Here is a 230,686-nt window from a genome sequence, read left to right as displayed (position 1 = left end):
ACTTTCCGGAGTAGCCGATCGTTCCGCTGTCTTTTCCTCCGTGTCCGGGATCAACGACGATCGTTTTGTTTTTAAGTGAGCCGCTGCCGCCTGACGTGTTGGGAGAAGGTGCTTCACCTGTTTCCTCACCGCTTTTTGACGTTTGTACGACCCAGTTTGCCACATATGCGGTTTGTCCGTTCTCAAGCCGGACTTCATACCATTTGCCGCTTGAGCCGACAATCGGGTAGGCTGCGCCTTTATCTGCTCTTTTTACGATAGAAGCGGAAGTCGAGGCCGAGCTCCTTAAGTTGGTGCCGCCGTAAACAATATACGCTTTTTTCGAGGGGCCTGAGCCCGCAGAACCGTCTCCCGAGCCGGATGCGCTGCCCGATGAGTCAGAATCCTTTATGATGTAGTGGCTTGCTGCCCAGCCTTTTTGCCCGTTTGCTTCAATTTTCAGCCAGCCGTGGTCTTCACTTAAGATGGAAACCTTTGTTCCGCGTGATAATTTAGTCATAATCGCTGAATCATGTGACGCTGCACTTCTGACATTCAATGAAGAAACGCCGACAGTCCCGCTTTTTGACCCGCTTCGGGCCGAAGTTGCTTTCGTATCCGATCCGCCGCTGTCCGCGGTGACGTATTCGGAAGAAACCCACCCGGTTGTGCCTTGATAAGAAATGTTCACCCATCCGCTGTTCTTGTCCAGCACGGATGCATGCGCGCCTAGCGGAAGTTTGCCGATGACTTCATACGATGTCCCCGGGCCTTTTCTGATGCGGAGGTCAGGATCGGTGGAAGTGACCGTTCCTCTTGTTGCGGATGAATTGTCTGCTCCCCCGGCTGTTTTTGATATCAGCCAGGAAACGACCCATCCGGTTTTACCGGGGCTCAGCTGAAGCTGTACCCAGTCTCCCTCTTCTTTAGTGATCGGGTATCTTTCCCCTTTTTTCACTTCAGCCTTAATTCCGTAGCTCAGGCCGGGACCGCCTCTGACATTGATCTTGTCTGTCGCGATGACCGCTTCTCCCTCTGCGGCGATTGCGGTGTGAAATGACGGAAGAAGCGCTGTGATGATGACGCCGCATAAAATAAGAGCAAGAGTTCTCTTCTTCATGGCTGTCCTCCTTTCTGAACTAACTAAAATACATTCTTGTATAATATCGTATTTTCCTTGCTGAATGTTAAATAAAAATAAAATGGTTTGTTTATACTAGTCATAAATACAGCGAAAAGGTGTGCAAATCATGAAATATCAACCAAAAATGGGACGCGCGCTGCACGATGCGGAAGGAAATCTGCACTTCAGTGATCAGAGCGATAGAGAAAAGGCGGGTTTTCTAGAAGAGACGTCGACGGAGTTCGGTCTCTTATCGAAAGAAGCGGTCGCAAGGAAAAACAGACGGAATAAAACTTGACAGGGGAGTGCAATCCCATTATTATAATAGAAATTGATGTACATAAGTCATGATAACGATTTTGAACCGATAATGGAGAAGAGTAGGTCAGAATGCATGGAGAAGAGAGGAACCGTCCCGGGCTGAAAGCGGATCCGCACTGCATCTTTCTCGAAACAACACTCCGGAGGTTCCCTGCTGAACGCTTTTGCAAGTCATTAGGCAGCGGACGTGAACCTGCGTTAAAGGTCAGAGCGGGGATGCTTCGGCATTCCAACTAGGGTGGCACCACGGGTATAACTCTCGTCCCTACTATACATGTATAGTAGGAGCGGGAGTTTTTTTATTTGAAGAAAGACATTAAGGAGGCCTGTAACATGGCATATCACATTCCAAGAGGCACACAGGACATACTGCCGGGTGAATCAGACAGATGGCAGTTCGTCGAACAAATTATGAGGGAGACGTGCCGCACTTATCAATATAAAGAAATCCGCACGCCGATCTTCGAGCATACGGAATTATTCGCAAGAGGCGTCGGTGAGTCTACAGATATCGTGCAGAAAGAAATGTACACGTTTGAAGACCGTAAAGGGAGAAGCCTGACGCTTCGGCCGGAAGGAACAGCCGCCGCAGTCCGCGCGTTCAATGAAAATAAATTATTTGCGAACCCGGTGCAGCCGACGAAGCTTTATTATGTCGGACCGATGTTCCGTTACGAACGTCCGCAGACAGGGCGTTTCCGCCAATTTTATCAATTCGGAATTGAAGCGATCGGCTCCAAAGATCCGGCCGTGGATGCAGAAGTCATTGCGCTTGCGATGAGTATTTACCGTAAAGCCGGTTTGAAACATGTCAAGCTTGTGCTGAACAGCCTTGGTGACCAGGAGAGCCGCAAATCCTACCGGGAAGCGCTCGTCAAACATTTTGAACCGCGCATCGGAGAGTTTTGCTCAGACTGCCAGTCGCGTCTGCACACAAACCCGCTCAGAATTCTTGACTGCAAGAAAGACAGAGAGCATGAACTGATGAAAACGGCTCCGTCCATTCTTGATTACTTAAATGAAGAATCAGCCGCTTATTTTGAGAAGGTAAAACAATACTTAAACGATCTCGGCATCCCGTTCGAAATAGATCCGAACCTTGTCAGAGGGCTTGATTATTATAACCATACCGCTTTTGAAATTATGAGCAATGCCGAAGGATTCGGAGCGATTACAACCCTTGCCGGCGGGGGCCGCTATGACGGGCTTGTTGAACAGATCGGCGGTCCTGAAGCGCCGGGTATCGGATTTGCGATGAGCATCGAACGTCTGCTGGCAGCCATTGACGCTGAGAAAACAGACCTTCCCGTCAATCAGGGGATTGACTGCTACGTCGTGACGCTCGGAGAAAAAGCGAAGGATTATTCCGTTTCCCTCGTGTACAAACTGAGAGAAGCGGGCATCTCAAGTGAAATCGATTATGAAAATAAAAAGATGAAGGGCCAATTCAAAACGGCTGACCGTCTCGGCGCACGTTTTATTGCGATTTTAGGGGAAGATGAGCTTGCCCAAAATAAAATCAATGTAAAAGATGCGGAAACAGGAGAGCAGCGTGAAGTGGTGTTAGACGAGCTGATACAAGTGTTAAAGGCAGATCAAAAGCAGTGAAGGAGAGGAACGCTATGTTTGGAAGAACATATTATTGTGGCGAGATAACTGAAAAAGCGATTGGCGAAACCGTCAAACTGAAAGGGTGGGTGCAGAAGCGGCGCGATCTCGGCGGCTTGATTTTCATTGATTTGCGTGACCGCTCGGGTATTGTGCAAGTCGTGTTCAACCCTGACGTATCGAAGGAAGCCCTTGCCGCAGCGGAAGCAATCAGAAACGAATATGTGCTTGATATCGAAGGCACGGTTTCTGCCCGTGAAGAAGGCACGGTGAATCCCAACCTGAAAACCGGTAAAATTGAAATCAAAGCTGAAGCGGTGACGGTGCTCAGTACGGCGAAAACGCCTCCGTTTCCGATCAGTGACCAGGCGGCTGAGGTTTCTGAAGACGTCCGGTTAAAACACCGCTATTTGGATTTGCGCCGCCCGGCGATGTTTCAAACATTGCAAATGCGGCATCAAGTCACAAAATCCATCCGCCATTTCTTAGATGAAAACGGATTTCTTGATATTGAAACACCGATTTTAACAAAAAGTTCTCCCGAAGGCGCCCGTGATTACTTAGTGCCGAGCCGGGTGCATGAAGGGGAATTTTACGCCCTTCCGCAATCGCCGCAGATTTTTAAACAGCTTCTGATGGTGTCGGGCTTTGAACGGTATTATCAAGTGGCCCGCTGCTTCCGCGATGAAGACTTGCGTGCCGACCGCCAGCCGGAATTTACGCAGATTGATATCGAAATGTCCTTTATGAGTCAAGAGGACATCATGGCTCTGGCGGAAGAGATGATGGCGAAAGTCATGCTTGAAACAAAAGGTGTTGAAGTATCGCTTCCGCTTCCGCGAATGACATATGAAGAAGCGATGAACAGCTACGGTTCCGACAAACCCGATACCCGCTTCGGCATGCTGCTGACGGACGTGTCAGACATAGTGAGAGATACTGAATTTAAGGTGTTCTCATCAGCCGTGGCAAACGGCGGCGTTGTAAAAGCGATCAATGTCAAAGGCGCTGCCGGCGACTATTCCAGAAAAGATATCGATGCGCTCGGCGTTTTTGCCGGAAATTACGGCGCGAAAGGTCTCGCTTGGGTGAAAGTTGAAGCTGACGGCGTAAAAGGCCCGATTGCGAAATTCTTTGATGAAGAGAAGCAGGCAAAACTGGCTGAAGCGCTTAATGCTTCTGAAGGCGATCTGCTCCTGTTCGGCGCTGATAAGTTTGAGGTTGTGGCTCAATCCCTCGGCGCGCTTCGCTTAAAACTCGGCAAAGAACGCGGTCTGATTGACGAAAGCCTCTTCAACTTCCTGTGGGTTGTGGACTGGCCGTTACTGGAGCATGACGAGGAAGAAGGCCGTTTCTATGCGGCTCACCACCCGTTTACAATGCCTGTCCGTGAAGATCTTGACCTGATTGAAACGGCGCCTGAAGATATGAAAGCGCAGGCTTACGACCTTGTCCTAAACGGCTATGAACTCGGCGGAGGCTCAATCCGTATTTTTGAAAAAGACGTTCAGGAAAAAATGTTCGGGCTTCTCGGCTTTACAAAAGAAGAAGCGGAGGAGGAGTTCGGATACCTTCTTGAAGCCTTTGAATACGGCGCCCCTCCGCACGGCGGAATCGCGCTCGGCTTAGACCGGTTGGTTATGCTTCTTGCAGGCCGCACAAACTTAAGAGATACGATCGCTTTCCCGAAAACGGCAAGCGCAAGCTGCCTTCTTACGGAAGCGCCCGGCGAAGTGAGCGACGCCCAGCTTGAAGAACTTCACCTTTCTGTCAAAAGAAAAGTGAAACAGTAAAGATCAGCAGTTTGTTTCTTGAAAATCAAAATCTGCTGTGATATGATTTTGACAAGTTAAATAAAGTCCTGATGTGTTAGTTGTACACCTAGTTTTGACCGAACATTTTTTTGATTTGGGAGCCCGCATTTTTAAATGGCGTACATGCCTCTTTTCATTCGCTAAAGAGGACTTACAAGATTTAAAAAAGGGCACCCACCTGCTGAGAGCGGGTTCAAAACGAAGGAAAGCTGCAACGGCACAATTGGGACTTTATTTTTTGTGCGCTAAAACCAGCGGCTTTCTGACAAGCCGAGTTTATAAAACCAGAATGTGGAGTGAGTCTCTTGTTACATCAGTTTTCCAGAAATGAGCTAGCGATTGGAAAAGAAGGGCTGGACACGTTAAAAAACAGCACGGTGGCCGTTCTCGGCGTCGGCGGAGTCGGTTCATTCGCAGCCGAAGCATTGGCGAGGTCCGGAGTGGGGCGGATCGTGCTTGTCGATAAAGATGATGTTGACATTACAAACGTAAACCGCCAGCTGCATGCGCTCTTGTCGACGGTGGGACAGCCGAAAACAGAATTGATGAAAGAGCGGATCGCTGATATTAATCCGGATTGTGACGTCGTCGCCTTAAAAATGTTTTATACAGAAGAGACGTATGAGCAGTTCTTTGAGTATCCGCTTGATTACGTCATTGACGCGTCGGATACGATTCATTATAAAATTCATCTGATGAAAGAATGTCTGAAACGGAATGTTCCGCTGATTTCAAGCATGGGAGCGGCGAATAAAACAGACCCGACACGCTTTCAGATTGCTGATATTTCAAAAACCCATACTGATCCGATTGCCAAAGTCGTCCGCACAAGACTTCGTAAAGAGGGCATTAAAAAAGGCGTACAGGTCATTTTTTCTGATGAAAGCCCGATCGTCATCCGTGAAGACGTCAGAAAAGAAGTCGGGAATGATGAAGCGAAAATCCGCAAAGCGCAAATGCCGCCGTCTTCCAACGCCTGGGTTCCGTCAGTGGCCGGTCTGATTATGGGCGGACATGTTGTCATGGAGCTCTTAAAGGACATCGACATTAAACGGGTTAAAGATAAGTAAAAAGAAAAACAGCCTTCTTCAGGAAAGGCTGTTTTTTATTTGAATCCGCCGTTTACACGAAAGATCTTGTCCGGTTATTTTTTCTGCTTCATCAGTTTTTCATACACTTGCTTTATGGCGGCTTCAAATTTCCCCGTTTGTTTCGGTTTATAGTATTGCTTGTTTTTTAACGGATCGGGCAAATATTGCTGTTCGACCCATCCATTCTCGAAATCGTGAGGATATTGATAGCCGATCCCGCGTCCGAGCTCTTGGGCCCCTTTATAGTGGGCGTCTTTTAAATGTTTCGGCACATCGCCGATTTTACCAGTCCTGATGTCTTTGAGCGCCTCATCAACGGCTGAGATGGCGGAGTTTGATTTTGGCGAGAGGCATAATTCGATTACCGCATTGGCCAGCGGAATTCTCGCTTCCGGAAAGCCGATCCGTTCTGCGGTCTGAATCGCGCTCAGCACCCGGGGGCCTGCCTGCGGGCTTGCGAGGCCGATATCTTCATAGGCGATCACGAGAAGTCTTCTTGATATGCTTTCAAGGTCTCCGGCTTCGATCAGACGGGCCAGATAATGAAGGGCGGCGTTTGCATCCGAGCCCCGGATCGATTTTTGGAACGCGGATAAGACGTCATAATGCGCATCGCCGTTTTTATCATGGGTATAGCTTTTTTTCTGCAGACATTCTTCCGCCGTTTCCCGTGTAATCCGGATCGTGCCGTCGCTTGATTCCTTTGTGGAGAGCACGGCAAGCTCCAGTGCGTTCAAAGCGGAGCGGACGTCTCCTCCGCATCCTTGTGCGAAATGATCCATCGCGTCGTCGTCCACCGAAACGCTGTAGGAACCGAGTCCCCGGTGTTCATCTGTGAGCGCTCTTTTCAATGCCTGCTTGATCAGATCGGGTGTTAACGGTTCAAGCTCAAATATCTGGGTTCGGCTTCTGATGGCCGGGTTAATGGCATGATAAGGGTTGGCGGTCGTCGCGCCGATTAAAATAATCATGCCGTTTTCTAAATAGGGCAGCAGAAAATCCTGCTTTCCCTTATCAAGTCTGTGCACTTCATCAAGGATTAAAATGACCTGACCTGACATTTTCGCTTCCTGTACGACAATCTCCATGTCTTTTTTATTATGAATGACGGCATTCAATTTCCTGAATGCGATGCTTGCCGATCCTGCGATCGCTGTGGCGATGGACGTTTTTCCGATGCCCGGCGGTCCGTACAGGATCATGGATGATAAGTGCTTCGCACGCACCATTCTGCCGATGATTTTATCTTCTTTGACCAAATGTTCCTGGCCGATAATGTCTTCGATATTGGCAGGCCGCATCCGATACGCCAATGGTTTCATGAACATCTCTCCTTACATATACAGGGTAACGGAAAACGGCCGATTAGAAAAGCGAATTGCGGCGGGCCCCGTGTTTCAATGAAAATTAGGATAAGTTATGTTATAATAACAGTTGGTCTATAAGATACTAAACAGATTATTCATATCCATTTACTTGTATAAATTAACAATTAGAATTGACTGGGGTGTTCATATTGAAAATATCGACAAAGGGAAGATACGGGCTCACCATTATGATTGAATTGGCGAAAAAGCATGGAGACGGTCCGACGTCGCTCAAAAGCATCGCCCAAACAAACAGCCTTTCTGAGCATTACTTGGAACAGCTTGTATCACCGCTCAGAAACGCCGGACTCGTAAAAAGCATCAGAGGCGCTTACGGGGGTTACGTGCTCGGGGGGCCAGCCTGAAGAGATAACGGCCGGAGATATTATCAGAGTGCTGGAAGGGCCGATCAGCCCGGTAGAAGTGCTTGAGGATGAAGAGCCTGCCAAGCGGGAGTTATGGATCCGCATCCGCGACGCTGTAAAAGACGTGCTGGACAGCACGACGTTAGAAGACCTTGCGAGCTACACGGACGGCGAGCAGGAAGCTTATATGTTCTATATTTAAACCAGAGGTGTAAAGACAATGGAACGGATTTATTTAGATCATGCCGCGACTTCCCCGATGGATGAACGTGTGCTCGAAGAAATGAAGCCCCATTTCTTCGGCAGTTTCGGCAACCCGTCAAGCATTCATTCATTCGGGAGAGAATCCCGGAAATGGGTCGATGAAGCGAGAGCGGACATCGCGCGCCAAATCAGTGCGAAAGAACAGGAAATTATTTTCACAAGCGGCGGCACGGAGGCTGATAATTTAGCGATTTTCGGAACGGCTGCCGCCCGGAAGAATGAAGGAAAGCATATCATTACGACCGCTGTTGAGCATCATGCTGTATTGCACGCCTGCGAAAAGCTGGAAGAAGACGGCTTTGAGGTGACATACCTCATCCCCGGCCCTTCAGGACGGATCAGTGCAAATCAGGTGAAAGAAGCGCTCCGTGATGATACAATCCTTGTTACCGTCATGTATGGCAATAACGAAGTCGGAACCATTCAGCCGATTGACGAAATCGGAGAGCTGTTAAGCGGGCATCAGGCCTATTTTCACACAGATGCCGTCCAGACATTCGGTTATATGCCGATTGATGTGAAAAAAAGCAGAATTGACATGCTGTCTGTTTCCGGTCACAAGCTTAACGGGCCTAAAGGGACAGGCTTTTTATATGTAAATCAAGAGGTGAAGCTGTCACCGATTCTTCTTGGGGGAGAGCAGGAACGAAAGCGCCGCGCGGGGACGGAAAATGTACCGGGCATCGCCGGCTTAAAAGAAGCGGTCGTCCTTTCAAACCGTGAGAGGGAAGAGAAAACAGCGAAGTATAAGGAGTTTAAGAACATCATCATGAGCACGCTGGAAGAAGCCGGCGTCACAGCGGAGGTGAACGGAGATGCCGAGAAGTGCCTGCCTCATATTTTAAACCTTTACTTTCCCGGTGTGCCGGTGGAAGCGCTGCTGGTCAATCTTGACATGGAAGGCATTGCCGTCTCCAGCGGATCTGCTTGTACGGCAGGATCCGTTCTTCCGTCCCATGTGCTTACGGCCATGTTCGGAAGTGAGAGCGGCAGGCTGACTTCGTCAATCCGCCTCAGCTTCGGCCTCGGCAATACGGCGGAACAAATCGAAACAGCCGCCGAAAAGCTTGCCGCCGTCGTTAAACGGCTTGCTTAAAACGGCGGACTTACGTTTTTAATGGAGTGAATGCAAATGGAAAAACGGCCGGAGGATACAAGAGTCGTAGTCGGCATGTCCGGCGGCGTGGACTCTTCCGTGGCGGCCCTTCTGCTGAAGGAGCAGGGCTACGATGTAATCGGAATCTTTATGAAAAACTGGGATGATACGGACGAAAACGGTTTTTGCACGGCAACGGAAGATTATGAAGACGTCATCCGGGTCTGCAACCAGATCGGAATTCCGTATTATGCCGTCAATTTTGAGAAGCAATATTGGGAAAAGGTATTTCAATATTTCCTTGATGAATATAAAGCCGGAAGAACCCCCAATCCGGATGTCATGTGCAATAAAGAAATTAAGTTTAAGGCTTTCTTGGATCATGCTCTGTCACTCGGCGCGGATTATCTTGCGACGGGCCATTACGCCCGCGTGGACAGAAGCGCAGGTACAGTGCGCATGCTCCGCGGTCTGGATGAAAACAAGGACCAGACTTATTTTCTGAATCAGCTCAATCAGGAACAGCTCAGCAAAGTCATGTTCCCGATCGGTGATCTGCAAAAAAGCCGCGTGCGGGAAATCGCCAAAGAAGCGGAACTTGCGACAGCTGCGAAAAAAGACAGCACGGGAATCTGCTTTATCGGCGAACGCAACTTCAAAACGTTTCTCAGCCAATATCTCCCCGCTCAGCCGGGCGATATGATGACAATGGACGGAGAAATAAAAGGGCGTCATGACGGTCTGATGTATTATACAATCGGACAGCGCCACGGTCTTGGAATCGGCGGAAGCGGCGAGCCGTGGTTCGCCGTCGGTAAAGATCTTGAAAAAACATTCTGTATGTTGATCAAGGATTCCATAATCCGCTTCTGTATTCCGATAAGATCACGGCGACAAATGTCAGCTGGACGCGTCCCGGTCTGATGGACAGCGGCGAAATGACATGCACGGCGAAATTCCGCTACCGTCAGGAAGATCACAAAGTAACGGTGAAAATGACGGGTGATGATGAAGCGGAAATCATTTTTGACGGGCAGGTACGCGCCGTTACGCCGGGACAAGCCGTCGTTTTTTATGACGGAGAAGAGTGCCTCGGCGGCGGAACGATAGATGACGTTTATAAAGACGGAACAAAACTGTGGTACGTATAACACATGTAAAAAACCTCAACTCGCATGTTGGGGTTTTTTAGCGAAAGGAAGTTAAAAATGGATTATAATAAAATCGGGATTGACGCCATGCAGGAGGGCGATTTTGAAAAAGCGGCAGAGGCTTTTACGAAAGCGATTGAGGAAAACGGCCAAGATCCGGTGCCGTACATCAACTTCGCAAATCTGCTTTCTACTGTGAACGAACTCGAGCGGGCGCTTGCATTCTATAACAGAGCGCTTGAATTGGACAATTCGGCGGCAGCCGCTTATTACGGTGCGGGTAACGTATATGTGATGAAAGAATCGTTTTCCGAAGCGAAGGATATGTTTGAAAAAGCGCTTCGCTCCGGAATGGAAAACGGAGATTTGTTTTATATGCTGGGGACCGTTCTCGTTAAATTAGAGCGGCCGAAGCTTGCGCTGCCGTATTTGCAGCGTGCCGTTGAATTAAACGAAAATGACACGGAAGCGCGCTTCCAGTTCGGAATGTGTCTCGCAAATGAAGAAATGCTGGATGAGGCTCTTGCGCAGTTTGAGACGGTGATCGAGCAGGATCCGGGCCACGCGGACGCATTTTATAATGCCGGGGTCGCTTACGCGTACAAAGAAAATCGTGAAAAGGCGCTTGAGATGCTGGAAGGCGCAATCGGCATACAGCCTGATCATATGCTTGCGCTTCATGCGAAACAGCTTATCACCCAGTCATAACAAAAGGAGGGAAGGCTCGTGGATCAGCTGAACATCGAAGAACAGCCGTATGTAAAAGGCGTCATTCATACGGTCATTTATCATAATGACACCAACCTGTATACAGTGCTGAAAGTCAAGGTTGCAGAAACGTCTGAGGCGATCGAAGACAAGGTCGTATCCGTAACGGGCTACTTCCCTCTGCTGCAAGAAGATGAGACCTACACATTTTACGGAAAAACCGCCACGCATCCTAAGTTCGGCCTGCAATTTCAGGCTGAACACTTTAAAAAGAAATTCCGACCACAAAAGAAGGGATCATTCACTATTTATCAAGTGATCTGTTTGAAGGAATCGGAAAAAAAACGGCGGAAGAAATCGTCAAAAAGCTTGGAGACGGCGCGCTCAATAAAATTCTGACGGATGCGTCGGTGCTTTACGATGTGCCGAAAATGTCGAAAAAGAAAGCGGATAAGCTTGCCGGAGAGCTGCAGCGGCATCAGGGTCTTGAGCAGATTATGATCTCTCTGAACCAATACGGTTTCGGGCCCCAGCTATCCATGAAAATATATCAGGCCTACGAAACGGAAACCTTGGAGAAAATTCAGGAAAATCCTTATCAGCTTGTAAAAGATGTGGAAGGCATCGGCTTTGTGAAAGCCGACGAGCTGGGCGGAAAAATGGGTCTGTCAGGAAACCACCCGGAGCGGATCAAAGCGGCAATCTTATATACGATTGAATCGACCTGTCTTTCAGAGGGCCATACGTACATAGAGACAAAGCAGCTGATTATCAATACGCAAACGCTCCTGAATCAGTCAGCTGAAGGCGGCCGCGTCACGGAGATGGATGCGGCTGACGGCATCATCGCCCTCGGGGAGAGTAAGGATATCGTCATCGAAGGAGAGCGCTGCTATTTTCCGTCATTGTTTTACGCCGAACAAAACGTCGCAAAACGCGTGCTCGACATTGCGGCCCAGACGGAGTATGCCGATCAATTTCCTGAATCGGAATTTCTGCTTGCACTCGGTGAACTGGAAGAACGGATGAACGTTCAATACGCACCAAGCCAAAAGGATGCCATTCAAAAAGCGCTGTCCTCGCCGATGCTTTTACTGACCGGGGGACCTGGAACGGGGAAAACGACCGTTATTAAAGGAATCGTGGAATTATACAGTGAACTGCACGGCGTATCGCTTGACCCCGGTGATTATAAAAAGACGAGGCGTTTCCGGTGCTGCTTGCCGCGCCGACCGGAAGAGCCGCAAAACGGATGAGCGAATCTACGGGTCTGCCGGCTGTTACGATTCACAGGCTGCTTGGCTGGAATGGCGCTGAAGGCTTTACCTATAATGAAGATCAGCCGATTGAAGGAAAACTGATCATTATAGACGAAGCGAGTATGCTCGATATTTGGCTCGCCAGCCATTTGTTTAAGGCGCTCCCTAAGCACATTCAGCTCATTATAGTCGGTGATGAAGATCAGCTTCCTTCAGTAGGACCGGGACAGGTGCTCAGAGACCTTTTGGCTTCTGAGGTGCTGCCGACCGTACGCCTGACAGATATTTACCGTCAGGCTGAAGGATCATCCATTGTGGAACTTGCCCATGATATGAAAAAAGGACTGCTTCCAAAGGGGCTGACCGCGCCGACAAAGGACCGCTCATTTATCCGCTGTAATTCTTCACAGATTAAAGAAGTCGTGGACCAGGTCGTCTCGAACGCGTTAAAAAAGGGGTATACCTCCAGAGATATTCAAGTGCTTGCCCCGATGTACAGGGGAAAAGCGGGAATTAACGAGCTGAACATGCTTCTTCAGGACATCATGAATCCGCCTAAAGAAAAAAGGCGGGAGCTGAAATTCGGAGATGTCGTCTACAGGACGGGCGATAAAATATTGCAGCTTGTCAACCAGCCGGAAAACAATGTGTTTAACGGCGATATCGGCGAAATCGTGTCCATTTTTTATGCCAAAGAAAATACGGAAAAAGAAGACATGGTCGTCGTCTCGTTTGACGGCAACGAAATCACCTTTACGAAAAAAGATTTCAGCCAGTTTACCCACGCTTACTGCTGTTCCATCCATAAGTCGCAGGGAAGCGAATTCCCGATTGTCGTCCTGCCTGTCGTCAAAGGCTACTATCGAATGCTCAGGAGAAATCTGCTTTATACCGCCATTACAAGAGCGAAAAAATTCCTGATTCTTTGCGGAGAAGAAGAAGCGCTTGAATGGGGCGTCAAAAACAATGATGCCACCGTCAGACAGACGTCGCTTAAAAACAGGCTCACAGAGCAGACTGAAGAGATGGATGCAGAACTGGCCGCCCTGCAAAAAGAGCTGCCGTTCAGTGTATACGATGCGAACATCGGAATGGAAGGCATCACGCCTTTTGACTTTATGGAAGAAAAAGCGTAAATAAAACCCGGCACATGTTTATGCGCCGGTTTTTCGCCTGTGGAAGTCATTTCAAAGTATGCTGCCCGGCTTCTTGGCAAAACCTATACGTGTTCAACAAAAGGTGGTTGATCACACTTTGAGAACATGCCATGCAGCTGAAGGACGAACAGTATATGACGAAAACACCGGGCGAAGTCTCGGAATGATATCGGATGTATGTTTCTCTCTGGACGGCCGGTTTCTCGGTTTCGTGCTGGAGCAGAAACGCTTGTTTCACAACCGCCATCTTTTTTTAGGGGCAAGTGATATAAAAGAGATGGATCAAGAAGCCGTAGCTGCCGGTCATGCTCATTTGCAGCCTTTGCCGAAGAGCTGTTTCACCTTTGAACAGATTAAAATGCAGCCGGTGAAATCGCCTGATGGTGAAATGTTCGGTTTGCTGGAAGATGTATACTTTTGTTTGGACAGGGGCATAATCGTAGCATATGAACTCTCGGACGGCTTCTTTTCAGATCTGGCTGGCAGACGCCAAGTGCGCCGCGCCGCCGATACGCTTATTGAAGCGGGGAAAGAAGGCATCGTCCTGAACGGATAAGAGGTGTAGTCTGTGCTTGTATGTCCGAACTGCAAAAGTAAAGATATCGGCAAAATCGGCGTAAACCAATACTATTGCTGGGGCTGCTTCATTGAGCTGACGGTGGCCAAAGGCAAAATTGCGACACATCAAGTAGAGGAAGACGGCACGTTAAGCAGTCTTGATGATTTGTTTTCTGAAGACGAACGCAGTATCAATTTTTAAAGTTGAAAGGAGATACGCGCGATGGGCAGAACAATGACCTCTCTGTTGGCTTTAGGAGCTGGAGCCGTTATGTATCGTATGGCTTCTCAGTCCGATATGCTGAATAAAAAAGGGATGAAACGGATGAGAAGACGAGTCATGAAAATGTTTTAAGCAGAAAAAAGGATACTTCTCCGGAAGTATCCTTTTTACGTTTGTCTCGCTTCCAGCCGTCTGGCTGCGAGAGACAGGCTGTAATTAACCGCGAAATACATCAGGGCCGCCAGCAGAAAGATCGGGAAAAAATACCCCCCGTCAGCGCTTTGTCCGTTTAAAATCTGCGCGTTATGAATCAGTTCGGGCAGAGCGATGACGACCGCAAGTGACGTATCCTTTAATAAGGAGATAAACTGGCTCACAATCGGAGGAACCATACGCCTGAGCGCCTGCGGCATGACGACGAGAAAAAGAGTCTGCGTGTACGTCAGTCCTGAAGAACGCGCCGCTTCAATCTGTCCTTTGTCAACGGATTGCAAACCGCTTCTGATGATTTCTGACAGCATGGCCGATTCAAAAATCGTCAGCGCCGTGATGGCGGCCGCGGTAATTTCCAGTTTGATCCCGATTTCCGGAAGGGCAAAAAACGTAAAGAAAATGATTAATAACAGCGGCAGGTTGCGGATGGTTTCCACAATGGCCCCTATAATGCCCGAGACGATAGGAATTTTCGCATAGCGCAAAGTGCCGGCGGCAAGCCCGAACATAAAACTCAGGACAATGGAGATCAGCGCAACATAAAGTGTGACCAAAAAAGCCGTCCCATAAAAACAGCAGATGGTCAGGTGTATAGGCGCCGCTAAAATCCATGTTTTTCACTCTCCTTCTCTAATAACTCTTTCCGAGACGTCTTTCCAAATAGTGAACCCCGATGCTGAGCGGGATCGTTAATATCAAATAAAAAAGCGCGACGAAAATATAGACATCAAACACGACAAGAGTGCTCGAGGACACGAGATCCGCCTGATACATCAAATCGAGTCCCGCCACCACTCCGAGTATTGATGAGTTTTTGACAAGGTTGAGAAATTGGTTTCCGAGCGGGGGAATGACGATTTTTACGGCCTGAGGAAGAATGATATATCTCATCGCCTGACTGTAGGTGAAGCCTGACGATCTGGCCGCTTCCATCTGCCCTTTGGGGACAGTCTGAATTCCGGCTCTGATGGCTTCTGCGATAAAGGCGGACGTGTAAATCGTAAGCGCAATCGTTCCCGCCTGAAAGCCGTCCAGTCTCAGCCCGGCGTTCGGAAGTCCGAAATAAAAAACGAATGTGATGAGGAGAAGCGGGATGTTCCGGATAAATTCCACATACGCAGTGCCGATCCATTGAAGGGGTTTGAAAGCCGTGATTCTCATGACTGCGATCAGAACGCCCACCGCAAAGCTGCCTGCCAGCGCGATGAAGCTCGCAAGCAATGTGTGCAGGAAACCGTCCATATACATATCGAAGTTTTCCGTTAAAATTGAAAAGTTCATCTATGTCACTCCTTATAAAACGGGGATGAGCATGCCTGCTCATCCCGCGGTCCGTCCTATTTTGCCGGTTCTTCTTTTATCCATTTTTTATAGATTTTTTCGTACCTGCCGTCGGCTTTCATTTTTTTCAAAGAGGCGTTGATTTCTTTGACAAGGCCGGATTGGCCTTTTTTGACGGCGATTCCGTAAGGTTCATCGGTGAAGGTTTCGCCCGTCAGCTGATATTGTTTATTTTCATCCGCCATGCCGTATAAAATCGCATTATCGGTTGTGAGCGCATCTCCCTGTCCCGCTTTAAGCGCAGTGAACGCTTCGGCGTAATTTTCAAATTCCAGCACTGAGGCGTCAGGCGCTTTTTCTCTGATGTTCTGTGAGGAAGTGGAACCTTTTACCGCCAATACTTTTGAGCCTTTTCCCAGGTCTTCGGTGCTTTTGATGCTGCTTCCTTTTTTGACGAGCAGGGATTGCCCGGCTTCAAAATAAACATCTGAGAAATCAACTTCTTTTTTCCGCTCATCCGTTATCGTCATCGTGGCGGTGATGGCGTCGATATCTCCGTTTTGCAGCATCGGAATTCTCGTTTTTGACGTCACTTCTTTAAATTCCGCTTTCTTCTCATCCCCCAGAATATCTTTTGCGAGCTGTTTTGAGATATCAATATCGAAGCCTTCAATATCACCGGAGCTTGGGTTTTTCAGCCCGAATAACCTCGTATCGGTTTTGACGCCGAAGATGATTTTGTCTCTGTCTTTAATAGAGGCTAACGTGTCTTTTCCCGTTCCTTTTGAATCCCCGGACGTTTCTTTCCCTCCGCAGGCTGCCAGCATAAAGACGGCCAGCAGTGATATCAATCCGAATGACAACCATTTTGTTACGCGTGACATAAGCGCTCCTCCGTTTCTTTTCAGTGATTTAAAATACGGCTTAAGAATAAACGCGCCCTCTCTTCACGGGGGCTTTCGTAAAATTCAGCCGGTGCAGCTTCTTCTAAGATGGATCCGCCGTCGATAAACACGATGCGGTCCGCCACTTCTTTTGCGAATCCCATTTCATGTGTGACGACTGCCATGGTCATGCCTTCCTTTGCGAGTGTTTTCATGACATCCAGCACTTCTCCGATCATTTCCGGATCAAGCGCGGATGTGGGTTCATCAAACAGCATAATTTCGGGCTTCATCGCAAGCCCCCTGGCGATGGCAACACGCTGCTGCTGGCCGCCGGAAAGCTGTGAAGGATAAGCGTCCGCTTTGTCCGGTATACCGACTTTTTTCAAATAGTATAAGGCCGTTTCCTTTGCTTCTTCTTTTGATTGCTTGAGCACTTTGATCGGTGCGAGCATGATGTTTTGCAGAACGGTTTTGTGCGGGTACAGATGAAAATGCTGAAACACCATTCCGATATTCCGGCGGACCTGATTGATATCCGTTTTCTTGTCATGGATGGAGACGCCGTTTACCGTTAAGGCGCCTCCATCAACTGTTTCCAGCTGATTAATGCAGCGGAGAAGCGTGCTTTTTCCCGATCCTGAAGGTCCGATGATAACGACGACTTCCCCTTTTTAATGTGCAGATTAATGTTTTTCAGCACGTGGAAATGTCCGTAGTGCTTATTTACATCCTGAAATGAAATCATGGCCATCCTCCTTAAAAAAACATGAGTCATATTGACTGGACAGTTTTGAAATCCTTTAACACATTACGATGGTTATACAGACTTTTATGAATATTAGTTAGACTATTTCGTAATTTCTGATAATTATTTCCGTCAAGAGGTCTGCGTCATAAGGCGGAGTTTATGAATCGGGAATAATTCCGGCTTTCTGTCAAAAGATAAAGGAAGAGGTGAAACGTCATGCTTCAAAAACCGCTGCAGCTCTTAATGTGGACGGCTGTATGTCTGCTCGTTTTGTTAACAGTGTATGTCTTTTGCATGCTCGATATGTTATGGTCTCCCATTTGGCTTGTTATAAAATCTCTCTTTATTCCTATATTCATCGCAGTATTTATTGCTTATCTTTTACTTCCGATTACTGAATGGCTTCATAGAAAAGGGATGCCTAGAACTTTAAGCCTGCTTCTGATTTATTGCCTGTTTTTCGGCGGAATCGGCTGGGGGGTTTATAAAGGGGTTCCTGTTTTAATTGAACAGCTGCAGGATCTGTCTGAGAGCATTCCCGGTCTTGCCGAAAACTACAACAGCATGCTGAGGCATCTGCATAATCACACGGATCATTGGCCTGACGGCATGCACCATCGGATGGACAAAATGATTCAGCAGACAGAAACGTTTCTCGCCGGCACGATTGAAAGCACGATCAGAAGCATCCGTTTCGTGCTTGATTATATCCTGATCGCGGCGACGATTCCTTTTCTCGTGTTCTATATGGTGAAGGATATAGACGTTATGAAAAAGACGGTCTGGTATTTGACGCCGAAATCCTGGAGAAAAAGGGGGAGTGAATTTCTGCGGGATGTGGACGACTCTCTCGGTGATTACATCCGCGGTCAGCTTCTCGTTTGTTTTTTGCTCGGGTTCATAGCCGGCGTTTCATTTTGGCTGTTCGGGCTTCCTTACCCGCTGATTTTGGGCCTTGCCATCGGGATTACGAATGTCATCCCGTATTTCGGTCCGTTTATCGGCGCTGTGCCGGCGCTGCTCCTTTCGCTGGCGATTTCCTCCAAGGCTGTGATCATCGTAATCGTCACGATTTTTATTCTTCAATTTATAGAAGGAAACATTTTGAGCCCGCTCATTGTCGGGCGAAGTCTCAGGATGCACCCCGTCGTGATCATGCTTGCGCTTCTTGCCGGAGGGGAGCTCGCGGGCATTCCCGGCATGATTCTCGCTGTTCCGGCGGCAGCCGTTTTAAAAGTGACGGCCATTCACTTTTTGCGGATCAGGACGGAACATTGACATTCGGGTTCTGCTTGTCTATAATTTCGAGTAGAATACATACGAATCTCGAGTGACGGATATGAGTACGCCGAAGCCCTGTTTAAGAGAGAAGCTCCGATACGCTGAAAGGAGCTTCAGCAGAAGATCGGCCGAAGCTAATCCTGAGTGCAGTTAAAGGCTGCCGCAATCCTGCGTTACGGGATGAAAGGTGACAGGCCTTTTTCGGCCTGTAATCAGGGTGGTACCGCGAGACAGCTCTCGTCCCTGTGTGAACGCATGGTTTGCATAGGGAGAGAGCTTTTTTGCTGTCGCAAAAGAGAATTTCGGGTAGTGATAAGGAGGAATATAGATGAAACACTTAACTTCTGCTGAAGTGCGTCAAATGTTTTTAGATTTCTTTAAAGAAAAAGGCCATGCCGTTGAACCGAGCGCCTCATTGGTTCCGCATGAAGATCCGTCTTTATTATGGATCAACAGCGGCGTTGCGACGCTGAAAAAATACTTTGACGGCCGCGTTGTGCCGGAGAATCCGAGAATTGTAAACGCGCAAAAATCAATCCGCACAAATGATATTGAAAATGTGGGGAAAACGGCGCGCCATCACACGTTCTTTGAGATGCTCGGAAATTTTTCCATCGGTGATTATTTTAAAGAAGAAGCCATCACGTGGGCTTGGGAGTTTTTAACGAGCGAAAAGTGGATCGGCTTTGATCCGGAGCTGCTGTCTGTAACGGTTCACCCTGAGGATGAAGAAGCTTATACGCTATGGGCGGAAAAAATCGGCGTTCCGGAAGAAAGAATCATCCGTCTGGAAGGGAACTTCTGGGATATCGGCGAAGGCCCGAGCGGACCGAATACGGAAATTTTCTATGACCGCGGCGAGAAATACGGCAATGATCCGTCAGATTCTGAATTGTATCCGGGCGGCGAAAATGACCGCTATCTTGAAGTGTGGAACCTGGTATTCTCAGAGTTCAACCACAACCCGGACGGCACGTACACACCGCTTCCGAAGAAAAACATTGATACGGGCATGGGGCTTGAACGGATGGTCTCCGTGATTCAGGACGTCCCGACAAACTTTGACACTGATTTGTTTATGCCGATTATTGAAGCAACAGAGCGTATTTCCGGAGATACTTACGGAAAGGATGCAGTGAAGGATACGGCCTTTAAAGTGATCGCCGATCATATCAGAACGGTCGCATTTGCGGTAAGCGACGGAGCTCTGCCGTCAAATGAAGGGCGCGGGTATGTACTGAGACGCCTCTTGCGCCGGGCGGTGCGATACGCGAAAACCATCGGTATCAGCCGTCCGTTTATGTACGAGCTGGTTCCGACTGTTGCAGGAATTATGGACGCTTTCTATCCGGAGGTGAAAGAAAAGCAAGAGTTTATCGCCAAAGTCATCAAAACGGAGGAAGAGCGCTTCCATGAAACATTAAACGAAGGTCTGGCCATTTTATCCGACGTGATAAAGAAAGAGAAGGAAAAAGGCAGCGGCATCATCTCCGGAAAAGACGTATTCAAACTGTACGATACGTACGGATTCCCGGTTGAATTGACGGAGGAATACGCGGAAGATGAGCAAATGAAGGTTGACCATAAAGGCTTTGAAGCCGAAATGGAAAAACAGCGTGAACGGGCGAGAAATGCGCGCCAAGATGTAGGAAGCATGCAGGTGCAGGGCGGCGCATTGCGCGACATTACCGCAGAAAGCACATTTGTCGGCTACAGTTCCGTAAAAGCTGAAGCGAAGGTAATCGAGCTTCTTCATGACGGTCAATTAATCAGCGAGGCGCAGGAAGGGGATACCGTCCAAATCCTTCTCGACAAAACGCCTTTCTATGCTGAAAGCGGCGGACAGATCGGTGACAGAGGAGTGCTGAGAAGCGAGCAGGCTGTCGTAACCATTAAGGACGTGAAAAAGCTCCAAACGGTCAGCATGTACACGAAGGCACGGTGGATAGCGGCACGATTCAAAAAGGCGCAAGCGTGACGGCTGAAGTTGAAGATCAAATGAGAAGCGGCGTGGTGAAAAACCATACAGCAACCCACCTTCTGCACCAGGCGCTGAAAGACGTTCTCGGCACACATGTCAACCAAGCGGGTTCACTCGTTACCGAAAATCGTCTGCGTTTTGACTTCTCTCATTTCGGTCAAGTGACAAAAGAAGAACTTGAACGCATTGAAGGAATCGTCAACGAAAAAATCTGGGAGAGCATTCCGGTAGCGATTGATTTGAAACCGATCAATGAAGCGAAAGAAATGGGCGCGATGGCCCTGTTCGGCGAGAAATACGGCGATATCGTCCGCGTCGTACAAGTCGGAGATTACAGCCTTGAGCTTTGCGGCGGATGCCATGTCACGAATACGGCTGAAATCGGTCTGTTTAAAATCGTATCCGAATCAGGGATCGGCGCAGGTACGCGAAGAATCGAAGCCGTAACAGGAAAAGGCGCTTATCAGGAAATGAACAGCCAGCTCAGCCTTCTGCAGCACGCTGCGGACGAGCTGAAATCAAACGTAAAAGACGTACCGAAGCGAATTCAGTCTCTTCAAGCAGAGCTGAAGGAAGCGCAAAGAGAAAATGAATCATTGCTCAGCAAACTTGGCAATGTGGAAGCCGGAGCCATTCTGTCTAAAGTAAAAGACATCGGCGGCGTAAAAGTGCTGGCTGAAAAAGTAAATGCGAAAGACATGAACCACCTTCGCACTATGGTGGATGATCTGAAAGCGAAGCTCGGTTCTGCGGTCATCATTCTCGGCGCCGTGCAAAATGAGAAAGTCAACCTTTCAGCAGGCGTGACAAAAGACCTGATCGAAAAAGGCCTTCACGCCGGCAAAATGGTCAAACAAGCGGCTGAAGTCTGCGGAGGCGGAGGCGGAGGCCGTCCGGACATGGCGCAGGCCGGCGGAAAGCAGCCTGAAAAATTGGAAGAGGCGCTCGCATCTGCGGAAGATTGGATAAAATCCGTTTTATAATCCTTTCAACTAGTGTAGAATGATGATAAGATGAGGACCTCAGGCTGAACTTTGCCTGCGAATTTGGGAAAGAGGTGCAAAACGGTGAGCTCGTTTGATAAAACGATGAAATTTAATTTCTCCGATGATTCTGCTGAAACAAACGTCGAAGAAGTGCTGAATACGGTATATGATGCGCTTCAGGAAAAGGGGTACAATCCTATCAACCAGATTGTCGGATACTTGCTGTCTGGAGATCCTGCATACATTCCTAGGCATCGCGACGCCCGGAACTTAATTCGCAAACTGGAACGTGACGAATTAATCGAGGAATTGGTAAAATCCTATCTAGAACAGCATAAAGAGGCGTAAATACATTCATGAGAATATTGGGACTTGATCTTGGTACGAAAACACTCGGCGTAGCTTTAAGCGATGAAATGGGCTGGACCGCTCAGGGCATTGAGACGATAAAAATAAACGAGGCTGAAGGAGATTACGGTCTGGACCGTTTATCCGAGCTGATGAAAGACTATAATGTAGAGAAGATCGTGCTCGGTTTTCCGAAAAACATGAACGGGACGATCGGTCCGAGAGGCGAAGCCAGCCAAACATTTGCGAAACTGCTTGAAACAGCGTACAATGTCCCTGTTGTGCTGTGGGACGAGCGTCTGACGACGATGGCGGCTGAAAAAATGCTGATCGCGGCTGACGTCAGCAGGCAAAAACGAAAAAAGTCATTGATAAAATGGCGGCTGTCATGATCCTTCAAGGATATCTGGACAGTTTAAACTAAGAGGTGAAAGAAATGGAACACGGCGAAAAACACATTACAATTGTCGATGATCAAGGCAACGAACAGCTTTGCGAAGTGCTGTTCACATTTGAAAACGACACATTCAACAAATCTTACGTACTTTATTATCCGATTGATGCTCAAGACGATGATGAAATCGAAATTCACGCTTCAAGCTTCGAACCGAACGAAAACGGTGAAGACGGCGAACTGATGCCGATTGAAACTGATGAAGAGTGGGAAATGATCGAAGAAACGCTGAACACGTTTTTAGCGGAAGAAGACGAAGAATAAAATGAACAGAAAAAGCCGGAGCGCATATGTGCTTCGGCTTTTTTGTAATAAATTGCCGAATGCACATGAATCATGTAGTATAAGAGCTGTTGGGAGGAAAATACTTGTATGAATATCAATCAGACTAAAAATTCATTTCCGCGTAAAAACAAAAAACAACGATAATACTGTCCTCCGTGATTGCTCTGCTTATCATCATTTGCGGTGCTTTTTTCTATGGAAAATCTCTGCTGTCTCCGGTTGACAAAGACAGCAAAACGGCAGTCAATATTAATATTCCTAGCGGTTCTTCCGTTTCGGCAATCGCTGAAATTCTTGAGGATCAGCATGTCATCAAAAGCAAAAAAGCATTTCAGCTGTATGTGAAGTATAAAGGCGCTTCCGGGTTTCAGGCGGGATTTTACCACCTGAATAAAGGAATGGATGCGGATGCGATTATCAAAAAACTGACCGCGGGATCAACGGGATATGCCTTTCAGATCTCCGTTCCTGAAGGAAAACAGCTTACACAGATTGCGGATGCGATCGCAAAAGAAACATCATATTCAAAAGAAGAGATTATGGCGAAACTGGATGACAAAACATTCATCGGCAAACTGAAAAAACAGTTTCCTGATACAATAACGGACGCACTTTCAAACAAGAAGCTCAAGCATCCGCTCGAAGGCTATCTGTATCCGGCCACATATCCGTTTAATGATCCGGATGCATCGCTTGACACGATTTTGACGGCAATGGTTCAGGAAACAAACACCCGTATCGAAACGTATAAATCTGAACTGGAAAAAAAGAAACTTTCCGTCCATAACGCGCTGACGATGGCATCGCTTATTGAAGAAGAAGCCACCGCCAAAGCCGACCGTCACAAAATCGCCAGCGTTTTTTACAACAGGCTTGCAGAAAAAATGCCGCTGCAGACTGATCCGACGGTATTATATGCGGCCGGCAGGCATAAAAGCCGGGTCTACTACAAAGACCTGAAAATTGATTCTCCGTTTAATACGTATAAACATAAAGGGCTGCCGCCGGGACCGATTGCAAATGCCGGCGATTCATCATGGGAAGCGGCTCTCCGCCCTGACAAAACGGATTATCTCTATTTCCTTGCAAAATCAAACGGCGAGGTCGTTTTCACCAAAACATTAAAAGACCATAATAAAGCGAAGGAAAAGTATATTTCCAAAAAAGACAGCGAATAAAAGGAGGGCAAAAGCTCTCCTTTTATTCCATTCTGAAAGGTTTTATGATAAAATATATCGGGTTGTTTACTTATGGATAAAGAAGTGTCTTAAGAGAGTGTCCCCGCGGATTCGTCAGGGGCACTCCTTTTTAGAACGGAGGCTGTTTGCCGTGAATGATCGGTATGAACAAATAAACGAGTATATAAACGCGATGCTGAAGCCTCGGCCTGATAAAGTGAAAAAGCTTGAAGCCTATGCAAAAGAGCACCATGTTCCGATTATGGAAGAAGCGGGCATTGAAGTGCTGCTTCAAATGCTGTCGATTCAACAGGCGAAAAACATTTTGGAAATCGGCGCGGCAATCGGATATTCCGCCATACGGATGGCGCTTGAGCTTCCGGATGCGAATATTTACACGATTGAACGGGACGGCAAACGCTATGAAGAAGCTGTGAACAATATAAAAGACTTTGAAATGGAAAAACGGATTCACGTAATGCACGGGGATGCGCTGGAACTTTCTGAGTCTGTCCGTGTCACGGCTCCTTATGATGCCATTTTTATCGACGCGGCCAAAGGCCAGTACACGAACTTTTTTGAGCTCTATGAACCGATGCTTGCGCCGGATGGAGTCATTTTTACGGACAATGTTCTGTTTAAAGGACTGGTGGCACAAAATCACTCGGACATTGAGCCGAAAAGAAGACGGAAGCTTGTTGAAAAAATTGATCAATATAACCAATGGCTGATGAACCGGCCTGACTATCAAACGGTCATACTGCCGGTCGGAGACGGCATCGCCATCAGTAAAAAGAAGAGGTGAATGATCATGAAAAAACCTGAACTTTTGGTGACTCCGACTTCTGTACAGGATATTCTTCCGCTCATTCAAGCGGGCGCAACGGCCCTGTTAGTCGGAGAACAGAGATACGGCCTGAGACTGGCCGGTGAATTTTCAAGAGAAGATATAAAAGAAGCCGTAAAGACAGCTCATCAGGAAGGCGCGAAAGTGTATGCCGCCGTCAATGCTATTTTTCACAACGAAAAAGTGGACGAGCTGAACGGCTATCTTGCCTTTTTGCAGGAGGCCGGCGTTGATGCGGCTGTTTTCGGTGATCCGGCCGTTTTAATGGCGGCGCGTGAAGCGGCTCCCGATCTCAAACTGCACTGGAGCACGGAAACAACGGGTACCAACTACTATTCCTGCAATTACTGGGGACGCAAAGGCGCACGGCGGGCAGTGCTGGCTAAAGAATTAAATATGGACAGCATCATTGACATAAAAGAAAACGCCGAAGTGGAAATTGAAATTCAAATCCACGGCATGACGTGCATGTTCCAATCGAAGCGTTCTTTAGTGGGCCATTACTTCGAATACCAGGGAAAAGTCATGGACATCGAACAGAAGAAAAAAGAAGCGGGAATGTTTCTGCATGACAAGGAACGGGGCAATAAATACCCGATTTTTGAAGATGAAAACGGCACGCACATCATGAGCCCGAACGATGTGTGCATGATTGATGAATTAGAGGACCTGATGGACGCCGGCATCGATTCTTTCAAAATTGACGGAGTTTTGAAGTCTCCTGAATACTTAACTGAAGTGACCCGCATGTACAGAGAAGCAATCGATCTGTGCTTTGAAAGCCGAGAGACATACGAAGAGAAAAAAGAGAGCTGGATAGAGCGGATTGAAAGCATTCAGCCTGTGAACAGAAGCATCGACACAGGATTCTTCTTTAAAGAAACGGTCTATTAAAAAGGAGGGTGCAACGGATGACAGCCGTAAATCAAACCATTTCCAAAGTCGTAAACGGAAAACGCGTCATTACGAAAAACCTGAACTCCTTGCTCCGGCAGGAAACCTTGAAAAATTAAAAATTGCCGTTCATTACGGAGCGGACGCGGTTTTTATCGGAGGACAGGAATACGGACTCCGCTCAAATGCGGATAACTTCTCAATAGAAGAAATCGCAGAGGGCGTAGAATTTGCCAAAAAATACGGGGCAAAAATATATGTGACAACAAACATTTTCGCCCATAATGAAAATATGGACGGTCTGGAAGAATACTTAAAAGCGTTGGGAGACGCAAAAGTTGCCGGAATTATCGTCGCTGATCCGCTGATTATTGAAACATGCCGGAGAGTGGCCCCGGACGTAGAAATTCACCTCAGTACACAGCAGTCCCTTTCAAACTGGAAAGCGGTGCAGTTCTGGAAAGAAGAAGGGCTTGACCGCGTGGTGCTTGCCCGTGAAACGAGCGGACTGGAAATTAAAGAAATGAAGGAAAAGGTGGATATTGAAATCGAAACCTTTATCCACGGCGCTATGTGTATCGCTTATTCAGGACGATGCGTGCTGAGCAATCACATGACAGCCCGGGATTCCAACCGCGGCGGCTGCTGTCAGTCCTGCCGCTGGGATTATGACCTGTATCAGACAGACGGTGCAAACGCGGTCGCGCTCTATGACGAAGAAGACGCTCCGTTTGCGATGAGCCCGAAAGATTTAAAATTGATTGAATCCATTCCGCAAATGATCGAGATGGGTATCGACAGTCTGAAAATTGAAGGCCGGATGAAATCGATTCATTACGTTGCGACGGTTGTCAGCGTGTATCGCAAAGTCATCGACGCATACTGCGCTGATCCTGAAAACTTTGTCATTCAAAAAGAATGGCTGGATGAGCTGGACAAATGTGCAAACCGGGATACCGCGCCTGCTTTCTTTGAAGGCACGCCCGGGTATGAAGAGCAGATGTTCGGCGAACACGGAAAGAAAACAACATTTGATTTTGCCGGTCTCGTGCTCGCGTATAACGAGGAAACTCAAATGGTGACGCTCCAGCAGCGCAATTTCTTTAAACAAGGTGACGAAGTGGAATTTTTCGGTCCTGAAATCGACAATTTCACATTCACAATCGGCACTATTTGGGACGAAGACGGAAACGAGCTTGATGCTGCCCGCCATCCCCTGCAAATCGTTACATTTAAAGTAGACAAAAAGATTTATCCGAGCAACATGATGAGAAAGGGGAAGTAATCACCAATGGGTAAGAGTCCTGTAGTTATAGGCATCGCAGGAGGGTCCGGATCAGGAAAAACAAGCGTCACCCGTTCCATCTATGAACAGTTTAAAGGACACTCGATTTTAATGATCCAGCAAGACCTTTATTATAAAGACCAAAGCCATCTTCCGTTTGAAGAAAGGCTGAACACAAACTATGATCACCCGCTCGCATTTGATAATGACTATTTAATCGAGCATATTCAAGAGCTTTTGAATTACCGGCCGATAGAAAAGCCGATTTATGATTATAAACTGCATACGCGTTCTGAGGAAACCATTCCGGTTGAGCCGAAGGATGTCATTATTCTTGAAGGCATTCTCGTTCTCGAAGATAAAAGACTTCGCGACCTCATGGATATGAAACTTTATGTCGACACGGACGCGGATCTCCGTATCATCAGACGGATTATGAGAGATATTAACGAAAGAGGCCGTTCAATCGATTCTGTCATTGAGCAGTATGTGTCCGTCGTCAGACCGATGCACAATCAGTTTGTTGAACCGACGAAACGCTACGCGGACATCATTATTCCGGAAGGCGGACAAAACCACGTCGCAATTGATCTGATGGTCACGAAGATTCAAACGATCCTTGAACAAAATGCAATTTTGTAATACCATAGCATAGACATAAATAACTCAGACCATATTATGTATAGGCTGGAAGGGAATGAGACAGTTCCCTTCTTTCCCTGTTTATAAACCGAAACATTTGCAGAAAACACACATTCAGTTTAAGATAAACAGTACCTATATGGGAGAGAAGAACGAGGACTGCCCTGTGTTCTCATTCTTGATTTTTTCGTTTATGCTCTCATACATAATCACACGTTATTGTTGAGGGACAACCACCAAGGAGTGAAGGAACATGGCACAAGAAAAAGTTTTTCCGATGACTCACGAAGGAAAACAAAAACTTGAACAAGAATTAGAGCAATTGAAAACGGTTAAACGTAAAGAAGTAGTAGAACGCATTAAAATCGCAAGAAGCTTCGGAGATCTGTCAGAGAACTCTGAGTATGATTCCGCAAAAGAAGAACAGGCATTTGTGGAAGGGCGCATCACGACGCTTGAAAACATGATCCGCAATGCGAAAATCATCGAGGATGACGGCGGTTCAAATGTAGTCGGTTTGGGAAAAACCGTATCATTCATCGAATTGCCGGACGGTGAAGAAGAATCTTACACGATTGTCGGAAGCGCTGAAGCTGATCCGTTTGAAGGAAAAATCTCAAACGACTCGCCAATCGCAAAAAGCCTGCTCGGCAGAAAAGTGGACGAAGAAGTGACAGTTCAGACGCCGGGCGGAGAAATGCTCGTGAAAATTGTGAAAATTTCATAAGATCCGTTTAACAATGAAACACCTCGTCCAAAATGTGGATGAGGTGTTTTTTATGATCGTATCAAAAAGGCTGAAAACGGCCGTGATTTGTTTTCTGCTCGTGTTTTTCTTTCTGCTTGCTAGGCTGGCTGAAATTCAGCTGTTTTTTACAGAATCTTTTTCAAAATCCAATATTAATCTGATTCAGGAAAGCGTCAAGCAGCGGACGGAAGAAGTCCTTATTTCAGACGGTCGCGGCTCTTTTCTTGATCGGAACGGCAAAGAGCTGACCGGAAAAAAGCAGCCTGCCGTCATACTGTTTCCCTTTCTCATGACGCAGGATTGGCCGGTTGAACGGGTATCAGACATTCTCGGAATGAAACAGGGGGAGCTCAGGCAGCTGCTCACGGAAGCAAAAAAACCGGTGATCCTGAACAGCAGAAAAATAAAACATTTGACGAAACAATCCGTGGCAAATATCAATTCTTTGAAATATCCCGGCATTTACGGCGTATATATGAAAGACAGCAAAGAAACAAACATAGCCGCTCATCTGTTGGGCGCGACAAACCAGGACCCTGAGCTTTTGAAAAAGAAATACCCCGGGAGGAAGGAACTGCCGATCACGGCAAAAATCGGGACAAGCGGGATGGAGCGGACGTTTGATGAGTTTTTACTGGCGGATCAGGACACAAAACTTTTGTATCATGTCGACGGAAGGGGAAACCCTTTATTCGGAATGGACGTCAAATATACGGCTGAAGCAAACGCGTTTTATCCGCTGCAAGTCAAAACCTCCATCGACCGCAATATTCAAAAAGCAATGGAAGATGTATTGAAAGACCGCGGGTTAAAAAAGGGGGAGCCGTCCTTTTAGACATTGAAAAAAGCAGTGTGCTCGGAATGGTATCAAAGCCTGACGCTGACATGTCAAAGCAGCAGACACTGCAAAATTACATGCTGACGCCGATTTATCCGGGATCAGTGTTTAAAACGGTGATCGCCGCAGCCGCAATAGAACAAAACGAAGTGAAGCCGGGCACATCCTTTAACTGCAATCTCAACCTGTACGGAGAGCCGGGGGATGACAAAGGCACGCTCAGTTTTGGAGAAAGCTTTGCCCAAAGCTGCAATTATACGTTTACAAGTCTTGCGGAAAAATTGATCAAAAAAGATGATTCCGTTATTGAAAACATGGCGGAAAAACTAGGTCTCACACAGCGGGCGGGCTGGGAAGGCAAGCTGTACCGGGAAGACGGATTCAGGCAGCTGTATAATGAAAAAAGCGGGGTCATTTGGGGAGATGACAAAGACAAAACCGTAAAAAAAGCCGTCGCACAGACGGCGATCGGGCAAAAAAACGTGAAAGTCACGCCTCTTGAAGTCGCCAATATGATGGCGGCGATCGCGCGCGGCGGTGAAAAAAACAAGTCAAAATCGCGGACAAAATTGAATACAAAAACAAAACGACGATGGCGTCATTCAAAGATCAGCCGTTAAAAGGGGAAAACATCGACAAATATACGGCGCAGCAGCTTCAAAAAATTCTCAGAGAAGTCGTCACCTCACCGAAAGGAACCGGCCGAAGGTTTCAGGATCTGCCGTATGAGATAGCAGGCAAATCGGGAACGGCCCAGACGGGAATGTTCACAAAAGAAAAACAGACGCTTTACCACAAATGGTTTGCGGGATACTTTCCCGCGGACAAGCCGAAATACGCTCTCGTGGTGCTGCACATGGACACGCCGGGGGATAAGGCTCTGACAAATACAGTGTTTTATGATATTGTTAAAAAGGTACATGAAAATGAAACAAATCAGACATAGAACAACCGCTCAGCCCATGTTAAAATATATGCTGAGCAAGAGGGATAAAGGAGTGCAGAATGATTGAGCAATAAACAATCTCGTTTTGAAAACCGTGATAAGCGCAGAAAAGCAAATATGGTGCTTAACATTTTAATTGCTATCGTATCTATTCTTATTGTCGTCGTTGCAGTCAGCCTCTTCATCAACAGTCCGTCGAGCGACGTGAGCGAAAAAGCGGACACGAGCCAGAAGCAGGAAACACCTGCATCAGGCAAGACGAAGCAGACATCCGATGAAGACATAAAAGACAGCAAAAAAGATAAGGCATCAGACGATGACAAAAAAGATAAACAGGATAAGGACACATCTGATTCATCTTCAGACTCTGACAGCAAAAAAGACGATGATTCATCGAAAAGTGATGACAGCAGCAAAAAAGACTCTGATTCAAGCGATCCTTTTAAAGGCGCAAAAATAACAGAGGGCGGCTCATCAAGCGAAGTCGAGAAAACAATTGTTAACCCAAAATGGAAAGCGGTCGGCACAAAGCAGACGGGAGAACATGCGGCGACGTATGACTCAAGCTCTGAAGACTGGTCCGAAATGCTTGACGCCATCTCTTACGCAACAGGCGTGTCAAAAGATCACATGACAGTGCTGTGGCTCGGAAACAATGGAAGCCCGCAAGATGCGAAGGGTAAAGTTTTAGACAAAACGAACGGCAAAAAGTATCAGGTCACCATCACTTGGAAAGACAAAAAAGGCTGGAAGCCGACAAAAGTAGAAACGTTAAAATAACCGCAAAAAAGCAGCTGATTATTCAGCTGCTTTTTTCTGTCATACGTCAGCTGAAAAATGCACCGACGCGCTGTAAAGGATTCTGCCGTCAACGGCCGTCACTTGATGGGATACAGAACGGACGCGAAGCATAATCGCCTGGTTGTTTTCAATCTGAACGTTTATTTTCTTTTCAAGCTCCTGCAAAGATGCCGCTTCGAAAAATTCTACTTTATCTTTGATTAAATCCAATTGAAAATTCATCAGTACAGATCCTCCTGATTTTTCTTCTGAGTCAATGAAAGTATAAGCCTTTCTGCCGTAATTGCGCAATAATCCCAAAGTATTTTAGTACCCTTCCATTCTTTTTGTGATAGGATAGGAACTGTTCCACGATTAATCCATACTATACTCATAGGAATTATAAATTATGGAGAGTGAAAAATATGGGCCGTGAATTTATTCCATTATTTGAAGATTGGGCAGCGACTTATGATGCCACAGTGCATGGGGCAGACAAACAATATGCTGATGTTTTTAAAGGGTATGACAATATTCTTGACAGCATCGTCGCACTTTCAGGTTTAAACGTTTTAGAGTTCGGACCGGGCACAGGGAATTTAACGGCGAAATTAGCCGCCGCGAACAAAAAGGTGTTTGGTGTAGAACCATCTCCGTCAATGAGAAAACTGGCGGCTGACAAGCTTTCTGACAAAGCCGTGTTCAGTGACGGAGATTTTCTGGAGTTTCCCGCTCCGCCTTTTCAAATAGATACCATCGTCAGCTCGTACGCCTTTCATCATTTAACAGATGAAGAAAAGCAAGCGGCTGTAAAGCAATATGGCACAATCCTTCAGAAGCATGATAAAATAGTGTTTGCCGATACCGTCTTTAAAGATCATGAAGCTTATGATGAAACAATTAAAAAAGCAATCCGAAACGGCTATCATCAATTAGCGGACGATTTAAAGACGGAACATTATCCGACACTCGGGACAATGAAAAACATCTTTTCAGAAGAGGGATTTGCCGCGCGGTTTACGCAGCAAAATGACTTTGTCTGGATAATGGAGGCGATTAAACGGTAAATCGAAGGGATTGTGTATAAATGAAACTGGCAGTCATCGGAGCAATGGAAGAGGAAGTTACGATTTTAAGAAGCAAACTGAAAGACGCAAAACAAGAGATGATCGCTCACTGTGAGTTTACGACGGGCAGCTATGAAGGCGTCGAAGTTATTTTGCTGAAATCGGGGATCGGAAAAGTCAACGCCGCGATCAGCACGACGCTTCTGCTTGACCGTTTCAAACCTGATTATGTGATTAACACAGGCTCAGCGGGCGGTTTTCATCATACATTGAATGTAGGCGACGTCGTCATCTCAACAGATGTCCGCCATCATGACGTGGATGTGACGGCGTTTGACTATGAATACGGACAGGTGCCGGGTCTTCCGGCAGCATACAAAGCTGATGAAAAGCTGATCAGTATTACTGAGGAAGCGGTTTCTGAACTGAACGGCATTCAAGTCGCCAAAGGCACGATCGCTACGGGAGATTCTTTTATGAATGATCCGAAGCGGGTTGAAGACGTACGCGCCAAATTTGCGGATTTGTACGCGGTTGAAATGGAAGCTGCGGCTGTCGCACAGGTGTGCCACCAGTTCAAAACGCCTTTTGTTGTCATCAGAGCTTTATCTGATATTGCCGGAAAAGAATCTGACGTTTCATTTGATAAATTTTTAGAACAGGCTGCCGTTCATTCAACTGAGCTTGTCCTGAATGTCATCAAACGAATTCACTAAGCGGGGGATTCTCGTTCTCCTCCGCTTTTCCAGGAGGAGGACACATATTGAACGTGATAACAGATATTACAGAACTGATCGGAAATACACCGCTGCTCCGTCTCAAGCATTTTGATATACCGGAGGGAACAGCGGTTTATGCTAAACTTGAGATGATGAATCCGGGCGGAAGCATTAAAGACAGGCTGGGCGGAATGCTCATTGAAGATGCGCTTCGCACGGGAAAGGTGAAACCGGGCGGCGTTATCATCGAAGCGACTGCCGGAAACACCGGGATCGGACTCGCTCTGTGCGCAAGAAAGCATCAGCTTCGCGCCGTTTTTTGCGTCCCGGAGCATTTCAGCAGAGAAAAGCAGCAAATTATGAAAGCTCTCGGAGCGGACATCGTCCATACGCCGAGAGAAGAAGGTATGCAGGGAGCCATTCGAAAAGCGCTTGAACTGGAGAGGGAGATTAATAATTCTTATGCCGTTCTGCAATTTAAAAACCGAGTAAATCCATTGACTTACTATAAAACGATTGGACCCGAAATATGGAACGCGCTCGGCGGGGATATCCACACCTTTGTCGCAGGAGCGGGTTCCGGCGGCACCTTTGCCGGTACGGCAGCTTATTTAAAAGAGAAAAATCCTGCCGTCAAAACGGTGATCGTTGAACCGGAAGGCTCGATCCTGAACGGAGGAGAGCCGCATGCCCATAAAACGGAAGGCATCGGCATGGAGTTTATCCCGGATTATATGGACGAGAACCATTTTGACGCCATTTACACAGTGGAAGACGATACGGCGTTTTCGCTTGTCAGAGAAGCGGCCGAGAAAGAAGGCCTCTTAATCGGCAGCTCTTCAGGGGCGGCTCTTTATGCAGCACTTGAAGAAGCGAAAAAAGCGCCCGCCGGATCAAATATCGTCACTATTTTCCCTGACGGCAGCGATCGATATATAAGCAAAAACATTTTTCAAGGAGGTCAGTAAGATGAAGAAAAAAACGCTGATGGTGCACGGAGGAATTACGGGAGATGAAAAAACAGGAGCGGTTTCCGTACCGATTTATCAAGTAAGCACGTACCGGCAGCCGAAAGCGGGCGAGCACACGGGTTATGAATATTCAAGAACGGCCAATCCGACGCGGACGGCGCTTGAAAGCTTAATTGCGGAGCTTGAAGGCGGCGCGGCGGGATATGCGTTCGGCTCAGGCATGGCTGCGATTACTGCCGTCATGATGCTGTTTGACAGCGGCGATCATGTTATTTTGACGGATGATGTATACGGCGGCACTTACCGGGTGATGACAGGTGTGCTGAACCGCTTCGGTATTGAAGCGGACTTTGTTGATACGAGCAGTGAAGAAAAAGTCAAAAAGGCCATTCGCCCGAATACGAAAGCCATTTATATCGAAACACCGACAAACCCGCTATTGAAAGTGACTGACCTCAAACTGATGTCTGACATCGCAAAAGAAGCGGGCGTATTGCTTATCGTCGATAATACGTTTTACACGCCGTATTTCCAGCAGCCGCTCAGCTTCGGCGCGGACATCGTGCTTCACAGCGCAACAAAATATCTCGGCGGCCACAGCGATGTCGTCGGCGGCTTAGTTGTGACGGCTGATAAAGAGCTCGGTGAAAAGCTTCATTACGTGCAAAACTCAACGGGCGGCGTTTTAGGACCGCAGGATTCATGGCTTTTAATGAGAGGCATTAAAACACTGGGACTCAGAATGGATGCCATCAATCACAGCGCCGGGAAAATCGCCGAGCTGCTTGAAGCGCATGATGCCGTTCAGACGCTCTACTATCCGGGATCAGCGAAACATCCGGGCCATGAGCTGACAAAAGCGCAAAGCTCCGGTTTCGGCGGAATGATTTCCTTTGATATCGGCAGCAGTGAACGCGTCGACGCGTTTTTAGAAAAATTGAACCTGTTTACAATCGCTGAAAGCTTAGGAGCGGTTGAAAGCTTAATCTCCGTGCCGTCCAGAATGACGCACGCTTCGATCCCGCGCGACCGCCGGCTTGCGCTTGGCATTACCGACGGGCTCGTACGGATCTCAGTCGGTATTGAGGATACTGAGGATTTAACGGCGGATGTGAAACAGGCGCTTGATTCCCTTTTATAAAGAATGGATAGATTTACATTCTCTGTCGGCTGTCAGCTTGTATTATAATGTTGGTAGACTATAAAACTGGCAGGTGACCTTATATGGAGAAGAAAAGACTGAAATCATTAATAGAAGATTTTAAGCATTACGCATTTATTCTGCTTGCAGTCAGCACCTTCATTTATATCGGCGCGGTTCTTCCCGGACAAGGGCTGACTGCGGGCCAGAAAATGCTGATGTTTGTAACGGATTGTGCATTTTTAGCGGGCGCTTATTTCTGCGTTGACCGTTCACTTATTTATAAAAAGAGGCTGGAAGAGGCCGATGAATAAAAAAAGCCATTGTCTTTTGACAATGGCTTTTTCATTTCTTATTCAGACGGGGTTTCGCGTAATTCTTTTCCCATTCCTTTTAAAAACTGCAGCCCGAAGCCGAGCGCGCGGTTAATATCAGGATCACCGACGGCTTTCATCAGTTCAAACATACTGACTTTCCTGTCCTCTTTTAAAAATCTTTGCGCCTGATCCGTCCCGGCCATGGCGCTTTCTAAAAGTCTGCCCATAAATTCGGGATCAGCTTTTGACAGCGCGCCTCCCGCGGCCATCATCGTATTCAGAAGATTGGTGACAGGTTCCCGGGAAATCTGTCCGAGTGCGATTTTGGCAATCTCCTCTTTTGCCTGGAGCATATAGCCGGCGGCATCAAAAACGCCCAAGCCATTCAGCTCTGCCATAATAGACATCGTTTTCGCGACGGCTTCTTCATTTTCTGCGAGAAGCGTCTTCAGTTCTTCCAGTTTTTCAGCTTTCAGCTGTTCCTCTGTTTTCGTTTCTTTTTGAATTTCAGTAATTGGGCTTGCCATAATTATAATGTTTCCTCCTTTCCTTAATCAGTTAAGTGCACATAGCCCGGACGGTTCCATTTTCGCTGAGCTTCCACACCGTTTTGCGGATGACGTTTTTTGTTCCGCGGATTCGTTTTCGGAAGCGGCGGTGTATCACAGGAACCGAGCACTTCCATGCGGACTTTTGTCTGTTTATAGGCAGGTGTATGTGTCCGTGAATCATACGCAGGCCCGGTCAGGAAATTAATCGCAGAATCTTTATCTGTAGAGTTCATCGGCAGATAAAGCTCATTTGCGCGGACACGGTCTGTCACAAGCGCATTCAATTTAACCGCCCCAAAAGGAGAGACGAGCCGGATCATTGTTCCATCGCAAATTCCGCGTTCAGCCGCGAGCTCCGGCGATACTTCAACAAATACATCCGGCACTTTAGACTGAATGCCCTTCGATTTGTTTGTCATGTTTCCTTCGTGGAAATGTTCAAGCATCCGTCCGTTGTTAATATGCAGGTCATATTCTTCAGGGAATACGGCAGGCTCCACCCAATCGCTCAGCGCAAAACGGGCTTTTTTGTCCGGGAAGTTAAAGCCGTCTTCATAAAGAAGCTGAGTGCTTTCTCCCGTAAAGCTTCCCCACAGGAAGCTGTTCCAGCCGCTAAGAACGTCGTAGCTTGCTTTTCCGAACAGCGGAGAAAGGCTTGCCATTTCTGAGAAAATGTCGCTTGGATGCGTGTAATTCCAATCAGCGCCTAAACGATTGGCGACTTCCTGAATAATCCACCAGTCGGGTTTGGCATCGCCGAGTGTCGGAAGCGCCTGATACAATCTTTGCACACGACGCTCTGTGTTTGTAAATGTTCCGTCTTTTTCAAGAGATGGAACCGCAGGCAGGATGACATCCGCGTATTGCGCCGTTCTTGAAAGGAAAATATCCTGCACAACAAAGAAATCAAGGCTGGATAAAATGTCATGAACATGGTTGGCGTTTGAATCGACGAGCGCCATATCTTCACCGACAAGATACATGGCTTTCATGTTTCCTTCTTCAATCGCATGGAGCATTTCGATATTATCAAGACCCGGCTTGCCGTCAATTTCAACACCGTAAGCTTTTTCGAATTTAGCGCGTGCCGCATCATCGGTAATATGCTGATACCCCGGAAGCCAGCCTGGAAGAGTTCCCATATCGCAAGCGCCTTGAACGTTGTTATGTCCCCGCAGCGGATAGGCTCCGGCGCCCGGGCGGCGGTAGTTTCCTGTGGCAAGCAGCAGATTGGAAATCGCCGCTGATGTATCAGAGCCGCCTGTATTCTGGGTAACGCCCATGCCCCAAAGAACACAAGTGCCGTCTGCATCACGAATCATTTCGGCAATGCGGATGATCGTATCCTGAGAAAGTCCGGTGATGCGCTCCGCATATTCTAATGTATACTTTTTCAGTGTTTCTTTATAATCTTCAAAGTAGTTGACATTCTCATCAATAAACGCTTGATCGTGCCAGCCTTGGTCAATCATATATTTTGTCACTGCCATGAGCCAGACTTGGTCAGTCCCTTGTTTCGGGCTGATAAAGAGGTCGGACCGTTCAGCCATTTCATTTCTGCGCAGATCGGCAACAATTAATTTTTGTCCGTGCAGCTTATGGGCGCGTTTCACGCGTGTAGCCAGAACCGGATGTCCTTCCGCCGGATTGGCGCCGACGATGAGCACGAGGCCCGCTTTTGCGATATCTTTAATTGTGCCGGCGTCACCGCCCATACCGACTGTGCGGAATAAGCCGTCCGTTGCCGGTGACTGGCAGTAGCGTGAACAGTTATCCACGTTGTTGGTTTCAAATACTTGACGCGCTAATTTTTGAATAACGTAGTTGTCTTCATTCGTAATTTTAGAAGAAGAAATAAAACCGACAGAACCATTTCCGTGTTCGGCCTTGATCGAACCGAGTCTTGAAGCGACAAGATCAAGAGCTTCTTCCCATGACGATTCAACAAATGCGCCGTTTTTCCGGATAAGCGGTTTTGTAATTCGTTCTTCCGAATTCACGAAGTCCCAGCCGAACTTCCCTTTCACACAAGTGGAAATCGCGTTAACCGGAGCATCGGAAACAGGCTGAATTTTAAGGATGTCACGGCCTTTTGTCCATACTTCAAAAGAGCATCCGACGCCGCAGAACGTGCAGACTGTTTTTGTTTTTTCGTCCGTTTATCGCGCATAGCCGCTTCCACTTCTGACACGGCGAAGATGCTTGTATAGTCGGGTTCAACATTTTTCACTAAATCAATCATCGGTTCCATGACATCTTCTTTTATTCCTGTCATAAATCCGGCTTGGCCGAGCATTGATTTTTCCATCAGTGCGTTACAAGGGCAGACAGTGACACATTGGCCGCAGCTGACGCAGGATGATTCATTAATGGCGACGCCTTCATCCCAAATGACCCGCGGGCGGTCGCGCTCCCAATCAATTGAAAGGGTCTCATTCACCTGAAGGTTTTGACACACTTCCACACATTGGCCGCAGGCGATGCATTGGTTCGGATCATAGCGGTAAAACGGGTGAGACATATCAACCGCGGACTTTGAATCATCTTTCGGCGTATACGGATATTTCTGATGCTCAATTCCCATCATTTCCGCTGTATTATGCAGTGTGCAGTTGCCGTTGTTGTTATCGCATACCGTACAGTAAAGCAGGTGATTCTCGAGCAGGCGGTCCATGGCCTCTGTCTGAGCCTCTTTTACCCTTCCCGACGTAAGCGAGATGGACATCCCGTTTTCTGCAGCCGTGGAACAAGAGCGCTGCAATTTCCCGTTTACTTCAACAATACAGGTGTCACATGTTTGAATCGGATCTACTTCCGGTACATGGCATATTTGCGGAATCTCAATGCCGTTTTGGTTTAAAATATCTAAAATCTTAGACCCCTCTGGTGCTTCATACTCCGTGCCGTCAATTTTGACACGGATAGACTGAACGTCTGTCACTTCCAATTCCCCTCCATCTTTTAAACTCGAAAAAAGCCATGCACATAGATACCGGCCTCCTGTCCGGAGAACGGTATAAATACGCATGGCGGAATAGTTCACTAGCAAGTCTTACTAACAGACCAATCCTATTTGTATAAAACGATAGACTCGTAACACGTTTCCTATTACAAATCCATCTTCACTGCTTTTATTATAAGGTGATATTTATTATAATACAATACGAAAGGAAAACTTTAACCAGGTGAAATGTCAAAAAGGGGAACCGGGAATGTCTTTCATAGGCTGAAATCGGAGGGGACAATATGTCTAAAAAAATTCATGAATTTAACGATATTATCCGGAAATTGCGCAAAGAATTATTTGGAAAGGGGCCGGAACGAATTCATACCGTTTTTGTGGATAACATGGCGGTATCAACGCTTTACGGCAATCTAAGCGCAAGTGAGCAGTTTATCGCACGCACGCCTGAAGGAAGAGAAATGGTTCATGCAGCGCGGACCAGCTTAATTCAGGAACTGTATTCAAAACAAACGCCTGACGGAATGGAAGAGCTCATCGGAGCAAAGCTCGTGCATCTGTTTTCAGACATCAAGATCGAAGAGAATATTGCGGTGTCTGTATTTGTCTTTGACCGAACCATTGAAGAGCGCCGTGAAGAAATCAAAAGCTGAAAAAAATTCAATTGACACGAAATTGTCACATTTGATATGATATGAACTGCCAGCAGTGGCTTAAGGACGATTTTTTTATGGAATGTGTGCATGATCTGTACATTTTCTATAGCTAATATTTTCATTCTGCTTGATATTGTTGTATGGGTATGCATACAAGTTAGGCAGCATTCAAACCCGTTTTAGACGGGCTGTTTGAATGCTGCCTTTTTTGTTAGGCGTCTTTGGAAACTGCGGGCTGAAATGATAAATGGAGGGGTTATTATGGCTTTTCGTAAACCGGACGAAATAGCGGAGCTTGCGGTCGAATCAGGGGTAAAAAAGGTGCATTCACCGCTTTCAGCACTGATTGTATTAGGATTTTTGGGAGGAGCGTTTATCGCACTCGGTTATTTGCTTGATATCCGTGTCATCGGCGACCTTCCGAAAGAATGGGGAAGCCTGTCGAGTTTAATCGGGGCGTCCGTGTTTCCCATCGGATTGGTGCTCGTCGTTCTTGCCGGCGCGGAGCTGATTACGGGAAATATGATGTCGGTATCTATGGCGCTGTTTTCCAGAAGAATATCCGCCGGTGCATTAGTGAAAAATTGGGTGATCGTGACGTTGATGAATCTTGTCGGCGCACTGTTTGTCGCGTACTTTTTCGGACATGTTGTCGGATTAACCGAAACAGGACCTTACTTGGAAAAAACGATTGCGGTCGCACAAGGCAAATTGGATATGCCGTTTGGAAAAGTCATTGTTTCGGCGATCGGCTGTAACTGGCTTGTCTGTTTGGCCGTCTGGCTTTCTTTCGGCGCAGAAGACGGAGCCGGAAAAATCGCGGGTATATGGTTTCCGATTATGGCGTTTGTCGCAATTGGTTTTCAGCACGTTGTAGCCAATATGTTTATCATCCCGGCTGCGATATTTGCAGGCTCTTTTTCGTGGGGTGATCTGATTGGCAATCTCATTCCGGCCTTTATCGGGAATGTAATCGGCGGGGCAGTGTTTGTCGGCCTTATTTATTTTATTGCATATTCAAAAAAAGATCAGAAAAAGCAAGGGATGAAAAGAGTTTCCTGAGGTAAGAAAGATGCCGGAAAACACGGACAATTGAAGCGGAATGCCAGCACATTTTCCGTCCAAATCTTGAAAAAAATGTTTACAAAATGGAATCTGATGGATATACTTACAAAGTAAGAAAAAGCAAAGGGAGGTTGAATCACATGACGACGTTAAACGGCAATCAAAATTTACAATTGAACCGATTCAGCCTGTGGAAGAGTTCGTGTCCTTCCTTAACCTCTGCCCGTCAAGCACGTTAATTTCGGAGTATCAGGACATTCGCAGCTCCCCGCAGGGAAAGAAGCACGTCTTCTTTTGTCTGCGGATTTAGTCTGCCCGCAGCGCATATGAAGTTTGCTGCGGGTTATTTTCGCTTGTGCGGATATTGAAAGGGGGTGAGCGATAATGACCATTAATCTTTTCTTTTTAACACTGACCATTTCAAAGCGTTTTAAAAGTGCGGAAGAGTATGAACGAGAACAGCAGGTCGAAGAGTTTTATAATGAAGCGAAAGAACGCCAGCTGAAACACTTTTATATGAACTGAACGGACACGAAGGGCCAAAACGGAGGAGAAGGAGGAGATCATCATGTTCAGAATTGAACTGCTGAATCATTACACAATGGAGAAGGACCAGGTTTAGCGAGGATGTTGCTGTCACGTCGCAGACGGCCTGCATACCATGGTAAAGAAAGAAAAATTGGTAAGCGGGTGATAGCATGCAAGGCGGTCAGAACAGAATTCCATCCATCGGGCACGGGTATGCGTCAATGCCCCATTCATTTAAACACGGCTACGGCAACCCGTATCGCCGGCAGAGAATGGCGGCGCTTTCCCGGCAGACAAGATATACAGCACCGTATTATTGGTACTAGAGCAGGCGGAAAACCTACGTTTTCCGTCTTTTTTTATGAAAACAAATATAAATTTCAAATAAATCGAAACGTTCATGAAGAGAAGTGCGTCTAGTTAGTACCTCATACTAATACGAGGTAATATTATTTCTGAATAATAAATCACAGGAATGGAAAAGCGGGTGTTATACAATGTTGCAACATACATCTTCAGCATTAAAACGAATGCGCGCGAAATACTTTGCTGCATCAGAACCGGCAGAGTCAGTCATTCAGCAAATCTTGATGGACATACAGGAATACGACCGCATTTTGGAAATCGGGACCGGAAACGGCTCAATGTTTAAACAAATCATCGGACAGCTTGAAAAGGGCAGTCTTAAAAGCATAGAAACATCGAAACGTAAAATACGGAAAACACAGCGCGCAAACCGTTCGGTTATAAAAGCCGGGCTCGGAAACATTCAGCAGGGGAGGCCTGAAAACTTACCGTTCCGCGATCGCAGCTTTCATAAAGTTTTCTCATTACATACTGCTGAAACAGTCAGCGATTACCGGACAGCATGTAAAGAAGTGTACCGCGTTCTTCAAATTGACGGATGTTTCTATATGGTTTTGAAACCTTCGCGGATGAGTGAGAAGGATGTGATTCAGGTGCTCTATGATCAGCATTTCAGAGACATTTCAGTTGTCAGCAGAGATTCATTCCATTTTATTACTGCCATTAAATAGAATATTTCTTGGGAAATAAAAAGAGCTGCTTAAGTCACTGCAGCTCTTTTTGTGAAATTGGGCATATTTCCTTATTTTTGGTTATTTCACATCTATTTTATATTAAAAAAAGTTTTTTCTTATACAATGGTAATCAGATGACCGTACATTTTAAATATTTTGAACAAACGGAATGAATATTCATTCCGCGTTTAGAAAGGGGGATGAAATGACAGCTTCAAACAAGGTTGAACTCATTATGAAAGCGTCGCTTACTTTGTTTACAGATAGAGGATTTGACGCCACGACGATTCCGATGATTGCCGCTCAGGCCGATGTCGGAACCGGCACAATCTACCGTTACTTTGACAGCAAAGAGACACTTGTGAACGTACTGTATCAGGAAAGTGCGCAGCGTTTTATGAAAAAAGTCAAAACGGACTTTCAGGGTATCTCTGTAAGAGAAGGGTTTCATCACCTGTTTTATTGTCTGATTGATTTTACGAAGGAAAGTGAGTATGCATTGTTTTTTCTTGAAACGAATAAGGACGCCTACTTTCTGAATGAAACGAGCCGTAAGCTTCTTGATGAAATAACACAGATGCTTGACGTCTTTTTTCAGCGCGGCAAGTCTGAAGGTGTGCTCCGCAATCTGCCGTCCAATGTGCTGATGGCGCTGCTGCTCGGGGCATATCTCAAACTCTATCAGCTTATCCGGACGGGAAGCGTCGAAATAACAAAACCGTTTCTGAAAGAATTGGAACAATGTTCTTGGGATGCCATCAGAACTCATTAATTATTCGCCGAAGGAAGGAAGATCGATATGAAACAGCTAAGCGCTATACCGCAGCCGAAAACATACGGACCTCTGAAAAATCTCCCTCACTTGGAAAAAGAAAAACTGTCACAATCGCTCTGGAAAATTGCCGAAGAATACGGCCCGATCTTTCGTTTTGAATTTCCGAGCTCTGTCGGGGTCTTCGTCTCAGGCCGCGAGCTCGCGGCAGAAGTGTGCGATGAAAAGCGATTTGATAAAAACCTCAGCAAAGCCTTGCTGAAAGTCCGGGAGTTTGGCGGTGACGGACTATTTACGAGCTGGACTCACGAAAAGAATTGGCAGAAAGCGCATCGGATTTTATTGCCGAGCTTCAGCCAGAAGGCGATGAAAGGCTATCATTCAATGATGCTTGATATTGCCATGCAGCTCGTGCAGAAGTGGAGCAGATTAAATCCGAATGAAGAAATTGACGTTGCCGAAGATATGACGCGTCTGACGCTGGATACAATCGGCCTGTGCGGATTTCATTACCGCTTTAACAGCTTTTACCGCGACACACAGCATCCTTTTATCACAAGTATGCTTCGTGCGCTGCAGGAGGCAATGCGCCAATCGCAGAGACACAGCCTGCAGGACAAGCTGATGATCAAAACGAGACATCAGTTCCAGCAGGATATTGAAGAGATGAATTCGCTTGTAGACCGGATCATCGCTGAGCGGAGGGAAAATCCGGATGAGAATCTGTCTGATCTTTTAGCATTGATGCTTGAAGCGAAAGATCCTGTAACAGGGGAAAGGCTGGATGATGAGAATATCCGTTATCAAATCATTACCTTTTTGATCGCGGGGCATGAAACCACAAGCGGGCTGCTTTCTTTTGCGATATACTGCCTGCTGAAAAATAAAGATAAATTGAAAAAAGCCGTTCAGGAAGCCGAGCGGGTGCTGACGGGAGAGACACCTGAATATAAGCAGATTCAGCAGCTGACATATATCCGCATGGTGTTGAACGAGACTTTGCGGCTGTATCCGACTGCCCCGGCATTTTCCCTGTACGCGAAAGAAGATACGGTTCTCGGCGGGAAATATCCGATTGCGAAGGGACAGCCGGTGACGATTCTGACTCCGCAGCTGCACCGGGATAAAAGCGCGTGGGGAGAAGATGCCGAGTTATTCCGTCCGGAAAGGTTCAGCGATCCCGCGGCAATTCCGGCTGATGCGTATAAGCCGTTCGGAAACGGACAGCGCGCATGCATCGGGATGCAGTTTGCCCTGCAGGAAGCGACAATGGTGCTCGGCCTTGTCCTTAAACACTTTGAACTGATTGATCATACTGATTATGAGCTTACGATTAAAGAAGCTTTAACCATTAAGCCCGGTGATTTTAAAATCCGTGTGAAAAACAAGGATGTGTCCAATCAGCAGTCCGCACAAAACCATAAAGCTGAAGGCAGCGGTCACAAAGAAGAAACGACAGAAATACCGTCCCACGGAACGCCGCTTCTCATTCTTTACGGTTCAAATTTAGGAACTGCGGAAGGAATCGCGGAAGAGCTGGCTGACATCGGCAGAAGCAAAGGATTTTCAACTGAAACCGGCCCGCTCGATGATTATGCAGGGAAACTGCCTGTAAAAGGCGCAGTCGTTATTGTGACGGCTTCTTATAACGGGGCGCCGCCTGATAATGCGGCGGGCTTTGTGAAATGGATGGAAACCCTTGAAGATCAGGAATTAAAGGGTGTTTCTTACGCTGTCTTCGGCTGCGGAGACCGCAACTGGGCCGCCACTTACCAGAGGATCCCCCGCCTGATAGACAAAGTGCTTGAAGAAAAAGGGGCAAAACGGCTGACTTCTATCGGGGAGGGCGACAATGCCGATGATTTTGAGTACAGTCAGGAAGCCTGGGAAGACTCATTCTGGAAGGACATCATGAAGGCTTTTCATATAGAGGCCGCTCCAAAACAGGCAAACAAATCACAGTTATCAATCGAATACGTAAGTGAAGCAGCCGAGACGCCGATTGCCAAAACGTACAAAGCATTTGAGGCGGAAGTCATCACAAACAAAGAGCTTCATACCGAAAGCAGCAAGCGTTCAGTCCGGCATATTGAGCTGCGTCTCCCGAAAACCGAAACGTATCGGGAAGGAGACCATCTCGGGGTGCTTCCGCAAAACAGCGGGGAACTGATCAGCCGTGTCATTCGCCGATTCGGTCTTGATCCGAACCAGCACTTTAAGATCAAGGGCCGGCAGCTGCCTCATCTGCCGATGGACCGGCCGGTTAATGCGCCGGAGCTTTTGGCGTCATATGTAGAGCTGCAGGAACCGGCAACGAGAGCCCAGCTTCGCGAACTTGCCGCCTATACCGTGTGCCCGCCGCACCAAAAAGAATTGGAGCATCTTTATTCTGACGATGCGGCATATAAAGAAAACGTGCTGAAAAAACGAATGACCATGCTGGACCTGCTGGAAGATTATCCGGCTTGTGAACTGCCGTTTGAGCGCTTTTTAGAACTTCTGCCGTCCTTAAAGGCGCGCTATTATTCAATCTCAAGCTCACCGAAGGCAAACAAAAGGGAGCTCAGTATCACGGTCGGCGTTGTGACGGCTCCGGCGTGGAGCGGCCGGGGAGAATACAGGGGCGTGGCTTCGAACTATTTAGCCGGATTACAAAATGGCGATTCTGCCGTCTGTTTCATCCGCTCGCCGCAGTCGGGTTTCGCATTGCCTGAAAATACGAAAACGCCTCTCATTATGATCGGAGCAGGCACCGGAATTGCACCGTTCAGGGGATTTATCCAGGCGCGGGCAGCAGAAAAAATGTCCGGTAACAGCCTGGGCGAAGCTCATTTATACTTCGGCTGCAGACATCCTGAAGAAGACGATCTGTACAAAGATGAATTCGACCATGCGGAGAAAAACGGCCTTGTCACCGTGCATCGGGCGTATTCCAGATTAGATCAGGACTGTAAAGTTTACGTACAGGATGTCCTGCTTCGCGAGGCTGCACAGATTATTGCGCTTCTTGACCAAGGCGGCCATCTCTATATATGCGGAGACGGAAGCAAAATGGCTCCGGCTGTCGAAAATGTACTGCTTCAGGCGTATGAAAAGGTGCATAACACTGATTCAAAAGTTTCCTCGAATTGGCTTGAACAGCTGCAGGCGGAAGGAAGATATGCGAAAGATGTTTGGGCAGGTGTGTAACAGAAGCGTAAGGCAATTGAAGATTGTGTTTTAATTGAAGAAAGCCGGCACGATATTTGAAATCTACTGAATCAAAAGGAATAGTTATAGGGAGTATCGTGCCGGCCTTATCTTTAGTATCGGACAAAAGACACAAATCTTTAATGTTTTTATTGATTTACATGCAGGCGGCTATGTCCCTTTTTTCTGAATTCCGCCAGAAATAAAACCGGATAAGACAGCAATAGCAAAACCGAAATAAATGAAATGATACCGATCCAATGAAAATGCGTCCAAAAGAAACCGCCGCAAGACCCGGCCACGCTTGACCCGATATAGTATGCAAGCAGATATAATGAAGAGGCTTGCGCGCGCTGATCACCGGCTGCGCGGCCGACCCAGGCGCTTGCGATCGAATGTGCGCCGAAAAAGCCGAAGGTAAAGACGGCAATCCCCGCGATTTTAAGGGCAAGCTGGGGCAAAAGTGTCACCGCTGCACCGGCCAGCATAACAAAAATCGCAATCTTAATCATTTTTGCACTTCCGAAAAGGTCCGCTTTTTTCCCCATATAGACAGAGCTGAACGTTCCCGCGAGATAGACAATAAAAATAAAACCGATCACAGTCTGTGACAAATGATAAGGGGCCGCCATTAAATGAAAGCCGATATAATTATATAATGTCACAAAACTCCCCATTAATATAAATCCCAGAGATATTAACAAAAGCAGCCGTTTGCGGTGTAGAACCGCTCCGTATTCCTTACATGCCGCTTTTACGCCCGCATGCCGCTGAGATGAATGGCGCGGAGCCGGAAGAAAACGCCAAAACAAATAGCTTAATACAATAGAAAGAATGCCGATAATGGCAAGCGCCGGCCGCCAGCCGAATACATCAGTCAGAAGCCCCGTTAACAGCCTGCCGCTCATTCCCCCGATGCTTGTGCCGCTGATATATAAGCCCATCATTTTCCCGAGGCCCTTCGGATCAAACTCCTCGCCTACATATGTCATAGCGACAGCAGGAACGCCTGCCAGAAAAATACCGAGCAGCCCCCTCATCGCCAAAAGCGCCGGAAAAGCCGGACTGAACGCTGTTAATAGACCTAAAACAGAAGTAGCTGTTAACGACAGCACCATTAATTTTTTTCTGCCGAATCCGTCAGACAACGAAGCAGCGGCCAATAATGAAAATGCCAAAACGGCTGTTGAGATGGATAAAGTTAAGCTGGCAGCCGCAGCGGAAATATGAAACTCTTCCGAAAACAAAGGCATAAGCGGCTGTGTCGTGTAAAGCGTGGCAAATGTCACAAAGCCGCTGATAAACAGAGCCAAGCTGGCCTTCCTGTAAGCCTTTGTATGAGGCTGAATAAACGTCATGAATGTCCCTCTTTTCTCACTGTTGGTTATATATGTATCGTACGCTTTTCATTTCAATGTGTCTAATTTATAATAACTATAGAATTAATGCGTGTAAGTTATGAAGAAAGGGGAGAAGGAGAAAATGGAGCTTCATCAAATTGACAACTTCATTGCGGCGGCAACTCATCAGCATTTCACAAACGCGGCAAAAGAAAGGATGATTTCTCAGCCGGCATTAAGCCGATCGATTATCAGGCTCGAAGAAGAATTAGGCGCGCCGTTATTTTACAGAGAGACAAAAGCCGTCCGGCTGACAAGGCACGGAGAGCAGTTCTTAATAAAAGCAAAACAAGCGAGACGAGCTTTAAATGAAGGCGTTGAACAAGTGAAAAAAAATATGAGCCTGGAACACGGCGAAATATCTGTATCTTTTCTTCATACGCTCGGGCTGCGCTTGATGCCTCAGCTGATTGCCGAATTTAAAAAGCTATACCCAAACGTGACCTTCCGGCTTTATCAAGGCGCAAATGAAACGCTTCGCAAAATGGTGGAAACGGGAGATGCGGATATCTGTCTCAGCTCTCCGCCGCTTCCAAGCGAGCTTTTACAATGGACGGTGCTGGAGAAAGAGCCTCTTTATGCGGTGCTTCCTGAGAACCACCCGCTTGCAGGAAATAAAAGCATTCAAATGAAAGAGATGCAGGACGAGGATTTTGTCGGATTTAAACCGGGATACGGGCTGAGGTATATGTTTGATCTGATGTGCCAGGATTTGAATATACACCCGCATCTCGCATTTGAAGGAGAGGAAGTGTCAACCATATTAGGGCTGACCGCCGCGGGTCTTGGGGCTGCAGTGCTGCCGAAAACCGCGGAGCATTCATACTTTCCGGTCGTTTTTCTCCCGGTTGCAGATTACCAATGCGAACGCACCATAGCGTTAGCCCAGTTAAAAAACCATGCTCTCTCTCCCGCTGCTGAGCGTTTTAAACAGTTTGCACTTGATTATTACAAAGGACGCAACTGAGCGGTCATTTTATTAAAATCGAAGTTGAAAATAAAGCAGAAAGAAATACAGAAAACGGAGGATAACCATGGCGAAAAAAACAGTGAAAACAAATGCTGTCCGTATCATTGAGCAGCAAAACATTCCCTATGAGCTATTAGGTTACAAAACAGAAGGGGGACAGCCCGCAGACGGTCTTTCCGTTTCACAAAAAATCGGATACTCTGCCGAATATGTTTATAAAACCTTAGTGGCATCTGCAGGAACTGATCGTTATTACGTCTTTGTCGTTCCCGTTGCAAAAGAACTGAATCTGAAAAAGGCTGCGAAGGCGGCAGGTGAGAAGAAAATAGAAATGATTGCCATGAAGGACCTTTTGGGAGTGACCGGCTATATACGCGGCGGCTGCTCTCCGATCGGAATGAAAAAAAGGTTTCCGACTTTTATTGATAGATCCGCTGAAACACTGGAGTTTATGATTGTCAGTGCGGGGAAAATCGGAATGCAGCTGAAAGTAGCGCCTCAAGATTTAGCCGAAGCAAGCGGAGCGGTATTTACAGACATTGTATAAATGTCCGATGAATCTAATGGAATACACGTTTCAAGGGAGAATGATAATGAAAAAAAGATATGAAAACTTGAATGGCGTGAAGAATGAACATGGATTCAGAGATATGTGGAAATGGATGAAAGAACGAAGAGAAAAAAGTAAAGATTTAAGCGAGAATATTCCGAAAGCGGTCACAAGGGATGTCCGTGATGTTGCCGTCAATCGGACGGAAACCGCCATAACATGGATCGGCCATTCTTCATTCCTGATCCAAATACAGGGGCTTAACATAATGGCCGACCCTGTATGGGCGCGGAGGATGGGTTTTCAAAAACGGCTGACAGAGCCGGGATATGAATTGAGCGAACTGCCTGACATTGATGCCGTGCTCATCTCACATGGGCATTATGACCATCTTGATTTTCCGAGTATAAAAAACTGAGAGGAAACCCGGATTTTTACGTGCCTGCGGGACTAAAAAAGCTGTTCATCAAAAAAGGCCGCAAAAAGGTTCATGAAATGAATTGGTGGGATCGTTTTGAGATGCGGGGGGTGAATATATCATTTGTTCCGGCCCAGCACTGGACACGGAGAACGCTTTGGGATACCGATACCTCTCATTGGGGGGGCTGGGTCATAGAAAGCGAAAACGGCGAGTCCATCTATTTTGCAGGAGATACAGGCTATTTTGAAGGCTTTAAAGAAATCGGAGAGAGGTTTCGTATTAAGGCGGCTCTGATGCCGATCGGAGCATACGAACCCGAATGGTTTATGAAAGTGTCACATATCAATCCGGAAGACGCCGTGAAAGCGTTTTCGGAGCTGAAGGCTGACAGCTTCATTCCCATGCATTACGGGGCATTCCGGCTTGCTGATGATACAGGCCCGGAAGCATTAAGCAGACTGCACGGCGAGTGGGACCGGCGTGCGTTACCTCCTGAAAACCTGAAAGCATTAGCGCTTGGCGAAACATTTTGGCTGTAACAGCAGGTTTTCGCTGCCGACACCAATCGTTTAAAAACGGTTGGTGTTTTGTTGTCAACCAAAGGTGAACAGCCTCAGTATAAAACATGATTTTTCCGGAATCTGCGGTAAAAAACAAAACTTTTTACTCTTTTGTTTCACTATACAATGAAAACGGTTTCGTATGCGCAGTATATGTAACCTATCATAATTGCTCCAGCAGAAACGGACAGGAAGGATAGAAAAACAGATGAAATACATGAATTCAAGACAGAAAAAGATTTTGTATCTGTTGTTATCTGAACCTGATGACTACTTAGTTGTGCAAGATTTCGCAGACAGGGTCCGCTGTTCTGAAAAAACGATCAGGAATGATTTGAAAACGATTGAAGATTTCCTGAATGAACATGCTCAAGCTCAGCTGATCCGCAAACCGGGATTAGGCGTCTATTTACATATATCTGAACAGGAAAGGTCACGGTTAAGCCGGCACATTTATAATGAGCACTTTACATGCAGGCACAAGACCGATGAAGAAAGAATACTTCACATCGCTTATGATTTATTAATGAATTCAAAGCCCGTTTCCGCAAAAGAAATTGCCGCACAGCATTTTGTAAACAGAGCTTCCATTAAAAAGGATATTAGTGCGGTTGAAGAGTGGCTGAAGCGATTTGACCTCATACTGGTTTCTAAACAGCGGCTCGGCTTAAAGATTGAAGGGGACGAAAAAACAAAAGAAAAGCATTGGCGCGAATTTCAGATTTGATTGATAATGCGGAGTTTACAAGCCAATTTATAAAAAGTAAGTTTTTAAGTCATGAAGCGGACTTTGTGAGAAAAGAAATCAAGTTATTACAAAAAAACCATTCTATCTATTTTACGGATGAAACATTTGAAAATTTGCTGCTGCATACATTGCTGACCATCCGCCGTATCAAAATGAAACAGCCGGTCGCCATCTCTGCAAGACAGCTGGAGGCGGTAAAAAAGAAGAAAGAATATGAATGGACACTGGCTTGTTTAAAACGGCTTGAGCCGGTATTTGCCATCCGGTTTCCCGAGGAAGAAGCCGTCTATTTAACTTTACATATAATAGGCGGGAAAGTCCGCTATCCATTGCAGCAAGAAAAGAAGCTTGATCTTGAAGATTCTGAGCTTTCCAAAGTCGTCAGGCATTTGATCAATCGTGTTTCAGAACTGAAAATGCTGGATTTTCACAAAGACCAGGAACTGATCAACGGATTGAACATTCATCTCGATCCGGTGTTGAAGCGGCTGAGCTATGATCTCTCTGTTTCAAACCCCATGCTTCACGACATCAAAAAAATGTACCCTTATTTGTTTCATCTTATCATTGACGTTTTAGAAGACATCAATCAAACATTTGATCTATATATTCCTGAAGAAGAGGCGGCCTATTTGACGCTGCATTTTCAGGCAGCGATCGAACGGCTGCGCCGAAGCAGTCATAACCCTAAAAGGACGATCATCGTCTGCCATATGGGCATTGGCATGTCGCAATTGCTGCGGACTAAAATTGAACGCAAATTTCATCACATTACGATAAAAGACTGTATCGCAAAATCGGAGCTGACAGAGTATATCAAAAAGCATAAAGATATAGATTTCGTCATTTCTACGATAGAGCTTGGAAATGTAACGATCCCTCATATCGTCGTATCACCGCTTTTGGAGCCTGCTGATGAAAAGAAGCTCAGCGCATTTATGCAACAGCTTGATACATCATACCGCCGGGAGCAAAAAACGTTTAAAATGCTGAATGATACGACTCCGTTTCTCGTTTTTTTACAGCAAGAGACAGCGCACCGTTATCAGGTCATTGAACAGCTGGCGCAGGCTTTGTATGAAAAAGGCTATGTAGAAAAAGAGTATGGCATTCATGCAGTAATGAGAGAAAAAATGTCGGCGACAAATATCGGGGCGGGTATTGCCATCCCTCACGCGAACTCTAAATATATCAAACAATCAGCCATTGCAATCGCCACCTTAAAAGAGCCCATTGAGTGGGGGACGGAAAAGGTGTCGCTTGTATTTATGCTTGCCGTCAAACACGAAGATCAAAACAAGGTAAAGCAATTATTCAGTGAGCTTTCCTATCTTAGCGAGCAGCCGGCATTTATTCAAAAACTGACGGAAGAAAAAAATGTGATGACGTTTTTATCGTATTTAAACTATTAAAAGCAGGGAATGGCTCCCTGCTTTTTTTCTGTTTATAGGGAAAAATGCCGTTATTTCCGGAACTTATGGTAAAAAAACGCGCTTATCACAGGCTGATTTCAGTATAAAGTTGAGACAAGATCTTGAAATTCAGACTGCAAAGGAGGATTTATATGAAACTGTTAGCGATTACATCATGTCCGAACGGCATTGCCCATACGTATATGGCTGCTGAAAATTTACAAAAAGCAGCCGGCAGATTAGGCGTTGAGATCAAAGTGGAAACCCAGGGCGGAATCGGGGTGGAAAATAGGCTGACCGAAGAGGAAATCCGGGAAGCAGACGCAATCATTATCGCGGCGGACCGTTCGGTGAACAAAGACCGATTCGCGGGAAAAAAGCTGCTGGCCGTCGGGGTTCAGGAAGGCATCCGCAAACCGGAAGAATTAATTCAAAAAGCGCTTAGCGGTGAAGTGCCGGTCTATCAATCTGCTTCAAAAGCTCAAACCGCAAGTCAGCAGGGCAAAAAACAAAACCCGATTTACCGTCATTTAATGAACGGCGTTTCTTTTATGGTTCCTTTCATTGTCGTCGGCGGATTATTGATAGCGGTTGCATTGACGCTTGGAGGAGAAAAAACACCAAAGGGATTAGTCATTCCGGATGCGTCTTTTTGGAAAACGATTGAACAGATCGGCAGCGCTTCTTTTTCATTCATGATCCCGATTTTAGCCGGGTACATCGCGTTCAGCATCGCCGATAAGCCGGGTCTTGTCCCCGGAATGATCGGCGGATATATTGCGGCATCCGGCAGCTTTTACGACAGTGCAAGCGGCGCAGGATTTCTTGGAGGAATCATTGCGGGATTTTTGGCGGGATATGCGGCGCTTGGAATCAAAAAATGTAAAGTTCCTAAAGCAATACAGCCGATTATGCCGATCATTATTATTCCGGTGTTTGCCTCGCTGATCGTCGGTTTGGCGTTTGTATTTCTGATCGGCGCCCCCGTCGCTCATATTTTCGCATCATTAACGGTTTGGCTTGCGGGAATGAAAGGCTCGAGCTCAATTCTCCTGGCATTGATTTTAGGAGCGATGATCTCCTTTGATATGGGAGGACCCGTAAACAAGGTGGCCTTTCTATTCGGATCGGCAATGATCGGAGAAGGAAATTATGAAATTATGGGCCCGATTGCCGTTTCCATTTGTATACCGCCGATAGGGCTTGGGATTGCGACGTTTTTAGGAAAAAGAAAATTCGCCGCCGCAGAAAAAGAAATGGGAAAAGCGTCATTTACGATGGGCCTTTTCGGTATCACGGAAGGAGCCATTCCATTTGCGGCCCAAGACCCCCTTCGTGTGATCCCGAGTATTATGGCGGGTTCTATGACCGGCTCGGTGATAGCGATGATCGGCCATGTGGGGGACAGAGTGGCACACGGCGGCCCCATCGTTGCTGTACTTGGAGCAGTAGATCATGTATTGATGTTTTTTATCGCTGTAACAGCAGGCTCTCTTGTCACCGCTCTGTTGGTTAATGTACTGAAGAAAGATATGGCGAAATCCCCCGCGCCCGGTGAGATGCTGCCGTCTGCCGCACCAAATGAAGCTGCAGCGGCAAAAGAAACAAAGGAACCATCTCAGGCTGACAGCCGAAAAGCCGGGATGACCGAAATCAAAAAACTGACTGACATTATCAGCACGGACTTGATTGAACCGCATTTATCCGGCGAAACGAGGGATGACATTATCGATGAAATGATCGAGAAATTGTCCCGTAAAGGTATGCTGCTGTCTGACAGCGGATTTAAGCAGGCCATTTTGAGCCGTGAACAGCAGGGAACCACGGCGATAGGTATGAATATCGCCATTCCGCACGGAAAGTCTGAAGCCGTCAGAACGCCGGGTGTTGCATTCGGAATAAGACGTTCGGGTGTTGACTGGAACAGCCTTGATGGTTCTGATGCAAAACTGATTTTTATGATTGCCGTACCGAAGGAAAGCGGCGGAAATCAGCATCTGAAAATATTGCAGATGTTATCCCGAAAACTGATGGATGACAGCTATCGGGAAAGGCTGCTCTCCGTTCAGACAAAAGAAGAGGCGTATGGGCTTCTGGAAGAAATCGAATAAAGCGGGGGATGATCATGTCTACTGAACCGATATTTTTCAATCCGGTTTTCAAAGAAAGAATTTGGGGAGGCGCCGCCCTGCGTGATTTTCACTATAATATTCCGTCCGAGCGGACAGGGGAGTGCTGGGCCTTCGCCGCTCATCAAAATGGACAGAGCACAGTTCGAAACGGCATGTATAAAGGATGTACGCTCGGTGAATTGTGGGAGCATCACAGAGATTTATTCGGAAACCTTGAAGGAGACCGTTTTCCTCTTCTTACAAAAATTTTGGATGCGGACCAAGACCTGTCCGTTCAGGTGCATCCGAATGATGACTTTGCCAAAATGCATGAAAACGGGGAACTTGGAAAAACCGAATGCTGGTATATCATTGATTGTGAAAAAGATGCGGAGATCATTTTCGGCCACAGCGCAACAACAAAAGAAGAACTGATATCCATGATTGAGCGCGGAGAATGGGACGGGCTCCTGAACAGAGTTAAGGTAAAGCCGGGAGATTTCTTTTTTGTCCCAAGCGGCACCGTTCACGCGATTGGAAAGGGCACACTTATTTTAGAGACGCAGCAAAATTCAGATACGACTTACAGATTGTATGATTACGGAAGAAAAGATGCGGACGGCAGGCTGCGCGAGCTCCATTTGGAAAAAAGTATAGAAGTGACAGACGTTCCATCTGTCCGTGAACGGCCGACCGTTCAATATAAACAAACAGATGATCTGCTGGCAGCTGTTTTAATAGAATGTCCTTATTTTTCAGTCGAAAAGTGGAATGTAAAAGGTGAAGCAAATTTATTCCAGAATCATCCCTTCCTTCTTGTCAGCGTGATCGAAGGAGATGGAATAATAATTGCAGGCGGGCATGAACATCCCTTTAGAAAAGGAGATCACATTCTCCTGCCTTCCGGTTTGGGAGAATATAAACTGGCGGGCCATGCAAAGTGTATTGTGTCTCATCTGTGATCTTCAAAACCCTTCTCTGGCAGCAGAGAAGGGTTTCTCGTTACTTTTACAAAAAGGCCGAAATTTCCGTGGTTCGTTCCTGAATTTATTCTCTCAATTTGTATATCTCCCGAGCCATCGATTCAAGTATGTACATAGCGGGGATTTGGGTGGTGATATTCGCATTTTCAAACCATTCTTCCGTCACGTAATATGAAATATTCACATCGGACATTTTTGCAATGGTTGAATGTTTATGATTTGTAATACTGATGACCCGGCTTCCTTCTTGTTTCAGCTGATTCAGATGAGTCACCGTAGAATCTCCTTCACCTGAAACCGATAATGCGATCGTGATGCTGTTATGGCGGAAATGGGAATGGGCCGGAAAGTAAGGATCTTTAATATACATTGAAAGTTTCCCTAAGCACGAAAAATATCTGGCTCCGTATTCGGCGAGAATTCCTGAACTTCCCACTCCGATAAAAATGACGCTTTCTGCATCGGCCGCAAGGGCAGCTGCTTCCTTCAGCTTTTCTTCCATGCCTCCGCTTACTGTTCTTTCAAAAAACTCGGCAACGGAATGATGGGGACTCTTTAAAATCGTTTTTTATTTGCCTCCGCATACATTTTCAGCTTCACCTTAAACTCTGAAAACCCTTCACAGTTTATTTTTTTGCAGAAACGTAAAATAGAAGCCGTAGATACATGGGTTTCATTTGCCAATTCACGGATGCGCATATAGACGACTTTCTCGCTGTTTTGGGAGATGTAGTTGTATAAAGAAGTTTCAAGCTCATTAAATGAAGCAATCATTTCGTGTGTGAACATGCAGGGGGATTCTCCTTTTTATGAGAATGGTGAATGTACATCTCATCGTAACATATCATTTTTAAAAGAAACATAGTGTTATTTTCATGTGACAAATCACTTTTTGTGTCATTCAAAACAAGACGTCAGCCAATGATTTACGGTCAAAACAACTGCGGATATAATTCGTTCATACGCTTTATGCATGATCTCTTCAAGGGGCGCTGACAAAAGCGGCCGAAAAAGGAGGACAATATGAGTATCAAACTGATAGCGGTTGATATGGACGGAACGTTTTTGAATGATGAAATGGCATATAACGAAGAGCGTTTTATGAATCAGTATCGTGAATTAAATGCGCGGGGAATTAAATTTGCCGTAGCAAGCGGAAACCAATATGCGCAGCTTACATCCTTCTTTCCGGAAATCAAAAGTGAAATCGCTTTCGTTGCCGAGAATGGCGCTTTCGTCGTGAATGCCGGAGAAGAAGTATTCGCGGGTAACATGTCTGAAGACACTATAATAGCAGTAATCCGTGCTTTAGAGCAGTATGAGGTGAAAAACGTCATTGTCTGCGGAAAAAAGCGCGTATATTCATGAAAATGCCAGTGAAGATGAATATCTGCATGCCAGTAAGTATTATTATGTGTTAAAAAGGGTGCCGCATTTTGAAAACATCGATGATGACATTTTTAAATTTTCCATCAGCTTTCCCGCCGAACATTGTTCCGCACTTCTGAGCCATTTAAAAAACGCAATCGGGTCTTTCGTCACGCCTGTATCAAGCGGGCACGGTGACATAGATCTGATCATACCGGGGCTTCATAAAGCAAGCGGGATTAAGCTTCTCCAGAAACAATGGGGGATAAATGATGAAGAATGCGCGGCCTTCGGAGACAGCGGCAATGATTTGGAGATGGTGTCGGCCGTGAAATACGGAGTCGCCATGGATAATGCGCAGGAAAGCATTAAACAGGCCGCGGCGCATATCACGCAATCAAACAATGAGGAAGGGGTCTTAAATGCGATTGATTCAATCCTCAAATGTGAAAAACCCTTTGTCTGAAAAAAGACATTTTAACTGCGGAGGTGCTGAACGATGATTAAATTAGTGATTACGGATTTAGACGGCACATTTTTAAATAATCAAGGCGATTTTGACAGAACGTTATTTGAAAAGACAAAAAGAGTAATGGAGGAACAGCATGTCGCTTTCGCCATCTGCACCGGGAAGCAGTGTGAAAGGGTGGAAGCCTTATTCGGAGAAGACGCGAAAGATTTTTGGATTTTAGGAGACAGTGCCGCACGTATAAAAAAGAACGGCAAGTTCGTATATGAATCTTTGATCAGCAATAAAGCCGGACTGTCAATTATAGGCGCTTTAGAAAAAATCAGCTGCGGGCACACCATTATCGCGTGCACAAAAAAAGGCGCGATCGTAAAAGAAAATCTGTCTGAAAGTGAAATGAAATATGTAAATGCCTCTTATGCACATGTAACGAAAATAACTGATTTTACTGAGATAAAAGACGATTTTATCAAGATTACGGTTCATGACCCCGACGCCAACTGTCCGGAAACGAGAGAAAAGCTGCATGAATTTTTTCACCAATTATATATCGTAGCATCAGAAGATACCTGGATGGATATATCAAATATCGGAATACATAAAGGATCAACAGTACAAGAACTGCAGCGATTATTAGGGGTTTCGGCTGATGAAACAATGGCATTCGGAGACGGCCGCAATGACAAAGAATTGATGGAAGCGGCATCCTACAGCTTTGCGGTTAAGAACGCTGTTGACGAAATAAAAGATGCGGCGCACTTTGTCATCAAATCAAATGAGGAAAGCACCGTCATGCACACGATTATGAGAATATTAGCGCTGCAAAAACAATGAGAAAGCAGATGGGCTAAAGCCAATGAGGCAGGACTTACTAGGAAAAGAAAAAGCGGGCTATTCTCAGACTTTAATTCACTCCTGATTTTCCTAAAATATGTTAAAAATGAATAAATATCTATATTTGACTCGATGGTATTGGTATAATATGTATAAAATGAATGGAACGGCATAATATCAAGATGAAAAAAATTACTTCATATCAGACAAAAAGTAGGAACTTCCTCGTTTTTAAATAAATTGGGAGGTGTTTGTATTAGCCCGCTGTTGAGTCCCGCGTATATCATTCTTATTTTTCTTCCGGCAGCTTCTTTTCTGTTAGGGATATTAGGGTATTTCATCTTTAAAAAAGTATGGATGATGGTTGTTATTGTCTTCATTTTGTCCTTGATATTCATGTTTATTGTAATAGGTGCCGAGCCGACATTTTTCATTTGGGTGGCTATGATGACGGGGAGCTGTTTTATCTCCGGTTCAATCACTAAGACGATATGGACTTTTGCAAAGCGAAAATATTAGACTGAAGAATCCTGTTTGTCGATTGAAGAAAAAGAAGTATAGAGTGATCTGTTATGTTCTTATATTTTGTCTGTTATTGTCATGTCTGTCTATCGTTTTGTTCTTTTTTAACTAAACGGAGTACTGTAATTGAACTGCAGATACATAGAAAAACAAAAAAGGATAAGGAGGATTTTTATGTTTCAAACCTTAGACCATTTTTTGAAATCTTGGGAATTCGAAGCCGATGCGACACAAAAACTGCTGAATCATCTGACTGATGAATCACTTAAACAAGAAATCACTTCACAACGTTGGACTTTAGGCCGTATTGCATGGCATACTGTCGCAGCCATTCACATCATTACCTCAAACACAGATTTAACGTTTCACGCTCCGGCTGAAGATTATCCTGTTCCTGCATCGGCGCGGTATATTGCTGAGAGTTATCATCAAGCCAGTAATGCATTTGTGCAGGCGTTAAAAACGCAATGGACTGACGATACACTTCAAGAATGTGTCAACTTTATTGGTCAGCAATTGCCAAATGGTTCACTTTTGATGTTTTTAATTCAACATCAAAACCATCATCGAGGACAAATGACTGTCCTTATGAGACAAGCGGGTTTACCTGTTCCGGGTATTTATGGTCCGGCAAAAGAGGAATGGACAACATTTGGTTTGGAAGCTCCGAAATAGGATGTTGTTGCAGGGCTCGAATGAATAGATGATACCAATCGATGTTGGTATCTTTTTTGTTTTAGTCTTCGTGACATGCAGACCAATCAACAGTTCGAAAGGTGTAAAGTGAGTTCAATAAATGCAGAAAGGTGATTATGATGATAACTAAAATGACTCGTTTCAATATGAAAGACTTCAATAAACCAAACGAACCTTTCGTTGTTTCAGGGAGAATCATCCCTTCATTTGAAAACAATGTTTGGACATATACAGAGGAGAAATTTGTTGAACCTTATGTCAAAAAATATGACGATGATGACATTGATGTCAGTTATATTGAAGAAGAGGATAAAGTTGTCTTTTTTTATTACGCAGAGAACGACTGTGTCGGCCGGAGTAAGCTTCGTTCTAATTGGAATGGATACGCACTGATTGAAGACATTGCTGTTGCAAAAGATTATAGAAAAAATGGTGTCGGGACGGCTTTATTACATAAAGCGATTGAGTGGGCAAAGGAGAATCATTTATGCGGTCTTATGCTTGAAACACAAGATATTAATGTTTCAGCTTGTCATTTTTATGCCAAAAATAACTTTGTCATAGGAGCGGTCGATACAATGCTTTATTCCAATCTTTCAACAGCAAATGAAATTGCGGTTTTTTGGTACTGTAAATTTTAAATATAACAGTATTTGATGTTTCGTCATTTGCGGGTGTGTGCCGCAAAGTATTCAAAACATCGGCTTGAGGATTTATAATAAGGTATATCAATCAATGCAGGGGGAGTTATGTATGAAGTGCAAAAAAATGAACAGGGTACAATTAAAAGAGGGAAGCGTATCAATGGCCCTATAAACTGCGTCTGCCCTCATTAATGGAGGGGAATTTGTGAATACGCCTTATTCACAGTCAGCTTTACGGCACAACCAAGTGTTCATTTGGCTTTGTGTTCTGTCATTTTTCAGCGTATTAAATGAAATGGTTTTGAACGTCTCGTTACCTGATATCGCTAACGATTTCCATAAACTGCCATCGAGTGCAAACTGGGTGAACACGGCTTTTATGTTAACCTTTTCCATCGGAACTGCTCTGTATGGGAAGTTATCAGATCAGCTGGGCATCAAAAAACTGCTACTATTTGGAATTATGGTAAATGGCTTCGGATCGATCATTGGATTTGTCGGACACTCTTTCTTTCCTGTACTCATTCTGGCCCGATTTATTCAAGGGGCTGGTGCAGCCGCATTCCCGGCTCTTGTGATGGTTGCAGTAGTACGCTATATTCCGAAAGAAAACAGGGGTAAAGCATTTGGTCTGATCGGGTCGCTGGTGGCAATGGGGGAAGGTGTCGGACCAGCTATTGGCGGAATGATTGCTCATTATATTCACTGGTCATATTTGCTGCTTATTCCGACAGCAACAGTTATCACCGTTCCATTCCTGATGAAACTGCTGGAAAAGGAAGAAAGAGTCAGCGGGCGCTTTGATATGACGGGGATTATATTAATGTCTGCAGGCATCGTATTTTTTCTGCTGTTTACAACGTCATATAGACTATCTTTTCTGATCATCAGTATTCTAGCTTTCCTGATATTTGTGAGACATATTAGGAAAACTCAAGATCCCTTTGTTGACCCTGCACTGGGGAAAAATGTTTTGTTTATGATGGGCGTCCTTTGCGGAGGCCTGATATTCGGCACTGCTGCAGGATTTGTGTCTATGGTTCCTTATATGATGAAAGATGTTCACCATTTAAGTACTGCGGCAATTGGAAGCGGGATTATGTTCCCCGGGACAATGAGCGTCATCATCTTCGGTTACATTGGAGGATTGCTTGTTGATCGGAAAGGTTCTTTGTATGTGCTGACCATTGGGATTGTATTGATGTCTTCCAGCTTTTTAATCGCTGCCTTTTTCATAGATGCGGCACCTTGGCTCATGACCGTTATCATCGTTTTTGTTTTTGGGGGGCTCTCCTTCACAAAAACGGTTATATCTACAATTGTGTCTGGCAGTTTGAAACAAAAGGAAGCCGGCGCCGGAATGAGTCTGCTTAATTTTACGAGCTTTTTATCAGAGGGAACGGGTATTTCGATTGCAGGCGGTTTATTATCGATCCGCTTGCTGAATCAAAGGCTGCTGCCTGTTAACGATGATCATTCCGCTTATTTGTACAGTAATATGCTCATTCTTTTTGCAGGAATCGTTGTTATGAGCTGGCTGGTAACCGTGAATGTCTATAAACGTTCGCAAAGAAATGACTAAAAAGGGAAAAGGATCAAACTTGATAAAAGTTTTGATCCTTTTTTTGAGGAGCTTCCTTATTCCGAAACCTTTTGCCGATCAATGAAAGGGGCGTTAAAGTGAATTACATTTATAAGAAAAAGGAAAAGAAAAATGGAAATTGTATCATTTCAATCAGAGATAAATGGGAGAACGCACTTATTGAGTTTGAACAAAAAATAATCAAATTGAGATCGTGATCAATCACCGTAACGAGAAAACAACCAAGTTTTCACTGCCAATCGAGACTTTTGAAAAAGTGTATGAGGATATTAAAATAGGCCGGAGAGAAAGTTAATCATTCTGTTTGAAAATGACCATGAAGTTCGTAAGCGGTATGGTTTTAACCGCATCTGGATTCCCCTGGCAAAGTAAAGGTTTTTGGGGATTTATGTCAAAATAATAGTAAGTACCTTATGCAACAGGGAGTTTGGTTGCTTCATAAGGAGGGGGAAGTATGAAAAATAAGATTCACATATTGGGAGCCTCTGGTGTCGGAACGTCAACATTGGGTGTTGCATTATCAAAGCATTTGCCGCATACGCATCTTGATACTGATGATTACTATTGGACAGATAAATTCACTAAAAAAAGAGAAATCGCTGAAAGAAGAAAGTTACTTAAAAAAGACTTGACAATAAATGAGAAATGGATTCTTTCTGGCGCAGTGTGCCGCTGGGGCGATGATCTAAAAAGTTATTTTGACCTTGTCATCTTCTTATGGATTCCGCAGGATATACGGCTTGAGAGATTAAGGCATAGGGAATTTCAGCGTTATGGAAACGAAGTGTTAGCCGGCGGCAGTAAATATGAACAATCAAAAACATTTTTAGAGTGGGCTTCTTTATATGATCATGCCGGAATGGAAGTTAGAAGCAAAGCTTTACACGAACATTGGATGGCAGATTTATCTTGTCCATTGTTAAAAATTGAAGGAGATTACTCAGTCAATGAAAGAGTTGATCGTGTCTTGGATTATCTGAATTCTAATTAAACTGACGGATGGAGATAACTGCAAAATCCAAAAGTCAAAGACAGTTCCGGCCATTTTAACGGAGCTGTTTTTTTATACCGCTTTCAGTTTGTCTGTTGTGAAGTGATTTATTTTCGGCAGCATCCCACAAAAGAGAAGTGATTTGTTATTCGTTAAGTTCTCCGTTGGAGTATTTCTCTAAAATTCGTATAAATCGTTCATCACCTAATTAATTATTTCTTTGTTTATATTTATTATCCATTTCATTTTCACACCGAATTAAAGCCCTCTCATAACGAGAAGGGCTTTCCGCCTTTTAATACTTTCTCCTCAAAAAGAAGGGGAAGGCTTTATTCGTTTATCCCTCGTATAGTTTATTAATCAACTCTGTAAACATGGGGAATTATTGGTTAACTTAGAATTTTTTCGATCCAAACAAATATCTTTAAAAAAAGTTACCGGCAATTCACTGCGGCATATCGCAGTGTTCAATTGTTTAGTCCTTTTTTTTCATAACCTTTACAAATCTGAAAAAGTCATCATCATCCGGCAGGGACTTGTCATCTTCGCGTCCATTGCGATGCATATGCGGATCAGAGTGATGTTCATTGTAGAACTCTACGATATGGAATCCGCACTTATTCACATAGAAGTTGATATTTCGCTTTTCAAAATAAGGTGTCACGGTTTCCCAAAGCACAGTATCCGGATACTGTGCTTCTATGGCTTTCCAAGCAGAAAGACCAATCCCCTGGCTGTGATGTTCTGGAGATACATAGAATAAATCAAGCGAATTATGATGTGTTTCGCTGTTGATACGTACTACTGCACCACCTACCTTCTTACCATCCCGAAGAATATGATAAACGACTGCTCCGGGAGCGTCGAAAGACTCCTGAACATCATTGTCCGATGGAATCGGTCCATCTTCGCAATCACCGAACATTTCAATCACGGCGATCGCAAAGGCTTCTTGTAATTTTTTTGGAATTCTGGCAGATCAGATTCCTTTGCTGGTTCCAGAATAACTTTTGGTTCCTTTTTGTTTTCATGATTGTCACTCCTTCAGTTGCTGAAATAACGAGTTCAGTCGTTCAGTAAAACATTCCAGCTGCTCTGCCGCTTTTTCTTCCGCGGTAATTTTGGCGTTAAAATACTTGCTGCAAGGGTTTAGTCATTATTCTCAAATTTTTCCTATAGCAAATCGCATAAAATAGTCGAATGTGTTGCCCTTGGCTATAGGCATGCGCAAAAGATTCATTTTAGATTCGATCACGAGCTATGCACATTGAGTAAACTCTGGTGAATTTTCTGTCGGAGTTAGCCCAAAGAAGCACTAAATAATATAAAAGTTTAATACCCACTTCAGTCAACAACTAATTTGAAGTTATGCAATCTGTGCAAAGGGGTTATTTCTGAATTGATTTTTTAGAATGCAGCGGAGTTGCTTTGGGACTCCCGTTTACTTTGCCGTACGTCAGCTTGCGCCATATCAATTCCATCGGACCGTACTTAAACCGTTTCAACCACAATGTACTAAAGCTCATAAGCACGAAGTACACGGCCAGACTGAACATGAACGTGCCGGCGGATTGAATATGATCGGCAAGCCCGAATCCGTACTTGAGGAACAGAACTGTTCCAATGATAGAGTGAAGCAGATAACAGGTCAATGACATCCGTCCGACTTTGGTGAATATCATCATAGGGCCTCGCAGCTGAGGAACGTACAGAAACAGCATTGCAAAAGTGCTCATATAAAACATACTTCCGGTTAAGCCGCCATTTTGACCCAAGACAGAGGAAATGTCCTTCCACAGCATATTCTCAGAAAGATTAAACATGTCTAGTAATATACTGCTTTGTGTTATTAGAAAAGCGATTGTGCTAATGATCCAGATACGCTTCCATATGAACTTTTTCGCTTCCATGTCTTTGAAAAATTCCATCTTAACAAAGTACACGCCCAGCAGAAACATGAGAAACATGGAATAGATCATAGAGAAAGAGCCAGCAGCCATCGTGACCATATCTGTCCACCGAGTGCTGATGGATTCCATGTAGGTAAGGCTTGTGTGGCTAAACAAAGTAAACTCTGAAAAATTCGGGTTTTTTGACCCTGCAGTATTGATGACATTGTACAACATTGTGAAAACAGGGGTCAGGAATTGAAACACGATAAGTGCGATAATCCATCTAAGCACCGTTTTGGCCGTGCGTTTATAGAAGGCGAGTAACAGGAAGCCGCTTACGGCGTAAAAGGTCAATATGTCACCGACCCAAACAAATGTGATGTGCAAAATGCCAAATCCCAACAGGATAGATAACCTACGGGCAAACAGCTTGTTGGGACTATCTACCTTCTGCGCGGCTCGATCCATAAAGATCATAAACCCAACTCCGAACAAGAAGGAGAATAATGTAACGAATTTCCCTTCGGCAAACCAGGAAACCAGATTGTGCAGTACGTCATCGGAGGCCATTTCGAATCCCTTTACTGAATCTACGATCAGAAAATAGTTGACAATAATAATGCCAAGCAAGGCAAATCCACGTACGATGTCCAGAAAATGAACCCGTTCCCGCAGACTTATCGGTTGCCCGCGTCCTTCGTTTTGTACAATCATATCAATACTCCTTTTCCATTTATCATTGCAATGTGCAGTGCGGATCTGAAAAACTTGAGCCTTACAATGGATAAATATAAAGACAGAATCTTAACAATTTATGAAGGTTCATCATTTTTTTAAAATGTGACAAAATTGTGGCGGACATCAGCTTTCATAAACTGTTAAGATTTACGTAGTATCTTATAACATACGTGTTACTTATGAATGATATATAGTAAGGTCACACGAGAATAACATCAAGAATCATGAGGTGAAAGAGGCATGACCCATCGAATATTAGTCGTAGAGGATGATCATGATATTGGTGATCTTTTGGAGGAATCCCTTACGCGTGCAGGATACGAGGTGCTAAGAGCCAAGGATGGGCAGCGAGCATTGCAACTTGTGAATGATTCGCTCGATTTGGTTATTTTGGATATTATGATGCCAGGCATTTCGGGAATCGAAACCTGTCAGCACATTAGGAAAACCTCTAACGTTCCAATTCTGTTTCTGACGGCCAGATCGAGTACACTCGATAAAACTGAGGGATTACTCGCCGGCGGCGATGATTATATGACTAAACCCTTCTCGGAAGAGGAACTTCACGCTAGAGTGATTGCTCAATTACGCAGATATACAATCTATCAGGAAAAGAAGGAACAGGAAGAAACATTTCTTATCGGGGGCAAACTGAGAGTGAGCGAAGAATTTAATGAGGTCTGGAAAGAGGAGCAGCAAATCAAGCTGTCAGATCTGGAATATCGTATCCTGAAACTGCTGATGAGCAAACGCAACAAAATATTTTCTGCTCAAAATATATATGAGAGTGTGTGGGGACAGCCTTACTTTTACTGTTCCAACAATACGGTGATGGTGCATATTCGGAAGCTGCGCTCCAAAATTGAGGATGATCCGGCACGTCCGGTTTATATAAAAACTGAATGGGGAAGAGGATATCGATTTGGCGCATCGTAAATTTACGCTAACCAAAAAACTGGCTTTGCTGATCATGGTTGCTGCGATTGTGAGCGGTGTGATCTTTCTGACGTTGCAAAAGATCACAGATGATCTGATCGAGGGATACCTGAGTTCGGATGAGTATTATCACAAGGAGTCAGCGAGATACATTCAAAAATTCAGTCAGTACGTTTCAGAAAATGAGTTGTCTACATCGGATAGAAAAGCGTTTGGCGAGTGGGTCAAAAAAGAAAATTATATTAACCTCACCATATTCAAGGATCAGGAGCTGCAATATGATTCCGTTTATTCTGAATCGGATTATGGAAAGGAAAAGCTGACTCAGTATGCTCAAAATCATTCACATCCGGTCAAGTTCAGCGATGGTGAAGGACGAGTCATTATCGACGGTTTCTACTCTTCCCGATATTATGATCTGGCCTTTACATTGGAATTGCTCGGTGCAACCCTCATCTTTTTAATCATTGTTCTCTTGGGCATTCGCCAAAGTCTTCGCTACCTTAAAACGCTTCACCAAGAGATTCATATTCTTGAAGGGGGCCAGCTGGACTACGAGATGACGATAAAAGGGCATGATGAATTAGCGATGATTGCAAAGAGCATTGAGGATCTGCGGAAAGCTTTCTTGGACAAACTTAAAGCGATCGAGGAATTGCAAGCAGAGAGCCACAGCCTGGTTACCGAAATGTCGCACGATATGCGCACACCGCTGACGTCGCTGATCATGAATCTGGAGTTTGCCAAAAAAGAAGGAGGCGAAGCGGGTACCAGCAAAGATCGTTATGTAGCCAATGCTTATGGTAAAGCACTGCAATTAAAAAACTTATCTGACAATCTGTTTGCGTATTTCCTGCTGAACAAGGAACATGGGGCCGACCTGGAGACCGTTGCAGTGAAAGAAGTGATCTACGATCTAATATCAGATCAGATTGCTATCCTTCATCAGGAGCATTTCCGGGTCCATATTTCAGGCGAGCTGCCGGAAACCTATATTAACGTGAATTTGGAGGAGCTTGGTCGTGTATTTGATAATGTGATGTCAAACTTATTTAAATACGCAGATCCGGAAGAAGAAATCAGCATCACGTTTGTATCGGATCAAGAAATATTTGAGATTCATGTTAGCAATACGATTAAACTTGCGGATGTAACACCGGAAAGCAACGGACTCGGTGAAAGAAGCATTGCGCGAATGATGTCCCGCATGCAGGGGCAGTTTCACAGTATACAAAAGAATTCCAAGTACTGCATCGTGCTGCGATTTTGGAACAGAAAATTGTAGGCTGCGAATCAAAACGACGAAAATATTGTAATAGGAGACAACAAGATGAGATTTTCCAACAATTTTAAAAAGGCGCCTTACCTGTTACAAGCGCTTCTCAATGTCTGTCTGTTCTTCCTGGCGATAGCCTTAAGCGGACTTCTGATCAGCGAGACATGGTACATTGTGCTATTCGTATATAAGTCACTGTTCAACAAAGTGGACAGCTATTATGAGATGCTTGGGGAACTGCTTATATTCTTCATGTACTTTGAGTTCATTGCTTTGATTATCAAATACTTCAAATCAGACTTTCATTTCCCGCTTCGCTACTTTATTTATATTGGCATCACGGCTGTCATTCGTTTGATTATCATCGATCATGATCAGGCGATCTCAACGTTCTGGTGGGCGATGGCCATTCTTGCAATGATTTGTGCATTCTTTATTGTCAATAGACGAAATTCTGTTGTTGAACATTAATAAATTAGTTCACTTTATACCGATACGCCACTGAAATGTCCTAATTGCGAATGAGATTGCTTCTTTATTTTACAAGGAAGAGATTAAAATTTTAATAAATAAGATGAAAAAGTTAGGACGGACGTTTATTGTTTTTTCCTCAACATTTTTTAACTATAATTGATAAATAGAAATGATGGCAAATGAATAAAAGGAGTGTAATGAAAATAACTTTATCAGGACAAACGGCTGTTACATAGCATTACCCAAGGGGTGATGCTGCTTGAACATCAGACTTTGAACCTTAATGATGGATGAAAACTCAAGTTATCTGCAATGACTGAACTTATCATTAGTGATGATTAGTCGAATTTCATTGACAGACAGTATGAATCAAGTAGCATCTAACCTTTTACTCACTTTGTTGATGCAGACAGTGCTTCAAATGTTGGTTTCAAAATGGCAGGAGATCAAGTTAGGACTAAAGGAAGGGAAAACCCCTTCCTTTTTACTTGGACAGACTGAAAACAGTGCCCTTTTTCTGGCCGAAATGAATATAAAATGATGTAAATGAGCGGAAGGTGTCTGTAAGTAATCATTGTAAAAGAAATAACTATGTCCTATACGAACTGTAAAATCTCCCGTTTTTGTTTATACACTCCAAGCTTGGGTGAGAAATTCTTAAAATCGTAATTTGTCTTGAGAATTAGTAGCGGATTTCTTTAATTGACGCATCCAAATAAAATGTCGGATCAAATAAAAAGCAGTTATAAGGGCAATCATTAATAAAATCCATATTGATGAGAAAGAAAGGATAATCAAAAAGCTGATAATAAGCATTAATGATAAACTCTTTGAGAACTTACCAGGTAGCAGTTTATATGCAGACAAAATACCGCAAATCGCATTACTAATAAAGAAAGCATTTGCTATGCCGACAATTTGTTCAACATTAATGAAGTTTATAAATAAAAGAATAAAAACGATAGCATGAATTAATGTTAATAAGCCTAGGGCTCCAATTGGTATGTTTGTTTTGGAGCGGAAAGAAATCAAGGTTATTTTTTATTCTCTGAGGCTATTAGACGTGATACTCCGCCAGTAACCAATAAATATGTGCTCATACATAATATTGTTGTGATGAAAGCCATTGTTGGTGAAGCAAACGTTCCAAGCAATGGAATTAAAATAATCGTTAATGTGTGTGCCTGATGTAAATTAATCCATTGATAAGAAGCAGCTACAACGATACAAACCGTTGTGATGACCACTGAGCTTATTACTATTGCTTGGGGAATCGTTCTTTTTCTATTTTTGACATCCAAACTATAATTCCCTATAATTTCCTAACCTACTAGAGCCCAAAAAAGTAATAGAATACTATAACCAAAATCATCAAGATGAAATGGTGTTTTAATAAAAGCTTTATCCCTCATAAAGGGGATTGAACTAATTCCTCCACTTAACAATACTACTGTGGCAATTGTGGAGAACATAAATGACACTTTTCCTATAGAAGAGATATTCAATAATAGAACGAATAAACAAATCATCATCAGAATGATTCCATATGTCTCTAGTGGCCAACCATTACTTTTGAACAAAGCCTTTAGATATTGACTGGCTGTCATGAGAACGGCAACTGGCCCCACACTGCCCGCAATAATAAAAAATACAGAAGTTAATTGTTTTATATGTTGTCCAAATGCAAGTTCGACTGTATGCGCAACACCAGATTCATTCGGAAATAAAACACTCAATTTTCCAAACAATGAAGCAAATAGAAAACTAATGATCATCATCATAAACCATGCTAATATGGCATAATCTCCAGTCTTACCATAAATGATTGGTGGAAGCAATATAATTCCCGATCCTAAGATAGGACCAACAATTAATCCGCTTAAAAGTACGGGGCCGAGTTTTCTTTCTCTCACTTTACATTCCATCCTTTCCTAAACGTGTTTTACGATCATATTCCAATTGTAAGTTGTTTCCTTTCATCGGTAAAATAGATATATATGAACTTTTCCATCGGAATTAGTGATGTTCAAAGGGGGAGACATGATGGAAATACGGCACTTAAAAACATTTATAACAATTGTGGAAAAGGGAGGATTTACAAAGGCAGCTGAATATTTGGGTTATGCCCAATCGACCATAACTTCACATATTAAAGATATTGAGCAAGAAATAGGAAAACCGTTATTTAATCGTTTTGGGAAGAAAATGCTGTTAACTGAAGCGGGGGAACTTTTGTTTCCTTATGCAAACGAAATGATCAGGATTTCCGAAAAAGTAAAACAAATACAATCAAACGATGAACCGATCGGTACTCTCGTTATTGGTGCTCCGGAATCTTTAACGGTTTACCGTTTACCTCCAATTATTCACGAATTCAAAAAGCTCTTTCCTAAAGTGAAAATAACATTAAAATCATCGACATGCTGGGAATTAAAAAATGATCTCCGAAATGGGAAGGTGGATTTAGCGTTTCTTTTGGGGTACGAACAAGAGGAAGCTGATTTATATATAGAAAAACTGATAACTGAGCCAATGATATTGATATTCCCTGAACATCATCAGTTAAAAAATATTCCATTTGATGATTTTTATCTTTCATCTGATGAAGTGATTTTATATACAGAACATGGGTGCAGCTACCGTACTTACTTTGAAGAGTATATGAAACACCAAGGACTGGTTTCGGAGAATACCTTTGAATTCTGGAGTGTTGAGGCAATTAAGCAGTGTGTGATGTGCGGATTAGGAATTTCGTTATTACCGTTGATCACTGTACAAAAAGAGTTGAAAGAAAACAAATTAAGTGGATTGATTTTGGATGAAACACGTATTTTAACGCAGGTGGCTTATCATAAAAAAAGATGGCATTCCTTAGCGATGGCTGAATTTATAAATATCGTAAAAAAATATGCGGACTTATGGGAAAGAACTCAGACTTTATAGTCGGTGCAAAAAGAGGAAGGGATGAGACCCCTTCCTTAAAACCTTTAATTCCTCTAATTTCATTGTAAGATATATTCCTTTTTTGAAATGGGTATCCAAATTTCACTTTTAAAAGATGGCGATGTTACATCCTTATGCTCGTTCCACAGGGTTTCTGGGCCTTCAATTTGTTCATAATGTGACGATGGAAACCATTCGGAATAAATCCGCCCCCATACTTCCTGCAGTGCATCCGGAAATGATCCGGCTGCTTCGAATACAGCCCACGTTGAGGCAGGGACTCCAAGCTGTGATAGGTGATTTGGGCAATGTTTCGTTGTGGCTGCGCCAATATAGTGATCAAGCTCACCGTTTTCCTCTGTCCGGCCTTCAGAAAAGTTCGTGGATGCACTAATGAGTCCTACAGGCGCTGCATTAGAAAGCTCTTTTAGTTGATTGATTGCTGCTTTATCTAAACTTTCCCACATCGATGCAATGTCAGGATTCACGCCTTTGAACAAAATAGGGACTCTTTTTAATGCCGACGATGCGAAATTTATTATGCAATAGTTCACTCTATTTCTGCTTTCAATTTTTCGAACCACTCTAAATTAACCAAGTGATGTGAACGGGAATTTTCATTCATACGGCGAAAGTAATTGATTGTGCCGGGAATTTCTTGAGTGATGGACAGGTATTCATCAAGGAGCTCGATTCGAGTTTTAGTCTGATCAATTTGTGATTGGATCAGATCCAGTAATTTATTTTTGTCGATTTCATCGGCAAAGAGTAACGCCCCATAAAATTGCAGGTTCACATATTCCGATTTGGTGCCGTATTTGATCATTAATTTTTCAAATTCTGCCCTTCCCGAATCTGTGACTTTAAAGTTACGGATTTCACGCCCGCTGGTTGAGGGTTTCCGCTGAATCTGTTCAATCAAACACTTTTCTTCAAGTTGCTGCAGATTGTAATAAAATGAACCTTTCGTGAAGTTAACAATGTATTTGTAATGACGTTTTTCCATTAAGGCCAGAAGTTCATAGCCGTGAGCTCCGGGGTTTTGGATGAGCAAGCCAAGGATAAGTAAGGGAATTATGGTTTCATCACCTTCGCCATCCGCGCCTCAAATTCCGCGTACGTGATTTCACCCGAAGCCAAATCCATACTATGAAGGTAAATCTGTTCTGTTTTAGAATAGTCACCCTTCACTTTCAGTGATTGCTCCTCTCCCGAAATGGGTTTCAGGATATGGTGCTTTTTCGAAAAAGCCTCGAAATAGCGGTAACCGAATTTACGTTGTGAAGCTGCGTCTAAATGAATGCCATCAGGATTCGCAGTCAAACCTGCTGCAGTAACAAAATAACAATTCTGTTGTTCATTAGCAAAACGCAGCAATTGTTCATTAACCTGTCGAAATTCAGTCGCGTGCTGTCCAAAACCGGTCTTCCCAAGAAAGTCACCAAGCCCTCCAATAATCAACGGTAAATCATCAAGTTTCAACTCGTTTCTTAGCGTCTCGATGATAAGAGTTAATTTCTCGTAATAAGTTTCATGCAGCGAACGATAACTGTCACTCTCACCTTGGTGCCAAAGGATTCCGCAAATTTGACTGGAACGGAGGGCGAAGCGGGCTTCGGACAAAGCATGCTGAAAAAGGATGCCTTCCGGATGCCAGTCATTCAATGAACTGCCGCCTTCCGCACACGGGATTAAGCCAATTTCTTCATCGGGATGAGCTTTTGACCATGCATCTGCAAAAGATGCCGCCAGGCCAACGCCGGAAACCGGACGGTCATAATTAATCGGCTCTGTCATCATCTGCCACTGTCCATTGCGCAGCATTTTAATTTTTTCATTATAGATAGGGTCTACTTCATTCAAAAATCCACGGCCCGCCATATTCGACTGCCCCAACATTAAAAAAGACTTTATCATCTGATTTTTCACTTCTTTACATCAATATTTTAGTCTAATTAGACTATAGTCAATTCAGCTTGTCTTGTAAAGTTTTAATAAGGTTTTATTATGATGTATGAAAAGCGTTCCTGTGGCAGACACTCGACCTGCCTATAGATAAAAACTTAGGGTATGCCTGGATAGTTCCTTATGGAGGAAAGGCTCAATTCCAGCTAGGATACAAAGGGTACATACAGCTTGCTTTGCGAACAGGCCAATATAAGTCCATCACTTGTATACCGATTCATGAAGGCGAATTGCAGAAGTGGAATCCGCTGATTGAGGAGGTCGAGATTGATTTTGAAAAGCGTGCATTCAGACGTAGTGATTGGTTATGGAGCTTATTTTGAGTTGATAAATGGTTTCCGAAAAACAGTGTACTGGACAAAGGTACAAGTGGAGAAACACAAAAAGAAACTCAGTAAATCTGATTTGGATGGAAAAATGACTGGGATGCGATGACTCTTAAGACTGTATAAAAAGCAGGTTTGAGTAAGTGGGGAATTCTTTCTAAAAAGCAGTTATTAATGAAGCAGACAATTCAGAAATTATCGATTCCGAGCCTTCGAGCAAAGAAAATACAGAAAACCAAGCGCGCGAGAAGCCGATCCTTTGATGGCAAGCCTGTTCAAGCTTCAACTTTTATTCGAATGGTTCAAGATACGCCAACGATTTTAAGAGTTGCGCTGACTAAGGATCAAAAGTCTGTTCCATCAATTAGCACAGCTAACTTAAGCACAAAAGAAGTAATTGCTGAAGTTAACATTACCTCTGACACACTTGAAAACAACATCGAACAAGAAGTCGCATACAGATGCGACTTCTATTAATTTCTAATTAATAGAAAGTAACCTTAAGAAAAAATTTAAGGACTTGCAGCCCTATAGCCGTATAAACAAATTTAATCGCTCATAACATGTCATCAAACTTAGCCTATTCAATATGGATTCCAATTTAGGAGTTTAAGATCCATTGATGTGCTCATAAATATCTTTCACATCTACCGGACAGTGGGCGAGTAAAATACGTCACTATGCATATGCTGTATTTTTTCCCAGTTGGCGGGATTAGTTGTATCAGGAGAGCGGTGCTCCACAATGGCCTGATATAGGGCGGTTTTTTGTTCCAAATGGGCAATGTGCTGTTTGGCTTCTTCGAGCTGAGCGAGTGCTTCTTCTTTATGCTCCATCATGAGTGTGTACCGTTGTGGGATGGTCGAATCTCCTTCGAGACAGAGATTCACGTACGTTTTAATGTCTTCAATCGGCATTCCGGATTGCCTGAGGCATTTGACGCCAAACAGCCAGTTGATTGATTCTTCATCGAACAAACGGATATTGTTTTTATTGCGCTGTACGCTCGGCACCAGGCCTTTATCCGTGTAAAAGCGCACCGCATGCTCAGTGAGTCCGGTTATCATCGCTGCTTCTTTGACTGTATGCATGTGTAATCCTCCTTTAAAAATTTTTAAAAAAGTGCTTGCCTTCGTGTTGCACGAAGGTAATAAGCTTATTATAACGCAAACCAGCCGCAGCGGAATTCATTCTGCAGTGCCCGATTTTCGGGATGCGTGCCGTTTGTCGTTCTACATTTGAACAATAGGAGGAATTACAATGCAAACCGTAACATTAAACAACGGAGTGAAAATGCCAATTATCGGCTTCGGTGTATACCAAGTCCCCGATGCTCAAGAATGTGAAAACGCAGTATATGAAGCACTGATGGCCGGTTATCGCCTGATTGACACTGCTTCCGGTTACCTAAATGAGGAGGCAGTCGGACGTGCAATCAAGCGGAGCGGCGTACCGCGTGAGGAGCTGTTCATTACGACCAAGCTCTGGATTCAGGATGCCGGCTATGAAAGTGCCAAGGCGGCATTTTCCAAATCTTTAAATAAGCTGCAGCTGGATTATCTTGATTTATACCTTATTCACCAGCCATACGGCGATTACTACGGCGCTTGGCGCGCGATGGAGGATCTGTACCGCGAAGGAAAAATCAGGGCAATCGGAGTCAGCAACTTCCATCCCGACCGTCTAATGGATCTGATCATGCATAATGAAATCGTGCCAGCCGTCAATCAAGTCGAAACGCATCCATTCTGCCAGCAAAAAGAAAGTGCTGCTTTTATGAAAGAGCAGGGAGTTCAACACGAGTCATGGGCACCGTTCGCTGAAGGGCGCAATAACATGTTCAGCAACGGCGTGTTGACTTCCATTGCGGAAAAACACAATAAATCCGTCGCCCAGGTCGTGCTGCGTTGGCTTGTTCAGCGTGAAGTCGTTACGATTCCAAAATCGGTGCGCAAAGAACGGATTGTCGAAAACTTTGACATTTTTGATTTTGAGTTGAGCTTAGAGGATATCGAAAAGATTTCCACCCTTGATAAAGGAGAAAGTCTTTTCGGGTCGCACCGAGATCCTGAAATTGTAAAATCGATAGGCGCCATGAAATTCGATCTGTAAGCTTTGTCTAATAAAACAGTTAAGTTTAATGAACTTAAAAGGTTAATTCCATGGATTACACAGAGGATATTGATACGAAAACTTAGGGAATTAGAACCTTATCGGGTATGAAAATTATTAGAAAATGCCAAGTTTGTTCATAAGGAAGGGTTAATGCTAAAAAGACTGCGTGCAGCTTACATTATTAACGGAAGAACAATGTGATGAGATGGTTAAACCAGAAAATCCGAAACCTAATATTTGAATCTTTTAAGATAAAAACTAGTTACTAATCAGTAACTAGTTTTTCTTTTTTCCACCGTTGAAAATCACCTCAGTAGGACAAACTTCAGGATGATAGCCATTAGCTGTAAGGTTATCAACCGAGGAACAAGGGATCAAACATCGGCAGCCAGATCGAGGTCAGCATAAAGAAAGCAGGGACTGAAGTATGCCTGGGAAGGATTTTCTGAGGAGTTTTTAGAGCGTCCGGCGTTGAATCGTTTGAGAGAGGACGCAAGTTAAGGACTTATAAGTCAAGTCATTTGATACCAAAATGCAGTAACGAATGAGAAAAATGATTTTCATAACTGTCGCATCTCTTTTTCTATATTCTGACTTTATTGAATGTGAGTCACCGGTGGATATTATGCCGGCTGAAGTGATTTCCGTTTCATCTATTGAAATAAGGCTTAATGAAAATGACAAATTAATAATACCTGCTGATTTGATTATTATTCCTATACGGTTGCGCTCTGGAGAAGATGAATAACTGGAAATGAGTGAGAATTTGATGGTTGTCTCCTTAAAAGGCGGGCAATCATTTTTTATTCTCGATAAAATTTAATGATAATAATCCTGAAAAAATAAATAATTGTAAAGACCTAATCTATGCTATAGAATAACTATAATATTTTGAAAATTTCATCCGAGGTGGGTTATGAAAACTATTGGTCTTATTGGCGGAATGAGTTGGGAATCTTCAGCTGAGTATTATCGAATTATCAATGAAGAAATAAAAAAGAAGTTAGGAGGGCTTCACTCGGCAAAATGCCTTTTATACAGTGTTGATTTTAAGGAAATTGAACATTATCAATCCGTAGGGGCTTGGGATAAAGCAGGTGAAGCTTTAGGTCAAGTTGCAAGATCATTAGAAAAAGCAGGTGCAGATTTTATTGTAATATGTACAAATACTATGCATAAAGTTCTTGGATATATCCAAGAAATGATCACTATACCTATTTTGCATATTGCCGATGCAACTGCAGAACAAATTATTAGACAAGACATTCGCTCAATAGGATTGCTTGGTACTAAATATACGATGGAACAAGATTTTTATAAATCGCGTGTTGCGTCTCATGATATTAATGTCATTGTTCCTAATGATGAGGAAAGGGAATTAATAAATAATATTATTTATCAAGAACTGTGTCTGGGTGAAATTAAACAGTCTTCCAAAAACATTTATAAGAAGATCATAAATAATTTGGTGGATAGAGGAGCAGAAGGAATCATTCTTGGATGCACTGAAATTGGACTATTAGTAAAGGCAGAGGATTCAAAAGTGCCATTATTTGATACGACTTTAATCCATGCTCAAAAAGCAGTAAATAAATCGCTTTCGATTTCTTCTTAGAATGATTATTTCTTATATTTTAAAACCGCTCTTTAGGAGCGATTTTCTCAATCAATAAATGGAGGAACGTTATACGAGTGATCTTATCATGACCCTTTCCTCAGAAATTGAATTTGATAGTATTGAAGATGACAGCGAAGTTATAGAGACCTCTCAAACCTACAAAATAGATTTTGAAAATGGCCGTATCACAAATGAATTCATCACAGGCCTTGACGCGATTAAACAGTTTGTATATTTGTCCCTTCAAACTGAGCGCTACGCATATTCTGTTCATAGTCATGATTGAAAAAGATAAAATAGAAAAAGCCGGAATGTCAGATCCGGCTTTTCGCTCACTTTCCCTTCTTCTTCCGCTTCTCCTTCTCCGCCCGATAAAACTCATGGAACATCTTCATCAGCGCGCGTTTTTCAATCCGGGACACATAGCTCCTTGAAATGCCGAGCTCTTTCGCGATCTCGCGCTGCGTTTTTCTTTTTTAAATCAAGCCCGAAGCGGCCGACGATGACTTCTTTTTCGCGGTCGTCTAAAATATCAATATATTTTTTGACCTTTTCAAGTTCCATGTTGAGCTGAATGGTGTCGATCACATCTTCGCTTTCCGACTTGAGAACATCAATCAGGCTTATTTCATTCCCTTCTTTATCCTGGCCGATCGGGTCATGAAGGGAGACGTCTTTTTTCGTTTTTTTCAATGCGCGCAGATGCATTAAAATCTCATTCTCAATACATCGTGCGGCATATGTGGCAAGCTTCGTGCCTTTTCCGGCTGAGTAGCTTTCAATTCCTTTGATCAGCCCGATTGTACCGATGGAGATCAGATCTTCTGCGTCTTCTCCCGTGTTTTCGAATTTTTTTACAATATGGGCGACTAAACGGAGATTATGTTCGATCAGCATATTGCGGGCGTGTTCATCTCCTTCGGCCATAAGGTCTAAGTATTTTTTCTCCTCACTATTTGAGAGCGGTTGTGGAAAGGCATTATTTTTCACGTATGATACTAAAAACACGAGTTCTTTCACAATAAACCCGAGCGCTGCAAAAACACCTGTCACCATCCTCACCTCCACAAAGTTATGTAGGCAAAAGCCTATATGTAACTGTATGTGGCAGTCAGGCTGTTTGTGTCTGTACAGGGAAATTAATCAAAGGCAGGTTTTATTTCTTACAGCCTCTTGATTTTTTATGATTGAGCCTGTATATTGTTAAAAAAAGTAAGGGTGAAAAGAATATAACGAAAAGCGCTGAAGAGACGAGTAGACAGATATCATTCATGACAGAGAGCTCCGGGAGCTGTGAAGGAGTATGAATGGATGTGTTGAAACAAACCTCTTAGCTTCGCATCGGAATCATGAAAAACGAGGATGATGCGGCGGATACTCCTGTTACCGAGTAAGCTTTGTACCCGGCTTAGGCCGGCACCAAACCGAATTGAGGTGGCATAGCGGGCTGTTTCCCGTCCTCAAGACTTTATTGTCTTGAGGGCGTTTTTTATTTCTAAGGGAGGGATAAGATGAAAAACCGGAAGTCTTGGCTGTACCCGATGCTTCTGTTAACCGGAATCGGGATAGCAAATATTGGTGAATGGATCTATTTTTTGTCTCTTAATCTTATTGTCTTAAAAGAAACGGGGTCTGCTTTTGCGGTTTCCATCCTTTATTTAATCAGGCCTGCGGCTGTTTTGATGACAAATGGGTGGGCGGGCAGCATCATCGACCGGTGTAACAAACGAAATATGATGATGTCGCTTGATTTCATCAGGGCTGCATTCATTGCCGTTCTGCCGCTGATGTTTACTGTACGGTCTTTATTTTCCATTTATTGTATCGTTTTTTTGATTCAAATGGCCAATGCGATGTTTCGTCCGTGTTCCATGGCGTATGTGACGATGCTTATTCCGGCTGAAAGGAGAAAACGATTCAATTCACTAAGGGCTTTGTCGGAATCAGGGGCTTTTCTCCTCGGGCCGGCTGCGGCCGGGCTGCTTTTTATCGCCGGCACGCCGATTTTTGCGATTTGGGTGAATGCGGCGGCTTTAGTGCTGTCCGGTTTCATTACGATGATGCTGCCGAACCTTGAAAATGAGCCCCACGTACATTCTCCCGCACAGAAGCTTTCTTTGGCAGTGTACAAAGAAGATTGGAAGCTCGTCTATCGCTTCAGCCGCACGGCGCGAAACGTCATGATCATTTATTTTTATTCAGTCTGGTCATGACCGTTATGCCATCCGCGCTTGATTCGCTTGAAGCCGCTTTTGCAAAAGAGGTTCTTCAGCTGACTGATGCCGATTACGGTTTTCTCGTCAGTGTCTCAGGGGCAGGCATTATTGCGGGGGCGCTTGTCAATGTGTTCTTTAATAAAAAATGCCGGCTTCTTTATTGATGGGAATGGGCTCTTTATTCACAGCGGCCGGATATATGATTTATGCGTTTTCTGACGTTTTTTGGACGGCTGCTTTCGGATTTTTCCTTCTCGCTTTTTTTCTGGCGTTTGCCAATACAGGCTTTCTGACGTTTTATCAAAAGAATGTTCCGGTGGACATCATGGGGAGAGTGGGGAGCTTTTATTCATTAGTCGAAGCCGTCTTCATTATAGTGGTAACGGCGGTTTTCGGAGCGGCGGCTGTCAGTTCTTCCGTCCGCGGCATCGTCATCGCAGGGGCTGCTGTTATGCTGGCGTTGGCAGCCGTTTTATGCTCGTTCTTATTTGCGGCCTCAAAAAGGAGGACTCCCGATGTATTTCAAGCGGATCAATGTAAACAAACATAAAGAGACGGCCGTTTCATTTCGTGAGGATTCGTTTTTCGTCAGCTTTGGCACGGCGGATCATTTTAATAAGGATGAATATCTCAGGTGGCTGTCATCCCAAATCAAATACTCACCCGACAATTTTAAGCTGCTTCTTCATAACGGGCAGCCGATCGGACAGCTTGAAGCTTCCATCAAATTTTACCGCAGCCAAAAAACCGGTTATATGCACCTTTACTATATGACTGAGCAGCAGAGGGGAAGGGGGTGCGGAACAAAACTGTATCAATACGCGAATCAGTTTTTCAGAGCGAACGGTGTTTCGGAATATCACCTGAGAGTTTCGCCGGGCAATGAAGCGGCTCTGTCATTTTACAGAAAGAAAAACATGGAAGTGATCGGTTCAGAATGTAACGGAAAAGTTCTCAGAATGAGAGGAGCCGTACCGCCGGAATAGGGGGCGGTACGCGCTTCATTTTTTCGTTGTTTTTAAAAGGCCGGGAAACTTCTTATAAATGACCGCCATTAAGACGAGCATATACATTCCGTAAATCCCGAAAGACAGCAGTTTGTTGCTTGTAAATGAAGCGCCTGCGACGGTCACGATCACAATGTTCGGAATTTTGCCGAGCACCGACGCAGAAAAAAAGATCGGCCATCGGATATTACTCAGCCCGCAGACGGTATTCATGGCAAGCGACGGTATAATCGGAATCAGCCGCCCGAAAAGCACCGCCGTAAACGCGTGCTGATGAAATGAATCTTCATATTGGGCCGCTGCCGGGTAAGCCAGCAGCTTTTTTCTGGCCCAGTCTCTGAATCCGTACCGGACGAGAAAAAACAATGCCATTGTTCCGAGCATCGCGCCTGACAATGTAATCCACACCCCGTTTACAATCCCGAAAACCGCTCCGTTTAAGGCCGCGATAATGGCGAATGGAACAATCGGAAAAAATACGTCAGCTGCGACCAGAAGGATACTCATAAGCACGGCGTACATGCCGCCCGCGCGAATCATGCTGAGCCAGACGTCTTTTTGCATAAAGCCGATCATCACGACAGCAATGATGACGGCAAGACTGAATCCCTTTTTTATCATCTGCACGTTCACCTCTTGTCAATTAGTATACAGCACAAATCTATCTCCTTCTATTAAAATAAGCTGTCCGATAAGCGTATTTGATTTATCAGCATTTGCCGTTTGATGAGAAACGGCTGGCACCCGGGTTTGGACAAAAACAAGCGGGAAGCGGGATGTACATCATTTGATGCAGAGAATGATTTTTTATAAAAGGGGACACGTTAACAGTAGTGTTTACTGGAGGTGTAAACGTTGAGATGCTTTCATCTGATCATCATGATATGCGTCCTCACGAGTCTCACTGCCGTGTCCGCCGATGCGAAATCTTTAAAAAGAAGTGACATGGAGAAGACGGGAAACGTGTACTGGGATATAAGGTCTGAAAAAAGAAGCTATCTTTAACCTTCGATGACGGCCCCCATCCTGTCTATACGGAGGCTGTGTTAGACGTGCTGAAACAGCACAATGTTAAAGCAACCTTTTTTGTATCGGGAGCCGTATAGACAAATACCCCATAACGGCAAAACGCATCGTTGAAGAAGGACATGAAATCGGCAACCATACGATGAACCATGTTTATTTTCACCGTTTAAAACGCAAAGACATTTTACAAGAGCTTCACAGCTCCGCGCATCATATCAGATCGCTGCAGCCGGAAGGGGACAAGTTATTCCGCCCGCCGGGAGGGTCGCTGAATCAGACGGCTTTCAAAAGCATCTTAAAAGAGGGCTATCATATCATCATGTGGTCATGGAACCAAGATCCGAGGGACTGGAAAAGGCCCGGAAAAGGAAAAATTGTCAGGCACGTTGTTTCACATGCCAGAGATGGAGATATCGTTCTTCTGCATGACGGCGGAGGAAACCGGCGCCAGACGGTTGAGGCTTTGAAAGAAATCATTCCCCAGCTGAAAAAGCAGGGCTACACGTTTGTTAAGGTTTCGGATTTGATCGGACAGGATTCCGGTCCTTTTCATATCCAGTAAAGAGAGCGCCGCGTTGAAAGCCGCCAAAGAGATGTGTACCATAGGAGGTAAGGTTTGGAGGGAGAGAAAATGAAATTTGCTGTTCTTTTTATTACGATAACCTGTCTGTTATCAGGATGCGCTGCGGGCAAAGAAAAAAGTGTTGTCACGTTCGGCGACAGCAATACGCGCGGTTCCAACTGGGATTATCGTGATTATCCGAAGGCGCAGCAGTGGGTAAACATTTTAAAAACAGCGGAACGCGGCCGTCTTACGGTTATAAATGCGGGAATAGGCGGCCAGACGACTGAGGATGCGCGCCTGCGCTTTCAAAGCGATGTGCTGGAGCGTAAGCCCCAATATTTATTTATCATGTTCGGAACAAATGATGCGGGCATTTTGACGGGAGATCAGCCGCGAGTATCAAAGAAACGGTTTAAAGAAAACCTGACTTATTTCATAAACGAAAGCAGAAATCACGGCATAAAGCCGATTTTAATGACGTGCATCCCGGTTATAGAAGGAAACGGAACGCATCATCTCTATTACTATTCGAGATATAAAGCCTCAGCCTTTAAAGAAAAAGGCGGCGCGAGAAAATGGCATAATTCCTATAACGGCGTTACGAGGCAGGTTGCAGCTGAGTTGAAAGTGCCGCTGGTGGATAACTGGAAACACTTTATACGCGCGGACGGCGGTAAAGATACAGACCGGGCGCTGATCCAATCCGGACTGATAGATCCCTCCGGAAATCATATGACGCCAAAAGGCGCCAGAATCTTAATTGAAGGCATAAAAAATGGGCGGGTTTTGGAACGCTGACGCCGTCAGCTGCCTAAACCGTTTTGCTTCTGCTTCATAGGCTGTAGAAAAAACATCTATTGGAGGCGATTGCTATGAACCGCGGTTTCCCTCCGCAATATCCTGTATGCCCGCCTCCTCGGGTGAATGCGGGGTACTGGTACGCATTTTTTGTTGTGCTGCTCGTCGTCATTCTCGTCCTGGGCGGTCTGTATTGGTTCAATATATAGCAGCCGTCCTCTTAAACACCTCTATTTTAGGGGTGTTTTTTGTTGAAAGTGGTAGTAATGCGCATAACCGAAGTGATATAATATCAGTCATCTGAGTAAAAAAAGGAAATTCGCCCGGGAATTTTTTTCTGTTTAAGAAGAAACGGAAATAATGTGTCCGAGCGATCTTCTTTTGATTTCGTTTTCAATTAACTCGATAAATTCACGGCTCAAATTCATTTCATTGGCTTTGAAATAAGATTCTATTAGTAATTCATCAGAAAGCTTTCTCATGCCGGGGACCCAATTAATGGGAGTGGCACCTCCTTACAATTGTAATCAATCATCAGACGCAAGCATATGATGGAAGGTTGCGTTTCAATCATGGTGAGGTTATCTTTAATCTACCATGAAATACAAATAAGAACAATCGTTCTGTTATCCACACTCGTAAGTGGATAACTTGTTAGTATCTTGTTTATAATCTGGATAAATCCGGATGTAATAAGAGTGGATAATGTGTGTAATTTTATCCACAACTGGTGAAGAAACCCAATTTTTGTCGAAATTTTTTACTGAGTCCGACTTTGTTTTTAAATCTGACAGGTTTCGACATATAGATGATAGAAAGAAAAGGAAGGGTGCGGGTTTTGTTAAAAAAGTTTTTTTACCTGACGAATTTGTGAAAAATATATTTCATATCACACCGGAAAAGCTCAAGGAACGCAATGTGAAAGGGATTATTACAGACCTTGACAACACGCTTGTGGAGTGGGACAGACCGAGTGCGACACCTCGATTAATCGAGTGGTTTGAAGAAATGAAGGAGCACGGCATTAAAGTCACGATCGTCTCCAATAATAATGAACGAAGAGTGAAATTATTCTCGGAGCCGCTTGGCATACCGTTTATTTATAAGGCAAGAAAACCGATGGGGCGCGCCTTTAAAAGAGCCGTCAGCAGCATGGATCTGAAAAAAGAAGACTGTGTGGTCATCGGCGATCAGCTGCTTACTGATGTTCTCGGCGGAAACAGAAACGGGTATCATACGATCCTCGTCGTGCCTGTCGCTTCCTCTGACGGAGTCATGACGCGCTTTAACCGCCGGATTGAACGGAGAATATTGAGTTCTTTGAAACGTAAAGGCCATATTCAGTGGGAGGATTAGGAATGGAAAAGGTTGTTTGCATCGGCTGCGGAGTAACGATCCAGACCGAGGATAAACAAGGTCTCGGATACGCGCCAAAGGCATCGCTCACGAAGGAGAATGTCATTTGTCAGCGCTGCTTCAGACTGAAAAATTACAATGAAATTCAAGATGTTTCATTAACGGATGATGACTTTTTAAATATTTTGCACACAATCGGCGATACTGACTCTCTAATTGTCAAAGTCGTTGATATTTTTGATTTTAACGGAAGCTGGATAAACGGGCTGAACCGCTTTGTCGGCGGTAATCCGATCATTCTTGTCGGTAATAAGGCCGATATCCTGCCGAAATCCGTAAAGCGGGAACGGCTCGTCCAATGGATGAAACGCGAAGCGAAAGAATACGGCTTAAAACCCCTTGATGTCTTTTTAATCAGCGCTTCCCGCGGACAAGGGATGAAGGAAGTCATTGACGCCATTGAACATTACCGCGAAGGGCGCGATGTGTATGTGGTGGGCTGTACCAATGTCGGCAAATCCACATTTATCAACCGGATTATTAAAGAGGTCTCAGGGGAAGAGAATATTATTACCACCTCTCAATTTCCGGGCACGACGCTTGATGCGATTGAAATCCCGCTTGATGACGGATCTGCGCTTTATGATACGCCGGGAATCATTAACCATCACCAGATGGCGCATTACGTGGACAAGCGTGACTTAAAGGTGCTGACACCGAAAAAAGAACTGAAGCCGCGCACTTTTCAGCTGAATGAAAAACAAACGCTTTATTTCGGCGGGCTTGCCCGGTTTGACTATGTATCAGGCGATAAAACGGCGTTTGTCTGCTATATGCCGAATGAATTGATGATTCACAGAACAAAGCTTGAAAATGCTGATGCTTTATACGAAAAGCATGCGGGAGAACTGCTTACCCCGCCCGGAAAAGATCATTTGGATGAATTTCCGGAGCTTACGGCCCACGCGTTTACGATTAAAGAAGGAAAGACGGATATCGTTTTTTCCGGACTCGGCTGGGTCACGGTGCAGCAAGCAGATAAAAAAATAACGGCATACGCTCCGAAAGGCGTACACGTATTTGTCCGCCGTTCATTAATATAGAGAGAAGGGGAGAGGGAGCATGAAACAATTGTACGGAGTAATCGGAAATCCGATCGGGCATTCAATGTCACCCGATATTCATAACGCAGCTTTGCAAGATAAGAACATCAACGGGCAGTATTTTGCGTTTCAGGTGGAACCTCGTCATCTCAAGGACGCCGTTAACGGAATCAAGGCGCTTGGCATCTGCGGAGTGAACGTCACAGTCCCGCATAAAGTCGCGATCATGGAGCATTTGGATGAAATACATGAAAGCGCGAAAGTACTCGGGGCCGTAAATACCGTCAAAAGAGAGGGAGACAGGCTCATCGGGTATAATACTGACGGAGATGGGTTTTATAAATCCTTAGTCAAAGTATTGGACAAACCGATATCAGAGCTCTCCATCCTCATGATTGGGGCGGGAGGAGCGGCAAGAGCGATTTTTACGACGATCGTCCGCAGAGAGCCGAAACAATTTGACGTTTGCAACCGCACGCCGGAAAAAGCAGAAAGTCTGATTGCTGCTGCTCCCTCTTTTCAGCAGAAACGCGCCCTTACTTTAAAAGAAGCTGAAAATCAGCTTGAACAATATGACGTCATTATTCATACAACATCTGTCGGCATGTATCCGAAAACGGATGCCGTGCCGCTCTCATTGGAACGGGCCAAAACGGGCGCCATCGTTTGTGATATCGTATACAACCCGATTCAAACGGCGTTCTTAAAAGAAGCTGAAAAAAGAGGTTTAACAACCCTTGACGGTGTCGGCATGTTTGTGGAACAGGCTGCACTGTCTTTCAAGCTGTGGACGGAACAAGAGCCTGACAGCGGCTTAATGAGAGCAATTGTTGAAGAAAAACTAGGAGGAACACAATGTTAACAGGAAAACAAAAACGGTTTTTGCGTTCAAAAGCGCATCATTTAACGCCTATTTTTCAAGTGGGAAAAGGCGGAGTCAACGAAAACATGGTGAAACAGATTGCAGAGGCTTTAGAAGCAAGAGAGCTGATTAAAGTCAGCGTGCTTCAAAACTGCGAAGACGATAAAAACGATGTCGCAGAAGCGCTTGTGAAAGGCAGCCGCTCACAATTGGTGCAGACGATCGGAAATACGATCGTATTGTATAAGGAATCAAAGGAAAATAAACAAATCGAGCTTCCGTAAGGTGGTTGACATGAAGAAAATCGGAATATTCGGGGGCACATTTGACCCTCCGCACAACGGACATCTTCTGATGGCTAATGAAGTCCTTCATCAGGCGGAGCTCGATGAGATTTGGTTTATGCCTAATAAAATCCCGCCGCATAAGCAGAATGAAGACTTTACAGACAGCCGGCACCGGGTGGAGATGCTGAAGCTTGCCATCAGCTCTAATTCCGGCTTTAAGCTTGAGCTTGCGGAAATGGACCGGAAAGGCCCTTCTTATACCTATGATACCGTCCGTTTACTGAAGGAGCGGCACCCGAACGACAAGCTTTTCTTTATTATCGGGGCGGATATGATTGAATATCTGCCGAAATGGTACAAACTGGACGAACTGCTCACGCTCATTCAATTTATCGGAGTGCGGCGCCCGGGGTATCATATTGAGACCCCGTACCCGCTGCTTTTTGCCGACGTTCCGGAATTTGACGTTTCGTCAACGATGCTGAGAGAACGTCTCAAAGCAAAAAAGCCGACGCAATACTTAATGCCGGATAAAGTGAGGCAGTATATAGAGGAGAATGATTTATATGAATCGTGAGGAAGCACTTGCCTGCGTCAAAGAACAGCTGACCGAGCATCGCTACATCCACACAATCGGCGTGACAGATACGGCGGTTATTCTCGCAGGCCGGTTCGGAGCAGATCCGAAAAAAGCGGAAATGGCGGCTATTTTTCATGATTATGCAAAATTCCGGCCGAAAGAAGAAATGAAGCAGATCATCGTGCGGGAAAAAATGCCGGCTGAGCTCTTGGATTACAATGCCGAGCTGTGGCATGCCCCTGTGGGAGCGTATTTGGCTGAGAAAGAAGCGGGGATCACTGATCCTGAGATCTTGGATGCAATCCGCTATCACACGTCAGGGCGTCCCGGAATGACCCTTTTAGACAAAGTCATCTACGTTGCGGATTACATTGAACCCGGCCGCCGTTTTCCCGGAGTGGAAGAGGTGCGCCGTCTGGCGGAAACAGATCTGAACGAAGCGCTCATACAAGCGATGAAAAATACAATGATATTTCTGATGAAAAAAAACCAGCCGGTCTTTCCGGAGACGTTTGCAACCTATAACTGGCTGGTGTCTCAAAAATGACAGGAGGAATATGGAAAATGAATCAAGCTTCCGTATTAAAAATCGCGGCAAAAGCATGCGACGATAAACGTGCAGAAGATATTTTAGCGCTGGACATGGAAGGAATCTCACTTGTAGCGGATTACTTTTTAATCTGCCACGGGAATTCTGATAAACAGGTTCAGGCCATTGCGCGTGAAATTAAAGATCAGGCAGAAGAAAACGGCATTGATGTCAAAAAGATGGAAGGGTTTGATGAGGCCCGCTGGGTTTTAGTTGATCTCGGCGACGTCATTGTCCACGTTTTCCATAAAGATGAAAGAAGCTACTATAATCTTGAAAAGCTATGGGGCGACGCGCCGCTCGCAGAGCTTGAACTCGGCTTGAACTCATGATTTACCAAGGCTTCGCCGGTGTATATGACGAGTTAATGTCCCATGCGCCGTATGATGAATGGGCGGGCTGGATCGAAGCGTCTCTTCCGGAAAAGGGAAGGGTGCTTGATCTTGCCTGCGGAACCGGAGAAATATCCATCAGGCTTGCTGAAAAAGGCTGCGAAGTCACGGGGATTGATTTGAGTGAAGATATGCTGAGCTGTGCCCAGCAGAAAAAAACGGGAAAGCCGATTCTTTTTCTCCAGCAGGATATGAGAAAGCTTTCCGGTTTTGAAGAACAGTTTGATGCCGTAGTCATCTGCTGTGATTCCCTAAATTACTTAAAAACGAAAAATGATGTCTTAAGCACCTTCAAAAGTGTTTTTCAAGTTTTGAAGGAGGGCGGCCTGCTTCTGTTTGACGTCCATTCCCCGTATAAAATGACGGAGCTTTTTCCGGACAGCACCCATGCGGATCAGGATGAGCAGATCAGCTATATCTGGCAAAGCTTTGCCGGCGATGAAAAGCTTTCTGTCATCCATGATATGTCCTTTTTCGTATGGAACGGACAATCTTATGACCGCTATGACGAGACGCATGAGCAAAAAACATTTTACATTGAAGAATATGAACAAATGCTTGCAGAGACCGGATTTGAACTGAAGAAGGTGACGGCTGATTTTACAGACCGGCCTCCTTCAACAGAGTCTGAACGTCTTTTCTTTACGGCAGGCAAACCAAAAACCATCGTTTAAACGGAACGATGGTTTTTAAAATGCATTTTTTGCGATTGGCGCGATAAAGCTCTTTATGGCATACTCAGTTACACGTGAAATTGCTTCTTCACTAACGATATATCTTCATCGTATTTGTCATGTGTACGCTGAAAGACACGATTGAACATATCCTGAACACCGCTTTCGAGAGCCTTCAGTCCTTCTCCGGTGACGCCGCCTTTTACGCATACTTTTTCCTGCAAGGCGGGAAGCGTGTAATGCCCCGTTTCAAGAAGCTTTCCGAGACCGACAAGCATTTCTGTCGACATAATCACGGCTTCTTCTTTGGTGATGTCCGTTTCTTCCACTGCCGCGTCAATAAAGCGCTGAACGAGATAACTCATAAAAGCGGGCCCGCAGCTGACAATGTCTGACGCCGCTCTTGTAATGCCGCTGCTGATTTCCACAGGTTTTGAAATATGAGTGAACAGCGTTTGAATATCCGCTTTTGCAGCCTCGCTGCAGCTTTTGCCGAACGTAACAAGCGAGACGCCGGCAAAGGCGCGGTTCGTAATGCTCGGAATGACGCGGGCCGTCTGACACGGAACCGTATGTTCAATCTGATCCGTCTGAACGGGGCTGGTAATGGAGATTAAAATGTGATCTTTCCGTAAATGCGGTGTGAGTTTTTTCAGCAAAGGATATATATCCAGCGGTTTTACACAAATGAATATTATTTCATTATCCTGTACGAGTTTTTCCTGATCCTCAGTGACATGGATGCCGCTGAAACGTTCTTTTAGTTTTAATGCTTTTTCGATTGTTCTGTTTGTGATGGTGATATGTGAGGGATCGGCAGCGTTTGATTCGATAAACGATTCAATCAGGATCGTTCCCATGTTTCCGGTGCCGATAAAGCCTATTTTCAATGAATTCCCCTCCTTTTCCCTTAATCCTCTAAACCTTATGCGGGGAGGCAATGCAATATGACGAAAGCGATGATGACGGAGCGGCTGCGGCGGAATCTGAAAATTCTGGGCGCTTGTCTTGCGGCAGGGGCGGTTTTTATCTGTATTTGGCTGTTTCGTTCTGAAAAGGAAGAGCCGGTCAAACAGCAGTCCGTGCTCGGCCAAACAGCCTCAGCCTCCGTCGCGGACAAAAAAGACACCGCAGACGATAAGATTATGATTGATGTGAAAGGTGCGGTCCGAAATCCCGGCGTGTATGAAATGAAAGCGGGAGACAGAGTGACGCAAGCCATTGAAAAAGCCGGCGGCCTGAAGAAAAAGGCGGATGAATTGAATATTAATTTAGCAGAGCAGCTGCAGGACGGGACGATTGTTTATATTCCGAGTGAAGGTGAAGAGGAGAATCGCCCGAAAACAGCAGCGGGTGAAAAGGAGAATGCAGCTGTCAATATCAATACGGCATCTCTGGACGAACTTCAGGCGATTTCCGGGGTGGGGCAGAAAAAAGCGGAAGCCATTATCGCCTACCGAGAAGAAAACGGACGGTTTCAGACTGCTGAAGATTTGATGAATGTATCAGGCTTTGGAGAAAAGTCATTTGAGCGGATAAAAACTTCCATTACGGTAAAGTGAATTGACGGTTCTGCTTAAATCTATGTAAACTTAGAAAAGCAACAAGACTTTTTGGAGGGAACACTTGTGGAACGAATCTCATGGAATCAATATTTTATGGCGCAAAGCCATTTGCTGGCGCTGAGAAGCACATGTCCGAGACTGTCAGTCGGGGCAACCGTAGTCAGAGATAAGCGGATGATTGCCGGCGGATACAACGGCTCAATCGCCGGCGGCGTCCATTGCGCTGATGAAGGATGCCTTTTAATAGATAATCATTGCCAGAGGACCATACATGCAGAGATGAATGCGATTCTGCAATGTTCTAAGTTCGGTGTTCCGACGGAGGGCGCCGAAATTTATGTGACGCATTATCCTTGTATTCAATGCTGCAAATCAATTATCCAGGCAGGCATCAAAACGGTCTATTATGCCGAAGATTACAAAACACAGCCTTATGCAAAAGAGCTGTTCAGCCAAGCCGGAGTCAAGGTGGAGCAGGTCGAACTTGATGAAATGATCATCGATCTGAAAAACCGCGAAAAATTGTCTTTTGTCGCAGGTCTGATTCAGCAATTATCTGATGCGGGAGTTAAGGCAGATGAACTGAAAAAAATTCATGAACAGGCCAATGAGCTGTTTACCAGTTACGTATAAATGAAGTATAAATACCTTCTTCTGCCTCTGGCGGCGGTTTCTGCAACTGCGGGAATTGCCGCCGCTCATGTCTTCTGGGTTCTGCTCCTTTTTCTTCTGTATCTTCTCTTTATTATGATAAAAACAAAGCAGCCTGCTCCGGTTGTTGTCTGCCTCGTTTCTTTTTGTGTTTATTTCTTTCTTTATACGGTTTGTGACGCTGCGAATGTAACGCGGTATCAGGCCGGCAGTTATACTGAACAGGCCGTCATCACTAATATTCCGAAGGTTGACGGAGCGAAAATGACAGCCGTTATCCGTACACATGACAAGGAAAAATGGGCGGCTTCGTACAAAATCCGGTCTCTTGAAGAAAAGAGACTCATTGAACAGCTTGAACCGGGGATGCGCTGCACGTTTACAGGCTCTCTGGAACAGCCTGCACATGCGACGATTCCCGGGGGTTTTGATTATAAGGAATATCTTTACTCTCAGCAGATTCACTGGTTATTTACCGTGACTTCTATTCAGCAGTGTGAAAAATCCAAACAGCCGCTGTTTAAACTGCTGAGCATCAGAAAAAATTTGATTTCGATCATTCGGAATCACGTGCCTGAATCTTCCGCCGGAATTGTTGAAGCGCTGACCTTAGGTGAAAGATTTTCTATAGAGGACGATATACTGAGTGCATATCAAAATTTGGGAGTCGTTCATTTAATGGCGATTTCCGGAATGCATGTCGGTCTTATTACGGCGGGACTATTTTATGCTCTGATCAGAATCGGGCTGACAAGAGAAAAGGCGGGGATGTTGCTGCTGCTGTTTTTGCCGGTGTATACGCTGCTGAGCGGTGCCGCCCCATCCGTATTGCGCGCATCCCTCATGCTGGGATTTTATATCGCCGGAACTCTTGTTAAACGCGGCATTCATTCCTCTGCTGCATTGTCTCTGTCTTATCTGCTGCTCCTGCTGTTTAATCCTTACCTCCTTTGGCAGGCGGGCTTCCAGCTTTCCTTTGCGGTAAGCGCCTCTTTAATTCTGTCATCCTCCATTTTAAAGAAAGCGGGGAAAAGCAGACTTGCCGGGCTTGCGATGGCCTCATTCATTGCAGAGCTCAGCTCACTTCCGTTTCTTCTCTATCATTTTCAGCAAATTTCACTTGTCAGTTTTCCGATGAACATGGTGATGGTGCCATTTTATACGTTATTTGTCATTCCGGTTTCTGTCATCGGTTTCCTTCTTCTTTTGCTTTCAAGGCAGGTGGGAGAATGTTTGTTTGATATGTTTGACCTTGTGATGAAGCCTGTGCATGATTTCATTACATATGCGGCATCCGTTGATTTATTTACTATGATTGTGTCAAAGCCTGACTTTCTTTCCCTTCTTCTGCTTGCGGTTTCCGTTTTTACGCTTTTTGCGGCTTTGGAAAAGGGAGGTTTTTTAAAACTCAGGAAATCGGCTCTTTTTTTCTGCGCGGTTTTGGCTTATTTAATATGCCGTCCGTATTTCAGTCCATGGGGAGAAGCGGATATGCTTGATATCGGGCAGGGAGACTCGCTGTTTATAAGCGCGCCGCACCGCAAAGGGACCGTAATGGTTGATACAGGGGGAGTGATTGCTTATCCCGGAGAATCATGGAAAGAAAAACGCCACCCGTATTCTATCGGCGAGAAGGTTTTGATTCCGTTTTTAAACGGAAAAGGGGTGAAAAAGCTGGATGCGCTGATTTTAACCCATGCGGATCAGGATCACATCGGGGAAGCCGGAGTGTTAATCAAAAATCATAGAGTCAAACGGTTAATTGTCCCCGTGGGATTCGTAAAAGAACCGAAGGATCAGAACATATTAAATATGGCGAAAGAAAACAACATTCCCGTTGCCGAAGCAAAGCGGGGCGACACCATTACAGCGGGTGATCTTCAGTTTCAGGTGCTGTCTCCGGAGTCATCTGACGGAAAGAGTAAAAATGATTCATCACTGGTGCTTTGGACGGTTTTAGGCGGAGTGAGCTGGCTTTTGACGGGAGATTTAGAATCGGACGGCGAAACAGAAGTGCTGAAAACGTATCCGAAACTGAAGGCTGATATATTGAAGGCGGGTCATCACGGCAGCAAAAGCTCAACGAGTGAAGCCTTTTTGAAACAGCTTCAGCCGGAAGCAGCGCTGATTTCAGCAGGAAAAGAGAATCGATACCATCATCCGCATGAAGAAGTGCTGGATCGTTTGAAGGCGTACTCTGTCAATGTGCTTCGCACCGATATCAGCGGAACGATTCAATACAGATTTGAAAAAGGCGCCGGAACGTTTTCCGTCTTCCCTCCATATGATATAGAAGAAACCAGGGCGCAAGAAGTAAAAAAGACTGCCGATTGACAGCAGCCCGGAATGCGGCTAAGAGCCGATAAGATGGATGGCTGTTGCCATCACGAACAAAAAGGCGAAAAATCCGAAGGACACGACAAAACCGACAGCTGAGTCAACAGCATCATTTCGTTTGCTTTGAACGTTTTTTCAAAATCATTCAATTTCATCCCTCCTGACTTCCCTAAGTATACTGGAATTGTTTTGAAAAATCTAGAAGTGATGGTAACGTTTTCTGTTCTTGTGATTATCGCCTTTTTACAAGCAGACCCGGGAGCTTGTGAATCAGGCGTTTATTATAAATGAGGAAGCTGTCCTTTTTAAAGCTTCCTCTTTACTATTTGCCGAACTCAATTTAGGATAGAAGGGGATCAAGAAAGAGAGGAAGTCATACGATCATGGTATTTGATGTTTGGAAAGCCCTGAAAAAAGGGGATGTCCGCTCCGTTTATTGCTTATACGGAAAAGAAACGTATCTGCTCCAAGAGACTGTCAGCCGGATCAGACAAGCTGTCGTTGATGAGGAGACTAAAGATTTTAACCTGTCTGTTTTTGATCTTGAAGAGGATCCGCTTGACCAGGCCATAACCGATGCGGAAACGTTTCCGTTTATGGGAGAGAAGCGGCTGGTTATCGTAAAAAATCCGTCTTTTTTAACAGGGGAAAAAAGAAAGAAAAATAGAGCATAATACAAGCGCTTTGGAGACTTACCTGAAGGAGCCTGCGCCTTATACGGTCTTTGTGATTGTGGCTCCGTATGAAAAGCTGGACGAACGGAAAAAGCTGACGAAAGCGCTGAAGCAAAAAGGCCTTATGATTGAAGCTAAGGAGCTGAATGCAAAGGAGACGACTGATTTTACGATTAATCTGGCGAAATCCGAAAATAAAACGATGGATACAGAAGCTGCCGAGCATTTGGTTCTGCTTGCAAACGGCCATCTGTCTTCCATATATCAGGAAATACAAAAACTCTCCGCCTACACCGGTGACAGACATGAGATCACGCTTGAAGATGTCCGGGAGCTTGTCGCAAGAAGTTTGGAGCAGAATATTTTTGAGCTGATCAACAAAATCGTGAACCGAAAACGGACGGAAAGTCTTCAAATATTTTATGATCTTTTAAAACAAAACGAAGAACCGATCAAAATTATGGCGCTGATCGCCAACCAATTCCGTCTGATTATGCAGACAAAGTATTTTGCGGGACAAGGATACGGCCAAAAGCAAATCGCTTCCAACTTAAAGGTGCACCCTTTCCGGGTAAAGCTGGCGATGGATCAGGCGAGGCTTTTTTCTGAAGAAGAGCTGCGGCGTATTATAGAAAGGCTCGCAGTGATGGATTATGAAATGAAAACGGGGAAAAAGGACAAGCAGCTCTTGCTGGAGCTCTTTCTCCTTGAGCTTCTCCGGACTGAATGAAAAAAACGATCCCCGTTAAAGGGATCGTTTTTGTATTATGCAGAAAGTCCGTTCACTTGTTTCGCAAGTCTAGATTTGTATCGAGCTGCGGCATTTTTGTGTACAAGACCTGTTTTCACTGCTTTATCAATGCGTTTCGCTGCTTCAGAAAGAGCAGTTTTCGCTTTATCCGCTTCGTTGTTAGCAACAGAAGCTTCAACTTGTTTGATTGCAGTACGCATAGCAGATTTGATTGTCGCGTTATGAGCGCGGCGTTCGTTGTTTGTTTTTGTACGTTTAATCGCTGATTTAATGTTTGGCATGTGTTTCACCTCCTAAGATACAACCTGTAGCACAGTGTCTTAAGGTTAAATCTTCTTCACAATAGAACAAATTGTATTCTATCAAACAGAACTTTAGATTGCAATATAAATGTAAAGTATTTTTCGTTGATGGGTAAATTCGCATGATTCGTTTTGTAAATGGCCACACTATGTACCACGATGATTGAAGGAGGTCTTTCCTGTGAAAAACAACGAACTGGATGTCAATCAATTTCTGATACGGACGGATTTAGCGGTAGAAACGAAACAGGCGGTAAAAGACGGACAAGCCGGTCAGACAAAAGAAATAAACGGGTTTATTGAAAAAGAACGCGACAAGGGCGGCATTAAAGTCAGAACCGTCGATATTACCAAAGAAGGCGCCGAGCTATCGGGGAAAAAGCAGGGACGCTATGTCACGATCGAGGCTCAAGGGGTTCGGGAACACGACTCTGACATGCAGGAAAAAGTAACGGAAGTGTTTGCCGAGGAATTTTCCGCCTATCTGTCGGCATTAAAGATTCCAAAGGATGCAAGCTGTTTGATCGTCGGTCTCGGCAACTGGAATGTGACGCCGGATGCGCTCGGCCCTCTCGTGACCGAAAACCTTCTTGTGACACGGCATCTGTTCAGGCTTCAGCCGGAAAACGTACAGGAAGGGTACAGGCCGGTCAGCGCGCTTGCTCCCGGTGTGATGGGATTAACGGGAATTGAAACGAGCGATATTATTCAAGGTGTGATCAAAGAATCAAAGCCGGATTTTGTGATTGCGGTAGACGCTCTTGCGGCAAGAGCCGTTGAAAGGGTGAACACGACCATCCAATTTTCTGATACGGGCATTCACCCGGGATCAGGCGTCGGCAATAAGAGAAAAGAATTAAGCAAGGAGACGCTCGGCATCCCCGTCATCGCAATCGGGGTACCGACTGTCGTTGATGCGGTTACGATCGCGAGCGATACGGTGGATTATATATTAAAGCATTTCGGCAGAGAGATGAAAGATGACAGCCCGTCAAGATCTCTGGTGCCCGCCGGAATGAACTTCGGCAAAAAGAAGGTGCTGACAGACGAAGACCTTCCCGGAGAAAAAGAACGCCAATCCTTTCTCGGTATTGTCGGCACACTGGACGAAAACGAAAAACGCCAGCTGATTCACGAAGTGCTCTCTCCGCTCGGCCATAATCTGATGGTCACGCCGAAGGAGATTGACACCTTTATTGATGATATGGCGAACGTGCTTGCAAACGGGTTAAACACCGCCCTTCATGAAAAAGTGTCACAAGATAACAAAGGTTCTTATAATCATTAAAATGGTTCTACCTCCTCTAGCTTGTTCATAGAGTAATTACTAGACAAGCGCTGGAGGGATTCAAATCATGAGAAAAAACGCAGAAACCGTCAAATTGTCGTTGCAGTAAACGGTGGAAATGCGCTCAAGGGCATGTTTTTGTTTATGACAAGCCTTATCGTTATTTTCGTATTATCGGGTGTGCTCACATCGCTTCGCCCTGAACTGAGGCTTTCTTCGAATTCTCTTCACGGAATTGCCGGAGAACTTCCGGGTGACGCGTTTGCACACCTCCTCGGTATGGAAAATCATTATTTCGCCTCAGAGCTTCCTGAAAAAGACTCTTTTCAGCTGTCCCGGCTTTCCTTAAAACTGGCGACAAGCATTAATATGGAAGACCCGCGGAGTTTCTTGGGACGTGAGCTGCCGGGATTTGCCCAATACGATACGGAGATCCTTCTGGCGGGGCAGGGGACTGATTATACGAATATGCCTGCTGAATCCCCGCCGCCGTCAAAGGTGATGGAAAAAGAAAAAGAAGTGAACCTGGCAGAAATCGAAAACAAAACGAAAAAGAAGAAAAGGCGCCGCCGAAACATTCAACAGGCAGCAAAAAAGTCGTTTTTATTTACCACACTCATAATACCGAATCCTATCTTCCTCTGTTAAAGGGGGAAACAAATCCGGATAACGCCCGCCATTCGAAGGCCAATGTCACGCTTGTCGGAGATATGTTCGGAAAAGCGCTTGAAGCGCAAGGTGTAGGAGCGACCGTAGATAAAACCGACATTCAGGCCCGCCTGAACAAAGACGGTTTAAATTATGCGCGAAGCTACGACGAATCAAGGCCGGTCGTAAAAAAGCGCGCTCGCCAAAAATAAAAACCTGCAATATACCATAGACATTCACCGGGATTCCCGCCGCAAGAAAAATACGACAGCCGACATCAAAGGAAAAAGCTATGCCAGGGTCGCCATCGTCGTCGGCAAAAAAAGCGCTAATTTTGAAGAAAACTATAAACTCGCAAGTGAACTTCATAAGCTGATGGAGAAAAAATACCCAGGCTTAAGCGTCGGTGTTTTATCAAAAGGCTCTCCGGGAGATAATGGAGTATACAACCAGGATTTAAACGACCGGTCGCTTCTGCTGGAATTCGGGGGCGTGGATAACAATCTAGAAGAACTGAGGCGCGCATCAGATGCCGTGGCCGATGTGTTCAGCGAACTGTACTGGGATGCAGACAAGGTCAGCTCGCAATCAGGAGAGAAGAAAAACAATAGAAATCAGGTGATGCGAATGATCCGTTTTACCGGCAAATGCCTGCTGATCGCCATTGTCATGTTTTTCGGCGTTTTGTTCGGCATGCAGCAGGCAAACAGCGGAATGCTTGATATGAAAGGATACAAAGATCCCTCCTTAAAAGGAGCATTCACGCTCGGCGGCGGAGAAGGACAGGAAAAAGAAGCTTCCATTTTGGGGCAAACCGTTACGGCGAAAGATCTGGAAGAAAAACAAAAACAGCTGGAACAGGCGGAAACCTTCAACCTGTTTTCAAAAGCGGGAGAAACCCTTTCAAATACCGTGACGGACTCGGCGCAGGCGATGTACGAGTGGGTTTCGAAACTGAACCGATAGCATTGATGAAGAGAAAAGCGGATGATTCCTTAAAGGAAGCTTTTCTCTTTCTTGTTTTAATTGAATGTTTACAATCCTATTGATATAATCTAAGCTAGTGTATTTTGCGTTTAATAGTAGGAGTGATAGATTGTGACAGATAAAGAAAAGCGTTTAGAGAGGCAGTCAAGAATCCGGAATTTCTCCATCATCGCCCATATAGACCACGGCAAATCGACCTTGGCGGATCGGATTTTAGAAAAACATCGGCGATCACCCAGCGGGAAATGAAAGAACAATTGCTTGATTCAATGGACCTTGAACGCGAACGGGGAATTACCATCAAATTAAATTCCGTTCAGCTGAAATACAAAGCAAAAGACGGAGAAGAATATATATTCCATCTCATCGACACGCCCGGACACGTCGACTTTACATATGAAGTTTCGCGAAGCCTGGCTGCCTGTGAAGGCGCGATTCTCGTTGTTGATGCGGCTCAGGGAATAGAAGCGCAGACATTGGCGAACGTCTATCTGGCGCTTGATAATGATCTTGAGATTCTTCCTGTCATTAATAAAATCGATCTTCCGAGCGCAGAGCCAGAACGTGTGCGTCAAGAGGTTGAGGACGTTATCGGCCTTGACGCTTCAGACGCCGTCCTCGCTTCAGCGAAAGCGGGCATCGGCATCGAAGACATTTTAGAACAGATCGTAGAAAAAGTGCCGGCTCCCGCGGGAGATCCGGAAGCTCCGCTGAAAGCGCTCATCTTTGACTCGCTTTATGACGCGTACCGCGGAGTCGTCGCGTATATCAGAGTCGTAGAAGGAACGGTCAAACCGGGCCAGAAAATTAAAATGATGGCAACCGGAAAAGAGTTTGAAGTCATTGAAGTCGGCGTCTTTACGCCGAAAGCGCAGCCGGCTGACGAATTGACAGTCGGTGACGTAGGCTATTTGACAGCCGCAATCAAAAACGTCGGCGACACCCGTGTCGGTGATACGATCACGAGCGCGGTTAAGCCTGCGGCAGAAGCGCTTCCGGGCTACCGCAAACTCAATCCGATGGTATACTGCGGACTTTATCCGATTGACACAGCCAAATATAATGATTTGCGTGAAGCTCTGGAAAAACTTGAATTGAACGATTCATCTCTTCAATACGAGGCGGAGACGTCACAAGCCCTCGGCTTCGGTTTCCGCTGCGGTTTTTTAGGAATGCTTCACATGGAAATCATTCAAGAGCGGATTGAACGGGAATTTAAAATTGACCTTATTACGACCGCGCCGAGCGTTATTTATGACGTTTATATGACGGACGGCGAAAAGATCATCGTGGATAACCCGTCAAACATGCCTGACCCGCAAAAAATAGAGTGGGTGGAAGAACCTTATGTCAAAGCGACGATGATGGTTCCGAACGATTACGTCGGAGCGGTTATGGAGCTTTGTCAGGGGAAACGGGGCAACTTTATCGATATGCAGTACTTAGACGCCAACCGGGTCAGCATTGTATATGAGATGCCTCTTGCGGAAATCGTATATGAATTTTTTGATCAGCTGAAATCCAGCACGAAAGGGTACGCCTCTTTCGATTACGAGCTGATCGGCTACAAACCGTCCAAACTCGTCAAAATGGATATTATGCTGAATGCAGAAAAAATTGATGCGCTGTCGTTTATCGTGCACCGCGATTACGCATACGAGCGCGGGAAAGTCATCGTCGAAAAATTGAAAGAATTGATTCCCCGCCAGCAATTCGAAGTGCCCGTACAGGCAGCGATCGGACAGAAAATCGTGGCCCGCTCAACCATTAAGGCCATGCGGAAAAACGTCCTTGCAAAATGTTACGGAGGAGACATCTCGCGGAAACGGAAGCTTCTTGAAAAACAAAAAGAAGGAAAACGCCGGATGAAGCAGGTCGGCTCGGTAGAAGTGCCGCAGGAAGCGTTTATGGCCGTTCTTAAAATGGATGACAGCCCGAAAAAATAACGGAAGCCGCCGCAGTCCCGCGCTGCGGCTTCTTTCTGTAAAGAAGAAGGTGTTTCAAAATGAAATCAGCTTATATTCATATTCCGTTTTGTGAGCATATCTGCCACTATTGCGATTTCAATAAATATTTTATTCAGAGCCAGCCTGTCGATGAGTACTTAAACTCACTCGAAAAGGAAATGATAAATACAATAGAACGGACGGGACGCCCTGATCTCCGCACGATTTTTATCGGGGGAGGCACGCCGACATCGCTCTCACCCGCCCAGCTGGAAAAATTGATGGATTCCATTCACCGTGTGCTGAAACCTTCTGACGGACTCATAGAATTTGCCGCGGAAGCGAATCCGGATGATTTGTCCCCGGAAAAATTAAAAATCATGAAAAATGCCGGTGTCAACAGGCTGAGCTTCGGTGTTCAAACCTTTGAAGATGAGCTTTTACAAAAAATCGGCAGAGTGCATAAACAAAAGGACGTATTCACTTCCTTTGAACGAGCGAGGGCTCTCGGCTTCGACAACATCAGTCTCGATTTGATGTTCGGCCTGCCGGGTCAGACGCTGGCCGATCTTGACAATTCCGTCAAAACGGCTTTGTCTCTTGATGCGGAGCATTATTCCGTTTACTCGCTGATCGTAGAGCCGAAAACGGTGTTTTATAATTTAATGCAAAAAGGCCGCCTGCATCTCCCGGCGCAAGAACAAGAGGCCGAGATGTATGAAACGGTCATGAGGCAGATGAGCGAAGCGGGCATCCGTCAATACGAGATCAGTAACTTTGCAAAGCCCGGATTCGAGTCGCAGCATAATCTGACGTATTGGAGCAATGAAGCGTATTTCGGTTTTGGCGCAGGCGCTCACGGATATATCAGCGGCACGCGCACCGTCAACGCCGGGCCTGTGAAACATTACATTCAGCTCATCGAAGAAAAGGGGCTGCCTTATCGTGACACGCACGAGGTGACACGTGAGGAGCAGATTGAAGAAGAAATGTTCCTCGGTCTCAGAAAAATGTCCGGCGTACAAAAGCAAGCTTTTCTCGATAAATTCGGACGCTCGGTTGACGAACTGTTTCCCGATGTTCTCAAAGATTTAACCGAAAAAGGCCTGATCTGTGGCACGGAAGAATCGGTTGCATTAACGCATGAGGGCAAATTATTAGGAAATGAGGTTTTTGGCGCTTTTTTGGGTGAGTTATAATTGACATTTTTCTTTTGGTTTGTTACTTTTGATATAGAATTAGCACTCGCTGACCTTGAGTGCTAACAGGGGTGATGATGATGTTAACAAATCGTCAGCTGTTGATCCTGCAAGTGATTATTAATGATTTTATACAATCAGCGCAGCCTGTAGGATCAAGAACTCTTTCAAAAAAAGACGAGATTACATTCAGCTCTGCAACGATCAGAAACGAGATGGCTGACTTGGAGGAATTGGGCTTTATTGAAAAAACCCATTCATCCTCAGGACGGATTCCGTCGGAAAAAGGGTACAGGTATTATGTCGATCATTTGCTGTCACCCGTCAAGCTGACAAAAACCGATCTGGATTTAATTCACTCGATATTTAAAGAAAAATCTTCGAGCTGGAAAAAACAGTCCAAAAATCAGCGCAAATCCTGTCCGACCTGACAAACTACACATCGATTGTCCTCGGGCCGACGCTGAGCGAGAACTATCTTAAACAGATTCAAATCGTTCCGATCCAGCCGGATAAGGCGGTCGCCATCCTCGTCACGAACACGGGGCATGTCGAAAACCGCACCATCAATTTCCCGGCTAAAGTGGATTTGGCCGATATTGAAAAACTGGTCAATATATTAAACGATCGATTAGCGGGCGTGCCGATGGACGAACTGAATGAGCGCATTTTTAAAGAGGTTGTCACATATTTAAGGCAGCATATCGCCAACTATGACAGCATACTTGAATCGCTCCGCTCCACATTCCATCCGGCGGCCCACGTTGAGAAATTGTTTTTCGGCGGAAAGATCAACATGCTGAATCAGCCGGAGTTCCATGATATTGAAAGGGTCCGCTCGCTCTTATCTTTAATTGAAAAAGAGCAGGATGTTCTGAAGCTGTTTCAGTCATCAAAAGCGGGGATTTCAATCAAAATCGGGAAAGAAAACGACTACGAAGAAATGGAAAACTGCAGCTTAATCACGGCCACTTATACAGTTGATACGAAACAGATCGGATCAATCGCGATTATCGGGCCGACGCGCATGGATTATTCAAGAGTCGTCAGCCTGCTGCAGCATGTGACTTCGGACTTGTCAAAAGCATTCACAAGTTTGTATGATGAATAAGGGAATTTTGGCAATCATTTTCAGTCATCTTTTTACAGCATTTGAGGGAGGTGAACACAATGTCAGAAGAAAAACAAACCGCAGAACAGGTTGAAGCAGCAGAACAAGAAGAAGTGACAGAACAGGCAGAACAAGCGGCTTCACAAGAGCAGCATGAAGAAACGGCAGGTCAGGAAGAAGCCCTTCAGCACCAAATTGATGAATTGCAGGGTTTGATTGATGAAAAAGAAAACAAGCTTTTGCGTGTTCAAGCAGACTTTGAAAACTATAAACGACGCAGCCGCCTTGAAATGGAAGCTGCTCAGAAATACCGTTCTCAAAACGTCGTAACGGAAATCCTTCCGGCTCTCGACAACTTTGAACGGGCGTTACAGGTAGAAGCTGAAAGCGAGCAGACAAAAAGCTTGCTGCAAGGTATGGAAATGGTCCGCCGCCAGCTGATGGACGCACTTGAAAAAGAAGGCGTTGAAGCCATCGAAGCTGTCGGTCAGGAATTTGATCCGAACCTTCACCAAGCCGTCATGCAGGTGGAAGATGAAAACTTCGGCAGCAATATTGTTATCGAAGAACTGCAAAAAGGCTACAAACTGAAGGATCGCGTCATCCGTCCTTCAATGGTAAAAGTGAATCAATAACTACATAGCAGGAGGTAATTCAAAGTGAGTAAAGTAATCGGAATTGACTTGGGTACGACAAACTCATGTGTGGCAGTGCTTGAAGGCGGAGAGCCTACAGTAATCGCCAACGCTGAAGGAAACCGTACGACTCCGTCAGTCGTTGCATTTAAAAACGGCGAGCGCCAAGTAGGGGAAGTGGCGAAACGCCAATCAATCACAAATCCTAACACAATCATGTCTGTTAAACGCCATATGGGTACTGACTATAAAGTGGAAATCGAAGGAAAAGACTACACGCCTCAAGAAGTGTCAGCTATTATCCTTCAGCATCTGAAAGCATACGCTGAAAGCTACCTCGGCGAAACAGTTTCAAAAGCCGTTATCACGGTTCCTGCATACTTCAACGATGCAGAGCGCCAAGCGACAAAAGATGCCGGTAAAATCGCCGGTCTTGAAGTAGAGCGTATTATCAACGAACCGACTGCAGCAGCGCTTGCATACGGACTTGATAAAACGGACGAAGACCAAACGATTCTTGTTTACGACCTTGGCGGCGGTACGTTTGACGTATCTGTTCTTGAACTTGGCGACGGCGTGTTTGAAGTCCGTTCAACTGCCGGTGACAACCGTCTTGGCGGGGACGACTTTGACCAAGTCATCATCGATCATCTCGTAGCAGAATTCAAAAAAGAAAACGGCATTGATCTTTCAAAAGACAAAATGGCGCTTCAGCGTTTGAAAGATGCGGCTGAGAAAGCGAAAAAAGATCTTTCCGGCGTATCATCTACACAAATTTCTTTACCATTTATCACAGCGGGAGAAGCAGGTCCTCTTCACCTTGAGCTGACACTGACCCGCGCTAAATTCGAAGAGCTTTCCGCTCACCTTGTTGAGCGCACAATGGCTCCTGTCCGTCAGGCTCTTCAAGATGCGGATCTTTCTGCGAGCGAAATCGACAAAGTTATCCTTGTCGGCGGATCAACACGTATTCCTGCCGTACAGGAAGCAATTAAAAAAGAAACGGGTAAAGAAGCGCATAAAGGCGTAAACCCTGATGAAGTTGTAGCGCTGGGTGCAGCGATTCAAGGCGGCGTCATCACGGGAGACGTAAAAGACGTTGTTCTTCTTGACGTTACACCGCTTTCTCTCGGTATTGAAACAATGGGCGGCGTGTTCACGAAACTGATCGACCGCAACACGACAATTCCGACGAGCAAGTCTCAAGTATTCTCAACTGCAGCTGACAACCAAACGGCTGTTGACATTCACGTGCTTCAAGGTGAGCGCCCGATGTCTGCCGACAACAAAACGCTCGGCCGCTTCCAGCTTACTGATATCCCGCCTGCACCGCGCGGCGTACCGCAAATCGAAGTTTCTTTCGATATTGACAAAAACGGTATCGTAAACGTAAGAGCGAAAGACTTAGGCACAGGAAAAGAACAAAACATTACAATCAAATCTTCTTCAGGTCTTTCTGATGATGAGATCGAACGCATGGTAAAAGAAGCGGAAGAAAACGCTGACGCTGATGCGAAGAGAAAAGAAGAAATCGAAGTCCGCAACGAAGCTGACCAGCTTGTGTTCCAAACGGAAAAAACATTAAAAGATCTGGAAGGCAAAGTGGACGAAGAGCAAGTGAAAAAAGCAAACGACGCGAAAGACGCGCTGAAAGCCGCTATCGAGAAAAACGAAATTGAAGACATCAAAGCGAAAAAAGATGAGCTTCAAACAATCGTTCAAGAGCTTTCTATGAAGCTTTATGAAGAAGCGGCAAAAGCGCAGCAGGCTGAAGGCGCAGCAAACGCTGAAGGCAAAAAAGCGGATGACAACGTTGTCGATGCGGAATACGAAGAAGTAAAAGACGACGAAACGAAAAATAAGTTCTTTCCCGCATGGCTTTAGGCGGAAGAACACACAGCATATTCTGATTCAACAGACAGAAAGTCAAAGTCAGGCATCTCTTGGCTTTGACTTTTTTTCTTGCCCGGGATAAAAGGAATTGAAAAAACATAATTCAAAATGATACAATCTAATTTATGTGAGAAATTCGGGAGAGTGAAGCGAGATGAGTAAGCGTGATTACTATGAAGTGCTTGGGGTAAGTAAGAGCGCTTCAAAGGATGAAATCAAAAAAGCCTATCGGAAGCTTTCAAAAAAATATCATCCTGATATCAATAAAGAATCCGGAGCAGATGAAAAATTCAAAGAGGTAAAAGAAGCGTACGAAGCGCTCTCAGACGACCAAAAACGCGCTCAATATGACCAATTCGGCCATACAGACCCTAACCAGGGATTCGGCGGCGGTTTCGGAGGCGGCGGAGACTTCGGCGGCTTCGGTTTCGATGACATATTCTCAAGCATCTTCGGAGGCGGCACGAGACGCCGTGACCCGAATGCGCCGCGGCAAGGCGCGGATCTGCAGTATACAATGACCCTGTCATTTGAAGACGCGGCTTTCGGAAAAGAAACGATCATTGAAATTCCGCGCGAAGAGAATTGCGAAACATGTAAAGGATCGGGCGCGAAGCCGGGAACAAAGCCGGATACGTGCTCGCACTGCGGAGGTTCAGGCCAGCTGAACGTCGAACAGAACACGCCGTTTGGCAAAGTGGTTAACCGAAGAGTCTGCCACCACTGTGAAGGAACAGGAAAAATCATCAAAAACAAGTGTTCTGACTGCGGCGGCACGGGCAAAGTGAAAAACGGAAAAAAATCAATGTCACGATTCCTGCCGGTGTGGATGACGGACAGCAGCTGCGCGTTCCGGGCCAAGGTGAACCTGGCGTAAACGGAGGGCCTGCGGGAGATCTGTTTGTCGTATTCCATGTGCGCGCCCACGAGTTCTTTGAACGCGACGGAGACGATATTTATTGCGAAATGCCGTTAACGTTTGCCCAAGCGGCACTCGGAGACGAAGTGGAAGTGCCGACGCTTCACGGAAAAGTGAAATTGAAAATACCTGCCGGCACACAAACAGGCACGAAATTCAGATTAAGAGGCAAAGGCGTTCAGAACGTCCGGGGCTACGGACAAGGCGACCAGCACATTGTCGTCCGCGTCGTCACACCGACGAATCTGACAGACAAACAAAAAGACATCATCCGCGAGTTCGCTGAAGTCAGCGGAAACCTGCCGGATGAACAAGAAATGAGTTTCTTTGACAAAGTAAAACGCGCATTTAAAGGCGAGTAATGATTGGATAGGAGTTGGTAGTTTTGAAATGGTCCGAAATCAGCATTCACACAACACATGAAGCGGTCGAACCCATCTCAAATATTTTGCATGAAGCTGGTGCGAGCGGGGTTGTCATCGAAGATCCGCTTGATTTAATGAAAGAGCGTGAGAATGTTTACGGGGAAATCTACCAGCTCGACCCCAATGATTACCCCGATGAGGGTGTCATTGTCAAAGCGTATCTGCCGATTAACAGTTTCCTCGGCGAAACGGTGGACGGCATTAAAGAGACGATTAATAATCTGCTTTTGTACGACATTGATTTAGGCAGAAACACAATCACCATTTCTGAAGTTAATGAAGAAGAATGGGCGACAGCTTGGAAAAAGTATTATCATCCGGTGAAAATTTCTGAAAAATTCACGATCGTACCCACATGGGAAACGTACACACCCGTGAATACCGATGAACTGATTATCGAAATGGATCCGGGCATGGCATTCGGTACGGGAACGCATCCGACAACCGTTCTGTGCATTCAGGCGCTTGAGCGTATCGTTCAAAAAGGCGACCGTGTCATTGATGTCGGCACCGGTTCAGGAATTTTAAGCATCGCGGCCGCCATGCTTGAGGCCGAATCGGTTCATGCATATGACCTTGATCCGGTCGCTGTTGAAAGCGCGCGTCTGAATCTAAAATTGAACAAAGTGAGTGATACGGCCGAAGTGAAGCAGAACAATTTGTTAGACGGCATCACGGGCGAACATGATGTCATTGTCGCAAATATTTTGGCGGAAGTGATTCTCCGCTTTACATCACAGGCGTACGACCTGCTCAAAGACGGAGGCCATTTTATTACTTCAGGCATTATCGGCCAGAAAAACAGGAAGTAAAAGAAGCGTTGGAAAAAGCCGGCTTTACCATCACAGAGATTCTGTCTATGGAAGATTGGGTCAGCATCATCGCGAAAAAATAACAGTTAGTAGGTGTCACAGCGTATGCAACGATATTTTATCGAGCTCACGAAGCAGGAGATGGACGAAACTCCCGATTTTCAAATTACGGGGGAAGACGTCCACCATATAGCGAACGTCATGAGAATGAGTGCGGGAGACCGGATTATCTGCTGTTCGAAAGACGGCCATGAAGCGTTATGCCTGCTTAAAGAGGTTTCTAAAGATCATATATCATGCAGCATTGCTGAATGGACGGGTGAAAACCGTGAACTGCCTTTGAAGATCAGGATCGCCAGCGGCCTTCCGAAAGGCGATAAGCTTGAATGGATTATCCAAAAAGGGACCGAGCTGGGGGCTAGTATGTTCATCCCCTTTCAAGGCGCCAGATCCGTCGTTAAGCTAGACGACAAAAAGGCAAAGAAAAGCGGGAGAGATGGGTGAAAATCGCGAAGGAAGCGGCGGAGCAATCGTACCGCAATGAAATTCCCGAAGTGAAAACCGTTCATACGTTCCCGCAGCTGCTTGAAATGGCGGAGAATGTCGATAAATGTGTCGTTGCATACGAGGAGTCATCAAAGCAGGGGGAAACGGGCGCTTTCGCCGCGGAGCTTAAAAGCCTTCCGCAAGGTTCGTCTCTTTTAATCGTATTCGGCCCTGAAGGCGGTCTGACTGAGTCTGAAGTTCATCAGCTTTCAGAAAAAGGCGCCGTCTTATGCGGCCTCGGACCGAGAATTTTACGGACTGAAACTGCGCCTCTTTACGCGTTAAGCGCAGTTTCCTATCATACAGAGTTATTAAGAGGTGATCAGTAATGGCAACTGTTGCTTTTCATACCCTTGGCTGCAAGGTCAATCATTATGAAACAGAAGCAATCTGGCAGCTGTTTAAAGATGCGGGTTATGAACGAAAAGAATTCGAACAGACAGCAGATGTATATGTCATTAATACATGTACGGTAACAAACACGGGAGATAAAAAAAGCCGTCAAGTCATCAGACGGGCGATCCGCCAAAATCCTGACGGCGTCATCTGCGTAACAGGGTGCTATGCGCAAACCTCTCCGGCAGAAATTATGGCCATCCCGGGTGTTGACATCGTCGTCGGCACGCAGGATCGTGAAAAAATGCTCGGTTACATTGAGCAGTACAGGGAAGAGCGTCAGCCGATCAACGGCGTCGGCAATATTATGAAAGCACGCGTGTTTGAAGAGCTGGATGTTCCCGCTTTTACTGACCGCACAAGAGCGTCGTTAAAAATCCAAGAGGGCTGCAACAACTTCTGTACGTTCTGCATTATCCCTTGGGCGCGCGGCCTGCTTCGTTCCCGCGATCCGGAAGAAGTCATTAAACAGGCGCAGCAGCTGGTGGATGCCGGCTATAAAGAAATCGTCCTGACGGGGATTCATACGGGCGGCTACGGCGAAGATATGAAAGATTATAATTTCGCCAAGCTTCTCCGCGAGCTTGATACACGTGTAGAAGGACTGAAGCGGATCAGAATTTCATCTATTGAAGCAAGCCAAATCACTGATGAAGTGATTGAAGTGCTGGACGCGTCTGATAAAATCGTCCGCCACCTTCATATCCCGATTCAGTCAGGATCAAACACCGTTCTGAAACGGATGAGACGCAAATATACGATGGAATTTTTCGCGGACCGTTTAAATAAGCTGAAAGAAGCGCTGCCGGGTCTTGCCGTCACATCTGATGTCATCGTCGGTTTCCCGGGTGAAACGGAAGAAGAATTTATGGAAACATACCGGTTCATTAAAGAACATAAGTTTTCAGAGCTTCACGTATTCCCTTACAGCAAACGCACCGGAACACCTGCGGCCAGAATGGAAGACCAGGTTGACGAGAACGTGAAAAACGAACGGGTGCATAAGCTGATTGCGCTGTCTGACCAGCTTGCCAAAGAATACGCCTCCGATTATGAAGGAGAGGTTCTGGAAATCATTCCGGAAGAGGCGTTTAAAGAGTCTGATGAGGACGGCATGTTCGTCGGCTATACGGACAATTACATGAAAGTCGTCTTCAAAGGCACGGAAGATGTAATCGGCAAACTTGTCAAAGTCAAAATTCAAAAAGCGGGCTATCCGTATAACGAAGGACAATTCGTCCGCGTCGTTGAGGATGAAATGACCCGGAACATGCGCATGTCTTCATAACAGATAAAAAAACCGGTGCCTTCCCGCATCGGTTTTTTTACGGTTTCGGAGGAATCATCCTGTCAATCAGCCGATAAAACAAATGTGTGAACGGCAGAAACAATAAGGCGGTGACTACGTTAAATAACAGGCTGAAATGCGCAATCATCTGCGCGGGATCATCAGACAGGCGCTCCGTAATACCTGCTGATGCAGACAGGAAGGGAAAGACGAGCAGTACGCCGAGAATATTAAACACTACGTGAGCACCGGCGGTCTGTCTGGCGGCATAACCGCCTGAAACAGCAGCCATGACGGCCGTGACGCATGTCCCGATATTAGATCCCAGAACGACGCTGACCGCTTGTTCAATGCCGATCACCCCTTCGTTCATAAAACTCATCAAAATGCCGATGCAGACGGAGCTTGAATGAATGATTGCCGTCAATATCATGCCGATAAAAAGAGCGGACCAGCTCGAATCATTCACATGGCGCAAAACCTCCGCCCCCGCCTTCATTTCTGTCAGCGGAACGGCAAGCCGGCTGAAGCATGTGATGCAAAAAAGATGATGCCGAGACCGAGGAAGCTTATACCGATCTGCCTGAACGGATATTTACGGATGAGGATAAACACAAGGCCTCCGATAAAAAGCACCCAAATGAGCACGTCCATCTTTATGGCTAAAAACTCCGTCGTAAATGTGGAGCCGACATTCGTGCCGAGAATCATCGGAATGGTCCGTTTAAAAGATAAAGCGCCTGCGCTGACAAAGCCGATGACAATGACCATGAAGGCTGAGCTGCTCTGAAGAAAACCGGTGAATATGATGCTTATGAGAAAAGCTTTCAAAGGGTGGTCGGTAAATAAGAGCAGGCTTTTCTCAATTTTTGAATACGTTAATGCGATCAGGCCCTGCCTGAGCAGGCTCATTCCGAGTAAAAAAACAGGATAAGTGCGGTAAAGAGAATCAGTATTATCAAACGAAACACCCCTTTCCATCATTATATAGACAAGCAGCCTTATTCATGACGGAAAAGTGAGCTCGCTTAGTTGACCTGACTGATGGCTTATATTATAATGTCAAAGTACATGTTTATATATGTATCTTTTTAAAGGTAGTCGATTGGTGTATTCGGAGGGAGGGAAAGAGAATGTCAAAAACGGTCGTTAGAAAAAACGAATCGCTTGAAGATGCTCTTCGTCGCTTCAAACGCAGTGTATCAAAGACAGGTACTTTGCAAGAAGCAAGAAAGCGCGAATTTTATGAAAAACCTAGCGTAAAGCGCAAGAAAAAGTCAGAAGCTGCTAGAAAACGCAAATTCTAAAAGAGGGTGGATTTATGAGTCTTCTTGAGCGACTTAACCAAGATATGAAGCTGTATATGAAAAGCCGTGAGAAAGACAAACTGACTGTCGTTCGAATGGTGAAAGCTTCACTTCAAAACGAAGCAATTAAGCTTAAGAAAGACAGTTTGACCGAGGATGAGGAACTTACTGTCCTATCTCGTGAACTTAAGCAACGTAAAGACTCCCTCCATGAATTTTCAAACGCTGATCGTTTAGATTTAGTAGATAAAGTTCAAAAAGAGCTGGACATTTTAGAAATTTATTTACCGAAGCAGCTTTCTGAAGAAGAGCTGCAGACAATTGTAAATGAAACCATCGCTGAAGTCGGTGCGAGCTCCAAAGCGGACATGGGCAAAGTGATGAGTGCTATTATGCCTAAAGTAAAAGGTAAAGCTGACGGCAGCGTAATTAACAGACTTGTCAGCAGTCAATTATCTTAATTGACAAGAAAAAAGACATCTTTCCTAGAGAGATGTCTTTTTTTATACATAAAAAAATGAAACTAAAGTACATTTGTTACGTATATAAAGAAGAACGAAACGGGAAGGAGGGTATATTTGCCTTGTTCCGAAAAAAACCGGAATTGCTGTTGCTCTATTGGGCTTATTTGTATTATCTTTATTAGGGGTTCAATTGAACGCGAAAGCTGATCACCCATCGGTTTATGTCATCCCGGTTGAGAAAAATGTCGAACAGGGGCTCGCCTCGTTTTTATCGCGTTCTTTCAAAGAAGCGAAGGAGTCCGGCGCGTCACACATTATTCTTGACATCAATACACCGGGAGGCGCCGTTCAATCAGCCTTGGATATTGCGGATATCATCGGCCGCGCGGATGTGCCTGTTACCGCTTACGTTAATAAACGGGCGCTTTCTGCCGGAGCGTATATAGCGCTTCAGGCTGATGAAATCTATATGGCGCCGGGCGGAAAAATCGGTGCCGCAGCCATCATCGACGGAAAAGGAAACGCGGCGGACAAAAAGGCTCAATCACTGTGGCATGCAGAAATGGAGGACGCAGCGGTTAAAAACAACCGAAATCCGAAATACGCCCTGGCCATGGCAGATCCCGCCATCAATGCAAAGGAAGCGGGCGCCCCAAAGGGAAAACTGCTGACACTGACAGCTGAAAAAGCCAAGGAAGTCGGATATTCGGAGGGCACGGTTTCAAACCTTGATGCTTTATATACAAAGCTCGGTTTTGACAAAGCGGATGTTCACCATGCAAAAGAAGGTTTTGTCGGCAAATTGGGCAGATGGCTGACAAATCCGTTTGTTGTCCCCGTCTTATTAACGCTTGCTTTGCTTGGTTTGACCATTGAATTGTTCTCGCCGGGCCTCGGAATACCGGGTGCCGTCGGACTGACGGCCATGCTGCTGTTTTTCACCGGGCATATCGCTGCCGGATTCGCCGGCTATGACAGCGTATTCTTATTTTGCGCGGGATTGGTTTTTATCCTTTTAGAGATATTTCTGCCCGGAGGCATAATCGGTCTTATCGGTATTGCAGGCGTCATCGCGAGCCTCTTTCTCGCTGCGGGCAGCTTTACCGTAATGGCGGTTTCTCTCTTGATCGCCATTGCTGTGTCTATTACAGCCTTTATCATATTAACAAGGGTGTTGGGGAAACGAATGAAATTCTTTAAAAAATTAATATTAACTGATTCAACAAGCACGGAGAGCGGTTATGTTTCAAATCAGAACCGGACGGAGCTGTTGGGGAAAGTCGGCATTACCGCTACAGCCCTCAGACCGTCAGGCACCGTCATTATTGATGATGAACGTCTGGATGTCGTCTCGGAAGGATCGTTCACTGAAAAAGACAGACAGGTGAAAGTAGTGAAAGCGGAAGGCTCACGCATTGTCGTGAGAGAAATATAGATGATAACCTTGAGGAGGAATTAGATGGAACTGTCAAGTTTGGCGATTTTAGCAATAGTTGCAGCTGCCATAATCGTGTTAGCCATATTCTTCACCTTTGTACCGGTGATGCTATGGATTTCGGCGCTTGCGGCAGGAGTCAGAATCAGCATTTTCACTTTGGTCGGGATGAGGCTGCGGCGCGTCATACCAAGCCGCGTTGTCAATCCGTTAATTAAAGCGCACAAAGCCGGCCTATCCGCAACAACAAATCAGCTCGAAAGCCATTATCTGGCCGGTGGTAATGTCGACAGGGTGGTCAATGCCCTGATTGCGGCACAGCGCGCCAATATTGAGCTGACATTTGAACGCTGCGCAGCCATTGACCTGGCCGGGCGTGACGTATTGGAAGCCGTACAGATGAGCGTCAATCCGAAGGTCATTGAAACACCGTTTATCGCGGGTGTCGCCATGGACGGAATTGAAGTAAAAGCAAAAGCCAGAATCACCGTAAGAGCCAATATCGAGCGCCTTGTCGGAGGAGCGGGAGAAGAGACGGTTGTCGCCCGTGTCGGAGAAGGGATTGTCTCGACAATCGGTTCCTCGGGTAATCATAAAAAAGTGCTGGAAAACCCTGATATGATTTCGCAGACCGTACTTGGCAAAGGGCTGGATTCAGGCACCGCCTTTGAAATTCTTTCGATTGACATCGCCGACGTTGATATCGGCAAAAACATCGGAGCGATTCTTCAAACGGATCAGGCAGAAGCAGACAAAAACATTGCGCAGGCCAAAGCCGAAGAGCGCCGTGCCATGGCGGTCGCCCAAGAGCAGGAAATGCGCGCTCGCGTAGAAGAAATGCGTGCAAAAGTCGTGGAAGCAGAAGCCGAAGTGCCGCTTGCGATGGCAGAAGCGCTGCGTGAAGGAAACATCGGCGTCATGGACTATATGAACATAAAAAATATCGACGCGGATACGGACATGAGGGATTCTATCGGCAAGCTGACGAATGACCAGCAAGATGAAGACCAACAATAACCTCTCTATTAAGGAGGGAGCCGCTATATGCACGAGATTCTGACAAATCCGCTCGTCATTGCCGCCGTCATCGGCATTATATCGGCAATATTCGGCAAGAAAAACAAAGATGAAAAACGGCCGCCGGGTACACGTCCCGAAAATCAGACAAAAAAGCAGGATCAAAAACAGCCGCAGAAAGAGCATAAGCCGGAAGCGGAAGAATTGCAAGCCGTTTCAGAAGAGAACCCTTTTGAGCAAAAAAGAAGGGAAGCTGAAAAGCGCCTAGCGGAGACGGAGCAGATGTTTAACGGGCTTGAACATAAGCTGACATCTCAACGCGCACGAAACGCGTCTCTGAAGAAATCAGCCCTCAAAATAAATAAAGAAACTGCGGTCCAAGGCATCATATTCAGTGAGGTTTTGGGTCCGCCCCGTGCAAAAAAACCGCATCGGACCATGCGGAACATCGGTAAAAAATAAAGTGTTAGAACCCCTTTTCAAATCATACATATGAGATGAAAGGGGGTTCTTTTTTTATGGGGCAAAGAAAGAATCGTGTAAAGGCATGGCTGACAAGAGCATTGGAAATTCCCCCGGACGTTATGATGGATCTGCCTCGTATTACGATGGTCGGCAGACTTCATATCTACATAGAGAATCACAGAGGCCTCCTGCTGTTCAGCGAAGAAGAAGTCAGGCTGATGCTCAAGCAGGGGCAATGTATCATATCAGGAAAAAACTTGGTCATTAAGGCAATCCTTCCTGAGGAAATCCTTTTGGAAGGCACGATAGATCACGTACGATATGTCGATTCATAAAGCCGGGGGGAAATAATGTGAAAAACAAATGGCTGTCATTTTTTTCGGGTAAAGTCCAAATGGAAGTCAAAGGAAAAGGGATTGAACGGCTGCTGAATGAATGCACGAGAAACGGAATCGCCATCTTTGCGGTGAAAAAAAAGCAAGACTGTGTTCTGCTGATGATTCAGCTTCAAGATGTACATGCTTTCAGAAGAGTCATCAGAAAACATGAATGCAAAGCAAGCTTTACAAAAAGAAAGGGTCTTCCCTTTCTGCTTCTCAAATCAAAATTAAACCTGGGCTTCACTGCGGGATTTGTGATGTTTTTCATTATATTGTTTCTTTTGTCCAACATGATTTGGGACATTGATATTAAAGGGGCCAAGCCCGAAACCGAGCATCAGATGGTAAAGCACCTTGAAGAAATCGGTGTGAAAAAAGGCCGTTTGCAATTTTTAATGATGACGCCGGAGAAAATCCAAAAATCATTAACAAACGGCATTGATAATATTACGTGGGTCGGTGTGGAATTGAACGGGACAGCCCTTCATATGAAAGTGGTCGAAAAAAACGAACCGACAAAAGAAAAGTACGTGAGCCCCCGCCATATCGTTGCCAAAAAGAAGGCGGTCATCAAAAGGATGTTCGTGCAAAAGGGGCAGCCGATGGCTTTTGTGAACGATCATGTTGACAAAGGACAGCTTCTCGTCTCAGGACTGATCGGAAATGAAGACCGGAAAGTCGCCTCAAAAGCGGAAATTTACGGAGAAACATGGTACAAGTCTGAAGTAACCGTGCCTCTTGAAACATCATTTACGCTATATACGGGTAAAGTAAGGACGAAGCACAAGCTGTCTTTCGGATCATGGGGCGTGCCTTTTTGGGGCTTTGAATTTAATGAGGAGCCGCTGAAACATCCGAAAACAGAGGAAGAAAAGCACCCGTTTCAATTTCTGGGGATGAAGCTTCCGGTGTCTTACGTTCAAGAACAGACAAGAGAAAGTGAAACAACCGTGCGGACTTATACGAAAGGCGAAGCGGTTCAGGCCGGTATCAAAATGGGAAGACAAGATGTAGAAAAGCGATTAAACGGCAGCGGAGAGGTGGAAAGTGAAAAAGTTTTGCACCAATCCGTTGAGAATGGTAAAGTAAAGTTGATTATTCTCTACCAAGTTATAGAAGATATCGTTCAAACCACACCTATTGTTCAGGGAGACTAAAGAATGGCAGAACATTTACTTGCGATTAATCACAAACTGAAAAGCCCGGACGAAGCACTTTCTTTGTTCGGCAGCCAAGATGCCTTTTTACATTTAATGGAGAAGGATCTGGGCATTAGCCTCATCACACGCGGTGAAACCATTTACGTTTCCGGGAATGATGAAACATTTGAGATCGCTGACAGATTATTGGGCTCGCTCCTTACTTTAATTCGCAAGGGGATCGAGATTTCGGAACGTGATGTGCTGTATGCCGTGAAAATGGCAAAAAAAGATGAACTGGACTATTTTGAAAGCATGTATGAAGAGGAAATAACGAAAACGGCAAAAGGCAAACCGATCCGTGTCAAAACCCTCGGCCAAAGAGAATATGTGGCGGCGATGAAGAAAAACGACATGGTGTTCGGCATCGGGCCGGCGGGAACCGGCAAAACTTATTTGGCGGTCGTAAAAGCGGTGCATGCTTTAAAAAACGGCCACATTAAAAAAATCATTTTAACAAGACCCGCTGTGGAAGCCGGCGAGAGCCTCGGTTTTCTGCCCGGAGATTTAAAGGAAAAAGTAGATCCTTATCTGCGCCCGCTGTATGACGCGCTCCATGATGTGCTCGGAAGCGACCATACGGAGCGTCTTATGGAAAGAGGGGTTATTGAAATCGCCCCGCTTGCCTATATGAGAGGGCGGACGCTTGACGACGCGTATGTGATTCTTGATGAAGCCCAGAATACCACACCCGCTCAAATGAAAATGTTTTTGACGAGATTGGGTTTTGGCTCTAAAATGATCATTACGGGCGACGTAAGCCAAATTGACCTGCCGAAAGGCGTCACATCGGGACTTGCAGTAGCGAAGGATATGCTGAAGGACATAAACGGCATCTCCGTGATTGAACTTGACCAGACAGATGTGGTCAGGCATCCGCTTGTTGCAAAAATTATTGAAGCTTATGATAAGCAAAAGTAATGCGAAAATGACCCGATCTCCCGTTATCGGGTCATTTTTATATGATGTGTTCCTGATGTTTCAGGGAGGAGGTTCTTGTTTTGAAAAAGAAGGGAAAGGGCAAAAGCGCCCGGGAACGGTTCCGCAGTTTCAGACATGCCCGCTCAGCCCATGTGCTGCTGTACCTGCTGCTTTCAGCGATCATGTTTGGTTTGCTCTTTATTCATGTAAAACCTGAATCACTTAATTTGGATTTGTTTTCAGTCAGTGATAAGACGATTTACGCGCCCGCCACAGTGGAAGATCAGCAGGCGACGGAATCGAAAAAACAGGCGGCCGAAGATGCGGTGGAAGATCAATACACCCTGAAAAAAGGCTATACCGACAACCGGCTTGACCTGATCACTTCCATTTTTGACAGCATCGGCGAAGTGAAAAAAGATGCGGAAAAAGACAAAAAGTCACCTTCGGAAAAATCACTGGTCAAATCGGTGAAAAACAAGCTGACACAGGATGTCAATGAATCCGTCTCGGAAGATGCCATTAAATCGCTTCTCCATGCAAACAATGAAGATTTCTCATTTGTGAGGGATTCGGTCATTACCGCGGTGAATACGGTGATGAGCAGTGAAATTCCTTCTGAAAAGCTTGCCGAAGCGAAGGATAAGGTCGCAAAAGAGCTGAAAAGCGCTTCTGTGCCGTCAAAATATTTAGCGGCTGCGACTGAAATCGGAAAATACGCGGTCATCCCGAATTACGTATTTGATCCGAAAGCGACGGATGAAAAACGCCAGGAAGCGTCAGACAGCGTCCAGCCGGTACAGATCAAACAGGGACAGGTTCTCGTGGAAGAGAATGATCTGATCGACCGGGAAGTATACAGGAAGCTTGAACTGACGGGGCTTTTGAATAATTCCAACCTGTTAAAACCGATCAGCGGTCTGCTTCTGATGATCGGGCTGTTTATTGCCACGCTTGTCTACTATTTTGAGAAACAGCAGCAGGAGCTTAAGCTGAAAAATAAATCTCTTTTGCTGTTTTCTATCATTACAACGCTTATTCTCGTCATTATGGAAGTCGTCAGTCTCTTTCAGAAGATTGAATACACCAATATCGGCTATCTTGTGCCGATCGCCGCCGGCGCGATTTTAATCAGGCTGCTGCTCAATGAAAGGCTCGCCATTTTAGGAAGCATCATTCTGGCGATCTGCGGCAGTATGATGTTTAATCAGGGTGTGACGGGAACATTTAATTACGTCATCGGCATTTACTATTTAATCAGCAGCATTTCAGGCATTCTGTTTTTGGGGAAACACAATGCGAGATCAAAAATATTGCAGGCGGGACTGTTCGTCTCATTTATTAATATGATTATCGTGCTGTCGCTTTTATTAATACAAAATACGGCGCTGTCACCGGTTGAAATCGGAACGCTGATGCTGATGGGGGTCGTCTCGGGACTTGCTTCATCCGTTCTGATTATCGGTCTGATGCCGTTTTTTGAGACGGGATTCGGCATTCTTTCAACGATGAGGCTGATTGAACTGTCTAATCCGAATCATCCCCTGCTTCGAAAGATTTTAACGGAAACACCCGGTACATATCATCACAGCGTCATGGTGGCAAATCTGTCGGAAGCGGCTTGTGAAGCCGTAGGGGCAAACGGTCTTTTGGCACGGGTCGGAGCGTATTATCACGATCTCGGCAAAACGAAACGTCCACAATATTTTATTGAAAATCAGATGAATATGGATAATCCGCATGACAAGCTGTCTCCGCAGCTCAGCAAAAATATCATTATCGCACATACGACAGACGGTGCGAATATGCTCAGAAGCTATAAGTTTCCGAAAGAGCTTGTGGATATCGCGGAGCAGCATCACGGAACGTCCCTTTTAAAATTCTTTTATTATAAAGCGAAAGAAAAGGGCGACCAGATTACAGAGAAAGAGTTCCGCTACCCGGGGCCGAAGCCGCAATCGAAAGAAGCGGCTATTATCTCAGTGGCCGACAGCGTTGAAGCCGCCGTCCGTTCCATGCATAATCCCAATCCCGAGCGGATCGAAAAACTGGTGCGGGGAATTATATCCGATAAGCTTCAGGACGGACAATTCTCAGAATGTGATCTCACGTTCCGAGAACTGGATACGATCGCAAAAACACTATGTGCGACTTTAAAAGGAATTTTCCACTCCCGGATTGAATATCCGGAGGCTACGAAGAAGGTGAAATAAATGGGTTTACTCATAGATATTGTTGATGAAACGAACAGCGTCTCAGCTGATGCGCTCCAAGAAGTGGAGAAGCTGCTCCAATTCGCGGCGGAAAAAGAAGGCGTTCAGGATCAGGCTGAAGTATCGGTCACGATTGTGACAAATGAAGAAATCAGAGAAATCAACAGAGACTACCGGGGAAAAGACACTCCGACTGACGTCATTTCGTTTGCGCTTGAAGAAGAAGGCGAAGACGAGGTTGAAATCGTAGGCGCCGACATGCCGCCTGTTTTAGGAGATATTATCATCAGCGCAGACAGAACGAAAGAGCAGGCGGAAGAGTACGGCCATTCGTTTATGAGAGAGCTCGGTTTTCTGGCCGTGCACGGCTTTTTGCATTTGCTTGGCTATGATCACATGACAAAAGAAGAAGAGGAAGAAATGTTTTCAAAGCAAAAGGATTTGCTGGATGAGTATGGACTCACGAGATCATAAAAACGAGTGGAGCAGGTTCCTGAAGAGCTTTGTCCATGCATGGAGGGGAATCTGGAAAACGGCGCGGTCAGAGCGGAATTTTCAATTTCATATTACCGCGGCCTGCGCCGTTATCGTTTGCGGTTTTCTCACCGGGCTGAGCACAGCCGAATGGGCCGTTGTTTTGGTGCTGATCGGAGGGATGCTTGCTTTGGAGCTTTTAAATACGGCGATAGAGCATGTTGTGGATTTAGTTACCGATCAGTATCACCCGCTCGCAAAAGCGGCAAAGGACGCGGCCGCCGGAGCCGTTTGCGTCTTTGCCGTGATATCGTGTATCATTGGTTTACTCATCTTCCTGCCGAAGATATGTTAGCAGAAGATTCTTACAATTATTTTACATTGCCAAAAATGGGCGTGAAAAACCGATCATAATTATGTAAAATAAAAGTGACAGCGGTATCATACAGGATAAAGGTAAGAGAGGAATTAAGTACACATGAACAGACAAGAATTGATTGCAGAAGCATTAAAAGCACGGGACACAGCGTATGTACCGTATTCAAATTTCAGAGTGGGAGCCGCTCTTCTTACCAAAGACGGAAAAGTGTACAGAGGCTGCAACATTGAAAATGCGGCATACAGCATGTGCAACTGTGCTGAACGCACGGCGATATTCAAAGCTGTTTCCGAGGGGGATACGGAATTTGCGATGCTCGCCGTGGCTGCGGATACTCCGGGACCGGTTTCGCCGTGCGGAGCCTGCAGACAAGTAATTTCCGAGCTGTGCTCAAAGGATATGCTTGTTATTCTGACCAACTTACAAGGACAAATAAAAGAAATGACTGCGGAAGAATTATTGCCGGGCGCATTTTCATCGGAGGATTTACATGACGAACGAAAGCTTTAAATCAGGATTTGTATCTATCATCGGAAGACCGAACGTAGGAAAGTCTACCTTTTTAAACAGGGTCATCGGTCAAAAGATCGCCATCATGAGCGACAAACCCCAGACGACAAGAAATAAAGTCCAAGGGGTGCTGACAACAGGCACATCGCAGACCATTTTTATTGATACACCGGGCATTCACAAACCGAAGCACAAGCTTGGCGATTTTATGATGAAAGTGGCGCAGAATACGCTGAAAGAAGTTGACTTGGTGTTATTTATGATTAACGCCGAAGAAGGGTACGGAAAGGGCGACGAGTTTATCATTGAAAAGCTCGGACAGACGTCCACGCCGGTCTTTCTGATCGTAAACAAAATTGATAAGATCCACCCTGACCAGCTGCTTCTTTTAATTGATGAGTACCGTACGCGCTATCCGTTTAAAGAAATCGTGCCGATCTCAGCTTTGGAAGGGAACAACGTTGAAACCCTTCTCGCGCAGATTGAAGCGTATTTACCGGAAGGGCCTCAGTTCTATCCGAGCGATCAGGTGACTGACCATCCCGAGCGGTTCATTATTTCTGAACTGATCAGGGAAAAGGTGCTCCATCTGACAAGGGAAGAAGTGCCGCACAGCATCGCTGTCGCTATCGAGTCCATTAAAGGGCAGGAAAACGGCTCTGTCCATGTCGCCGCCACCATTGTGGTCGAGCGGGATTCTCAAAAAGGCATCGTCATCGGGAAAAAAGGAGCGCTTCTGAAAGAAGTCGGCAAAAGAGCGCGGGCTGATATTGAAGCGCTGCTGGGTTCACGCGTTTACCTCGAATTATGGGTGAAAGTGCAGAAGGACTGGCGGAATAAAATGTCTCAGCTGCGTGATTTCGGCTTCAAAGAGGATGAATATTAATTCATCTGAGGCGCATGCCTGATGTGTGGGATTACCTCACAGAAACAGGGATTCGTTAGCAAAATTTGTTTAACATGAAAAGGAGGACATCAGGTCAAGATAAGGGTAAGAATTTGGATTGGCAAGCTAGTTTAATGATGAAAGGTGGGTTTTTGTGTTGAATTTTACCTGGAACGTATTTTCTCAAACAGGAAGTGTTGATACGTACCTTCTTTTTAAAGAACTGGAAAAAGAGAACCTGGAAAGACCCGAAGAACCGGAAGATGAGCTAGCCCGAATTGATTTTCCAATTTTGTAAACCTCTTGGCCCCTCCCGTTGTTGGAAGGTGCGGAAATGCTGACTAAATGTGAAGGAATCGTGCTCCGTACGAATGACTACGGGGAGACGAATAAAATCGTGACATTGCTGACGAGGGAACACGGCAAAATCGGCGTCATGGCAAGAGGCGCCAGGAAGTCAGCCAGCCGGCTGTCAGCAGTCAGCCAGCCGTTTTTGTACGGGTCATTTTTAATGCAAAGAACATCCGGACTCGGCACGCTCCAGCAGGGTGAAATGATTCTCAGCATGAGAACGATCAGAGAAGATTTATTTTTGACGGCGTATGCCGCTTTTATCGCTGAACTCACTGACAAAGGAACGGAAGAGAAGAAACCGAACCCCTATTTATTCGAATTGATTCTCGAATCCTTTAAGAGGCTGAATGACGGGACTGACCCGGACGTGATCACATTCATCGTGCAGATGAAAATGCTCGGCGTCATGGGGCTGTATCCGGAGCTGAATCATTGTGTCCACTGCAAAAGCGGGGAAGGGACGTTTCATTTTTCGATAAGAGATAACGGTTTTATCTGCCACCGCTGCTTTGAAAAGGATCCGTACAGAGTTCCGATTTCGCCGCAAACGGCAAGGCTGCTAAGGCTTTTTTATTACTTTGATATCGGAAGGCTCGGCAGCGTCTCGTTAAAACAGGAAACGAAAAACGAAATTAAACAGGTCATTGATCTGTATTACGAGGAATATTCAGGACTTTATTTAAAGTCAAAACGGTTTTTAGACCAGATGGAAAGCATGAAGAACCTTTTGGATGAAAACAAAAGTTGACATTCTGCCCATCTTTTTATATGATCATTTATTATAAAATATGTTGCAGTGACAGAAAGAAGTACTTGCGTCCAACTCATACAAGCGACCTTAGGGCAGTGTAAGCTAAGGATGAGCGCGCAACGAAAGGCATTCTCGAGCAACCCTTTAAAAAGAGGCTGAGTGATTCACATCCTCAGCAACTAGGGTGGAACCGCGGGAGAACTCTCGTCCCTATGTTTGCGGCCGGCAAGCATAGAGACGGGAGTTTTTTGGTTGCCGCCGCACTTGTAAAAGAATGGAGAAAGTGGAGGTGCTTGAAATGAACATTCAAGATATGATTTTAACCTTGCAGAAGCACTGGTCGAATGAAGGCTGTGTGCTTATGCAGTCGTATGATGTGGAGAAAGGCGCAGGCACAATGAGCCCGTATACATTTTTACGAAGCATCGGGCCGGAGCCGTGGAGAGTGGCTTACGTTGAGCCGTCCAGACGGCCTGCGGACGGACGGTACGGTGAAAACCCGAACAGGCTCTATCAGCATCACCAATTCCAAGTCATTATCAAGCCGTCGCCTGATAACATTCAAGAGCTTTACCTTGATTCATTGCGTGCGCTCGGCATTGACCCGCTTGAACATGATATCCGTTTCGTAGAAGACAACTGGGAAAACCCGTCTTTAGGCTGTGCAGGTCTCGGCTGGGAAGTATGGCTTGACGGGATGGAAATTACTCAGTTTACATATTTCCAGCAGGTGGGCGGAATTGAATGTAAACCGGTGTCCGTTGAGATCACATATGGTATTGAACGTCTCGCGTCATATATTCAGGATAAAGAAAACGTCTTTGATCTTGAATGGACGTCAGGATTTACTGTGAAAGATTTATTTATGATGGCTGAATACGAGCATTCCGTTTATACTTTTGAAACATCTGACGTGGATATGCTTTTCCATTTGTTCAGCACCTATGAAAAAGAAGCGATCAGACAAATGGATAACGGGCTTGTGCATCCGGCCTATGATTATGTGCTGAAATGCTCTCACACATTTAATCTGCTTGATGCAAAAGGCGCGATCTCGGTGACAGAGCGGACGGGATATATCGGCCGTGTCCGCAACTTAGCGAGAAAAGTGGCAAAAACGTATTATGAAGAACGGGAAAAATTAGGGTTCCCAATGCTTAAAGAGGAGGGCTCTTCCCATGAGTAAACAAGACTTGCTTTTAGAGATCGGACTCGAGGAAATGCCGGCGCGGTTTTTACATGACAGCATGGTGCAGCTCGGTGACAAACTGACCGGCTGGCTTGCTGAAAAAAATATCGCCCACGGCGAAGTGAAACTTTTTAATACGCCGAGACGTCTGGCAGTATATATAAAAGACGTAGCAGAAAAACAGGCTGATATTCAGGAAGAAGCAAAAGGCCCTGCGAAAAAAATCGCTCTGGATGCTGACGGAAACTGGACAAAAGCCGCTATCGGATTTTCAAAAGGCCAAGGCGCCGGAGTGGATGACCTGTATATAAAAGATGTAAACGGCACGGAATATGTCTTCGTTCAAAAATTCCAGGCGGGACAAGAGACGAAGACACTTTTACCGCAGCTGGAAAATTTGATTGCCGGAATGCATTTTCCGAAAAACATGCGCTGGGGCACGCAGGATCTGCGTTATATCCGTCCGATCAAATGGATTGCCGCCCTCTTTGGAAAAGATGTCATTCCGTTTGAAATCACAAATGTCGAGACGGGCCGGAACACGCAGGGGCACCGCTTTCTCGGCCAAGAAGTATCTGTTGATGCGCCGTCATCATACGAAAAGCTGCTGAAAGAACAAAGCGTCATTGCTGACCCGAAAGAACGCAAACAAATGATCCAAAGCCAGCTGGATGCGCTTGCGGCTAAGAAAAAATGGAACATTCCGGTCGATGAGGATCTGCTGAACGAAGTCAACCATCTGGTGGAATATCCGACGGCGCTTTACGGATCTTTTGAATCCGAGTTTCTTTCTATCCCTGAAGAAGTGCTCGTGACAACAATGAAAGAGCATCAGCGCTACTTCCCGGTAAAAGATGAAAACGGGAATCTGCTTCCTCATTTTATTACGGTGCGAAACGGGAACAGCCATGCAATTGAAAATGTTGCCCGCGGAAACGAGAAAGTGCTGAGAGCAAGGCTTTCAGATGCTGCGTTCTTCTACAAAGAAGACCAAAAGCTGAACATTGATGAAAACGTGAAGAAACTGGAAAATATCGTTTTCCATGAAGAGCTCGGCTCCCTCGGGGATAAAGTGAGAAGAGTGGTCACCATTGCGGGCAAACTTGCCGTCCGCCTGAAAGCGGATGAACAGACGCAAAAACTTGTGAAGCGCGCCGCAGAGATTTCTAAATTTGACCTGGTTACACATATGATCTATGAGTTCCCTGAGCTTCAAGGCGTGATGGGAGAAAAATATGCGCGCATGCTCGGTGAAGATGAAGCCGTCGCTGCCGCTGTCAATGAGCACTATATGCCGAGAGCGGCCGGGGGAGAAGTGCCTTCAACCTTTACCGGCGCGGTCGTGGCGTTAGCTGATAAACTGGACACGATTGCTTCCTTCTTCAGCATTGACGTAATTCCGACAGGTTCTCAGGATCCGTACGGATTGCGCCGTCAGGCAAGCGGCATTGTTTCCATTCTGATCGACCGCAACTGGGGCATTTCTTTTAAAGAACTGCTGTCGTTGACAGAAACGGAAAAAGAAAATGAGCTCCTTGATTTCTTTACACAGCGTCTGAAATACGTCTTAAACGCTGAAGACATCCGTCATGACGTTATTGAAGCCGTTCTGGACAGCACAGAACTTGAGCCGTATGCAGCCGTTCATAAGGCAAGAGTGCTTGAGAAGCACCTCGGCACACCCGGCTTTAAAGAAACGGCTGAATCACTCGGCCGGGTCATCTCCATCAGCAAAAAAGGCGAGAGCCGCGATATCAAGCCGGATCTGTTTGAAAATGAACAGGAGAAAAAGCTGTTTGACGCTTATGAAAAAACAAAAGACAGTGTCGCGGAAAGCTTTGCCTCCAAAAACTATGAACAGGCGCTTGCCGTGCTCAGCGGATTAAAAGAGCCGATCGAAGATTACTTTAATCACACGATGGTAAATGCGGACGATGAAGCATTAAAAACCAACCGTTTAGCGCAAATGACCGCTCTTGCAGATGTAATCAAGTCTTTTGCTAATATGAATCATCTTATTGTAAAATAAAGAAAAAGACGGTTGCTGTGTGATCGGCAATCGTCTTTTCCCCTTTTACATAAACATCACAGAATGAAAACATAGATAAAGAAACCCTTCCATAAAGGTGGTGAGTACGATCGAATTAAATAAACGGCAAGAACAAATTTTACAGATTGTAAAGGAAAACGGCCCGATTACCGGAGAGCATATCGCAGAACAGCTCAATTTAACGAGGGCCACGCTGCGGCCGGACTTGGCCATACTCACCATGTCAGGCTTCTTAGAGGCCCGTCCGCGGGTCGGTTATTTTTATACGGGGAAAACGGGAAATCAGCTGCTTGCGGATAAATTGAAAAAGCTGCAAGTGAAAGATTTTCAATCGATCCCTGTTGTCATCAATGAAAATGTCTCGGTATACGATGCCATCTGCACCATGTTTTTAGAAGATGTCGGCACGTTATTTGTCGTAGATCGTGATGCTGTCTTAGTCGGTGTGCTGTCACGCAAAGATTTGCTGCGGGCGAGCATCGGCCAGCAGGAACTTGCCTCAATACCGGTTCATATTATCATGACAAGAATGCCGAATATCGCCGTCTGCCGGCGTGATGATTATGTGATGGACATCGCCAAGTATTTAATTGAAAAACAGATCGATGCCCTGCCCGTTATTAAAGATACGGATAAAGGCTTTGAGGTCATCGGCCGGTTTACCAAAACGAATATGACTAAGATACTTGTCAGTTTATCAGAAAATGAAATCATATAAGCTTGAAAACTAACGGGGGGATAACATGGACAATCGCATCATTTATGTAGTATCAGACTCAGTCGGAGAAACCGCCGAACTCGTTGTAAAAGCCTCGCTCAGCCAGTTTAACGGCTCAGCCGATGATACGCATATCAGAAGAATACCTTATGTGGAAGATATCGGCACCATTAATGAAGTCGTGTCTCTCGCCAAAGCGGACGGCGGCATTATTTGTTTTACGCTCGTTGTTCCTGAAATGCGCAAATACCTGGTTGAACAAGCGGAAAAAGCGAATGTGCTGTATTACGATATTATCGGTCCGCTCATCGATAAAATGGAATCGGCTTACGGTCTGACCGCCAAATATGAACCGGGCCGCGTCCGCCAGCTTGATGAAGATTATTTCAAAAAGGTCGAGGCGATCGAGTTTGCCGTCAAATATGACGATGGCAGGGATCCAAGAGGCATTTTAAAAGCCGATATCATCCTGCTCGGAGTATCCAGAACGTCTAAAACCCCATTATCACAATATCTTGCCCATAAGCGTCTGAAAGTGGCCAATGTGCCGATCGTTCCTGAGGTCGATCCGCCGGAAGAACTGTTCAGCGTTGATCCGAAAAAATGCATCGGCTTAAAAATCAGCCCTGATAAACTGAACCATATACGTAAAGAACGGTTAAAATCTCTCGGCTTAAATGACAAAGCCATCTACGCCAATATCAACAGAATTAAAGAAGAGCTGGAGTATTTTGAGAAAATCGTGGATCGGATCGGCTGCCAAGTCGTTGACGTTTCGAATAAAGCAGTCGAAGAAACAGCGAACATCATTCATCATCTCAAAACAAAGGGCCGATAACTCAGGACGCTTTATCCTGGGTTTTTGGGTATGCAAATAGGGAATAAACAAAAAGGATGGCATCTTCGCGAAGTTTGTATTATAATAAAAAATTGTGATAAAATGTTTATTTTTAGGTTTAAGCTTCGTGTGATACGAATAAACTATTATGGGTAAGATGTCAAGAATAACTCCCGGAAATTTTTCGACAAAGCTCAAAATAGATCCGCAGTCATGGGGCATATGCGATTTCGCTTGTTTTTATGCAGGAGATTGATGGAGGGATGGAGAATTAGTCTTCTAAATGAAAAAGAAAAGACGATTTTTGTCGATGCAGACGCATGCCCCGTAAAAGAGGAAATAATGCTCATTGCATCGCAATTCAGCGTTCGGGTTATTTTCGTCGCATCATTTGAACACTACCAGCTTTCCAGAAGCAAAGACGAGAACTGGGTATACGTTGATCCTCATAAAGAAGCGGCAGATTTATATATCGCAAACCATGTGAGATCGGGAGACGTCGTAGTCACGCAGGATATCGGTTTAGCATCTCTTTTGCTGAACAGAAATATTGCCGTCTTATCGGAAAGGGGCCGTTCTTATACTGAAGACACGATTGACTTCGCTCTGATGAGCCGTCATATGTCAGGCAAAATGAGAAGAAGCGGCATTCATTCCAAAGGACCTAAAAAATTAAATAAAGAAGATCGGAATCGATTTGTTACCCTGCTTAAAAAATCCTGTCGAATGATGAAGGGATTTCAAATCAAAACATCGAATAATGTACGACGGAGTGTTATAAGATGGGAAACCGCATACCAGATGAAGTAGTTAATCAGGTGCAGCAGTCAGCAGACATTGTTGAAGTCATAGGTGATTATGTCCAATTGAAAAAGCAAGGCCGCAACTACTTTGGGCTCTGTCCGTTTCACGGGGAAAACACGCCCTCGTTTTCCGTCTCCAGCGATAAGCAGATCTTTCATTGCTTCGGATGCGGAGCGGGCGGGAACGTTTTCTCTTTCTTACGGCAGATGGAAGGCTATTCATTTACGGAAGCTGTTTCTCACCTTGCGGATAAATATCAGATTGATTTCCCTGATGATATAACGATTCACTCTGCATCCAGGCCGGAATCTTCCGGAGAGCAGAAGATGGCGGAAGCCCACGAGCTTCTGAAGAAATTTTACCATCATTTGCTAATAAATACAAAGGAAGGCCAGGAAGCGTTAGATTACCTTTTATCAAGGGGTTTTACGAAAGAGCTCATAGATGAGTTTGAAATCGGCTACGCGCTGGATTCCTGGGATTTCATGACGAAATTCTTGAAAAAAGCGCGGTTTTGAGGAAGAAATGATGGAAAAAGCGGGTCTGCTGATCAGAAGGGAAGACGGCAGCGGGTATTTTGACCGTTTCAGAAACAGAATTATGTTTCCCATTCATGATCACCACGGAGCCGTGGCGGCTTTTTCAGGAAGGGCGCTCGGAAGCCAGCAGCCGAAGTATATGAACAGCCCGGAAACGCCGCTGTTTCATAAATCTAAGCTGCTGTATAACTTTCATAAGGCGCGCCTGCCGATCAGGAAAGAGGAGAGAGCCGTTCTGTTTGAAGGCTTCGCTGACGTCATATCCGCCGTCAGCTCAGGCGTAAAAGAAAGTATCGCCACAATGGGGACGTCGCTCACCGAAGAGCATGTGAAAATCCTCAGAAGAAATGTTCAGGAGGTCATTCTCTGCTACGATTCGGATAAAGCCGGGTACGAAGCTACGCTGAAAGCGGCCGGCCTGCTCCAGAAAGCCGATTGTAAGGTAAGAGTAAGCATGCTGCCTGACGGGCTTGATCCTGATGATTATATCAGAACCCGGGGCGGAGAAAAATTCCGGACCGATATCATTGATGCAAGCGTTACGGTCATGGCTTTTAAAATGCAATATTTCCGCAAAGGGAAAAACTTATCTGACGAAGGAGACCGGCTCGCTTATATGAAAGAAGTGCTGAAAGAAATCAGCGCTCTTTCCGGGTCGCTTGAGCAGGAAATGTATGTGAAGCAGCTCGCCTCAGAATTTTCTCTTTCGGTAGAATCTTTGACGGAACAGCTTTCCATCTACGCCAGACAAAACACCCCCGGCGACAAAAACGCCGAACCGCAGACAAGACGGGCCCGGGTGACGACAAAAGCGAAACGGCGCCGTCTCCGTCCCGCCTATGAGAACGCGGAAAGACTTCTGCTCGCTCATATGCTGAGAGACCGAAACGTCATCAAGAAAGTGATTGAGCGTGTCGGCTTTGAATTTAACATTGACGGACATCGTGCGCTGGCAGCATACCTGTACGCTGTTTATGAAGAGGGTGCTGACATGACGCCGCAGCATCTTATGGCGAGAATGCAGGATGAGGAAATCAGCCAGCTGCTTTCAGATATAGGGATGCTCCAAGTAAACGAGGAGCTCTCAGAGGCCGAGTTATCCGATTACGTAAAAAAGTGTTGGATCACCGAAAATGGTCAATGATAAAGGAAAAAGAAGCAGAAAGAGCGGATGCGGAGAGGCAGAAAGACTTCGTGAAAGCTGCGTCTCTGGCTCAAGAAATTGTTGCATTGAACCGATCATTAAAGTAACACCAAAAAGAGGCTTGCGTTCTGATTGGCAATGATTCCTTGCGGAGGAGCAAATAGATCGCTTAACCTCATCATGAATTGTCATTTATTATCCGCAGCCCTGCATGCTGAAAAAGAGAGAAGGCTTCCGGGGCGGATAAGAAACATACCGCTTTTAGAATTCGTTGCAAGCTTTGGAAGGAGGGATCCATAATGGCTGATAAACAAACCCACGAAACAGAAACAGAACTTACATTAGACCAGGTGAAAGAGCAGCTTACTGAAACTGGAAAAAAACGTGGCGTTTTAACATATGAAGAAATTGCTGAACGCATGTCCAGCTTTGAAATTGAATCAGACCAAATGGATGAGTATTATGAATTTTTAGGAGAACAAGGTGTTGAATTAATTAGTGAAAATGAAGAAACGGAAGATCCTAATATTCAACAGCTTGCCAAAGCCGAAGAAGAATTTGACCTTAATGACCTCAGCGTACCGCCTGGCGTAAAGATCAATGATCCAGTCCGCATGTACCTTAAGGAAATCGGACGGGTAAATCTTCTTTCTGCTAAAGAAGAAATCACCTACGCTCAAAAAATTGAAGAGGGTGACGAGGAATCTAAACGCAGACTGGCTGAAGCAAACCTTCGTTTAGTTGTCAGCATTGCTAAACGGTATGTCGGCCGCGGCATGCTTTTCTTAGACTTGATCCAAGAAGGAAACATGGGTCTCATGAAAGCCGTCGAGAAGTTTGACTACCGTAAAGGATATAAATTCAGTACGTATGCGACTTGGTGGATCAGACAGGCGATTACACGCGCCATCGCTGACCAGGCGAGAACAATCCGTATCCCGGTTCATATGGTGGAAACCATCAACAAATTAATCCGGGTGCAGCGTCAGCTTCTTCAGGATCTTGGCAGAGAGCCCACACCGGAAGAGATTGCTGAAGACATGGATCTTACGCCTGAAAAAGTCCGTGAAATATTAAAAATTGCTCAAGAGCCAGTTTCTTTAGAAACGCCGATCGGTGAAGAAGACGACTCACATCTCGGTGATTTCATCGAAGACCAGGAAGCGACATCTCCGTCGGATCATGCGGCATATGAGCTTTTAAAAGAACAGCTGGAAGATGTGCTGGATACGTTGACAGATCGTGAAGAAAACGTGCTGCGTCTCCGTTTCGGTCTGGATGACGGACGCACAAGAACTTTAGAAGAAGTCGGCAAAGTGTTTGGAGTAACGAGAGAGCGTATTCGCCAAATTGAAGCAAAAGCGCTTCGTAAATTGAGACATCCGAGCAGAAGCAAACGTCTGAAGGATTTTCTCGAATAGAATGGAACGGGTCTTTTTGATCCGTTCTTTTTATGTATAAGATATATGGATAATATACCTTTATTTTACTGGATAAGCATATGTTTTGCAAATGGGTTCGGAAAAAATGCGGCATGTCCTGAAAGAGGGAAAATGAGATAAGTTTATTTATATTCTTTATTGTAAGCGTATACAATTCATTATACAATAGAATAAAGATAATTTTGTGATAAACAAAACAGTTATTTTTGCTTTTTGTATAAATTGTGAAATCAATGAAATTGCTGAGCAAGACCATTTACTTTTTGTAAAAATAAGTTAGAATTAGAAGTGTTTACATAGGGGGAGAATGAAAAAGGGGGATGGAGATATGAAGTGGAATCCGCTGATTCCTTTTTTGCTCATTGCAGTGCTGGGAATAGGGCTGACTTTCTTTTTAGCTGTAAAAGGCAATGGAGATGCGCATCAGATCGCAAGCGGCGGTGAAAGCAAAAATGCCGAGAAGGAAACTGCAAACGCTTCACCTGAAGAGATTTATAAAGCGAACTGTATCACCTGTCACGGGGAAAACTATGAAGGTGTGTCAGGGCCGAACTTAAAAGGCGTCGGCAAAAGAAAAGATGTCGCTGAGATTAAAACAAAAATTGAAAAAGGCGGCAACGGGATGCCCGCGGGCCTTGTGCCGGCCGAAAAGCTGGATGACATGGCAAAATGGGTTTCTGACATTAAATAAAGCTTTACCGGTCCCTATATAAAAGACATATGAAAAACTCTATCCGCCGCTTGGATTTCGGGCGGTTTTTTTATATGATAGTAAGGAAAAAGAACCTGAGAAAAGTTGTGATATTGTGAATGAAATGAAGTTATCTAAAAGATTGCAGTCTGTGGCGGAATATATCCCTCCGGATGCTCTGGTTGCTGATATCGGGTCAGACCACGCGTATCTTCCTTGCTATGCCGTTTTGAATCATTTGGCAAGCCGCGCAATCGCCGGTGAAATTACAGACGGACCGTTTCTATCCGCCAAACAGCAGGTGGAAAAACTGGACTTAAGCACTCTTATCTCCGTAAGGAAAGGTGACGGGCTGAGCGTCCTTGAAAAAGGAGAAGCCGGCGCCATTACGATCGCTGGCATGGGCGGAGCGCTGATCGCTCATATTTTGGAGTCCGGAAAAACGAAATTGACGGGGCGTGAACGGCTGATTCTGCAGCCGAATATTCATGCCGTTCATATAAGAGAGTGGCTGTATCAGGAAGGTTATGAACTGCTTGATGAAGTGATTCTCGAAGAAGACGGAAAGTGTTATGAAATCCTCGTTGCGGAAACTGGCGACCGTGATGCGCCGTATCAGGACGTGCCGATGGCTGCCGGAATGCTTGCGGGTCCGTTTTTATTAAAAGAGAGGAACGAAGTGTTTCTTCGGAAATGGAGCCAGGAACTTAAGCATACTGAACAAATTTATGAACAGATCAGCCGCAGCGCAAAGCATGAAAATCATGAAAAATTAGCTGAATTGAAAGAGCGGATTTCTCTGCTGAAGGAGGTAATCGGACATGCCTAAACATGTGAACGGACAGGAAATCATCCAGCTGTTTGAACAATTTTCACCGAAGGCTTATGCGGTGGAAGGAGATAAAATCGGACTGCAGATCGGTACATTGAATAAGCCGGTGAAAAATGTCATGGTGACACTGGATGTTCTGGAACAAACGGTAGATGAAGCCATTGAGAAAAAAGTTGACTTAATTATCGCCCACCATCCGCCGATTTTTCGGCCGCTTAAACAGATCACCACTGATCAGCCGGGCGGAAGACTGATTGAGAAATGTATAAAGCATGATATTGCCGTATATGCGGCTCATACGAATCTTGATGTAGCGGACGGCGGTGTTAACGATCTGCTTGCCGAAGCTCTCGGTCTGACAGACACAGAAGTGCTCGTCCCGACATATTCGGACCCGATGAAAAAACTTGCCGTATACGTTCCGAAAGATTATGAAGAAGCTGTAAGAACCGCGCTCGGCAACGCCGGAGCGGGACATATCGGCAATTACAGCCATTGCGCGTTCTCTTCTGAGGGAATCGGGAGCTTTAAGCCGCTGGAGGGGGCAGACCCGTTTATCGGACAGACGGGAGAGCTGGAACTCGTCCATGAAGTGAGACTTGAGACCGTTTTTCCGGCAAGTATGGAGAAAACCGTCGTAAAAGCGCTGAAAAAAAGCCATCCGTATGAAGAGGTGGCGTATGATATTTATCCGGTGGAGCAGTCTCCGCTTGAAAAAGGCCTCGGCCGGATCGGAAAACTTCAGCAGGACATGACGCTTGAAGAGTTTGCTCTGTTTGTGAAAGAAAAGTTTGACGTTAACGGAGTCCGGATGGTCGGAGAGCGAAACAGCAAGGTGAAAGAAGTCGCGGTTCTTGGCGGCGACGGAAATAAATATATTAATCAGGCAAAGCGGAAAGGTGCAGATGTTTACGTGACGGGCGACCTTTATTTTCATGTAGCGCATGATGCGATGATGATGGGATTAAACGTCGTGGACCCGGGGCATTATGCTGAAAAGATCATGAGAAAAGGCACGGCTGAGAAGCTTACGGCAATGGCCGGAGAGAAAAACTATGACGTGCGCATTTTCGCTTCCGAAACAGATACAAACCCATTTACCTTCTTATAAAAAAAACTGAGGCCCCGGGCCTCAGTTTTTTATTTTTACTTTCGGAAGGATTTTTTTGAGCGGCACACTGTGTTCAAGCTGCCATGTCGATTCATCGTTGTGGTCAAACTGCTCTAAAAAGCGGATGACTTCCTTTGTAATCGGTGTCGGTGTTGATGCGCCTGCGGTAACGGCGACGGTATTGACGTCTTTCAGCCATTCGAGCTTCAGTTCACTGATGTCTCCGATTCGGTAGGCTTTTGTTCCGGCGATTTCTTCTGACACTTGAGCCAGCCTGTTGGAGTTATTGCTTTTCGGATCGCCGACAACAATGGTTAAGTCCGCTTTTTTTGCCTGCTCTGATACAGCTTCTTGACGAACCTGTGTGGCCAGGCAGATTTCCTGGTGGTATTCCACGTGCGGGTACTTTTCTTTGACTGATTCCATAATATCGTGGACGTCCCACTGGGACATTGTCGTTTGGTTTGTAACGATTAATTTCTCAGCCTGAATATCGAGATTTCTCACGTCTTCTTCTGTTTCAACGAGATGAACGATTTCAGGAGCGACGCCGACGGCTCCTTCAGGCTCGGGGTGGCCTTTTTTGCCGATGTATATGACGTGATAGCCTTCAGCTTTTACTTTTCGGATTAAGTCATGTGTTTTCGTGACGTCCGGGCATGTGGCGTCAATCGTAACAAGCCCTTTTTCCTCAGCGGCTTTTCTTACTTCCGGAGATACCCCGTGAGCTGTGAAAATAACGGTTCCTTTTTCCACCTTCTTTAAAATCTCCAGACGGTTTGTGCCGTCAAGCGTGTAAATGCCGTCTTCCTCAAACGCATCTGTGACATGCTTATTATGAACAATCATTCCGAGTATATATATAGGTCTTGGCAATGTTTTATCGAGTGACGCGTTTTTGGCTATGACCATGGCATCAACAACGCCGTAACAGTAGCCGCGCGGCGATATTTTGATAACGTCCAATGTAGATGTCCTCCTATCAAAAGTGAGTGTAGAGGCAATATAAAAAGCCGTAGTTAAACGGCTCAAATCTTGCATTCTTCTGATCTCATTATAGCTAATCTTTCGTGAGATATCAAAGAATGTTAAATATATAATTTCGGCTTTGATCTGCCCGATGTTCTTTTTGGACGCGGCTGTTCCGCTGATTCTGCCTGTGCGGCGTCTTTTTCTTTTGAAGCGGATGCTTTTTTTGACGTCTTCTTTGATGTTTTGGATGAGGCGTCTGATTTGTTTTCATCTTCTGTTTCATCTGTTTTTTCGGCTTCATCCTTTTTGTCCTGTTCGTCTGTTTCTTTTGTCTCGTCAGATTCATTCTCATCATCGCTGCTGCTTAATTGGCTGTAAAGCTTCATCATGGCGGGCAGACTCCGTACTAAAGGACCGTACTGCTGGATCATCGGCGTAACCTGCTGCGCCACGCCGAGCACCTTCTGAACGTTGCCGAGCATGCTCGACAGGGATGCCGGACTTGCCAGGTTCTGTATTCCCTGCAGTCCTGCACCTGCTCCTCCGCTGGCCGCCGGTGCAGACGCGGCAGCGCTTCCTCCTCCTGAACCGGGTAAAAAACGGGAAAGCATCCCTTTTAAGCCCCCTCCGCCGCCCGTGCCTGCGTTTCTCAGGCCCGCTCCGGCAATCTGCTGCTGAGGGAAAAGCTGCCGGCCCTGCTGCATCAGCTGCCGGCCCGGCAATGACGGTCTTCCTCCCATCATCATACGCGGATTCATCAACGGCCGGCCCTGTTGCGCCATATTTCTCATCGGCTGCTGTGGAAACATACTTGTACCTCCTTTCTGTCTCTCTGCTATTACAATATGCATCGGAGGGGGCATTTGCTTTTCTGTCTCAAAAACAGGATTCCCCCAAGACATGGTGTTTTTAAATAAAATCGGTTATAATGTGATGATGGACACAGAATGTGCCGCTTTAAGGAGCTGGGAAAAATGAAAGAAACTAAATTTGATGGATACAACTTAAAACCGTTTATTATAGATGCAGTTCACCGCCTTGGTTTTTATGAACCGACAGATATTCAAAAGCGGCTGATACCTGCCGTACTGAAAAACGAAAGCGTGATCGGCCAGTCCCAGACGGGGACGGGGAAAACCCACGCCTATTTATTGCCAATTTTGAATCGGATTGATCCGGGTTCTGATACAGTGCAGGCTGTTATCACGGCGCCGACGAGAGAGCTTGCCAATCAGATTCATCAGGAAGCGCTCAAAATCACACAGGGTGCGGAAGATGAGCCGATCCGGACAAAATGTTTTATCGGCGGGACGGACAAGCAAAAATCAATTGATAAGCTGAAAACACAGCCTCATCTCGTCGTCGGAACGCCGGGCCGGATCGCGGATCTGATTAAGGCGCAGGCATTGAACGTCTATAAAGCGCAGTCTCTCGTCATTGACGAAGCTGATCTGATGCTTGACATGGGCTTTTTAGAAGACGTTGATTATATCGGATCGCGGATGCCGGAAGAACTTCAGATGCTTGTGTTCTCAGCTACGATTCCGGAAAAGCTGAAGCCGTTTTTGAAAAAGTATATGGAAAATCCGAAGTACGCGCATGTTGAGCCGAAAAGAATCACAGCCGAAAAGATTGAACATGTTTTGGTTCCTTCTAAACAGCGTGATAAAGACAAACTGCTTTTTGATATGATGTCTCATCTGAACCCTTATCTGGGCATTGTGTTTGCCAATACGAAAAACACGGCTGACCATATTGCGAAATACCTGACTGAAAAGGGCATGAGGATCGGTCTTCTGCACGGGGGATTAACGCCGCGTGAGCGTAAGAAGGTAATGAAGCAGATTAATGATCTGGAATTCACTTATGTCATTGCGACAGACCTTGCGGCAAGAGGAATTGACATTAAAGGCGTAAGCCACGTCATCAACTATGAGCTTCCGGACGATCTGGATTTTTATGTTCACCGCGTCGGGAGAACCGCACGCGCCGGTTCATCAGGCCAAGCACTGACCATTTATGAGCTTTCTGACGAAGATGCGCTCGTAAGACTCGAAAAGATGGGTATTGTGTTTGAATATGCGGAGCTTGTAAACGGCGAATGGAAGAAAGGTGATGACCGCCACCGCCGCAAAAATCGCAAAAAGACGGCAAATGAGGCTGACCAAATGGCGAAACGCCTTGTGAAAAAGCCGAAAAAGTAAAGCCGGGCTATAAAAAGAAAATGAGCTACGAAATGGAAAAAATCAGAAAGAAGCAGAGAAGAAACCAATCTAACAGAGGAAAGTAGGGGGAATCGGGTTGCTGAAAATAGGCTCACACGTCTCAATGAGCGGAAAACATATGCTCCTTGCTGCAAGCAAGGAAGCCGTTTCATACGGGGCGAACACATTTATGATCTATACGGGCGCTCCCCAAAATACGCGCCGCAAAAAAATTGAAGACTTGAATATTGAAGCGGGCCGCGCCCATATGAAGGAAAACGGCATCGACGAGATTGTCGTGCATGCGCCGTACATCATTAACATCGGAAATACGACAAATCCGGCAACGTTTGAGCTGGGCGTTGATTTTCTGCGTTCTGAAATTGAAAGAACGGCAGCGATCGGCGCAAAACAGATCGTGCTTCATCCGGGAGCGCATGTCGGAGCCGGGGCTGAGACGGGCATCAAAAAAATCATTGAAGGTTTAAACGAAGTGATTGTTCCCGGTCAACACGTGCAGATTGCGCTGGAGACAATGGCGGGCAAAGGATCAGAATGCGGAAGAAGCTTTGAAGAGCTGGCCGAGATCATTTCGGGGGTTACGCATAATGAACATCTATCCGTCTGCTTTGACACTTGCCACACCCATGACGCCGGGTATGATGTTGCCAATGATTTTGACGGTGTTCTTAACGAGTTTGATAAAATCGTCGGCATCGATCGGATAAAAGTCCTTCATGTGAATGACAGTAAAAATATTAAAGGCGCCCGGAAAGACCGCCATGAAAATATCGGGTTCGGAGAGATCGGTTTTGACGCTCTGCAGTACATCGTTCATCACGAGCAGCTTGCCGATATTCCGAAAATCCTCGAAACACCGTATGTAGGCGAAGACAAGAAAAATAAGAAGCCGCCGTACCGTTTTGAAATCGAAATGCTGAAAGAAAAGCAGTTTGATCAGGAGCTTCTTGAAAAAATATCAGCTCAATAAAAAAGGAGGGGGAATTGCCCCTCCTTTTTTATCCTGAGAATTGATTGAAAAGTTCGTCAACTTTCCGAGCCGTTTCTTTTGAGGTTATCGTTTCCACTTTTTTCAGCAGGCGCAGCCGCTCCTGTTCATCAAAAATATTGATGTTTTTTCCGTGCATCAGAGCCGCTACCTCAGCCGCTTGACTTCTCGTAATGCTGATTCCGTATTGCTTGGAATATTTCAGAAGATCGTCCGCAGTGACTTGATTGAGCCGCTGCAAAATAATTCTTTGTATTAAAATCATCGATACTTTCACCTCTTTAGACATAATGTATTGAGCAAATCATTAAAATGTTACGGCTTTTAATGGTAAAATGAAGTTGCTTACTGTTTAAAATAGTTATTACAGGAAAGGAGATTTTATGACCCCAAATAAACAGCACAAAAGAGAATCATTTTTACACTTTATCTTCAGGGTCATCATGATTCTGATCGGGGCGGGTTCAGCCGCCGTAAGTATTGAATTGTTTCTGGTCCCTAATAATTTTATCGACGGAGGCATTATCGGTGTTTCATTAATTTTAGACCACCTCTTTATGTCCAATCCCCTCCTCAATTTCGCCTTATTCGTTGTGTTACTCAACATTCCATTTATGATTTTCGGATATAAATATATCGGAAAAACATTTCTCATCTCTACTGTTATCGGAATTGTCGGTTTAGCGCTGATTGAATCCTCCTTGCACCATGTGGAGGCCATTACGACCCAGCCTATTTTGGCGACGGTATTCGGCGGGCTTTTGCTCGGTTTCGGGGTAGGCCTTGTCATCCGAAACGGAGGCTCGATGGACGGTACTGAAATACTCGGTATCCTTCTCACAAAAAAGCTGCCCTTCTCAGTCGGAGAATTCGTTATGCTCATCAATGTGTTTATTTTTATTTGGGCCGGTTTTGTGTTCGGTCCGGAGCAGGCGATGTATTCTTTCATGACTTATTATATTGCCATGAAAACGATTGACGCCGTGATCCAGGGGCTTGATGAAACAAAAGCGGTCATTATTGTGGCAGATCAGTATGCGGAAATTTCAGACGCAATCTTGCACCGGCTTGGAAGGGGAACCACCAAGCTTCAGGGAAAAGGCGGATATACGGATGAATCCAAAGAAGTCATTTACGCGGTCGTGACAAGGCTTGAAGTGACTAAATTGAAATCCATTGTGTTTGAAATTGATAAAAACGCCTTTATTACGATCATGAATACCCATGAAACGAGGGGCGGTAAGTTCAAAACCGCGATTCACTAGGCTTTCATTTACTTTTCATCATTTTATAGGTATAATTTGATACATCATAAGAAAATGGCCTGCTGTTCAGACAGCTGCCATTTTCTTTTTGGAGCGATACCGTGTTGTAAAGGGGAGGTCCTCATGAACGTACAAGAAGCGTTGAACCTGCTGAAAGAAAAAGGGTATAAATATACGAGTAAGCGAGAAGACATGCTGCAGCTTTTTGCTGATTCTGATAAATATCTGACCGCCAAAAACGTGCTTGCCGCATTAAATGACGACTATCCGGGTCTGAGCTTTGATACCATATACAGAAATCTTTCGTTATATGAAGAACTCGGCATTTTGGAAACGACGGAGCTTTCCGGAGAAAAACTGTTCCGTTTTACATGCTCTTATACCCATCATCATCACCATTTTATCTGTTTAACCTGCGGGAAAACGAAGGAAATTGAGTCCTGTCCGATGGATAAGCTGCACGATGATTTGGAAGGGTATGAAATCAGCGGCCATAAGTTTGAAATTTACGGCACCTGTCCGGCGTGCCGATAAAAAACCTCCTGCTTATACAGGAGGTTTTTTTCAGCTTTTAACATGCTGAAAGCTGTGTTTGTTTTTATGAATCCAGGCGACGGCTTCAATCCAATTCTGCACCCTGATAATATTGGAATCGATGGGGAGCTGATTATATGGGGAGTTAAAAAGGATAACCGGAATGCCTGCTTCTTTTGCGATCATTGTCGCGTTGCCGTGGTGATCTTCGAAAAATAAATCAATGCCGTGTTTTTTGACGGCTTCCACTTTGTGATGGCCTCCGACAAGCTCAATGTGATCGTAATGAATGTCCCGGTTTGCAAACCAGTCCAGCGTAACATCTTCTAAATGGCCGCGTCTTGCCGTAATGTAGATAAGACGGTGCTCTTCTTTCAGTCCGTCCAGTGCCTGCTTGGCAAATTCCGCGAGCTTCGCTTCTTTATATATGGCTGCTTCATGAACGTTCATCCATTCCCAAAATTCCTCGTCTGTAATGTTCAAAAGCTTCGTCAGATCATAATCAGTCATATCATCCAAGGTAATGGAAAGATGAAATGAGCGGTTTAAATAAGGGACAAATGTATCCTGTGCCGTAACTGTGCCGTCAATATCTATACCTAACCGTAACATGTCCACACTCCTATAAATTCATCCCTTCAAGTGTAACATAAACAATTAACAATACCAGAAAAGTTTAGCAAACATGAATTCGTAAAAAACGCGGAAACTAAAAAAGCTCCTTTCATAAAAGAAAAAGGGGGAATTGAAGGTGGCATACGATTACGAAAATCGAAAAGGCAACGATTACTATGTAGATCATGGATCGGAAGGAACCGATATCACGCGTGATGTTTATTCAGAAGAAACAGCGGCCGAAATCTCAGAGCCATATCGTGCTTCTGACCGGGCAGCAGACCGTGATGATAATCGGGACGGAGTAAGTGAAGGCCGGGGGATAGGGTATGCAGCATTGGCTATTTCTATCATTTCCCTGTTTGTGCTCCCTGTTTTATTAGGGGCATGCGGCATTATCGTCGGCTATATCGCCAGAAGAAGAGGAGCAGGCGCTTTAGGCGGATGGGCGATGGGAATCGGTATTGTTTCCCTTGTGCTTGGCATCTTCATTACACCGTTTTTTTAACACAACGCAAAAAAAAAGCTTGGCGGAATATCCGTCAAGCTTTTTGTGTTTCTTGTTCTGCTTTTGCTTTTTCTGCTTCAAGCTTTGCATAGTGTTCTTCTGCCAGCTTGTCGATTTCTTTTTTGAGCTCTTCGACCATTGTTTCTTCAGGGACTTTGCGGACGATTTGGCCTTTGCGGAAAAGAAGTCCTTCGCCGCGCGCGCCGGCAATCCCGATATCGGCTTCTCTTGCTTCTCCCGGTCCGTTAACGGCACATCCGAGAACCGCTACTTTAATCGGCGCTTTGACTTTTGAAATGTATTCTTCCACTTCATTTGCGATGCTGATGAGATCAATTTCGATCCGTCCGCATGTCGGGCATGAAATAAGCGTAGCCGCGTTTGAAGCAAGACCGAATGATTTCAGCAGTTCTCTGGCTACTTTTACTTCTTCAACCGGGTCGGCGCTCAGAGAGATCCGGAGCGTGTTTCCGATTCCTTTGCTTAAAATCGCTCCGAGTCCGGCCGCGCTTTTTACCGTTCCGGCAAACAGCGTGCCCGATTCTGTAATTCCGAGGTGGAGCGGATAATCAAATGCTTTTGAAGCTTTTTCGTATGCTTCTATGGCTAGATTGACGTCAGACGCTTTCATGCTGACGATGATGTCGTGAAAGTCAAGGTCTTCCAGGATTTTGATATGATGAAGCGCACTCTCAACCATTCCGTCAGCAGTCGGATAGCCGTATTTTTCTAAAATGCGTTTTTCCAAAGAACCCGCGTTTACGCCGATCCGGATCGGAATTCCTTTTTCTTTCGCTGCTTTTACGACGGCTTCCACTTTTTCGCGGCGGCCGATGTTTCCCGGGTTGATTCTGATTTTGTCGGCCCCGCCCTCAATTGCTTTTAATGCAAGCTTGTAGTCAAAATGAATATCGACAACGAGAGGGATGGAAATTTGTTTTTTGATGTCGGCAATTGCGTTAGCGGCGCGTTCGTCCGGACATGCCACCCGGACAATTTGGCAGCCGGCTTCGGCTAAACGGTTGATTTCCGCAACTGTTGCTTCTACGTCGTGTGTTTTGGTCGTCGTCATACTCTGAATGACGACTTCGTTATTTCCGCCTATTGTTAAAGGTCCCACTTTGACGGGACGCGTTTTTGTACGATGTGTGATTTCACTCACTTGTCAATCGCTCCTTAATTGTAGTTACCGCTTTTGCAGGCTGAGCCTTTTACATGTCAGGCAACTTCTATTTACATGTTATATTGTAACAGTGTATTTGCCGAACTGACAAGAAATTAACGTTTAATTGCGGTAGACGGGGAATTTATAAGCGGTGCCTGCCTGAATGGCGTTTGCTTTTACATTCGGATTCAGCGCCTCAAAATCTTGTGCAATATCATCTGGCGCTTTATGTGCGCCGACTATCGACATCACCGTATCGCCTTTTTTGACCGTAACCGTTCTGTATGAAGCTTCCTGTTGGGCTGGCTGTGCCGCCGCTGCGTATGCTGGAAGGTCTTGAGAAGGGATCGTGCCGATTTTAAGATCGTAAAAGATAATGAATATCACAAATAAACTGCCGAATACAAAAGTAAGCCGCTTCATTCCAACCGCCTCCCGCATACATTTTTACTTCATTGTATGCTTGTCCCATTTTGTTCATGACAAAAAAGAAGACCGCCGGGGGCAGTCTTTGTTACACAGCTGTTTTTCTTGGCGGTATCTCTTTTAAGACGAGGAAAAGGATGATAAAGTTTACAAACCAATTCACTAAAAATTCACTCGGCACCGTAATAACAAGCGCGCGCATGATCGTAAAGAATACGGTCGAAAGTGTAATGGAATAAGCCGAAAGCTTCCAGAGCTGCTGGTAATTCAATGTCTTTCTTTGCGCATTTTTCAATATCAGGCCGATGACGGCGAGAAATGATACTTCAATGAATTTGCCGGCCGCTGTCATGATGAACAGCAGAACGGACAGGACGGTGACGATCATTGTTTTATTTTGGTTTAATGCTGATATGATTTCTTTTTTTGTGATATCGGCAGGCATCAGCGAATAATTCATTTCTGTCGCCTGTCCGTCTACAGCAAGCACCATTTTATTTTTCAAAATGCCGATCGCATTTTGTTTCGCCGCTATTTGTTTCGCTCCGTAAGCATCTGTGGGATCAAACACGATGACGAACCCGTTCGCTTCCGTTTCCTTAGAGGCGGACGCTTTCGTCTGCAATTCTCCGTTTGAAATGCTGAAATCAGGGAAATCTTTCTTTAACACGGTTTTGAAACCGTTCATTGAGTTTACGGTGCCGGAGCAAAGGTAATAAGCGCTTGGCAGCGTAAAAAGGACAGACAGCAAAAATACATAAAGGATCGCTTTTCCTATCCCCTGAAACCGTGTTTTTGCAATATCTGCCGGAGAGTATGTACTTTTCAATAAAGCCGTAAATATGTTCAACATCTTCACTTCCTAGCCTAAACTGGTATATGTTGCTTATTGTATCGTTCACAGGGGATGAACACAAGTGAGAGTATTTAAAGCGGTGATAAGGAATCATACATAATAAGATAAAGCGGGAAGCGGTGATCGCCCGCAAAACAAAGGAGGGTGTTTTTGTCATGAGTGTTTTGTATTGGCTGATTATCATTGCGGTCTTCGTCATTGCTTTTATCGGGCTTGTATACCCGGTGATTCCAAGCGTTATTTTTATTGTGGCCGGTTTTCTTCTCTACGGATTTTTGTTTTCCTTCAGTCCTTATTCTTACCTGTTTTGGCTCATTGAGGCGGTATTTGCGGCCGTTTTATTTGCAGCTGATTATGTGTCAAATTTACTTGGCGTTAAAAGGTACGGAGGAAGCAGGGCGGCAATCTGGGGAAGCACGATCGGATTGTTGATCGGGCCCTTCGTTATTCCCGTGGCAGGCATTATAATAGGCCCGTTTATCGGTGCTGTCTGCGCTGAGGTGTTTGTTCATCAAAAGGATATCAAGTCCGCGGCAAAAGTGGGGCTCGGCTCGTTAATCGGCTTTTTAACAAGCGTGGCGGCAAAAGGTGTCATTCAGCTCTTTATGATCGGATATTTCTTATGGACGGTGCTTTAGAAAGGTTTAATTTCGGCAGTGAACGGATAAAGTGTAATATGTCTGCTGGAATCGCCGGATTGTGAGCTTTTTCATTGATTACCATGCTTTCTTTTGTTACATTGAGATTAGAAAAGTTCGCGTTAAGCGGCATTTCAGTACATATATTTAAAGGAGGAAAAAAATTATGGCTTACAAACTTCCAGAATTGCCTTACGCTTATGATGCTTTAGAACCTCATATCGATAAGGAAACGATGACGATTCATCATACGAAGCACCATAACACATACGTGACAAACCTCAATAAAGCGATCGAAGGATCAGCGCTTGCAGAGAAATCTGTAGATGAGCTTGTTGCTGATTTGAACGCAGTGCCGGAGGACATCCGCACAGCTGTCCGCAACAATGGCGGCGGACATGCCAACCACTCTTTATTCTGGACTCTTTTATCTCCGAACGGCGGAGGCGAACCGACTGGTGAGCTTGCTGAAGAGATCAAAAGCACGTTCGGAAGCTTCGATCAATTTAAAGAAAAATTCGCCGCAGCAGCTGCCGGCCGTTTCGGTTCAGGCTGGGCTTGGCTTGTTGTAAACAACGGCAAACTTGAAATTACAAGCACGCCAAACCAAGATTCACCGCTTTCAGAGGGTAAAACGCCTGTCCTCGGTCTTGATGTTTGGGAGCATGCGTACTACCTGAACTACCAAAACCGCCGTCCTGATTACATTTCAGCTTTCTGGAATGTTGTGAACTGGGATGAAGTTGCCCGTCTTTACAGCGAAGCAAAATAAATAGTTCGATCAAACAAGGTCTCCCGCGGGAGGCCTTGTTTTTTATTGACTTTGAATCCTTTTACATATCTCAGTTTGAGTGAGACAAACTAATGTGTAGTAAAGGGGAGTCAATGATGAGCAAAATAAAAAAATTATCGGCGACATCGAAATAAATAAAGGGCTGCTGCTGTTATTGACGATTGGCGGCCTTTACTCATTGGGCATCGCGCTGTCAAATACATTTGTCAACGTGTATTTGTGGAAGCAGTCGGGAAAATTTATTGATTTGGCCATATACAATTTGTCGGTCGTAACGATGCAGCCGGTTACCTTTCTGCTGGCTGGCCGGCTGGCTAAAAAAATCGACAGGGTGTTTATTCTCAGGTTCGGCGTTATCTTTTTGGCGGCTTTTTATTTAAGTGTGCTGCTTGCCGGAGAAACTGCGGCTTCCCGTCTCGTTTTGATAGGGGCCGTGCTCGGAGTTGGATACGGCTTTTACTGGCTGGCTTTTAATGTGCTGACGTTCGAAATTACGGAACCGGAAACGAGAGATTTTTTAACGGGTTTTTAGGCATTTTGTCTTCATCGGCGGGCATGATCGGTCCGATTGTGGCCGGATATGTCATTTCAAGACTTGAAAACAATACGGGTTATACAATCATTTTCAGCCTGTCGCTCGGCTTATTTGCCCTTGCCGTGGTCATGAGCTTTTTTCTGAAGCGGAGGGAGTCGAAAGGCCGGTTTATGCTGAAAAAAGTTTTTGATGAGCGCCACACGAATCTGAATTGGCGCCGGATTACCAACGCGCACTTTTTTCAAGGCTTGAGAGAAGGGATTTTTGTTTTTTAATCAGCGTATTTGTATTCATTGCGACAAACAGTGAGCTGGCGCTCGGAACATTCGGTCTCGTCAATTCCGCGGTTTCTTTTTTGCCTATTATTTTGCATCAAGGCTCATCAAAAAAGAGCGCGGAAAAAGGCGATTCTTATCGGCGGATTGATCTTGTACGGCGCCCTGTTTCTCATCATTTTTAAAATGAGCTTCACGACGCTCCTTTTGTACGGAGTGTTTATTGCGATCGGCTATCCAGTTCTGCTCGTGCCGTATGTCTCGCTTACATATGATGTGATAGGCCGGGCGCGTCTTGCCAGAAAAGCCAGAATTGAATACATTGTGCTCAGGGAGTTATTTTTAAATGCGGGCCGGATCGTTTCCATCCTTTGTTTCCTTGTAATCGTTACATTATTCAAGGAAAAAGTGGGAATACCGGCGGCGCTCGTGCTGCTCGGAGCCGGCCATCCGCTGATTTATTACTTTATAAAAGACATCAGACTGGATACGGAAACTTCTGATGAAACAGTAGAAGAAGACCGACAAAAACAGGCGGCGGAACCGAATTTTATAAAAGGAGAAAGATAAAAGGGTTATCTGTAGAAAAATATCGAAAAAACCTTTAGAATGAAAAATGGCACCTGAACAGAAGGTGTCATTTCTTTCTGTAAATAAGAAAAGGTGATGTCATGAGGAGAAATAAAAAGAAAATAGCTGTAAACAAAGAAAAGAAAAATCACTGCCGATCCGGCTTAATTTTTGTTTTTGGCCGCGTTTCTTATTTTCACTTGGATTATCGTCGAGCTTGGCATCAAGCAGATTGTTCAGGGTGATGATTATAAAAACGCCGCTAATAAGCAGGAGGAGTCTGATGTCAGCACGGCGGTTCCGAGAGGGAAAATATACGACCGGAACCTAAATCCCATCGTAACGAATAAAGCATTAAATGCGATTACATATACACGTTCAGCCTCAACCACCCAGGCGCAGCGTTTAAAAATCGCAAAAAAACTGTCGGGTATGATTAAGGTAAGCACCAAAAAGGTGACTGAGCGGGATAAAAAAGACTATTGGATGTTAACGAGGCCTGATGAAGCGAAAAAACTGATTACGGCCGAAGAAAAGCAAAAAGCTGAAGACAAAAAACTGTCTGAAGATGATTTATATCAGCTTCAGCTGAAACGTATCACAGACAAACAGCTGAATGAGCTCACTTCAAAAGATATGCAGATCCTTGCGATCAAAAGGCAGATGGATTCAGGCTATTCACTGACGCCTCAATACATCAAAAATGAAGGGGTGTCGGCAAAAGAAATGGCCGTCGTCAGCGAACATTTAGATGAACTGCCGGGAGTTGACGTGACGTCTGACTGGGAACGGTCTTATCCTTATAAAAGCCTGATCCGGACATTGCTCGGCAGTGTATCCAGTGCGAACGAAGGTCTTCCTTCCAATCTGCTGGATCACTATCTGTCACTCGGCTACAGCCGGAATGACAGGGTCGGAAAAAGCTATTTAGAATATCAATATGAAAGCCTGCTGCAGGGTCAGAAAGAGAAAGTGCAGAACTTAACCGACTCATCCGGAAATGTCACGGGCAGCAAAGTGATTTCAAAAGGACAGGCCGGCAAAGACCTTGTTTTATCCATTGATATGGACCTGCAGAAATCCGTTGAAAAAATCATTGAGAAAAATTTAAGATCGGCAAAAGCGAGACCGAGCACGAAGCTTCTTGATCGGGCCTTCGTCGTCATGATGAACCCGAAAAACGGAGAAGTGCTGACGATGGCCGGCAAGCAGATTACGAATGACCATGGAAAGTACAAAATTAATGATTATGCCCTCGGCGCAATGACTTCCTCCTACGCAATGGGATCGGCGGTCAAAGGAGCGACGGTGTTGACCGGACTGCAGACGGGCGCGATTAATTTGAACACCGTTTTCCAGGATGAACCTATGTATTTCAAGGGAAGTAAAACCCGAAAAATCATGGACAAATTTAGGTCCCGTAGATATCCAAAAAGCGCTTCAGGAATCATCAAACGTGTTCATGTTCAAAACGGCGATTGCTGTCGGTAAAGGGGAGTACAAAAAAGGCCAGTCCCTGCCGCTTGATATGAAGGCATTCGATACTTTCAGATACTACTTCAATCAGTTCGGACTCGGAGTTAAGACGGGGATTGATCTTCCGAATGAAGCAACCGGGTACCAAGGGACACAGCGAATTTCCGGTCTTCTGTTAGACTTTGCCATCGGGCAGTATGATACGTTTACACCGCTGCAAATGGCGCAGTATGTATCAACGATCGCCAATGGAGGCTATCGTTTGAAACCTCAGCTTGTAAAAGAGGTCAGACAGCCTGATTCGAAAAAAGGAATCGGAGCCGTTGTAGAGTCTGTTCAGCCTCAAGTACTGAATAAGATTGATATGAATCATGCAGACATTAAAGAAGTGCAGGCAGGTTTCAGACGTGTCATGACAAAAGGGACAGCCGCAACTGATTTTGCGACGGCGACATACAGTCCTGCCGGTAAAACGGGTACGGCGCAATCTTTCTATGACGGTCCTGACAAATCAGAGACGGGTGAAGGAACGTATAATACGACTCTTGTCGCGTATGCACCTGCTGATAATCCGGAAGTGGCTATTTCTGTAGTCGTTCCTTGGGCCTATATTAATTACAGCGATCGATATTCGATTACGAATGATATAGGAAGAGCAGCTCTGGACAAATACTTTGAGCTGAAAAAGAAACAAGAAGAAAATAATACGAAGCAGAAAAACGAAGATAAAATTCAGGAAGACGCTGAAAATGGCAATACAAGCAACTAACAGAAAAACGCTCACAACCTGTGAGCGTTTTTTTTTTATACAAAAAAACATCCGGATTTACAAAATCTTAACACTTGATTTATACGCATTTTACAAGAACCCTTTACTCTATACGTGTAGGACAAATTACACATTAAATGCAGGGGGAATTCAGGAAATGAAAAAAACAAATGGATGCTTACGCTTCTGATGGCTGCTGTTATGATTGTTGCTGCAGCATGCGGAAATGCAAAGGAAAGCGGCAAGACAGACAGTCAATCTGCAAGTGAGGATAAAAAAGCATCAGGTTCTTTAACCATTTCTGGTTCATCAGCCATGCAGCCGTTAGTACTGGCAGCGGCGGAAAAGTTTATGGAAAAACATCCGGATGCTGATGTGCAGGTGCAAGCGGGAGGTTCAGGAACAGGACTTTCGCAAGTGTCTGAAGGGGCAGTGCAAATCGGCAACTCAGATGTCTTCGCTGAAGAAAAAGAAGGCATTGATGCGAAAGCCCTAAAAGACCACCGAGTAGCGGTAGTGGCGATGGCGGCTGCGGTCAACCCCGGTGCGGGCGTAAAGGATATAACCAAAAAACAGCTCACAGACGTCTTTACAGGCAAAATTAAAAACTGGAAAGAGCTTGGCGGTAAAGATCAAAAAATTACACTCGTGAACCGTCCTGATTCATCTGGAACACGCGCTACGTTCGTCAAATATGCTCTTGACGGAGCAGAGCCTGCAGAGGGCATTACAGAGGATTCCTCCAATACAGTCAAAAAAATCATTGCGGAAACGCCGGGAGCAATCGGTTATCTGGCATTCTCTTATATAAACGATGACAAAGTAACGCCTTTATCGATCGGAGGCATCAAACCGGAAGAGAAAAATGTCGTCACAGGCGAGTATCCGATTTGGGCTTACGAGCACTCTTATACGAAAGGTGAAGCGTCAGGCCTTACAAAAACGTTTCTTGACTATATGAACAGCGATGAAGTACAGAAAAGTATCGTAAAAGATCAGGGCTACATTCCGATCTCTGATATGAAAGTCACACGTGACGCAAACGGCAAGCAAAGCTGAGGGGAGGGCGGGCTCCCCGCCTCTTCTTCTTTATAGGAGTGTAAACAAATGATAAATCACAGAGAAAAAGAGTCTGTAAGCGAACGCTTAATAAGCTCAAAACAAAACAGGCAATTGGATGAAGTCCGCGGAAGGGTGATTGTGTCTGTGTGTGCCGCGATTATCATTGCGGCATCAGCGGCGATCACAATTTTTCTCGGCATAAAGGGGCTGCAATCTTTTTTTGTAAATGGTGTAAGCCCGATTGAGTTCTTAACAAGTCTGAATTGGAATCCAACCCAGGCAAAACCTGAGTTCGGCGCGCTGCCTTTTATTTTCGGATCATTTGCGGTCACGGTTCTGTCCGCTCTGATCGCAGCGCCCCTCGGTATTGCGGGTGCCGTGTTTATGACGGAAATTGCGCCGACTTGGGGAAAAAAGGTGCTGCAGCCGGTAATTGAGCTGCTTGTCGGCATTCCGTCCGTCGTTTATGGATTCATAGGTCTTACAGTATTGGTTCCGTTTATCGGCTCTTTTAAATCAAGCGGAACGGGTCACAGCCTTCTGGCGGGGACGATCGTACTCTCGGTAATGATTCTGCCGACTGTTACATCGATTTCCGCTGATGCGCTTGCGTCACTTCCGAAACACCTTCGCGACGGTTCATACGCGCTTGGTGCGACGAGGTGGCAGACAATCAGAAAGGTGCTTATCCCGGCGGCGTTTCCGACATTGCTGACCGCTGTCGTGCTCGGGATGGCAAGAGCATTCGGAGAAGCACTCGCCGTACAGATGGTTATCGGAAATACAAAGCTTCTGCCGGAAAGCCTGCTTGATACGGCGGGAACATTAACGACGATTATCACGTTAAACATGGGCCATACCACATACGGCAGTATTGAAAATAATACGTTATGGTCTATGGGGCTTGTACTTCTCATCATGTCGTTTCTGTTTATATTGCTTATACGCTACTTGTCATCTAGGAGGAAAGTGTAATGAACCGGAAAATAACGGATAAATTGGCCACCGGTGTATTCGGGTTATGCGCCGCTGTAATCGCGGCGATTTTGGCAGGACTGTTTTTGTACATTCTTATTCACGGCGTCTCTGAAATCTCCTTGCATTTTCTTACGTCAAAATCGAGCGCCATTGCGTCAGGCGGCGGAATACGGGATCAGCTTTTTAACTCCTTTTACATTCTGTTTATCACCATGCTGATCACGATACCGCTTGGTGTGGGGGGCGGCGTCTTTATGGCTGAATATGCGCCCCGAAATAAAATCACCGATTTTATCAGAACGTGTATTGAGGTGCTGTCTTCGCTTCCGTCCATTGTCATCGGGATGTTCGGCATGCTGATGTTTGTAAACTTGACCGGATGGGGCTACACGATTATCGGGGGCGCGCTCGCATTAACGGTCTTTAACCTTCCCGTTATGGTCCGGGTGACAGAAGGCGCGCTCACTGCAGTCCCTAAGGAGCTGAAAGAAGCTTCTCTCGCTTTAGGCGTATCGAGATGGCATACCGTCAAAACGGTGCTGATTCCGAGTGCGATTCCTTCGATTTTAACCGGAGCCATTCTCGCATCAGGAAGAGTATTCGGAGAAGCGGCCGCATTGTTATTTACAGCGGGGCTGACAACGCCGCGGCTGAACTTTACGGATTTGAACCCGTTTTCTGAATCATCTCCTTTCAACATTTTCAGGCCGGCTGAGACGCTGGCGGTTCATATATGGAGTGTCAATACGCAGGGAATCATCCCTGACGCCGAAGCGATTGCAAACGGCGGCTCGGCGGTGCTGGTGATTTCGGTTCTCTTGTTTAACCTTTGTGCGAGATGGCTCGGGTCTGTCATTTATAAAAAGCTTACGGCAAATTAATCGGAAAGAGGCGAAAACATGATTGATCACATCATCAGGGAACAAGCGGAACAGACAAAGCGTTTGCCGGAGTCTTCGATTTTGGAAGTGAAGCATTTATCAATTTATTACGGTGACAAACAAGCGGTAAAAGACGTAAACATGAATATTGAAAAACATGCGGTGACGGCTCTGATCGGTCCGTCCGGCTGCGGGAAATCAACATTTTTGAGACAGATTAACAGAATGAACGATGCCATTGCTTCGGCAAGAAGCGAGGGAGAGATCCTTTATGAAGGGCTGAATATTTTGGGTGAAGCGATTAATGTCGTGTCTCTCAGACGGGAGATCGGTATGGTGTTTCAAAAACCGAATCCGTTCCCGAAATCCATTTACAATAACATCACACATGCGCTGAAGTATGCAGGGGAACGCAGGAAAGCCGTTTTGGATGATGCGGTCGAGGAAAGCTTAACGAAGGCGGCGCTTTGGGATGAAGTCAAAGACCGGCTTCATTCATCGGCTCTGTCGTTATCAGGCGGCCAGCAGCAGCGCCTTTGTATCGCCCGTACGCTTGCGATGAAACCTGCCGTGCTTCTTTTAGATGAACCGGCATCCGCTCTGGACCCTATTTCAAACGCCAGAATCGAGACGCTTTTGACAGAACTGAAAAAAGATTATTCGATTATTATCGTTACGCATAACATGCAGCAGGCGCTGAGGGTGTCTGACCGAACGGCTTTCTTTTTAAACGGGGAAGTGGTGGAATACGGGCAGACAGAACAAATTTTTACGAGTCCTAAAGCGCAAAAGACAGATGACTACATTAACGGAAAGTTCGGATAGGGGGAAGGACTGTGAGTCTTGTGAAGGAAGCGGTGCACACACAGAATTTATTTGATATTCACGGCATGAACGTATGGTACGGAGCCCATCAGGCTTTAAAAGACATTACGATCGGTTTTGAGGAGCGGAAGGTAACTGCGATCATCGGTCCGTCCGGCTGCGGGAAATCCACTTTTATTAAAACATTAAATTTAATGCTGCAAATGGCTCCGAATGTCAAAGTGACAGGCGACATGATCTATAACGGGCGTAATCTGCTGAAGGAAAAGACGGATGCGGCAGAATTAAGAAAACAGATCGGTATGGTGTTTCAAAAAGGCAATCCGTTTCCCCAGTCAATATTTGAGAATGTCGTGTACGGTCCGAGAATTCACGGCGAAAAAAATAAAAAGAAACTGCTTGAAATCGCTGAGGAATCTTTAAAAGCAGCTGCGCTCTGGGATGAAGTGAAGGATCGCCTTCACCAACAGGCGCTTTCACTGTCAGGCGGTCAGCAGCAGCGGCTGTGCATCGCAAGGGCGCTCGCCACCAAACCGGACGTCCTTCTGATGGATGAACCGACGTCCGCTCTTGATCCCGTGTCCACGCGGAAAATAGAAGAGCTGATTTTGACATTGAAAGAAAAGTATACAATCGTCATTGTGACTCATAACATGCAGCAGGCTGCGAGGGTCTCTGATCAAACCGCGTTTTTCTATATGGGCGAACTGGTGGAGTGGGGCGATACAGGAAAAATATTTTCTCAGCCGGATCATCAAAAAACACATGATTATATCACCGGAAAATTCGGATAAAAAAACGGGCCCGGCCATTGACCGGGTCCTTTTTATATGCCTATTAAAAAAGCCTGCCGGCCGTATCCATCTGAATGGACGATGCCTGCAAGCTTTTTTAGCGGGTTAATGTTTTGACGATTTTTTTAAAGCTCATATCTGAGTCGACTTTGAAATGGCCGGCGCGGATTTCTTTGTGGTAGCCTGCGTCAATGACGTAATCATTGAAGTCTTTCGCTGAAGGAATAATCCCTTCTTTTTCAAGAATGGATGACACATCAGCAGTGCTCATTCCGTCTTTAATCGTCAGTTTGTATGTTACTTTTTCTTTTTAGCGTCTGTGTTTTGGTCGTTGTTTAATGATTTTTCTTTAGAATCAAGCAGTTTTTGATAGTCATCCCGGTTGACGGAGACTTTGTGCTGATCGTCGAGGTAGCTGTTTACTTCTTTTTCTGTCAATGCTGTTTTTTCAGTTTTAACGGCGGCTGCCTGGTCATGGTCAGTCAAATAGAAGACAGCGGCGAGAACGGCCGTCGCTAAAATCATGCCTGCTGCAAAAGCCTGAATGCCCCGTTTTGTCATACGAGCACCTTCTCATTATCTTTAATAATGGTATTGACGTCCTCGACAGACACGTGCTCCGCTTTTGCGATGGCTTCCGCAGACATTCCGTTGTTATATTTTGAAATGATTTGTTTGGCGATTTTTTGGTTAATGCCGCTGCTTTTGGCTTTGCGGATCACGAGGTTGGTTTCCAGCAATTCTTCTTCAAGCACCGTCATTTTCTTTTTCAACTTGTAAATTTCCTGCATGGCGGAAAGCTGAAGCGTTTCTAGCTCCTGTTCCACGTCTTTCATCGGATCTCTTTGAGAATATGAGAATGCAATAAGCGCTATACTGACGATAAACAACGCAATAATAGCAATTTCCACGTTTCATCACCTTCTATTATTAATTTACCCTTCTTTTTTATACCATAAAACGCCGCCATTCTAAAGGAAATAGAGAAAAAAACGGAATTTTGTCGGAAAATCTTTTTTACTCGGGGAGCAAACGGTTATTTCTCTATAGATTTCGTATCGGAAAGCCCTTTTTTGTCCTGTTTCGTCATATTTTGCCTTCTTCTGACGCAAGCTCATTCAGAGGATCAGAAGCGTAAACTGATGTTTTCTGCACTTAAACAACATTTCATGTAAATCAGCTCTAGCATTCCGTCCATTATAGTGGTATTATATATAAGTCTGAATAAGTAAATGATATTTAGTTTGGAGGGAAAATAATGCGCGTTAATATTACTTTGGCTTGCACTGAATGTGGTGAGCGTAACTATATTTCTAAAAAGAACAAACGCAACAATCCGGACCGCGTTGAATTTAAAAAATATTGCCCACGTGATAAAAAATCTACGTTACACCGTGAAACAAAATAAGCTGTTTAACACAGCGGAAAAAGCTGGAGCTTTCAATAAAGTTCTGGCTTTTTTGTCTTTCAGGGAGGTTTGAGAAACGTGAAAGCACAAATCAGAACCGATATAAAAGCAAAGCTTTCTGACATGACAGAAAGTGAATGGGAGAAAAAATGCCGCAGCATGCGTGAAACGCTGTTTTCTTTAAAAGAATGGAAACAGGCCCGCGTGATCGCCGTTACCATCTCGACACGCCTGGAAATTCCGACACGGCCGATTATTGAACAGGCCTGGAAAGAGAAAAAACAAGTCTGTATCCCAAAATGCTTTCCGCAGACGGGAGCAATGGAGTTCCGTACATTTTCTGCGTATGATCAGCTGGAAACCGTATATGCGGGCCTCAGTGAACCGATCGAGAGTCTGACGGAAAAAGCCGCCCAAAATGACATTGACCTTGTGATTGTGCCCGGCGTGGCTTTTGACCGGGAAGGCTTCAGAATCGGATACGGCGGAGGATATTATGATCGGTACCTGTCCGGTTATAAAGGCCGTACCGTGTCGCTTCTCTTTGACTGCCAGCTGACAGACCGCATTCCCCGCATGCCCCACGATATTCCGGTCGATATGATCGTGACTGAATCTGAAACCATCGCTTAATCGCATAAAAAAACTTCTTGCACCGGAATAATTCTCGCTGTTTGACAAACGATAGGGGCAGGAGGGATAAGATGAAAAAATTGTTGATCTACTCATTATGCGCCGTATCTGTTTTAGCCGTTTACCAAAACCGCTACCGTCTGATGAACAGCGTGCTCAGCCAGCCGGGGATCAGACGGACATTCATTCATTTCTTTTTAAAAATACCGTTTATCAGAAACAAATTCATTCAGCAGGCATTTTAAACAAATCCCGTTTTTTCAGCGGGATTTTTTGCATAAGAAAACCTGCCGGTAAAAAACGGCAGGTTTTCTCGTATTGTCAGCTTTTTTTCAGGAAACCGAGCAGAATTGAGATCATAGGAGAAATGTACAGGAAAAAGGTAAACGGCAGGTAGTCGATGACGGAAACCCCTAATGCGCTTGCCATAAAAGCGCCGCTTACTCCCCAGGGAATCAGCGGGTTGATCAATGTTCCGCCGTCCTCAAGCGACCGCGCAAGGTGAATCCGCTTAATACTGAGCTTGTCATATAAAGGTTTATAAGATTGACCCGGAATTAAGATCGACAAATACTGTTCACCTGTCGCAAGGTTTACGCCTATACTTGAGAAGACGGTCGCCATGACAAGACGTCCTTTCGTATGCACGCCTTTTATCAATCCTTGAAGCAGCGCCGCGATCAGGCCCGTTTTTTCCATCAGGCCGCCGAGCGCAAAGGCGATCATGATCAGAGAGACTGATCCCATCATCGATTGGAGCCCGCCTCTGTTGATAATGCTGGCCACAGCCTGGTCGCCGGTTTTAAACGCCGTCCCGCTTTGCAGGGCGGATATAAATCCTTGAATGCTGCTGTCAGGAATAAAAACAGCAGTCAGAAGCCCTGCGGAAATAATACCGGCGGTAAGCACCGGAATCACGGAAACCCGTCTCACAGCTAAAATGATCACCAACAGAGGTGAAAGAAGCGACCAAGGCGTAACGTGCACGGCCTCTTTTATTCCGGAAATGACCGCCTCAATATTTTGCGTTGAAGCGGCATTTATTGAAACAGATGAACCGAGAATATAAAAAAGAACGATCGTGATCAGCAGTGCCGGAACGGTAGTGCCCATCATATGGCGAATATGCTTAAAAATCGGAATTTCGCCGATTCCGGCGGCAAAATTCGTCGTGTCGGACATCGGTGACATTTTATCACCGAAACAAGCTCCGCAAATGACTGCTCCCGCCGTCCATTCGAGCGGAACTCCCGCCGCGCTTGCTACCCCTAACAGCGCGACGCCGATTGTACTGACAGTTGTCAGACTTGAGCCGACAAGCGTGCTGATAATCATGCAGGAAAATAATGCGGTCAAAAGCAGCTGACTCGGCTGTATAATTGACAGAGCGTAAACGGTGACGGTGGGAATGGCGCCGCTGTACATCCAGGCGCCGATCAGCACACCGATCAAAGCCAGCACGATAATCGGCTGCACACCGTTTTTCAATCCGCTGACAATTCCTTTTTCAAGACTGTCCCACGAGAAACCGAGCCATAAACCTGTCAGAGACAGGATAATGACGCAAAAGAACAGCGGCATATGCGGCTCTGTATGAAAGAAAAACAGGCAGGAAATGATGACTGCTAACATCAAGACAAATAAACTGATGGCTGAGATGAACGTCAGCCTTTTTTCTTGTTTCAAAACAACACCCCATCAAACTTTAATCCTTTTGTGCTTTTGGGCACGAAAGTATTGTAACAGAAAAACGCATAAATGAGTGTTTTTTTACAATTGCGAATATACAATTTATGAAAATAATACAAGGATATTTTCTCCAATCGTTTTTTGCTTGACGCCCGGATCAGAGATGAAATACGCTTATACTAAGAAGAATAGAAATGGTGAAGAAGATGAATTCATTTTATGACGTGCAGCAGCTGTTTAAGTCATTCGGACATATCGTTTATTTCGGTGACAGACAAGCCGAAATTGACTTTATGAAAGATGAATTAAAGGAAATGTACTTGTCAAACGTGATTGAAAGAGAATTATGGCAAAAAGCCGCCGGAGTTCTTCAGAGAGAATCGGAGCGGATCAAAGGCAGATAACACAGCAGGATTTTAAATAAGAAAAGGAGATTATTATGGAAGATACATGGTTTGCGGGGATTGATCTTGGCGGAACAACCATCAAGCTGGCCTTTATCAACATGTACGGTGAAATTCAGCATAAATGGGAAGTTCCGACCGATAAATCAGGAAACACAATTACGGTCAAGATCGCCAAAGCGCTTGATCAGAAGCTGGAAGAACTGAACAAGCCGAAACGGATCGTAAAATGGATCGGAATGGGAGCGCCCGGACCCGTGGAAATGGCGACGGGAATGGTCTATGAGACGACAAATATGGGGTGGAAAAACTATCCGCTGAAAGACCATCTCGAGGCGGAAACGGGTATTCCGGCCGTCATTGAAAACGATGCCAATATCGCGGCGCTCGGAGAAATGTGGAAGGGTGCAGGTGACGGGGCCAAAGATGTCATTTTAGTGACGCTTGGAACCGGAGTCGGCGGAGGCATCATCGTCAACGGAGAAATCGTTCACGGTAAAAACGGGGCCGGCGGAGAAATCGGTCATATTTGCAGTATTCCGGAAGGAGGAGCTCCGTGCAATTGCGGAAAATCCGGCTGCATCGAAACGATTGCGTCCGCAACCGGCATCGTCCGCATCGCGAAAGAAAAGCTTGCGGCGGTTTCCGACTCTTCACTCTTACAAGTACGCGATCTGACGGCACGTGACGTGTTCGAAGCGGCTAAACAGCAGGATAAGACAGCGCTTGAAGTCGTCGATTATGTCGCAAAACATTTAGGCCTCGTGCTCGGAAATCTGGCAAGCGCCATGAATCCGACGAAAATCGTGCTCGGCGGAGGCGTGTCTAAAGCGGGTGAAATCCTGCGGTCTAAAGTGGAAGAGACCTTCAAAATCACCGCGTTCCCGCGTTCTGCGGAAGCGGCCGATATTTCGATTGCGGCACTTGGAAATGACGCCGGAGTCATCGGCGGGGCGTGGATTGCCAAAAATGAATGGCTCAAACATCAAAACTGCTGAAGAAAGTCTGCCTGCCCATATCGCGGGCAGCTTTCTTTTTTATCTCCCCTGTCATATAGTTTTAAAAAAGGGGGATGAACATGGCGGGAATTCGTGTCAAACCTGAATTGAAACAGCATATGAAAGATATTGCAAAGGTGCTTTCAATTGATGAAAACTGTTGAAAGCCGCTGATAAAACGGCGGAAAGCGATGAATTATTTTGTCCCGGCTTTGCCGTGAGCGGGCAGTCAGAGGGGCCGCCGCTTGAGACGCTGAGCGGGCTTTCGCGATACATCCGGCACTGTGAAAGCGTTCTTTCCGCTGATCAATGGCTGAAGGAAGAAAAGGTGTACGGCTCCCAATCGGTTTATGAAGAAATTGAGAAAATAACGGATGTCTTTTCGTTTGTCACATGCCGTAAAATCGGCAGTTCCGTATTGGGAAAGCCGCTTTATGAGCTGAAAATAGGTGCGGATACAGCCGAAAGAAAAGTCCATGTAAACGCCTCATTTCATGCCAATGAATGGATCACCACCTCGGTCGCGCTTAAATGGTGTAAAGAATATTGCGCGGCATTATGCGAAAATAAAACCGTTTTCGGGCACTCTGCGCTTGATATATTCAGCCGGACATCATTGTCATTCGTTCCGCTCGTAAATCCCGACGGGGTTGATCTCGTACTTTACGGGTGTGAAGATTTATCAGAAAAAAATGAATTTCTCAACGAATTAAATGAGCACCGCCCGGATTACCGCGAATGGAAGGCGAATATAAACGGTGTGGATTTAAATAAACATTTCCCATCCAATTGGGATATTGAACAAAGGCGCAAACCGAAAGCCCCTTCATACCGTGATTTTCCGGGAACGGCGCCGCTCACTGAACCGGAGGCGCAGGCGATGCATCGGCTGATAACGGATCAGCCGCCTGACCGGCTGATCGCGCTTCATACGCAGGGAGAAGAGATTTATTGGGGGATACGAAGGATGTGAACCGGAGCAATCATCTCAGATGATTCGGGAGTTTGAAGCGATAAGCGGAAACCGCTATCAAGGCGTTAAAACCATTGACAGCCATGCCGGTTTTAGGGATTGGTTTATACAACAGTATGGAAAAGAGGGCTATACCATTGAGCTTGGGAAGGGAAAAAACCCTTTGCCTTTTCATCAGTTTGCTGATATTTATCAAGCGACGGAAGGTATTTTGTGGAGGTCGCTTGTTTTTTGAGACATCTGTGAAATTTCTCATTTGTTTACATAAACAAATATGGGACAATAGAAAAGAATGGAGGGAAGGCTGATGAGATACTTGGTTTGTGTTCTGCTGTCCGCATTCGTTCTGTGTTTAGCGGCCTGTGAACCATCTCATCAGCAGCAAGACACAGGCGTTTCGGCAAAATCGGCAGAACAGAAAATCGTTCCGCTCAGTAAAAAGGAAGCGGAAAAAACGGAAGGATGGCTGGATAACAGAACAATTCTGTATACAGCACATCATCAGCTGATGAAATATGATCTTTTCAGCGGAAAATCCGAACGGCTCTATGAAACAAAGGGCAATATTGTCAATGTAAAGATCAGCCGGAAAAAACAGCTGATTCTTGTACAGGTGACAAGCAGCGGTCAGACTGAGCTTGTGCTTATAAACAAGCAGGGGAAAAGACTTTATCACAAAGCCTTTAACTCTTATGAGCTGGAGACGGCTTGGAATCCGTATGACCCGTATCAAATGATGATTACCGTTTTTACTGAAACATGGGACTTCACAGCCTATACGGCGGATATGAACAATGGCATTTTAAAAAAGAGTCCCGTTCAGGCCCCTTTTGTTCATTGGACCTCCACTAATGAATTCCAATATATCAAGCAAGGAAAAACGGAGGAAGAGGGTCCTTTATATTCTTATGACTTGCAGACGAAAAAGAAAAAGAGTGCTTCATCACGTCATCTGGGCTGATTCCCGCCCGGGCATGACGATTGCCGTCAGACAAACGGATCAATCGGACGGAGACGGCGAGTTCCTTTTCCAAAAGCCGGCATCCGTGACACACCGCTTTCCTCTCCAAAAAAAGTATGAGAGCTTTGCGCCGATGGAATATGATTACGATCAGACACACAAGCGGTTTTACATATTTAAGCCTGAAGGCCGCTCTTACAATCTGATCAGCTTTGACTTAGGAGACGAACGGGAGCGGACGGTGCTCAAAAACACGGAAATGGAGCCGATTCAGATCTCTCCGAACGGGGAATACGCTTTATACGGCTTTACGTATGACCGTCTGATTTCACTGAAAACAGGCATGACAGAACCAATCATAACAAATGAAAAAGGAGTTTGAACCAAATGGCAATTGCAGATGTCACAATCATTCCGATCGGAACAAAAACACCGAGCGTCAGTGAGTATGTAGCGGATGTGCAAAACATTTTGGAGGGTTACAAAGCTGCCGGCAAAATCAAATTTCAGCTCACGCCGATGAACACGTTGATTGAAGGTGAGCTGAGCGACTTATTCGCAGTCATTCAGGACATTCACGAAGCCCCGTTCCAAAAAGGGCTGCACAGAGTGGCGACAAATATCCGCATTGATGACAGACGTGATAAAGAAACGACGCTGGAGAGCAAAATCAAAAGTGTCAGCAAACATTTGCAGCAATAAAAAATAAGCCTGTATCCATTGGATACAGGCTTTTAATGTGCAGTCGGATAGCCGCTGGTTACAACGGTCATTACGGTAAACCAGCCAAACACACCCAGGGTGGCGGCGGCTAACAAAAATCCCAGGATATTTCTCTGTCTGACAGCCCGCAGGACTCCTAATACAGCTAATAATGCGACAAGGCCGAAGATTACAACAAGTAACATCATGCTCCTCCTTTGTCATTGGAACCTGAAAATCTTTCCATTTCATTTTAACCGTTTTCATTTTGTTTGTCGATAGCGTTTTCCCGGCCGCATTCATTGAATCTTCCGCAGAAAACCTTCATAATAAGGGCATATACATAAAGAGGTGATGAAAGTGAAATGGAGACGAATGCCGGCCGGGCCGATTCAGGCAAACGCGTATTTTCTTGTCAGTGAGGATCAGTCCTGTCTTATTTTTGATCCGGGCGGGGAAGCGGACAAAATCAACAATTACATAAAAGAAAACAATCTGAAGCCGCTGGCCATCTTACTGACGCACGCCCATTTTGACCATATCGGCGCACTTGACGAAGTAAGAGACAGATGGGATGTTCCCGTCTATCTTCACAAAAAGGAAGAAAAGTGGCTGGAGGACTCTTCCTTAAACGGATCAGGCATATTGCGGGGCATTGCCGTAACGGCACGGCCCGCCGAACGGCTCATCGAAGGCGACGGCATTTTGGACATCGGGCCTTTCCATTTGGAGACATTGTTTACGCCGGGACATTCACCGGGAAGCGTTTCTTATTATGTGAAGGACGCGGATCTGGTGATTTCAGGTGATGTGCTCTTTCAGGGAGGCATCGGCCGAACTGATTTACACGGCGGAAGTCAGGACGTATTGCTTGATTCCATTCATCAAAAACTGCTCACGCTTCCCGGACATACACTTGTATTAAGCGGGCACGGGCCGGAAACGGACATCCAGACAGAGCAGGAGCGAAACCCGTTTATCAATGGTTTTTCACTGTAAATGAAAAAAGACAGACCATAATCGGTCTGTCTTTTTCTGTTCAGTGGGTTCCGCCGCCCGGTGTCATAATAAAAATAGAGTAGTATGTAAATCCGGCGAAAAATACGGTTAAGTAAGCTCCGAAAATATAAATATACATCCGCTCAGTCAGATTCAAATAAGAAAGAAATACGAAAAAGATCGTCTGTCCAAAAAACAAAAGAGAAGCGTCTTTCATGCCCCCTAGAAAAAACATGACTGCAAATATCCCCGTCCAAAATCCTAACACCCGGAACATGCGATTCATTCCTTATCCCCTCCCGAGAGTCTATCTGAAGTTTATTATAATAGATCGGCACTCAAAATGTAAACATTTTCATGATTATATTTATTGTGGAATTTATGTCTTTCCCTGTGTTTTATATCTTATGCCGTTCTCTAAAAAAGATCCGAAAAATCTTTTTGAAATACGTTTAGGGAAAAAAAGTTCAGGGTACTTATGTTAACAAAGAGACGGATTATCCGAGGGAGGAATTTTTAAAAATGAAAGAACTTATTTTTTATTCATACCCGAGCTGCACATCATGCCGAAAAACGAAACATTGGTTAAAAGCCCACAATGTTGACTTTCAAGAGCGACATCTATTCCGGGAGACACCGACAATTGATGAATTGAAACAGATTTTATCATTAACGACCGAAGGAATTGATGAAATATTGGCGACGAGAAGCCAAACATTTAAAAACCTTAACCTCAACATTGAAGAAATGACTGTAAATGAAGTGCTGAAGCTTTTGACTGAGAAGCCGAAACTGCTGCGGCGTCCGATTCTGATCGATCGCAATAAGCTCGTTATCGGATACAATCCGGGAGAACTGATGAAGCTGACGAAGAAAAAACGGTACATCAATCTGTATCATAAGAGAAAAACGAAGATCCGCTGATCAAATTTATCAGCTAATCTTCGTTTTTTGCGGTTGCGGGACTGGGCTAGCTGGATTCGAACCAACGATCACGGAGTCAAAGTCCATTGCCTTACCGCTTGGCTATAGCCCATCGGATGTAATTACAGTATGTGCGTCCGGCGCCGATTTATACATACAAAGTAATTTGAATGGAGGAGACCCGTGAAACATTTGAATGAAACATTATCTCGATCCTTAATTGAAGAATCAGGTGAAATCACACGCCAGTGGCTGCTCATACCAAAATCGGGGCGGCCTTCAGATGATCAGAAAGCGGAAATGCAGCACCGTCTGTTAATTGAAATCGTTGCCGGCATTTTATCGGAAAAAGACGGCGGGGAAGAGGAGCTGACAAAGTGGGCGCTTCAGTTCGCAAGGGACCGGGCCGTCCATGAAGTACCGGTCTATGAAAGCGTCACGAGCTTTAAAGAATTCCGGAGATTGGTCTGGAACCGCATACAGACATGCTGTGAAACGATGTCTGAGAAGCCCGGGGCGAATGCGGTATTCCATTGGGGAGAGAAGCTGAACAAAGCAATTGACCATATGATTGAAGTATTTACAGAGGAATATTATAAAGTGACGGTTACACAATTAAACGCCCAAAAGGAAATGATTAACGAACTAAGCGCGCCGATTATGCCGATTGCCGACGGTATTGGAATTTTGCCGCTCGTCGGCGAAATTGATACCTACCGGGCAAAAATGATTTTGGAATCGGTGCTTGACCAATGTTCTTCACTCCGTCTTTCTTATTTATTTTTAGATATATCAGGAGTGCCGATTGTGGATACGATGGTCGCTTATCAGATTTTCAAAGTGATTGACAGCACAAAACTTCTTGGCATAGAAACGACAATCTCAGGCATCAGGCCGGAAATCGCGCAGACCGTCGTGAAGCTCGGCATCGATTTTTCTCAGGTGAAAACAGAGCAGAGTCTGGCGAAGGCGCTGGCAAAAAACGGATTTATCGTAAAAGAATCATTAAGATGATAAAAAGCTGAATGGCCGGGGAGGATTTCTCCCTCAGCTATTCAGCTTTGTCAGCTTCAATCGTCATGATATGATGGCTGTCGATTTCTTTTACCGTAAATGTGTAGCCTTCAAAATCAATGGTGCTCCCGGGCTTCGCGTCAATATGCTGAGTAAGAAACCAGCCCCCCAGTGTATCGACTTGATCAGCCGTAATCTCTGTTCCGAGTAAATCATTGACGTCACTGATCAGCAATTTGGCGTTCAGGAGATAGCGGTTCTTCCCAAGCTTTTGAACGGAAGGTGTTTCGTCTGTATCAAATTCGTCGCGGATTTCGCCGACGATCTCTTCAATGATATCTTCCGCCGTTACTAATCCCGCGGTTCCGCCGTACTCATCAATGAGAATGGCCATATGGGCGTGTTCCCGCTGCATTTTAACGAACAATTGATAAATCGGAATCGTCTCAATCACGTGGATCGCCGGCTGGATGTAAGGGCTGAGTTCGTGTTTTGTAAACGCCCCTCCTTCTGACAGGAATCTGAATAAAACTTCTTTAATATTGATGATGCCGACTACATGATCTTTATCTCCTTTTACTACGGGATACCGGGTATATTTATTTGTTTTGATAATGTCCCGGAGCATATGTCCCGATCCGCTGTCTAACGGCAGGCTCACCATTTCATTCCGGGGCACCATAATTTCTTTGGCAGTGCGCTTATCAAATGTAAAAATGTTATTTACGTAATGCAGCTCGCTTTTTTTGATCATGCCGCTTCGATAGCTTTCGGCAAGGAGCACCCGCAATTCCTCTTCCGTATAAGCCATTTCATGTTCGGAAGCAGGCTTCAAGCCGAACATGGCTGTAATCAGGCGGGCGGAATGATTGAGCAGCCAGATGAACGGAAACATTAACTTATAAAACAAAATCATCGGTCTGGCAGACAAAAGTGTAATCCGCTCGGCTTTTTGGATAGCAAAACTTTTCGGGGCGAGTTCGCCGATGACGACATTCACATATGTAACCAGCAGAAAGGCGATGATCAATGACAGTACTTGGGCAACCGCTTCGTGAACTCCGGTTTTTAAAAATAACGGCTGAAGCATTGCTTTGACTGTCGGTTCACCCAGCCAGCCGATCCCCAAAGCGGTGACGGTGATGCCCAATTGGCACGCCGATAAATATTCATCGAGGTGTGTAATGACATGCTTGGCTGCTTTTGCTCCTTTTACATCTTCCTCAATGAGCTGATTAATGCGGGAGCGCCTTGCTTTAACAATTGAAAACTCTATGGCGACAAAACACGCCGTTAATAAAATAAATAGTACGATGGCAGATAGTTTGATGATATACAATGTAACGCCTTCCGCGAAGGAAGGCTTGCACCTCCCTTTTTTCGGAATAATACCACTGTAGAAAGCTGCTCAAACATCGAACCTGGTTTAGCCCGCCTCATTTACGGTAATAAAACAAGAAAGCGATACTGGAGGATGACAAGAGATGAAGGTACATTCGGGAGCGGACTGGCTGTGGTACCAGCTCGGTCCGCATGAAAAAGCGGAAGCGAAAAAAATGATCCATCACAATCACTGGCCGCAATGCGAAAAGTGGTTTGAACATGAAAATCATATAAACTTTCTGCGCTCAGATACAAATGATCAGAATAATGAAGCGGTTTTCGGATCTTTAATCTATCATCAAGGATTAGATGATGAAAAAAACCATACCGTATTTCACTTTTATATTACGAGAGACTTCTTTTTTACGATTAATTTTGATTTTTCGCTGCTGCGCGGTGTAAAAGAAAAGCATGCCACACAGCAGATTCAAACCTGTGAAAATCCGATTGAAGGCTTTTTTGTTCTGCTGGGAGAGCTGATGAATTCCTATCTGATCGGACTGGATGAATTTGAAGTCAAGCAGCGGACGCTGAAATGGCAGATTCATGATGACAACAGCAAAGGAATCTTGGAAAATGTGCATAAACTGCGCCATGAGCTGTTCATTTGGAAAGGTCTTACACTGGGAGCTAAAAAAGTGGAAATGGCTTTAAAAGAAGCGTTTCTCCCGAAAAATGACAGGCAGAAAGATTACCTCAGGGCTCATCATAAGATGGAAAGAGGGATTACATATATCAATGAGTTTGATCAGGAACTGAGCAATCTGCTGCACGCCGAGGAAGTCATTACCTCCCAAAGAGGAAATGAAATTGTGAAAGCCTTGACGATCTTTACAACTCTCTTTACACCGATGACCGCGCTTGGAGCTCTCTGGGGGATGAACTTTGATAACATGCCGGAGCTTCATTGGAAATATGCGTATATCTGTTCCATCGTGCTCATTATTGTATCAACCCTGCTGATTTATATTTATCTGCGGCAGAAAGGCTGGACAGGGGACATTTTGAGGGAGCATCAAAAAAATATTTGCGGAAAGAAAAGAAACGCTAAGAAGAGCAGGCATACGCCTGCTTTTTTGATGGCTGAAAATGGCCGAATGGTTCCGGATTTCATTCAGTAAATCAAAGTCAGGGGGCTTATTTTTATTTTTTACGTTTTACACAGTGTAAAACGCATAATCTCTCCTTTGCCGGCTTTTGTGTATCTGATTTACAATACGTGCGGAAGGAGGAAAGTCTTGTGAAAAATATTGAAACATACAGCAGGAACATCATAAACGAGGCCTATACGGCAAGGGCTTCAGATATACACATTGTGCCGAGAGAAAAGGATGCTTTCATTCATTTTCGCATCGGCCATGCTCTTGTGAAAAAAGAGTCTTAAAAAAGAGGAATGCGTAAGGCTTATTTCTCATTTCAAGTTTTTATCGGCCATGGATATAGGAGAAAGACGTAAGCCGCAAAACGGGTCATTGTCTCTGCCGCTTCCGACGGAAACCGTTCATTTGAGAATGTCAACCTTGCCGACAATGAATGATGAAAGTCTTGTCATCAGGCTTTTGCCTAAGCGGCAGATTCCCCCTCTGGATAAACTGTCTTTATTTCGGGGGGCGGGCGCCGCACTATTGTCCTTTCTGAAGCATTCGCACGGCCTGCTTCTGTTTACCGGACCGACCGGATCTGGAAAAACGACCACCCTTTACTCGCTTGTCAACTATGCAAAAAGGCATTTCAACCGGCGGATTGTCACGCTTGAAGACCCCGTAGAAACAAGAGATGAGGATGTGTTGCAAGTTCAGGTGAATGAAAAAGCCGGAGTCACATATTCCGCCGGTCTAAAAGCGATTTTAAGACATGATCCCGATATGATCATCTTAGGGGAAATCAGGGATGCCGAGACGGCTGAAATCGCAGTCCGCGCGGCCATGACGGGACACCTCGTTCTTTCAAGCCTGCACACAAGGGATGCTAAGGGCGCCATATACAGACTGCTGGAGTTTGGGGTGAACATGACAGAAATTGAACAAACCGTCATTGCCATTGCCGCTCAGCGTCTGGTTGATTTAACATGTCCGTTCTGCAAAGAGGAAAACTGTTCGGTGTACTGCCGGATGTACAGGCAGACACGCCGTGCGGGCATTTATGAACTGCTCTACGGGAAAAACCTTACCCAATGCTTTCGGGAAGCAAAGGGAGAGCACGCCAATTTTCAATATCAGACGCTCCGCAGGCTAATCAGAAAAGGAATCGCGCTCGGCTATGTCACGACCGACAATTACGATCGGTGGGTGTATCATGAAGCGGATTAAACGAACCTGGCCGTTGAAGGATCAAGCGGCTTTTTTTGAAAAGGCTCGGTGAAATGACGGAAAAAGGATACAGTCTGATTGAAGGGCTCAGACTGCTGAAACTCCAGCTGCATAAACGTCAGCTTGCAGAGCTGACGGACGGAATCCGCCGGCTGAGGGAAGGTGATGCGTTTTACGAAGTGCTTGAGGCACTGTCTTTTCATAAAGAAGCCGTCTCTATCTGCTATTTCGCAGAGAAACACGGAGAATTGCCGGGGGCGATGAAACAAAGCGGCGAATTATTACAGAGAAAGCTCATGCAGACGAATCAAATCAAAAAAATGCTCCGGTATCCGATGTTTTTAATTTCTTCCGTCTGTGTCATGTTTTATATCCTGCAAAGTTTAATTATTCCGCAGTTTTCTGGGATTTATCAATCAATGAATATGAATACATCCGGTGCGACTGCTTTCATCTTTGCGTTTTTTCGGCATTTTCATGAAGCCTGCGCACTGGCGCTGTCCGCCGCTTTCTGCTTGTTTTTGTACGTTTGGTTCTTATGTAAGAAAAAATCCCCGCAAGATAAAATGCTCATTGTTGTGAAAATACCCCTCTTAGGAAAAGCGGCCGTTCTTTTTAACAGCTACTTTTTCTCTTTACAGCTCAGCAGTCTTCTGAAATCCGGCCTTTCTATCTATGACAGCTTAACAGCTTTTAAAGAACAATCTTTTCTGCCTTTTTATCGTGAAGAAGCAGAGATGCTCATTACACGTCTGAAAGCCGGAGAAACCATAGAATCCGCTCTTTCCGGGCATCCGTGTTATGAAAAAGATCTTGCGGCTGCAGTCAGCCACGGACAGGCAAACGGCCTGCTTCACCGCGAACTTTATACGTACAGCCAGTTTATGATGGAGCGTCTTGAACAAAACGCGGCGAAGTATACCGGCATTCTCCAGCCTGTCATTTACGGTGTTGTGGCCGGTATGATTTTAATTGTCTACATGTCAATGCTGATGCCGATGTACCAGATGATGAACCAAATGTAAGGGAGTGCTTCGTCTGAAAAATCAAGATGGATTTACTTTAATTGAAATGCTGATCGTTTTATTTATCGTTTCCATTCTGCTTTTAATCACCATTCCTAACGTTACAAAACATAATCAAAGCATTCAGCATAAAGGCTGTGAAGGACTGCAGAATATGGTGAAAGCCCAAGTGACGGCGTACGAAATCGACCATGAAGGTAAAATGCCGGATATGAACGATTTACAATCAGAGGGGTATATCAAAAAGAATACAGCCTGCCCGAATGGTAAACAGATCTTAATTAGTGGCGGAGAAGTTACAGTTGAACAATAACAGGCGGACAGAAAACGGGTTTACCCTTCTTGAAAGCCTGATTGTGTTAAGCCTGGCGTCCGTCCTGCTGACGGTTTTGTTCACGACGGTTCCGCCGGTCTGCACCCACCTTGCCGTGCGGCAAAAAACAGAACAGCTTCAAAAAGATATTCAGCTTGCGCAGGAAACGGCTATCGCAGAACATAAAAGAACAAAAATCACTTTTCTTCCAAAAGAGCATAAATACAAACTGCAGTCAGCCGGAAGGATTGTCGAGCGTTCTTTTGATTCGCTTCACATTACACTTGTAACTTTACCGGAGAGCCTTGAATTTAACGAAAAAGGCCATCCGAATTCGGGAGGAAAGATTCAATTGAAGAGCGCCGGGTTCACCTATGAGATCACAGTTTACTTAGGGAGCGGAAATGTCCATGCTAAACGGAAATAAGGGGTTCTCTACTATTGAAACACTATCAGCAATGGCCATTTGGCTGTTCCTTATGACGTCTATCATTCCGGTCTGGACGGGCATGCTGACAGATGGTCTGAAAATAGAAGATCGCCAGGAAGCGTACCAGCTTCTTCAGAAGCATATCAGCACTTATATGATGACCGGAAAAAAGCCGCCGTCTCCCGGCGTGAAGTGGAAGGAGGATGGTGAGTATTACAAAGTGTGTGCGGCTGACCGCGGCGAAAAAGAAATGTGTCTCAGCATTCTCAAAACAGACTGGCTTTACGCTTCTTAATGTTTTGTTCTCCTTGGCAGTCTGTCTTTTCCTATCAGGAACCCTGGGCCCGATTTTACATCTGTTTTTATCAAACCGGACCGATAACGGCGGATTAGACAGCCGGGAGCATCAAATTGCCGTTCAGCAGATCATGAACGAATGTAAACAGGCAGAGACTGTGAAACCGGCGGACGGCGGCCGGGCGTTAGCATGCCGGAAAACAGGAGGCGAAGAAGTGCGTTTTGAAATTTATCATAAGATGATAAGGAAAAGAGTAAACGGAAAAGGCCACGTGCCGATCCTGCAAAACGCGGCATCATTAACGGCTGATGTGAAAAACGGCCTGCTCTTATTAGAGATCTCAAGCGTTACAGGTAAAAAGAATCAGGCGGTCATTCCGGTTTACAGCTCTTTAAAAGGTGATTAAATGTACAAATCTGACGGTTTTATCTATCCCGCGGTTCTGTTTGTTTCTGCCGCAGTTTTACTTGTCATCAGCTATACTTCATCTGATTTCATCACCCGAAAAACATTTGCGAAAGAGGCCGGGGAGTACTGGATCGGAGAGAACCTGCTCCAAAACGGCGCGCTGCTGTCAAGCCGCCATATGACACAGGGACAAAAGGTCCAAACTGGTACACAGCGTTTTCCGTACGGAACTGTTTCCTTCCACATCACCGGGAGTGATCGCCGGGAAACGGTTCAGGTTACAATTCAGGCGGAAACAGTGTCAGGCACGAGACGCGAGGCTCACCTTTTGTTCGATCAGAAGAAGAAACAGCTGATTCAATGGACGGAAGTATAAAAAAGAGGCGGCGGGACAACACTTCATAGTAAAGACAGCACTATGAGGTGAGAGCCGTGAAAACAAATGATTATGTAAAATATATGACTGAGCAATTCGTTAAATATTTCGATACGCCGAAACAGGAACGGAGAGAGCGAAAAGAAGTGCGGAAAGAAAAGAAAGTGCCGGCTTCTCAGCACTGGTTCGGAATATTGCCGTACAGTTTTAAGCTGTGGATGCAGCGGAAAAAATAAAGTGAATCACACGAAAGGTCCTCCTGTATCAGGAGGGCCTTATTGGTATTCCTCAATGACGGCAATTTTATTTACCTTTTGGCTGTAGGGATTAAAAGAAATCGTAACAAACACACCAAATTCTTTTGCGCCATCCCGCAATGTCAAGTGGTATTGTTTGACTGCTTCATCCGTTCTTTTCCGATCCCACACCTTTTGAATAAATAATGTTTGGGCGAGCGGATATCTTTTTTTAGCTTCTTTTTCTGCTAACTTTTCCCATTTTGATTTATGGTGAACAGCATAATAAGGCACCGTTTCCGCCTGAGCTGTTCCTGAAACCCCGAAAACAAGAAGAGAAAGGCAAATCAGACTTTGTGTGATCATCATTCTTCGTCCTTTCGCTGTATATACTTTCCATTTTGTTCTAGCCACCTCGTTATTTTCTCACGTTTTATTAGAAAAAATTCCAAAAAAGGTGTGTAATTTGAAGCAAAACGATGTTTTTGAAAGATACCATTCTCAAAAACGAACAATTTGACCGATTTTGACATTTTTCAAGACGATAATCCTTGATTATACTTTGTTCATGCGGTTCTTTAAAAAGAACGGTTGTCATATTTATTAACAGTTTTACAGGGGGTAAGGCATGTTCCGATGGTTGCGAATGGAAAAAAAGGGCAAGGTGAGATGGCGGATGATGCTATTTTTACGGCTTTCGTTCATTTTTTGCCTGTCCGTGACGATATGTGCTCAGTTCACAGGTGATACAAGTTCCTCCTTCAATGATGTGAAAAGCTTCAGTCTCCCGGTTCAAACGTGCGGAGATTTTCAATATACGGATGACGATTGCCGTTATGACGAACGCTGGGATCAGAGTGATTTACATATAACAAATCAAACTGATACGTCAGGCACCGTGTGTGCGCCGCTTCAACTCTATGCCGAGCTGGAGAATAAGGGAAAAGAGCGGACTGTTTCTGACTGGAGATGGGAGCTCCATAAAATCGCTTCTCAGCAGGAGCCTTTACGAAACGGCAATGTTGTGGATAAAGGGCTTATTACTGATAAAAAAAGCAAAACGATTTATAAAATTGAGTCAAAGCGGTCTTTGCAGCCGGGCATATACGCATTCAAGGTTTACAAACCTGAAGGGTATCCGGCGGACGAAGAAAAATTTGAGTGGTCAAAACCGATGAAACTCGTCAAATGCCGGGAACAGGCGACCGTTTCCGAGCTAAAGAAAACGGAGAAAGAGCCGGCTGAGCCGGTAAAAGAAAGCGGGGAAGAACATGAAAAAAGCGCTGAAACTGATCAGTAATATTTTATATGTCGTCATCTTCAGCCTGATTATTGTGCTGACGTTAACGGTGATTTCGACCCGGGCTTCCGGGGGTGAGCCGGCCATCTTCGGCTATACGCTGAAATCCGTGCTGTCGGGTTCAATGGACCCGGAATTTAAGACGGGTTCGCTCATAGCGGTAAAGAAAATTTCTGACGTGAATGACTTAAAAAAAGGGGATGTGATCACCTTTACGCAAGATGACGGAACAGCCGTCACACACAGAATAATCGGGATCACAAAAAAGGACGGGAACCTGCTGTTTGAGACAAAAGGGGACCATAATGCCGCCCCGGATGCCGCACCCGTTCAAGCTGAAAAAGTGGCGGCCCAGTATACGGGATATCAGCTTCCGTATGCAGGATATGTCATACATTTGGCAAGCCAGCCGATCGGAACGGCGATTCTGTTAATCGTTCCCGGCGTCATGCTTTTGATTTACTCAATAACAGTCATCGTCAGCGCCCTCCGCGATATTGAGCGGAAAACGAAAGCGCTGGAAGAACATGCGAAAAAGGGAACCATCTCCACATGAATACGGTTGCAACCTGGCGACAGGATTTGATAACAAAAAATAAAAAGTAAGGGGAGTACAAACATGGGTATGAAAAAGAAATTAAGCTTGGGCGTTGCCTCTGCCGCACTCGGTTTAGCATTAGTAGGAGGAGGCACATGGGCCGCATTTAATGATGTAAAGTCGACGGACGCTACATTTGCGTCAGGAACACTTGATTTATCGGCTAAAGAACAATCAGCCAATGTCAATTTGTCAAACTTAAAACCAGGTGATAAATTGACGAAAGATTTTGAATTCAGAAACAACGGTTCACTTGCCATTAAAGAAGTGCTGATGGCTTTGAATTTTACTGACTTTAAAGGAGCAAAGAAAGGAAATGAATCTGCGGAGGATTTCCTCAGCCAGTTTGAAATTACGGTTCTGACAGTCGGTAAAGAAGGGGGCAACGGCTATCCTAAAAATATCATTTTAAAGGCGGCCAGCCTGAAAGACTTATACTTAATGTCAACAAAACAGGATAAAGCAGCTGCCGAAGCGATCAGCAAGCACATTGATCCGAAATTCCTGAGCGAGAGCGGAAAAGTCAATGTGGCAACCATTAACGGCAAAACAGCTCCTGAGTACGACGGAGTTCCGAAAACGCCTGCTGATTATGACCAGGTGAGAATGGAAATCCAATTTAAAAATGATACCGCAAAAACTGCGGACGGATTAAGTGTGCAAAACAAGTTCCAAGGCAATGCGATTTCTCTTCAATTCTCTTTTGAAGCAACGCAATGGAACGGCTTGACCATTACGAAAGATCATACGGATAAAGACGGTTACGTCAAGGAAAATGAAAAGGCTCACAGTGAGGATAAAAACTAATCCGAAAGTCGGACAGTTAAAAGAGGAGTTGTGCACATATGGCGGCACTACTCCTCTTTTTGCGCTTTTCTCCATTTTTGATAATCTAAAAATTCACGAAATTGTTTTTTGATACCCCGGATGTCATCGCATCGCGAACTAATTTCTCCCATTCACTATCTAATTGACCATCGTATTCGGTTTCATGTTTTTCATCAAGTAAAGTATGAACCGAGACGTCCAGAACAGCGGAGACTTTTTCGAGAAATTGAATGGAGGGGTTCGTCTGTAAATTTCGTTCTATTGAGCTTAAATAAGACTTCGCTACCCCAGCTTTTTCAGCTAGTTCTGATAGTGAGTAGCCTTTTTCTTTTCGGTATTGTTTAATACGCTGGCCAATCAATGTCATCACCTTCCTTGTGATATTATAGCACATTCAGAAAGGATTTACGGTATGACTTCTGGCTGCCTGGATATGTTGAGAAGACTTTTTATGCGAAAGCAGGTATTTGCGTATTTCTTCTAGGCTGATATTTGCTTTTTGTGCTTCTAATATCAGCTCAACCCATTCCTTATCTAATTGCGAAAATTCCATTTTTGCATTTTTCATGCATTTTCTCCTCCTAAAATACTTGTTTATGTATTTCAGCCAATCCGCCCATGACCTTATCTTTACATGTCTGGAAGTGATTCATCGCATGCGAAACGCCAGAAATTTTTTCTATATACTTTTATTATAATATAGAATTTCCAGAAAAACGGGAAAGGTGTCGAATGGATAACGCTTATCCAGAAAAATTACTTTGCAGGAAAATAAACCGCCGTTTTCAATCTGAATGTGAATTTTCGGCTGATATAAGGCTTTCAGCGCTTGTTTTTCCAAATGGTATTCCTCAGGTTTTTCTTCTGTCTGCTCATAAAACTGATCGAGCAGCCTGAGGTCCTTTTTCCATCTGGCGATCGCGCTGTCAGCCCAGTCTGACGGCTCTTTGGCGGCAGCGTCTTTTAAGTAATGCTCCATCCTTTTAATCCCGCTTTCCGGCTTAATCATCGGCGATATGGTAAAGCAATAGTCTGATATTTGCGAGGTCAGCGGAAGCTGTGCAAGCTTCTGCTGAAACCCTTCTATAATTGTTCCAGAAACAAGATGCAGGCCTAAAGACAAAAGTCTGTCTTTTTTCATGTCGGATTGGTATGAAATCACTACATTTAATCCAAGCCAGGGCTGAAGCGGCACTCTGGCTCCGGCTGATACAATTTTCTCATATATTCTTGTAAATCTCCCATTTTGTTTAACTGCTTGAAAGATTTGAAAGAGGCGCGGGGCTCCAAAGTAAATAAACTCGCCGTCCATATCCTCCGGAGCCGTTTCTTTATCAGTGATGAACGTAATCTTCATCGGGTTCGGTTCGCCGCCCGTTTTTTCACGCCAATGCCAATAAAACGGGCGGTTCATAATTTGTTTGTCCATCTCGACCGTCAACTGAACCGTCATAAAACCCGGCCCGTGTTCTGTAATCGGGCAGTGGTTCGCTTCAAAAAAGCGCAGTAAAAATTGGTGAACCTCCTGCTGTCTCATGTCGCGCTTCCTCCTTTTTAAGACCCTTTTTTTCTGGCAGGTTTTTCCGTACTGTACGACAGAAAAGAGGTGAGATTGTCCATTTTGATTCTCATTTCCTCCTCTGTCAGCGAATGGCATAAAATATCATGCAAATGGTCTTCAAAATTGCTCACTTTGATTTTTGTTAAAATGTCATCTAATTCTCCGACGACATTTTCAAATAAATGAATTTTGTCATACAGAAGTTTTAAGATATGCTCTTCCACCGTATGTTTTGTCGCCATATTGTAGATATGGACATCTCTTTCCTGACCGAGTCTGTGAATCCTTCCGATTCTTTGTTCAAGCCGCATCGGGTTCCACGGGAGGTCATAATTGATAATATGGTTGCAGAATTGCAGGTTGATCCCTTCGCCTCCGGCTTCTGTAGCGATCAGCACCTGCACTTTGCCGCGGAAAAGATCCTTCATCCAGTCTTTTTTTCCGCGTTTAAATCCGCCTCTGAACGGAACGGAGCTTATGCCGTTCTGCTGAAGGAACCATTGCAGGTAAATCTGTGTCGCCCTGTATTCAGTAAAAATAATGACTTTATCATTAATCTTTTGGATCAAGTCAACAACTTGAATCGCTTTTGAGTTTTGCGTTACTTGATTGATGCGGTCCATTAAATTAGCGATCGTCTGTTCATCGAATGCGGGCGCTTGTTTGTCTTTTTGGTCAAGCATTTTTTTGAGCGTCATATACACGGCTTCCCTGCTTGAACAGCACTCTCTTTGCAGCGTCATAATGGAAAATGCGCTTGCGGGCTTTTCCGTGCCGTTTTTCAGTGCGGCGATGTCATCGTAAAGCGCCTGTTCCGTCGGTGAAAAGGTGATCGGCACTGTTTCCACGTGGCGCTTCGTCCATGTAAGGCCGGTGTCGCTCCGCGTGTTGCGGATCATCACTTTATTGACGAGCTCTTTCAAATGCTCATGAGCGTCAATCCCGTCCTTCTGATTGAAGGTTTCTTGAAATCCGCTTTCGTTTCCTAAATGGCCGGGCTTTAACAGTGACACTAAATTGAAGATTTCTTCGATCCGGTTTTGAATCGGCGTCGCCGTCAGAAGCAGGCAGTATTTCTTCACAAGACTTCTCGCAAATTCATAATTTTTCGTTTTGCTGTTTTTGAGCTTGTGCGCCTCGTCAATAATGACGAGATCATACGGAATAGAAAGCACAATGTCTTTGTGTGGCGAGCGTTTGGCCGTATCAATAGAAGAAACGACGATATCGCACTGTTCCCACACATAGCTTTTCTTCTGTTCAACAGCGGGTATTAAAAACTTCTCCTGAAGCTCTTTCACCCACTGGGAAACGAGTGATGCCGGCACAAGAATCAGGATTTTTTTGGCCAGCCCGCGAATCATATATTCTTTTAAAATCAGGCCCGCTTCCACCGTTTTTCCGAGCCCCACTTCATCAGCCAAAATCGCCTTGCCGTTCATTTTTTCAACGACTTTCTGCGCGACCTCAAGCTGATGTGGAAGCGGAGTGAAATCGGGCAGGTATAAAGGAGCCCTCAACCCTTCAAATTCAGGAATGGCAAGGGTCTGCTGGACTTCAGCCGACAGTTTGTACATCTCCCAATTTGACCAGGGACCGTCCGTTTTCAGCCGCTCAGAAAACTCTCCCGGCCAGTTTGCATCAAATATGATCTCTGCTGTCATATGTAACAAAACCGCCTTTCTTTTAAAAAACTGATTTATCATAATTTTTGTTGCCGGACGTAAATGAGGGTGGTAGGATATAAGTAATGATTTCACTAAAAGATATTGCTTTAGTATGTCCATAAAATTGGTAAATATGAGCGAATGACAGCAAGGGGAGAGACTCGGACGAAAGATGGGCGTCCGGGCGCCGAAGGAGCAAACTGCGGAGTGAATCTCTCAGGCAAAAGAACTCTTGCTCGACGCAACTCTGGAGAGTGTCTGCACTTAGAAGAAGCAGGCCACCAAAGGGGACGTCTTTATGATATGTTCATAAAGTAAACTTTCAGGTGCCGGGACAGAGAAACCTTCATTTTCATGAGGTGTTTCTCTGTCCTTTTTTATATGTTTTTACAATGCGCCAATGACTGAAGGGGGAAGATGATGCTGAAACGAACACCGCTTTATGACGTGTATAAAGAATACGGCGGAAAAACGATTGATTTTGGAGGATGGGAGCTGCCGGTTCAATTTTCTTCTATTAAAGAGGAGCATGAAGCCGTCCGCACAAAAGCGGGCCTGTTTGATGTGTCTCATATGGGGGAAGTCGAAGTATCCGGTAAAGACGCCCTGTCTTTTCTGCAAAAAATGATGACAAATGACGTTGCCGATTTAAAGCCGGGAAACGCGCTTTATACCGCCATGTGTTATCCTGACGGCGGTACGGTCGATGACTTGCTGATCTATCAGAAAAGCGAGAGCTGCTATCTGCTCGTGATTAACGCGTCTAATATTGAAAAAGACATCGCTTGGCTGACGGAACATGCGGAAGGCGATGTCACGCTGACGAATCAGTCTGACGGGATTTCACTGCTTGCCGTTCAGGGGCCGAATGCTCAGTCGGTTCTTACGAAGCTGACTGAATGTGATTTGTCCTCCTTAAAGCCGTTTACATTTATTGACGAGACGGACGTTGCCGGACGACAAGTCCTGCTTTCAAGAACAGGCTATACCGGTGAAGACGGATTTGAGTTATATTGCCGCAATGAAGATGCGGTTCATCTATTTAAGGAGATACTTGCAGCGGGAGAGCATGAAGGCCTCGTTCCGTGCGGCCTCGGCGCCCGTGATACGCTGAGATTTGAAGCGAAGCTTGCTTTATACGGTCAGGAATTGACGAAAGATATTACACCGATTGAAGCCGGAATCGGATTTGCCGTGAAACACAAGAAAGATTCCGATTTTTTCGGGAAGTCTGTATTGCGCGAACAGAAAGAAAAAGGAGCCCCGCGAAAGCTGGTCGGACTTGAGATGATTGAAAAAGGGATTCCGAGACACGGGTACGCCGTGAAAAAAGACGGTGTTCCGATCGGTGAAGTCACGACAGGCACGCAATCTCCGACTTTAAAGAAAAATATCGGCCTTGCCTTAATCAAAACGGAATTCAGTGAAGTCGGAACGGAAGTAGAAGTGGAAATCCGTAAAAAACGGTAAAAGCGAAGATTGTCCGCACACCGTTTTATAAACGTCCAAAACAGAGCTGAAAAAGGAGAGTCATATGAAGCATCGATATTTGCCCGCGACAGAACAGGATAAAAAAGAAATGCTGAAAGCCATCGGCGCAGAAACAATTGATGAACTGTTTGCCGATATTCCGGAAGATGTGAGGTTTCAAAAAGACTACCAAATTAAAAAAGCAAAATCAGAAACAGAGCTGACGAGAGAGCTGACGAAGCTTGCGGCGAAAAATAAAGACGCTGTTACATATGCATCTTTTCTGGGCGCAGGAGTGTACGATCACTACCAGCCGGTTATCGTCGATCATGTGATATCCCGATCAGAGTTTTACACGGCATATACGCCTTACCAGCCTGAAATCTCACAAGGAGAGCTGCAGGCGATTTTTGAATTTCAAACGATGATCTGTGAATTAACGGGAATGGATATCGCAAACTCCTCTATGTACGACGGGGGAACGGCGCTGGCGGAAGCGGCGATGCTTGCGTCGGGACATACGAAAAGAAAAAATCGTCATTTCCGCAGCCGTTCATCCGGAATCGCGGGATGTTTTGAAAACATACGCAAAGGGCCAATATATTGAGGTTGTAGAGGTGCCCGCGAAAAACGGCGTCACAGATCTTGAAGCATTGGAACATGCCGTTTGTGATGAAACGGCCGCCGTGATCGTCCAGTATCCGAACTTCTTCGGACAAATCGAGCCGTTAAAGGACATTGAGCCGCTCGCACATAAAGGAAACAGCCAGCTGATTGTTTCTTCAAACCCGCTCGCGCTCGGTATTTTGACACCGCCCGGGGCATACGGAGCTGATATCGTTGTCGGGGACGCGCAGCCTTTCGGCATACCTGCGGCGTTCGGCGGCCCGCACTGCGGCTATTTTGCAGTAACGAAAAAACTGATGAGAAAGGTGCCGGGCCGGCTTGTCGGCCAAACGGAAGATGAAAACGGGCGAAGAGGTTTTGTTCTCACCCTTCAGGCGCGTGAGCAGCATATCAGAAGAGACAAAGCCACGTCTAACATTTGTTCAAATCAGGCGCTGAATGCTTTAGCAGCTTCAGTCGCGATGACGGCGCTCGGAAAAAACGGCGTCAAAGACATGGCCCGCCAAAATATATTGAAAGCTGATTACGCGAGACGCCAAGCGGAAAAAGCCGGCTTGCACGTAGCATTTGACGGCCCGATATTTAATGAATTTGCCGTCAGGCTGAATCTTCCCGTCAAGGAAGCAAACCGGCGGCTCCTGCAAGACGGCATAATCGGCGGATATGACTTAGGCCTTGCGTATCCGGAACTGAATCAGCATATGCTCATTGCCGTCACAGAGCTGAGAACAAAAGAAGAGATCGATTCGCTTATTGCGGGATTGGGGGATCAACATGAATAATCAAGATCAGGCGCTTATTTTTGAAATGTCCCGCGAAGGGCGTATCGGTTACAGCCTTCCGGAGCTTGATGTGCCGGAAACAGAGCTTGAAAGCCTTCTTCCCGGTGACTATATCCGCGATGAAGACGCAAAGCTGCCGGAAGTATCAGAGCTCGATATTATGCGGCATTATACCGCTCTTTCTAAGAGGAACCACGGAGTTGATTCAGGCTTTTATCCGCTCGGCTCCTGTACGATGAAATACAATCCGAAATTAAATGAAAAAATTGCCCGGATCGCAGGTTTTTCCGCCATTCATCCGCTTCAGGACGAGGACACGGTTCAGGGGGCGCTTGAGCTTTTATACGATTTAAGCGGACACTTGGAGGAGATTACGGGCATGGACGAGGTGACGCTGCAGCCTGCGGCGGGCGCTCACGGCGAATGGACCGGCCTGATGATGATCCGCGCCTATCACGAAGCGCGGGGAGACTTCGGACGGACGAAGGTGATTGTCCCTGATTCAGCCCACGGTACGAATCCGGCATCCGCCACGGTCGCCGGTTTTGAAACGATTACCGTTAAGTCAAATGAGCACGGGCTGGTTGACATTGAAGATTTGAAAAGAGCGGTAAACGAAGAAACAGCGGCGCTGATGCTGACGAATCCGAACACCCTCGGGTTATTTGAAGAAAACATTACGGAAATGGCTGAAATCGTCCATCAGGCCGGCGGAAAGCTTTATTATGACGGAGCGAATTTAAATGCCGTTTTAAGTAAAGCAAGACCGGGAGATATGGGATTTGACGTCGTTCACCTTAATCTGCATAAAACATTTACCGGGCCGCACGGCGGGGGAGGACCGGGCTCAGGGCCGGTCGGAGTGAAAAAAGAATTCATTCCGTATCTGCCGAAACCCGTTCTTACGAAAAAAGAGGGCCGTTTGACTTTTGACTATGACCGGCCGCAGTCGATCGGGCGCGTAAAACCTTATTACGGCAACTTCGGCATTAATGTCAGAGCCTACACGTATATCCGTTCCATGGGGCCTGACGGCTTAAAAGCTGTGACCGAAAACGCGGTTTTAAATGCAAATTATATGATGAGAAGACTCGCGCCTTATTATGATCTCCCGTTTGACCGTCATTGCAAGCATGAATTTGTGTTATCGGGAAGAAGGCAGAAAAAGCTCGGCGTAAGAACGCTTGATATTGCCAAACGGCTTTTGGATTTCGGCTATCATCCGCCGACTGTGTATTTTCCTCTCAATGTTGAAGAAAGCATCATGATCGAACCGACGGAAACGGAATCGAAGGAAACGCTTGATGCGTTTATAGATGCCATGATTCAAATTGCGCGGGAAGCGGAGGAATCGCCTGAAATCGTTCAGGAGGCGCCGCATACAACAGTTGTCAAAAGAATGGATGAAACCAAGGCGGCAAGAAAGCCGGTTTTAAAATACGAACGTACACCTGACGTCAGCCGCTGACACGGTATAAAAAAAGAGCTTCCGTATAAAACGGACAGCTCTTTTTTCATGATTAGTTTTTTGCTTTAATTTTTCCGCCCCATTTTTTAAATCCGCCTTTCAGGTTGTAAATATCTTTGCAGCCGTGTTTGCGGAGCGTCTGTGCCGCGCGTCCGCTGCGGACATTGTTTTGGCAGTACAGATAAACGGGTTTATCAGGACGGATTTCACTTTTGCGCTGTTTCAGCTGTGACAGCGGAATGTTGCGCGCGCCGAGAATATGGCCGCCTTCAAATTCATTCGGTTCACGGACGTCAATCAGCTGCGCTTTTCTGTAGCCCGCGCGGAATTCCTCTTCCGTAAGTGTTTTCATTAAACGCTGCTGGTAAAAATACGACACGATCATATAAACGATAAACGCCGCAACAATAATTAATGCAATCATATTAGACAATGCAATTCTACTCCTTTAGCTTATAAAATCAAAACCCTGCTTCCTGAAAACAAGGCTTACCGGACGTTTTGGGACAAATACTATTATAGTAAAGCATGAAGGGATTGTCATCCTTAATGAAACGAAATATTTTTCATTTTCAAGGCAGTTTGTTAAACTGATTTTATTAAAACGATAAAGAAGGGTTCAGTATATGGAAAAAGAAACATGGCGGTTTATTGACTCAGGGAATGAAAGCCCGGCATTTAACATGGCGCTGGATGAAGCGCTTTTATATTGGCACAGCCAAAAGAAAATTCCTCCGGTGATCCGATTTTACGGCTGGAATCCGGCAACTTTGTCTGTCGGGTATTTTCAAAATATTAAGAAGGAAATTAACTTTGACGCAGTACATAAACACGGCCTCGGGTTTGTCAGAAGACCGACAGGCGGACGGGGTGTTCTGCATGATAAAGAATTGACATACAGCGTAATCGTTTCAGAGGATCACCCGGAAATGCCGGCCACGGTGACAGAGGCGTACCGGGTGATTTCAGAAGGTATTCTGCAGGGATTCAGAAACCTTGGACTTGATGCCTGCTTTGCGATTCCGCGAACGGAGAAAGAAAAAGAAAGCTTGAAAAATCCGCGCTCGTCCGTCTGCTTTGATGCGCCTTCGTGGTATGAACTGGTCGTTGAAGGACGGAAAGTTGCCGGAAGCGCACAGACACGCCAAAAAGGCGTCATTCTTCAGCACGGTTCCATCCTGCTTGACATTGATGAGGATAAACTGTTTGATCTGTTTTTATATCCGAGCGACAGAGTCCGTGAGCGCATGCAGCGGAATTTCAAAAACAAAGCGGTAGCCATCAACGCCTTAGCGCCGAAACGGGTAACGATGGATGAGGCCAGAATCGCTTTTAAAGCCGGTTTTGAGGAAGGGCTGAACATTCATCTTGAGCCTTACACACTCACGTCTGAAGAGCTTGCATTTGTCAATGAGCTGGCTGAGACGAAATACGCGTCTGATGAATGGAATTATAAGCGCTGATAAGGCTTGACAGACCGGAAGCATTCTTGTTTTTTCATGACCGTTAGTGTAAACTTGTAATGGTTTATAAAGTTAAGGTGCTTTTTGGGAGGGTTACTTATGACAACACCAAGTATGGAAGATTATATTGAACAGATTTATATGCTGATAGAAGAAAAAGGATATGCACGGGTTTCTGATATCGCGGAAGCTTTGGCAGTCCACCCCTCCTCTGTAACGAAAATGGTTCAAAAACTAGATAAAGACGAGTATTTGATTTATGAAAAATATCGCGGGCTCGTATTGACGTCAAAAGGCAAAAAGATCGGCAAACGGCTCGTATACAGACACGAATTGCTTGAGCAGTTTTTAAGAATCATTGGTGTTGATGAAGAGAAGATTTACAATGATGTTGAAGGAATCGAACATCATCTGAGCTGGAACAGCATTGACCGCATCGGCGACCTCGTTCAGTATTTTGAAGATGACGAAAGCCGGAAAAAAGAATTGAAATCCGTACAGAAAAAACCGAAAATCCCGGTGAATAAAGGGCAGCCCGAAATGGGGCGCCCTTTTTTTAATGTCTTCATTCTTTGGTCTATTTCGCCCAGCCGTTTCTTAAAATAATAATACACCTTGAGATGGAAGGGAGAGGGCGCGCTATGCAGATTGACGGCGTATTTTCGGGAGGGGGGATAAAAGGGGTGGCGCTTGCCGGCGCTTATGAAGCGCTGGAAGAAAAGGGCTTTCGCTTTGAAAGGCTCGCCGGAACAAGCGCCGGCGCGATTATTGCCGCATTTATCGCTGCGGGCTATACGAGCAGAGAGGTTCATTCCATCATAGATGAGGTGGACGGAAGGCAATTGCTTGATCAGAGATGCTCATTCCTCCCGCTGAAAATCCTGCAGTGGGTGTCGATATATTGGCGCCTCGGACTATACAGAGGCGATATGCTGGAAAAGTGGATTGCGGATAAATTAAAAGCGAAGGGCATCATCGCGTTCGGCGATTTGAAAAAAGGCTCGCTCCGTCTCATCGCTTCAGATCTGACGAACGGAACGATGATCGTGCTTCCTGACGATCTTCCCCGCTACGGATTAAATCCGGAGATGTTCCCGGTTGCCAGAGCCGTCAGAATGAGCTGCAGCATTCCTTATTTTTTTGAACCGATAAAACTGAAGACCGAAAAAGGCACCTCAACGGTCGTTGACGGCGGTGTGTTAAGCAATTTCCCGATTTGGCTGTATTCAAAAGAACGCAAACGGCCGGTCATCGGAATTTCGCTTTCGCCCAACGAAAAAGAGCGCCCGAAAAAATCAATCCGCAACGCTTTTGAGCTGTTCGGGGCTTTGTTTGAAACGATGAAAGACGCTCATGATGCCAGGCATATCGCGACAAAGTACGAACAGAATATTATTTTTATTCCGGTGGAACATGTGATGGCGACGGAGTTTCATCTCACACCGCAAAAAAAACTAGCTCTCATTGAGCTAGGAAAAAGCAGAACAGAGCAATTTTTGAAGCAATGGAGCTATTAAAAAAGCGCTCTGTTTTTCTTTTTATTCTTTTTGCCTTCTATGACGGTAAGCTGGGTCTGGCTTTTTTTCTTAAGAATCATCGGCTTCGGTCTGCTGCTGCTCGGCACGCTCCGCAAATGGCTGACCCGGCCTCTGTGTCCGGCACGGTGCTTCGCTTTTTGCTCCTTCATTCGGAGCCGCGATTGTCTGGCCGCTTTTCTGAAAGCGGTTCCGTCACGGCCGGTGCGTCGGTTCAGGACCGTCCTCACGATAAAATAAATAATAACGCCTGCGATAATAACGGTGATCGCTCTTGAAATCATCTGCCCGGGGTTGGTTACCGCCGCATAAATGAAACCGAATGCGCCAAGCGCTATCAATACAGCAAAAAAAGGTTGTACACGATGATTCATAACTGCCCACCTCCAAAATAATAACGGTAACGGTTCAGATTACGTTGTGAGACGGCTTTTCGCTCTGTTCTGAAATGTCTTCCAGTCTGAGAAGCTCGTTAAAGCTTTCTATGGCAACCTCGACCTGGTCATCCGCCGGTTCCTTTGTCGTTAAAAGCTGCAGCCACAGGCCGGGATAACCGAGCACTTTCAAAACGGGGATATTCCGCACTCTGTTCGTCAGCTGGAGCACTTCAAAGGAGATGCCGAGAACGACCGGTATAAGCGCAATCCTGTCTAAAATCCGCACCCAAAGCGGATCTGTCGGAACGAGTAAATAGACGAACATGCCGACAATGATCGTAAATAAAATAAAGCTTGAACCGCAACGGTAATGAAGCCGTGACTGTTTCTGAACATTTTCTATTGTAATTGGCAAATTCTGTTCATAACAGTTTATGACCTTATGTTCGGCTCCATGATATTGAAACACTCTTTTAATTAACGGCGTCATTGATAAAAAATAAATGTAGCCGAGAAGCAGAATAAGCTTAAACAGACTTTCGATTCCGATCTGCGCGGCGTCTGAGGAAAAGACGGGCCTTACAAGCTCCGCTAAGAAGACCGGGACGAGCGTAAAAACGAATTTGCTGAACAAAAACGACAGAACGCCGATCACCGCCAGGCTGAAAAACATCGATAAGCCCGAACCCTTCTTATCTTCCTGCTCCAGCTTGGCGTCATCCTGAGGATCAAGCCCGTATCGTTCGCTGGAAAAGTTTAAATGCTTTGTGCCGTTGGCGCTCGCCTCAATGATGGCGACGATTCCCCGCAAAAAAGGAATCTTTTTTAAAGCCGAAAGCTTGGCGTTCGGCACTCTCGGAAGCTTGAAAAAATCAATGCTTCCGTCATTCCTGCGGATGGCGGTAACATAATTCTTTCTGCCGCCGAACATGACCCCTTCAACGACAGCCTGCCCGCCGTATGCAGGGGGCGTTTTTTGTTTGGACATTGTTTATCAACCTGCCTGTTTTCTTAGGATTTACTAACCATTTCCTTTCACTCTATTGTACAGGAAACCGCAGTAAACCTCTAGTTAGACAGCCGGAAAATCAATGCTTTTTCTACATGCAGTATACCCCGTTTCTTTAGATTTTACTCATTGAATGAAAATATGGCGCAGCTTTTTATGACTTTTCAATTTTGGGGCAGTCTATGACTGGAGGTGCCATGATGACAAGCGAAAAACATTCAGAACAGGAAGAAAAAAGAAGCGGGATGATGATCAGCAGCCTGTTTCATTTACCGGCAGAATTTGCGGTATCGGATTTGCCGGCGGTGTATTTTGGAGTTTGATCGGCTATCTCGGGTATGTCTTTCATTTTTCAGAGATCAGCCCGAACATGATTCTTCAGCCGTTTATGATCGGAGAATGGAAAAAACAATGGCTCGGCACGATGGTCAGCATCGTTGTCATCGGATTCATTTCAATTGCCGGGGCGTTTATTTATTTCGTCTGCCTGAAGCGTTTTAAAACCATGTGGCCGGGGATGGTGTACGGCGTCATTTTATGGTGTGCGGTTTTTTTCTTATTCAATCCGATTTTCGAAGATGTGAAATCCATCACTGAATTGAAATCAGATACAATCGTGACGACGCTTTGCCTTTACATTCTGTACGGTTTGTTTGTCGGCTACTCAATTTCCTTCAACTACAATGAACTTACGTCAGACAAGCTTGCAAGGGCGCTCGGCAACAAGTGAATAAGTGTATAATCCCTGTCCGGTATGGTAAAATGTTCACGAGAAGTGAACATTTTTTATGCTGAAAACCGGGCGGGGATGCTCCCGCGTTGTCAGGCGGCAGTCAAGAATCGGCGAGGAGGAGAAAGGGAATGAAACTTGAGAAATTGCGAAATCTTTTCGGTCAGCTGGATATAGACGGAATGTTGGTGACAAGCTCCGCCAATCTGCAGTATATGACGGGATTTACGGGTTCGTCAGGCCTTGCGGTCATATCGAAAGAACGTGCGGCATTTATCACGGATTTCCGTTACACCGAGCAGGCGAAGACGCAAGTGAAGGGTTTTGACATTATCGAGCACGGCGGTAGCTTAATCCAAACGGCTGCGGATACGATTCTTGAGTACGGCGTTAAAAAAACTCGGCTTCGAGCAAAACAGCATGACGTACGGAACATATGCATCCTACCAAGCGGTGCTGCAGGAAGCGGAGATGGTTCCCGTCGCGGATTCCGTTGAAAAGTTGCGCTTGATTAAGTCAAGTGAAGAGATTAAGATATTAGAGGAAGCTGCGAAGATTGCGGATGATGCGTTTGAACATATTCTGACGTTTATCAAACCGGGCATCTCAGAGATTTCAGTTGCAAACGAGCTCGAATTTTATATGAGACGTCAAGGAGCAGACGGCTCTTCCTTTGATATGATCGTCGCCTCGGGAGTCAGATCCAGCCTTCCCCACGGAGTGGCAAGCGGCAAATTGATTGAAAAGGGAGACTTGGTCACGCTTGATTTCGGCGCTTATTATAAAGGCTATTGTTCTGATATCACACGCACCGTCGCGGTCGGAGAGCCAAGTGATAAACTGAAAGAGATTTATCAGGTCGTATACGATGCCCAAGCGCTTGGTGTCCTGCATATAAAACCCGGCATGACGGGAAAAGAAGCGGATGCCCTGACGAGGGATCATATCACCGCAAAAGGCTACGGACAGTATTTCGGCCATTCGACAGGACACGGGTTCGGAATGGAAGTCCATGAATCACCGGGGCTGTCTTTCAGGTCATCGGCCGTTCTTGAGCCGGGCATGGCGGTAACGGTTGAGCCGGGCATATACATACCGGATGTTGGGGGCGCAAGAATCGAAGATGATATCATCATCACTGAGGACGGCAACCGGACAATTACGCATTCCCCTAAAGAATTAATTATTTTGTGATCGGAATATAGGAGGACATCAAACATGATTTCAGTTAACGATTTTCGTACAGGACTAACGATTGAAGTAGACGGCGGCATTTGGCGCGTCGTTGACTTTCAGCACGTAAAACCGGGAAAAGGAGCGGCATTTGTCCGTTCTAAATTGCGTAACCTGCGCACGGGCGCTATTCAGGAGAAAACATTCCGTGCAGGTGAAAAAGTCGCGAAAGCTCAAATCGAAACAAAAACAATGCAGTATCTTTATGCCAACGGCGATCAGCACGTATTCATGGATACAAGCTCATATGAACAGCTTGAATTGAACGAAAACCAAATCGAAGAAGAATTGAAATACCTTCTGGAAAATATGTCTGTGCATATCATGATGTATCAGTCTGAAACGCTCGGTATTGAACTGCCGAACACAGTTGAACTGAAAGTTGTTGAAACAGAGCCGGGAATTAAAGGCGACACGGCGTCAGGCGGCACGAAACCTGCCAAAACGGAAACAGGCCTTGTCGTAAACGTACCGTTCTTCGTGAACGAAGGCGATACGCTGGTTGTAAATACATCAGACGGTTCTTACGTGTCAAGAGCGTAGTTAAAGAAATTCGGAGTCTGCTCCTTTTACGGGGCAGGCTTTTTTTGCGTTCTGCCTCAGAATCTTTCTTCTATATGAAAATAGTGAGACTACTTCCGTCAGCTAGAGCATATAGTGTAACAAAATGCTTGAAGTTGGGGGATTGCAATGAAATTTTTGTTCGGTTCAATCAATTCTACTGTTTTAACGATGGCCGGTTTACGAGTTTTGTCCTCGCTCATTGAATTATCGGCCGCTATTATCATGCTTTTGACAAACGACATCAGAAAAGCGGTTGTGGTGAATAGTATTTTGGCAATCGTCGGCCCTCTGATCTTTATCATCACAATGACGATCGGCATTTATCAGATTGCCGGACAGCTCTCATATGCAAAATTAATATTGATTTTTGCGGGGGTGGTGCTGATTTTGGCCGGTGTGCATAAATAGAGGGCCGGGGTGTCATAAAGTCTGTCCCGGATCATACATTTTAAAGAAGCCAATCGGTAAAAAGGAGGAGACTCTATTGAATGAAATTACAGAGGTTCTCCCTGAATTATTGAGAGATGCCATCTCCGCCGTGCCCGAAGAAGCGAGGCGGGATACAGAAGAAATCAGAATCCGGGTCGACAGGCCGGTTGAACTGATCCAAAAAGGACAACCTTTGTATTTGTCATATGTGTGTACGGCCGGCGACGCACAGCTGATCCTCAGCCGGCTCAGCAATTACAGTATGTACACGCTGGAAGAAGAGCTGAAAAAAGGATACATCACAATCAGAGGAGGCCACCGTGTGGGGCTGGCCGGAAGAGTCATCGTCGAAAACGGAGCCGTCAAAGGACTCCGGGATATTACTTCTTTTAATATCCGAATCGCCCGGGAGAAGTTGGGGATCGCAGAACCGCTCATTCCTTTCTTATGGAAAGAAAACTGGCTGAACACGCTGATCATCGGTCCTCCGCAAACGGGGAAAACGACCTTGCTTCGTGATTTGGCCCGGCTTTCCAGCACCGGATCAAAACGCATCCCGGCAAAAAAGACAGGTATCGTAGATGAACGGTCGGAAATTGCCGGCTGCCTGCGGGGCATTCCCCAGCACAGTTTCGGCCGCAGAGTCGATGTCCTTGATGCCTGTCCGAAGGCGGAAGGGCTGATGATGATGATCCGCTCTATGAGCCCTGATGTCATAATTGTGGATGAAATTGGGAGAATGGAAGACTCACAAGCGCTGATGGAGGCGCTCCATGCGGGCGTATCCATTATCGTCTCTGCGCACGGATGGAATATGAAAGACTTGGTCAAGAGGCCGTCGCTGAAAATGCTTTGGGAGGAAAACGTGTTTGACCGGTATGTTGAACTGTCAAGACGCCGCGGTCCGGGAACGATCAGCAGGATGTACGGAAAGGACGGAGAACCGGTTCCTCATGCTGAAAGCGTGATGACATGCTGAAGCTTTTAGGTGCCGTGTTCATTCTGACAGCGACGACATGGACGGGATTTGAGATCGCCAAAATGTATATTGAAAGGCCGAGGCAGATCCGTCAGCTGCGCGCGGCGCTGCAATCGCTTGAAGCGGAAATCATGTTCGGGCATACGCCGCTGCACATAGCTTCGGGACAAATTGCCGCACAGCTTTCCGAACCTGTATCGTTATTGTTTCTAGCTTTCAGCAGAAGGCTTGAGCAGGGAAGCGATTCCGCCAAAACGGCTTGGGAACAGAGCTTGAAACATAACTGGTCTTCCATGGCGATGAAAAAAAAGCGAATACGATGTGCTGAAGCAATTCGGAGAGACGCTCGGGCTCCATGACCGTGTTTCTCAGCAGAAACATATCAAGCTTGCGCTTACACATTTGGAAGCGGCGGAAGCGGATGCCGGACGGGCGCAGGCGAAAAATGAAAAAATGGTGAAAAGCTTAGGATTTTTAGCCGGACTGTTACTCATTCTTCTATTGATGTAAACATGAGGGGAGCAAACATAAAATGGGAGTCGACGTAAATGTCATTTTTCAAATCGCCGGAGTCGGTATCGTGGTTGCGTTTCTGCACACCATACTTGACCAAATGGGAAAAAGAATACGCCCAATGGGTGACGCTGCTTGGCTTTATCTATATTTTATTTATGGTGGCGACGATTGTCGATGACCTGTTCAAAAAGATCAAAGCTGTGTTTCTATTCCAAGGATAGGGGGGGCTTACAGATTGAGATTGTTCAAATTGTAGGTTTAGGCCTGATCGCCACATTTCTCTCCCTGATCGTAAAAGAACAGAAACCGACTTTCGCGTTTATGATTGTCGTCTTCAGCGGCTGCGTGATCTTTCTCTATCTCATCGATCAGATTTACGACATTATCAGAATGATAGAAAAAATAGCCGTCAATGCAAATGTCAATATGGTCTATGTGGAAACCATTTTAAAAATTATCGGCATCGCCTACATCGCTGAATTCGGTGCGCAGCTGACAAAGGATGCGGGCCAGGGAGCGATTGCTTCGAAAATAGAGCTGGCCGGAAAAATTTTGATACTGGTAATGGCCGTGCCGATACTCACCGTCATTATTGAAACGATTCTCGGACTTATTCCTTCTTGATCATAAATAAAATGGAAAGGGGGGGCACAAAAAATGAAGCGCTTTCGGTGGGCGGGGGCTTTTTTGTTCATCCTCTTATTTTTTCAGACTGAATGTGTACAATCTGCCGGAACAGACGGTGCGTCGCAGGAAACCGCAGTTCATCAAGAATCCGCTGATGAAGTGGCGAAAAAGCAGGCCGAAGCGTTGAAAACAGAAGGCATCGGAAAGTTTTGGGACGACATCATGACAGAATACGGCGGTCTTCTGCCTGAAAGCCAAAAGGGAAGCATCATCGACTTTATTAACGGTGAAAAAACGTTCTCACCGGAGGCATGGCTGAAGGCTTTATTTTCATACTTGTTTCATGAAGTGCTCGCAAACGGAAAGCTTCTGGGAACTTTGATTCTTCTCACCATTTTTTGTGTCATTCTGCAGCTCCTGCAAAATGCGTTCCAGCAGAGCACCGTCAGCAAAGTGGCTTATGCAATCGTCTACATGGTGCTGATTATTCTCGCTTTAAACAGCTTTCATGTTGCTGTCAATTATGCCAGTGAAGCGATCCAGACGATGACAAGCTTCATTCTCGCGCTTATCCCGCTTTTACTCGCGCTTTTGGCGTCTTCCGGGGGAGCCGTCTCCGCAGCTTTTTTTCACCCCGTTATTTTATTTCTGATGAATACGAGCGGCCTTCTCATTCAAAACATCGTCATGCCGCTTATCTTCCTGTCAGCGATTTTAAGCATCGTCAGCACGATGACGGATCAATATAAAGTCACGCAGCTTGCCAATCTGCTCAGAAATATCGCGATCGGCGCGCTTGCCGTATTCCTCACCGTGTTTCTCGGCGTCATCTCCGTACAGGGGGCTTCGGCTGCCGTGACGGACGGGATTACGCTCAGGACTGCAAAATTTATAACAGGCAATTTTATTCCCGTGCTCGGCCGGATGTTTACGGATGCGACGGATACGGTCATCAGCGCCTCACTCCTATTAAAAAACACCGTGGGAATCCTCGGAGTCGGAATTTTGATCTGCATCTCCGCGTTTCCGGCGATCAAAGTGCTCTCGCTCGCTTTTATTTATAAGCTCGCGGCCGCTATTCTGCAGCCGCTCGGAGGCGGGCCCGTCATTACGTGCCTCGGCGTCATCAGCAGAAGCGTACTGTATATTTTCGCGGCGCTCGCCATCGTCTCTCTCATGTTTTTCCTCAGCATCACAGTCATTATTACAGCAGGCAACCTCACCATGATGATGAAATAAAGGAGGCCCATTGGATATGAGCTTTTTAACAGAATGGCTGACAAGCATTATTTTATTTATCTTATTCGCCATCGTCATCGACATGCTGCTGCCAAGCTCCAGTATGCAAAAATACGCAAAGATGGTTGTCAGCCTGCTGTTAATCATTGTCATGCTCAACCCGATATTCAAACTTTTCAAAACAGACCCGGAAATCATCTTCGATTATTTGACAAAACAAGAGCAATCTCAATCCGCTGATATAAAAAATCAAATCAAATCAGAAAAAAAGAAATACAAGCATCAAACCGCGCATATGTTTTAGAAGAAATGGCTGTCCAACTAAAAAAGAAAGCGGAGGAGATGTTCAGTCATGACGAATACAAAATAGACGACATCCGCCTTACAGCGGAAGAACAGGTTCGTTCAGAAGAAGATGTAAGAACGATCAGCGTGTATATGGCCCCATCTTCTGAAAAAACCGTGCAAACCGTCGCACCGATCGAAATCCGCACAGACCGCAAATACGAACCGGAAGGCGCAGCCGAAAAAAAAGAGGCCGCAGACATCAAAGAAAAACTTGCGGATATATGGGAAATCGGCAGTGAGAAAATTACGGTTTATATGGAAGGCGGGGAGAAAAACGGCCATGAATAAAAACGGACTATGGACCATACTCAAAAAACAGCTGATGATCGGACAGGCGAAAGACGGAGAAAAACCAAAACTGACAAAATATCATTATTTTCTGTTCGTGTTTGTGCTCGGGGTATCTTTTATGCTGGTGAGCCAGCTGTTCTCTTCACCGGAGAAAACCGGGAAGGACCAAGCGGCGCAGACCGTCATGTCCGGCCGAACGGAAGACAAAAGCGGGCAAAAAAGCGCACCCGTTTTTAAGGCATCGAAAGACAGCAGCGCCAAAAACACGATCGATGATTATGAAAGAGACTATGAAAACCAGCTGAAAGAAATCCTTGAAACGATTATCGGCGTGGAGGATGTATCAATTGTCGTGAACGTAGACGCAACATCTTTGAAAGTGTTTGAGAAAAATAAAACGAAAAAAGACACCACCACCGAAGAAACCGATAAAGAAGGCGGCAAAAGAAGCGTAACCGATCAAACCTCAGAGGAACAAATTGTCATGATTCGAAACGGGGATCAAGAAACCCCGGTCGTCGTCCAGACGAAAAAACCCGATATCCGCGGTGTACTCGTTGTCGCTCAGGGAGTGGACAACGTTCAAATAAAAAAACCATCATTGATGCCGTCACAAGGGTGCTTGATGTTCCGAGCTACCGTGTAGCGGTTGCCCCTAAAAAAATCAAGGAGGATTCATAAATCATGCTGAAAAAACAAACGGTTTGGCTTTTAACAATGCTCAGTCTCGTCGTGGTATTAAGTGTTTATTATATTATGTCGCCGGAAAGCAAAAATGCCGTGCAGATGAAAAGCGAAAAAAGCAGCGGAGAAGTGGCAACTGAAAAAACGCCGGCTCCTGAAACGAAAGATAAGAACGGAAGCGGCACGGATAAAGAAGACGGAACAAAAGGAACGAAAGATTCTAAAGGCACAAAAGAAGATAAAGAAACATCAGCCGAAGCATCGGACAAAGACGGAGCGGTCGCTACAGAAACAGCTGATGAAAACTTATTTACCGCATACCGCATGGAGCTTGAAGACGCGAGAAGCAAAGAAAGGGAACAGTTAAACAGCATTGTTTCAAGCGATGATGCGACCGCAAAGGAAAAAGCGAAGCCTACGATAAAATGACGGCGCTGAGCAATGCTGAAGGGACGGAAAAACAGCTGGAAACGCTGATTAAAACACAAGGCTACAAAGATGCGCTCGTGGATGCTGAAGGAGACAAAATCAATATTACGGTCATGTCTGACAAACATTCAAACGCAAAAGCTTCCGCTATCATTGACCTGGTGGAAAAAGAAATCAAGACGATGAAAGACGTCGCCGTCACGTTTGAACCGACAAAATAAGAGATCTCCACCGCCCGCACCTGCTGCGGGCTTTTCTGATGTCATTTTAGATCAGTGTTGAATTTACACAAGCGCTCCTGTAAGATAAACATAGTATGTACTTTTAGTAGCAACCCATAAATTTCTATTTTTTATACATAGGAGTGGAAACTGATGTTAAAAATCAACGAAATTCATGAACTGATAAAAAGAATCGATGAATCTTCCATCGACGAATTCGTTTACGAAATCGAAGGCGTAAGCCTCAAACTGAAAAAAAATGAAGCGCCGGCAGTGAATGTAACGGGACAAGCCCAAGCCGTTCCCGCCGCTTACGCACCTGCTCCGCAGGCTGCAAAACCGGAAGCGCGTGAAGCCGCTCCTGTTCAGGAAGCGCCGAAACAAGACGAAAACCTGCACAAAATTACGTCTCCGATGGTCGGAACGTTTTATGCTTCTTCATCGCCGGAAGCCGGCCCTTACGTAAACCAAGGTTCAAAAGTGAGCGAAAATACAGTTGTTTGTATCGTAGAAGCAATGAAACTCTTTAACGAGATTGAAGCCGAAGTAAAAGGAGAAATCGTTGAAGTGTTAGTTGAAAACGGCCAGCTGGTCGAATACGGACAACCTCTATTTCTTGTAAAAGCTGAGTAAGGAGACCTGCTATTATGATTAAAAAGCTATTGATCGCCAACCGAGGAGAAATCGCCGTCAGAATCATCCGGGCCTGCAAAGAGCTGGGCATTGAAACTGTAGCCGTTTATTCTGAGGCAGATAAAGATGCCCTGCATGTCCAAATGGCCGATGAGGCTTTTTGTATCGGGCCGAAAACATCAAAAGACAGCTATTTAAATGTAACGAACATCGTCAGCGTCGCAAAGCTGACCGGCACGGATGCGATTCATCCGGGATACGGGTTTTTAGCTGAAAACGCCGACTTTGCCGAGCTGTGCGAGGAATTAAACGTAACGTTTGTCGGCCCTACGGCTGACGCCATTTCAAAAATGGGAACAAAAGATATCGCGCGCGACACGATGCAGCTGGCGGGCGTGCCGATTGTGCCCGGTTCAAAAGGAATCATAAAAAATACGGAAGAAGCGGTTTCGCTTGCAGGTGAAATTGGGTATCCTGTCATTATAAAAGCCACTGCGGGCGGAGGCGGAAAAGGCATCCGGGTCGCACGCACAGAAGAAGAACTGATCAAAGGCATTGAGATTACCCAGCAGGAAGCCGCTACGGCATTCGGAAATCCGGGTGTGTACATCGAGAAGTACATAGAAGATTTCCGCCATGTTGAAATTCAGGTGCTTGCGGATAATTACGGAAACACGATCCATCTCGGAGAGCGTGACTGTTCTATCCAAAGACGTCTGCAAAAACTTCTTGAAGAGTCACCGTCACCTGCGCTTGATTCTGAAATCAGGGAGCAGATGGGCGAAGCTGCGGTAAAAGCAGCGAAGGCCGTCGGTTACACGGGAGCCGGCACAGTAGAATTCATTTATGACTACAGAGAACAGCGCTACTACTTCATGGAAATGAACACGCGTATTCAAGTAGAGCACCCTGTCACAGAAATGGTGACGGGAACGGATCTGATCAAAGAACAGATCAAAGTGGCATCCGGACAGGAGCTTTCGCTCAGACAGGAAGACGTTGAATTTAACGGCTGGGCGATTGAATGCCGCATCAACGCTGAAAATCCTGCGAAAAACTTCATGCCTTCACCCGGTAAAATTAACATGTACCTGCCGCCGGGCGGACTCGGCGTACGCGTGGATTCAGCCGCATATCCCGGCTATTCGATCCCGCCGTACTATGACAGTATGATTGCTAAAGTCATCACATACGGAACAACGCGTGATGAGGCAGTCGCACGGATGAAACGCGCGCTGAGCGAATTCGTGATTGAAGGTATTGAAACGACGATTCCGTTCCATCTGAAACTGCTTGAACACGAAACATTTGTCAGCGGAGAGTTTAATACAAAGTTTTTAGAAACATATGATGTAATGGGCTCATAATTTTTGCGGGAGGTGAATTGAATGGAAGACAACAGTGTGCTTAAAATGGATCATGACGAGGCTCATTTAGGCAAGGTTGAAATTGCTCCTGAGGTCATTGAAGTCATTGCCGGCATCGCCGCTTCCGAAGTTGAAGGAGTTGCTGAAATGCGCGGCAATTTCGCCACCGGCGTCGTAGAGCGCTTCGGCAAAATCAATCACGGTAAAGGCGTAAAGGTCGATTTAGCCGATGACGGCATTACCATCGACGTCTATTGCGTCGTTCAATTCGGGATCTCGATCCCGAAAGTGGCGGCAAGCGTTCAGGAGAATATCCGCCAAACCTTATTAAACATGACGTCTCTGACCATTAATGAAATCAATATTCATATCGTCGGCATTCAATTTGACACGAAAGCCCAAGAAGTCGAAATCGACGAAGAAATGTAATGAGCGTATAAAAACCAAGGGGATGGGCAGCCCTTTGGTTTTTTATACGTTTCCCGTCATTTCAGGCATGAAGAAAGCCGGCTTACAAACGGCAGCCGAGTTTCTTCATGCTGTGAAATCCGAATGAAATTAATACGGTTTGTGAAAATATTCGGCATTAGGGTGAAAAAACCTAAATTTCGACATGCGATTGAGAAAAAAATATGTTATGATCTCTTTAAGCTTAACGACAAGCGGATAAAGCGGATCTGAAGGAGAAAGAAAATGAAAAGAAGAACAGCTAGAGAAAAAGCTTTGCAGGCACTTTTTCAGATTGATGTCAGCGATATTGCACCGAACGATGCCATTGAGCACGCGCTTGATGGTGAAAAAACAGATGCCTTCTTTGAACAGCTGGTGTACGGAGTGATCGAACATCAGGTTCAGCTTGATGAAATGATTTCCGGCCATCTCGTCAATTGGAAGCTTGACCGGATTGCAAACGTAGACCGCGCGATCCTGCGTCTGGCGGTGTATGAAATGGTTTATACTGACGACATTCCTGCTAACGTGTCATTAAACGAAGCAATCGAGCTGGCAAAACGGTTCGGCGACGATAAAGCTGCAAAATTCGTAAACGGGGTTCTTTCTAACATTAAAACTGATATCGAATCATAGGAGGAAAGAAAATGACTGCAACAATCATCGACGGAAAAGAAACGGCTAAAGAAAAACGCGAACAATTGGCAAAAGAAGTAGAAGAGCTGAAAGCACAAGGCGTAGTGCCTGGCTTGGCGGTCATTTTAATCGGAGACGATCCCGCTTCTGTTTCATATGTGACAGGCAAGAAAAAAGCCGCTGAAACAATGGGAATGAAATTTAAGCTTGACCGCTTTGACTCAAGCTTAACCGAGGCGGAGCTTTTAACAGTGATTGATCAGTATAATCAAAATCCGGAATTCCACGGCATTCTCGTCCAGCTGCCGCTCCCGGATCATATTTCTGAAAAAGCCGTAATCGAGCGGATCTCTCCCGATAAGGATGTTGACGGTTTCCACCCTCTCAACGTCGGGAAAATGCTGCTTGGCGAAGATACATTTCTTCCATGCACGCCGCACGGAATTGTCGAGTTATTGAAAAAGACGAACGTAGATCTTTCCGGCAAAGAAGTTGTTGTAGTCGGACGAAGCAATATTGTCGGTAAACCGGTCGGCCAGCTGCTGCTGAACGAAAACGCGACCGTCACATATTGCCATTCCCGTACGAAAAATATGTCTGAGCATACGAAAAAAGCAGATATTCTTGTAGTAGCGGTCGGTAAAGCGAATTTCATCAAAGCCGATCAAATCAAAGAGGGCGCCATTGTCATTGATGTCGGCGTCAACCGTCTCGAAAGCGGAAAACTCTGCGGAGACGTTCAGTTTGATGAAGCGAAAGAAAAAGCATCTTTCATTACACCGGTGCCGGGCGGAGTAGGTCCGATGACCATCACAATGCTTGCGCATAATACTGTTAAATCTGCCAGACGTACGTTATCATAGATAACCGGAGACAGTCACAAAAAGTGTGACAATGAGCACGATACCCGCTTCTTAAGGCTCCTTTCAGCCAGAGCGGGTTTTCTTAGTTTAGGGCAAAAAGCCTTTATGAAAGGAGTGCAGGATGTGAGTGAAGCGGCATATGTCACGGTTTCCGCGCTGACCAAATACATTAAACGAAAATTCGATGTGGACCCTCATCTTGAAGACATTTGGATTAAGGGTGAGCTCTCCAATGTTAAAATTCATACGAGAGGCCACATCTATTTTACATTAAAAGATGAGCATGCCCGCATGCAGGCTGTCATGTTTCAAAGACAAAGTTCGAGGCTTGCGTTTAAGCCCGAGGACGGAATGAAGGTCATCGTAAGAGGCGGCATTTCCGTCTATGAACCGAGCGGAAGCTATCAGCTGTACGCGAAAGAAATGCAGCCGGACGGTGTGGGGGCGCTCTACTTAGCATATGAAGAATTAAAGAAAAACTTGCTGGCGAAGGGTTGTTTGATGACCGGCATAAGCAGGCCATCCCCGCTTTTCCGGCTACGATCGGGGTCGTCACGTCACCGACGGGAGCAGCCGTCAGAGACGTCATTACCACACTCAAAAGAAGATACCCCCTTGTGAAAGTCATTGTGCTTCCCGCGCTCGTTCAAGGTGAAAATGCCAGCAGATCGATTGTGAAGCGCATTGAAGAAGCCAATGCACAAAAAATGTGTGACGTCCTGATCGTCGGAAGGGGAGGGGGCTCGATCGAAGAATTGTGGGCATTTAACGAAGAAATCGTGGCCCGGGCGATTTTTGCTTCCGCCATTCCGATTATATCAGCCGTCGGACATGAAACAGATTTTACAATCAGTGATTTCGTCGCGGATATCCGGGCGGCAACGCCGACAGGAGCGGCAGAAATCGCCGTCCCCCACACGACGGACTTAATGGAACGGACAAAAACGGCGGAAGTCCGCCTGACAAGAGCGATGCAGCAGCATATCAGCAAGAAAAAAGAACGGGTTCAATCGCTCCAGTCATCCTACGCGTTCCGTTTTCCGAAACGATTGTATACCCAAAAAGAACAGCAGTTTGATCTTTTGTATCAGCAGTTCCAATCACAGCTCACAGGGCTTACGGACAGGAAACAAAGGCAGCTGGAGCGGAATACGTACAGATTAACGGCGCTCCACCCTGAAACCCAGCTGAAACAGGCGAAAAAACGGTACGAGGAGCGCTCAAATCAGCTCGCCCGAAGCATGAATGTCCAGCTGAAGCAGCTTCATTCGCAGTTTCAGACGGTTCTTGGTAAACTGAATGCATTAAGTCCCCTTCAGGTGATGGAGAGAGGATACAGTCTGGCCTATAAAGACAAAGAGCTGATCAAAAGCGTTGATCAAGTGGAACAAAATGATACGCTTGAAGTAAAGATGACAGACGGCGTTCTGACGTGTGAAGTATTGCAAAAGAGAGGCGAACGAAAATGACAGAAACCAAAAAAAGTGAAGAGCTGACATTTGAAGAGGCGATGAAAGGCCTTGAAGGCATTGTGGCAAAGCTTGAAGAAGGAGACGTGCCGCTTGAGCAGGCGATTAATTATTTTCAGGAAGGGATGGCCCTTTCAAAAATGTGCCATGAAAAGCTTCAGCATGTCGAAAAGCAAATGGACTTTATTTTAAAAGATAACGGCGAACTTGCACCTTTCAGCGTTCAGGAGGAAGAAGAAGGTGACAAATAAACTGGACGCATTTTTAGCATCGCGCAAACAACTGATTGAACAGCAGCTTTCTTTGTATACGGAACGGCTTGCGATGCCTGAAACCCTCAAAAAATCTATGCTGTATTCTTTGGAAGCGGGCGGAAAGAGGCTGCGTCCCCTCGTCGTCTTAGCCGTTCTGAATGCTTACGGAAAAGATGAAAAAGACGGGATTCCGGTCGGATGCGCTGTCGAAATGATTCATACGTATTCCTTAATCCATGATGATCTTCCTTGCATGGACGATGATGATCTGCGCCGGGGAAAGCCCACCAACCATAAAGTCTTCGGAGAAGCGGCAGCCGTATTGGCCGGAGACGGGCTTCTGACAGAAAGCTTTAAATTGATCACATCTCACGTGTCTGAGGCGGTTTCAGCAGAAAAACGGCTCCGTCTCGTCGATGAGCTGATCAGCGCGGCAGGAACGGAAGGAATGGTCGGCGGGCAGGCTGCCGACATGGAAGCGGAACAAAAGCGGATAACGCTTGAGGAGCTGGAATCCATCCACGAGCGGAAAACGGCCAAGCTCCTCGGTTTTTCTGTGACGGCGGGCGCCATTTTGGCAGATGCGCCGGAGGATGAAGTCGAAAAGCTGCGTCTGTTCAGCAGCCATATCGGCATCGGATTTCAAATCAGAGATGACATACTTGATATTGAAGGGCATGAGGAGAAGATCGGCAAACCGGTCGGCTCAGACACGTCGAATGAAAAGTCAACGTATCCGTCGCTTTTAACGCTTGAAGGCGCGAAAGAGAAGCTGGCGTATCATATCAGCGAGGCGAAACGGATCATCAGCGGCCTTTCTCTTCAGAAAGAACTGCTGCATGACCTCTGTGATTTAATCGCGGCGAGAGATCATTAAAAACGGTCCTGATTTGAAGGGGCTGCCGCTCCTATGGTAAAATGTAAGCAGTTTCGATGAAAATACAAAGGGAGTCTTTTTCTTTTTCAAAAAGACACTGTTTAATTTGCAGAAATTCATGCTGAAAGTGAGTTGATCCGCTTTGGATCTTTTATCAATACAGGACCCGTCATTTCTTAAAAAGATGTCAATTGAACAGCTGGAAGAGCTGAGTGAGGAGATCCGCAATTTCCTCATCACATCGCTGTCTGCCTCTGGCGGCCATATCGGGCCGAACCTCGGGGTTGTCGAGCTGACAATTGCGCTTCACAAAGAATTTGACAGTCCGAAAGATAAATTTTTATGGGATGTCGGACATCAGTCCTATGTTCATAAACTGTTAACCGGGCGCGGCAAGGAGTTTGAAACCTTGCGCCAATATAAAGGGCTTTGCGGTTTCCCGAAACGCAGCGAAAGCGAACATGACGTATGGGAAACAGGCCACAGCTCAACATCGCTCTCAGGCGCGATGGGAATGGCTGCCGCCCGTGATATTAAAGGATCGAAAGAATATATCATCCCGATTATCGGAGACGGCGCTTTAACCGGAGGAATGGCGCTTGAAGCGCTGAACCATATCGGTGATGAGAAAAAAGATATGATCGTCATTCTGAATGATAATGAGATGAGCATTGCGCCGAATGTCGGGGCGATTCATTCTATGCTGGGACGGCTTCGCACGGCCGGCAAATATCAATGGGTAAAAGACGAGCTTGAATATTTATTTAAGCGCATCCCGGCCGTCGGCGGAAAATTGGCCGCCACAGCGGAACGGATAAAAGACAGCTTAAAATATATGCTTGTGTCAGGTATGTTTTTTGAAGAGCTGGGCTTTACGTATTTAGGCCCGGTTGACGGTCATTCCTACCACGAATTGTTTGAAAACCTGCAATACGCCAAAAAACGAAAGGCCCTGTCCTTTTACATGTCATTACGAAAAAGGGCAAAGGCTATAAACCGGCTGAGACCGACACAATCGGCACATGGCACGGAACGGGTCCTTATAAAATCAATACGGGTGATTTCGTCAAGCCGAAAGCCGCGGCGCCTTCATGGAGCGGACTTGTCAGCGGCACCGTGCAGGAGCTGGCGCGCGAGGATGACAGAATTGTCGCGATTACACCGGCTATGCCGGTCGGCTCTAAGCTTGAAGGATTTGCGAAAGAATTTCCTGAGCGCATGTTTGACGTCGGAATCGCAGAACAGCATGCGGCGACAATGGCCGCGGGAATGGCGCTTCAGGGGATGAAGCCGTTTCTTGCGATCTATTCGACCTTTTTGCAGCGGGCGTACGATCAGGTCGTCCATGATATCTGCCGTCAAAACGCGAATGTATTTATCGGCATTGACCGCGCCGGTTTGGTCGGCGCTGACGGGGAGACGCATCAAGGCGTCTTTGACATCGCCTTTTTGCGGCATATACCGAACCTCGTTTTAATGATGCCGAAGGATGAAAATGAAGGCCGCCATATGGTCAATACAGCCCTTTCCTATGAGGAAGGTCCGATCGCGATGCGCTTCCCGCGCGGAAACGGGCTCGGCGTAAAGATGGATAAAGAGCTGAAAACCATTTCGATCGGAACATGGGAAGTGCTCCGTCCCGGAAAAGACGCGGTCATTTTAACATTCGGTACGACCATTGAAATGGCGCTGGAAGCGGCTGAAGAACTGCAAAAAGAAGGCCTGTCCGTGCGTGTCGTGAATGCGAGGTTCATAAAACCGATTGATAAACAAATGATGAAGGCCATTCTTAATGAAGGTCTGCCGATTTTAACGATAGAAGAAGCCGTGCTTGAAGGCGGATTCGGCAGCACGATTCTTGAATACGCTCATGACCTCGGCATGTATCATACACCGATTGACAGAATGGGCATCCCAGACCGGTTTATTGAACACGGCAGCGTAACCGCCCTGCTTGAAGAAATCGGTCTCACGAAGGCTGAGGTTATGAACCGGATAAAACTGCTGATGCCGCCGAAGACACATAAAGGAATTGGATCATGACAGCAAAAAAAGAACGATTAGATGTACTTCTTGTAGAAAAAGGCCTTGCGGAAACGCGGGAAAAAGCGAAACGCGCCATTATGGCGGGCATCGTATACTCAAATGAAAACCGATTGGACAAACCGGGTGAAAAAATCGCCCGGGATCTTCCGTTAACGGTAAAAGGAAACCCTCTTAAATACGTCAGCAGAGGCGGATTAAAGCTTGAAAAAGCCTTGGAAGTGTTTCCTGTCTCGGTAAAAGGCAAAACGATGATTGACATCGGCTCGTCTACAGGGGGATTCACGGATTGTGCCCTCCAAAACGGAGCCGAGCGATCCTACGCAGTGGATGTCGGCTATAATCAGCTTGCCTGGAAGCTGAGACAGGACGAGAGGGTCGTCGTCATGGAACGGACGAATTTCCGCTATTCCGAGCCTTCCGATTTCACAGAGGGTTTGCCGGAATTTGCGACAATCGATGTTTCTTTCATCTCACTCCGCCTCATTCTCCCGGTTTTAAAAACGCTGCTTGTACCGGGGAGCGATTGTATCGCACTGGTAAAGCCGCAATTTGAAGCCGGACGGGAATCCGTCGGAAAAAAAGGCATTGTCAGAGATCCCGGCGTTCATACTGACGTTCTCCGCCGCATGAATCAATTTGCCGCTTCTGAAGGATATACAGTGAAAGGACTGTCCTTCTCACCGATTACAGGGGGAGACGGTAATATTGAGTTTCTGCTTCATTTGGAATGGGGCGGAGAAGACGGAAACGGCGCTGAACTGCCGGAAGAAGACATTCTCCGTACCGTCCGCGAAGCACATGAGACATTAAAAGCCAAAAAGACAGATGTACCGGAATAATAGGGGGCTATTATTCCTTTTTCTGCCATCATGTACTTTTTATCAAGAAGCGGTTAACATAATGACAAGAACAGCTTGAAAACAGAGGTGCTTACATGACAAAAGGCCAAAGGCATATAAAAATCAGAGAGCTTATTACAAGCCATGAGATTGAAACGCAGGATGACTTAGTTGACATGCTGAGAGAAGAAGGATATAAGGTAACTCAGGCGACTGTCTCCAGAGACATTAAAGAGCTGCATCTCGTAAAGGTGCCGACAAACAACGGCTCCTACAAATACAGCCTGCCGGCGGATCAGCGGTTCAATCCGCTGTCAAAACTGAAGCGTTCATTAATGGATGCGTTCGTAAAAATTGACTCAGCAAGCCATATGATCGTATTAAAAACGATGCCGGGGAATGCTCAGGCAATCGGCGCTCTGATGGATAATCTCGAATGGGAAGAAATCATGGGCACGATTTGCGGAGATGACACGATCTTAATCATCTGCAGGACGCCTGAAGATACGGAGGGCGTTCAAAGCCGTCTTTTGGAGCTGCTGTAGCGTAATTATCAGATAAAAGGTGGAATGCTGTTTGTTAGCTGAACTATCAATAAAAAACTTTGCCATTATAGAGGAACTGACGATTTCGTTTGAGCGGGGGCTCACCGTCCTGACGGGAGAAACAGGGGCCGGCAAGTCAATTATTATAGACGCCGTTTCCCTATTAGTCGGCGGCCGCGGCTCGTCTGAATTTGTCCGTTACGGTGAAACAAAGGCCGAGCTTGAAGGACTGTTTCTATTGGACAGCGGTCATCCCGTTTTTGAAGTATGCCGTGAGCAGGGAATAGACGCATCTGACGACATGATTGTCATGAGAAGGGACATTAATGCCGGAGGAAAAAGCGTCTGCCGTGTCAACGGAAAATTAGTGACGATTGCGGCTTTGAGGGAAATCGGCAGACTTTTATTAGATATTCACGGACAGCATGATAACCAGCTGTTAATGGAGGACGATAAACACTTAGAGCTGTTGGACAGGTTTGCGGGCGCTGAGGCCGAATCCGCGCTTCAGGCTTACCATGAAGGCTATGAGCGTTATATGAAGCTGCTCAAAAAAGTGAAGAAGCTGTCAGAAAGCGAGCAGGAAATGGCGCATCGGCTAGACCTGATTCAATTTCAGCTTGAAGAAATCGAGTCGGCGAAGCTTGAATTGAATGAAGACGAGCTTCTTCAGGAAGAGCGGAAGCAGATATCCAACTTTGAAAAAATTTATGAATCATTGCAAAACGCCTATAATGCGCTCCGCAGCGAACAGGGGGGGCTTGACTGGGTCGGAATGGCCTCTGCCCAGCTTGAAGATATTTCGGATATCAATGAACCGCTGCAAAAGCTGTCAGAAAGTGTGTCAAGTTCCTATTATCTGTTGGAGGATGCAACCTTTCAGATGCGCAATCTGTTAGATGATCTGGAATATGACCCGGAACGGCTGAATTTTATTGAAACCCGTTTAAATGAGATCAAACAGCTGAAGCGCAAATACGGAGCGACGGTAGAAGACATTTTGGAATACGGCTCCAAAATAGAAGAGGAAATCGATCAAATCGAGAACCGCGACAGCCACCTTGAAGCGCTGAAGAAGGAACTGGAGTCGGTCGGCAAAGATGTGGCCGTAGAAGCCGCGAATTTATCAAAAATCAGAAAAGCATGGGCTAAGAAACTGGCGGAAGCGATTCATCAGGAATTAAAAAGTCTGTATATGGGCAAATCAACGTTTGATACGGAATTTCTCGTGAAAACCGATCCGTCAGCCAGTGAAGCACCGGTTGTCAACGGGCAGCCCGTGCAGCTTACCCAAAAGGGGATTGACCTTGTGAGGTTTTTAATTTCAACAAACACCGGTGAGCCTTTAAAACCGCTGTCAAAGGTCGCTTCCGGAGGCGAGCTTTCAAGGGTGATGCTGGCGATGAAGAGTATTTTTTCTTCCCAGCAGGATGTCACCTCCATCATCTTTGACGAAGTGGACACCGGTGTAAGCGGGCGGGTTGCCCAAGCCATCGCGGAAAAAATCCATAAAGTATCGACCGGTTCACAGGTGCTCTGCATTACACACCTGCCGCAGGTTGCCGCCATGGCGGATACACACCTTCTGATCGCAAAAGAATTCAAAGACGGCCGGACGACAACGCATGTCACGCCGCTTTCCAAGCAGGATAAGGTAGCGGAAATCGGCCGCATGATTGCGGGTGTTGAAGTGACCGATCTGACGAAGCGGCATGCACAAGAGCTTTTAAAACAGGCCGGACAGGTAAAAACGACAGGATAAGCTGCTGATACAGGCAGCTTATTTTTTGTTCCATTTCTCTAACAGTGTATCCAATGTTTTTCTTCGTATGCCGGTTATAAATCAAGCGCAGGAAGGCAAAAGTATAGATGTAGCAGAAAAGAAAGTGGTGTGGGATAGGAGCGAGGAGAGTGAAGGAATGAATGCACGATAACATGAGGAAAGCAATAGGTGTAATTCTCCTTGTTTCTTTACTAAGTGTAGGCTTTTTTAAGCCGTTTAAAGAATATTTACTGATACCGTCAGAAATGAGCGTCTTTGAAAACCAGACTCAGGCCGTTCCGGTCAATGCATCAATAAGCGCTGAAAAGGGCGAATTATCAGAAGCCTTTACGCTGAAAGAAGAGCACGGTCATGCAAACATAACAGGGCAAACACAAGGCCGGTCAGAAGTAGTATATGATCTTGCCGGGTTTCCCATTAAAAAAACGAAAGTGCGTGTCCTTCCAGAATTGAAGGTCATTCCGGGCGGACAGTCCATCGGTGTAAAACTGCATTCAGTCGGTGTTTTGGTCGTCGGTTTTCACCAGGTGATGACAAAGGATGGGAAAAAGTCTCCGGGAGAACAAGCGGGTATTGAATCTGGCGACATCATTATTAAAATGAACGGACATAAAATTGAAAAAATGAGCGACATCGCCCCGTTTATTCAAAAAGCGGGCAAAACCGGTGAATCTTTGGATTTATTGGTGAAACGCGATAAGCAAAAAATCAAAACAAAGCTGATTCCGACAAAGGACGAAGCCGAGGGGAAATATCGAATCGGCCTTTATATCCGCGATTCGGCAGCCGGCATCGGCACCATGACATTTTTTGAACCGAAAACAAAAAATACGGCGCATTGGGCCACGTCATCTCTGATATGGATACAAAAAACCGATTGTTGTAGAAGACGGAGAAATCGTCCGTTCTACTGTAACATCGATTGAAAAAGGAAAAGGCGGCAATCCCGGCGAAAAACTGGCAAGGTTTTCGTCAGAACGGAAAACAATCGGCGATATTAACCGCAACAGCCCGTTCGGCATTTTTGGGACACTGCATCAGCCGATTAAAAACAACATTTCCGACAAAGCGCTTCCGATTGCTTTGTCAAATGAAGTAAAAAAGGACCTGCGCAAATGCTGACGGTTATCGAAAACGATAAAGTAGAGAAATTTGATATTGAAATCGTCAGCACCACGCCGCAAAAATTCCCGGCGACAAAGGGAATGGTGTTGAAAGTGACAGATCCGAAACTGCTGAAAAGAACCGGCGGAATCGTTCAGGGGATGAGCGGAAGCCCGATCATTCAGAACGGAAAGGTCGTCGGAGCCGTAACCCACGTATTTGTCAATGATCCGACAAGCGGCTACGGCGTTCATATCGAATGGATGCTGTCTGAAGCGGGTGTTGATGTTTACGGGAAAGACAAAGCAAGCTGACTGCCGGATGATCCGGCAGTTTTTTTATGTGATGCGTTCTTCACTTCTTTCCGGGATTCATGTAAAATAAGACATGAAGATTTTTCGACAAATTCACGTTTCCTGATTTGTCAAACTTAATTTTTAGTCGAAAAACCTAGAAAATGCTAGAAAAACAAAGATATACCACTATTATTGGTAAATATGGATTTTTTAAAAGGGGAAGTAGTGGTTTTGTCGAATGTAACATATAGCAGTCAAATGGGTTGCGTCCTGTTAATACATTGGGGGAGGAAGAAACGTGGAGAAAATTAAAGTTTGTGTTGCTGATGATAATCGAGAGCTTGTAAGCCTGTTGAGTGAATATATAGAGGGACAGGATGATATGGAAGTGATCGGCGTTGCTTATAACGGACAGGAATGTCTTTCTTTGTTTAAAGATAAGAATCCCGATGTGCTCGTTTTAGACATTATCATGCCGCATCTGGACGGACTTGCGGTTTTGGAGCGTCTGCGGGAATCAGAGCTCGAGAAGCAGCCGAACGTCATCATGCTGACGGCATTCGGTCAGGAAGACGTTACGAAAAAAGCCGTCGATTTAGGCGCGTCCTATTTCATCCTGAAGCCGTTTGATATGGAAAACCTTGTCGGCCATATCCGCCAGGTAAGCGGAAATGTCTGCAGTGTCACACACCGTGCGCCGTCCGCGCAAAGCAGCATTATCCGCAGCCAGCCGGAGCCGAAGCGGAAAAATCTCGATGCCAGCATTACAAGCATTATCCATGAGATCGGTGTGCCTGCCCATATCAAAGGCTATCTTTATTTGCGTGAAGCCATTTCCATGGTGTATAACGATATTGAACTCCTCGGCAGCATCACAAAAGTCCTTTATCCCGACATCGCCAAAAAATTCAACACGACCGCAAGCCGTGTAGAACGGGCCATCCGCCACGCCATTGAAGTCGCATGGAGCAGGGGAAATATTGATTCCATTTCTTCACTGTTCGGGTATACTGTAAGCATGACAAAAGCAAAACCAACCAATTCAGAGTTCATCGCGATGGTTGCTGACAAGCTGAGATTGGAGCATAAAGCTTCGTAACGCAAGCCTTTGGCTAAATGTCTTTTTGCGCCTTCTATTCCGTGCATGAACGCGGAAGAGAAGGCGTTTTGAGATTTTGCTGACGAAAACAATGGGAATCACTCACGCTGGTACTTGTTCTATACATAAATACGGGAACTATGCCGTCTATACGTATAATACCGGAGCTGATATTTTAATGATTTTGCCCTCTCGGAAATAAAAGCGGGGGATGCGGCGGCTTAACACAGACAGGACTTCGTAGCTGATCGTACCGAGCATTTCGGCAATTTCATCAACGGAAATCTCGGCTTCTTTTTGTTTGCCGTAGATGACGACTTCTTCTCCTTGTTTGCCCTCATTCTCACCTAAACTGACCATTATCATATCCATTGTCACTCTCCCCGCTACCTGCACCCGTCTGCCGCGGTGCAGAATAAACCCGCGGTTGGACAGGGCGCGGGAGTAACCGTCAGCATAGCCGATCGGAATCGTCGCGATGATTTCACCCGGTTCGGCGATATATGTGGCACCATAACTGACGGTCCGGGGATCTGTCACCATGGCTTTCACATAAGCGATACGCGCCTTTAAACTTAGTGCGGGCGTGAGATCCACGAGGCTCAGCTCCTTTATCGAGGCGGACGGATATAAACCATATAACCCAATGCCTAAACGGATCATGTCGGCGCTGAATTCCGGGAATGCGATAGCGGCGGCTGTATTGCACATATGCACGGTAGGCAGCGTAATGTCTTGATTCCTTAAAAAGCGGAGGAAGCTGATAAACTTTTCGTGCTGCAGCATCGTCAGCTCAGTGTCCGGTTCATCCGCTGTTGAAAAATGTGTAAAGATGCCATCCCATGACAGGTATGTACTCGACTTGAGCGCTTTCACCACTGCTAAAAGATCTTCTTCCGTGCGCACACCCAGCCGGCCCATTCCGGTATCCACACTGATATGAATGGAAAGCCGTTTCGAATCTGCTTCTTTTTCCAATATCCGATTCGCTTTTTTGATCCAGCTGACCTGAAACGCTGATAATGTGATGTTCCAAACGGCAGATTTTTTCACACAGCTGAGAGCTGTGAAGCCGAGCACGAGAATAGGTGCCGTAATTCCCGCTCTCCGTAACACAATTCCCTCTTCGACGCTTGCGACAGCAAGCTCGCTCGCCCCGCTTTCCAGTGCCTGCCGCGCTACTTCCACAGACCCGTGGCCATAAGCGTTCGCTTTTACGACGGCCATAATTTTAGACGTATTCGGAATATGGCGGCGGATCGCCCGTACATTCTTTTTTATCGCATCAAGGTCAACTTCAATCCAAACTTCCCGGCAAAGTTTTTTCATCACGATTCCTTCTTTCCTTAATGAGATTCAGTACTCATGCTTTCAATCTGCATTCTATTCATCTTTAACTGAAATCATTCAAAACATGAGAAGGTGACCGCTGATGTTTAAAATCAAGTTTTCGGGAAATCAGTGTGCCTGCTTTATTTATGCAGTAAGGGCTGCATGGCAGCCCTTAAATTGACTTTACAATATTCTGATCTGAAAATTGATGTTCAAACATTTTGGACTGGCTTACAGCATTGTTTTGAATGACAATGCCGATATTTCCCCCTCCGGCACCGAAAACGGTTTTTGATGCAGTCAGCGGACTGATGGATATGGCGCCGCCAACATTGACAACTCCGTTTCCTGATACGTTGTTTATCGTAATCGGGCAACCGCTCATTCTATTTTTTCTCCTTTCTCTCTCAGTCTACTAACTATATGTACGCTGTGATATTTGAATAAGATTAAACAAAACGGCAAAAAGAATCCGGCTGCTGCCAGCCGGAAAGGGAGGGAAATACGGATGTCATAATGTTTTCGTTACATTTTGATCAGAGTATTGAGAGTTTGAAGATTGAGATGTGCTGGATTGATTCATTTGCAGGACCATACCTGTATTTCCCCCTCCTGAGCCGTAGACGGTTTTTGATACGGTTAAAGGACTTATCGAAAACGCACCGCCGACATTGACAACCCCGTTTCCGGAAAGACTGTTAATCGTAATAGGGAAACCAGCCATCATATACGGTCTCCTTTCTATTAATCTATTTACTATATGTACGCTGTGTGTTGGAAATAAGAGTAAACAAAGCGGTAAAAACTTGTGAATCAAAAAAAACTGCCGGACATCCGGCAGTTTTTTTTAGTCTACTTTTCAAACGGCACCCAGCCGCCTGTATTCTGAATCATTTCCCATAACGGTTCAGGAAGTCGGTATTTCTCGATTTCAGATGCTTGAATGGCTTTTTCGATTTCCTGTTCGCGGCCTTCTTTGACCAGCACCGCCCATTCGGGGTTAATCAAAATGACACGTCCCAGAGCCACCAGCGGAATTCCGCTTTCTAATACGGCAAGCGCTTCGTCCGCGGTATAGATGGAACCGACGGCCATCAGCGGCACTTTATGGCCGACGCGTTCGTTTAATAAATCCATCCGGGTCCGTGAAGTATCCGCGCCGCGGCGGGCTTTGGAATTGACATCCATCAGTGAAATATGCAGATAATCCAAGTTCTCTTCCGCAAGCGCGTCGGCGAGCATGAATGTTTCTTTCATTGTAAGCCCCGGTGTTTCCGGCTCTTCCGGTGACAGGCGGTAGCCGAGAACGAATGGATTTTCAGCGTGTGTATCAATCGCCTGTTTGACAGCGTCAACGACTGCAAGCGGGAACGCAAGGCGCTTTTCATCGCTTCCGCCCCAGCGGTCTGTGCGCCGGTTTGTTTTCGGTGAATAAAATTGGTGAATCAGGTACCCGTTTGCCCCGTGAATTTCAACACCGTCAAAGCCGGCTTCAATCGCTCTGCGTGTCGCTTCGCCGAATGCTTTCACGATGTGCTCAATTTCTTGTTCGGTGAGAGCCCGGGACGTTTGTCTGCCGTCTTCTTCTGAGCCGCTCGGACTGACGACGTCGTTGTTTGGCACGAGTTCAGGAGGGCATTCCAATCCTCCGTGGTGAATCTGCACAACGGCTTTCGCTCCTTGAGACTGGATCGCCTGAGCGAGTTTTTTCAAGCCGGGAATGTGAGAATCATCATAGATGCCGGGCTGGCCTGGAAACGCTTTGCCGTCCGGCGTTACGTTTGCACATGCCGTAATGACCATTCCCATTTCTTTTGAACGGGGAGTAATGTAGCTTAATTCACGGTCGGAAATCGTTCCGTCATCATTTGATGAATAATGTGTCATCGGTGCGACTGAAATACGGTTTGGTATGGTGACGCCGCTTTCGAACGTAAAAGGTTCAAACAGCGGTTGATAAGTTTGCTTCATCATTTCGCCTTCTTCCTTAGGAGTTTAACTCGTCCGTATTCTAGCTTATGTTTTCATTGTGTGCAATTATTTTGCTTGTTCTTCTTCCGGAGGTTATGACCGGCTGAACCATTTAAACGAATGAAACGGTTTTCTCCGTTCCTTTTCAGGATCTTTATATCCTCCTGAAATTTGATGGCCGATCGAGCTGAATATGACAGCGGCGGCGAAGAGGAGAATGATTTTTTTCATATGCATATCTTCTTTCTTATCTTTTACAAGGTTATTTATAAGCATACGCTTGTGCGAAAAAACCGTCAATTTGTTTATTCTTTTTTCCACTTTCCTGCGGCGAATATCGTTCCGATCTGAATCACAACACTTAACAGAGCGCACACTGCCACTACTGTGTTGCTGTCCATAGAAGACACCCTCCTTTTTGTTAGGTTGATGTATCATATGACAGCTGTCTCTGTTTTGACAAAACCGTAATGCGGTGTTTCATATTTTTCAACACAAAAAGGGCGCTTTTTTAAGCGCTTTTACTTTTTTTCAGCCGGTTCAAAGCGATTTGAACGGCGATGGCGTCATCCAGGTAGCCGATCGGAAACATGTAATCCGGAATGACGTCGGTCGCTAAAATATAATACAGCAGCGCGCTCCCGAGAATCGCGCGGTCTTCAGCCGGTGTTGATTCATCCATATACTGATGATGCATGTTTTTCAAATGATCAATAAAAGGGCCGACGCTTTCTTCATTGTCCATTTTCTTTTGAAACTCATCGCAAATCAGGCGATGGCCCTGCTGGGTTTTGGCGTATTGTTCATATCTGGTCAGTTCGCGCTCAATTTGCTCCCGGGAAAAAGGCTGATCAAACATCTCGGCCATATTCAGCATATCCTGAATCGCGTGCATCGGGTCTTGCGGCGCAGCTTCTTTTTCATGACCGATGTCTATGCCTGACGCCTCAAGCAATTCCTCCAGCGGGGTGCGGAGGTGTTTTGAAAATTCCTGAAGATGCTTTAAATTGGCCTTCTGTTTGCCGTTGATAATCCGGGAGATGGTGGCCGTATCAATGTTTGTTAAGGCGCCGAGCTTTCTCATGGAGAGCGAGTGCTTATCAAGCAGTGATTTTAAAAGGGGTCCCAGTGTCTTATTTTATTTTCTGTCAAGGGTGTCACCTCGTTTCCGCCGGAATGATGATCGTCAATCAATAATTTTTGCAGAAAAGGTACCTTTTCTGTGCTGCTGAATAGGATAGTGTAGATTCAACGGCACAACATGTTGAAAAGACATCAAAGAATGGAGAGAAACGAACATGGCTTGGTTATTGATTTTAGGTTTGGCAGTGTCCTCAAGCATTGATAATTTAGGAGTGGGGATGTCATACGGCATCAGAAAAATCAAAATATCGCATGCGTCAAATATGATGATCGCTTTTATCTGTTTTGTATTCAGTTATATCGGAATTTATTTCGGCAAATGGATTTCAGCCGTTTTACCGGGCTTTCTTCCTGTATTGCTGGCGGCGTTTATTTTATCTGTCATCGGTATCCGCATCATTCTGCTGGCTTTACCGAGAAAAACAGCGCGTGTTGGCGCGTCAGGAAAAAAAGGCCGTTTTGCCGGTCTGCTGCAAAATCCGGAGGCAGCGGATGCCGACGGTTCGGGAGAAATCGGTATATTGGAATCCATGGTTCTCGGGGTGGCCGTATCCGCAAATGCGCTGACCAACGGATTAAGCGCGGGGTTGATCGGGCTTTCTCCTGCTGCCATTTCCATCACTGCGGCGATCGGAAGCTTTCTGACCATATGGATCGGCTGCTCGCTTGGAAAAAAAGCCGCGTCATTGCGCATCGGTTCTTTTCACGTCGGACAGTTCAGCACGGTGCTGAGCGGAGTGATTATTCTCATCATTGCCGCCAATACGCTACTCTTTTAAGTTGTCCCGTTCATTTTATGAAAAGCTCAAAATAAATATGAATGTTTCTATACGGGAGAGTGCATGACGCGGCTCTCTTTTTTTGCCGATCTGATATTTTTTCAAAATGAATAGAAAGTCGTCCGTTTCCGTTAAATTCTGCATATTCGGCCTTCAGACAGAACCTTTTTCATAGACTGATCAGCTTGTTTTCTTTCTAAGTTCAGGTAAACAGCAGGTCAGATAGCCTTCATTCCAAATATGGAAAAGCGCTGGAGGAATGGAGGCTCCCTTTACAAATCGGCCATTCTGTTCAAAGATAAAGCCGAATGAGAAAACGTGAGGTGATCTGTGTGAAGTCTGTCATACTTCTGATCTTCACCGCATGGCTGTTATCAGGGTGCGAGTATACCGCGGAGGCTGATGCGGCGCCGTCATTTACACAGGAAGGAACATTTATAAAAGCGGCCGGAAACGATATGATCGCGGTCGAAATTGACGGAGAAAGGCAAGAGGTGAAGGTGCCTTTCGCTAAGCGGTTTGAATGTCAGTCTCTGCCTGAACATACGGCGGTGCAAATCACCTATAAAAAAGAGAGCAACGGACAATTACGGCTTGAGAAACTGAAAAAAGAAACAGATATGTGAAAACGGGGAGGAAAAAACGTGGGTTTACTGACAAAAAGCGCTGCTGCCTTCGGTGCCGCTCTGCTTCTGCTTGCGCCGTCCGCTTATGCAGCCGAACCTTTGCAAGGGAAAACCATTTATATCGATGCCGGACATGGCGGAGAAGACAGCGGGGCCGGCGGAAATGGACTGCTTGAGAAAAACATCAATTTAGCGGTGTCAAACAAGGTGATCGCCAAATTGGAGACAGAAGGCGCAAAACCTGTAGCTTCAAGGACTGACGATACTTTTTTACGTTTGGACGAGCGGGTGGCGAAAGCGAGCGCCAGCCAATCCGATTTATTCGTCAGCCTTCATACGAATTCAGCCGTCTCAACGGCATCGGGCACGGAAACGTATTTTAATTCGACATATGAAGGCGCGGACAGCGAAAGGCTTGCTTCCGACATTCAGCAGCAGCTTGTCACGTCTTTAGGGATGAGGGACAGAGGTGTAAAAGAAGCTCCTTTTTATGTTATTACATATTCAAAGATGCCGAGTGTGCTGGCTGAATTAGGTTTTATCACAAATCCTCAAGATGCGGACAAGCTGAAAAGCGATAACGGACAAGAGCACGCCGCGGACGCCGTTGTAAACGGAATCGAAACCTATTACAGCGGACGGTAATGATAAAATATGTGTAAATAGCGCCCTCCTGATGTGCATAACGATTATAATAGAGAAAACCGATGAAAAACATCTGAGGTGACACATATGACGAATATTTTTGCCCACCGGGGGGCGTCGGGCGACTGCCCTGAAAATACGATGCCCGCATTCAAAAAAGCGATTGAGGACGGGGCTGACGGAATCGAACTTGATGTACAGATGACGAAAGACGGCCGGATCGTGGTCATTCACGATGAAACCCTCGACCGCACCACGTCTTTGAAAGGATTTGTGAAAGATACGGCGTATGACAAAATCAGAACCGCCGATGCCGCCGGAAAATGGAAAGATTCTTTTAAAGGTGTCAGAATTCCGCTTTTGTCAGATGTGCTGCGTTTTGCGGAACGTGCTGATTTTCTGATAAACATTGAGCTGAAAAACAGTGTATTCCGTTACGAAGGAATGGAAGAAGAAGTGATCAAAAAAGTCAGATATTACGGACTGGAAAAGCGCGTTATTTTTTCTTCATTTAATCATGAGAGTCTCGCGATTTGCCACACCCTGGCGCCTGAAATTGAACGGGCGGTGCTGACAATGGATGTGCTGTACCGGCCTGAACGGTATCTTGCCGCCATTCCCGCTTCGGGTTATCATCCGAAGCTTGGCACGCCGGCGGTCAGCGCTGAAGTGATCAAACATCTTGCAAAACACCAAGCGGCGCTCCGTCCGTTCACCGTCAATCGTCCTGAGGATATGAAGCAGCTGATGAAAGCGGGGATAGACGCAATTTTTACCGATTATCCAAAGCTGGCTGTTTCTATAAAAGAAGAATGCCGCAGCTGAGAAGACTGTTCAGACAGTCTTCTTTTTTATGGGCAGGAAAAAGGCGGTGCACTCATAACTCGGTCAGCCGGTTCATATATTGTAACAGGGCGTTTTGTGTAAGCGTTATCTTTTATCTTATTGAAAGTGAGGCAAAATTGTGGGAAAAACGGTTATCGTCAGTGCGGCAAGAACGCCGTTCGGAAAATTCGGCGGCGCATTAAAAGAGGTAAAGGCAGCCGAGCTTGGCGGCATTGCCATAAAAGAAGCAATGAAGCGCGCCGCTATCAGTGAAAGCGAAGCGGAAGGAGCGGTGATGGGGATGGTCGTCCAGGCGGGTGCCGGGCAGATTCCGGCACGGCAGGCTGCAAGATATGCCGGGCTTCCATGGTCCGTTCCGGCTGAAACCATTAATAAGGTCTGTGCATCAGGGCTCAGGGCCGTTACCATCTGTGATCAAATGATCCGGGCGAAAGATGCGGACGTGCTGATTGCAGGCGGAATGGAAAGCATGAGCAACATTCCGTACGCCATTCCGGCCGGCCGCTGGGGTGTGAGGATGGGGGACGGAGTTTTTCAGGATTTAATGGTTCATGACGGTCTGACCTGTGCGTTCAACCAGGTACATATGGCTGTCCACGGAAGCACTGCGGCCAAAAAGTACGGCATTTCCCGGGATGAACAGGATCATTACGCTCTTTTGAGTCAGAAACGCGCGGCTGAGGCGGCTGAGGCGGGCAAATTGCGTGAAGAAATTGTCCCCGTCACCTGGATCGGCAAAAAGGGCAAACAGCATATCGTTGAAGCGGATGAGGGGCTGCGTCCTGATACAAGCCTTGAGCAGCTCGCAGCGCTCAAGCCAATTTTTACAGCCGACGGAACGGTTACAGCAGGAAATGCTCCCGGTGTAAATGACGGGGCCGGAGCATTTGTGCTGATGTCAGAGGAAAAAGCAGCAAAGCAGCATGTCAGGCCGCTCGCAGCGATACTTGGCTTTGCGTCAGTCGGACTGGAAGCGTCCGAGCTGGCAAGCGCGCCGGGAGAGGCCATCAGCCGGCTCTTGAAAAAACCGGACTGTCCGTTGACGATATTGATTTGTTTGAAGTAAATGAAGCATTTGCGTCCGTCGTGCTCGTGAGTGAAAAAATAGCCGGGTTCAGCCGGGAGAAAGTGAATGTAAACGGAGGGGCAATCGCGTTCGGCCACCCGATCGGCGCAAGCGGAGCGAGAATCATCATGAGTTTAATATACGAATTAAAGCGTCGCGGAGGAGGTTTAGGCATAGCGGCTATATGCAGCGGAGCGGCTCAAGGAGATGCCGTCCTGCTGGAGGTGTACTGATCAAAGGAGGGAGCGCCGGATGAAGATGAAAACAATCATGGTCGCAGGTGCCGGTCAGATGGGGGCAGGCATCGCTCAGACTGCTGCAGAAGCCGGGTTTGCCGTCAAGTTATACGATTGGGAGCCGGAAACGGTAACAAAAGGTTATCACCGCATAAAGACAAACCTGGAGAAAGAGCAGGCAAAAGGACGGAAGTCACAGCAGGAGACAGATGCCGTTTTCAGCCGTATTTCCCCGGCAGAACTGACAGAAGCGGAAGATGCTGATTTTATCATTGAAGCCATTGCCGAAAACAAAAAAGCAAAAGCGGAATTGTTTGACATACTTGATAAAATCTGTCCCCCTCATGCCGTATTGGCAAGCAATACGTCTTCTCTTCCCATTACGGAGCTTGCCGCGGTCACAAAAAGGCCTGAAAAAGTAATCGGCATGCATTTTATGAATCCGGTTCCTGTCATGGAGCTTGTCGAAGTCATCAGAGGACTCGCCACATCGGAAGAAACGACGGAAACAGTAAAGAAGCTTGCCGTCCGGATGAATAAAACCCCTGTCGAAGTCAATGACTTCCCGGGCTTTATATCTAATCGCATATTAATGCCGATGATTAACGAAGCCGTTTATTGCCTTTACGAAGGAGCAGCTTCAAAGGAAGCGATTGATGAGGTGATGAAGCTCGGCATGCGTCATCCGATGGGCCCTTTAACGTTAGCTGATTTCATCGGGCTGGATACGTGCCTTTCCATTATGGAGGTTCTCTACGCGGGGCTCGGAGATCCGAAATACCGCCCATGCCCTCTGCTCAGAAAATATGTCAGCGCCGGCTGGCTCGGCAAAAAAAGCGGGCGCGGTTTTTATGAGTACGGCAGATGATGTAAAGATCATGAGGGGAGACGGCAGCCATGCATTTTACAGAAGAGCACATCATGATGAGGAAAATGGTGCGTGATTTTGCCCGCAAGGAAATCGCGCCGGTGGTTGAGCTCATGGAATCAACAGATGAATTTCCGGAGCGGCTGATTAAAAAAATGGGCGAAGCGGGATTGATGGGCATTCCCGTCCCGGAAGCTTACGGCGGGGCGGGTGCTGATACAACATCTTACATTTTAGCGATTCATGAAATATCAAAAGTCAGCGCGGCCGTCGGCGTCATTTTGTCCGTCCACACATCGGTAGGGACAATCCCGATTTTGCATTTCGGGACAGAAGCCCAAAAACAAACTTATATTCCGAAGCTGGCAGCTGGCGAATATATTGGGGCTTTTGCGCTTACTGAGCCTCAATCCGGATCTGATGCGGGAAGCCTGAAAACAACAGCCGTGCGCCGAGGCGGTTCATATATTCTGAACGGTTCAAAAATCTTTATTACAAACGGCGGAGCGGCAGATCTGTATCTGACATTCGCCGTAACCGATCCGGGTAAAGGGAGAAAGGGAATTTCAGCGTTTATCGTTGAAAAAACACACCCGGTTTTTCTGTCGGAAAAAAGAAAAAAGCTCGGATTGTTAGGTTCCAATACTGTCGAATTGCAGTTTGACCAAGCGGAAATTCCGATTGAAAACCGGCTCGGCGAAGAGGGCGAGGGTTTTTCAATCGCCATGAAAAACCTTGACGTCGGACGGATCGGCATAGCGGCTCAGGCGCTCGGGATTATCGAAGCGGCGCTCGGCTGCTCGGTGGAGTACGCCAAAACCCGCAGCCAGTTCGGCAGACCCATCGCTTCGAATCAGGCCGTTTCATTTAAATTATCTGACATGGCAACGAATGCGGAAGCTGCCAAATTATTGGTCTATCATGCTGCTGATCTGTATCAGCGAGGGCTTCCGTGCGGAAAAGAAGCATCTATGGCGAAGCAATTCGCGTCCGATGCGGCGATGAAAGCGGCGGTGGAGGCTGTGCAGATTCACGGCGGCTACGGCTATATGAAAGAGTATCCCGCGGAGCGTTTATTTCGGGATGCGAAAGTCACGCAAATCTATGAAGGAACCAATGAGATTCAAAGGCTGATTATTTCTAAGTATCTTCTTCAATAAAAAGTGCGCAAAGGAGCGAAACCATGGAATCTTATTCTCCCGGTTTAGATGGCGTCATTGCGGTGGAAACGGGGATTTCTTTCCTGGATACACAGCAGGGCAGTATTTTAATCAAAGGCCACGATCTGATTGAGCTTTCTAAAACGGCCGGCTATATGGACATTGTTCATCTCTTATTGGAAGACAGACTTCCTGATGCGAAAGAGAAGAAGGCGCTTGAAGAAGACGTTCGGCGCGGCGGACACCTTCCCGAGGAAATCTTGCGTATATGCCGTCTGCTGCCCGAACGTACTCACCCGATGGACGGACTGAGGACAGGTTTGTCCGCGCTTGGAGGCTTTGATAAGGATATTGATGACCGCACCTCTTCTGTAAATCAGCACCGCGTACGCGGACTGATAGGCAAAATGCCCAATCTGACCGTCAACAGCTATCGAGTCATCAACGGGCTGGAGCCTTTAGCGCCTGTCGGAACCTTATCGTACAGCGCAAACTTTTTATATATGATTACCGGAAAAACGCCGTCCTCCTTGGAAGAAGAAATATTCGACCGGTCGCTTCTTTTATACAGTGAGCATGAATTGCCAAACTCAACGTTTACGGCCCGTGTCATTGCTTCGACGCAATCGGATATTTACGGCGCTCTGACCGGAGCCGTCGCCTCGCTTAAGGGAAACCTTCACGGCGGAGCGAACGAAGCGGTTATGTACATGCTTGAGGAAGCGAAGGATACAGACGGGTTTACACAATTATTAACTCAAAAACTCGCAAACAAAGAAAAAATCATGGGCTTCGGCCACCGTGTCTACATGAAAAAAATGGACCCGAGGGCGCTCATGATGAAAGAAGCATTGAAAAAACTGTCTGATCTTTCAGGTGATTTCCGTCTTTATCATATGTGTGAAGCCGGAGAAACCGTCATGCGGGAGAAAAAAGGCCTTTATCCGAACTTAGATTACTACGCAGCGCCGGTTTATTACATGCTCGGCATCCCGATCCCGCTGTATACGCCTATATTTTTCAGCGCACGGACGGTCGGACTGTGCGCTCATGTCATTGAACAGCACAGCCGAAACCGGCTTTTCCGCCCGCGTGTCCGCTATACCGGAGCGCGCCTGTAAACAGATGAGAAAGGAAGATGAAAACATGACAGAACCCCGCCGAATGGATGCTGTAATCGAAGAGATTTCTGACTACGTGCTCCATCAGGAGATTGACAGTTCAGAAGCTTTCACTACGGCAGGACATGTGCTTCTTGATACGATAGGCTGCGGAATTTTGGCGCTCAGCTATCCCGAATGTACAAAGCTGCTCGGCCCGATTGTCCCGGGAACCTCCGTGCCCAACGGCAGCAGAGTCCCGGGCACGCCTTTTGTTTTAGACCCGGTCACGGCTGCCTTTAATATCGGCTGTATCAACAGGTGGCTCGATTATAATGATACGTGGCTTGCGGCCGAATGGGGGCATCCGTCTGACAATCTCGGAGGCATATTGGCTTGTGCGGATTATATATCCAGAGTGCGGATTTCAGAAGGGAAAGAACCGCTTACCGTGCGTGATGTGCTTTGCGCAATGATCAAAGCGCACGAAATTCAAGGAATTCTCGCTTTGGAAAACAGCTTAAACAGAGTCGGGCTTGACCATGTGCTGTTTGTGAAAGTGGCGACTGCGGCTGTTTGCGCACAAATGCTGGGCGGCTCAAGAGAGGAAATCAATAACGCCGTATCTCACGCTTGGATTGATAATTCAAGCCTCAGAACGTATCGTCATGCGCCGAACACCGGATCACGCAAATCATGGGCGGCCGGCGACGCGACGAGCAGAGGCGTATATTTGGCCCTTATGGCGCAAAAAGGTGAGATGGGGTACCCGACGGCTCTGACCGCATCCGGGTGGGGATTTCAAGACGTATTATTTAACCGGCAGGAAATGAAGCTTGCCCGCCCGCTTGGATCCTATGTGATGGAGAATGTTTTGTTTAAAGTATCCTACCCGGCTGAATTCCACGCCCAGACAGCGGCGGAATGCGCGGTCCGGCTTCATCCGGAGGTGAAAGACCGCATCGAAGACATTGACAGGATCACGATTATGACCCATGAGTCGGCAATCCGGATTATCGATAAAAAAGGGCCGCTTCACAATCCGGCTGACCGGGATCACTGCCTCCAGTATATTACGGCAATCGGGCTGCTTTTCGGAGATATCACGGCGGATCATTATGAAGAGGAAACGGCGTCTGACCCGCGAATTGATACATTGCGGAGCAAAATGGAGGTGACGGAACACAAAGCGTACTCAATAGATTACTTAGACCCGAATAAGCGATCCATCTCAAATGCCGTACAGGTGCATTTTACAGACGGCACGGCTACGGGACGGATTGAATGTGAATATCCGCTCGGGCACCGATTCCGCAGAAAAGAAGCCGTTCCGAAGATTCTTGCCAAGTTTTCAGCAAACATCAGCACTCATTTTTCATTGAAGCAGCAGCGGAAAATCGAAGAGGCCTGTAAAGATAGCGGCCAAATGCAGAAGCTCAGCGTTAGTGAATTTATGGACTTATTTCTCATATAAAATAGGAGGGTGACAAACATGACGTGGATCGTCAGCAAGCAGTCGTCTCAAGAGGAGCTTGCAGAGCGGTTCCGTACGCTGATGGCAGCGCCGGATCTATTGCAGATTCCCGGCGCTCACGATGCGATGGCCGCTCTTATCGCCAAGAAAACGGGTTTTTCGGCTCTTTATTTATCAGGCGCGGCTTACACGGCGAGCAGAGGGCTGCCCGATTTAGGCATTATCACGTCGGCGGAAATGGCTGAACGGGTTAAAGATCTGGTCCGCTCGTCTGATTTGCCCGTCCTCGTCGATATTGACACGGGTTTCGGAGGCGTGCTGAATGCCGCCCGGACGGCGAAAGAAATGTATGAAGCGCGCGCGGCCGCCGTCCAAATGGAGGATCAGCGCCTGCCGAAAAAATGCGGACATCTGAATGGGAAGCAGCTCGTGCCGATTGAAGAAATGGCGCAAAAAATCCAAGCGGTCAAGCGGGCCGCGCCGACTCTTCTTGTTGTTGCGAGAACAGACGCCAGACAGCAGGAAGGGCTGGAGGGGGCACTAAAAAGGGCGTACGCTTATATAAAAGCGGGTGCTGACGCTGTTTTTCCGGAAGCGCTCCAATCCGAAAGTGAATTCAGAGCGTTTTCCAAACAAATCAGTGTGCCGATTCTCGCAAATATGACTGAATTCGGACAAACGCCGTATTACAGTGCTGATGAATTTTCCGATATGGGCTGTCAGATGGTCATTTACCCGGTCACGTCACTCAGAACGGCTGCCAAGGCTTTTGAGCGTATTTTCCGCCTTCTGAAAGAAGAAGGCTCTCAAAAAGAGGGGCTTTCGGATATGCAGACGAGAAAAGAATTATATGAAACGATCGCTTACGATGACTATGAAGAACTGGATCAATCCATTGCCAAAACGATACTGCCGGACGACTGAAAAAGCCCTTTTTTGCAAGGGCTTTTTTTACAGCTTTTTTTTCCTGAACCGCGGGCTGACTTGATTGCGTTTCCGATCTCTGTACAAAATAAACCCGGCCAGAACATAAAGGCCGAACAAAAAAAACGCCAATCCGGCCGCCCCCTGAAGAAAAAGGGACGGAAACGGGGAAAACGCATGCCCGAATAATGCATCTCTCATCAGCTTAATGCCGAGCGCCGCGACAGCGCCGGGGAGGACCAGAATTAAAAGCGCAACAAGCCGGCTCATATTCAGAAAACCCCTTTACGATATGATTTCCTTTATTGTCCAATCGAAAAAATATTTTGTCAAGAGATCAAAACGTGGTAACATAGGGGTTGTGCAAATTATTGCAACGGGAAATACAGGTGTGCAAATTTTTTCATATAAAGGGGTATCGGGATGCAGAAGGTGCTGATTATAGGTGCTGGTAAAGGAGGCACGGCGCTCCTACAGATTTTGATGAAAACAAAACTGATCCGGATTATTGCGGTGGTTGATCAAGATCCGGAGGCGCAAGGGCTGCAAGAAGCCCGGAGATATGGAATTGCAACCTCATCAGATTGGAAACCCTACATAACTGAAGATATAGATATTATCATCCATACAACAGGCGATAAAGCGGTCATGGATGAGCTGCTCCATGAGAAAAAAGAACAAACCATCGTCATGCCGGGAAAATTGGCGTACATGGTGTTTCAGCTGATGGAGGAAAAACAGCAGCTTATCCAAATGCTGAAGTCGCAGACGTATAAGCATGACCGGATTTTTAATTCAACGCACGACGGCATGATTTTTATAGACGTCAACGAAACGATCATTTTATTTAATCAGATGGCAGAAAAAATGGTCGGCCGAAAACGGGAGGATGTCATCGGCCGCCAAATTAAAGATGTAGTGCCGAACACAAAGCTGCCGCGGATTCTGGAAACGAGAGAGCCGGAATATAACCAGAAGCAGCTTCTCGGCAAGCACCTGCAGATTGTCACGACAAGACTGCCGATCATTGACGAAGGCGGAAAGCTTCTCGGCGCGTTATGCGTGTTTAAAGACATCACCGACGCAGTTGAACTGGCGGAAGAGGTCACGAACTTAAAACAAATCCGCACCATGCTTGAAGCGATTATTCAATCGTCAGACGAGGCCATTTCCGTCGTTGATGAAAACGGCATCGGAATGTTAATCAACAAAGCGTATACAAAAATGACCGGGCTGTCAGAAAGCGAAGTCATCGGAAAACCCGCTTCCACCGATATCTCAGAAGGGGAAAGCATGCACCTGAAAGTATTGGGGACAAGGCGGCCCGTTCGGGGTGTGAGGATGAAGGTCGGCCCCAATAAAAAGGATGTCATCGTAAATGTTGCCCCCGTTATTGTGGACGGTATTTTAAAAGGCAGCGTCGGCGTCATCCACGACGTGTCAGAAATTAAAACGCTGACTGCTGAGCTGAATCGGGCGCGCCAGATCATCCGCACGCTTGAAGCGAAATACACGTTTGACGACATTATCGGCACGAGTGAACAAATGCTGGTCGCCCTTGAACAGGCGAAGCTCGGGGCGAAAACGCCGGCGACGATTCTGCTGCGGGGAGAATCCGGCACAGGAAAAGAACTTTTCGCCCACGCCATCCATAATGAAAGCGACCGAAAATACAATAAATTCATCCGGGTCAATTGTGCGGCCCTGTCTGAATCCCTGCTTGAATCCGAGCTTTTCGGCTATGAGGAAGGCGCGTTTACGGGCGCGAGGCGCGGGGGCAAAAAAGGACTTTTTGAGGAAGCGAATAACGGCAGCATTTTCTTAGATGAAATCGGAGAGCTGACCCAAAGCACCCAGGCAAAGCTGCTCAGAGTTCTGCAGGAAAAAGAAATTATCAGAGTCGGCGGCGCTAAAGCGATTTCTGTCAATGTCAGAATTATCGCAGCGACAAACGTCAACATCGAAAAGGCCATGGCGGAAGGCGCGTTCCGTGAAGACCTGTATTACCGGATTAACCGCTATCCGATCTCAATCCCGCCTCTTCGGCAGCGCAAAGAAGATATTGAAGCGCTGAGCATTCGGCTCATTGAAAAAATCAATCAGGATTACGGCCGCAATGTAAAGGGGCTCACGCCTAACGCGCTGCGAGCTTTATCAGCCTACAGCTGGCCGGGAAACGTACGGGAGCTTGAAAATGTTCTCGGACGGGCAATGATATTTTTAGAGCCGCACATGGAACGGATCGAACAGCAGCATCTGCCTGTTTTCGAATCAGAGCTGAATGAAAAAAACGGCACCCAAAGTGATTTTCCGGATATAGAAGGGGAAAAGCTGTCTCAGGCTGTTGAAAAATATGAAGCGCACGTCATTCAAAAAACGCTTGAAAAGCATAAATTCAACCGAACCAAAACGGCGAAAGCGCTTGGTGTCAGCATTCGGAATCTGTACTACAAAATGGACAAGTACGGCCTTGCAAATGACGGCATGCAATAAGTTGCAGAGAAAGCGCAAACAGCTGCATGTGTTCTTGAAAAAAGCCGGAATAAACCCTTTCGCATATTTGGCACGGAACTTGCATTGTTAAAAGCGGATTCGCACAAGAAAGGTGGTACAAAATGAAGCTGAAAGACCTAGTTGAAAAAGCCGCGGCAAAAAACGCAAAAACCATTGCAGTGGCCCACGCAGCAGATAAAGAAGTGATCCAGGCCGTCAAAATGGCGGCAGAACACTTGTCGGCACGATTTTTACTGACGGGTGACAGCGGAAAGCTGAAAGAGCTTCTGGCAAATGAGCCGAAGTTCAATGCTGACATCATCCACGCCGATTCACCCGAAGAATCTGCGGCAAAAGCAGTGCGCGCAGTGCGTGAACAAGAGGCGGACGTTTTAATGAAAGGGAATCTCCCGAGCTCAACTCTTCTGAAATCGGTTTTAAACCGCCAGGAAGGGCTTCGTTCAAAAAGGGTGTTATCACATGTAGCCGTTTTTGAAGTGCCGGACTATGACCGGCTGATGTATGTGACTGATTCAGCGCTGAACATTGCCCCGTCTCTTGAAGAGCTCGGGCATATTCTGCAAAATGCGGTTCATGTCGCACATTCAGTAGGGAACCCTATGCCGAAAGCCGCAGTCCTTGCCGCTATTGAAACGGTTAATCCGAAAATGGAGGCGACGCTGAACGCGGCTGCGATCGTCCAGATGTGCAATAGAGGACAGATTACCGGCTGCTTTGCGGACGGACCGCTTGCTTTGGATAATGCCGTATCCCAAGCGGCTGCGCTGCAAAAAGGGATTTCCGGAAGCGTAGCGGGCCAGGCGGATATTCTCTTGGTTCCTTCAATCGAGGCCGGAAATATGCTTTATAAGTCAATGATTTATTTTGCGAAAGCAAATGTTGCTGCCGTCATCGCCGGTGCAAAAGCGCCGATCGCATTAACGAGCAGAGCGGATACCGCAGAAAATAAACTGTATTCAATTGCGCTTGCGATTTGCGCATCACAAGAACAGTAGGAGGAACGAACCTATGGAAATTTTCAAATATATGGAGACTTACGATTACGAACAATTGGTATTCTGCCAAGATGAACAATCCGGATTAAAAGCGATCATCGCGATTCATGATACGACGCTCGGCCCTGCGCTCGGCGGAACAAGAATGTGGACATATGACAGTGAAGAAGCGGCGATTGAAGATGCACTGAGACTCGCAAAAGGCATGACTTATAAAAATGCGGCTGCCGGTTTAAACTTAGGCGGCGGGAAAACCGTTATTATCGGAGACCCGCGCAAAGATAAAAATGAAGAAATGTTCCGCGCGTTCGGCCGCTACATCCAAGGCTTAAACGGAAGGTATATTACGGCGGAAGACGTCGGCACCACCGTTGAAGATATGGACATTATTCATGATGAAACAGACTATGTAACCGGAATTTCTCCGGCATTCGGTTCATCAGGAAATCCGTCCCCGGTTACGGCGTACGGCGTCTACAAAGGGATGAAAGCCGCAGCGAAAGCGGCGTTTGGCACTGATTCACTGGAAGGTAAAACAATTGCCGTGCAAGGCGTGGGAAATGTGGCTTACAATCTATGCCGCCACCTTCACGAAGAAGGCGCTTCTTTAATCGTAACGGATATCAATAAAGAATCTGTTAAACGTGCCGTTGAGGACTTCGGCGCCCGCGCAGTTGATCCCGGCGACATTTACTCACAGGAGTGCGATATTTATGCCCCATGTGCTCTCGGCGCCGTCATTAACGATGACACGATTAAACAGCTGAAGGCGAAAGTCATTGCGGGGGCGGCCAATAACCAGCTGAAAGAAACACGTCACGGCGATACCATTCATGAAATGGGAATCGTGTACGCTCCGGATTATGTCATCAATGCAGGCGGCGTCATCAATGTGGCCGATGAGCTTTACGGCTACAATGCTGAGCGGGCTTTAAAAAAAGTTGAAGGCATCTATGCAAACATTGAGCGGGTGCTCGATATTTCCGCGCGTGACGGCATTCCGACATACTTAGCGGCCGACCGTCTGGCTGAGGAACGAATTGAACGCATGCGCCGTTCAAGAAGCCAGTTTCTGCAAAACGGCCAAAGTATATTAAGCAGAAGATAGGAATTTGATCTGGAGGTATGAAAATGTTCGAAAAGGAAAAACGCATTCTCATTCTGAATCCAGGCTCAACATCAACGAAAATCGGTGTCTTTCACAATGAACGCTGTATCTTTGAAAAGACGCTGCGGCATCCCGAAGAAGAGCTGAAAACATTTAACGGCATTATCGACCAGTACGAATTTCGAAAAATAAGCATTCTTGAGTCTTTGCACGAACAGGGCATCAACATTTCAAAGTTTGATGCCGTTTGTGCCAGAGGCGGTCTGCTCAGACCGATTGAGGGCGGCACATATGAAGTGAATGACGCCATGATCACTGATTTGAAAAACGGCTACAACGGCCAGCATGCTTCTAATCTGGGCGGAATTATTGCCAGGGAAATAGCTGACGGACTAAATATCCCCGCGTATATCGTCGATCCGGTCGTGGTGGATGAGATGACTCCGCTCGCTAAAGTATCAGGGATGCCCGAAATCAAGCGGAAAAGCATTTTTCATGCTTTGAACCAAAAAGCTGTTGCCCGTCAGGCGGCGGCGTCCCTCGGCAAACGGTATGAACAGATGAAGATGATCGTCACTCATATGGGCGGCGGCATCACAGTCGGTGTCCATGATTGCGGACGGGTGACGGATGTCAACAACGGGCTTCACGGAGAAGGGCCCTTCAGCCCGGAGCGCGCGGGAACCGTTCCTGCGGGTGATTTGGTGGAGATGTGTTTTTCCGGCAAGTATTCAAAAGCCGATATGATGAAAAAACTTGTCGGCACGGGCGGACTCTCCGGCTATCTGGGGACAACGGACGCGGTGAAGGTGGAAAAACGCATTCAGGCCGGAGATGAGCATGCGAGGCTCATTTATGACGCCATGGCTTATCAAGTAGCAAAAGAAATCGGGGCGGCAAGCGCCGTATTAAAAGGAAAAGTAGACATTATCGTCCTGACGGGCGGATTGGCGTACGGGAAAAGTTTCGTATCCGCCATCAGATCGTACATAGATTGGATTTCGGATGTACTGGTGTACCCGGGAGAAAATGAACTGCAATCTCTCGCGCAAGGCGCGCTTCGGGTTTTAGCCGGTGAGGAGCAGTCAAAGCAATATCAGATCGGCGAAGGAGTGAAAACAAATGGCGACTGAATATGATGTGGTCATTCTGGGCGGCGGGACGGGCGGTTATGTAGCCGCCATCAGAGCGGCCCAGCTCGGCTTAAAAACGGCCGTTGTAGAAAAAGAAAAGCTCGGCGGAACATGCCTGCATAAAGGATGTATCCCGAGTAAAGCGCTGTTAAGAAGCGCGGAAGTGTACCGAACCGCAAAGGAAGCGGCAGCATTCGGCATTGAAACGGAAGGTGTCTCCCTCCGCTTTGACAGCGTGCAAAAACGAAAGCAGGGAATCGTTGACCGGCTGGCCGGAGGTGTCGCCCACCTGATGAAAAAGGGGAAGATTGATGTATTCAACGGGTACGGACGTATGCTCGGCCCTTCCATCTTCTCACCTCTTCCCGGTACGGTTTCCGTCGAATACGCAAATGGTGAAGAAAACGACATGCTGATACCGAAACAATTGATTATCGCAACCGGTTCAAGGCCGAAAATGCTGCCGGGTTTAGAAGCGGACGGTACATATATTCTGACATCAGATGAAGCGTTAGAGCTTGAGCGTCTGCCCCAATCCATGATGATCGTCGGCGGCGGTGTCATCGGAATTGAATGGGCATCCATGCTGAACGATTTTGGCGTCAATATCACTGTGATTGAATATGCGGACCGCATTTTGCCGACTGAAGACCGTGATATTTCAAGCGAGATGGAAAAACTGTTAACGAAAAAAGGAATTAAGATCGTAACGGGTGCGAAAGTGCTTCCGGATACATTGGAAAAAGCGGACGGCGTTTCAATTGCCGCTGAAAAGAATGGAAAAAAGAAACGTATCACGCGGAACAAATGCTTGTTTCCATCGGCCGCCAGCCGAACATTGAAGGGATCGGCCTTGAAAACACGGATATTGAAGCGGAAAACGGTTCTATCATCGTGAACGAAGCCGGGCAGACGAAGGAATCGCACATTTATGCGATCGGTGATGTTGTCGGCGGTCTTCAGCTTGCGCATGTGGCCTCCCGTGAAGGCATCATTGCCGTTGAGCATATGGCGGGTCTTAATCCGGCTCCGCTTGATGCAGCTCTTGTGCCGAAATGCATTTATTCAAATCCGGAAGCGGCGAGTGTCGGTCTGACAGAAGAGGAAGCAACCCGAAAAGGACATGAACTGAAGATCGGGAAGTTTCCGTTCATGGCAATCGGAAAGGCTCTTGTATACGGAGAAAGCGATGGCTTTGTGAAAATCGTCGCCGATCGGAATACAGATGATATTCTCGGTGTTCATATGATCGGTCCGCACGTCACCGATATGATCTCTGAAGCGGGGCTTGCCAAGGTGCTCGATGCGACGCCGTGGGAAATCGGTCAGTCCATACATCCGCATCCGTCGCTTTCAGAAGCGATTGGAGAAGCTGCGTTAGCCGCAGACGGAAACGCGATTCATTTTTAAAAGGAAAGAAGGAGGGGTTTGAATGACTACAAACCGCCATCAAGCATTAGGGCTCTCTGACGAAGAAGCCGTTGAAATGTATAGAACCATGCTGTTAGCCAGAAAAATCGACGAAAGAATGTGGCTCTTAAACCGCTCGGGCAAAATTCCGTTCGTTGTTTCATGTCAAGGACAGGAAGCGGCTCAAGTAGGCGCGGCCTATGCTTTAAACCGTGATACCGACTATGTGCTTCCTTACTACAGAGATATGGGAGTTGTGCTTGCATTCGGTATGACTGCAAAGGACTTGATGATGTCCGGTTTTGCGAAAGCGGCTGACCCGAACTCAGGCGGAAGGCAGATGCCGGGCCACTTCGGGCAAAAGGAAAACAGAATCGTAACGGGCTCATCCCCTGTTACGACGCAGGTTCCTCATGCGGTCGGAATCGCGCTTGCGGGACGCATGGATAAAAAGGATATCGTCTCTTTCGTTACCTTTGGAGAAGGATCTTCCAACCAGGGGGATTTTCACGAAGGGGCAAACTTTGCCGCCGTGTATAAATTGCCGGTCATTTTCATGTGTGAAAACAATAAGTATGCTATTTCTGTTCCGTATGACAAACAGGTGGCGTGCGAAAATATTTCCGACCGGGCGGCAGGCTACGGCATGCCGGGAGTCACAGTTGACGGAAACGACCTGCTGGAAGTTTACCGGGCCGTGAAAGAAGCGCGCGAACGGGCATCTAAAGGCGAAGGTCCTACATTAATAGAAACGGTTTCCTACCGGTTGACGCCGCATTCCAGTGATGACGACGACAGCAGCTACAGAGAACGCGAAGAAGTAGAAGAAGCAAAGAAACAGGATCCGCTTCTTTTATACAAAGCATACTTGCAAGAAGCCGGGCTTCTAGATGAAGAAGAAGAAAAGACCATGCTGGATGACATCATGGCTATCGTAAACGAAGCGACAGACGAAGCGGAGAAAGCGCCATACGCATCTCCTGAATCAACGCTTGATCACGTTTATGCGAAGTAGGGAGGAATACTTATGTCTGTAATGTCTTATATTGACAGTATTAATGCAGCAATGAAAGAAGAAATGGAAAGAGATCCGCGCGTTTTTGTTCTCGGGGAAGATGTCGGGAGAAAAGGCGGCGTGTTTAAAGCCACGGCGGGTCTCTATGAACAGTTCGGAGAAGAGCGGGTGATGGATACGCCGCTTGCGGAATCAGCGATTGCCGGAGTCGGGATCGGCGCCGCGATGTACGGCATGCGCCCGATTGCCGAGATGCAGTTTGCCGATTTCATTCTGCCTGCGGTCAACCAAATCATTTCAGAAGCGGCCAAAATACGCTACCGTTCAAACAATGATTGGAGCTGTCCGATGGTCATCAGAGCGCCTTACGGGGGCGGCGTGCACGGCGCGTTGTATCATTCCCAATCTGTGGAGGCCATTTTTGCCAACCAGCCGGGTCTTAAAATTGTCATGCCTTCAACTCCTTATGACGCAAAAGGGCTGTTGAAAGCCGCAGTCCGTGACGAAGATCCGGTGCTGTTTTTCGAACATAAGAGGGCGTACCGTCTGATTAAAGGCGAAGTCCCTGCGGATGATTACGTCCTTCCGATCGGAAAGGCGGATGTAAAACGCGAAGGCAGCGACATTACTGTCATTACGTACGGATTATGCGTCCATTTCGCTCTGCAGGCTGCCGAGCGTCTTGAAAAAGACGGAATTTCCGCGCACGTATTAGATTTGCGTACGGTTTATCCGTTAGATAAAGAAGCCATCATTGAAGCTGCGTCTAAAACGGGAAAAGTATTGCTGATCACAGAAGATACGAAAGAAGGCGGTATTATGAGCGAGGTCGCCGCCATTATTTCTGAAAACTGCTTATTTGATTTAGACGCGCCGATCAAGCGGCTTGCAGGTCCTGATGTTCCGGCAATGCCTTATGCGCCGACAATGGAAAAATACTTCATGATGAATCCTGACAAAGCAGAAGCCGCGATGAGAGAATTAGCGGAGTTTTAAAGACGTAAGGAGGTTTTTGACATGGCGATTGAACAAATGGCTATGCCTCAGCTCGGAGAGAGCGTGACGGAAGGGACGATCAGTAAGTGGCTGGTATCCCCCGGTGATCAAGTGAATAAATATGACCCCATTGCGGAGGTCATGACGGATAAAGTGAATGCGGAGGTGCCGTCTTCTTTTACCGGTACGATTACAGAACTTGTAGGAGAAGAAGGCCAGACTCTTACAGTCGGCGAGATCATCTGCAAAATTGAAACGGAAGAAACGGAAACCGAAGAGGCGCCGAAGCGGGAAGAAGAGCAGAATACCCCTTCAGACACCGATGCAAACCGTAAAGGTAAAGACCAGTCAAATAAAGCGCGTTATTCGCCGGCCGTGCTCAGATTAGCGGGAGAACACGGCATTCAGCTTGAAGAAGTTGAAGGAACGGGCGCAGGCGGAAGAATTACGCGAAAAGACATTCAAAAGATCATTGATTCGGGAATGCAGCAGAAGTCGGAAGCACCGGCGCCGGCTGCCGTTCAAACAACGCAACAAGCGCCGAAACAACAGCAAAAACAAGCGCCGGCACCAGCTCTGTCAGCCGGTGATATTGAAATTCCGGTTACAGGCGTCAGAAAAGCCATCGCCGCCAATATGCATAAAAGCAAAACAGAAATTCCGCACGCCTGGACGATGATGGAAGTCGACGTCACGAACATGACGGCGTACAGAAACAGCATAAAAGACTCATTTAAACAGAAAGAAGGCTTCAATTTAACATTTTTCGCTTTCTTTGTAAAAGCGGCGGCGCAGGCTCTCAAAGAGTTCCCGCAGATGAACAGCATGTGGGCGGGAGACAAAATCGTCCAAAAGAAAGACATCAACATCTCCATTGCCGTTGCCACGGAAGATTCGCTGTTTGTTCCGGTTATTAAGCATGCTGATGAAAAAACGATTAAAGGCATAGCCAGAGAAATAACGGACCTTGCGAAAAAAGTGAGAAACGGAAAACTTACCGCGGAAGATATGCAGGGCGGCACATTTACCGTCAATAACACGGGATCTTTCGGCTCAGTTCAATCTATGGGCATTATCAATCATCCGCAGGCGGCCATTCTTCAGGTAGAATCAATCGTCAAACGTCCGGTTGTCATGAATAACGGGATGATCGCAGTGCGTGATATGGTTAATCTTTGCCTGTCTTTAGATCACAGAGTGCTTGACGGGCTCGTATGCGGCCGTTTCCTCGGACGCGTCAAAGAAATCTTAGAAAACATTGACGAACATACTTCCGTCTATTAAAA

Annotated in this window: 193 protein-coding genes, 1 tRNA gene, 1 other RNA gene, 67 pseudogenes, 1 riboswitch and 2 other annotated features (1 of these 265 cut by a window edge); of the genes and pseudogenes, 208 read left to right on the top strand and 54 right to left on the bottom strand. The window is 45.9% G+C overall.

All coding sequences use genetic code 11. The annotated features are described in order from the left end of the window. Window positions 1-1,099, bottom strand: partial view of an N-acetylmuramoyl-L-alanine amidase family protein gene (locus tag D368_RS12895; protein WP_071391557.1) — the 5' portion only. 464 nt of this gene lie to the left of the window's left edge; 1,099 of the gene's 1,563 nt are visible here — the first part of the coding sequence; its start codon is at window positions 1,097-1,099; the stop codon falls past the left edge of the window. Between the two features lie 130 nt (window positions 1,100-1,229). Here D368_RS12895 and D368_RS20180 point away from each other — a divergent pair, with 130 nt between their 5' ends. From D368_RS20180 to D368_RS12875, 5 genes are all read left to right on the top strand, one after another. Next, window positions 1,230-1,400 carry a YrzK family protein gene (locus tag D368_RS20180; protein ID WP_094247699.1) on the top strand — a complete coding sequence of 57 codons (171 nt, stop codon included), beginning with the start codon at window positions 1,230-1,232 and terminating at the stop codon, window positions 1,398-1,400. 60 nt (window positions 1,401-1,460) lie between these two features. Continuing rightward, window positions 1,461-1,693: a binding site (T-box leader), on the top strand. 63 nt (window positions 1,694-1,756) lie between these two features. Beyond that, on the top strand, window positions 1,757-3,031 hold the full coding sequence (gene hisS, locus D368_RS12890; protein ID WP_101562309.1) for a histidine--tRNA ligase: 1,275 nt from the start codon (window positions 1,757-1,759) through the stop codon (window positions 3,029-3,031). Between the two features lie 14 nt (window positions 3,032-3,045). Continuing rightward, window positions 3,046-4,824, top strand: a complete 1,779-nt coding sequence (gene aspS / locus D368_RS12885) for an aspartate--tRNA ligase (RefSeq protein ID WP_101562308.1) — start codon at window positions 3,046-3,048, stop codon at window positions 4,822-4,824. Window positions 4,825-4,886: 62 nt separating this feature from the next. Continuing rightward, window positions 4,887-5,079: non-coding RNA, 6S RNA (gene ssrS, locus D368_RS12880), on the top strand. Window positions 5,080-5,150: 71 nt separating this feature from the next. After that, window positions 5,151-5,915 (top strand): tRNA threonylcarbamoyladenosine dehydratase, encoded by a 765-nt coding sequence (locus D368_RS12875; RefSeq protein ID WP_003152728.1) that lies wholly within the window; start codon window positions 5,151-5,153, stop codon window positions 5,913-5,915. A gap of 74 nt (window positions 5,916-5,989) precedes the next feature. On the opposite strand, the gene D368_RS12870 is transcribed toward D368_RS12875, so the two are convergent. Further along, on the bottom strand, window positions 5,990-7,258 hold the full coding sequence (locus D368_RS12870) for a replication-associated recombination protein A (RefSeq protein ID WP_071391559.1): 1,269 nt from the start codon (window positions 7,256-7,258) through the stop codon (window positions 5,990-5,992). Between the two features lie 194 nt (window positions 7,259-7,452). Between D368_RS12870 and cymR the strand changes: the two are divergent. From cymR to D368_RS12830, 8 genes and pseudogenes are all read left to right on the top strand, one after another. After that, window positions 7,453-7,870 (top strand): annotated as a pseudogene (gene cymR / locus D368_RS12865) (cysteine metabolism transcriptional regulator CymR). Between the two features lie 18 nt (window positions 7,871-7,888). Further along, window positions 7,889-9,028 (top strand): cysteine desulfurase family protein, encoded by a 1,140-nt coding sequence (locus tag D368_RS12860; protein WP_128574852.1) that lies wholly within the window; start codon window positions 7,889-7,891, stop codon window positions 9,026-9,028. 36 nt (window positions 9,029-9,064) lie between these two features. Next, window positions 9,065-10,179 (top strand): annotated as a pseudogene (gene mnmA / locus D368_RS12855) (tRNA 2-thiouridine(34) synthase MnmA). An 87-nt stretch (window positions 10,180-10,266) separates the two neighbouring features. Continuing rightward, entirely contained in the window at window positions 10,267-10,887 is a 621-nt protein-coding gene (locus D368_RS12850) for a tetratricopeptide repeat protein (protein WP_128574854.1), read from the top strand. 18 nt (window positions 10,888-10,905) lie between these two features. Then, window positions 10,906-13,282 (top strand): annotated as a pseudogene (gene recD2 / locus D368_RS12845) (SF1B family DNA helicase RecD2). 118 nt (window positions 13,283-13,400) lie between these two features. Next, complete coding sequence (locus tag D368_RS12840; RefSeq protein ID WP_017418223.1) at window positions 13,401-13,859, top strand: PRC-barrel domain-containing protein; 459 nt, start codon at window positions 13,401-13,403, stop codon at window positions 13,857-13,859. Window positions 13,860-13,871: 12 nt separating this feature from the next. Then, window positions 13,872-14,063, top strand: coding sequence for a hypothetical protein (locus D368_RS12835; protein ID WP_003152738.1), 192 nt, complete (start codon window positions 13,872-13,874; stop codon window positions 14,061-14,063). 21 nt (window positions 14,064-14,084) lie between these two features. Then, window positions 14,085-14,216, top strand: a complete 132-nt coding sequence (locus D368_RS12830) for a YrzQ family protein (RefSeq protein ID WP_003152741.1) — start codon at window positions 14,085-14,087, stop codon at window positions 14,214-14,216. A 35-nt stretch (window positions 14,217-14,251) separates the two neighbouring features. Here the strand turns inward: D368_RS12830 and D368_RS12825 are convergent. The 4 genes and pseudogenes from D368_RS12825 to D368_RS12810 all read right to left on the bottom strand — a co-directional run bounded on the left by D368_RS12825 (window position 14,252) and on the right by D368_RS12810 (window position 17,210). Next, window positions 14,252-14,909: pseudogene (locus D368_RS12825) on the bottom strand (amino acid ABC transporter permease). 18 nt (window positions 14,910-14,927) lie between these two features. Then, complete coding sequence (locus D368_RS12820; protein WP_058906206.1) at window positions 14,928-15,578, bottom strand: amino acid ABC transporter permease; 651 nt, start codon at window positions 15,576-15,578, stop codon at window positions 14,928-14,930. A gap of 56 nt (window positions 15,579-15,634) precedes the next feature. Then, window positions 15,635-16,462 carry a transporter substrate-binding domain-containing protein gene (locus D368_RS12815; RefSeq protein ID WP_070082155.1) on the bottom strand — a complete coding sequence of 276 codons (828 nt, stop codon included), beginning with the start codon at window positions 16,460-16,462 and terminating at the stop codon, window positions 15,635-15,637. 20 nt (window positions 16,463-16,482) lie between these two features. Then, a pseudogene (locus D368_RS12810) lies at window positions 16,483-17,210 on the bottom strand (amino acid ABC transporter ATP-binding protein). Window positions 17,211-17,429: 219 nt separating this feature from the next. On the opposite strand from D368_RS12810, the gene D368_RS12805 reads away from it, so the two are divergent. The 13 genes and pseudogenes from D368_RS12805 to D368_RS12745 all read left to right on the top strand — a co-directional run bounded on the left by D368_RS12805 (window position 17,430) and on the right by D368_RS12745 (window position 30,706). Further along, window positions 17,430-18,491 carry an AI-2E family transporter gene (locus tag D368_RS12805; RefSeq protein WP_014305488.1) on the top strand — a complete coding sequence of 354 codons (1,062 nt, stop codon included), beginning with the start codon at window positions 17,430-17,432 and terminating at the stop codon, window positions 18,489-18,491. A gap of 43 nt (window positions 18,492-18,534) precedes the next feature. Beyond that, window positions 18,535-18,742, top strand: a binding site (T-box leader). A gap of 80 nt (window positions 18,743-18,822) precedes the next feature. Next, window positions 18,823-21,458, top strand: a pseudogene (alaS, locus tag D368_RS12800) (alanine--tRNA ligase). Between the two features lie 84 nt (window positions 21,459-21,542). Continuing rightward, window positions 21,543-21,809 (top strand): IreB family regulatory phosphoprotein, encoded by a 267-nt coding sequence (locus D368_RS12795; RefSeq protein WP_012118070.1) that lies wholly within the window; start codon window positions 21,543-21,545, stop codon window positions 21,807-21,809. A gap of 8 nt (window positions 21,810-21,817) precedes the next feature. Beyond that, window positions 21,818-22,233: pseudogene (ruvX, locus tag D368_RS12790) on the top strand (Holliday junction resolvase RuvX). A 12-nt stretch (window positions 22,234-22,245) separates the two neighbouring features. After that, window positions 22,246-22,527 (top strand): DUF1292 domain-containing protein, encoded by a 282-nt coding sequence (locus D368_RS12785; RefSeq protein WP_003152751.1) that lies wholly within the window; start codon window positions 22,246-22,248, stop codon window positions 22,525-22,527. Window positions 22,528-22,635: 108 nt separating this feature from the next. Further along, a pseudogene (mltG, locus tag D368_RS12780) lies at window positions 22,636-23,726 on the top strand (endolytic transglycosylase MltG). 151 nt (window positions 23,727-23,877) lie between these two features. Next, window positions 23,878-24,531: an O-methyltransferase gene (locus tag D368_RS12775; protein WP_128574850.1), complete on the top strand. Its 654-nt coding sequence runs from the start codon at window positions 23,878-23,880 to the stop codon at window positions 24,529-24,531. A gap of 6 nt (window positions 24,532-24,537) precedes the next feature. Next, window positions 24,538-25,467, top strand: coding sequence for a peptidase U32 family protein (locus D368_RS12770; protein WP_003152757.1), 930 nt, complete (start codon window positions 24,538-24,540; stop codon window positions 25,465-25,467). Window positions 25,468-25,484: 17 nt separating this feature from the next. Beyond that, window positions 25,485-26,752: pseudogene (locus D368_RS12765) on the top strand (peptidase U32 family protein). A 6-nt stretch (window positions 26,753-26,758) separates the two neighbouring features. Further along, entirely contained in the window at window positions 26,759-27,394 is a 636-nt protein-coding gene (gene udk, locus D368_RS12760) for a uridine kinase (RefSeq protein WP_003152763.1), read from the top strand. A gap of 253 nt (window positions 27,395-27,647) precedes the next feature. After that, window positions 27,648-28,121 (top strand): transcription elongation factor GreA, encoded by a 474-nt coding sequence (gene greA / locus D368_RS12755; RefSeq protein WP_003152766.1) that lies wholly within the window; start codon window positions 27,648-27,650, stop codon window positions 28,119-28,121. Between the two features lie 52 nt (window positions 28,122-28,173). Then, window positions 28,174-29,926: pseudogene (locus D368_RS12750) on the top strand (peptidoglycan D,D-transpeptidase FtsI family protein). A gap of 63 nt (window positions 29,927-29,989) precedes the next feature. Next, window positions 29,990-30,706: a YrrS family protein gene (locus D368_RS12745; protein ID WP_071391566.1), complete on the top strand. Its 717-nt coding sequence runs from the start codon at window positions 29,990-29,992 to the stop codon at window positions 30,704-30,706. A 39-nt stretch (window positions 30,707-30,745) separates the two neighbouring features. Here D368_RS12745 and D368_RS12740 read toward each other — a convergent pair whose 3' ends face one another. Then, complete coding sequence (locus D368_RS12740; RefSeq protein ID WP_003152771.1) at window positions 30,746-30,949, bottom strand: YrzA family protein; 204 nt, start codon at window positions 30,947-30,949, stop codon at window positions 30,746-30,748. 182 nt (window positions 30,950-31,131) lie between these two features. Between D368_RS12740 and D368_RS12735 the strand changes: the two genes are divergently transcribed. The 5 genes from D368_RS12735 to D368_RS12715 all read left to right on the top strand — a co-directional run bounded on the left by D368_RS12735 (window position 31,132) and on the right by D368_RS12715 (window position 34,918). Continuing rightward, entirely contained in the window at window positions 31,132-31,773 is a 642-nt protein-coding gene (locus tag D368_RS12735; protein WP_128574849.1) for a class I SAM-dependent methyltransferase, read from the top strand. A 20-nt stretch (window positions 31,774-31,793) separates the two neighbouring features. Further along, the gene (gene mtnN / locus D368_RS12730; RefSeq protein WP_003152774.1) at window positions 31,794-32,489 is read left to right on the top strand and encodes a 5'-methylthioadenosine/S-adenosylhomocysteine nucleosidase; all 696 of its coding nucleotides are present in this window, start codon (window positions 31,794-31,796) and stop codon (window positions 32,487-32,489) included. A 47-nt stretch (window positions 32,490-32,536) separates the two neighbouring features. Further along, window positions 32,537-33,460, top strand: coding sequence for an O-acetylserine dependent cystathionine beta-synthase (locus D368_RS12725; RefSeq protein WP_014305481.1), 924 nt, complete (start codon window positions 32,537-32,539; stop codon window positions 33,458-33,460). Between the two features lies 1 nt (window position 33,461). Then, window positions 33,462-34,604, top strand: a complete 1,143-nt coding sequence (locus tag D368_RS12720) for a bifunctional cystathionine gamma-lyase/homocysteine desulfhydrase (RefSeq protein ID WP_003152778.1) — start codon at window positions 33,462-33,464, stop codon at window positions 34,602-34,604. A gap of 83 nt (window positions 34,605-34,687) precedes the next feature. Next, window positions 34,688-34,918, top strand: coding sequence for a YrhC family protein (locus D368_RS12715; protein ID WP_013353003.1), 231 nt, complete (start codon window positions 34,688-34,690; stop codon window positions 34,916-34,918). A gap of 38 nt (window positions 34,919-34,956) precedes the next feature. Here D368_RS12715 and D368_RS12710 read toward each other — a convergent pair whose 3' ends face one another. Then, the gene (locus D368_RS12710; protein WP_071391569.1) at window positions 34,957-35,448 is read right to left on the bottom strand and encodes a helical membrane plugin domain-containing protein; all 492 of its coding nucleotides are present in this window, start codon (window positions 35,446-35,448) and stop codon (window positions 34,957-34,959) included. A 23-nt stretch (window positions 35,449-35,471) separates the two neighbouring features. Then, window positions 35,472-38,413 (bottom strand): annotated as a pseudogene (gene fdhF, locus D368_RS12705) (formate dehydrogenase subunit alpha). Between the two features lie 305 nt (window positions 38,414-38,718). Here fdhF and D368_RS12700 point away from each other — a divergent pair. The 7 genes from D368_RS12700 to D368_RS12670 all read left to right on the top strand — a co-directional run bounded on the left by D368_RS12700 (window position 38,719) and on the right by D368_RS12670 (window position 45,684). Further along, a complete protein-coding gene (locus D368_RS12700) occupies window positions 38,719-39,087 on the top strand; it encodes a Na-translocating system protein MpsC family protein (RefSeq protein ID WP_003152783.1) in 369 nt (122 codons plus the stop codon). Window positions 39,088-39,351: 264 nt separating this feature from the next. Then, window positions 39,352-40,152 carry a formate/nitrite transporter family protein gene (locus D368_RS12695; protein WP_007408225.1) on the top strand — a complete coding sequence of 267 codons (801 nt, stop codon included), beginning with the start codon at window positions 39,352-39,354 and terminating at the stop codon, window positions 40,150-40,152. Between the two features lie 387 nt (window positions 40,153-40,539). Continuing rightward, window positions 40,540-40,680: a YrzI family small protein gene (locus tag D368_RS12685; protein ID WP_003152787.1), complete on the top strand. Its 141-nt coding sequence runs from the start codon at window positions 40,540-40,542 to the stop codon at window positions 40,678-40,680. Between the two features lie 173 nt (window positions 40,681-40,853). After that, window positions 40,854-41,009: a hypothetical protein gene (locus D368_RS20175; protein WP_162988639.1), complete on the top strand. Its 156-nt coding sequence runs from the start codon at window positions 40,854-40,856 to the stop codon at window positions 41,007-41,009. Window positions 41,010-41,180: 171 nt separating this feature from the next. Then, window positions 41,181-41,720, top strand: coding sequence for a class I SAM-dependent methyltransferase (locus D368_RS12680; RefSeq protein WP_071391570.1), 540 nt, complete (start codon window positions 41,181-41,183; stop codon window positions 41,718-41,720). Window positions 41,721-41,928: 208 nt separating this feature from the next. After that, the gene (locus tag D368_RS12675; RefSeq protein ID WP_003152789.1) at window positions 41,929-42,495 is read left to right on the top strand and encodes a TetR/AcrR family transcriptional regulator; all 567 of its coding nucleotides are present in this window, start codon (window positions 41,929-41,931) and stop codon (window positions 42,493-42,495) included. A 27-nt stretch (window positions 42,496-42,522) separates the two neighbouring features. After that, the gene (locus tag D368_RS12670; RefSeq protein WP_101562299.1) at window positions 42,523-45,684 is read left to right on the top strand and encodes a bifunctional cytochrome P450/NADPH--P450 reductase; all 3,162 of its coding nucleotides are present in this window, start codon (window positions 42,523-42,525) and stop codon (window positions 45,682-45,684) included. A gap of 149 nt (window positions 45,685-45,833) precedes the next feature. Here the strand turns inward: D368_RS12670 and D368_RS12665 are convergent, their stop codons facing one another. Next, window positions 45,834-47,042 carry an MFS transporter gene (locus D368_RS12665; RefSeq protein ID WP_071391572.1) on the bottom strand — a complete coding sequence of 403 codons (1,209 nt, stop codon included), beginning with the start codon at window positions 47,040-47,042 and terminating at the stop codon, window positions 45,834-45,836. Between the two features lie 124 nt (window positions 47,043-47,166). Between D368_RS12665 and D368_RS12660 the strand changes: the two genes are divergently transcribed. From D368_RS12660 to manA, 6 genes and pseudogenes are all read left to right on the top strand, one after another. Further along, complete coding sequence (locus D368_RS12660; RefSeq protein WP_101562298.1) at window positions 47,167-48,051, top strand: LysR family transcriptional regulator; 885 nt, start codon at window positions 47,167-47,169, stop codon at window positions 48,049-48,051. Window positions 48,052-48,118: 67 nt separating this feature from the next. After that, a complete protein-coding gene (ybaK, locus tag D368_RS12655) occupies window positions 48,119-48,601 on the top strand; it encodes a Cys-tRNA(Pro) deacylase (protein ID WP_057080462.1) in 483 nt (160 codons plus the stop codon). A 46-nt stretch (window positions 48,602-48,647) separates the two neighbouring features. Beyond that, window positions 48,648-49,564 (top strand): annotated as a pseudogene (locus D368_RS12650) (MBL fold metallo-hydrolase). A 229-nt stretch (window positions 49,565-49,793) separates the two neighbouring features. Beyond that, window positions 49,794-51,745, top strand: a pseudogene (gene manR / locus D368_RS12645) (mannose transport/utilization transcriptional regulator ManR). Window positions 51,746-51,897: 152 nt separating this feature from the next. Further along, window positions 51,898-53,856 carry a fructose-specific PTS transporter subunit EIIC gene (locus D368_RS12640; protein WP_071391576.1) on the top strand — a complete coding sequence of 653 codons (1,959 nt, stop codon included), beginning with the start codon at window positions 51,898-51,900 and terminating at the stop codon, window positions 53,854-53,856. 14 nt (window positions 53,857-53,870) lie between these two features. Further along, the gene (manA, locus tag D368_RS12635; RefSeq protein WP_071391577.1) at window positions 53,871-54,818 is read left to right on the top strand and encodes a mannose-6-phosphate isomerase, class I; all 948 of its coding nucleotides are present in this window, start codon (window positions 53,871-53,873) and stop codon (window positions 54,816-54,818) included. An 85-nt stretch (window positions 54,819-54,903) separates the two neighbouring features. Here manA and D368_RS12630 read toward each other — a convergent pair. Further along, window positions 54,904-55,628 (bottom strand): annotated as a pseudogene (locus D368_RS12630) (MurR/RpiR family transcriptional regulator). 234 nt (window positions 55,629-55,862) lie between these two features. On the opposite strand from D368_RS12630, the pseudogene D368_RS12625 reads away from it, so the two are divergent. From D368_RS12625 to D368_RS12585, 9 genes and pseudogenes are all read left to right on the top strand, one after another. Next, window positions 55,863-56,673 (top strand): annotated as a pseudogene (locus tag D368_RS12625) (Cof-type HAD-IIB family hydrolase). A gap of 33 nt (window positions 56,674-56,706) precedes the next feature. Next, a complete protein-coding gene (locus tag D368_RS12620) occupies window positions 56,707-57,510 on the top strand; it encodes an HAD-IIB family hydrolase (protein ID WP_128574848.1) in 804 nt (267 codons plus the stop codon). Between the two features lie 240 nt (window positions 57,511-57,750). Further along, window positions 57,751-58,029 (top strand): DUF2651 family protein, encoded by a 279-nt coding sequence (locus tag D368_RS12615; RefSeq protein ID WP_321167716.1) that lies wholly within the window; start codon window positions 57,751-57,753, stop codon window positions 58,027-58,029. Window positions 58,030-58,206: 177 nt separating this feature from the next. Then, a complete protein-coding gene (locus D368_RS12610; protein WP_017418200.1) occupies window positions 58,207-58,707 on the top strand; it encodes a DinB family protein in 501 nt (166 codons plus the stop codon). Window positions 58,708-58,847: 140 nt separating this feature from the next. Continuing rightward, window positions 58,848-59,369: a streptothricin N-acetyltransferase SatA gene (gene satA / locus D368_RS12605; protein ID WP_128574847.1), complete on the top strand. Its 522-nt coding sequence runs from the start codon at window positions 58,848-58,850 to the stop codon at window positions 59,367-59,369. A gap of 112 nt (window positions 59,370-59,481) precedes the next feature. Further along, window positions 59,482-59,544, top strand: coding sequence for a tetracycline resistance efflux system leader peptide (locus D368_RS20170; protein WP_134816631.1), 63 nt, complete (start codon window positions 59,482-59,484; stop codon window positions 59,542-59,544). A 33-nt stretch (window positions 59,545-59,577) separates the two neighbouring features. Next, window positions 59,578-60,954: a Tet(L)/Tet(K)/Tet(45) family tetracycline efflux MFS transporter gene (gene tet, locus D368_RS12595; RefSeq protein ID WP_063636722.1), complete on the top strand. Its 1,377-nt coding sequence runs from the start codon at window positions 59,578-59,580 to the stop codon at window positions 60,952-60,954. Window positions 60,955-61,052: 98 nt separating this feature from the next. After that, window positions 61,053-61,270, top strand: a pseudogene (locus D368_RS12590) (hypothetical protein). A gap of 159 nt (window positions 61,271-61,429) precedes the next feature. Continuing rightward, complete coding sequence (locus D368_RS12585) at window positions 61,430-61,966, top strand: ATP-binding protein (protein ID WP_060387062.1); 537 nt, start codon at window positions 61,430-61,432, stop codon at window positions 61,964-61,966. 475 nt (window positions 61,967-62,441) lie between these two features. Here D368_RS12585 and D368_RS12580 read toward each other — a convergent pair. Continuing rightward, a pseudogene (locus D368_RS12580) lies at window positions 62,442-62,971 on the bottom strand (GNAT family N-acetyltransferase). Window positions 62,972-63,354: 383 nt separating this feature from the next. Then, on the bottom strand, window positions 63,355-64,572 hold the full coding sequence (locus D368_RS12575) for a DUF418 domain-containing protein (protein WP_071391585.1): 1,218 nt from the start codon (window positions 64,570-64,572) through the stop codon (window positions 63,355-63,357). 264 nt (window positions 64,573-64,836) lie between these two features. Here D368_RS12575 and yrkP point away from each other — a divergent pair, with 264 nt between their 5' ends. Genes yrkP through psiE form a run of 3 tightly spaced genes read left to right on the top strand, consistent with a single transcriptional unit; the run spans window position 64,837 to window position 67,279 of the window. After that, on the top strand, window positions 64,837-65,532 hold the full coding sequence (gene yrkP / locus D368_RS12570; protein ID WP_022552925.1) for a two-component response regulator YrkP: 696 nt from the start codon (window positions 64,837-64,839) through the stop codon (window positions 65,530-65,532). Beyond that, the gene (gene yrkQ, locus D368_RS12565) at window positions 65,519-66,817 is read left to right on the top strand and encodes a two-component system sensor histidine kinase YrkQ (protein WP_071391586.1); all 1,299 of its coding nucleotides are present in this window, start codon (window positions 65,519-65,521) and stop codon (window positions 66,815-66,817) included. The genes yrkP and yrkQ overlap by 14 nt, the downstream gene beginning before the upstream one ends. A 45-nt stretch (window positions 66,818-66,862) precedes the next feature. Beyond that, window positions 66,863-67,279: a phosphate-starvation-inducible protein PsiE gene (gene psiE / locus D368_RS12560; protein WP_017418192.1), complete on the top strand. Its 417-nt coding sequence runs from the start codon at window positions 66,863-66,865 to the stop codon at window positions 67,277-67,279. A 660-nt stretch (window positions 67,280-67,939) separates the two neighbouring features. On the opposite strand, the pseudogene D368_RS12555 reads toward psiE, so the two are convergent. After that, window positions 67,940-69,207: pseudogene (locus D368_RS12555) on the bottom strand (APC family permease). A gap of 118 nt (window positions 69,208-69,325) precedes the next feature. On the opposite strand from D368_RS12555, the gene D368_RS12550 reads away from it, so the two are divergent. Further along, window positions 69,326-70,225: a LysR family transcriptional regulator gene (locus D368_RS12550; RefSeq protein WP_063636719.1), complete on the top strand. Its 900-nt coding sequence runs from the start codon at window positions 69,326-69,328 to the stop codon at window positions 70,223-70,225. A 59-nt stretch (window positions 70,226-70,284) separates the two neighbouring features. Here D368_RS12550 and D368_RS12545 read toward each other — a convergent pair. The 3 genes and pseudogenes from D368_RS12545 to D368_RS12535 form a co-directional block, all read right to left on the bottom strand. Next, window positions 70,285-70,759 (bottom strand): annotated as a pseudogene (locus D368_RS12545) (GyrI-like domain-containing protein); the annotation flags it as partial. 16 nt (window positions 70,760-70,775) lie between these two features. After that, window positions 70,776-71,303, bottom strand: a complete 528-nt coding sequence (locus D368_RS12540) for a PadR family transcriptional regulator (RefSeq protein ID WP_101562294.1) — start codon at window positions 71,301-71,303, stop codon at window positions 70,776-70,778. Further along, on the bottom strand, window positions 71,300-72,142 hold the full coding sequence (locus tag D368_RS12535) for a sialate O-acetylesterase (protein WP_101562293.1): 843 nt from the start codon (window positions 72,140-72,142) through the stop codon (window positions 71,300-71,302). Before D368_RS12535 ends, D368_RS12540 begins: the two co-directional genes overlap by 4 nt. A 104-nt stretch (window positions 72,143-72,246) precedes the next feature. Between D368_RS12535 and D368_RS12530 the strand changes: the two are divergent. Both D368_RS12530 and D368_RS12525 read left to right on the top strand, forming a co-directional pair. Continuing rightward, window positions 72,247-72,792: pseudogene (locus D368_RS12530) on the top strand (recombinase RecT); the annotation flags it as partial. Then, window positions 72,787-72,966: pseudogene (locus D368_RS12525) on the top strand (phage major capsid protein); the annotation flags it as partial. The pseudogenes D368_RS12530 and D368_RS12525, both read left to right, overlap by 6 nt. 197 nt (window positions 72,967-73,163) lie before the next feature. On the opposite strand, the gene D368_RS12520 reads toward D368_RS12525, so the two are convergent. Next, on the bottom strand, window positions 73,164-73,607 hold the full coding sequence (locus D368_RS12520) for a MerR family transcriptional regulator (RefSeq protein WP_071391590.1): 444 nt from the start codon (window positions 73,605-73,607) through the stop codon (window positions 73,164-73,166). A gap of 169 nt (window positions 73,608-73,776) precedes the next feature. Between D368_RS12520 and D368_RS12515 the strand changes: the two genes are divergently transcribed. The 6 genes and pseudogenes from D368_RS12515 to D368_RS12495 all read left to right on the top strand — a co-directional run. Beyond that, window positions 73,777-74,628: an aldo/keto reductase gene (locus D368_RS12515; protein WP_070082139.1), complete on the top strand. Its 852-nt coding sequence runs from the start codon at window positions 73,777-73,779 to the stop codon at window positions 74,626-74,628. Between the two features lie 3 nt (window positions 74,629-74,631). Next, the gene (locus tag D368_RS12510) at window positions 74,632-74,739 is read left to right on the top strand and encodes a winged helix-turn-helix transcriptional regulator (RefSeq protein WP_082181728.1); all 108 of its coding nucleotides are present in this window, start codon (window positions 74,632-74,634) and stop codon (window positions 74,737-74,739) included. A gap of 272 nt (window positions 74,740-75,011) precedes the next feature. Beyond that, window positions 75,012-75,129 (top strand): annotated as a pseudogene (locus D368_RS20165) (hypothetical protein); the annotation flags it as partial. A gap of 55 nt (window positions 75,130-75,184) precedes the next feature. Continuing rightward, window positions 75,185-75,454 (top strand): annotated as a pseudogene (locus D368_RS12505) (DUF2577 family protein). 93 nt (window positions 75,455-75,547) lie between these two features. Beyond that, a complete protein-coding gene (locus D368_RS12500; RefSeq protein WP_071391591.1) occupies window positions 75,548-76,246 on the top strand; it encodes an aspartate/glutamate racemase family protein in 699 nt (232 codons plus the stop codon). A gap of 88 nt (window positions 76,247-76,334) precedes the next feature. Beyond that, a pseudogene (locus tag D368_RS12495) lies at window positions 76,335-76,532 on the top strand (DUF2634 domain-containing protein); the annotation flags it as partial. 49 nt (window positions 76,533-76,581) lie between these two features. Here D368_RS12495 and sigK read toward each other — a convergent pair. Next, window positions 76,582-77,305 (bottom strand): annotated as a pseudogene (gene sigK, locus D368_RS12490) (RNA polymerase sporulation sigma factor SigK). A 455-nt stretch (window positions 77,306-77,760) separates the two neighbouring features. Between sigK and D368_RS12485 the strand changes: the two are divergent. After that, window positions 77,761-79,015: pseudogene (locus D368_RS12485) on the top strand (MFS transporter). Further along, window positions 78,981-79,451, top strand: coding sequence for a GNAT family N-acetyltransferase (locus tag D368_RS12480; RefSeq protein ID WP_015417861.1), 471 nt, complete (start codon window positions 78,981-78,983; stop codon window positions 79,449-79,451). The pseudogene D368_RS12485 and the gene D368_RS12480 overlap by 35 nt, the downstream one beginning before the upstream one ends. 15 nt (window positions 79,452-79,466) lie before the next feature. On the opposite strand, the gene D368_RS12475 is transcribed toward D368_RS12480, so the two are convergent. Continuing rightward, entirely contained in the window at window positions 79,467-80,093 is a 627-nt protein-coding gene (locus D368_RS12475) for a TVP38/TMEM64 family protein (RefSeq protein ID WP_012118035.1), read from the bottom strand. Between the two features lie 234 nt (window positions 80,094-80,327). Here D368_RS12475 and D368_RS12470 point away from each other — a divergent pair. The 3 genes and pseudogenes from D368_RS12470 to D368_RS20160 all read left to right on the top strand — a co-directional run bounded on the left by D368_RS12470 (window position 80,328) and on the right by D368_RS20160 (window position 82,070). Further along, window positions 80,328-81,060, top strand: a pseudogene (locus D368_RS12470) (polysaccharide deacetylase family protein). 69 nt (window positions 81,061-81,129) lie between these two features. After that, window positions 81,130-81,861 carry an SGNH/GDSL hydrolase family protein gene (locus D368_RS12465; RefSeq protein WP_101563110.1) on the top strand — a complete coding sequence of 244 codons (732 nt, stop codon included), beginning with the start codon at window positions 81,130-81,132 and terminating at the stop codon, window positions 81,859-81,861. 74 nt (window positions 81,862-81,935) lie between these two features. Next, window positions 81,936-82,070 (top strand): hypothetical protein, encoded by a 135-nt coding sequence (locus tag D368_RS20160; RefSeq protein ID WP_003152848.1) that lies wholly within the window; start codon window positions 81,936-81,938, stop codon window positions 82,068-82,070. A 132-nt stretch (window positions 82,071-82,202) separates the two neighbouring features. Here the strand turns inward: D368_RS20160 and sda are convergent, their stop codons facing one another. After that, entirely contained in the window at window positions 82,203-82,343 is a 141-nt protein-coding gene (sda, locus tag D368_RS12460) for a sporulation histidine kinase inhibitor Sda (RefSeq protein WP_003152850.1), read from the bottom strand. Between the two features lie 322 nt (window positions 82,344-82,665). On the opposite strand from sda, the gene D368_RS12455 reads away from it, so the two are divergent. Genes D368_RS12455 through D368_RS12420 form a run of 8 tightly spaced genes read left to right on the top strand, consistent with a single transcriptional unit; the run spans window position 82,666 to window position 87,704 of the window. Beyond that, the gene (locus D368_RS12455; protein ID WP_050979339.1) at window positions 82,666-83,217 is read left to right on the top strand and encodes a YqeG family HAD IIIA-type phosphatase; all 552 of its coding nucleotides are present in this window, start codon (window positions 82,666-82,668) and stop codon (window positions 83,215-83,217) included. Between the two features lie 2 nt (window positions 83,218-83,219). Then, a complete protein-coding gene (gene yqeH / locus D368_RS12450) occupies window positions 83,220-84,320 on the top strand; it encodes a ribosome biogenesis GTPase YqeH (protein WP_031378932.1) in 1,101 nt (366 codons plus the stop codon). Between the two features lie 19 nt (window positions 84,321-84,339). Beyond that, on the top strand, window positions 84,340-85,182 hold the full coding sequence (aroE, locus tag D368_RS12445) for a shikimate dehydrogenase (protein WP_031378933.1): 843 nt from the start codon (window positions 84,340-84,342) through the stop codon (window positions 85,180-85,182). After that, entirely contained in the window at window positions 85,176-85,466 is a 291-nt protein-coding gene (gene yhbY / locus D368_RS12440; protein WP_003152858.1) for a ribosome assembly RNA-binding protein YhbY, read from the top strand. Before aroE ends, yhbY begins: the two co-directional genes overlap by 7 nt. A 10-nt stretch (window positions 85,467-85,476) precedes the next feature. Beyond that, window positions 85,477-86,046 (top strand): nicotinate-nucleotide adenylyltransferase, encoded by a 570-nt coding sequence (locus D368_RS12435; protein WP_007408258.1) that lies wholly within the window; start codon window positions 85,477-85,479, stop codon window positions 86,044-86,046. Continuing rightward, complete coding sequence (yqeK, locus tag D368_RS12430) at window positions 86,036-86,596, top strand: bis(5'-nucleosyl)-tetraphosphatase (symmetrical) YqeK (RefSeq protein WP_031378934.1); 561 nt, start codon at window positions 86,036-86,038, stop codon at window positions 86,594-86,596. Before D368_RS12435 ends, yqeK begins: the two co-directional genes overlap by 11 nt. Before the next feature lie 17 nt (window positions 86,597-86,613). Continuing rightward, window positions 86,614-86,970, top strand: coding sequence for a ribosome silencing factor (gene rsfS / locus D368_RS12425; protein WP_003152864.1), 357 nt, complete (start codon window positions 86,614-86,616; stop codon window positions 86,968-86,970). Next, entirely contained in the window at window positions 86,967-87,704 is a 738-nt protein-coding gene (locus D368_RS12420; protein WP_128574846.1) for a class I SAM-dependent methyltransferase, read from the top strand. Before rsfS ends, D368_RS12420 begins: the two co-directional genes overlap by 4 nt. Window positions 87,705-87,772: 68 nt before the next feature. Here the strand turns inward: D368_RS12420 and comER are convergent, their stop codons facing one another. Beyond that, entirely contained in the window at window positions 87,773-88,594 is an 822-nt protein-coding gene (gene comER / locus D368_RS12415; RefSeq protein ID WP_071391594.1) for a late competence protein ComER, read from the bottom strand. A 57-nt stretch (window positions 88,595-88,651) separates the two neighbouring features. Here comER and D368_RS12410 point away from each other — a divergent pair, with 57 nt between their 5' ends. The 3 genes from D368_RS12410 (at window position 88,652) to D368_RS12400 (ending at window position 92,254) form a co-directional block, all read left to right on the top strand. Beyond that, window positions 88,652-89,266 carry a helix-hairpin-helix domain-containing protein gene (locus D368_RS12410; protein WP_128574845.1) on the top strand — a complete coding sequence of 205 codons (615 nt, stop codon included), beginning with the start codon at window positions 88,652-88,654 and terminating at the stop codon, window positions 89,264-89,266. A gap of 66 nt (window positions 89,267-89,332) precedes the next feature. Continuing rightward, window positions 89,333-89,902, top strand: a complete 570-nt coding sequence (locus D368_RS12405; RefSeq protein ID WP_003152868.1) for a ComE operon protein 2 — start codon at window positions 89,333-89,335, stop codon at window positions 89,900-89,902. Beyond that, a complete protein-coding gene (locus D368_RS12400; RefSeq protein ID WP_128574844.1) occupies window positions 89,903-92,254 on the top strand; it encodes a DNA internalization-related competence protein ComEC/Rec2 in 2,352 nt (783 codons plus the stop codon). 18 nt (window positions 92,255-92,272) lie between these two features. Here the strand turns inward: D368_RS12400 and D368_RS12395 are convergent. Next, window positions 92,273-92,406, bottom strand: a pseudogene (locus tag D368_RS12395) (YqzM family protein). 40 nt (window positions 92,407-92,446) lie between these two features. Between D368_RS12395 and D368_RS12390 the strand changes: the two are divergent. Next, a pseudogene (locus D368_RS12390) lies at window positions 92,447-92,601 on the top strand (hypothetical protein). Between the two features lie 39 nt (window positions 92,602-92,640). After that, window positions 92,641-93,680, top strand: a pseudogene (gene holA / locus D368_RS12385) (DNA polymerase III subunit delta). A 16-nt stretch (window positions 93,681-93,696) separates the two neighbouring features. Here holA and rpsT read toward each other — a convergent pair. After that, window positions 93,697-93,963: a 30S ribosomal protein S20 gene (gene rpsT, locus D368_RS12380; protein WP_003152876.1), complete on the bottom strand. Its 267-nt coding sequence runs from the start codon at window positions 93,961-93,963 to the stop codon at window positions 93,697-93,699. 202 nt (window positions 93,964-94,165) lie between these two features. Between rpsT and gpr the strand changes: the two genes are divergently transcribed. The 13 genes and pseudogenes from gpr (at window position 94,166) to mtaB (ending at window position 108,077) form a co-directional block, all read left to right on the top strand. After that, a complete protein-coding gene (gene gpr / locus D368_RS12375; RefSeq protein WP_003152878.1) occupies window positions 94,166-95,272 on the top strand; it encodes a GPR endopeptidase in 1,107 nt (368 codons plus the stop codon). Window positions 95,273-95,404: 132 nt separating this feature from the next. Continuing rightward, window positions 95,405-96,132, top strand: a pseudogene (locus D368_RS20155) (stage II sporulation protein P). 4 nt (window positions 96,133-96,136) lie between these two features. Next, a pseudogene (locus D368_RS20150) lies at window positions 96,137-96,424 on the top strand (stage II sporulation protein P); the annotation flags it as partial. Between the two features lie 123 nt (window positions 96,425-96,547). After that, the gene (locus D368_RS12365) at window positions 96,548-96,886 is read left to right on the top strand and encodes a YqxA family protein (protein ID WP_007408270.1); all 339 of its coding nucleotides are present in this window, start codon (window positions 96,548-96,550) and stop codon (window positions 96,884-96,886) included. Between the two features lie 132 nt (window positions 96,887-97,018). Next, window positions 97,019-98,853, top strand: a pseudogene (gene lepA / locus D368_RS12360) (translation elongation factor 4). Between the two features lie 59 nt (window positions 98,854-98,912). After that, window positions 98,913-100,052 (top strand): radical SAM family heme chaperone HemW, encoded by a 1,140-nt coding sequence (gene hemW, locus D368_RS12355; protein WP_101562282.1) that lies wholly within the window; start codon window positions 98,913-98,915, stop codon window positions 100,050-100,052. 80 nt (window positions 100,053-100,132) lie between these two features. Beyond that, window positions 100,133-101,163 (top strand): annotated as a pseudogene (hrcA, locus tag D368_RS12350) (heat-inducible transcriptional repressor HrcA). Between the two features lie 59 nt (window positions 101,164-101,222). Next, the gene (grpE, locus tag D368_RS12345) at window positions 101,223-101,798 is read left to right on the top strand and encodes a nucleotide exchange factor GrpE (protein WP_128574843.1); all 576 of its coding nucleotides are present in this window, start codon (window positions 101,223-101,225) and stop codon (window positions 101,796-101,798) included. Between the two features lie 24 nt (window positions 101,799-101,822). After that, window positions 101,823-103,682 carry a molecular chaperone DnaK gene (gene dnaK / locus D368_RS12340; RefSeq protein WP_128574842.1) on the top strand — a complete coding sequence of 620 codons (1,860 nt, stop codon included), beginning with the start codon at window positions 101,823-101,825 and terminating at the stop codon, window positions 103,680-103,682. A gap of 163 nt (window positions 103,683-103,845) precedes the next feature. Further along, window positions 103,846-104,972, top strand: a pseudogene (gene dnaJ, locus D368_RS12335) (molecular chaperone DnaJ). 23 nt (window positions 104,973-104,995) lie between these two features. Beyond that, window positions 104,996-105,930, top strand: a pseudogene (gene prmA / locus D368_RS12330) (50S ribosomal protein L11 methyltransferase). Between the two features lie 22 nt (window positions 105,931-105,952). After that, window positions 105,953-106,722, top strand: a pseudogene (locus D368_RS12325) (16S rRNA (uracil(1498)-N(3))-methyltransferase). Beyond that, on the top strand, window positions 106,722-108,077 hold the full coding sequence (gene mtaB / locus D368_RS12320; RefSeq protein WP_014305444.1) for a tRNA (N(6)-L-threonylcarbamoyladenosine(37)-C(2))-methylthiotransferase MtaB: 1,356 nt from the start codon (window positions 106,722-106,724) through the stop codon (window positions 108,075-108,077). Before D368_RS12325 ends, mtaB begins: the two are co-directional and overlap by 1 nt. 37 nt (window positions 108,078-108,114) lie before the next feature. Here mtaB and D368_RS12315 read toward each other — a convergent pair. Continuing rightward, window positions 108,115-109,039: pseudogene (locus D368_RS12315) on the bottom strand (Na/Pi symporter). Between the two features lie 171 nt (window positions 109,040-109,210). Here D368_RS12315 and rpsU point away from each other — a divergent pair. From rpsU to D368_RS12190, 25 genes and pseudogenes are all read left to right on the top strand, one after another. Continuing rightward, window positions 109,211-109,384, top strand: a complete 174-nt coding sequence (gene rpsU, locus D368_RS12310) for a 30S ribosomal protein S21 (RefSeq protein WP_003152957.1) — start codon at window positions 109,211-109,213, stop codon at window positions 109,382-109,384. A gap of 14 nt (window positions 109,385-109,398) precedes the next feature. Further along, on the top strand, window positions 109,399-109,845 hold the full coding sequence (locus D368_RS12305; RefSeq protein ID WP_003152958.1) for a GatB/YqeY domain-containing protein: 447 nt from the start codon (window positions 109,399-109,401) through the stop codon (window positions 109,843-109,845). Window positions 109,846-109,960: 115 nt separating this feature from the next. Then, on the top strand, window positions 109,961-111,283 hold the full coding sequence (locus tag D368_RS12300) for an NfeD family protein (protein WP_128574841.1): 1,323 nt from the start codon (window positions 109,961-109,963) through the stop codon (window positions 111,281-111,283). Between the two features lie 24 nt (window positions 111,284-111,307). Further along, a complete protein-coding gene (gene floA / locus D368_RS12295) occupies window positions 111,308-112,300 on the top strand; it encodes a flotillin-like protein FloA (protein ID WP_003152961.1) in 993 nt (330 codons plus the stop codon). 27 nt (window positions 112,301-112,327) lie between these two features. After that, window positions 112,328-112,762, top strand: a complete 435-nt coding sequence (locus D368_RS12290; RefSeq protein WP_128574840.1) for a hypothetical protein — start codon at window positions 112,328-112,330, stop codon at window positions 112,760-112,762. Between the two features lie 56 nt (window positions 112,763-112,818). Further along, window positions 112,819-113,100 carry a sporulation protein YqfC gene (gene yqfC / locus D368_RS12285; protein ID WP_003152966.1) on the top strand — a complete coding sequence of 94 codons (282 nt, stop codon included), beginning with the start codon at window positions 112,819-112,821 and terminating at the stop codon, window positions 113,098-113,100. Between the two features lie 17 nt (window positions 113,101-113,117). After that, window positions 113,118-114,342: pseudogene (gene yqfD, locus D368_RS12280) on the top strand (sporulation protein YqfD). After that, window positions 114,306-115,265, top strand: coding sequence for a PhoH family protein (locus D368_RS12275; RefSeq protein ID WP_003152970.1), 960 nt, complete (start codon window positions 114,306-114,308; stop codon window positions 115,263-115,265). Before yqfD ends, D368_RS12275 begins: the two are co-directional and overlap by 37 nt. Window positions 115,266-115,345: 80 nt before the next feature. Then, window positions 115,346-117,478 carry an HD family phosphohydrolase gene (locus D368_RS12270; RefSeq protein WP_015387990.1) on the top strand — a complete coding sequence of 711 codons (2,133 nt, stop codon included), beginning with the start codon at window positions 115,346-115,348 and terminating at the stop codon, window positions 117,476-117,478. Next, entirely contained in the window at window positions 117,479-117,952 is a 474-nt protein-coding gene (gene ybeY / locus D368_RS12265; RefSeq protein WP_003152973.1) for an rRNA maturation RNase YbeY, read from the top strand. Next, window positions 117,933-118,307: a diacylglycerol kinase family protein gene (locus tag D368_RS12260; protein WP_003152974.1), complete on the top strand. Its 375-nt coding sequence runs from the start codon at window positions 117,933-117,935 to the stop codon at window positions 118,305-118,307. The genes ybeY and D368_RS12260 overlap by 20 nt, the downstream gene beginning before the upstream one ends. 123 nt (window positions 118,308-118,430) lie before the next feature. Next, window positions 118,431-118,841: a cytidine deaminase gene (locus D368_RS12255; protein ID WP_003152976.1), complete on the top strand. Its 411-nt coding sequence runs from the start codon at window positions 118,431-118,433 to the stop codon at window positions 118,839-118,841. Continuing rightward, window positions 118,822-119,727 (top strand): GTPase Era, encoded by a 906-nt coding sequence (era, locus tag D368_RS12250; protein WP_007408285.1) that lies wholly within the window; start codon window positions 118,822-118,824, stop codon window positions 119,725-119,727. Before D368_RS12255 ends, era begins: the two co-directional genes overlap by 20 nt. A gap of 154 nt (window positions 119,728-119,881) precedes the next feature. Continuing rightward, window positions 119,882-120,025, top strand: coding sequence for a YqzL family protein (locus tag D368_RS12245; RefSeq protein ID WP_007408286.1), 144 nt, complete (start codon window positions 119,882-119,884; stop codon window positions 120,023-120,025). 36 nt (window positions 120,026-120,061) lie between these two features. Further along, window positions 120,062-120,829 (top strand): DNA repair protein RecO, encoded by a 768-nt coding sequence (recO, locus tag D368_RS12240; protein ID WP_003152982.1) that lies wholly within the window; start codon window positions 120,062-120,064, stop codon window positions 120,827-120,829. A 301-nt stretch (window positions 120,830-121,130) separates the two neighbouring features. Continuing rightward, the gene (gene glyQ, locus D368_RS12235; protein ID WP_003152984.1) at window positions 121,131-122,018 is read left to right on the top strand and encodes a glycine--tRNA ligase subunit alpha; all 888 of its coding nucleotides are present in this window, start codon (window positions 121,131-121,133) and stop codon (window positions 122,016-122,018) included. Continuing rightward, window positions 122,011-124,050, top strand: a complete 2,040-nt coding sequence (gene glyS, locus D368_RS12230) for a glycine--tRNA ligase subunit beta (protein ID WP_128574839.1) — start codon at window positions 122,011-122,013, stop codon at window positions 124,048-124,050. The genes glyQ and glyS overlap by 8 nt, the downstream gene beginning before the upstream one ends. Window positions 124,051-124,150: 100 nt before the next feature. Then, window positions 124,151-124,789: a transcriptional regulator CcpN gene (gene ccpN, locus D368_RS12225; RefSeq protein ID WP_003152989.1), complete on the top strand. Its 639-nt coding sequence runs from the start codon at window positions 124,151-124,153 to the stop codon at window positions 124,787-124,789. 25 nt (window positions 124,790-124,814) lie between these two features. Then, window positions 124,815-125,627 (top strand): pyruvate, water dikinase regulatory protein, encoded by an 813-nt coding sequence (locus tag D368_RS12220; protein WP_003152991.1) that lies wholly within the window; start codon window positions 124,815-124,817, stop codon window positions 125,625-125,627. Window positions 125,628-125,882: 255 nt separating this feature from the next. Beyond that, window positions 125,883-126,388, top strand: a pseudogene (locus tag D368_RS12215) (YaiI/YqxD family protein). 21 nt (window positions 126,389-126,409) lie between these two features. Then, window positions 126,410-128,221: pseudogene (dnaG, locus tag D368_RS12210) on the top strand (DNA primase). Between the two features lie 192 nt (window positions 128,222-128,413). Next, the gene (rpoD, locus tag D368_RS12205; RefSeq protein WP_003152998.1) at window positions 128,414-129,535 is read left to right on the top strand and encodes an RNA polymerase sigma factor RpoD; all 1,122 of its coding nucleotides are present in this window, start codon (window positions 128,414-128,416) and stop codon (window positions 129,533-129,535) included. Window positions 129,536-129,884: 349 nt separating this feature from the next. Further along, a complete protein-coding gene (gene cccA, locus D368_RS12200) occupies window positions 129,885-130,247 on the top strand; it encodes a cytochrome c550 (RefSeq protein ID WP_003152999.1) in 363 nt (120 codons plus the stop codon). Window positions 130,248-130,371: 124 nt separating this feature from the next. Further along, window positions 130,372-131,076 carry a tRNA (adenine(22)-N(1))-methyltransferase gene (locus tag D368_RS12195; protein WP_128574853.1) on the top strand — a complete coding sequence of 235 codons (705 nt, stop codon included), beginning with the start codon at window positions 130,372-130,374 and terminating at the stop codon, window positions 131,074-131,076. Further along, window positions 131,069-132,190, top strand: a complete 1,122-nt coding sequence (locus tag D368_RS12190; RefSeq protein ID WP_128574838.1) for a Nif3-like dinuclear metal center hexameric protein — start codon at window positions 131,069-131,071, stop codon at window positions 132,188-132,190. The genes D368_RS12195 and D368_RS12190 overlap by 8 nt, the downstream gene beginning before the upstream one ends. Window positions 132,191-132,211: 21 nt before the next feature. On the opposite strand, the gene D368_RS12185 is transcribed toward D368_RS12190, so the two are convergent. Both D368_RS12185 and vrrA read right to left on the bottom strand, forming a co-directional pair. Further along, window positions 132,212-133,156: a 4-hydroxy-3-methylbut-2-enyl diphosphate reductase gene (locus D368_RS12185; RefSeq protein ID WP_069473508.1), complete on the bottom strand. Its 945-nt coding sequence runs from the start codon at window positions 133,154-133,156 to the stop codon at window positions 132,212-132,214. 122 nt (window positions 133,157-133,278) lie between these two features. Next, the gene (gene vrrA / locus D368_RS12180; RefSeq protein ID WP_101562276.1) at window positions 133,279-133,971 is read right to left on the bottom strand and encodes a VrrA/YqfQ family protein; all 693 of its coding nucleotides are present in this window, start codon (window positions 133,969-133,971) and stop codon (window positions 133,279-133,281) included. 165 nt (window positions 133,972-134,136) lie between these two features. On the opposite strand from vrrA, the pseudogene D368_RS12175 reads away from it, so the two are divergent. Together D368_RS12175 and D368_RS12170 are read left to right on the top strand one after the other, a co-directional pair. Further along, window positions 134,137-135,452 (top strand): annotated as a pseudogene (locus D368_RS12175) (DEAD/DEAH box helicase). Window positions 135,453-135,463: 11 nt separating this feature from the next. Next, a complete protein-coding gene (locus D368_RS12170; protein ID WP_069473506.1) occupies window positions 135,464-136,357 on the top strand; it encodes a deoxyribonuclease IV in 894 nt (297 codons plus the stop codon). 28 nt (window positions 136,358-136,385) lie between these two features. On the opposite strand, the gene D368_RS12165 is transcribed toward D368_RS12170, so the two are convergent. Next, window positions 136,386-136,640: a DUF2624 domain-containing protein gene (locus D368_RS12165; RefSeq protein WP_003153013.1), complete on the bottom strand. Its 255-nt coding sequence runs from the start codon at window positions 136,638-136,640 to the stop codon at window positions 136,386-136,388. Between the two features lie 118 nt (window positions 136,641-136,758). Here D368_RS12165 and D368_RS12160 point away from each other — a divergent pair, with 118 nt between their 5' ends. Next, complete coding sequence (locus D368_RS12160; RefSeq protein WP_003153016.1) at window positions 136,759-137,640, top strand: YitT family protein; 882 nt, start codon at window positions 136,759-136,761, stop codon at window positions 137,638-137,640. A 123-nt stretch (window positions 137,641-137,763) separates the two neighbouring features. Further along, window positions 137,764-138,174: a zinc uptake transcriptional repressor Zur gene (gene zur / locus D368_RS12155; RefSeq protein ID WP_003153018.1), complete on the top strand. Its 411-nt coding sequence runs from the start codon at window positions 137,764-137,766 to the stop codon at window positions 138,172-138,174. A gap of 30 nt (window positions 138,175-138,204) precedes the next feature. Here the strand turns inward: zur and D368_RS12150 are convergent, their stop codons facing one another. Continuing rightward, complete coding sequence (locus tag D368_RS12150; RefSeq protein ID WP_128574837.1) at window positions 138,205-138,786, bottom strand: hypothetical protein; 582 nt, start codon at window positions 138,784-138,786, stop codon at window positions 138,205-138,207. 133 nt (window positions 138,787-138,919) lie between these two features. On the opposite strand from D368_RS12150, the gene D368_RS12145 reads away from it, so the two are divergent. Continuing rightward, window positions 138,920-139,297 carry a DUF308 domain-containing protein gene (locus D368_RS12145; protein WP_087920773.1) on the top strand — a complete coding sequence of 126 codons (378 nt, stop codon included), beginning with the start codon at window positions 138,920-138,922 and terminating at the stop codon, window positions 139,295-139,297. A 34-nt stretch (window positions 139,298-139,331) separates the two neighbouring features. Here the strand turns inward: D368_RS12145 and ispG are convergent, their stop codons facing one another. From ispG to D368_RS12130, 3 genes are all read right to left on the bottom strand, one after another. Beyond that, complete coding sequence (ispG, locus tag D368_RS12140) at window positions 139,332-140,450, bottom strand: flavodoxin-dependent (E)-4-hydroxy-3-methylbut-2-enyl-diphosphate synthase (RefSeq protein WP_169510269.1); 1,119 nt, start codon at window positions 140,448-140,450, stop codon at window positions 139,332-139,334. A gap of 132 nt (window positions 140,451-140,582) precedes the next feature. Next, window positions 140,583-140,885: a LysM peptidoglycan-binding domain-containing protein gene (locus D368_RS12135; RefSeq protein WP_003153022.1), complete on the bottom strand. Its 303-nt coding sequence runs from the start codon at window positions 140,883-140,885 to the stop codon at window positions 140,583-140,585. 91 nt (window positions 140,886-140,976) lie between these two features. Continuing rightward, on the bottom strand, window positions 140,977-141,741 hold the full coding sequence (locus D368_RS12130) for a DUF1189 domain-containing protein (protein WP_044053471.1): 765 nt from the start codon (window positions 141,739-141,741) through the stop codon (window positions 140,977-140,979). Between the two features lie 158 nt (window positions 141,742-141,899). Between D368_RS12130 and D368_RS12125 the strand changes: the two genes are divergently transcribed. The 9 genes and pseudogenes from D368_RS12125 (at window position 141,900) to pstB (D368_RS12085) (ending at window position 151,340) form a co-directional block, all read left to right on the top strand. After that, complete coding sequence (locus D368_RS12125; protein ID WP_017418157.1) at window positions 141,900-142,382, top strand: DUF456 domain-containing protein; 483 nt, start codon at window positions 141,900-141,902, stop codon at window positions 142,380-142,382. A 166-nt stretch (window positions 142,383-142,548) separates the two neighbouring features. Continuing rightward, window positions 142,549-143,154 (top strand): superoxide dismutase SodA, encoded by a 606-nt coding sequence (sodA, locus tag D368_RS12120; protein ID WP_003153025.1) that lies wholly within the window; start codon window positions 142,549-142,551, stop codon window positions 143,152-143,154. A gap of 133 nt (window positions 143,155-143,287) precedes the next feature. After that, window positions 143,288-144,555: pseudogene (locus D368_RS12115) on the top strand (MFS transporter). Window positions 144,556-144,656: 101 nt separating this feature from the next. Beyond that, window positions 144,657-146,800: pseudogene (gene pbpA / locus D368_RS12110) on the top strand (penicillin-binding protein 2A). Window positions 146,801-146,974: 174 nt separating this feature from the next. Beyond that, a complete protein-coding gene (locus D368_RS12105; RefSeq protein WP_128574836.1) occupies window positions 146,975-147,859 on the top strand; it encodes a phosphate ABC transporter substrate-binding protein in 885 nt (294 codons plus the stop codon). A gap of 48 nt (window positions 147,860-147,907) precedes the next feature. After that, window positions 147,908-148,837: a phosphate ABC transporter permease subunit PstC gene (gene pstC, locus D368_RS12100; RefSeq protein ID WP_007612605.1), complete on the top strand. Its 930-nt coding sequence runs from the start codon at window positions 147,908-147,910 to the stop codon at window positions 148,835-148,837. Then, complete coding sequence (gene pstA / locus D368_RS12095; protein ID WP_017418153.1) at window positions 148,837-149,721, top strand: phosphate ABC transporter permease PstA; 885 nt, start codon at window positions 148,837-148,839, stop codon at window positions 149,719-149,721. The genes pstC and pstA overlap by 1 nt, the downstream gene beginning before the upstream one ends. An 18-nt stretch (window positions 149,722-149,739) precedes the next feature. Next, a complete protein-coding gene (gene pstB / locus D368_RS12090) occupies window positions 149,740-150,546 on the top strand; it encodes a phosphate ABC transporter ATP-binding protein PstB (RefSeq protein ID WP_017418152.1) in 807 nt (268 codons plus the stop codon). 11 nt (window positions 150,547-150,557) lie between these two features. Further along, a complete protein-coding gene (gene pstB / locus D368_RS12085) occupies window positions 150,558-151,340 on the top strand; it encodes a phosphate ABC transporter ATP-binding protein PstB (protein ID WP_003153040.1) in 783 nt (260 codons plus the stop codon). A 97-nt stretch (window positions 151,341-151,437) separates the two neighbouring features. Here pstB (D368_RS12085) and D368_RS12080 read toward each other — a convergent pair. Then, window positions 151,438-151,901 (bottom strand): annotated as a pseudogene (locus D368_RS12080) (endolytic transglycosylase MltG). After that, the gene (locus D368_RS12075; protein WP_003153047.1) at window positions 151,898-152,251 is read right to left on the bottom strand and encodes a hypothetical protein; all 354 of its coding nucleotides are present in this window, start codon (window positions 152,249-152,251) and stop codon (window positions 151,898-151,900) included. Before D368_RS12075 ends, D368_RS12080 begins: the two are co-directional and overlap by 4 nt. Window positions 152,252-152,598: 347 nt before the next feature. Here D368_RS12075 and rpmG point away from each other — a divergent pair, with 347 nt between their 5' ends. The 3 genes from rpmG (at window position 152,599) to D368_RS12060 (ending at window position 153,626) form a co-directional block, all read left to right on the top strand. Then, window positions 152,599-152,748 (top strand): 50S ribosomal protein L33, encoded by a 150-nt coding sequence (rpmG, locus tag D368_RS12070; protein WP_003153056.1) that lies wholly within the window; start codon window positions 152,599-152,601, stop codon window positions 152,746-152,748. Between the two features lie 78 nt (window positions 152,749-152,826). Continuing rightward, complete coding sequence (locus D368_RS12065; protein ID WP_038459203.1) at window positions 152,827-153,381, top strand: 5-formyltetrahydrofolate cyclo-ligase; 555 nt, start codon at window positions 152,827-152,829, stop codon at window positions 153,379-153,381. Window positions 153,382-153,452: 71 nt separating this feature from the next. Further along, complete coding sequence (locus D368_RS12060; protein WP_003153061.1) at window positions 153,453-153,626, top strand: hypothetical protein; 174 nt, start codon at window positions 153,453-153,455, stop codon at window positions 153,624-153,626. 76 nt (window positions 153,627-153,702) lie between these two features. Here D368_RS12060 and nhaC read toward each other — a convergent pair whose 3' ends face one another. Next, entirely contained in the window at window positions 153,703-155,067 is a 1,365-nt protein-coding gene (gene nhaC, locus D368_RS12055) for a Na+/H+ antiporter NhaC (protein WP_128574835.1), read from the bottom strand. A 197-nt stretch (window positions 155,068-155,264) separates the two neighbouring features. On the opposite strand from nhaC, the gene D368_RS12050 reads away from it, so the two are divergent. The 5 genes and pseudogenes from D368_RS12050 (at window position 155,265) to D368_RS12030 (ending at window position 159,108) form a co-directional block, all read left to right on the top strand. Beyond that, the gene (locus D368_RS12050) at window positions 155,265-155,474 is read left to right on the top strand and encodes a YqgQ family protein (protein ID WP_007408313.1); all 210 of its coding nucleotides are present in this window, start codon (window positions 155,265-155,267) and stop codon (window positions 155,472-155,474) included. Window positions 155,475-155,509: 35 nt separating this feature from the next. Then, on the top strand, window positions 155,510-156,472 hold the full coding sequence (gene glcK, locus D368_RS12045; RefSeq protein WP_128574834.1) for a glucose kinase GlcK: 963 nt from the start codon (window positions 155,510-155,512) through the stop codon (window positions 156,470-156,472). Between the two features lie 80 nt (window positions 156,473-156,552). Next, window positions 156,553-157,680 (top strand): annotated as a pseudogene (locus D368_RS12040) (M14 family metallopeptidase). A gap of 72 nt (window positions 157,681-157,752) precedes the next feature. Then, window positions 157,753-158,788, top strand: a pseudogene (locus tag D368_RS12035) (YqgU-like beta propeller domain-containing protein). A gap of 5 nt (window positions 158,789-158,793) precedes the next feature. Beyond that, window positions 158,794-159,108 (top strand): MTH1187 family thiamine-binding protein, encoded by a 315-nt coding sequence (locus D368_RS12030; RefSeq protein ID WP_003153073.1) that lies wholly within the window; start codon window positions 158,794-158,796, stop codon window positions 159,106-159,108. Window positions 159,109-159,140: 32 nt separating this feature from the next. Here the strand turns inward: D368_RS12030 and D368_RS12025 are convergent, their stop codons facing one another. Then, entirely contained in the window at window positions 159,141-159,314 is a 174-nt protein-coding gene (locus D368_RS12025; protein WP_003153076.1) for a DUF2759 domain-containing protein, read from the bottom strand. Between the two features lie 154 nt (window positions 159,315-159,468). On the opposite strand from D368_RS12025, the gene D368_RS12020 reads away from it, so the two are divergent. Beyond that, window positions 159,469-160,107: an MBL fold metallo-hydrolase gene (locus D368_RS12020; protein WP_025852931.1), complete on the top strand. Its 639-nt coding sequence runs from the start codon at window positions 159,469-159,471 to the stop codon at window positions 160,105-160,107. Window positions 160,108-160,147: 40 nt separating this feature from the next. Here the strand turns inward: D368_RS12020 and D368_RS12015 are convergent, their stop codons facing one another. After that, on the bottom strand, window positions 160,148-160,393 hold the full coding sequence (locus D368_RS12015) for a DUF2626 domain-containing protein (protein WP_003153078.1): 246 nt from the start codon (window positions 160,391-160,393) through the stop codon (window positions 160,148-160,150). 236 nt (window positions 160,394-160,629) lie between these two features. Here D368_RS12015 and D368_RS12010 point away from each other — a divergent pair. Beyond that, a pseudogene (locus D368_RS12010) lies at window positions 160,630-161,009 on the top strand (Spx/MgsR family RNA polymerase-binding regulatory protein). A gap of 63 nt (window positions 161,010-161,072) precedes the next feature. On the opposite strand, the gene D368_RS12005 reads toward D368_RS12010, so the two are convergent. After that, window positions 161,073-161,143, bottom strand: a tRNA-Gln gene (locus D368_RS12005). A 71-nt stretch (window positions 161,144-161,214) separates the two neighbouring features. Between D368_RS12005 and D368_RS12000 the strand changes: the two genes are divergently transcribed. After that, window positions 161,215-162,045 carry an STAS domain-containing protein gene (locus tag D368_RS12000; protein WP_071391608.1) on the top strand — a complete coding sequence of 277 codons (831 nt, stop codon included), beginning with the start codon at window positions 161,215-161,217 and terminating at the stop codon, window positions 162,043-162,045. A gap of 37 nt (window positions 162,046-162,082) precedes the next feature. Here the strand turns inward: D368_RS12000 and D368_RS11995 are convergent, their stop codons facing one another. After that, window positions 162,083-163,384 (bottom strand): hemolysin family protein, encoded by a 1,302-nt coding sequence (locus D368_RS11995; RefSeq protein WP_070082114.1) that lies wholly within the window; start codon window positions 163,382-163,384, stop codon window positions 162,083-162,085. 145 nt (window positions 163,385-163,529) lie between these two features. On the opposite strand from D368_RS11995, the gene D368_RS11990 reads away from it, so the two are divergent. From D368_RS11990 to D368_RS11950, 9 genes and pseudogenes are all read left to right on the top strand, one after another. After that, the gene (locus tag D368_RS11990; RefSeq protein ID WP_128574832.1) at window positions 163,530-164,549 is read left to right on the top strand and encodes a magnesium transporter CorA family protein; all 1,020 of its coding nucleotides are present in this window, start codon (window positions 163,530-163,532) and stop codon (window positions 164,547-164,549) included. Window positions 164,550-164,668: 119 nt separating this feature from the next. Beyond that, window positions 164,669-165,737, top strand: a pseudogene (gene comGA, locus D368_RS11985) (competence type IV pilus ATPase ComGA). Continuing rightward, a pseudogene (gene comGB / locus D368_RS11980) lies at window positions 165,724-166,762 on the top strand (competence type IV pilus assembly protein ComGB). Before comGA ends, comGB begins: the two co-directional pseudogenes overlap by 14 nt. Window positions 166,763-166,766: 4 nt before the next feature. Beyond that, window positions 166,767-167,075, top strand: a complete 309-nt coding sequence (gene comGC, locus D368_RS11975) for a competence type IV pilus major pilin ComGC (RefSeq protein WP_003153087.1) — start codon at window positions 166,767-166,769, stop codon at window positions 167,073-167,075. Beyond that, window positions 167,065-167,502, top strand: coding sequence for a competence type IV pilus minor pilin ComGD (comGD, locus tag D368_RS11970; RefSeq protein ID WP_025852922.1), 438 nt, complete (start codon window positions 167,065-167,067; stop codon window positions 167,500-167,502). Before comGC ends, comGD begins: the two co-directional genes overlap by 11 nt. After that, window positions 167,486-167,800 (top strand): competence type IV pilus minor pilin ComGE, encoded by a 315-nt coding sequence (gene comGE, locus D368_RS11965; RefSeq protein ID WP_015388003.1) that lies wholly within the window; start codon window positions 167,486-167,488, stop codon window positions 167,798-167,800. Before comGD ends, comGE begins: the two co-directional genes overlap by 17 nt. After that, window positions 167,709-168,209, top strand: a complete 501-nt coding sequence (gene comGF, locus D368_RS11960) for a competence type IV pilus minor pilin ComGF (protein WP_014305411.1) — start codon at window positions 167,709-167,711, stop codon at window positions 168,207-168,209. Before comGE ends, comGF begins: the two co-directional genes overlap by 92 nt. Beyond that, the gene (gene comGG / locus D368_RS11955; protein WP_101562272.1) at window positions 168,210-168,587 is read left to right on the top strand and encodes a competence type IV pilus minor pilin ComGG; all 378 of its coding nucleotides are present in this window, start codon (window positions 168,210-168,212) and stop codon (window positions 168,585-168,587) included. 56 nt (window positions 168,588-168,643) lie between these two features. Beyond that, window positions 168,644-168,823, top strand: a complete 180-nt coding sequence (locus D368_RS11950; protein ID WP_003153093.1) for a YqzE family protein — start codon at window positions 168,644-168,646, stop codon at window positions 168,821-168,823. 39 nt (window positions 168,824-168,862) lie between these two features. Here D368_RS11950 and D368_RS11945 read toward each other — a convergent pair whose 3' ends face one another. Next, window positions 168,863-169,192, bottom strand: a complete 330-nt coding sequence (locus tag D368_RS11945) for a DUF3889 domain-containing protein (protein ID WP_003153097.1) — start codon at window positions 169,190-169,192, stop codon at window positions 168,863-168,865. Window positions 169,193-169,451: 259 nt separating this feature from the next. Between D368_RS11945 and tapA the strand changes: the two genes are divergently transcribed. The 3 genes from tapA (at window position 169,452) to tasA (ending at window position 171,528) form a co-directional block, all read left to right on the top strand. Beyond that, window positions 169,452-170,123 (top strand): amyloid fiber anchoring/assembly protein TapA, encoded by a 672-nt coding sequence (tapA, locus tag D368_RS11940; protein ID WP_071391613.1) that lies wholly within the window; start codon window positions 169,452-169,454, stop codon window positions 170,121-170,123. Then, the gene (sipW, locus tag D368_RS11935) at window positions 170,095-170,679 is read left to right on the top strand and encodes a signal peptidase I SipW (protein WP_101562270.1); all 585 of its coding nucleotides are present in this window, start codon (window positions 170,095-170,097) and stop codon (window positions 170,677-170,679) included. The genes tapA and sipW overlap by 29 nt, the downstream gene beginning before the upstream one ends. 63 nt (window positions 170,680-170,742) lie before the next feature. Then, entirely contained in the window at window positions 170,743-171,528 is a 786-nt protein-coding gene (gene tasA, locus D368_RS11930) for a biofilm matrix protein TasA (RefSeq protein WP_007408329.1), read from the top strand. A 47-nt stretch (window positions 171,529-171,575) separates the two neighbouring features. On the opposite strand, the pseudogene sinR reads toward tasA, so the two are convergent. The 4 genes and pseudogenes from sinR to D368_RS11910 all read right to left on the bottom strand — a co-directional run bounded on the left by sinR (window position 171,576) and on the right by D368_RS11910 (window position 174,774). Further along, a pseudogene (gene sinR / locus D368_RS11925) lies at window positions 171,576-171,910 on the bottom strand (transcriptional regulator SinR). A gap of 33 nt (window positions 171,911-171,943) precedes the next feature. Continuing rightward, on the bottom strand, window positions 171,944-172,117 hold the full coding sequence (sinI, locus tag D368_RS11920; protein WP_003153105.1) for an anti-repressor SinI: 174 nt from the start codon (window positions 172,115-172,117) through the stop codon (window positions 171,944-171,946). A 175-nt stretch (window positions 172,118-172,292) separates the two neighbouring features. Continuing rightward, a pseudogene (locus tag D368_RS11915) lies at window positions 172,293-173,086 on the bottom strand (YqhG family protein). A gap of 17 nt (window positions 173,087-173,103) precedes the next feature. Next, a complete protein-coding gene (locus D368_RS11910) occupies window positions 173,104-174,774 on the bottom strand; it encodes a DEAD/DEAH box helicase (RefSeq protein WP_128574830.1) in 1,671 nt (556 codons plus the stop codon). 144 nt (window positions 174,775-174,918) lie between these two features. After that, window positions 174,919-175,019: riboswitch (glycine riboswitch) on the top strand. Between the two features lie 178 nt (window positions 175,020-175,197). Between D368_RS11910 and gcvT the strand changes: the two are divergent. The 3 genes and pseudogenes from gcvT to gcvPB all read left to right on the top strand — a co-directional run bounded on the left by gcvT (window position 175,198) and on the right by gcvPB (window position 179,124). Next, window positions 175,198-176,297 (top strand): annotated as a pseudogene (gene gcvT, locus D368_RS11905) (glycine cleavage system aminomethyltransferase GcvT). A 14-nt stretch (window positions 176,298-176,311) separates the two neighbouring features. Continuing rightward, window positions 176,312-177,656: pseudogene (gene gcvPA / locus D368_RS11900) on the top strand (aminomethyl-transferring glycine dehydrogenase subunit GcvPA). Beyond that, window positions 177,649-179,124, top strand: coding sequence for an aminomethyl-transferring glycine dehydrogenase subunit GcvPB (gcvPB, locus tag D368_RS11895; protein WP_128574829.1), 1,476 nt, complete (start codon window positions 177,649-177,651; stop codon window positions 179,122-179,124). Before gcvPA ends, gcvPB begins: the two are co-directional and overlap by 8 nt. 52 nt (window positions 179,125-179,176) lie before the next feature. Here the strand turns inward: gcvPB and D368_RS11890 are convergent, their stop codons facing one another. After that, window positions 179,177-179,557, bottom strand: coding sequence for a rhodanese-like domain-containing protein (locus D368_RS11890; protein WP_007408335.1), 381 nt, complete (start codon window positions 179,555-179,557; stop codon window positions 179,177-179,179). Window positions 179,558-179,750: 193 nt separating this feature from the next. On the opposite strand from D368_RS11890, the gene D368_RS11885 reads away from it, so the two are divergent. The 3 genes and pseudogenes from D368_RS11885 to D368_RS11875 all read left to right on the top strand — a co-directional run bounded on the left by D368_RS11885 (window position 179,751) and on the right by D368_RS11875 (window position 182,104). Further along, window positions 179,751-180,587: a lipoate--protein ligase family protein gene (locus D368_RS11885; RefSeq protein ID WP_003153114.1), complete on the top strand. Its 837-nt coding sequence runs from the start codon at window positions 179,751-179,753 to the stop codon at window positions 180,585-180,587. A 99-nt stretch (window positions 180,588-180,686) separates the two neighbouring features. Continuing rightward, a pseudogene (mntR, locus tag D368_RS11880) lies at window positions 180,687-181,094 on the top strand (transcriptional regulator MntR); the annotation flags it as partial. Window positions 181,095-181,228: 134 nt separating this feature from the next. Then, window positions 181,229-182,104, top strand: a complete 876-nt coding sequence (locus D368_RS11875; RefSeq protein WP_015388011.1) for a patatin-like phospholipase family protein — start codon at window positions 181,229-181,231, stop codon at window positions 182,102-182,104. On the opposite strand, the gene D368_RS11870 is transcribed toward D368_RS11875, so the two are convergent. Next, a complete protein-coding gene (locus D368_RS11870; protein WP_020956074.1) occupies window positions 182,101-182,496 on the bottom strand; it encodes an SA1362 family protein in 396 nt (131 codons plus the stop codon). The two genes, D368_RS11875 and D368_RS11870, sit on opposite strands and share 4 nt — an antisense overlap. A gap of 34 nt (window positions 182,497-182,530) precedes the next feature. Beyond that, complete coding sequence (locus tag D368_RS11865) at window positions 182,531-183,487, bottom strand: DUF1385 domain-containing protein (RefSeq protein WP_003153120.1); 957 nt, start codon at window positions 183,485-183,487, stop codon at window positions 182,531-182,533. A gap of 221 nt (window positions 183,488-183,708) precedes the next feature. On the opposite strand from D368_RS11865, the pseudogene D368_RS11860 reads away from it, so the two are divergent. From D368_RS11860 to spo0A, 26 genes and pseudogenes are all read left to right on the top strand, one after another. Continuing rightward, window positions 183,709-184,238 (top strand): annotated as a pseudogene (locus D368_RS11860) (YqhR family membrane protein). A 131-nt stretch (window positions 184,239-184,369) separates the two neighbouring features. Next, a pseudogene (locus D368_RS11855) lies at window positions 184,370-185,432 on the top strand (M24 family metallopeptidase). 24 nt (window positions 185,433-185,456) lie between these two features. Then, window positions 185,457-186,014 (top strand): elongation factor P, encoded by a 558-nt coding sequence (gene efp, locus D368_RS11850; RefSeq protein ID WP_003153123.1) that lies wholly within the window; start codon window positions 185,457-185,459, stop codon window positions 186,012-186,014. A gap of 147 nt (window positions 186,015-186,161) precedes the next feature. Further along, a complete protein-coding gene (locus D368_RS11845) occupies window positions 186,162-186,443 on the top strand; it encodes a YqhV family protein (protein ID WP_003153124.1) in 282 nt (93 codons plus the stop codon). Between the two features lie 76 nt (window positions 186,444-186,519). Continuing rightward, window positions 186,520-187,443 carry a stage III sporulation protein AA gene (gene spoIIIAA, locus D368_RS11840; RefSeq protein ID WP_071391623.1) on the top strand — a complete coding sequence of 308 codons (924 nt, stop codon included), beginning with the start codon at window positions 186,520-186,522 and terminating at the stop codon, window positions 187,441-187,443. Next, window positions 187,437-187,953, top strand: a pseudogene (gene spoIIIAB / locus D368_RS11835) (stage III sporulation protein SpoIIIAB). Before spoIIIAA ends, spoIIIAB begins: the two are co-directional and overlap by 7 nt. Window positions 187,954-187,975: 22 nt before the next feature. Next, a pseudogene (gene spoIIIAC / locus D368_RS11830) lies at window positions 187,976-188,180 on the top strand (stage III sporulation protein AC). After that, on the top strand, window positions 188,134-188,583 hold the full coding sequence (gene spoIIIAD / locus D368_RS11825; protein WP_101562266.1) for a stage III sporulation protein AD: 450 nt from the start codon (window positions 188,134-188,136) through the stop codon (window positions 188,581-188,583). Before spoIIIAC ends, spoIIIAD begins: the two are co-directional and overlap by 47 nt. A gap of 33 nt (window positions 188,584-188,616) precedes the next feature. Beyond that, window positions 188,617-189,825, top strand: coding sequence for a stage III sporulation protein AE (gene spoIIIAE / locus D368_RS11820; RefSeq protein ID WP_128574828.1), 1,209 nt, complete (start codon window positions 188,617-188,619; stop codon window positions 189,823-189,825). 16 nt (window positions 189,826-189,841) lie between these two features. Beyond that, a pseudogene (spoIIIAF, locus tag D368_RS11815) lies at window positions 189,842-190,461 on the top strand (stage III sporulation protein AF). Continuing rightward, a pseudogene (spoIIIAG, locus tag D368_RS11810) lies at window positions 190,454-191,145 on the top strand (stage III sporulation protein AG). Before spoIIIAF ends, spoIIIAG begins: the two co-directional pseudogenes overlap by 8 nt. Before the next feature lie 3 nt (window positions 191,146-191,148). After that, a pseudogene (locus D368_RS11805) lies at window positions 191,149-191,798 on the top strand (SpoIIIAH-like family protein). Window positions 191,799-191,951: 153 nt separating this feature from the next. Beyond that, window positions 191,952-192,431, top strand: a complete 480-nt coding sequence (gene accB, locus D368_RS11800) for an acetyl-CoA carboxylase biotin carboxyl carrier protein (protein WP_070082099.1) — start codon at window positions 191,952-191,954, stop codon at window positions 192,429-192,431. Between the two features lie 14 nt (window positions 192,432-192,445). Then, the gene (gene accC / locus D368_RS11795) at window positions 192,446-193,798 is read left to right on the top strand and encodes an acetyl-CoA carboxylase biotin carboxylase subunit (RefSeq protein WP_071391627.1); all 1,353 of its coding nucleotides are present in this window, start codon (window positions 192,446-192,448) and stop codon (window positions 193,796-193,798) included. A gap of 21 nt (window positions 193,799-193,819) precedes the next feature. Continuing rightward, a complete protein-coding gene (locus tag D368_RS11790; protein WP_003153156.1) occupies window positions 193,820-194,227 on the top strand; it encodes an Asp23/Gls24 family envelope stress response protein in 408 nt (135 codons plus the stop codon). Between the two features lie 264 nt (window positions 194,228-194,491). Next, complete coding sequence (nusB, locus tag D368_RS11785) at window positions 194,492-194,884, top strand: transcription antitermination factor NusB (RefSeq protein ID WP_061890719.1); 393 nt, start codon at window positions 194,492-194,494, stop codon at window positions 194,882-194,884. Window positions 194,885-194,895: 11 nt separating this feature from the next. Beyond that, on the top strand, window positions 194,896-195,747 hold the full coding sequence (gene folD, locus D368_RS11780; protein WP_007408350.1) for a bifunctional methylenetetrahydrofolate dehydrogenase/methenyltetrahydrofolate cyclohydrolase FolD: 852 nt from the start codon (window positions 194,896-194,898) through the stop codon (window positions 195,745-195,747). Between the two features lie 123 nt (window positions 195,748-195,870). Then, a pseudogene (gene xseA / locus D368_RS11775) lies at window positions 195,871-197,216 on the top strand (exodeoxyribonuclease VII large subunit). After that, complete coding sequence (locus D368_RS11770) at window positions 197,213-197,467, top strand: exodeoxyribonuclease VII small subunit (RefSeq protein WP_061890718.1); 255 nt, start codon at window positions 197,213-197,215, stop codon at window positions 197,465-197,467. The pseudogene xseA and the gene D368_RS11770 overlap by 4 nt, the downstream one beginning before the upstream one ends. Further along, on the top strand, window positions 197,457-198,347 hold the full coding sequence (locus tag D368_RS11765; RefSeq protein ID WP_003153170.1) for a polyprenyl synthetase family protein: 891 nt from the start codon (window positions 197,457-197,459) through the stop codon (window positions 198,345-198,347). Before D368_RS11770 ends, D368_RS11765 begins: the two co-directional genes overlap by 11 nt. Window positions 198,348-198,489: 142 nt before the next feature. Then, window positions 198,490-200,390 (top strand): annotated as a pseudogene (dxs, locus tag D368_RS11760) (1-deoxy-D-xylulose-5-phosphate synthase). Then, window positions 200,387-201,232: a TlyA family RNA methyltransferase gene (locus tag D368_RS11755; protein WP_007612503.1), complete on the top strand. Its 846-nt coding sequence runs from the start codon at window positions 200,387-200,389 to the stop codon at window positions 201,230-201,232. The pseudogene dxs and the gene D368_RS11755 overlap by 4 nt, the downstream one beginning before the upstream one ends. Before the next feature lie 95 nt (window positions 201,233-201,327). Further along, a complete protein-coding gene (gene ahrC / locus D368_RS11750) occupies window positions 201,328-201,777 on the top strand; it encodes a transcriptional regulator AhrC/ArgR (RefSeq protein WP_003153173.1) in 450 nt (149 codons plus the stop codon). 31 nt (window positions 201,778-201,808) lie between these two features. Beyond that, on the top strand, window positions 201,809-203,539 hold the full coding sequence (gene recN / locus D368_RS11745; RefSeq protein WP_128574827.1) for a DNA repair protein RecN: 1,731 nt from the start codon (window positions 201,809-201,811) through the stop codon (window positions 203,537-203,539). Window positions 203,540-203,700: 161 nt separating this feature from the next. Continuing rightward, window positions 203,701-204,978: pseudogene (gene spoIVB, locus D368_RS11740) on the top strand (SpoIVB peptidase). 280 nt (window positions 204,979-205,258) lie between these two features. After that, complete coding sequence (spo0A, locus tag D368_RS11735) at window positions 205,259-206,059, top strand: sporulation transcription factor Spo0A (RefSeq protein ID WP_128574826.1); 801 nt, start codon at window positions 205,259-205,261, stop codon at window positions 206,057-206,059. Window positions 206,060-206,206: 147 nt separating this feature from the next. Here the strand turns inward: spo0A and alr are convergent, their stop codons facing one another. The 6 genes from alr to D368_RS11710 all read right to left on the bottom strand — a co-directional run bounded on the left by alr (window position 206,207) and on the right by D368_RS11710 (window position 210,446). Continuing rightward, on the bottom strand, window positions 206,207-207,388 hold the full coding sequence (alr, locus tag D368_RS11730) for an alanine racemase (RefSeq protein WP_128574825.1): 1,182 nt from the start codon (window positions 207,386-207,388) through the stop codon (window positions 206,207-206,209). A gap of 175 nt (window positions 207,389-207,563) precedes the next feature. Beyond that, window positions 207,564-207,776, bottom strand: a complete 213-nt coding sequence (locus D368_RS11725) for a spore germination protein (RefSeq protein ID WP_003153181.1) — start codon at window positions 207,774-207,776, stop codon at window positions 207,564-207,566. 126 nt (window positions 207,777-207,902) lie between these two features. Beyond that, the gene (locus tag D368_RS11720; protein WP_003153183.1) at window positions 207,903-208,115 is read right to left on the bottom strand and encodes a spore germination protein; all 213 of its coding nucleotides are present in this window, start codon (window positions 208,113-208,115) and stop codon (window positions 207,903-207,905) included. 128 nt (window positions 208,116-208,243) lie between these two features. Further along, a complete protein-coding gene (locus D368_RS11715) occupies window positions 208,244-209,362 on the bottom strand; it encodes an NADH-dependent flavin oxidoreductase (RefSeq protein WP_003153184.1) in 1,119 nt (372 codons plus the stop codon). Window positions 209,363-209,455: 93 nt separating this feature from the next. Then, complete coding sequence (locus tag D368_RS20145; protein ID WP_014470646.1) at window positions 209,456-209,593, bottom strand: hypothetical protein; 138 nt, start codon at window positions 209,591-209,593, stop codon at window positions 209,456-209,458. 280 nt (window positions 209,594-209,873) lie between these two features. Beyond that, a complete protein-coding gene (locus D368_RS11710) occupies window positions 209,874-210,446 on the bottom strand; it encodes a DUF1232 domain-containing protein (RefSeq protein ID WP_486129255.1) in 573 nt (190 codons plus the stop codon). Window positions 210,447-210,660: 214 nt separating this feature from the next. On the opposite strand from D368_RS11710, the gene ytaF reads away from it, so the two are divergent. The 10 genes and pseudogenes from ytaF (at window position 210,661) to prpB (ending at window position 220,229) form a co-directional block, all read left to right on the top strand. Further along, window positions 210,661-211,284, top strand: coding sequence for a sporulation membrane protein YtaF (gene ytaF, locus D368_RS11705; RefSeq protein ID WP_128574823.1), 624 nt, complete (start codon window positions 210,661-210,663; stop codon window positions 211,282-211,284). Between the two features lie 308 nt (window positions 211,285-211,592). Continuing rightward, the gene (locus tag D368_RS11700; RefSeq protein WP_070082094.1) at window positions 211,593-211,910 is read left to right on the top strand and encodes a hypothetical protein; all 318 of its coding nucleotides are present in this window, start codon (window positions 211,593-211,595) and stop codon (window positions 211,908-211,910) included. Between the two features lie 18 nt (window positions 211,911-211,928). After that, the gene (locus D368_RS11695) at window positions 211,929-212,555 is read left to right on the top strand and encodes an N-acetylmuramoyl-L-alanine amidase family protein (protein ID WP_007612483.1); all 627 of its coding nucleotides are present in this window, start codon (window positions 211,929-211,931) and stop codon (window positions 212,553-212,555) included. A gap of 87 nt (window positions 212,556-212,642) precedes the next feature. Then, on the top strand, window positions 212,643-213,380 hold the full coding sequence (locus tag D368_RS11690; RefSeq protein ID WP_071391635.1) for a glycerophosphodiester phosphodiesterase: 738 nt from the start codon (window positions 212,643-212,645) through the stop codon (window positions 213,378-213,380). 139 nt (window positions 213,381-213,519) lie between these two features. Further along, a pseudogene (locus D368_RS11685) lies at window positions 213,520-214,700 on the top strand (acetyl-CoA C-acetyltransferase). 19 nt (window positions 214,701-214,719) lie between these two features. Further along, window positions 214,720-215,571: a 3-hydroxybutyryl-CoA dehydrogenase gene (locus D368_RS11680; protein WP_128574822.1), complete on the top strand. Its 852-nt coding sequence runs from the start codon at window positions 214,720-214,722 to the stop codon at window positions 215,569-215,571. 29 nt (window positions 215,572-215,600) lie between these two features. Next, window positions 215,601-216,731, top strand: a complete 1,131-nt coding sequence (locus D368_RS11675; protein WP_128574821.1) for an acyl-CoA dehydrogenase — start codon at window positions 215,601-215,603, stop codon at window positions 216,729-216,731. A gap of 23 nt (window positions 216,732-216,754) precedes the next feature. Beyond that, on the top strand, window positions 216,755-217,852 hold the full coding sequence (gene mmgD, locus D368_RS11670; RefSeq protein ID WP_128574820.1) for a citrate synthase: 1,098 nt from the start codon (window positions 216,755-216,757) through the stop codon (window positions 217,850-217,852). Between the two features lie 25 nt (window positions 217,853-217,877). Then, a complete protein-coding gene (locus tag D368_RS11665) occupies window positions 217,878-219,305 on the top strand; it encodes a bifunctional 2-methylcitrate dehydratase/aconitate hydratase (RefSeq protein ID WP_278071160.1) in 1,428 nt (475 codons plus the stop codon). Between the two features lie 18 nt (window positions 219,306-219,323). Continuing rightward, complete coding sequence (gene prpB / locus D368_RS11660; protein ID WP_060674589.1) at window positions 219,324-220,229, top strand: methylisocitrate lyase; 906 nt, start codon at window positions 219,324-219,326, stop codon at window positions 220,227-220,229. A 27-nt stretch (window positions 220,230-220,256) separates the two neighbouring features. Here prpB and D368_RS11655 read toward each other — a convergent pair whose 3' ends face one another. Further along, entirely contained in the window at window positions 220,257-220,499 is a 243-nt protein-coding gene (locus D368_RS11655) for a DUF2627 domain-containing protein (RefSeq protein WP_007408378.1), read from the bottom strand. A gap of 153 nt (window positions 220,500-220,652) precedes the next feature. Between D368_RS11655 and D368_RS11650 the strand changes: the two genes are divergently transcribed. The 8 genes and pseudogenes from D368_RS11650 to D368_RS11615 all read left to right on the top strand — a co-directional run bounded on the left by D368_RS11650 (window position 220,653) and on the right by D368_RS11615 (window position 230,684). Continuing rightward, on the top strand, window positions 220,653-222,722 hold the full coding sequence (locus D368_RS11650; RefSeq protein WP_128574818.1) for a sigma 54-interacting transcriptional regulator: 2,070 nt from the start codon (window positions 220,653-220,655) through the stop codon (window positions 222,720-222,722). A gap of 122 nt (window positions 222,723-222,844) precedes the next feature. Beyond that, window positions 222,845-223,738 (top strand): phosphate butyryltransferase, encoded by an 894-nt coding sequence (gene yqiS / locus D368_RS11645; protein ID WP_128574817.1) that lies wholly within the window; start codon window positions 222,845-222,847, stop codon window positions 223,736-223,738. Between the two features lie 13 nt (window positions 223,739-223,751). Next, on the top strand, window positions 223,752-224,846 hold the full coding sequence (bcd, locus tag D368_RS11640) for a branched-chain amino acid dehydrogenase (RefSeq protein ID WP_025649864.1): 1,095 nt from the start codon (window positions 223,752-223,754) through the stop codon (window positions 224,844-224,846). Between the two features lie 17 nt (window positions 224,847-224,863). Continuing rightward, window positions 224,864-225,979: a butyrate kinase gene (buk, locus tag D368_RS11635; RefSeq protein ID WP_094247799.1), complete on the top strand. Its 1,116-nt coding sequence runs from the start codon at window positions 224,864-224,866 to the stop codon at window positions 225,977-225,979. Further along, window positions 225,969-227,389: pseudogene (lpdA, locus tag D368_RS11630) on the top strand (dihydrolipoyl dehydrogenase). Before buk ends, lpdA begins: the two are co-directional and overlap by 11 nt. Before the next feature lie 22 nt (window positions 227,390-227,411). Beyond that, complete coding sequence (locus D368_RS11625; protein WP_071391643.1) at window positions 227,412-228,404, top strand: thiamine pyrophosphate-dependent dehydrogenase E1 component subunit alpha; 993 nt, start codon at window positions 227,412-227,414, stop codon at window positions 228,402-228,404. 12 nt (window positions 228,405-228,416) lie between these two features. After that, window positions 228,417-229,400 carry a 3-methyl-2-oxobutanoate dehydrogenase subunit beta gene (gene bfmBAB / locus D368_RS11620; protein WP_003153216.1) on the top strand — a complete coding sequence of 328 codons (984 nt, stop codon included), beginning with the start codon at window positions 228,417-228,419 and terminating at the stop codon, window positions 229,398-229,400. A 21-nt stretch (window positions 229,401-229,421) separates the two neighbouring features. Then, entirely contained in the window at window positions 229,422-230,684 is a 1,263-nt protein-coding gene (locus D368_RS11615) for a dihydrolipoamide acetyltransferase family protein (RefSeq protein ID WP_069473498.1), read from the top strand. The last annotated feature ends 2 nt before the right edge of the window (window positions 230,685-230,686 follow it).

Source organism: Paenibacillus lentimorbus NRRL B-30488 (assembly GCF_000411595.1).
In the GTDB taxonomy this organism is placed as follows: Bacteria; Bacillota; Bacilli; order Bacillales; family Bacillaceae; genus Bacillus; species Bacillus velezensis.
Note: the sequence above shows the minus strand (reverse complement) of the source record. Positions and strands in the feature narration are given on the sequence as shown.

Bases quoted from the DNA above. Each gene is read 5' to 3' on its own strand.
- D368_RS12260 (WP_003152974.1), top strand. From the start codon at position 117,933: ATGGACTCACGAGATCATAAAAACGAGTGGAGCAGGTTCCTGAAGAGC.
- D368_RS12575 (WP_071391585.1), bottom strand. From the start codon at position 64,572: ATGATTGTACAAAACGAAGGACGCGGGCAACCGATAAGTCTGCGGGAA.
- D368_RS12480 (WP_015417861.1), top strand. From the start codon at position 78,981: ATGTATTTCAAGCGGATCAATGTAAACAAACATAAAGAGACGGCCGTT.
- D368_RS11845 (WP_003153124.1), top strand. From the start codon at position 186,162: ATGAAATTTTTGTTCGGTTCAATCAATTCTACTGTTTTAACGATGGCC.
- mmgD (WP_128574820.1), top strand. From the start codon at position 216,755: ATGGAATCTTATTCTCCCGGTTTAGATGGCGTCATTGCGGTGGAAACG.
- D368_RS12770 (WP_003152757.1), top strand. From the start codon at position 24,538: ATGAAAAAACCTGAACTTTTGGTGACTCCGACTTCTGTACAGGATATT.
- D368_RS11720 (WP_003153183.1), bottom strand. From the start codon at position 208,115: ATGGCTGGTTTCCCTATTACGATTAACAGTCTTTCCGGAAACGGGGTT.
- D368_RS11865 (WP_003153120.1), bottom strand. From the start codon at position 183,487: ATGTCCAAACAAAAAACGCCCCCTGCATACGGCGGGCAGGCTGTCGTT.
- D368_RS20180 (WP_094247699.1), top strand. From the start codon at position 1,230: ATGAAATATCAACCAAAAATGGGACGCGCGCTGCACGATGCGGAAGGA.
- D368_RS12720 (WP_003152778.1), top strand. From the start codon at position 33,462: ATGAAGAAAAAAACGCTGATGGTGCACGGAGGAATTACGGGAGATGAA.
- D368_RS12820 (WP_058906206.1), bottom strand. From the start codon at position 15,578: ATGAACTTTTCAATTTTAACGGAAAACTTCGATATGTATATGGACGGT.
- D368_RS12255 (WP_003152976.1), top strand. From the start codon at position 118,431: ATGAACAGACAAGAATTGATTGCAGAAGCATTAAAAGCACGGGACACA.
- D368_RS12520 (WP_071391590.1), bottom strand. From the start codon at position 73,607: ATGCATACAGTCAAAGAAGCAGCGATGATAACCGGACTCACTGAGCAT.
- D368_RS11690 (WP_071391635.1), top strand. From the start codon at position 212,643: ATGACGAATATTTTTGCCCACCGGGGGGCGTCGGGCGACTGCCCTGAA.
- D368_RS11870 (WP_020956074.1), bottom strand. From the start codon at position 182,496: ATGAATCATCGTGTACAACCTTTTTTTGCTGTATTGATAGCGCTTGGC.
- yqeH (WP_031378932.1), top strand. From the start codon at position 83,220: ATGGAAAAGGTTGTTTGCATCGGCTGCGGAGTAACGATCCAGACCGAG.
- D368_RS12700 (WP_003152783.1), top strand. From the start codon at position 38,719: ATGTCTAAAAAAATTCATGAATTTAACGATATTATCCGGAAATTGCGC.
- D368_RS12420 (WP_128574846.1), top strand. From the start codon at position 86,967: ATGATTTACCAAGGCTTCGCCGGTGTATATGACGAGTTAATGTCCCAT.
- D368_RS12685 (WP_003152787.1), top strand. From the start codon at position 40,540: ATGACCATTAATCTTTTCTTTTTAACACTGACCATTTCAAAGCGTTTT.
- D368_RS20145 (WP_014470646.1), bottom strand. From the start codon at position 209,593: ATGAAAAAAATCATTCTCCTCTTCGCCGCCGCTGTCATATTCAGCTCG.
- D368_RS12365 (WP_007408270.1), top strand. From the start codon at position 96,548: ATGATCCGTTTTACCGGCAAATGCCTGCTGATCGCCATTGTCATGTTT.
- gcvPB (WP_128574829.1), top strand. From the start codon at position 177,649: ATGAATAATCAAGATCAGGCGCTTATTTTTGAAATGTCCCGCGAAGGG.
- D368_RS12275 (WP_003152970.1), top strand. From the start codon at position 114,306: ATGGCAGAACATTTACTTGCGATTAATCACAAACTGAAAAGCCCGGAC.
- ybaK (WP_057080462.1), top strand. From the start codon at position 48,119: ATGGCGAAAAAAACAGTGAAAACAAATGCTGTCCGTATCATTGAGCAG.
- D368_RS12785 (WP_003152751.1), top strand. From the start codon at position 22,246: ATGGAACACGGCGAAAAACACATTACAATTGTCGATGATCAAGGCAAC.
- D368_RS12435 (WP_007408258.1), top strand. From the start codon at position 85,477: ATGAAGAAAATCGGAATATTCGGGGGCACATTTGACCCTCCGCACAAC.
- D368_RS12150 (WP_128574837.1), bottom strand. From the start codon at position 138,786: ATGTTACGGTTAGGTATAGATATTGACGGCACAGTTACGGCACAGGAT.
- ahrC (WP_003153173.1), top strand. From the start codon at position 201,328: ATGACAAAAGGCCAAAGGCATATAAAAATCAGAGAGCTTATTACAAGC.
- D368_RS12160 (WP_003153016.1), top strand. From the start codon at position 136,759: ATGACCCCAAATAAACAGCACAAAAGAGAATCATTTTTACACTTTATC.
- D368_RS12640 (WP_071391576.1), top strand. From the start codon at position 51,898: ATGAAACTGTTAGCGATTACATCATGTCCGAACGGCATTGCCCATACG.
- D368_RS12850 (WP_128574854.1), top strand. From the start codon at position 10,267: ATGCAGGAGGGCGATTTTGAAAAAGCGGCAGAGGCTTTTACGAAAGCG.
- folD (WP_007408350.1), top strand. From the start codon at position 194,896: ATGACTGCAACAATCATCGACGGAAAAGAAACGGCTAAAGAAAAACGC.
- yrkP (WP_022552925.1), top strand. From the start codon at position 64,837: ATGACCCATCGAATATTAGTCGTAGAGGATGATCATGATATTGGTGAT.
- ytaF (WP_128574823.1), top strand. From the start codon at position 210,661: ATGGCTTGGTTATTGATTTTAGGTTTGGCAGTGTCCTCAAGCATTGAT.
- glcK (WP_128574834.1), top strand. From the start codon at position 155,510: ATGGAAGATACATGGTTTGCGGGGATTGATCTTGGCGGAACAACCATC.
- rpsU (WP_003152957.1), top strand. From the start codon at position 109,211: ATGTCAAAAACGGTCGTTAGAAAAAACGAATCGCTTGAAGATGCTCTT.
- D368_RS12585 (WP_060387062.1), top strand. From the start codon at position 61,430: ATGAAAAATAAGATTCACATATTGGGAGCCTCTGGTGTCGGAACGTCA.
- hemW (WP_101562282.1), top strand. From the start codon at position 98,913: ATGAAATCAGCTTATATTCATATTCCGTTTTGTGAGCATATCTGCCAC.
- spoIIIAE (WP_128574828.1), top strand. From the start codon at position 188,617: ATGAAGCGCTTTCGGTGGGCGGGGGCTTTTTTGTTCATCCTCTTATTT.
- D368_RS12710 (WP_071391569.1), bottom strand. From the start codon at position 35,448: ATGGCAAGCCCAATTACTGAAATTCAAAAAGAAACGAAAACAGAGGAA.
- D368_RS12190 (WP_128574838.1), top strand. From the start codon at position 131,069: ATGCCTAAACATGTGAACGGACAGGAAATCATCCAGCTGTTTGAACAA.
- D368_RS11650 (WP_128574818.1), top strand. From the start codon at position 220,653: ATGCAGAAGGTGCTGATTATAGGTGCTGGTAAAGGAGGCACGGCGCTC.
- yqfC (WP_003152966.1), top strand. From the start codon at position 112,819: ATGGGGCAAAGAAAGAATCGTGTAAAGGCATGGCTGACAAGAGCATTG.
- pstC (WP_007612605.1), top strand. From the start codon at position 147,908: ATGATAAATCACAGAGAAAAAGAGTCTGTAAGCGAACGCTTAATAAGC.
- D368_RS11665 (WP_278071160.1), top strand. From the start codon at position 217,878: ATGACAGAACCCCGCCGAATGGATGCTGTAATCGAAGAGATTTCTGAC.
- D368_RS11725 (WP_003153181.1), bottom strand. From the start codon at position 207,776: ATGAGCGGTTGCCCGATTACGATAAACAACGTATCAGGAAACGGAGTT.
- D368_RS12610 (WP_017418200.1), top strand. From the start codon at position 58,207: ATGTTTCAAACCTTAGACCATTTTTTGAAATCTTGGGAATTCGAAGCC.
- D368_RS12410 (WP_128574845.1), top strand. From the start codon at position 88,652: ATGACGAAAGCGATGATGACGGAGCGGCTGCGGCGGAATCTGAAAATT.
- D368_RS12165 (WP_003153013.1), bottom strand. From the start codon at position 136,640: ATGATTTTAATACAAAGAATTATTTTGCAGCGGCTCAATCAAGTCACT.
- D368_RS12740 (WP_003152771.1), bottom strand. From the start codon at position 30,949: ATGAATTTTCAATTGGATTTAATCAAAGATAAAGTAGAATTTTTCGAA.
- D368_RS11875 (WP_015388011.1), top strand. From the start codon at position 181,229: ATGCAGATTGACGGCGTATTTTCGGGAGGGGGGATAAAAGGGGTGGCG.
- vrrA (WP_101562276.1), bottom strand. From the start codon at position 133,971: ATGTTTCCACAGCAGCCGATGAGAAATATGGCGCAACAGGGCCGGCCG.
- cccA (WP_003152999.1), top strand. From the start codon at position 129,885: ATGAAGTGGAATCCGCTGATTCCTTTTTTGCTCATTGCAGTGCTGGGA.
- sipW (WP_101562270.1), top strand. From the start codon at position 170,095: ATGAAAAAAGCGCTGAAACTGATCAGTAATATTTTATATGTCGTCATC.
- D368_RS12660 (WP_101562298.1), top strand. From the start codon at position 47,167: ATGGAGCTTCATCAAATTGACAACTTCATTGCGGCGGCAACTCATCAG.
- accC (WP_071391627.1), top strand. From the start codon at position 192,446: ATGATTAAAAAGCTATTGATCGCCAACCGAGGAGAAATCGCCGTCAGA.
- D368_RS12060 (WP_003153061.1), top strand. From the start codon at position 153,453: ATGAAAAAATTGTTGATCTACTCATTATGCGCCGTATCTGTTTTAGCC.
- D368_RS12830 (WP_003152741.1), top strand. From the start codon at position 14,085: ATGGGCAGAACAATGACCTCTCTGTTGGCTTTAGGAGCTGGAGCCGTT.
- D368_RS12290 (WP_128574840.1), top strand. From the start codon at position 112,328: ATGCACGAGATTCTGACAAATCCGCTCGTCATTGCCGCCGTCATCGGC.
- floA (WP_003152961.1), top strand. From the start codon at position 111,308: ATGGAACTGTCAAGTTTGGCGATTTTAGCAATAGTTGCAGCTGCCATA.
- D368_RS12135 (WP_003153022.1), bottom strand. From the start codon at position 140,885: ATGAAGCGGCTTACTTTTGTATTCGGCAGTTTATTTGTGATATTCATT.
- rsfS (WP_003152864.1), top strand. From the start codon at position 86,614: ATGAATCAAGCTTCCGTATTAAAAATCGCGGCAAAAGCATGCGACGAT.
- alr (WP_128574825.1), bottom strand. From the start codon at position 207,388: ATGAAAAAACTTTGCCGGGAAGTTTGGATTGAAGTTGACCTTGATGCG.
- D368_RS12015 (WP_003153078.1), bottom strand. From the start codon at position 160,393: ATGAATCGCATGTTCCGGGTGTTAGGATTTTGGACGGGGATATTTGCA.
- D368_RS12030 (WP_003153073.1), top strand. From the start codon at position 158,794: ATGGCAATTGCAGATGTCACAATCATTCCGATCGGAACAAAAACACCG.
- D368_RS11625 (WP_071391643.1), top strand. From the start codon at position 227,412: ATGACTACAAACCGCCATCAAGCATTAGGGCTCTCTGACGAAGAAGCC.
- sinI (WP_003153105.1), bottom strand. From the start codon at position 172,117: ATGAAAAATGCAAAAATGGAATTTTCGCAATTAGATAAGGAATGGGTT.
- zur (WP_003153018.1), top strand. From the start codon at position 137,764: ATGAACGTACAAGAAGCGTTGAACCTGCTGAAAGAAAAAGGGTATAAA.
- yhbY (WP_003152858.1), top strand. From the start codon at position 85,176: ATGTTAACAGGAAAACAAAAACGGTTTTTGCGTTCAAAAGCGCATCAT.
- D368_RS11990 (WP_128574832.1), top strand. From the start codon at position 163,530: ATGAAGGTACATTCGGGAGCGGACTGGCTGTGGTACCAGCTCGGTCCG.
- D368_RS12025 (WP_003153076.1), bottom strand. From the start codon at position 159,314: ATGTTACTTGTTGTAATCTTCGGCCTTGTCGCATTATTAGCTGTATTA.
- D368_RS12475 (WP_012118035.1), bottom strand. From the start codon at position 80,093: ATGATAAAAAAGGGATTCAGTCTTGCCGTCATCATTGCTGTCGTGATG.
- D368_RS11680 (WP_128574822.1), top strand. From the start codon at position 214,720: ATGAAGATGAAAACAATCATGGTCGCAGGTGCCGGTCAGATGGGGGCA.
- D368_RS12815 (WP_070082155.1), bottom strand. From the start codon at position 16,462: ATGTCACGCGTAACAAAATGGTTGTCATTCGGATTGATATCACTGCTG.
- spoIIIAD (WP_101562266.1), top strand. From the start codon at position 188,134: ATGACCTGTTCAAAAAGATCAAAGCTGTGTTTCTATTCCAAGGATAGG.
- manA (WP_071391577.1), top strand. From the start codon at position 53,871: ATGTCTACTGAACCGATATTTTTCAATCCGGTTTTCAAAGAAAGAATT.
- D368_RS12465 (WP_101563110.1), top strand. From the start codon at position 81,130: ATGAAATTTGCTGTTCTTTTTATTACGATAACCTGTCTGTTATCAGGA.
- satA (WP_128574847.1), top strand. From the start codon at position 58,848: ATGATAACTAAAATGACTCGTTTCAATATGAAAGACTTCAATAAACCA.
- D368_RS11655 (WP_007408378.1), bottom strand. From the start codon at position 220,499: ATGAGCCGGCTTGTTGCGCTTTTAATTCTGGTCCTCCCCGGCGCTGTC.
- D368_RS11790 (WP_003153156.1), top strand. From the start codon at position 193,820: ATGGAAGACAACAGTGTGCTTAAAATGGATCATGACGAGGCTCATTTA.
- D368_RS11945 (WP_003153097.1), bottom strand. From the start codon at position 169,192: ATGATGATCACACAAAGTCTGATTTGCCTTTCTCTTCTTGTTTTCGGG.
- D368_RS12670 (WP_101562299.1), top strand. From the start codon at position 42,523: ATGAAACAGCTAAGCGCTATACCGCAGCCGAAAACATACGGACCTCTG.
- ybeY (WP_003152973.1), top strand. From the start codon at position 117,479: ATGGGTTTACTCATAGATATTGTTGATGAAACGAACAGCGTCTCAGCT.
- tasA (WP_007408329.1), top strand. From the start codon at position 170,743: ATGGGTATGAAAAAGAAATTAAGCTTGGGCGTTGCCTCTGCCGCACTC.
- grpE (WP_128574843.1), top strand. From the start codon at position 101,223: ATGTCAGAAGAAAAACAAACCGCAGAACAGGTTGAAGCAGCAGAACAA.
- D368_RS12535 (WP_101562293.1), bottom strand. From the start codon at position 72,142: ATGATAAAGTCTTTTTTAATGTTGGGGCAGTCGAATATGGCGGGCCGT.
- bcd (WP_025649864.1), top strand. From the start codon at position 223,752: ATGGAAATTTTCAAATATATGGAGACTTACGATTACGAACAATTGGTA.
- mtnN (WP_003152774.1), top strand. From the start codon at position 31,794: ATGAAACTGGCAGTCATCGGAGCAATGGAAGAGGAAGTTACGATTTTA.
- D368_RS11710 (WP_486129255.1), bottom strand. From the start codon at position 210,446: ATGAGAAAGCTCGGCGCCTTAACAAACATTGATACGGCCACCATCTCC.
- D368_RS12050 (WP_007408313.1), top strand. From the start codon at position 155,265: ATGGTGAAGAAGATGAATTCATTTTATGACGTGCAGCAGCTGTTTAAG.
- rpoD (WP_003152998.1), top strand. From the start codon at position 128,414: ATGGCTGATAAACAAACCCACGAAACAGAAACAGAACTTACATTAGAC.
- nusB (WP_061890719.1), top strand. From the start codon at position 194,492: ATGAAAAGAAGAACAGCTAGAGAAAAAGCTTTGCAGGCACTTTTTCAG.
- D368_RS12735 (WP_128574849.1), top strand. From the start codon at position 31,132: ATGGGCCGTGAATTTATTCCATTATTTGAAGATTGGGCAGCGACTTAT.
- D368_RS12805 (WP_014305488.1), top strand. From the start codon at position 17,430: ATGCTTCAAAAACCGCTGCAGCTCTTAATGTGGACGGCTGTATGTCTG.
- D368_RS12620 (WP_128574848.1), top strand. From the start codon at position 56,707: ATGATTAAATTAGTGATTACGGATTTAGACGGCACATTTTTAAATAAT.
- udk (WP_003152763.1), top strand. From the start codon at position 26,759: ATGGGTAAGAGTCCTGTAGTTATAGGCATCGCAGGAGGGTCCGGATCA.
- D368_RS12550 (WP_063636719.1), top strand. From the start codon at position 69,326: ATGGAAATACGGCACTTAAAAACATTTATAACAATTGTGGAAAAGGGA.
- buk (WP_094247799.1), top strand. From the start codon at position 224,864: ATGAAAATGTTCGAAAAGGAAAAACGCATTCTCATTCTGAATCCAGGC.
- D368_RS12220 (WP_003152991.1), top strand. From the start codon at position 124,815: ATGGACAATCGCATCATTTATGTAGTATCAGACTCAGTCGGAGAAACC.
- sda (WP_003152850.1), bottom strand. From the start codon at position 82,343: ATGAGAAAGCTTTCTGATGAATTACTAATAGAATCTTATTTCAAAGCC.
- rpmG (WP_003153056.1), top strand. From the start codon at position 152,599: ATGCGCGTTAATATTACTTTGGCTTGCACTGAATGTGGTGAGCGTAAC.
- psiE (WP_017418192.1), top strand. From the start codon at position 66,863: ATGAGATTTTCCAACAATTTTAAAAAGGCGCCTTACCTGTTACAAGCG.
- D368_RS11615 (WP_069473498.1), top strand. From the start codon at position 229,422: ATGGCGATTGAACAAATGGCTATGCCTCAGCTCGGAGAGAGCGTGACG.
- D368_RS11770 (WP_061890718.1), top strand. From the start codon at position 197,213: ATGACAGAAACCAAAAAAAGTGAAGAGCTGACATTTGAAGAGGCGATG.
- yqiS (WP_128574817.1), top strand. From the start codon at position 222,845: ATGAAGCTGAAAGACCTAGTTGAAAAAGCCGCGGCAAAAAACGCAAAA.
- pstB (WP_017418152.1), top strand. From the start codon at position 149,740: ATGATTGATCACATCATCAGGGAACAAGCGGAACAGACAAAGCGTTTG.
- yqeK (WP_031378934.1), top strand. From the start codon at position 86,036: ATGAATCGTGAGGAAGCACTTGCCTGCGTCAAAGAACAGCTGACCGAG.
- mtaB (WP_014305444.1), top strand. From the start codon at position 106,722: ATGGCAACTGTTGCTTTTCATACCCTTGGCTGCAAGGTCAATCATTAT.
- D368_RS12665 (WP_071391572.1), bottom strand. From the start codon at position 47,042: ATGACGTTTATTCAGCCTCATACAAAGGCTTACAGGAAGGCCAGCTTG.
- D368_RS12195 (WP_128574853.1), top strand. From the start codon at position 130,372: ATGAAGTTATCTAAAAGATTGCAGTCTGTGGCGGAATATATCCCTCCG.
- aroE (WP_031378933.1), top strand. From the start codon at position 84,340: ATGAAACAATTGTACGGAGTAATCGGAAATCCGATCGGGCATTCAATG.
- D368_RS12400 (WP_128574844.1), top strand. From the start codon at position 89,903: ATGAAGTATAAATACCTTCTTCTGCCTCTGGCGGCGGTTTCTGCAACT.
- D368_RS12680 (WP_071391570.1), top strand. From the start codon at position 41,181: ATGTTGCAACATACATCTTCAGCATTAAAACGAATGCGCGCGAAATAC.
- comGF (WP_014305411.1), top strand. From the start codon at position 167,709: ATGGTGAGTATTACAAAGTGTGTGCGGCTGACCGCGGCGAAAAAGAAA.
- D368_RS12675 (WP_003152789.1), top strand. From the start codon at position 41,929: ATGACAGCTTCAAACAAGGTTGAACTCATTATGAAAGCGTCGCTTACT.
- glyQ (WP_003152984.1), top strand. From the start codon at position 121,131: ATGAACATTCAAGATATGATTTTAACCTTGCAGAAGCACTGGTCGAAT.
- aspS (WP_101562308.1), top strand. From the start codon at position 3,046: ATGTTTGGAAGAACATATTATTGTGGCGAGATAACTGAAAAAGCGATT.
- bfmBAB (WP_003153216.1), top strand. From the start codon at position 228,417: ATGTCTGTAATGTCTTATATTGACAGTATTAATGCAGCAATGAAAGAA.
- rpsT (WP_003152876.1), bottom strand. From the start codon at position 93,963: ATGCCAAACATTAAATCAGCGATTAAACGTACAAAAACAAACAACGAA.
- D368_RS12860 (WP_128574852.1), top strand. From the start codon at position 7,889: ATGGAACGGATTTATTTAGATCATGCCGCGACTTCCCCGATGGATGAA.
- D368_RS12695 (WP_007408225.1), top strand. From the start codon at position 39,352: ATGGCTTTTCGTAAACCGGACGAAATAGCGGAGCTTGCGGTCGAATCA.
- greA (WP_003152766.1), top strand. From the start codon at position 27,648: ATGGCACAAGAAAAAGTTTTTCCGATGACTCACGAAGGAAAACAAAAA.
- comGE (WP_015388003.1), top strand. From the start codon at position 167,486: ATGCTAAACGGAAATAAGGGGTTCTCTACTATTGAAACACTATCAGCA.
- D368_RS20175 (WP_162988639.1), top strand. From the start codon at position 40,854: ATGCAAGGCGGTCAGAACAGAATTCCATCCATCGGGCACGGGTATGCG.
- recO (WP_003152982.1), top strand. From the start codon at position 120,062: ATGCTGACTAAATGTGAAGGAATCGTGCTCCGTACGAATGACTACGGG.
- efp (WP_003153123.1), top strand. From the start codon at position 185,457: ATGATTTCAGTTAACGATTTTCGTACAGGACTAACGATTGAAGTAGAC.
- D368_RS12305 (WP_003152958.1), top strand. From the start codon at position 109,399: ATGAGTCTTCTTGAGCGACTTAACCAAGATATGAAGCTGTATATGAAA.
- D368_RS12715 (WP_013353003.1), top strand. From the start codon at position 34,688: ATGGAGAAGAAAAGACTGAAATCATTAATAGAAGATTTTAAGCATTAC.
- prpB (WP_060674589.1), top strand. From the start codon at position 219,324: ATGACGTGGATCGTCAGCAAGCAGTCGTCTCAAGAGGAGCTTGCAGAG.
- glyS (WP_128574839.1), top strand. From the start codon at position 122,011: ATGAGTAAACAAGACTTGCTTTTAGAGATCGGACTCGAGGAAATGCCG.
- D368_RS11910 (WP_128574830.1), bottom strand. From the start codon at position 174,774: ATGACAGCAGAGATCATATTTGATGCAAACTGGCCGGGAGAGTTTTCT.
- D368_RS11715 (WP_003153184.1), bottom strand. From the start codon at position 209,362: ATGAAGCAAACTTATCAACCGCTGTTTGAACCTTTTACGTTCGAAAGC.
- D368_RS12515 (WP_070082139.1), top strand. From the start codon at position 73,777: ATGCAAACCGTAACATTAAACAACGGAGTGAAAATGCCAATTATCGGC.
- tapA (WP_071391613.1), top strand. From the start codon at position 169,452: ATGTTCCGATGGTTGCGAATGGAAAAAAAGGGCAAGGTGAGATGGCGG.
- D368_RS12105 (WP_128574836.1), top strand. From the start codon at position 146,975: ATGCTTACGCTTCTGATGGCTGCTGTTATGATTGTTGCTGCAGCATGC.
- hisS (WP_101562309.1), top strand. From the start codon at position 1,757: ATGGCATATCACATTCCAAGAGGCACACAGGACATACTGCCGGGTGAA.
- D368_RS11755 (WP_007612503.1), top strand. From the start codon at position 200,387: ATGACAGCAAAAAAAGAACGATTAGATGTACTTCTTGTAGAAAAAGGC.
- D368_RS11885 (WP_003153114.1), top strand. From the start codon at position 179,751: ATGGAAAAAGAAACATGGCGGTTTATTGACTCAGGGAATGAAAGCCCG.
- D368_RS12500 (WP_071391591.1), top strand. From the start codon at position 75,548: ATGAAAACTATTGGTCTTATTGGCGGAATGAGTTGGGAATCTTCAGCT.
- D368_RS11700 (WP_070082094.1), top strand. From the start codon at position 211,593: ATGAGAAAACGTGAGGTGATCTGTGTGAAGTCTGTCATACTTCTGATC.
- D368_RS11675 (WP_128574821.1), top strand. From the start codon at position 215,601: ATGCATTTTACAGAAGAGCACATCATGATGAGGAAAATGGTGCGTGAT.
- D368_RS12125 (WP_017418157.1), top strand. From the start codon at position 141,900: ATGAGTGTTTTGTATTGGCTGATTATCATTGCGGTCTTCGTCATTGCT.
- D368_RS12870 (WP_071391559.1), bottom strand. From the start codon at position 7,258: ATGAAACCATTGGCGTATCGGATGCGGCCTGCCAATATCGAAGACATT.
- D368_RS20160 (WP_003152848.1), top strand. From the start codon at position 81,936: ATGAACCGCGGTTTCCCTCCGCAATATCCTGTATGCCCGCCTCCTCGG.
- comGG (WP_101562272.1), top strand. From the start codon at position 168,210: ATGTACAAATCTGACGGTTTTATCTATCCCGCGGTTCTGTTTGTTTCT.
- era (WP_007408285.1), top strand. From the start codon at position 118,822: ATGACGAACGAAAGCTTTAAATCAGGATTTGTATCTATCATCGGAAGA.
- D368_RS12130 (WP_044053471.1), bottom strand. From the start codon at position 141,741: ATGTTGAACATATTTACGGCTTTATTGAAAAGTACATACTCTCCGGCA.
- accB (WP_070082099.1), top strand. From the start codon at position 191,952: ATGTTAAAAATCAACGAAATTCATGAACTGATAAAAAGAATCGATGAA.
- sodA (WP_003153025.1), top strand. From the start codon at position 142,549: ATGGCTTACAAACTTCCAGAATTGCCTTACGCTTATGATGCTTTAGAA.
- pstA (WP_017418153.1), top strand. From the start codon at position 148,837: ATGAACCGGAAAATAACGGATAAATTGGCCACCGGTGTATTCGGGTTA.